200 protein-coding genes, 1 pseudogene and 1 riboswitch (1 of these 202 only partly in view) are annotated in these 228,504 nt (G+C 72.9%); of the genes and pseudogenes, 103 read left to right on the forward strand and 98 right to left on the reverse strand.

What is annotated here, in order from left to right:
• Window positions 1–374: 374 nt before the first annotated feature.
• Window positions 375–770, reverse strand: a complete 396-nt coding sequence (locus K7472_RS33340; RefSeq protein WP_222972737.1) for a recombinase family protein — start codon at window positions 768–770, stop codon at window positions 375–377.
• 343 nt (window positions 771–1,113) lie between these two features.
• On the opposite strand from K7472_RS33340, the gene K7472_RS00010 reads away from it, so the two are divergent.
• Window positions 1,114–1,731 (forward strand): flavin reductase family protein, encoded by a 618-nt coding sequence (locus K7472_RS00010; protein ID WP_222972739.1) that lies wholly within the window; start codon window positions 1,114–1,116, stop codon window positions 1,729–1,731.
• 18 nt (window positions 1,732–1,749) lie between these two features.
• On the opposite strand, the gene K7472_RS00015 is transcribed toward K7472_RS00010, so the two are convergent.
• On the reverse strand, window positions 1,750–2,433 hold the full coding sequence (locus K7472_RS00015; RefSeq protein WP_222972740.1) for a TVP38/TMEM64 family protein: 684 nt from the start codon (window positions 2,431–2,433) through the stop codon (window positions 1,750–1,752).
• Window positions 2,434–2,852: 419 nt separating this feature from the next.
• Here K7472_RS00015 and tuf point away from each other — a divergent pair, with 419 nt between their 5' ends.
• Window positions 2,853–4,022, forward strand: coding sequence for an elongation factor Tu (gene tuf / locus K7472_RS00020; RefSeq protein ID WP_222972742.1), 1,170 nt, complete (start codon window positions 2,853–2,855; stop codon window positions 4,020–4,022).
• Between the two features lie 79 nt (window positions 4,023–4,101).
• Window positions 4,102–5,001 (forward strand): spermidine synthase, encoded by a 900-nt coding sequence (locus K7472_RS00025; protein ID WP_222972745.1) that lies wholly within the window; start codon window positions 4,102–4,104, stop codon window positions 4,999–5,001.
• Window positions 5,002–5,007: 6 nt separating this feature from the next.
• Here K7472_RS00025 and K7472_RS00030 read toward each other — a convergent pair whose 3' ends face one another.
• Entirely contained in the window at window positions 5,008–6,444 is a 1,437-nt protein-coding gene (locus tag K7472_RS00030) for a purine-cytosine permease family protein (RefSeq protein WP_308013699.1), read from the reverse strand.
• A 168-nt stretch (window positions 6,445–6,612) separates the two neighbouring features.
• On the reverse strand, window positions 6,613–7,800 hold the full coding sequence (locus K7472_RS00035; RefSeq protein ID WP_222972749.1) for a DUF8017 domain-containing protein: 1,188 nt from the start codon (window positions 7,798–7,800) through the stop codon (window positions 6,613–6,615).
• An 82-nt stretch (window positions 7,801–7,882) separates the two neighbouring features.
• On the opposite strand from K7472_RS00035, the gene K7472_RS00040 reads away from it, so the two are divergent.
• Window positions 7,883–8,335: a DUF4442 domain-containing protein gene (locus K7472_RS00040; RefSeq protein WP_109449247.1), complete on the forward strand. Its 453-nt coding sequence runs from the start codon at window positions 7,883–7,885 to the stop codon at window positions 8,333–8,335.
• Between the two features lie 169 nt (window positions 8,336–8,504).
• Here K7472_RS00040 and K7472_RS00045 read toward each other — a convergent pair whose 3' ends face one another.
• Window positions 8,505–8,780, reverse strand: a complete 276-nt coding sequence (locus tag K7472_RS00045) for a hypothetical protein (protein WP_222972751.1) — start codon at window positions 8,778–8,780, stop codon at window positions 8,505–8,507.
• Window positions 8,781–8,968: 188 nt separating this feature from the next.
• A complete protein-coding gene (locus K7472_RS00050; protein ID WP_222972753.1) occupies window positions 8,969–10,432 on the reverse strand; it encodes an MFS transporter in 1,464 nt (487 codons plus the stop codon).
• A gap of 130 nt (window positions 10,433–10,562) precedes the next feature.
• Here K7472_RS00050 and K7472_RS00055 point away from each other — a divergent pair, with 130 nt between their 5' ends.
• Complete coding sequence (locus tag K7472_RS00055; protein WP_222972756.1) at window positions 10,563–11,363, forward strand: ArsR/SmtB family transcription factor; 801 nt, start codon at window positions 10,563–10,565, stop codon at window positions 11,361–11,363.
• 181 nt (window positions 11,364–11,544) lie between these two features.
• A complete protein-coding gene (locus K7472_RS00060) occupies window positions 11,545–12,219 on the forward strand; it encodes a DedA family protein (RefSeq protein ID WP_222972758.1) in 675 nt (224 codons plus the stop codon).
• Window positions 12,220–12,330: 111 nt separating this feature from the next.
• On the opposite strand, the gene K7472_RS00065 is transcribed toward K7472_RS00060, so the two are convergent.
• On the reverse strand, window positions 12,331–12,882 hold the full coding sequence (locus K7472_RS00065) for a gamma carbonic anhydrase family protein (RefSeq protein ID WP_222972760.1): 552 nt from the start codon (window positions 12,880–12,882) through the stop codon (window positions 12,331–12,333).
• Between the two features lie 42 nt (window positions 12,883–12,924).
• Between K7472_RS00065 and K7472_RS00070 the strand changes: the two genes are divergently transcribed.
• Window positions 12,925–13,734 (forward strand): acyltransferase, encoded by an 810-nt coding sequence (locus K7472_RS00070; RefSeq protein WP_222972761.1) that lies wholly within the window; start codon window positions 12,925–12,927, stop codon window positions 13,732–13,734.
• A gap of 53 nt (window positions 13,735–13,787) precedes the next feature.
• On the opposite strand, the pseudogene K7472_RS00075 reads toward K7472_RS00070, so the two are convergent.
• Window positions 13,788–14,650, reverse strand: a pseudogene (locus K7472_RS00075) (EamA family transporter).
• A 136-nt stretch (window positions 14,651–14,786) separates the two neighbouring features.
• On the opposite strand from K7472_RS00075, the gene K7472_RS00080 reads away from it, so the two are divergent.
• Window positions 14,787–15,359, forward strand: a complete 573-nt coding sequence (locus K7472_RS00080) for a helix-turn-helix domain-containing protein (RefSeq protein WP_222972762.1) — start codon at window positions 14,787–14,789, stop codon at window positions 15,357–15,359.
• Window positions 15,360–15,394: 35 nt separating this feature from the next.
• Window positions 15,395–15,946, forward strand: a complete 552-nt coding sequence (locus K7472_RS00085) for a YbaK/EbsC family protein (RefSeq protein WP_222972763.1) — start codon at window positions 15,395–15,397, stop codon at window positions 15,944–15,946.
• On the opposite strand, the gene K7472_RS00090 is transcribed toward K7472_RS00085, so the two are convergent.
• A complete protein-coding gene (locus tag K7472_RS00090; RefSeq protein WP_222972764.1) occupies window positions 15,841–16,437 on the reverse strand; it encodes a GNAT family N-acetyltransferase in 597 nt (198 codons plus the stop codon). The genes K7472_RS00085 and K7472_RS00090 overlap by 106 nt on opposite strands.
• Before the next feature lie 32 nt (window positions 16,438–16,469).
• Window positions 16,470–16,958 carry a CoA-binding protein gene (locus tag K7472_RS00095; protein WP_222972766.1) on the reverse strand — a complete coding sequence of 163 codons (489 nt, stop codon included), beginning with the start codon at window positions 16,956–16,958 and terminating at the stop codon, window positions 16,470–16,472.
• A gap of 117 nt (window positions 16,959–17,075) precedes the next feature.
• Between K7472_RS00095 and K7472_RS00100 the strand changes: the two genes are divergently transcribed.
• The 3 genes from K7472_RS00100 to K7472_RS00110 all read left to right on the forward strand — a co-directional run bounded on the left by K7472_RS00100 (window position 17,076) and on the right by K7472_RS00110 (window position 22,293).
• A complete protein-coding gene (locus K7472_RS00100; RefSeq protein WP_222972767.1) occupies window positions 17,076–17,702 on the forward strand; it encodes a YigZ family protein in 627 nt (208 codons plus the stop codon).
• Window positions 17,703–17,944: 242 nt separating this feature from the next.
• Window positions 17,945–19,111, forward strand: coding sequence for an exonuclease SbcCD subunit D (locus tag K7472_RS00105; protein ID WP_222972768.1), 1,167 nt, complete (start codon window positions 17,945–17,947; stop codon window positions 19,109–19,111).
• Window positions 19,108–22,293 (forward strand): AAA family ATPase, encoded by a 3,186-nt coding sequence (locus tag K7472_RS00110; protein ID WP_222972769.1) that lies wholly within the window; start codon window positions 19,108–19,110, stop codon window positions 22,291–22,293. The genes K7472_RS00105 and K7472_RS00110 overlap by 4 nt, the downstream gene beginning before the upstream one ends.
• Before the next feature lie 18 nt (window positions 22,294–22,311).
• Here the strand turns inward: K7472_RS00110 and K7472_RS00115 are convergent, their stop codons facing one another.
• The 4 genes from K7472_RS00115 to K7472_RS00130 form a co-directional block, all read right to left on the reverse strand.
• A complete protein-coding gene (locus K7472_RS00115) occupies window positions 22,312–22,830 on the reverse strand; it encodes a GNAT family N-acetyltransferase (protein ID WP_308013700.1) in 519 nt (172 codons plus the stop codon).
• A gap of 106 nt (window positions 22,831–22,936) precedes the next feature.
• Entirely contained in the window at window positions 22,937–24,661 is a 1,725-nt protein-coding gene (locus tag K7472_RS00120; RefSeq protein ID WP_222972771.1) for a DUF885 domain-containing protein, read from the reverse strand.
• A gap of 165 nt (window positions 24,662–24,826) precedes the next feature.
• Entirely contained in the window at window positions 24,827–26,311 is a 1,485-nt protein-coding gene (locus tag K7472_RS00125) for a GNAT family N-acetyltransferase (RefSeq protein ID WP_222972773.1), read from the reverse strand.
• Window positions 26,312–26,592: 281 nt separating this feature from the next.
• Complete coding sequence (locus K7472_RS00130) at window positions 26,593–27,456, reverse strand: alpha/beta fold hydrolase (protein WP_222973488.1); 864 nt, start codon at window positions 27,454–27,456, stop codon at window positions 26,593–26,595.
• Window positions 27,457–27,779: 323 nt separating this feature from the next.
• Here K7472_RS00130 and K7472_RS00135 point away from each other — a divergent pair, with 323 nt between their 5' ends.
• Window positions 27,780–28,556 (forward strand): GntR family transcriptional regulator, encoded by a 777-nt coding sequence (locus K7472_RS00135; protein WP_222972774.1) that lies wholly within the window; start codon window positions 27,780–27,782, stop codon window positions 28,554–28,556.
• 127 nt (window positions 28,557–28,683) lie between these two features.
• Here the strand turns inward: K7472_RS00135 and K7472_RS00140 are convergent, their stop codons facing one another.
• The 6 genes from K7472_RS00140 to K7472_RS00165 form a co-directional block, all read right to left on the reverse strand.
• Window positions 28,684–29,841 (reverse strand): ROK family transcriptional regulator, encoded by a 1,158-nt coding sequence (locus tag K7472_RS00140; protein WP_222973490.1) that lies wholly within the window; start codon window positions 29,839–29,841, stop codon window positions 28,684–28,686.
• Between the two features lie 185 nt (window positions 29,842–30,026).
• On the reverse strand, window positions 30,027–30,566 hold the full coding sequence (gene mug / locus K7472_RS00145; protein ID WP_222973492.1) for a G/U mismatch-specific DNA glycosylase: 540 nt from the start codon (window positions 30,564–30,566) through the stop codon (window positions 30,027–30,029).
• Window positions 30,563–31,996, reverse strand: a complete 1,434-nt coding sequence (purB, locus tag K7472_RS00150) for an adenylosuccinate lyase (protein ID WP_222972775.1) — start codon at window positions 31,994–31,996, stop codon at window positions 30,563–30,565. The genes mug and purB overlap by 4 nt, the downstream gene beginning before the upstream one ends.
• Before the next feature lie 72 nt (window positions 31,997–32,068).
• Complete coding sequence (locus K7472_RS00155) at window positions 32,069–32,848, reverse strand: SGNH/GDSL hydrolase family protein (RefSeq protein WP_222972776.1); 780 nt, start codon at window positions 32,846–32,848, stop codon at window positions 32,069–32,071.
• A 188-nt stretch (window positions 32,849–33,036) separates the two neighbouring features.
• Entirely contained in the window at window positions 33,037–33,615 is a 579-nt protein-coding gene (locus K7472_RS00160; protein WP_222972777.1) for a methyltransferase family protein, read from the reverse strand.
• Window positions 33,616–33,945: 330 nt separating this feature from the next.
• Window positions 33,946–34,842, reverse strand: coding sequence for an LLM class F420-dependent oxidoreductase (locus K7472_RS00165; RefSeq protein WP_222972778.1), 897 nt, complete (start codon window positions 34,840–34,842; stop codon window positions 33,946–33,948).
• A gap of 271 nt (window positions 34,843–35,113) precedes the next feature.
• On the opposite strand from K7472_RS00165, the gene K7472_RS00170 reads away from it, so the two are divergent.
• The 3 genes from K7472_RS00170 to K7472_RS00180 are packed head-to-tail and all read left to right on the forward strand — an operon-like array spanning window position 35,114 to window position 36,950.
• The gene (locus K7472_RS00170) at window positions 35,114–36,196 is read left to right on the forward strand and encodes an aminoglycoside phosphotransferase family protein (RefSeq protein ID WP_222972780.1); all 1,083 of its coding nucleotides are present in this window, start codon (window positions 35,114–35,116) and stop codon (window positions 36,194–36,196) included.
• A gap of 17 nt (window positions 36,197–36,213) precedes the next feature.
• Complete coding sequence (locus K7472_RS00175; RefSeq protein ID WP_222972783.1) at window positions 36,214–36,555, forward strand: hypothetical protein; 342 nt, start codon at window positions 36,214–36,216, stop codon at window positions 36,553–36,555.
• Entirely contained in the window at window positions 36,552–36,950 is a 399-nt protein-coding gene (locus tag K7472_RS00180; RefSeq protein ID WP_222972786.1) for a fic family toxin-antitoxin system, toxin component, read from the forward strand. The genes K7472_RS00175 and K7472_RS00180 overlap by 4 nt, the downstream gene beginning before the upstream one ends.
• A 59-nt stretch (window positions 36,951–37,009) precedes the next feature.
• Here K7472_RS00180 and bioD read toward each other — a convergent pair whose 3' ends face one another.
• The 3 genes from bioD to bioB form a co-directional block, all read right to left on the reverse strand.
• On the reverse strand, window positions 37,010–37,732 hold the full coding sequence (bioD, locus tag K7472_RS00185) for a dethiobiotin synthase (RefSeq protein WP_222972787.1): 723 nt from the start codon (window positions 37,730–37,732) through the stop codon (window positions 37,010–37,012).
• A 113-nt stretch (window positions 37,733–37,845) separates the two neighbouring features.
• Window positions 37,846–39,150, reverse strand: a complete 1,305-nt coding sequence (locus K7472_RS00190; RefSeq protein WP_222972788.1) for an adenosylmethionine--8-amino-7-oxononanoate transaminase — start codon at window positions 39,148–39,150, stop codon at window positions 37,846–37,848.
• Entirely contained in the window at window positions 39,143–40,435 is a 1,293-nt protein-coding gene (gene bioB, locus K7472_RS00195) for a biotin synthase BioB (RefSeq protein WP_222972789.1), read from the reverse strand. The genes K7472_RS00190 and bioB overlap by 8 nt, the downstream gene beginning before the upstream one ends.
• Window positions 40,436–40,556: 121 nt before the next feature.
• On the opposite strand from bioB, the gene K7472_RS00200 reads away from it, so the two are divergent.
• Complete coding sequence (locus K7472_RS00200) at window positions 40,557–41,822, forward strand: 8-amino-7-oxononanoate synthase (RefSeq protein ID WP_222972790.1); 1,266 nt, start codon at window positions 40,557–40,559, stop codon at window positions 41,820–41,822.
• 396 nt (window positions 41,823–42,218) lie between these two features.
• Window positions 42,219–42,746, forward strand: a complete 528-nt coding sequence (locus tag K7472_RS00205; RefSeq protein WP_222972791.1) for an ATP-binding protein — start codon at window positions 42,219–42,221, stop codon at window positions 42,744–42,746.
• Window positions 42,747–42,846: 100 nt separating this feature from the next.
• Here the strand turns inward: K7472_RS00205 and K7472_RS00210 are convergent, their stop codons facing one another.
• The 3 genes from K7472_RS00210 to K7472_RS00220 all read right to left on the reverse strand — a co-directional run bounded on the left by K7472_RS00210 (window position 42,847) and on the right by K7472_RS00220 (window position 45,171).
• Complete coding sequence (locus K7472_RS00210) at window positions 42,847–43,332, reverse strand: C40 family peptidase (protein ID WP_222972792.1); 486 nt, start codon at window positions 43,330–43,332, stop codon at window positions 42,847–42,849.
• Window positions 43,333–43,336: 4 nt separating this feature from the next.
• A riboswitch (cyclic di-AMP (ydaO/yuaA leader) is annotated at window positions 43,337–43,498 on the reverse strand.
• A gap of 664 nt (window positions 43,499–44,162) precedes the next feature.
• Window positions 44,163–44,483, reverse strand: coding sequence for a hypothetical protein (locus K7472_RS00215; RefSeq protein WP_222972793.1), 321 nt, complete (start codon window positions 44,481–44,483; stop codon window positions 44,163–44,165).
• A 7-nt stretch (window positions 44,484–44,490) separates the two neighbouring features.
• Window positions 44,491–45,171: an ATP-dependent Clp protease proteolytic subunit gene (locus K7472_RS00220; RefSeq protein ID WP_222972794.1), complete on the reverse strand. Its 681-nt coding sequence runs from the start codon at window positions 45,169–45,171 to the stop codon at window positions 44,491–44,493.
• A 133-nt stretch (window positions 45,172–45,304) separates the two neighbouring features.
• Here K7472_RS00220 and K7472_RS00225 point away from each other — a divergent pair, with 133 nt between their 5' ends.
• The 9 genes from K7472_RS00225 (at window position 45,305) to K7472_RS00265 (ending at window position 53,347) form a co-directional block, all read left to right on the forward strand.
• The gene (locus K7472_RS00225) at window positions 45,305–45,586 is read left to right on the forward strand and encodes a type II toxin-antitoxin system Phd/YefM family antitoxin (protein WP_222972795.1); all 282 of its coding nucleotides are present in this window, start codon (window positions 45,305–45,307) and stop codon (window positions 45,584–45,586) included.
• Window positions 45,587–45,884: 298 nt separating this feature from the next.
• A complete protein-coding gene (locus K7472_RS00230; protein WP_222972797.1) occupies window positions 45,885–46,187 on the forward strand; it encodes an urease subunit gamma in 303 nt (100 codons plus the stop codon).
• Window positions 46,188–46,194: 7 nt separating this feature from the next.
• Window positions 46,195–46,506 (forward strand): urease subunit beta, encoded by a 312-nt coding sequence (locus tag K7472_RS00235; protein WP_222972800.1) that lies wholly within the window; start codon window positions 46,195–46,197, stop codon window positions 46,504–46,506.
• A gap of 95 nt (window positions 46,507–46,601) precedes the next feature.
• Complete coding sequence (locus K7472_RS00240) at window positions 46,602–48,323, forward strand: urease subunit alpha (protein ID WP_222972802.1); 1,722 nt, start codon at window positions 46,602–46,604, stop codon at window positions 48,321–48,323.
• A 36-nt stretch (window positions 48,324–48,359) separates the two neighbouring features.
• Window positions 48,360–49,049: an urease accessory protein UreF gene (locus K7472_RS00245; protein ID WP_222972805.1), complete on the forward strand. Its 690-nt coding sequence runs from the start codon at window positions 48,360–48,362 to the stop codon at window positions 49,047–49,049.
• 99 nt (window positions 49,050–49,148) lie between these two features.
• Window positions 49,149–49,844 carry an urease accessory protein UreG gene (ureG, locus tag K7472_RS00250; protein WP_222973493.1) on the forward strand — a complete coding sequence of 232 codons (696 nt, stop codon included), beginning with the start codon at window positions 49,149–49,151 and terminating at the stop codon, window positions 49,842–49,844.
• A gap of 8 nt (window positions 49,845–49,852) precedes the next feature.
• Window positions 49,853–50,776 (forward strand): urease accessory protein UreD, encoded by a 924-nt coding sequence (locus K7472_RS00255; RefSeq protein WP_222972808.1) that lies wholly within the window; start codon window positions 49,853–49,855, stop codon window positions 50,774–50,776.
• 143 nt (window positions 50,777–50,919) lie between these two features.
• Window positions 50,920–52,539 carry an alpha/beta hydrolase gene (locus K7472_RS00260; protein ID WP_372457870.1) on the forward strand — a complete coding sequence of 540 codons (1,620 nt, stop codon included), beginning with the start codon at window positions 50,920–50,922 and terminating at the stop codon, window positions 52,537–52,539.
• A gap of 148 nt (window positions 52,540–52,687) precedes the next feature.
• Entirely contained in the window at window positions 52,688–53,347 is a 660-nt protein-coding gene (locus K7472_RS00265; protein ID WP_222972814.1) for a DUF1707 domain-containing protein, read from the forward strand.
• Window positions 53,348–53,399: 52 nt separating this feature from the next.
• Here the strand turns inward: K7472_RS00265 and K7472_RS00270 are convergent, their stop codons facing one another.
• The 7 genes from K7472_RS00270 to K7472_RS00300 all read right to left on the reverse strand — a co-directional run bounded on the left by K7472_RS00270 (window position 53,400) and on the right by K7472_RS00300 (window position 59,988).
• Window positions 53,400–54,422, reverse strand: coding sequence for an NAD-dependent epimerase/dehydratase family protein (locus tag K7472_RS00270; RefSeq protein WP_308013737.1), 1,023 nt, complete (start codon window positions 54,420–54,422; stop codon window positions 53,400–53,402).
• Window positions 54,423–54,580: 158 nt separating this feature from the next.
• On the reverse strand, window positions 54,581–55,297 hold the full coding sequence (locus K7472_RS00275) for a lysophospholipid acyltransferase family protein (protein ID WP_222972819.1): 717 nt from the start codon (window positions 55,295–55,297) through the stop codon (window positions 54,581–54,583).
• Between the two features lie 124 nt (window positions 55,298–55,421).
• Window positions 55,422–55,580, reverse strand: a complete 159-nt coding sequence (locus K7472_RS00280; RefSeq protein ID WP_222972821.1) for a hypothetical protein — start codon at window positions 55,578–55,580, stop codon at window positions 55,422–55,424.
• Between the two features lie 153 nt (window positions 55,581–55,733).
• The gene (locus K7472_RS00285) at window positions 55,734–56,708 is read right to left on the reverse strand and encodes a cytochrome c oxidase assembly protein (protein ID WP_222972822.1); all 975 of its coding nucleotides are present in this window, start codon (window positions 56,706–56,708) and stop codon (window positions 55,734–55,736) included.
• A 133-nt stretch (window positions 56,709–56,841) separates the two neighbouring features.
• The gene (locus K7472_RS00290; protein WP_222972824.1) at window positions 56,842–57,867 is read right to left on the reverse strand and encodes a 6-phosphofructokinase; all 1,026 of its coding nucleotides are present in this window, start codon (window positions 57,865–57,867) and stop codon (window positions 56,842–56,844) included.
• Between the two features lie 110 nt (window positions 57,868–57,977).
• Window positions 57,978–58,709 carry a type 1 glutamine amidotransferase gene (locus K7472_RS00295; RefSeq protein WP_222972826.1) on the reverse strand — a complete coding sequence of 244 codons (732 nt, stop codon included), beginning with the start codon at window positions 58,707–58,709 and terminating at the stop codon, window positions 57,978–57,980.
• 40 nt (window positions 58,710–58,749) lie between these two features.
• Window positions 58,750–59,988: a MurT ligase domain-containing protein gene (locus tag K7472_RS00300; RefSeq protein WP_222972828.1), complete on the reverse strand. Its 1,239-nt coding sequence runs from the start codon at window positions 59,986–59,988 to the stop codon at window positions 58,750–58,752.
• 266 nt (window positions 59,989–60,254) lie between these two features.
• On the opposite strand from K7472_RS00300, the gene def reads away from it, so the two are divergent.
• On the forward strand, window positions 60,255–60,800 hold the full coding sequence (def, locus tag K7472_RS00305) for a peptide deformylase (protein WP_222972830.1): 546 nt from the start codon (window positions 60,255–60,257) through the stop codon (window positions 60,798–60,800).
• Window positions 60,801–60,860: 60 nt separating this feature from the next.
• Here the strand turns inward: def and K7472_RS00310 are convergent, their stop codons facing one another.
• Window positions 60,861–61,508: a TetR/AcrR family transcriptional regulator gene (locus K7472_RS00310; RefSeq protein ID WP_222973494.1), complete on the reverse strand. Its 648-nt coding sequence runs from the start codon at window positions 61,506–61,508 to the stop codon at window positions 60,861–60,863.
• A 243-nt stretch (window positions 61,509–61,751) separates the two neighbouring features.
• Here K7472_RS00310 and K7472_RS00315 point away from each other — a divergent pair, with 243 nt between their 5' ends.
• The 6 genes from K7472_RS00315 to K7472_RS00335 all read left to right on the forward strand — a co-directional run bounded on the left by K7472_RS00315 (window position 61,752) and on the right by K7472_RS00335 (window position 66,544).
• The gene (locus K7472_RS00315) at window positions 61,752–62,981 is read left to right on the forward strand and encodes an acyl-CoA dehydrogenase family protein (RefSeq protein ID WP_222972832.1); all 1,230 of its coding nucleotides are present in this window, start codon (window positions 61,752–61,754) and stop codon (window positions 62,979–62,981) included.
• 207 nt (window positions 62,982–63,188) lie between these two features.
• The gene (locus K7472_RS33140) at window positions 63,189–63,317 is read left to right on the forward strand and encodes a hypothetical protein (RefSeq protein WP_289678764.1); all 129 of its coding nucleotides are present in this window, start codon (window positions 63,189–63,191) and stop codon (window positions 63,315–63,317) included.
• A gap of 87 nt (window positions 63,318–63,404) precedes the next feature.
• Window positions 63,405–63,962, forward strand: coding sequence for a winged helix-turn-helix domain-containing protein (locus K7472_RS00320; RefSeq protein WP_222972833.1), 558 nt, complete (start codon window positions 63,405–63,407; stop codon window positions 63,960–63,962).
• A gap of 224 nt (window positions 63,963–64,186) precedes the next feature.
• Window positions 64,187–64,354, forward strand: a complete 168-nt coding sequence (locus tag K7472_RS00325; protein WP_222972834.1) for a hypothetical protein — start codon at window positions 64,187–64,189, stop codon at window positions 64,352–64,354.
• Between the two features lie 86 nt (window positions 64,355–64,440).
• Window positions 64,441–65,691 (forward strand): fumarylacetoacetase, encoded by a 1,251-nt coding sequence (gene fahA / locus K7472_RS00330; RefSeq protein WP_222972835.1) that lies wholly within the window; start codon window positions 64,441–64,443, stop codon window positions 65,689–65,691.
• A gap of 28 nt (window positions 65,692–65,719) precedes the next feature.
• Window positions 65,720–66,544: a DUF1345 domain-containing protein gene (locus tag K7472_RS00335; RefSeq protein WP_252394900.1), complete on the forward strand. Its 825-nt coding sequence runs from the start codon at window positions 65,720–65,722 to the stop codon at window positions 66,542–66,544.
• Between the two features lie 28 nt (window positions 66,545–66,572).
• Here K7472_RS00335 and K7472_RS00340 read toward each other — a convergent pair whose 3' ends face one another.
• A complete protein-coding gene (locus tag K7472_RS00340) occupies window positions 66,573–67,328 on the reverse strand; it encodes a G1 family glutamic endopeptidase (RefSeq protein WP_222972836.1) in 756 nt (251 codons plus the stop codon).
• Window positions 67,329–67,497: 169 nt separating this feature from the next.
• Between K7472_RS00340 and K7472_RS00345 the strand changes: the two genes are divergently transcribed.
• Window positions 67,498–68,481, forward strand: a complete 984-nt coding sequence (locus tag K7472_RS00345) for a helix-turn-helix domain-containing protein (protein ID WP_252394901.1) — start codon at window positions 67,498–67,500, stop codon at window positions 68,479–68,481.
• A gap of 76 nt (window positions 68,482–68,557) precedes the next feature.
• On the opposite strand, the gene K7472_RS00350 is transcribed toward K7472_RS00345, so the two are convergent.
• Complete coding sequence (locus K7472_RS00350; RefSeq protein ID WP_222972838.1) at window positions 68,558–70,468, reverse strand: acyltransferase family protein; 1,911 nt, start codon at window positions 70,466–70,468, stop codon at window positions 68,558–68,560.
• Between the two features lie 556 nt (window positions 70,469–71,024).
• Between K7472_RS00350 and K7472_RS00355 the strand changes: the two genes are divergently transcribed.
• On the forward strand, window positions 71,025–72,359 hold the full coding sequence (locus K7472_RS00355) for a S53 family peptidase (protein WP_372457889.1): 1,335 nt from the start codon (window positions 71,025–71,027) through the stop codon (window positions 72,357–72,359).
• 353 nt (window positions 72,360–72,712) lie between these two features.
• Entirely contained in the window at window positions 72,713–74,098 is a 1,386-nt protein-coding gene (locus K7472_RS00360; protein WP_222972840.1) for a S53 family peptidase, read from the forward strand.
• 142 nt (window positions 74,099–74,240) lie between these two features.
• Here the strand turns inward: K7472_RS00360 and K7472_RS00365 are convergent, their stop codons facing one another.
• The gene (locus tag K7472_RS00365; RefSeq protein ID WP_222972842.1) at window positions 74,241–74,753 is read right to left on the reverse strand and encodes a MarR family winged helix-turn-helix transcriptional regulator; all 513 of its coding nucleotides are present in this window, start codon (window positions 74,751–74,753) and stop codon (window positions 74,241–74,243) included.
• Window positions 74,754–74,984: 231 nt separating this feature from the next.
• Between K7472_RS00365 and K7472_RS00370 the strand changes: the two genes are divergently transcribed.
• Window positions 74,985–75,182 (forward strand): ferredoxin, encoded by a 198-nt coding sequence (locus K7472_RS00370; RefSeq protein ID WP_222972844.1) that lies wholly within the window; start codon window positions 74,985–74,987, stop codon window positions 75,180–75,182.
• An 85-nt stretch (window positions 75,183–75,267) separates the two neighbouring features.
• Window positions 75,268–76,467, forward strand: coding sequence for a cytochrome P450 (locus K7472_RS00375; RefSeq protein ID WP_222972846.1), 1,200 nt, complete (start codon window positions 75,268–75,270; stop codon window positions 76,465–76,467).
• 55 nt (window positions 76,468–76,522) lie between these two features.
• Here K7472_RS00375 and K7472_RS00380 read toward each other — a convergent pair whose 3' ends face one another.
• A complete protein-coding gene (locus K7472_RS00380) occupies window positions 76,523–77,482 on the reverse strand; it encodes a trypsin-like serine peptidase (RefSeq protein WP_222972848.1) in 960 nt (319 codons plus the stop codon).
• A 353-nt stretch (window positions 77,483–77,835) separates the two neighbouring features.
• Here K7472_RS00380 and K7472_RS00385 point away from each other — a divergent pair, with 353 nt between their 5' ends.
• The 12 genes from K7472_RS00385 to K7472_RS00440 all read left to right on the forward strand — a co-directional run bounded on the left by K7472_RS00385 (window position 77,836) and on the right by K7472_RS00440 (window position 90,053).
• The gene (locus K7472_RS00385) at window positions 77,836–78,615 is read left to right on the forward strand and encodes a class I SAM-dependent methyltransferase (protein WP_222972850.1); all 780 of its coding nucleotides are present in this window, start codon (window positions 77,836–77,838) and stop codon (window positions 78,613–78,615) included.
• A 203-nt stretch (window positions 78,616–78,818) separates the two neighbouring features.
• Window positions 78,819–79,058, forward strand: a complete 240-nt coding sequence (locus K7472_RS00390; RefSeq protein WP_222972852.1) for a chaplin — start codon at window positions 78,819–78,821, stop codon at window positions 79,056–79,058.
• A gap of 229 nt (window positions 79,059–79,287) precedes the next feature.
• On the forward strand, window positions 79,288–80,190 hold the full coding sequence (locus K7472_RS00395) for an ABC transporter ATP-binding protein (RefSeq protein ID WP_222972853.1): 903 nt from the start codon (window positions 79,288–79,290) through the stop codon (window positions 80,188–80,190).
• Complete coding sequence (locus K7472_RS00400; protein ID WP_222972854.1) at window positions 80,187–80,990, forward strand: ABC transporter permease; 804 nt, start codon at window positions 80,187–80,189, stop codon at window positions 80,988–80,990. The genes K7472_RS00395 and K7472_RS00400 overlap by 4 nt, the downstream gene beginning before the upstream one ends.
• 56 nt (window positions 80,991–81,046) lie before the next feature.
• Window positions 81,047–82,363, forward strand: coding sequence for a sensor histidine kinase (locus K7472_RS00405; RefSeq protein WP_222972855.1), 1,317 nt, complete (start codon window positions 81,047–81,049; stop codon window positions 82,361–82,363).
• Window positions 82,356–83,006 carry a response regulator gene (locus K7472_RS00410; protein WP_222972856.1) on the forward strand — a complete coding sequence of 217 codons (651 nt, stop codon included), beginning with the start codon at window positions 82,356–82,358 and terminating at the stop codon, window positions 83,004–83,006. The genes K7472_RS00405 and K7472_RS00410 overlap by 8 nt, the downstream gene beginning before the upstream one ends.
• Before the next feature lie 137 nt (window positions 83,007–83,143).
• Entirely contained in the window at window positions 83,144–84,907 is a 1,764-nt protein-coding gene (locus K7472_RS00415; protein WP_222972859.1) for a carbohydrate binding domain-containing protein, read from the forward strand.
• 317 nt (window positions 84,908–85,224) lie between these two features.
• Window positions 85,225–86,637, forward strand: coding sequence for an LCP family protein (locus K7472_RS00420; RefSeq protein ID WP_222972861.1), 1,413 nt, complete (start codon window positions 85,225–85,227; stop codon window positions 86,635–86,637).
• Between the two features lie 155 nt (window positions 86,638–86,792).
• On the forward strand, window positions 86,793–87,686 hold the full coding sequence (locus K7472_RS00425; RefSeq protein ID WP_222972863.1) for a class I SAM-dependent methyltransferase: 894 nt from the start codon (window positions 86,793–86,795) through the stop codon (window positions 87,684–87,686).
• 137 nt (window positions 87,687–87,823) lie between these two features.
• Window positions 87,824–88,840 carry a M56 family metallopeptidase gene (locus tag K7472_RS00430; RefSeq protein ID WP_308013701.1) on the forward strand — a complete coding sequence of 339 codons (1,017 nt, stop codon included), beginning with the start codon at window positions 87,824–87,826 and terminating at the stop codon, window positions 88,838–88,840.
• Window positions 88,841–88,974: 134 nt separating this feature from the next.
• Entirely contained in the window at window positions 88,975–89,718 is a 744-nt protein-coding gene (locus K7472_RS00435; protein WP_222972867.1) for a dienelactone hydrolase family protein, read from the forward strand.
• Between the two features lie 47 nt (window positions 89,719–89,765).
• Window positions 89,766–90,053, forward strand: a complete 288-nt coding sequence (locus tag K7472_RS00440; RefSeq protein ID WP_109449363.1) for a DUF6295 family protein — start codon at window positions 89,766–89,768, stop codon at window positions 90,051–90,053.
• Between the two features lie 189 nt (window positions 90,054–90,242).
• Here K7472_RS00440 and K7472_RS00445 read toward each other — a convergent pair whose 3' ends face one another.
• A complete protein-coding gene (locus tag K7472_RS00445; RefSeq protein WP_308013702.1) occupies window positions 90,243–91,523 on the reverse strand; it encodes a YncE family protein in 1,281 nt (426 codons plus the stop codon).
• A gap of 420 nt (window positions 91,524–91,943) precedes the next feature.
• Here K7472_RS00445 and K7472_RS00450 point away from each other — a divergent pair, with 420 nt between their 5' ends.
• Window positions 91,944–92,708, forward strand: coding sequence for a crotonase/enoyl-CoA hydratase family protein (locus K7472_RS00450; RefSeq protein ID WP_222972869.1), 765 nt, complete (start codon window positions 91,944–91,946; stop codon window positions 92,706–92,708).
• Window positions 92,709–92,759: 51 nt separating this feature from the next.
• Here the strand turns inward: K7472_RS00450 and K7472_RS00455 are convergent, their stop codons facing one another.
• On the reverse strand, window positions 92,760–93,050 hold the full coding sequence (locus tag K7472_RS00455) for a hypothetical protein (protein ID WP_222972871.1): 291 nt from the start codon (window positions 93,048–93,050) through the stop codon (window positions 92,760–92,762).
• 324 nt (window positions 93,051–93,374) lie between these two features.
• Here K7472_RS00455 and K7472_RS00460 point away from each other — a divergent pair, with 324 nt between their 5' ends.
• The 4 genes from K7472_RS00460 (at window position 93,375) to ligD (K7472_RS00475) (ending at window position 97,316) form a co-directional block, all read left to right on the forward strand.
• On the forward strand, window positions 93,375–95,027 hold the full coding sequence (locus K7472_RS00460; RefSeq protein ID WP_222972873.1) for an APC family permease: 1,653 nt from the start codon (window positions 93,375–93,377) through the stop codon (window positions 95,025–95,027).
• Window positions 95,028–95,182: 155 nt separating this feature from the next.
• Window positions 95,183–95,611 (forward strand): Crp/Fnr family transcriptional regulator, encoded by a 429-nt coding sequence (locus K7472_RS00465; RefSeq protein WP_222972874.1) that lies wholly within the window; start codon window positions 95,183–95,185, stop codon window positions 95,609–95,611.
• A gap of 92 nt (window positions 95,612–95,703) precedes the next feature.
• Complete coding sequence (locus K7472_RS00470) at window positions 95,704–96,315, forward strand: DNA polymerase ligase N-terminal domain-containing protein (RefSeq protein ID WP_222972876.1); 612 nt, start codon at window positions 95,704–95,706, stop codon at window positions 96,313–96,315.
• Complete coding sequence (ligD, locus tag K7472_RS00475) at window positions 96,312–97,316, forward strand: non-homologous end-joining DNA ligase (protein WP_222972879.1); 1,005 nt, start codon at window positions 96,312–96,314, stop codon at window positions 97,314–97,316. The genes K7472_RS00470 and ligD (K7472_RS00475) overlap by 4 nt, the downstream gene beginning before the upstream one ends.
• Before the next feature lie 21 nt (window positions 97,317–97,337).
• Here the strand turns inward: ligD (K7472_RS00475) and ku are convergent, their stop codons facing one another.
• Window positions 97,338–98,333, reverse strand: coding sequence for a non-homologous end joining protein Ku (gene ku, locus K7472_RS00480; protein WP_222972881.1), 996 nt, complete (start codon window positions 98,331–98,333; stop codon window positions 97,338–97,340).
• Window positions 98,334–98,434: 101 nt separating this feature from the next.
• Window positions 98,435–99,112: a TetR/AcrR family transcriptional regulator gene (locus tag K7472_RS00485; RefSeq protein WP_222972883.1), complete on the reverse strand. Its 678-nt coding sequence runs from the start codon at window positions 99,110–99,112 to the stop codon at window positions 98,435–98,437.
• A gap of 102 nt (window positions 99,113–99,214) precedes the next feature.
• Here K7472_RS00485 and K7472_RS00490 point away from each other — a divergent pair, with 102 nt between their 5' ends.
• A complete protein-coding gene (locus tag K7472_RS00490) occupies window positions 99,215–99,694 on the forward strand; it encodes an ester cyclase (protein ID WP_252394903.1) in 480 nt (159 codons plus the stop codon).
• A 139-nt stretch (window positions 99,695–99,833) separates the two neighbouring features.
• Here the strand turns inward: K7472_RS00490 and K7472_RS00495 are convergent, their stop codons facing one another.
• The 3 genes from K7472_RS00495 to K7472_RS00505 form a co-directional block, all read right to left on the reverse strand.
• Window positions 99,834–100,658 (reverse strand): M55 family metallopeptidase, encoded by an 825-nt coding sequence (locus tag K7472_RS00495; protein WP_222972885.1) that lies wholly within the window; start codon window positions 100,656–100,658, stop codon window positions 99,834–99,836.
• Window positions 100,655–101,602 carry a glycosylasparaginase gene (locus K7472_RS00500; protein WP_222972887.1) on the reverse strand — a complete coding sequence of 316 codons (948 nt, stop codon included), beginning with the start codon at window positions 101,600–101,602 and terminating at the stop codon, window positions 100,655–100,657. Before K7472_RS00500 ends, K7472_RS00495 begins: the two co-directional genes overlap by 4 nt.
• Window positions 101,603–101,677: 75 nt before the next feature.
• Window positions 101,678–103,126, reverse strand: coding sequence for a lipase maturation factor family protein (locus K7472_RS00505; RefSeq protein ID WP_222972889.1), 1,449 nt, complete (start codon window positions 103,124–103,126; stop codon window positions 101,678–101,680).
• 180 nt (window positions 103,127–103,306) lie between these two features.
• Between K7472_RS00505 and K7472_RS00510 the strand changes: the two genes are divergently transcribed.
• Window positions 103,307–103,933: an SMI1/KNR4 family protein gene (locus K7472_RS00510; protein WP_222972891.1), complete on the forward strand. Its 627-nt coding sequence runs from the start codon at window positions 103,307–103,309 to the stop codon at window positions 103,931–103,933.
• Between the two features lie 21 nt (window positions 103,934–103,954).
• Here the strand turns inward: K7472_RS00510 and xylA are convergent, their stop codons facing one another.
• Entirely contained in the window at window positions 103,955–105,124 is a 1,170-nt protein-coding gene (gene xylA / locus K7472_RS00515) for a xylose isomerase (protein ID WP_222972893.1), read from the reverse strand.
• Between the two features lie 187 nt (window positions 105,125–105,311).
• Here xylA and xylB point away from each other — a divergent pair, with 187 nt between their 5' ends.
• The gene (gene xylB / locus K7472_RS00520; protein WP_222972894.1) at window positions 105,312–106,736 is read left to right on the forward strand and encodes a xylulokinase; all 1,425 of its coding nucleotides are present in this window, start codon (window positions 105,312–105,314) and stop codon (window positions 106,734–106,736) included.
• Window positions 106,737–106,814: 78 nt separating this feature from the next.
• Window positions 106,815–107,990, forward strand: a complete 1,176-nt coding sequence (locus K7472_RS00525; protein ID WP_222973501.1) for an ROK family transcriptional regulator — start codon at window positions 106,815–106,817, stop codon at window positions 107,988–107,990.
• Here the strand turns inward: K7472_RS00525 and K7472_RS00530 are convergent.
• Window positions 107,987–110,116, reverse strand: coding sequence for an aconitate hydratase (locus K7472_RS00530; protein WP_252394904.1), 2,130 nt, complete (start codon window positions 110,114–110,116; stop codon window positions 107,987–107,989). The genes K7472_RS00525 and K7472_RS00530 overlap by 4 nt on opposite strands.
• 47 nt (window positions 110,117–110,163) lie before the next feature.
• On the opposite strand from K7472_RS00530, the gene K7472_RS00535 reads away from it, so the two are divergent.
• The gene (locus K7472_RS00535) at window positions 110,164–110,589 is read left to right on the forward strand and encodes a hypothetical protein (RefSeq protein WP_222972895.1); all 426 of its coding nucleotides are present in this window, start codon (window positions 110,164–110,166) and stop codon (window positions 110,587–110,589) included.
• Window positions 110,590–110,707: 118 nt separating this feature from the next.
• Here the strand turns inward: K7472_RS00535 and K7472_RS00540 are convergent, their stop codons facing one another.
• Window positions 110,708–110,980: a DUF1876 domain-containing protein gene (locus tag K7472_RS00540; protein WP_222973505.1), complete on the reverse strand. Its 273-nt coding sequence runs from the start codon at window positions 110,978–110,980 to the stop codon at window positions 110,708–110,710.
• An 86-nt stretch (window positions 110,981–111,066) separates the two neighbouring features.
• On the opposite strand from K7472_RS00540, the gene K7472_RS00545 reads away from it, so the two are divergent.
• Window positions 111,067–112,209 (forward strand): baeRF2 domain-containing protein, encoded by a 1,143-nt coding sequence (locus K7472_RS00545; RefSeq protein ID WP_222972897.1) that lies wholly within the window; start codon window positions 111,067–111,069, stop codon window positions 112,207–112,209.
• Window positions 112,210–112,283: 74 nt separating this feature from the next.
• Here K7472_RS00545 and K7472_RS00550 read toward each other — a convergent pair whose 3' ends face one another.
• Window positions 112,284–113,537, reverse strand: coding sequence for a S53 family peptidase (locus K7472_RS00550; protein WP_222972900.1), 1,254 nt, complete (start codon window positions 113,535–113,537; stop codon window positions 112,284–112,286).
• 250 nt (window positions 113,538–113,787) lie between these two features.
• On the opposite strand from K7472_RS00550, the gene K7472_RS00555 reads away from it, so the two are divergent.
• Window positions 113,788–115,014 carry a permease gene (locus tag K7472_RS00555; protein ID WP_222972902.1) on the forward strand — a complete coding sequence of 409 codons (1,227 nt, stop codon included), beginning with the start codon at window positions 113,788–113,790 and terminating at the stop codon, window positions 115,012–115,014.
• A gap of 48 nt (window positions 115,015–115,062) precedes the next feature.
• Window positions 115,063–116,019, forward strand: coding sequence for a LysR substrate-binding domain-containing protein (locus K7472_RS00560; protein WP_222972904.1), 957 nt, complete (start codon window positions 115,063–115,065; stop codon window positions 116,017–116,019).
• Here K7472_RS00560 and K7472_RS00565 read toward each other — a convergent pair.
• From K7472_RS00565 to K7472_RS00580, 4 genes are all read right to left on the reverse strand, one after another.
• A complete protein-coding gene (locus tag K7472_RS00565; protein WP_222972906.1) occupies window positions 115,982–119,020 on the reverse strand; it encodes an alpha-mannosidase in 3,039 nt (1,012 codons plus the stop codon). The genes K7472_RS00560 and K7472_RS00565 overlap by 38 nt on opposite strands.
• Window positions 119,021–119,068: 48 nt before the next feature.
• A complete protein-coding gene (locus K7472_RS00570; protein ID WP_222972908.1) occupies window positions 119,069–120,310 on the reverse strand; it encodes a glycoside hydrolase 5 family protein in 1,242 nt (413 codons plus the stop codon).
• A gap of 66 nt (window positions 120,311–120,376) precedes the next feature.
• Window positions 120,377–121,297 carry a carbohydrate ABC transporter permease gene (locus K7472_RS00575; RefSeq protein ID WP_222972910.1) on the reverse strand — a complete coding sequence of 307 codons (921 nt, stop codon included), beginning with the start codon at window positions 121,295–121,297 and terminating at the stop codon, window positions 120,377–120,379.
• On the reverse strand, window positions 121,294–122,181 hold the full coding sequence (locus tag K7472_RS00580; RefSeq protein ID WP_222972911.1) for a carbohydrate ABC transporter permease: 888 nt from the start codon (window positions 122,179–122,181) through the stop codon (window positions 121,294–121,296). Before K7472_RS00580 ends, K7472_RS00575 begins: the two co-directional genes overlap by 4 nt.
• A gap of 229 nt (window positions 122,182–122,410) precedes the next feature.
• On the opposite strand from K7472_RS00580, the gene K7472_RS32350 reads away from it, so the two are divergent.
• Entirely contained in the window at window positions 122,411–123,571 is a 1,161-nt protein-coding gene (locus tag K7472_RS32350) for a LacI family DNA-binding transcriptional regulator (RefSeq protein ID WP_252394905.1), read from the forward strand.
• Between the two features lie 25 nt (window positions 123,572–123,596).
• On the opposite strand, the gene K7472_RS00595 is transcribed toward K7472_RS32350, so the two are convergent.
• Window positions 123,597–124,661: an ATP-dependent DNA ligase gene (locus K7472_RS00595; RefSeq protein WP_222972912.1), complete on the reverse strand. Its 1,065-nt coding sequence runs from the start codon at window positions 124,659–124,661 to the stop codon at window positions 123,597–123,599.
• A gap of 76 nt (window positions 124,662–124,737) precedes the next feature.
• On the opposite strand from K7472_RS00595, the gene ligD (K7472_RS00600) reads away from it, so the two are divergent.
• Both ligD (K7472_RS00600) and K7472_RS00605 read left to right on the forward strand, forming a co-directional pair.
• On the forward strand, window positions 124,738–125,742 hold the full coding sequence (gene ligD / locus K7472_RS00600; RefSeq protein WP_222972913.1) for a non-homologous end-joining DNA ligase: 1,005 nt from the start codon (window positions 124,738–124,740) through the stop codon (window positions 125,740–125,742).
• A gap of 46 nt (window positions 125,743–125,788) precedes the next feature.
• Window positions 125,789–126,958, forward strand: a complete 1,170-nt coding sequence (locus K7472_RS00605; RefSeq protein ID WP_222972914.1) for a PP2C family protein-serine/threonine phosphatase — start codon at window positions 125,789–125,791, stop codon at window positions 126,956–126,958.
• 13 nt (window positions 126,959–126,971) lie between these two features.
• Here K7472_RS00605 and K7472_RS00610 read toward each other — a convergent pair whose 3' ends face one another.
• Entirely contained in the window at window positions 126,972–127,820 is an 849-nt protein-coding gene (locus tag K7472_RS00610; protein WP_222972916.1) for an ABC transporter ATP-binding protein, read from the reverse strand.
• 151 nt (window positions 127,821–127,971) lie between these two features.
• On the opposite strand from K7472_RS00610, the gene K7472_RS00615 reads away from it, so the two are divergent.
• Window positions 127,972–128,793 (forward strand): siderophore-interacting protein, encoded by an 822-nt coding sequence (locus K7472_RS00615; RefSeq protein WP_222972917.1) that lies wholly within the window; start codon window positions 127,972–127,974, stop codon window positions 128,791–128,793.
• Between the two features lie 114 nt (window positions 128,794–128,907).
• On the opposite strand, the gene K7472_RS00620 is transcribed toward K7472_RS00615, so the two are convergent.
• The 4 genes from K7472_RS00620 to K7472_RS00635 form a co-directional block, all read right to left on the reverse strand.
• Window positions 128,908–130,749: an ABC transporter ATP-binding protein gene (locus K7472_RS00620; protein WP_252394906.1), complete on the reverse strand. Its 1,842-nt coding sequence runs from the start codon at window positions 130,747–130,749 to the stop codon at window positions 128,908–128,910.
• Entirely contained in the window at window positions 130,746–132,536 is a 1,791-nt protein-coding gene (locus K7472_RS00625; protein ID WP_222972918.1) for an ABC transporter transmembrane domain-containing protein, read from the reverse strand. The genes K7472_RS00620 and K7472_RS00625 overlap by 4 nt, the downstream gene beginning before the upstream one ends.
• 145 nt (window positions 132,537–132,681) lie before the next feature.
• Entirely contained in the window at window positions 132,682–133,779 is a 1,098-nt protein-coding gene (locus tag K7472_RS00630; protein ID WP_308013703.1) for a FecCD family ABC transporter permease, read from the reverse strand.
• A complete protein-coding gene (locus tag K7472_RS00635; RefSeq protein ID WP_372457873.1) occupies window positions 133,776–134,846 on the reverse strand; it encodes a FecCD family ABC transporter permease in 1,071 nt (356 codons plus the stop codon). The genes K7472_RS00630 and K7472_RS00635 overlap by 4 nt, the downstream gene beginning before the upstream one ends.
• A gap of 94 nt (window positions 134,847–134,940) precedes the next feature.
• Here K7472_RS00635 and K7472_RS00640 point away from each other — a divergent pair, with 94 nt between their 5' ends.
• The 5 genes from K7472_RS00640 (at window position 134,941) to K7472_RS00660 (ending at window position 146,280) form a co-directional block, all read left to right on the forward strand.
• Window positions 134,941–135,978, forward strand: a complete 1,038-nt coding sequence (locus tag K7472_RS00640; protein ID WP_222972920.1) for an iron-siderophore ABC transporter substrate-binding protein — start codon at window positions 134,941–134,943, stop codon at window positions 135,976–135,978.
• Window positions 135,979–136,282: 304 nt separating this feature from the next.
• Window positions 136,283–137,692: a cupin domain-containing protein gene (locus K7472_RS00645; protein ID WP_222972922.1), complete on the forward strand. Its 1,410-nt coding sequence runs from the start codon at window positions 136,283–136,285 to the stop codon at window positions 137,690–137,692.
• 196 nt (window positions 137,693–137,888) lie between these two features.
• Window positions 137,889–138,755, forward strand: a complete 867-nt coding sequence (locus K7472_RS00650) for a YqcI/YcgG family protein (protein ID WP_222972924.1) — start codon at window positions 137,889–137,891, stop codon at window positions 138,753–138,755.
• Window positions 138,752–139,039 (forward strand): MbtH family protein, encoded by a 288-nt coding sequence (locus K7472_RS32355; protein WP_222972925.1) that lies wholly within the window; start codon window positions 138,752–138,754, stop codon window positions 139,037–139,039. Before K7472_RS00650 ends, K7472_RS32355 begins: the two co-directional genes overlap by 4 nt.
• A gap of 56 nt (window positions 139,040–139,095) precedes the next feature.
• Entirely contained in the window at window positions 139,096–146,280 is a 7,185-nt protein-coding gene (locus tag K7472_RS00660) for a non-ribosomal peptide synthetase (RefSeq protein ID WP_222972926.1), read from the forward strand.
• On the opposite strand, the gene K7472_RS00665 is transcribed toward K7472_RS00660, so the two are convergent.
• From K7472_RS00665 to K7472_RS00675, 3 genes are all read right to left on the reverse strand, one after another.
• Window positions 146,260–146,796 carry a hypothetical protein gene (locus tag K7472_RS00665; protein ID WP_222972927.1) on the reverse strand — a complete coding sequence of 179 codons (537 nt, stop codon included), beginning with the start codon at window positions 146,794–146,796 and terminating at the stop codon, window positions 146,260–146,262. The two genes, K7472_RS00660 and K7472_RS00665, sit on opposite strands and share 21 nt — an antisense overlap.
• A gap of 162 nt (window positions 146,797–146,958) precedes the next feature.
• Window positions 146,959–148,596, reverse strand: a complete 1,638-nt coding sequence (locus K7472_RS00670) for an APC family permease (RefSeq protein WP_222972928.1) — start codon at window positions 148,594–148,596, stop codon at window positions 146,959–146,961.
• Between the two features lie 299 nt (window positions 148,597–148,895).
• The gene (locus tag K7472_RS00675) at window positions 148,896–149,834 is read right to left on the reverse strand and encodes a hypothetical protein (RefSeq protein WP_222972929.1); all 939 of its coding nucleotides are present in this window, start codon (window positions 149,832–149,834) and stop codon (window positions 148,896–148,898) included.
• A gap of 191 nt (window positions 149,835–150,025) precedes the next feature.
• On the opposite strand from K7472_RS00675, the gene K7472_RS00680 reads away from it, so the two are divergent.
• On the forward strand, window positions 150,026–151,579 hold the full coding sequence (locus tag K7472_RS00680; RefSeq protein WP_222972931.1) for an APC family permease: 1,554 nt from the start codon (window positions 150,026–150,028) through the stop codon (window positions 151,577–151,579).
• Window positions 151,580–151,690: 111 nt separating this feature from the next.
• The gene (locus K7472_RS00685; protein WP_222972933.1) at window positions 151,691–153,862 is read left to right on the forward strand and encodes a SpoIIE family protein phosphatase; all 2,172 of its coding nucleotides are present in this window, start codon (window positions 151,691–151,693) and stop codon (window positions 153,860–153,862) included.
• Window positions 153,863–153,892: 30 nt separating this feature from the next.
• On the opposite strand, the gene K7472_RS00690 is transcribed toward K7472_RS00685, so the two are convergent.
• Window positions 153,893–154,441, reverse strand: a complete 549-nt coding sequence (locus K7472_RS00690; protein WP_222972935.1) for an Lrp/AsnC family transcriptional regulator — start codon at window positions 154,439–154,441, stop codon at window positions 153,893–153,895.
• Between the two features lie 81 nt (window positions 154,442–154,522).
• Between K7472_RS00690 and K7472_RS00695 the strand changes: the two genes are divergently transcribed.
• Window positions 154,523–155,707: a trans-sulfuration enzyme family protein gene (locus K7472_RS00695; RefSeq protein ID WP_222972937.1), complete on the forward strand. Its 1,185-nt coding sequence runs from the start codon at window positions 154,523–154,525 to the stop codon at window positions 155,705–155,707.
• Here the strand turns inward: K7472_RS00695 and K7472_RS00700 are convergent.
• The 3 genes from K7472_RS00700 to K7472_RS00710 form a co-directional block, all read right to left on the reverse strand.
• Window positions 155,697–157,916, reverse strand: a complete 2,220-nt coding sequence (locus K7472_RS00700) for an MMPL family transporter (protein WP_222973513.1) — start codon at window positions 157,914–157,916, stop codon at window positions 155,697–155,699. The two genes, K7472_RS00695 and K7472_RS00700, sit on opposite strands and share 11 nt — an antisense overlap.
• Window positions 157,917–158,075: 159 nt before the next feature.
• Window positions 158,076–158,588, reverse strand: coding sequence for a metallophosphoesterase family protein (locus tag K7472_RS00705; RefSeq protein WP_222972939.1), 513 nt, complete (start codon window positions 158,586–158,588; stop codon window positions 158,076–158,078).
• A gap of 23 nt (window positions 158,589–158,611) precedes the next feature.
• A complete protein-coding gene (locus K7472_RS00710) occupies window positions 158,612–159,937 on the reverse strand; it encodes a serpin family protein (RefSeq protein WP_222972941.1) in 1,326 nt (441 codons plus the stop codon).
• A 295-nt stretch (window positions 159,938–160,232) separates the two neighbouring features.
• Between K7472_RS00710 and K7472_RS00715 the strand changes: the two genes are divergently transcribed.
• A complete protein-coding gene (locus K7472_RS00715) occupies window positions 160,233–162,431 on the forward strand; it encodes an alpha-galactosidase (protein WP_222972943.1) in 2,199 nt (732 codons plus the stop codon).
• 12 nt (window positions 162,432–162,443) lie between these two features.
• Here the strand turns inward: K7472_RS00715 and K7472_RS00720 are convergent, their stop codons facing one another.
• Entirely contained in the window at window positions 162,444–163,508 is a 1,065-nt protein-coding gene (locus tag K7472_RS00720) for an alpha/beta hydrolase (protein ID WP_222972944.1), read from the reverse strand.
• Window positions 163,509–163,798: 290 nt separating this feature from the next.
• Between K7472_RS00720 and K7472_RS00725 the strand changes: the two genes are divergently transcribed.
• The 4 genes from K7472_RS00725 to K7472_RS00740 all read left to right on the forward strand — a co-directional run bounded on the left by K7472_RS00725 (window position 163,799) and on the right by K7472_RS00740 (window position 168,567).
• On the forward strand, window positions 163,799–165,106 hold the full coding sequence (locus K7472_RS00725; protein WP_222972945.1) for an exo-beta-N-acetylmuramidase NamZ family protein: 1,308 nt from the start codon (window positions 163,799–163,801) through the stop codon (window positions 165,104–165,106).
• Window positions 165,107–165,185: 79 nt separating this feature from the next.
• Window positions 165,186–167,009, forward strand: coding sequence for a serine hydrolase domain-containing protein (locus tag K7472_RS00730; RefSeq protein WP_222972946.1), 1,824 nt, complete (start codon window positions 165,186–165,188; stop codon window positions 167,007–167,009).
• A gap of 194 nt (window positions 167,010–167,203) precedes the next feature.
• Window positions 167,204–167,803 (forward strand): helix-turn-helix domain-containing protein, encoded by a 600-nt coding sequence (locus K7472_RS00735; protein WP_222972947.1) that lies wholly within the window; start codon window positions 167,204–167,206, stop codon window positions 167,801–167,803.
• A gap of 17 nt (window positions 167,804–167,820) precedes the next feature.
• The gene (locus K7472_RS00740) at window positions 167,821–168,567 is read left to right on the forward strand and encodes a rhomboid-like protein (protein WP_252394907.1); all 747 of its coding nucleotides are present in this window, start codon (window positions 167,821–167,823) and stop codon (window positions 168,565–168,567) included.
• Between the two features lie 52 nt (window positions 168,568–168,619).
• On the opposite strand, the gene hypE is transcribed toward K7472_RS00740, so the two are convergent.
• From hypE to K7472_RS00800, 14 genes are all read right to left on the reverse strand, one after another.
• Window positions 168,620–169,705, reverse strand: coding sequence for a hydrogenase expression/formation protein HypE (gene hypE / locus K7472_RS00745; RefSeq protein WP_289678765.1), 1,086 nt, complete (start codon window positions 169,703–169,705; stop codon window positions 168,620–168,622).
• Window positions 169,698–170,822: a hydrogenase formation protein HypD gene (gene hypD / locus K7472_RS00750; protein WP_222972949.1), complete on the reverse strand. Its 1,125-nt coding sequence runs from the start codon at window positions 170,820–170,822 to the stop codon at window positions 169,698–169,700. The genes hypE and hypD overlap by 8 nt, the downstream gene beginning before the upstream one ends.
• Entirely contained in the window at window positions 170,819–171,100 is a 282-nt protein-coding gene (locus K7472_RS00755; RefSeq protein WP_222972950.1) for a HypC/HybG/HupF family hydrogenase formation chaperone, read from the reverse strand. Before K7472_RS00755 ends, hypD begins: the two co-directional genes overlap by 4 nt.
• Window positions 171,101–171,141: 41 nt before the next feature.
• Window positions 171,142–173,499, reverse strand: a complete 2,358-nt coding sequence (gene hypF, locus K7472_RS00760; RefSeq protein ID WP_222972951.1) for a carbamoyltransferase HypF — start codon at window positions 173,497–173,499, stop codon at window positions 171,142–171,144.
• The gene (gene hypB / locus K7472_RS00765) at window positions 173,496–174,386 is read right to left on the reverse strand and encodes a hydrogenase nickel incorporation protein HypB (RefSeq protein WP_222972952.1); all 891 of its coding nucleotides are present in this window, start codon (window positions 174,384–174,386) and stop codon (window positions 173,496–173,498) included. The genes hypF and hypB overlap by 4 nt, the downstream gene beginning before the upstream one ends.
• Before the next feature lie 4 nt (window positions 174,387–174,390).
• The gene (gene hypA / locus K7472_RS00770; protein ID WP_222972953.1) at window positions 174,391–174,774 is read right to left on the reverse strand and encodes a hydrogenase maturation nickel metallochaperone HypA; all 384 of its coding nucleotides are present in this window, start codon (window positions 174,772–174,774) and stop codon (window positions 174,391–174,393) included.
• Between the two features lie 142 nt (window positions 174,775–174,916).
• On the reverse strand, window positions 174,917–175,021 hold the full coding sequence (locus tag K7472_RS33620; protein WP_372457874.1) for a DUF6893 family small protein: 105 nt from the start codon (window positions 175,019–175,021) through the stop codon (window positions 174,917–174,919).
• A gap of 86 nt (window positions 175,022–175,107) precedes the next feature.
• Complete coding sequence (locus tag K7472_RS32360; protein ID WP_308013704.1) at window positions 175,108–175,671, reverse strand: hydrogenase maturation protease; 564 nt, start codon at window positions 175,669–175,671, stop codon at window positions 175,108–175,110.
• Window positions 175,668–177,119 carry a hypothetical protein gene (locus K7472_RS32365; RefSeq protein ID WP_308013705.1) on the reverse strand — a complete coding sequence of 484 codons (1,452 nt, stop codon included), beginning with the start codon at window positions 177,117–177,119 and terminating at the stop codon, window positions 175,668–175,670. The genes K7472_RS32360 and K7472_RS32365 overlap by 4 nt, the downstream gene beginning before the upstream one ends.
• Window positions 177,116–177,802: a DUF6084 family protein gene (locus K7472_RS00780; protein ID WP_222972955.1), complete on the reverse strand. Its 687-nt coding sequence runs from the start codon at window positions 177,800–177,802 to the stop codon at window positions 177,116–177,118. Before K7472_RS00780 ends, K7472_RS32365 begins: the two co-directional genes overlap by 4 nt.
• Window positions 177,799–178,440: a DUF5947 family protein gene (locus K7472_RS00785; protein WP_222972957.1), complete on the reverse strand. Its 642-nt coding sequence runs from the start codon at window positions 178,438–178,440 to the stop codon at window positions 177,799–177,801. The genes K7472_RS00780 and K7472_RS00785 overlap by 4 nt, the downstream gene beginning before the upstream one ends.
• On the reverse strand, window positions 178,437–178,970 hold the full coding sequence (locus K7472_RS00790; protein ID WP_222972959.1) for a NifU-related iron-sulfur-binding protein: 534 nt from the start codon (window positions 178,968–178,970) through the stop codon (window positions 178,437–178,439). Before K7472_RS00790 ends, K7472_RS00785 begins: the two co-directional genes overlap by 4 nt.
• Window positions 178,967–180,748 (reverse strand): nickel-dependent hydrogenase large subunit, encoded by a 1,782-nt coding sequence (locus K7472_RS00795; protein ID WP_222972962.1) that lies wholly within the window; start codon window positions 180,746–180,748, stop codon window positions 178,967–178,969. The genes K7472_RS00790 and K7472_RS00795 overlap by 4 nt, the downstream gene beginning before the upstream one ends.
• Before the next feature lie 70 nt (window positions 180,749–180,818).
• Window positions 180,819–181,913, reverse strand: a complete 1,095-nt coding sequence (locus K7472_RS00800) for an NADH-quinone oxidoreductase subunit B family protein (protein WP_222972964.1) — start codon at window positions 181,911–181,913, stop codon at window positions 180,819–180,821.
• Window positions 181,914–182,410: 497 nt separating this feature from the next.
• On the opposite strand from K7472_RS00800, the gene K7472_RS00805 reads away from it, so the two are divergent.
• Window positions 182,411–183,181, forward strand: a complete 771-nt coding sequence (locus tag K7472_RS00805) for a G1 family glutamic endopeptidase (RefSeq protein ID WP_222972967.1) — start codon at window positions 182,411–182,413, stop codon at window positions 183,179–183,181.
• Window positions 183,182–183,460: 279 nt separating this feature from the next.
• Window positions 183,461–184,531 carry a glycoside hydrolase family 6 protein gene (locus K7472_RS00810; protein ID WP_222972969.1) on the forward strand — a complete coding sequence of 357 codons (1,071 nt, stop codon included), beginning with the start codon at window positions 183,461–183,463 and terminating at the stop codon, window positions 184,529–184,531.
• On the opposite strand, the gene glxA is transcribed toward K7472_RS00810, so the two are convergent.
• A complete protein-coding gene (glxA, locus tag K7472_RS00815; RefSeq protein ID WP_222972971.1) occupies window positions 184,479–186,413 on the reverse strand; it encodes a radical copper oxidase GlxA in 1,935 nt (644 codons plus the stop codon). The two genes, K7472_RS00810 and glxA, sit on opposite strands and share 53 nt — an antisense overlap.
• Window positions 186,382–188,301: a glycosyltransferase family 2 protein gene (locus tag K7472_RS00820; protein ID WP_308013706.1), complete on the reverse strand. Its 1,920-nt coding sequence runs from the start codon at window positions 188,299–188,301 to the stop codon at window positions 186,382–186,384. Before K7472_RS00820 ends, glxA begins: the two co-directional genes overlap by 32 nt.
• Before the next feature lie 727 nt (window positions 188,302–189,028).
• Here K7472_RS00820 and K7472_RS00825 point away from each other — a divergent pair.
• The 7 genes from K7472_RS00825 to K7472_RS00855 all read left to right on the forward strand — a co-directional run bounded on the left by K7472_RS00825 (window position 189,029) and on the right by K7472_RS00855 (window position 197,859).
• Complete coding sequence (locus K7472_RS00825) at window positions 189,029–191,212, forward strand: hypothetical protein (RefSeq protein WP_222972973.1); 2,184 nt, start codon at window positions 189,029–189,031, stop codon at window positions 191,210–191,212.
• 124 nt (window positions 191,213–191,336) lie between these two features.
• Window positions 191,337–192,881: a GT4 family glycosyltransferase PelF gene (pelF, locus tag K7472_RS00830; protein WP_222972975.1), complete on the forward strand. Its 1,545-nt coding sequence runs from the start codon at window positions 191,337–191,339 to the stop codon at window positions 192,879–192,881.
• Window positions 192,878–194,347: a hypothetical protein gene (locus K7472_RS00835; protein WP_222972977.1), complete on the forward strand. Its 1,470-nt coding sequence runs from the start codon at window positions 192,878–192,880 to the stop codon at window positions 194,345–194,347. Before pelF ends, K7472_RS00835 begins: the two co-directional genes overlap by 4 nt.
• Before the next feature lie 124 nt (window positions 194,348–194,471).
• Window positions 194,472–195,473: an SDR family NAD(P)-dependent oxidoreductase gene (locus tag K7472_RS00840; RefSeq protein ID WP_222972978.1), complete on the forward strand. Its 1,002-nt coding sequence runs from the start codon at window positions 194,472–194,474 to the stop codon at window positions 195,471–195,473.
• A gap of 13 nt (window positions 195,474–195,486) precedes the next feature.
• Window positions 195,487–196,200, forward strand: a complete 714-nt coding sequence (locus K7472_RS00845) for a nucleotidyltransferase family protein (protein ID WP_222972979.1) — start codon at window positions 195,487–195,489, stop codon at window positions 196,198–196,200.
• 9 nt (window positions 196,201–196,209) lie between these two features.
• Window positions 196,210–197,169: an NAD-dependent epimerase/dehydratase family protein gene (locus K7472_RS00850; RefSeq protein ID WP_222972980.1), complete on the forward strand. Its 960-nt coding sequence runs from the start codon at window positions 196,210–196,212 to the stop codon at window positions 197,167–197,169.
• Between the two features lie 6 nt (window positions 197,170–197,175).
• Window positions 197,176–197,859 carry a spherulation-specific family 4 protein gene (locus K7472_RS00855; RefSeq protein ID WP_222972981.1) on the forward strand — a complete coding sequence of 228 codons (684 nt, stop codon included), beginning with the start codon at window positions 197,176–197,178 and terminating at the stop codon, window positions 197,857–197,859.
• A gap of 103 nt (window positions 197,860–197,962) precedes the next feature.
• Here K7472_RS00855 and K7472_RS00860 read toward each other — a convergent pair whose 3' ends face one another.
• Together K7472_RS00860 and K7472_RS00865 are read right to left on the reverse strand one after the other, a co-directional pair.
• A complete protein-coding gene (locus K7472_RS00860; protein WP_222972982.1) occupies window positions 197,963–199,396 on the reverse strand; it encodes a glycoside hydrolase family 16 protein in 1,434 nt (477 codons plus the stop codon).
• A 230-nt stretch (window positions 199,397–199,626) separates the two neighbouring features.
• A complete protein-coding gene (locus K7472_RS00865; protein WP_222972983.1) occupies window positions 199,627–201,675 on the reverse strand; it encodes a phosphocholine-specific phospholipase C in 2,049 nt (682 codons plus the stop codon).
• A gap of 420 nt (window positions 201,676–202,095) precedes the next feature.
• Between K7472_RS00865 and K7472_RS00870 the strand changes: the two genes are divergently transcribed.
• Entirely contained in the window at window positions 202,096–203,172 is a 1,077-nt protein-coding gene (locus tag K7472_RS00870) for a hypothetical protein (RefSeq protein WP_308013740.1), read from the forward strand.
• 6 nt (window positions 203,173–203,178) lie between these two features.
• On the opposite strand, the gene K7472_RS00875 is transcribed toward K7472_RS00870, so the two are convergent.
• The gene (locus tag K7472_RS00875; protein WP_222972985.1) at window positions 203,179–204,510 is read right to left on the reverse strand and encodes a protein kinase domain-containing protein; all 1,332 of its coding nucleotides are present in this window, start codon (window positions 204,508–204,510) and stop codon (window positions 203,179–203,181) included.
• Window positions 204,511–204,691: 181 nt separating this feature from the next.
• On the opposite strand from K7472_RS00875, the gene K7472_RS00880 reads away from it, so the two are divergent.
• Entirely contained in the window at window positions 204,692–205,537 is an 846-nt protein-coding gene (locus K7472_RS00880; RefSeq protein WP_252394908.1) for a YhjD/YihY/BrkB family envelope integrity protein, read from the forward strand.
• 67 nt (window positions 205,538–205,604) lie between these two features.
• Here the strand turns inward: K7472_RS00880 and K7472_RS00885 are convergent, their stop codons facing one another.
• Both K7472_RS00885 and K7472_RS00890 read right to left on the reverse strand, forming a co-directional pair.
• The gene (locus K7472_RS00885) at window positions 205,605–205,973 is read right to left on the reverse strand and encodes an arsenate reductase family protein (protein WP_222972986.1); all 369 of its coding nucleotides are present in this window, start codon (window positions 205,971–205,973) and stop codon (window positions 205,605–205,607) included.
• 46 nt (window positions 205,974–206,019) lie between these two features.
• On the reverse strand, window positions 206,020–206,460 hold the full coding sequence (locus K7472_RS00890) for a YchJ family protein (RefSeq protein WP_222972988.1): 441 nt from the start codon (window positions 206,458–206,460) through the stop codon (window positions 206,020–206,022).
• A 198-nt stretch (window positions 206,461–206,658) separates the two neighbouring features.
• On the opposite strand from K7472_RS00890, the gene K7472_RS00895 reads away from it, so the two are divergent.
• Window positions 206,659–207,477 carry a DUF8189 domain-containing protein gene (locus K7472_RS00895; RefSeq protein WP_222972990.1) on the forward strand — a complete coding sequence of 273 codons (819 nt, stop codon included), beginning with the start codon at window positions 206,659–206,661 and terminating at the stop codon, window positions 207,475–207,477.
• A 42-nt stretch (window positions 207,478–207,519) separates the two neighbouring features.
• On the opposite strand, the gene K7472_RS00900 is transcribed toward K7472_RS00895, so the two are convergent.
• The 3 genes from K7472_RS00900 to K7472_RS00910 form a co-directional block, all read right to left on the reverse strand.
• Window positions 207,520–209,130: a purple acid phosphatase family protein gene (locus K7472_RS00900; RefSeq protein WP_222972992.1), complete on the reverse strand. Its 1,611-nt coding sequence runs from the start codon at window positions 209,128–209,130 to the stop codon at window positions 207,520–207,522.
• A gap of 143 nt (window positions 209,131–209,273) precedes the next feature.
• Entirely contained in the window at window positions 209,274–210,935 is a 1,662-nt protein-coding gene (locus K7472_RS00905) for a penicillin-binding transpeptidase domain-containing protein (RefSeq protein WP_222972994.1), read from the reverse strand.
• Between the two features lie 157 nt (window positions 210,936–211,092).
• Window positions 211,093–211,599, reverse strand: a complete 507-nt coding sequence (locus K7472_RS00910; RefSeq protein ID WP_222972997.1) for a mycothiol transferase — start codon at window positions 211,597–211,599, stop codon at window positions 211,093–211,095.
• A gap of 183 nt (window positions 211,600–211,782) precedes the next feature.
• Between K7472_RS00910 and K7472_RS00915 the strand changes: the two genes are divergently transcribed.
• On the forward strand, window positions 211,783–212,658 hold the full coding sequence (locus tag K7472_RS00915) for a DMT family transporter (protein ID WP_222973523.1): 876 nt from the start codon (window positions 211,783–211,785) through the stop codon (window positions 212,656–212,658).
• A gap of 34 nt (window positions 212,659–212,692) precedes the next feature.
• Here K7472_RS00915 and K7472_RS00920 read toward each other — a convergent pair whose 3' ends face one another.
• Window positions 212,693–212,968, reverse strand: coding sequence for a hypothetical protein (locus K7472_RS00920; RefSeq protein WP_109449506.1), 276 nt, complete (start codon window positions 212,966–212,968; stop codon window positions 212,693–212,695).
• Window positions 212,969–213,069: 101 nt separating this feature from the next.
• Here K7472_RS00920 and K7472_RS00925 point away from each other — a divergent pair, with 101 nt between their 5' ends.
• Complete coding sequence (locus tag K7472_RS00925) at window positions 213,070–213,630, forward strand: sugar O-acetyltransferase (RefSeq protein WP_308013707.1); 561 nt, start codon at window positions 213,070–213,072, stop codon at window positions 213,628–213,630.
• Between the two features lie 89 nt (window positions 213,631–213,719).
• On the opposite strand, the gene K7472_RS00930 is transcribed toward K7472_RS00925, so the two are convergent.
• Window positions 213,720–214,163 (reverse strand): VOC family protein, encoded by a 444-nt coding sequence (locus K7472_RS00930; RefSeq protein WP_252394909.1) that lies wholly within the window; start codon window positions 214,161–214,163, stop codon window positions 213,720–213,722.
• A gap of 301 nt (window positions 214,164–214,464) precedes the next feature.
• On the opposite strand from K7472_RS00930, the gene K7472_RS00935 reads away from it, so the two are divergent.
• From K7472_RS00935 to K7472_RS00960, 6 genes are all read left to right on the forward strand, one after another.
• The gene (locus K7472_RS00935; RefSeq protein ID WP_222972998.1) at window positions 214,465–215,208 is read left to right on the forward strand and encodes a beta-phosphoglucomutase family hydrolase; all 744 of its coding nucleotides are present in this window, start codon (window positions 214,465–214,467) and stop codon (window positions 215,206–215,208) included.
• Window positions 215,205–217,550, forward strand: a complete 2,346-nt coding sequence (locus tag K7472_RS00940; RefSeq protein WP_222972999.1) for a glycoside hydrolase family 65 protein — start codon at window positions 215,205–215,207, stop codon at window positions 217,548–217,550. Before K7472_RS00935 ends, K7472_RS00940 begins: the two co-directional genes overlap by 4 nt.
• A 536-nt stretch (window positions 217,551–218,086) precedes the next feature.
• Complete coding sequence (locus K7472_RS00945; protein WP_222973000.1) at window positions 218,087–218,485, forward strand: recombinase family protein; 399 nt, start codon at window positions 218,087–218,089, stop codon at window positions 218,483–218,485.
• Window positions 218,486–218,566: 81 nt separating this feature from the next.
• On the forward strand, window positions 218,567–218,752 hold the full coding sequence (tgmA, locus tag K7472_RS00950; protein ID WP_222973001.1) for a putative ATP-grasp-modified RiPP: 186 nt from the start codon (window positions 218,567–218,569) through the stop codon (window positions 218,750–218,752).
• A 17-nt stretch (window positions 218,753–218,769) separates the two neighbouring features.
• Window positions 218,770–219,723: an MvdC/MvdD family ATP grasp protein gene (locus tag K7472_RS00955; protein ID WP_222973002.1), complete on the forward strand. Its 954-nt coding sequence runs from the start codon at window positions 218,770–218,772 to the stop codon at window positions 219,721–219,723.
• A gap of 58 nt (window positions 219,724–219,781) precedes the next feature.
• The gene (locus K7472_RS00960; RefSeq protein ID WP_222973004.1) at window positions 219,782–220,990 is read left to right on the forward strand and encodes a saccharopine dehydrogenase family protein; all 1,209 of its coding nucleotides are present in this window, start codon (window positions 219,782–219,784) and stop codon (window positions 220,988–220,990) included.
• Between the two features lie 46 nt (window positions 220,991–221,036).
• On the opposite strand, the gene K7472_RS00965 is transcribed toward K7472_RS00960, so the two are convergent.
• The 5 genes from K7472_RS00965 to K7472_RS00985 form a co-directional block, all read right to left on the reverse strand.
• Window positions 221,037–222,566 carry a glutamate synthase subunit beta gene (locus K7472_RS00965; protein WP_222973005.1) on the reverse strand — a complete coding sequence of 510 codons (1,530 nt, stop codon included), beginning with the start codon at window positions 222,564–222,566 and terminating at the stop codon, window positions 221,037–221,039.
• A 111-nt stretch (window positions 222,567–222,677) separates the two neighbouring features.
• Window positions 222,678–223,451: an ArsR/SmtB family transcription factor gene (locus tag K7472_RS00970; RefSeq protein ID WP_222973006.1), complete on the reverse strand. Its 774-nt coding sequence runs from the start codon at window positions 223,449–223,451 to the stop codon at window positions 222,678–222,680.
• A gap of 162 nt (window positions 223,452–223,613) precedes the next feature.
• Window positions 223,614–224,042, reverse strand: coding sequence for a TIGR03668 family PPOX class F420-dependent oxidoreductase (locus K7472_RS00975; protein ID WP_222973007.1), 429 nt, complete (start codon window positions 224,040–224,042; stop codon window positions 223,614–223,616).
• A 71-nt stretch (window positions 224,043–224,113) separates the two neighbouring features.
• A complete protein-coding gene (locus K7472_RS00980; protein WP_222973008.1) occupies window positions 224,114–224,938 on the reverse strand; it encodes an LLM class F420-dependent oxidoreductase in 825 nt (274 codons plus the stop codon).
• 76 nt (window positions 224,939–225,014) lie between these two features.
• Window positions 225,015–225,566, reverse strand: a complete 552-nt coding sequence (locus K7472_RS00985; RefSeq protein ID WP_222973528.1) for a type 1 glutamine amidotransferase domain-containing protein — start codon at window positions 225,564–225,566, stop codon at window positions 225,015–225,017.
• 182 nt (window positions 225,567–225,748) lie between these two features.
• Here K7472_RS00985 and K7472_RS00990 point away from each other — a divergent pair, with 182 nt between their 5' ends.
• Both K7472_RS00990 and K7472_RS00995 read left to right on the forward strand, forming a co-directional pair.
• Window positions 225,749–227,551 carry a thiamine pyrophosphate-requiring protein gene (locus K7472_RS00990; protein ID WP_222973010.1) on the forward strand — a complete coding sequence of 601 codons (1,803 nt, stop codon included), beginning with the start codon at window positions 225,749–225,751 and terminating at the stop codon, window positions 227,549–227,551.
• Window positions 227,552–227,560: 9 nt separating this feature from the next.
• Window positions 227,561–228,504: the 5' portion of an LLM class F420-dependent oxidoreductase gene (locus K7472_RS00995; RefSeq protein WP_222973012.1), read on the forward strand. 16 nt of this gene lie beyond the right edge of the window; 944 of the gene's 960 nt are visible here — the first part of the coding sequence; it begins with the start codon at window positions 227,561–227,563; its stop codon lies off the right edge, out of view.

The raw sequence follows: 228,504 nt of genomic DNA on the forward strand, positions 1-228,504 counted from the left end.
AAGATGAGCTCCCTCGGGAGGCTGTCGCCCATAGCTGCCCTTCCGTTGGCGAGTACCGAGCCATCTTCGCCCGACCTGAGGCAATCCTTCATCTCATTTCGTTAGGAGTTCTAAGCGGGGAAGGGTACTCTCCGCCTTCCATGACCGAACAGGACGACAACGAGGCCTTGTTGATGGCCTGTGGTCCGAGGGTTCGGCGAGATGCGGGACCAACCCCGCGGGCGCGGGGAGCACCTAAGCGTTTGACCAGGGGAAGGCCCGACCTTGGGACCAACCCCGCGGGCGCGGGGAGCACCATCTCTAAGCCCGACCCCGACGGCTTGGATGGGGACCAACCCCGCGGGCGCGGGGAGCACAGGGCCTGGCCAGCAAGTTTAGTCCGGTGGGTGCCTGTTTTTGCTCGCCTCTAGAGAAACGGGCAATAGGCGCATTTTGCCCTCGCTCGGATGCCGTCTCCCATAACGTCGGTACTCTGCCAGCCTGCTTCCGTCTTTGCAGGTCTGAGGTGCGGCGGTCTTGTCGGCTGGGCGGGCCATGTGGTGGTCGCTGTCGTTGATCGGGTTCATGCGGCCGCTGGTCGGGCCGACGGCTGGGCGCTGGACGTACTTGATGATGTCGATCGGGTCTTCCAGGTCCCGGGGCTGCCGCATGAGGCGGTCCAGGTCGTAGAAGGTGACGCCGTCGATGGCTCCGGCCGCGAGGTCGGCGAGGAGTTGGCGGAACTTGGGGTGGATGACGACCCAGTCGATCGTGCCGTCGGGTCGGATCACCTTGCGCTTCTTGAAGGCGGGGGTGTCGTTCTCCCGGTAGATCTTGGCGAAAGGGCCCTGTGCTGGCGGTCCACGCCTGCTTCCAGTCCGTAGCGGTCGGACGAGATGCGCAGGTAGGTGCCTGGGCGTTTCGGCAGGAGGGCTGACAGCTGGTCGTGGAGGTTGAGGGTGATGCGGCGGCCCACGGCCTGGGCGGGGATGTCTGGTTCGTTCCACAAAGTGTGCGTGGGCACGGTGGATCTCAGCTCCGGTGTTCGTGGCTTCCGGTACCGGTCGCCTTCCAGCCGCCGCTGGTGCGATCTGTCGTTGGGGTGCGTGGCCACCTGCGTGGATACTGGGCCTCATGCGCGTTGACTTTGATCCTGAGGTCCTGGACAGGAACTCCTTCTACAAGCTGCTGACCGCCGTCGTGGTGCCCCGGCCGATCGCCTGGGTGTCGACGGTGGACCCGGACACGGGAGCGGCGAACCTCGCCCCGCACTCCTTCTTCAACGTGGCGTGCGTCAGTCCGCCCATCGTGCAGTTCTCCTCCGTGGGCCGTAAGGACTCCCTGCGCAACATCGAGGAGACCGGGGAGTTCGTGGTCAGCCTCGCACCGGAGCACCTCTTCGAGCAGGTCAACGCCACCGGCACCGACTTCCCGCACGGGGTCAGCGAGTTCGACGAGGTCGGCATCGCCCGGGAGCCCAGCAGCCGGGTCAAGCCGCCCCGGGTGGCGGCCTCGCCCGTGGCGCTGGAGTGCGTCCTGCACAGCACCGTCCGGCTCGGCGACTCCACCGTCGTCTTCGGCCGCGTCGTGCACGCCGCCGTGTCCGAGGCGGTCATGACCGACGGGCAGCCCGACATCCGCCTGATGCGACCGCTGACCAGGCTCGGCAAGGAGGAGTGGGGCACCCTCGGCGACGTGCTGGAGATCTCCCGCATCCGTTACGCGGACTGGCCCGGCCACCGCGCCGAGTAACCCTCCGGCGACCGCCCCTCAGCGCCGCGCCCGCGCCAGCCACGCGCGGACGCGGGCGCTGCGGGCGACCGGGAGCGCGAGCAGGGCGGGTACCGCGATGACCGCCAGCGCGATCAGGAAGGCGGGGGAGCCGGGGGAGGCGGCGCGGCTGCCCGCGACGACGTACGCCATCGTGTTGGGCACGCTGCCCAGCGCCGTTCCCACGAGGAACGGCACACACCGCATGCGGGAGAACGCGGCGCAGTAGTTCGCCGCCGCGAACGGCACGCCCGGCAGCAGCCGCATCGCCAGCGTGCTGCGCAGCCCGTGCTCGCTCAACTGCCGGTCCGCGCCCAGCAGCAGGCGCCCCCGCAGCAACGGACGCAGCGCCTCGCGGCCCAGCAGCCGCCCCAGGCAGAACGCGGCCCCCGCGCCCAGCACCGTTCCGGCCACCGCGGCCACCGTGCCCGCCTCCGCTCCCAGCATCACCCCCGCCGCCAGGTTCAGCAGCGGGCGCGGTGCGAAGGCCACGGTGCACACCGCGTACACCACCGTGAAGCACACGAGTCGCACCGGGCCACCCGCGCCCAGCAGCCGCTGCGGATGCCAGACCAGGACCGCCACCGACGCCGCCACGAGCAGGGCCACCAGCAGCCCCAGCCGCACGAGGGCGTGGGCGCGGACACGGACCCGGGAGGGCGGAAGGGCGACGGCGACAGGCACCCCGGCAGCTTAGCGGCGGACGCCCGGCGCCCCCGACGCCGAGTCCGCGGGCGCCCGCGCCGATCCAGCGGGCGCCTGCGCCGATCCAGCGGGCGCCCGCGCCGAAAACCGTTCGCCAACCGCCGCCCCGCGCACGATCATTGACGCCATGTCCCGGTACGCCATCGCCGCCACGTCCGCAGTCGCGGACTCGCCGCGGGCTGCCGTCGTGTCCCTCCCGGACCCGGACCCCGCCGCCGCACCCGCGGCCGTGCACCCCGGTGCACCCGCCCTCGCGTACCCCGCCGCCCACGTGGCCGCGTACGCAGCCGACGGCGCCCGAAGCTGACCCTTCCCGGACATTCCGCGGACCCCGCAGGGGGAGGGTCGGACGGGCTCCAGGGGTTCGCCGTCACACTTCGGAATTCCGGGAAGGAACCATGCCCAAGCAGGCGTACGTGCGCACCAAGCCGCACCTCAACATCGGCACCATGGGCCACGTCGACCACGGCAAGACCACGCTGACCGCCGCCATCACCAAGGTGCTCAGCGACCGCGGCACCGGCAGCTTCGTGCCGTTCGACCGCATCGACAAGGCCCCGGAGGAGTCCGCGCGCGGCATCACCATCAACATCGCGCACGTCGAGTACGAGACCGAGACCCGGCACTACGCCCACGTCGACATGCCCGGACACGCCGACTTCGTCAAGAACATGATCACCGGCGCCGCCCAGCTCGACGGCGCGGTGCTGGTGGTCTCGGCGCTGGACGGGATCATGCCGCAGACCGCGGAGCACGTCCTGCTCGCCCGCCAGCTCGGCGTCGAGCACGTCGTCGTCGCGCTCAACAAGGCCGACGCGGGCGACCCTGAGCTGACCGACCTGGTCGAGCTGGAGGTGCGCGAACTGCTCACCGCCCAGGGGTATCCGGGTGAGACCACCCCGGTGGTGCGGGTCTCCGGGCTGCGCGCGCTGGAGGGCGACCCGCGGTGGACGGCGGCGATCGAGGCGCTGCTCGACGCGGTGGACACGTTCGTGCCGGTGCCGACGCGCTACACCGACGCGCCGTTCCTGATGCCGGTGGAGAACGTGCTGACCATCACCGGTCGCGGCACGGTCGTCACCGGTGCCGTCGAGCGCGGCACCGTGCGGGTCGGCGACCGGGTCGAGGTGCTCGGCGCCGGGATCGAGAGCGTCGTCACGGGCCTGGAGACCTTCGGCAAGCCCATGGAGTCCGCCGAGGCGGGCGACAACGTGGCGTTGCTGCTGCGCGGGGTGCAACGCGAGACGGTGCGGCGCGGGCACGTGGTCGCCGCGCCCGGCAGCGTCGAGCCGGGTGACCGCTTCACCGCCCGGGTGTACGTGCTGCCCGCGGCGCAGGGCGGGCGGCGCACCCCGATCGGCAGCGGCTACCGCCCGCAGTTCTACATCAGGACCGCGGACGTCGTCGGGGACGTGGACCTCGGCGTCGCGGGGGTCGCGCGGCCCGGCGAGACCGTCGAGATGACGGTGACGCTGGGGCGGCCGGTGCCGCTGGAGCCGGGCCTCGGCTTCGCCGTCCGCGAGGGCGGCCGTACCGTCGGTGCGGGCACCGTGACCGCCGTCGGCTGACGGCACCCGCCCGCTCCCACCGTCCGTACGAACGGGCGGTGGGAGCGGCGGCCGCGGGCACGTGCCGGAGAATGGTCCCGTGGACGCCACCGGCGCGGACGACCCCCGCACCCCCGAAGACCCTCGCACCCCCGAGGACACCCGCACCCCCGTCGTCCGGGAGGTGGACTTCGGCACGGCCAGGCTGCTGCCCGACGTCGACCGGCCGCGCGCCTGGCTGCTGACGGTCGACGGCGCCCCGCAGTCGTACGTCGACCTCGACGACCCCGGGCACCTGGAGTTCGAGTACGTCCGCAGGCTGGCGTTCGCGCTGGACGCCGCCGCCGAGCCCGGCCGCCCGCTGGACGTGGCACACCTGGGCGGCGGAGCGCTCTGCCTGCCCCGCTACGTGGCGGCCACCCGCCCCGGATCGCGCCAGCACGCCGTCGAGGCCGACGCGGGCCTGCTGCGGCTGGTGACGGAACACCTCCCGCTGGACGCGGCGGCCGGCGTCACCACGCACCACGCCGACGCCCGCGACTGGATCGAGCGGGCACCCGACGCCTGCGCCGACGTCGTCGTCGCCGACGTCTTCGGCGGCTCCCGGGTGCCCGCCCGCCTGACGTCGCTGGAGTACGCGCGCCACGCGGCCCGGGTCGTGCGACCCGGCGGGCTGTACCTGGCGAACCTCGCCGACGCGGCACCCTTCGACTTCCTGCGCCCGCAGATCGCCACCGTCTCGGCGGTCTTCTCCCACGCCTGCCTGCTCGCGGAGCCCGCCGTGCTGCGCGGACGCCGCTTCGGCAACGCCGTCCTCGTCGCGGGCCACGGGGAGTTGCCGATCGCCGAGCTGGCCAGGAGCGCGGCCTCCGACGTCTTCCCGGCCCGCGTCGAGCACGGCGCGGCGCTCAGGCGGCTCGCGGCCGGGGCCCGGCCGGTCGCGGACGACACGGCGGTCGCGTCCCCCGAGCCGCCCAAGGGCGCGTTCCGCGTGGGATGAGGCCGGTCACGCCTGCTCCAGGTGGATTCCCGCTTCCCCTTCCTCACGCGCCATCCGGGTCTCGGTCTCCACGTCGATCGAGCGGGCCAGCCACCAGTACAGGAGTCCGGAGACCGGAAGACCGATGAACAGCGAGATGTCCGCGCCGCCCAGCGCCTTCGCGGCCGGACCGGTGTAGAGGGTGCCGACGGCGAAGAACGGCGTCATGGCCGCGAATCCCACCAAGTAGCTCACGATGCCGCGCCACCCCCAACGCCCGTAGATCCCACGGGGGTTGAAGATCTCGGCGATGACGTAGTGGCCGCGCCTGACCACGTAGTAGTCCATCAGGTTGACCGCGGTCCACGGGATGAACAGGTAGAGCACCAGAAGCAGGAAGTTGTTGAAGTCCGCCAGGAAGTGCGAGGTGGCGGCCAGCGCGCCGACCACCGACAGCGCCGCGGTGAGGCCGAGCGTCAGCACTCGCATCCGCAGCGTCGGCCGCACCTTGCGCAACGAGTCGAAGGCGCTGATCAACGTGAGCGAGCCGCCGTACATGTTGAGCGCGGTCACGGACACCAGCCCCAGGGCGGCGAAGACCAGCACGACCGCGCCGAAGCCGTCGAACACCTTGTCGCCCGCCGCGTTGATGGAGGCGATGGTGTCGAAGTCCTTGCCCGCCCAGGCGGCCAGCAGCGTGCCGAGGATCATCAGCCAGGCGCCGCCGAGCGCCGAGCCGAAGTACGTCCAGTAGAACGTCTTGCGCACCGTCACACCCGGCGGCAGGTAGCGCGAGTAGTCGGAGACGTAGATGGCCCAGCTGATCTGGTAACCGGCGACCACCCCGAACTGGGCGAGGAACGGCGTCCACTTGAAGCCGCCCAGGTCGAACGAGCCCGCCGGGTAGTGCAACGTGCACAGCACACCGACGGTGAACACACCGAAGATCAGCAGGAAGGCGTACGTGAGGAACTGCTCGGCGCGGTGGATGATGTCGTAGCCGACGAGGGCGATGACCAGGGCGATCAGGGTGATGACGACGACCCACGTCTTCACGTTGCCGTGCGCCGTCTTTCCCATCGCCTGACCGGCCAGGATGGTGTTGAAGACGTTGAACCCCGCGTACTGCACGTACGCGAAGAGCCACACCAGCAGGGCGCCGACGTAGCCGAACTGCGGGCGGGACTGGATCATTTGGGGCAGACCGAGCTGCGGCCCCTGGGCGGAGTGGAACGCCATGAAGAAGGTGCCCAGCAGGGTGCCGGCGACGATCGCGATGAGCGACCAGATGAGGTTGCCGCCGGTGGTGATGCTGGTCAGCCCCACCGCGAGGGTGGCGATCTGCGCGTTCGACATGAACCACAGCGGCCCCAGGTGCCACAGCTTGCCATGCCGCTCCGCCAGCGGAACGTAGTCGATCGAACGGGTCTCACAACCTGTGACCCGTGGCTCGGATGTCGCCACCGCCGCCTCCTTGCGCGAGGACCCAGCACGGATGAAGCACGTATGGAGGCACATTCATTCGTGTCGGAGCCCGCAGGTCAAGGGGTGTGGACGGCTTGGGCGAGGAAGATCGGGGCGGCGTACGGCAGTTGGCCGCCCCGATCGGTTCCGGCCACGTGGATCAGCGCGTCACGGGATGGTGCGCAGGCTCTGCTCGATGGTCTGCACGGTCTGCGGCGGGACGGCGCCGGACACGCCCGTCGAGGTCCACAGCACCCATTCGTCGAGCTGGTTGTCGCTGCCGAGCCAGGTGATGTCGTAGGCGGTGCCGTCCGTCGCGCACTTGTTGGACTTGGGCACCGACGTCTCCGTCGCCGTCGCCACGTAGCCCTTGATGCCGTGGGAGTTGCTGAACGGCTTCGCCGCGCTGTAGGCCAGCTTGCCCTTGTCCTTCGCCTTGAGGTCGGCGAAGGCGTAGTACACCCACTGCGCGGCCATGTCCTGGGCGGCGCCCGAGACGCTCTTGGCGCCGGAGATGCCGTTGGTGCCGGTGCCCGCCAGGCTGTTGTCCTGGTCGCCGCACCACCCGTTCTTGTACTGGGCGGGGCTGTCGGCCCTGACCGCCGGATTGCCCTTCTCGTCCTCGAAGCCGATGACGGTGTCCTCGCTCGGGATCTGCCAGCCCGGCGGCACGTCGAAGGCCACCTTGCGGTCGCCGTTCGCCACGACCTGCCAGCCGGGCACCACGGGCTTGACGTCCGTGCCGCTGCCGCGCGGGCCCGCGTCGTCCGGGTCGCTCGGCTGCGGGTCCGCCGGATTCGCGGCGGCGGGGGTGGACGCCGACGCGGAGGCCGGTGCCTTGGCCTCGGCCTTCTTGTGGCCTCCGCCGAGCAGGAACACGGCGCCCACGCCCGCCGCGATCACCGCGACGGCAGCCGTGACGGCGATGGCGGCGGTGCGGCCGCGGTTGCCACCGGGCGGCTTGAGCGGTGTCGTCGGCGGCCCGGACGGCGCACCCCACTGCGAGTGCTGCCCGTAGCCGCCGCCGTAGCCCGGCTGCGGCTGCTGCTGGGGGTAGCCGTACGTGGGCCCGAACCCCGGCTGCGCCTGCGGCGGTTGGCCCTGCGCAGGCGGGCCCTGCGGCGGCTGACCGTAGCCGGGCTGCGGCGGCGGCCCGAAGCCCTGCGGGGGCTGCCCGTACGGAGACGGTCCCTGGGGCGGCGGGCCCTGGGCGGGGGCGCCGTACGGGGGCTGGGCGCCGCCGGGCGGCGGGGGCGGGGGACCCTGCGGGTTCCACTGGGGATTGGACTGAGGGTCGGACTGGGGGTTCCCCTCCGGACGCTGCTGTCCCTCGGGCTGCTGTTCTCCGGGCCACATGGCGCCAGACCTTACGGGGCCCGGGCGGTTCCGGCCACGGGCGCCCCCTGACACCGTGGCTACTCATTGGTAACATGCGGCCATGTCTGACACCCTGCCGTCGATCGGCGAGCTGCTGACGGCCACTGTGCCGATGGTCCGTACGCTCAACCTGGAGTACGTCGAGACCACCCCCGAGCGTGCCGTTCTGCGGCTGCCCGACCAGCCCGACTACCACAACCACATCGGCGGCCCGCACGCCGGCGCGATGTTCACCCTCGCCGAGTCGGCGAGCGGCGCGATCGTGCTGGCCGCCTTCGGCGATCAGCTGAGCCGTGCCGTGCCGCTGGCCGTGCGGTCCGAGATCGCGTTCAAGAAGGTCGCCAAGGGCGTGGTCACCGCGACCGCCACCCTGGGCCGCCCGATCGGCGAGGTCGTCGCGCAGCTCGACGCGGGGGAGCGCCCCGAGTTCCCCGTCGAGGTGGCCATCACCCGCGAGGACGGCGCCGTCAGCGGCGAGATGCACATCGTCTGGACGCTGCGCCCCAACTCCTGAGCGCGCCGACTCCCGCGTGCGGCAGGGTCCTTCACGGGCCAGTACGACACGTTCCACGGGCGAGGCCCGTGCCCGCCGACCGGCGGACACGGGCCTCGCTCTGCACTTTTTGTTCCCCGATCACCCGGCGGGGAGCACCGGGTGGCCGCTGTGGACCGCTGGGGCTCGCTCAGTCCTGGTTGTCCCAGGCGCTGAAGCCCGAGCCGGCGCCGTACATGCTGTCGGCGACCAGGTGGTCACCCGGGTCGTTGATGGCGACGTGGTCGCCCGCGATGAAGCCGGCCCAACCCTTGGCACCACGCTGGTGGCAGTTGTGGTGAACGGGCTTCGGCTTGTGGCAGGGGTGGTGCCACAGGCTGTTCGCGCTGGCGACGCCTGCGCCGCCCAGCGTGATCGCGGCAGCGGCGGCGACGGCGGCGACGGCACGGGGCAGAGAACGGGACACGTGGCCTCCAAGAGGTGTGTGCGACCCGTCGCCTGGCAGCGGCGGGTGCGGTACGCACGCCACTGACTGTCACCCCTGCGGGGTGGGCATATGCCTGTTTCCTGGGCTCTTCATCCCGATGGCCGCCTTCCGTTGGACTGCCGGAGGGTTTTGCGCATATCTGCCGTCCGGCCGCCTCCCGGGTTTGGTCATCCGGGTTCCGGGCGGCCCGGGGCCGTGCCGGCGGCGGTCACGGCCGCGACGCAGAAGGCACCGGCCGCGAGCAGGGCCGCCAGGTGCAGCCCGGCCAGCGGGCGGCTCGCCGCGACACTGCCGAACAGGGCGACGCCGAGGGCGCTGCCGACCTGGCGGGCGGCGTTGAGACCGGCCGCGGCGGCACCGCTGCGTCCGTCCGGAGCGGACTCCATCACCGCGGTCGTCGCGGCGGGCATGGCGAAGGACGTGCCGAGCCCCGACAACGCCATCGGCGCCACCAGCACCGCGTACGGCGTGTGCGGCCCGGCGAGCAGCCATCCGGCCAGCCCCGCGGCGCCGGTCAGCAGTCCCGCCGTCATCGGCAGCCTGGGCCCGGTACGCGCCGCGAGCCTCCCCGAGACGAAGGACGACCCGGCCATCACCACGAACATCGGCAGCAGCGCGAGCCCCGCGTCCAACGGCCCGTAGCCGCGCTGCCGTTGGAAGTAGAGCGTGGCGAGGAACAGCAGCCCGTAGAAGCCGAGGTTCAGCAGGAGGCCGACCGTGCAACCGCCCGACAGACCGAGCCGCCGGGCCCGCTCCCGCCGCGATTCCCGTTCCCCGCGCACCGGTTCCCGACGCCACCGCCTGGCCGCCCGCTCGCCACGCCGCCGTGCGCCGCCCCGCGCCGACGGCACCGCGCACCCCAGGCTCAGCACGCCGCCGGCCAGGCAGCCCAGCACCAGCGGGTCCGACCAGCCGCGCGCACCGGCCTCGTTGAGTCCACCGGTCACCGCGGCCAGCCCCGCCACGCACGCCAGTTGCGGGACCACGGCGACGCGCGCACCGCGATCCGGGCCGGGAGACGGCACGTACCGCCGGGTCAGCACCAGCGCCAGCAGGGCGAACGGGAGGTTGACCAGGAACACCGCACGCCAGCTCAGTCCCCACACGGCCAGCCCGCCCACCAGCGGACCGGCGGCGGCACCCAGGCCGGACACCGCGCCCCAGACCCCGAACGCCCTTGCCCGGGCGGCCGGTTCGCGATAGGCGGCGCGCAGCAGGGCGAGTGAGGCGGGCACCATCAGCGCCGCGCCCACCCCCTGCGCCAGCCGGGCCGCCACCAACGCGGTGGCCGTCGTGGACACCCCGCAGGCCGCCGAGGCGGCGCCGAACACCAGCAGTCCCGCGACGAACGCCCGGCGGTGCCCGAAGCGGTCGCCCAAGGCGCCGCACGGCAGCATCAGGCAGGCGAACACCAGCGTGTAGCCGTCCACGATCCACTGGAGCGACGAGGACCCGGCGCGCAGCGCGGTGCCGATCGACGGCACGGCCACGGTGACCACGGTGACGTCGAGGATCACCATGAAGAACCCCAGCGAGACCGCCAGCAGCGGCAGCCAGGGCGCGGGCTCGCGGCCGTCCGGCCGGGGCGTCGTACGCGGGGGAGTGCGGTCGTGTTCTCGTGCGGTGGTCATGGGACCACGATGGCGCCGGGACGCTTCGCCCCGGCCCGAAGCATGGGCGCCTCGACTCGGCGCACGCCACGCCGCCCGGTCCCGGCACGCTTCGGTCCCCGTCGAAACGTGTGCCGCCTACGCTGGAGGAATGGACACGAACACCGCCGACCGGGTGGAGCGCGAGGCAGACGTCGCTGCCGTCGCCGCCGTGTTCGGGGACGCCTCGCGGGTGCGAGTGCTGCTCGCCCTCGGCGACGGGCGGCAACTGCCCGCGAGCGTCCTGGCCGCCGAGGCAGGAGTGTCCCCTTCCACGGTGAGCGCGCACCTGGCCAGGCTGCTTCAGGCCGGACTCGTCACCGTCGCCAGCCACGGGCGCCACCGCTACTACCGGCTCAGCGGCCCCGACGTCTCCGACGTGCTGGAGGCGCTGGCCCGGGTGGCCCCGCCCAAGACGGTGCGGTCGCTGCGGGAGGGAACCCGCGCCGCCCAGCTGCGCCGCTGCCGCACCTGCTACGACCACCTCGCCGGGCGGCTCGGGGTGGCGCTGATGGACGCCCTGCTGGAACGCGGCGTGCTCACCGGCGGCGACGGCGTCTACCGTCCCGAACGCGCCGACCACGACCGGCCGTCCGCGCCCGGGCAGGACGCCCACTACCGCGTCACCCCCGAGGGCCACCGATTCCTCGCCGACTTCGGCGTCGATCCCGGCCGGCTCCCGCGCCGCGGGCCCGTGATCCGCTACTGCGTCGACTGGAGCGAGCAGCGCCACCACCTCTCCGGCGCACTGGGCGCGGCCCTGACCGGGCGGTTCTTCGCGCTGGAGTGGATCAGGCGGGGAGAGGCGCGGCGGGTGGTGCGCGTGACCGACGCCGGCCGCGAGGGGCTGGTGAGCGCCTTCGGCCTCGCCGAGGACTGGGACACGCCCGAACGGGTGTCGGGCCGCGCCTGAAACGGGTGTCGGGCCGCGCTTGAGGGGCACTTGTGCGGCGTCCCGTGCGTTTCCGGTACGTACCGCGTTCGCTTAGGCTTCCGGACGACCGGCCGTACGCCGGGAGGGCGCCGCGGCACCGAGCCGCCGGGACGTCGGCGGTCCGGGCGCGCGAGGCCCGGTGACCAGGGAGGAAGCGGCCTTGCACGTACAGGAGTGGCTCCAGCACATTCCGCCGGTCGTGGTCTACGTGGTGGTGGCCGCGGTCATCGGGGTGGAGAGCCTCGGCATTCCACTGCCGGGCGAGATCGTGCTGGTCAGCGCCTCGCTGCTGGCGGTGGGCCATACCGTCGACCCGCTCGCGGTGGGCGCCTCCGCGGTCGTGGGCGCGGTGATCGGCGACTCCATCGGCTACGCGATCGGCCACCGGTACGGCAAGGCGATCTTCGAACGGCTGGGGCGGAGATTCCCCAAGCACTTCGGCCCCGACCACATTGCCAAGGCCGAACGGTCCTTCCAGCGCTGGGGGATGTGGGCGGTCTTCTTCGGCCGGTTCATCGCCTTCCTGCGGATCTTCGCCGGACCACTGGCGGGCGTGCTGCGCATGCCGTACTGGAAGTTCCTCACGGCGAACCTGCTGGGCGGCATCGCCTGGGCCGGCGGCACCACGGCCGCCGTCTACTACGTGGGCGTGGTCGCGGAGAAGTGGCTCAAGGACATCTCCTACGTGGGCCTGGCCGCCGCCCTCGTGGCCATCGCGGCGGGCGTGGCGATCGCCTGGCGCCGGTCGAAGGCGAAGGCCGCCGGGCGGCACGGCGAGGACGACGGCGACGACAGCGACGAACACCGCACGCGGAGGGTGGGCGTGGGGGAGTGACGTAGGCGGTCGGCGTGACGGAGTGACGCGGGCGGGGTCGGCCTGGGCAAAGCGCCCCGACCTCTGTCGTGGGCCCGGGCCTTTCGCGGTCCGGGCCTTCGCTTGCGCCGCTCAGGCCCGCGGCGTCTCCCGCGCGTCCTCCATCGCCTCGCGGTGCGCACGCGCCAGTCCCACGTAGTGCTCCGCGTTGATCCGCACCATCTCCCGCTCCTCGTCGGTCAGTTGCCGCCTGACCTTGGCGGGGACGCCCGCGACCAGCGAACCGGGCGGCACCTGCGTCCCCTGCGGGACGAGCGCCTGGGCCGCGACGAGCGAACCGGCGCCGATCCGGGCTCCGTTGAGGACGGTGGCACCCATGCCGATCAGCACGTCGTCCTCCACCACGCACCCGTGCAGCACGGCGTTGTGGCCGACCGAGACCCGCTCGCCCACGACCGCGGGGAAGCCGGGATCGGCGTGCACGGTGCAGTTGTCCTGGATGTTGCTGCCGGCGCCGATGGTGACGCGCTCGCAGTCGCCGCGCAGCACCGCGTGGTACCAGGCGCTGGACCCGGCCGCCATCGCCACCTCGCCGACCACCACCGACGTCGGCGCGGTGAACGCCTCGGGGTCCACCGCGGGCGCACGTCCCGCCACGGCCGCTACCAGTGCCTTGTCCGTCATGCGGGTCACCGTAGCGCGGAGGCGCTGGCGTACGGTGTGCGGGTGCCGAAGAACAGAAACGTGTTCTCATCCCTGACCGCGTGGCGCCGCCGGGCCGCCACGCGGCTGGTGCACCGGGCCGACCGCTGGGTGCGGGAGACCGCGTCGATCAGCGCCGAACGCCCCGGCCCCTACGCGTTCGCGGGCATCGGCGCCGGGACCCGGCTGGCCTATCCGCAGGGCACGATCTTCGGCGAACGCTGGATCGAACTCGGGGCGTGCTGCATCATCGCCGAGCAGGTCACGCTGACCGTCGGGATGATGCCGGGCCAGGAGTTCGGCCCCGAGCCCCTGCTGCGGCTGGGCGACGGCGTGGTGCTCGGGCGCGGCAGTCACGTGGTCGCCTCGGAGTCCGTGGTCTTCGGCGACAACGTCTTCTGCGGCCCGTACGTCTACGTGACCAGCGACAACCACTCCTACGACGACCCCGAGCAGGCGATCGGCCACCAGTGGCCGCGCAGCGCGCCGGTGGAGATCGGCGCGGGCAGCTGGCTGGGCGTGGGCGCCGTCGTCCTGCCCGGCGCCCGCATCGGCCGCAACGTGGCCGTCGCCGCCGGCGCGGTCGTACGCGGCGAGATCCCGGACCACTCGGTGGTGGCCGGCGCACCGGCCCGGGTCGTGCGCCGGTGGGATCCGGCCGACGGCTGGCAGCCCCCGCTGCGCACCCCCGCCCCCGTGCCGCTGCCGGACGGCATCACGGCAGCGCAACTCGCGGCCCTCGCGGAGCTGGAGGAAGCCCAGCTCAAGGAGGCGGAACGGGACGCGGGAGCGGACGCCTCCGACGTGGACAGCGCAGCCCCCGCGGGCTCCTGAAGCGAGGACCGGGCTTCCGCGAGCGAGGGCCGGACTTCCGCGCGGCGGGCGTGTCAGCCCGCCGCCAGCAGCACCGACCCCGCCACCGCGAGCCCCGCCCGGCGGCCTGCAGTACGAGCAGTCGTTCCTTGAGCACCCCGCGCGCGGCCAGCGCCGTCACCACGGGATACAACGAGGCCAGGACCGCGGCGACGGTCACCGGGCCGCTGCGCGCCGCGAGCGCGTAGCACCCGTTGGCGGCCACGTCGGCGAGGCCCACGAAGGCGAGCGCGGGCATTCTGCGGACCACCTCGGACAGCCCGCCGTCCGGCAGCGCGGGCGCGCCCCGCCGGACCGAGACCGCCAGCGCCGTGCCGCCGACCGCCACGTTGCACAGGCGCTGCACGAACAGCGCGAGGAACAGCCCGGTCACGTTCACCGACGCCTCGGCGATCAGTGCCATCACCGCGCCGAACCCCACCGCCGCCGTCAGCGTCAGCGCGACGGTCCTGCGCTGCACCGGCGCGCCGCGCAACTGGGGGCCACCGGCCAGTACGACGCCAACCACGGCGACCAGGATGCCCGCGTACTGGACGAGCCCGGGCCGCTCCCCGAGCGCCAGACCCACCCCGACCGGCACCGCCACGCCGACCGTCGCCAGCGGCGAGACCACGCCCATCGGACCGAGGGCCAGCGCCCGGTAGAAGCACAGCATCGCCGCCGGGCCGACCACGCCCGCCGCGACCGCGAACCACAGCCGGGGTCCCGCCTCGCTCCAGCCGCCCGTGCCCAGCACCACCGCCCCCAGCACCACGACCGCGGCGGCCTGCGAGACCACGACGACGGTCAGCGCCGGAACGCGTCGGGTCAGCAGCCCGCCGCCGAAGTCGGCGAAACCCCAGAGCAGGCTGGTGGCCAGAGCGAAGACCGCGGTCACGGGACAACCTCGCAGTACAGTGTGATGAACGATGGAGTGCACTCCACGGTAGTGCAATGGCGTGCATTACGCCATACAAAATATTGCACCAGCGTGGGCGTGTGCACGGTCCGATCTGCGATCTTGGGGATGATAGGTGCCGGATCTCGATGTGGTCGCGCAGGCGCTCGCGCGCAACCTGAAGCGGCTGCGCCAGGAACGCGGATACTCGCTCGACGCCCTCGCAGGCCGGTCGGGGGTGAGCCGCGGCATGATCATCCAGATCGAGCAGGCCCGCACCAACCCCAGCATCGGCACGGTCGTCCGCGTCGCCGACGCCCTCGGTCTGAGCATCGCCCGCCTGCTGGACTACGCGGACAGCCCCACCGTGCGCCTGGTCCCGGCCGACCGGGCGCTGCGGCTCTGGGAGACCCCGGCCGGCAGCCACGGCACCCTCCAGGCGGGAGCCGAGGCACCGGGCCCGCTGGAGATGTGGTCCTGGCGGATCATGCCGGGGGAGGGCCACGACTCCGACCCGCACCCGGCCGGCACGACCGAACTGATCAGAGTGGACGCGGGCGTCCTCACCCTCGTGGTGGACGGCGAGGAGCACCTCGTCCCCGCGGGCACCACCGCGAGCTTCGAGGCGAGCGGCCCGCACGGCTACCACAACGCAGGACCGGAACCTGCCGAGATGACCATGGCGATCTCCGTGCCCGCGCCGCGCTGACTCCGGTGAGCACGGCGGCTGTTAGCGTGCGGGGCATGCCCGCACCCATCGGCGACTTCGACGAAGCCCCGCCCGCCACCGAGTGCCTCGACCTCCTCGCGCCGCCGGTCGCCGCCGTCCTGCGCGCCTGGCCCGGTCCGGTCCCCGTCGAGCGGGTGCGGTACGTGGACACCGACCCGGCCAACGCCGACACCGCGGTCTTCGGCGAGGTCTACGGGGTGCCGCCCGAGCAGTCCGCCAACTGCGTCGTCGTCGCGGGCAAGCGGGGCCAGGACGTCACGCTCGCCGGATGCGTCGTCCTCGCCCACACCCGCGCCGACGTCAACGGACTCGTCCGCCGCCATCTCGGCGCTCGCAAGGCCTCGTTCGCCGCGATGGACACCGCGGTGGGCGAGACGGGAATGGAGTACGGCGGCATCTCCCCGATCGGGCTCCCGGACGACTGGCCGCTGCTGATCGACGCCGCGGTCACGTCCACCCCCTACGTGGTGGTCGGCAGTGGCAGGCGGCGCGGCAAGCTGCTCGTACCCGGCGAGGCGCTGGCCGCACTGCCCGGCGCCGTCGTGCTGGAAGGACTCGGCGGCTGAGCGGCCCACCCCGACACGTCCAGCGACAGCGCCGTCGAGTGCTCGGCGAAGCCCATCACCCGGTACATGCCCTCCGCCTCCGCCGTCGCGTGCAGGTCGACCCGGGTGACGCCCTGCTCGGCGAACCAGCACAGCAACGCCTCGGTCGTCGCCCGTGCGTAGCCGCGGCCGCGGTGCGCCGGATCGGTGCAGACGTTGAAGACGAAGCCGAACCGGCCGGTCGGGTGCGAGGGCGCGGGCAGGCGCTGCTCGACCGTCCCGACCGCGCAGGCGGCGAGCCCCGCGCCGGGCCCTGCGTCCACCACGAAGGCGCCGAGGCGAGGGGTGGACGGCTCGCCGGGGGCGGCGGCGAGCATCGACCGGATCAGCTCGATGCCGGTCCGCTCCCAACGCCCGTGCTCGGCATGGCCGTTCATCGCCTCGAACATCAGCCGTCGCAACCGCATGAGTTCCGACGCGTCCGCGGGCCCCGCGCTCCGTACCGTGTGCATGCCCGGACGGTAACCTCCCGGAGGGTCGGTCGTCAGCCGGATTCCGGCAGGCCCAGCCGGGGTATCTCGATGGCCGGGCAGCGGTCCATGACCATCTCCAGGCCCGCGGCACGGGTCCGTTCGTACGCCGCCTCGTCGATCACGCCCAGCTGGAACCAGACCGCCCTCGCGCCGATCGCGACCGCCTCGTCCGCGACGCCGCCGGCCAGGTCGGAGTTGACGAAGACGTCCACCACGTCGACCGGGAACGGTATCTCCGCCAGCGACGCGTAGCCGCGCTCGCCGTGCACCGTCTCCGCCTTCGGATGCACCGGAACGATGCGCTTGCCGTACCGCTGGAGCGTCCGGGCCACGCCGTACGCAGCGCGCCGCTCGTTGCCGGAGAGCCCCACCACCGCCCAGGTGTCGCCGGTCGCGGTGAGGATCCTGCGGACGGTCCCGTCCTCGTCGCCGCCGAAACCGTGACCCTGCCCGGGAACGCCGCCCCCGCGTCCCCCTTGGCGTCCGTCCGTCCCGTTCATGTCGCTTCCTCCAGCCCCACAGGTATGTCCCTCATCTCTCCACGCCCGGAAAACGAACCGCGCGCCCTGGCCATTCCCGGCGCCGCGTCACCCGAAATGACGAATTACGCTGGGACGATGCAGGAGCAGTACGAGACGGTCGCCCATGAGGGCGTGCACGAGACCGAGGTCAACCGGTCCCGCTTCCTCTGCGCGCTCGCGCCCGCGGCGACCGAGGACGAGGCCCAGGACTTCGTCCGCCGGGTCCGTGCCGAACACCCGGGCGCGAACCACAACTGCTTCGCGTACGTCATCGGCGCCGACGCCTCCGTGCAGAAGGCGAGCGACGACGGCGAGCCCGGCGGCACGGCCGGGGTGCCGATGCTCCAGATGCTGATGCGCCGCGACATCCGCTACGCGGTGGCCGTCGTCACCCGGTACTTCGGCGGCGTGAAACTCGGTGCGGGCGGGCTGATCCGCGCGTACGGCGGGGCGGTCGGCGAGGCGCTGGACACCCTCGGCACCGTCACCCGGCGCAGGTACCGGCTCGGCACCGTCAAGGTGGACCACGCCCTGGCGGGCCGCCTGGAGAACGACCTGCGCTCCACCGGCCGCGCGGTGCGCGCTGTCCGCTACGGCGAGGCGGTCGCCATCGAGGTCGGCCTCTCGGAGGCGGACCTCGACGCCTTCCGCTCCTGGCTCGCCGACGCGAGCGCCGGCACGGCGACGTTCGACCTCGGCGGGGAGGCGTACGGGACGGTCTGAGCCGGCGCGCGGTGGGCGGTGCGCGGTGCGAGGAGACCGGCGCGTGCGCCCAGCGCGCGACTCCGGTGCTCTGTGTCCGCCCCCGCATGCCCCCGCAGGACACGCCCCGGCTGCCCCAGGAGGCGCCCCGGCCGCCCAAGGACACGCCACCTGGCCGCTTTTCATGCGCTATGTCCGAACTTGCGCCACTGTCCGTGGCGTTGCCGACCTCACTGTCGTACCCCGCCGATAGTGTGCGGATCATGCGGCTGCTGCACACCTCCGACTGGCACCTGGGGCGCTCCTTCCACCGGGTGAACCTCCTGTCCGCCCAGGAGGTGTTCCTCGACCACCTGGTGGCGACGGTCCGCGCCGAGCGGGTGGACGCCGTGCTGGTGGCGGGGGACGTGTACGACCGCGCGGTGCCGCCGCTGGCCGCCGTGGAGCTCTTCGACGACGCGCTGCACCGGCTCGCCGCGCTCGGGGTGCCCACGGTGATGATCTCCGGCAACCACGACTCGCCGCGCCGTCTCGGCGTCGGTGCCCGGGTGATGGAGCGGGCCGGGATCCACCTGCGGACCACGCCCGGCGGCAGCGCCACCCCCGTCGTGCTCACCGACCGGCACGGGGACGTCGCGATCTACGGGCTCCCCTACCTCGAACCCGCGCTGGTACGCGACGAGTTGGGCGCCGACCAGGCCAATCACACCAGCGTGCTCAAGGCGGCGGCCGACCTGGTCCGCGCCGACCTGGCCGCCCGCCCCGCGGGCACCCGTTCCGTCGCGCTCGCGCACGCCTTCGTCACCGGCGGTGTGCCCTGCGACAGCGAGCGGGACATCACCGTGGGCGGCGTGGCCGCCGTGCCCGCCGAGGTCTTCGCGGGGATCGACTACGTGGCGCTGGGCCACCTGCACGGCTGCCAGACCATCACCGAGCGCGTCCGCTACTCCGGCTCGCCGCTCGCCTACTCCTTCTCGGAGGTCGCGCAGCGCAAGAGCATGTGGCTGGTGGACCTCGGCCCCGGCGGCGAGATCGCGGCGGAACGCGTCGACTGCCCCGTGCCGCGCCCGCTGGCCCGGATCCGCGGCACGCTGGAGGAACTCCTCGCCGACCCGTCGCTGGAGCGCCACGAGGACGCGTGGGTGGAGGCGACACTCACCGACCCGTACCGGCCCGAGGAGCCGATGGCCCGGCTGGCCACCAGGTTCCCCCACCTGCTCACCCTCTCCTTCGACCCGCAGGGCGCCGAGGACGATCCACTGACCAGCTACGCGCAACGGCTGCGCGACCGCTCCGACCAGCAGATCGCCGAGGACTTCGTCGCCCATGTGCGCGGCACCGCTCCCGACGAGCGTGAACGGGCCGTGCTGACCGAGGCGTTCGACGCGGTACGGACGCGGGCCGTCGCGGACGAGGCGGTGGCGCGATGAGGCTGCACCGGATGACGATGACCGCGTTCGGCCCCTACCCGGGCAGTTGCGCGATCGACTTCGACGAGTTGTCCGCCGCCGGGCTCTTCCTGCTGCACGGTGCCACCGGTGCGGGCAAGACCTCCGTACTGGACGCCGTCTGCTACGCGCTCTACGCGGGGGTGCCCGGCGCCCGGCAGGGACTGCGCCCGCGCAGCGACCACGCCGACCCGGACGTCCTCACCGAGGTCGTGCTCGAATTCAGCGCCGGTGGGCGGCGGTTGGAGCTGACCCGGCGGCCCGAACAGCACCGCCCCAAGAAGCGCGGCGCGGGCACCACCCTGGAGAAGGCGTACAGCGCGCTGCGCGAGCACCTGCCCGGCACCGGTGAGTGGAAGGCGTTGAGCCGCTCGCACCAGGAGATCGGCGAGGAGATCGCCCAGCTGCTCGGCATGAGCCGTGAGCAGTTCTGCCAGGTGGTGCTGCTGCCGCAGGGGGACTTCTCCCGTTTCCTGCGGTCCGACGCGAGAGACCGCGCCGAACTGCTCGGCAAGCTCTTCGACACCCATCGCTTCGAGGCCGTCGAATCCTGGCTGAACGAACGTCGCAAGGAGGCCGAGGAACGCGTTCGCGCACACGACGAACTCCTGGTGGCGCTCGCCCACCGCATGCGCCAGGCGGCCGGCGACGTCTCGACCCAAGCCGCGTCGTCCCCCTCCCACACCACCGCGCCCGCCGCCGTCCCCGCCGCCCGGGGCGCGACCGCCGACCGCGCGCGGCGTGCCGGTGCCGAGACCCGCTCCGGAGAGCCGTGGCCCTTCCCGGGGATGGCGCCCGGCGATCCCGCCCTCGCCGACGACGTCCTGACCTGGGCCGCGATCACCCGGGCCACCGCACGCGAACGCCACGACATCGCCGCGCTCGCCCTCGACGCCGCCGAAGGGGCGCACCGCGAGGCGGAACGCCTGCTGGAGCGGGACCGCGCGACCGCGGAACGGCAGCGGAGGCTGGCCGAGGCGGAGGCCCGTCTCGCGCGGCTGCACGACGAGCGCGACGCGTACGAGCGGGCGTGCCACCGCCTCGAACGCGCCGCCGCCGCCGACCAGGTGACCCCGGCTCTCGCAGCGCGCGACCGCGCGGCGCGCGACCACCACCAGGCGTCACGGCGACTGCGCGACGCGCTCGCCACGTTGCCGCCGGACGCGCAGCCGTCCGACGTGGGGCATTCGCGGCCTGACGCGTCGCCGCCCGACGCGGGAGAGCCGTACCGCGACGAAGCGGGTCTCGCCGAACGTGAACGCCAAGTGCGGCGCGAGCTGGGGCGCTTGGAGGCCGCCCGCGCCGCTGAGGCCCGCGCCCACCGCCTCACCGCGGAACGCGCCGGGCTGGAGCACGAGACGACCCGGGCGGAGGCGCTGGACCAGGACACCGCCCAGTGGCTGGCGGACTGGGACGCGCTGCGGGCCGCGTTGCGCCGCAGGCTGGACGCGGCCCAGGAGGCGGCGACCCGGGCCGAGCAGTTGGCCGGCCGGCTGGAACCCGCCCGCCGCCGTCTGCGGGCCGCCGCCGCCCGCGACGAGTTGGCAGCCGCGGAAGACGCCGCGCGCGGCCCGCTGCTCGCCGCCCGGGAGACCGCGGCCGCCGTCCGCGAACGCTGGCTGGACCTCAGGGAGGCGCGACTGCGGGGCATCGCGGCCGAACTCGCCACCGCCCTGGTCGACGGCGAGCCCTGCCCGGTCTGCGGCGGCGCCGACCACCCCCGCCCGGCCGTCCCCGGCGCCCAGCACGTGGACCGGGCCGCGGAGGAGCGGGCGCAGGCGGCCCACGACCACGCGGAGGGCGAACGGGCGAGGCTGGAGGCGGAGTTGCTGGCGCTGCGGGAGCGCCGGGCCGCCGCCGAGGCCGAGGTGGGTGACGCTCCGGCCCACGAACTGGCCTCCCGCCTGGCCGGGTGGGAACGCGACCACGCCGAGGCCCGTCGCGCGGCGGCCGACGCGCACCCCGCCCGCGAGGAGCTGGACCGGGCCGAGCGCGAGCACGCCCGGCGACTGGAGGAGCAGCGCGAGACGCAGACCAGGGCCGCCGCACGCGTCTCGCGGCGCGAGGCGCTGGACGGCGAACTCGCCGCGCTCACCGCCCAGGTGAATGGGGCCCGGGGCAGCCACGGCAGCGTCGCCGAGCGCATCAGCCGACTGGAGTCGCTGGCCCTCGCGTTGTGCGAGGCCACCGACGCCGCACGCGACCACGCCGCGACGGCCGACCGGCTCGCCGACGCGGAACAGCGGCTGACGGAGACCGCGCGCGAAGCGGGCTTCGCCGACCCGCGTGAGGCCACCGAGGCGACGCTCGACGAGACACTCCGCCGCGAACTGGCCGCACGCGTACAGGAGCACGACAGGAGACTGGCCGCGGCCGAGGAGGTCGTCGCCGACCCGGCCGTACGCGACGCGGCGCAGCTGCCGCCCGCCGACCCGGCGGCCCGGCGGGGCGAACTGGACGCCGCCATCGAGCGGTTGCGCCGGGCGTCCGCCGCCGAGGCCGCCGCGGCCCAGCGACGGGTCGAGCTGGACCGGCTCTCCGCGCAGGCGGCGCGCCGGACGGCCGAGATGGCGCCGCTGCGCGAGGAGCACGCCGGGCTGCGGCGGCTGGCGCAGCTCGCGGCCGGCACCTCCCAGGAGAACGAGCTGAAGATGCGGCTGGAGTCGTACGTGCTCGCCGCCCGGCTGGAACAGGTCGCGGCCGCCGCGAGCGTGCGGCTGCGGCGCATGTCGTCGGGCCGCTACACGCTGGTGCACACCGACGCCAGGGGCCCGGGCCGGGTCAGGTCGGGGCTGGGCCTGCGGGTGGTCGACGCCTGGACCGGCACCGAACGCGACACCGCGACGCTCTCCGGCGGCGAGACGTTCTTCGCCTCCCTGGCCCTCGCCCTCGGCCTCGCGGACGTGGTGACCGACGAGGCGGGCGCGGTACGGCTCGACACCCTCTTCATCGACGAGGGCTTCGGCAGCCTCGACGACCAGACGCTGGACGAGGTGCTCGACGTGCTGGACGCGCTGCGCGAACGCGACCGCGCGGTCGGCATCGTCAGCCACGTCTCCGACCTGCGCCACCGCATCCCGGCCCAACTGGAGGTGATCAAGCACCGCCACGGTTCCTCGGTACGTCACCGCACCGCCGCGGGCGAGCGGACGGCCCACGCCTGAGCCCCGTCCGCGGGAGCGTCATTCCGGCGCGGCGGCCAGTTCGTACGCCCACAGCCCGTCGCGGTCGGAGACACGGCTGTACCCGGCACGCGAAAGGACCCCCTGGGAAGGGGTGTTGGACGGCTCGGTGGTCGCCACGGCCCGCCCTACCCCGGGCCTGCCCAGCGCCCAGCCGGACAGCAGGCGCAGGGCGTCGGTCGCCCACCCCGCGCCACGGGCCGAGACCGACAGGTCGTAGCCGATCTCCACCTCGCCGTCCAGCGGCGGCCCGTGGAAGCCGATGCCGCCCACCGCCACCTCGTCCTCGGCCCGCAGCACGCAGTAGACGCCCCACCCGGGGACGTACGTGCCCGCGATCGCGGCCTTCAGCACGATTCCGGCGGCGTCCACCGTCCCGTCGCCGGGCAGGCCGTCGATCCAGCTCAGGCCGGCCGTCCCGCCGTCGGCGATCCGGGCCGCGTCCTGCGGCAGGACCTCCCACAGGACGACCCGCCCCTCGCGCAGCACCGTGCGCTCCGCCTCGTACGAGACCACCACGAAATCCCCGCTTCCCTACCGTCGTTCACTCCTGCGACCCGCGGACCGTACCGGGCCGGGCCCGGCGGCGGTCCACTGGATCGCACCGCCGGGCCCGGCCGTACGGTCACAGCCGCGACAACTCGTCGACCAGGTCGTCGAGCCCCAGCGAGCCCTGCGAGAGGGCGGCCATGTGCCAGGCCTTCAGGTCGAAGTCCGCGCCGTGCGCCGCGCGGGCCGCCTCCCGGCCGGTGAGCCAGGCGCGTTCGCCCAGCTTGTAGCCGATCGCCTGGCCGGGCATGCCCAGGTAGCGGACCAGCTCGCTGTCCAGGAAGTCCGCCGGGCGGCCGCTGTGCAGGCCGAAGAACTCGCGGGCCAGCTCCGGCGTCCACCGCTCACCGCCGGAACGGAACCCCGAGTCCTCGGGGATCGGCAGCTGAAGGTGCATGCCGATGTCGATGATGACCCGCACCGCGCGCATCATCTGCGCGTCCAGGTAACCCAGCCGCTGCCCGGGGTCGGTCAGGAAGCCCAGCTCGTCCATGAGGCGTTCCGCGTAGAGCGCCCAGCCTTCGAGGTTGGCGCTGACAGCGCCCAGCGACGCCTGGTAGCGCGAGAGCCGGTCGGCGACGAACACCCACTGCGCGAGCTGCAGATGGTGGCCCGGCACGCCCTCGTGGTACCAGGTGCTGACCAGGTCGTAGGTGGGGAAGCGGTCGCGGCCCAGGGTCGGCAGCCAGGTGCGGCCCGGGCGGGAGAAGTCCAGCGACGGGGCGGTGTAGTACGGCGCCGCCGCGCTGCCCGCCGGCGCGATCCGCGACTCCACCCGGCGTACCTGCTCGGCCAGGTCGAAGTGGGTGCCGTCCAGCTTGGTGATCGCCTCGTCCATCAGCCCCTGGAGCCAGTCGCGCACGGCGTCCACGCCGTCGACGGCCGCCCCCGACTTCTCCAAGTGGGCCATCGCCTCCAGCGGGGTGGACCCTGGCAGGACCTTCTCCGCCTCGGCGCGCATCTCGGCGTCGATGCGGTGGAACTCCTGCCAGCCCCACGCGTACGCCTCGTCCAGGTCGAGGTCGGCGCCGGTCCACTCCCGCACCCAGCGCGCGTACCGCTCCCGGCCCACCACGTCCGGGGAACCCGCGACGGCGGGGGCGTAGCTGTCGCGCAGCCAGTCCCGCAGGGCGGCGACGGCCGCGTCGGCCCCTGCCGCGGCCTCGTCCAGCTCCGCGCGCAGCGCCTCGGGACCCTCCGCCACGAGGTCCGCGTACCAACCGCGGCCCTCCAGCCACTGCCCGAACTGCTCGACGACGGTGGAGACCTGGCGCGGTCCCGCGGGCAGGCCGCGCTCGAGACCCGCCTCCAGCGAGGCGCGGTAACCGGCCAACGCGCCGGGGACGTTGCGCAGTCGCCCGGCGATCACCGCCCAGTCGGCGTCCGTGGCGGTCGGCATCAAGGTGAACGACTCACGTACCGCGTGGGCGGGGGAGTGCAGGTTGCTGACCGCGCGCAGCCCTTCGCCCGCCTCGTGCACGGCGAGTGAGGCCGTCAGGCGCTCGCGCAGCAGCCTGGCGCAGCGCCGCTCGGCGTCGTCGCTCACGGCCGGTGAGCCGGGGCCCGCGGCCTCGGCGGCGTCCAGCTCGGCGAGGGTGCGCCGGGCGAGGTCGGCGACGGCCTCCAGGCCCTCGGGGGAGTAGTCGGGCAGGCGGTGGTCGTCGGTGCCCAGGCCCAGATAGAGACCGGTGACCGGGTCCAGCTCGGCCAGGGCGTCGACGTAGCGGTCGGCGATGGCCCTCGGGAGCGCCGCGCCAGGAGCGCTCTCGGCGCTGTCAGGAGCATCAGGTGTGTCGGACATGAAAGCCATCCTGATACGCCGGTGGGCCTCCCGTCGATCACTTTGGCGTCGATCACGCAGCGGCGAACGTCACGTCGGCGTGCGGTGACGGGACCGAGGCCCCAAGCGGAGTCCCGGAGTCCGGCTTCGTGGCCCGCCCTGGCCCGTCAGCCACAGGCCGCGCGGTCAGTGTTCGCGGGCCGCGTGCTCGCCCGGCAGCACCGGTACGGACGCGCCCTGGCCGCGCAGCGTCGCCGTGATCACCAGCGTGCCGTCCTCGACCTGGAAGTCCAGCGCCAGACCGAGCCCCCGCATCGCCGCGACCATCGGGGTGTTGGCGGCCTTGGTCACCGCGTACACCGCGCCGGCCCCGCCCTCGCGGGCCAGGGCGACCAGCCGCCGCAGCAGTTCGGCGCCGATGCCGCGCCCCTGCCACTCGTCCTCGACCAGCAGGGCCACCTCCGTCTCGTCGCCGTCCCACAGCAGGTGGCCGAGGGCGACCAGCCGTCCGGAGGCGGTCTCCACGGCGAGGGTGCGGCCGTGCCGGGGGCTGAGCAGATGCGCGAGGTAGCGTTCCGCGTCGCCCACGGGGCCGTGGTAGCGGCGGTTCAACGTGGTGGAGGAGCAGCGGTCGTGCATGGCGCGGGCGGCCACGAGGTCGCCGGGTCCTGCCCGGCGCACCGTGATCTCGTTGCCCTCCGGCAGCGTCAGCACCTCGCGGCGGCGCGGCATCCTGGGTCCGAGCCGGGAGTCCAGCTCGACCAGCGCCCTGGCTCGCGCGAACTCGGTCGGCGTGAAGGGCAGGTAGGGCCGCTCGACCACGACCGTGCCGCCGGACGGGTCCCGCAGCCGCAGCGAGAACGGCGTCAGCTCGCCCTCCGTGGGCGGCACCTTCCCGGCCTCCGCGGGCAGCGACCGTATCGTGCAGCGCCCCAGCAACTGTCGCAGCGCGAGCGGGAGTTCCGCCGCGTCGAGAGCGGTGCGGGTGGCGAGGGTGAGGACCCGGGTGGGGGTGTCCACCAGGTCGTGGGCGTCGGCGCGCTCCAGCCAGGTCTCCCGGCCGCCCGCGGCGCCGACCGCACGGGTGATCTCCTGCGCCGGGACCGCGGCGGGCACGCGGATCAGGAACTCGTCGACGGTGCCGTCCGAGAGCGGATGGGTCTGGAGGGTGAGGATGTCCACGTGCCGGTGGGCCAGCGCGCCGCAGAGCCTGGCGAGGCTGCCGGGCGTGTCGCGCACGGTGGTGCGCAGCCGCCACAGCGTGGTGCCGCCGAGCACCTCGCGTACGGCGTCCGGTTCGTCGTGCGCGGCGGCAGCTTCGTCGTGCGCGGCGGCAGCGGGCAGGCCCGTGTCGGTGGCGGCGGGCATGCCCGGCTCGGCGGCACCGGGCAGGGCGGTACCGGTGTCGCCCGGCGGATCGGCGGGCGGCGGCGAGTGACCGTGGCGGCGTGCCCACCATGTGTGGAATCCGGCGACGGACAGCAGCAGGACCGCGGAGACGGTCAGCAGCGCGGGACCGCCCGGCCCGTGCGCCATGAGGTTGGCCGCGAGGTCGGCGGCGGCCACGGCGGTGAACACCGCCGCCAGTTCGACCGCCTCGCGCCGCCAGTGGTGCGCGGCGTGCCGGATGCGGCGGCGGCCGGTGGTCGTCGAGTGCGGGAATCGTGTCATGGGGCCCACCTTGCCCAAAACGTGTTGCGTGATCACGAAGGTTTCGTGACCGATGGGTTAAGCGGGGCGCTTGTGAGGTGGTTGCCCTTTTCCGTACCGTTCCCCCGGTTCTGCCGGGCGCATGCCGAACCCGCCGGTGCGGGGCGGGAGTCGGCTCACCGGAGCGGACGGCGACGCGGCGGACCTCCCCGTGTCGACCGCCCGCGCGGTGGTCGTCCCGTACCGCCTTGCCTACGTCTCGCGTGGTGGCAGCTGAGGCCGCGGAAGCCGATGCCCACCGGTCAGCGGGCGGCGTCCAGGACGACCCGGGCCACCAGTTGCGGGTCGTCGTTCATCGGCACGTGGCCGCAGCCCGGCAGCCGCACCAGCCGGGCGTGCGGGATCATCCGCTTCAGGCGCACGCCCTGCCGCCGCAGGAGCAGACGGTCCCGGGTGCCCCAGGCCACCGTCACCGGCACCCCCGCGGGCACGGTTCCGGTGAACGGCCGCTGCCTCCGCGCCGCGGCGAGCGTCGCCTCGAACCCGGTGGCCTCGCGCAGCGCCCGCGTCTCGGCCACCACCGCCTCCGGGGCCCTGCGGCCCGGGCGGGCGTAGACGCTGCCGACCAGGGCCGCGCGCCCGGCGGCGCTGCGGGCGAGCCGTTCCACGGCGGCGGGTGGCACCAGCAGCGCGCCGCGCCGCATCGCGGACAGCACGGCGGACGCGTACCGCCACTCGGCCTCGTTCCAGAAGCCGCCGGGCGAGAGCGCCGCGACGGCCCTGGCCCGTCCGGCGCGGGCGAGGTGCAACGCGATCAGCCCGCCGAGCGAGTTGCCCACCACGAAGGGCCGCTCGACGCCCAGCGCGTCGAACATCGCGCCGAAGACCGCGACCGCGCCGTCCATGGTGTACGGCACCGCCTCGGGCTGCGCGGGCGAGGCACCGAAGCCGGGCAGGTCGACCGCGAACACCTCGTGCCGTGCGGCCAGTTCGGCCACCACTGGGTGCCAGGCCTGGCGGTGGTGGCCGATGCCGTGCAAGAGGATCAGCGGACTGCCGGCGCCGTGACGTTCGTACGCGACGGTGAGGGTGGGAAGTCCCGCCGGGGTGACCTCCACGTAGGAGGCGGGGGTGTCGCCGAGGGAGGCTGTTGCCGTACTCGTCATGTGCTGCATGCACTGCTCCAGGCGTGGTGTGTCGGGTGCCGCGGGCTCGGTGGCGCGTCGTGCGGTCAGTTTCCGGCAGATCATCCGCGGCCGGAACAGCGCGTCCGGTGGCCGGGTGCGGTTCGACACCTACGTGGCCGATACCTCCCCTTTCGCGAACATCGTATGAACGCTGTACGTGGTCACTCGCCTGCGGGCCGTAGGGAATCGATGATTGGTCTTGACCAAGCAGTGGGGCCGTCCTATGGTCCCCTAGTAGTGAAACAACCCTTAATAAATAAGGGTGGATAAAGGCCCGGTACACGCCGACCGTGGAGGACAGGGTGGGGACCACGCAGCTTGAGGCGGCGCAGGAGCCGAAGTACTGGCACCTGAGGACAGTGCTGGCCGAGGCGCTGGACTCGGAGTTCGCGGTGGGCGAAGTGCTGCCCAACGAACGGGACTTGGCGGCCCGCTTCGGCGTCGCCCGTGCCACGCTCCGCCAGGCGCTGGAGCAACTGGAGCTGGAAGGCCGCCTGCAGCGCCGTCGCGGCGTCGGCACCACGGTCGCGCCGCCGCGCATCGGCGTGCCGGTCGGCCCCGCGGAGGGCGACTGGCCCGGTGCGGGCAACGACACTTGGCGCACGATCGGATGTGTCGAGGCCCCGGCTCCGGCCGCGGTGGCGAGCCTGCTGAACGAGGGGCGGCCCGGCTACCGCGCCACGGACATGGTGCACACCATCCGCCGGGTGCGGATGTCGCACGGCCAGCCGGTCGCCACCGAACTGCTCTACGTCCCGCGCGACAGCGTGCCCGGCCTGCCCGAGCTGCTGCCGCCGACCGCCCACCCGCGCGCCGTGCTGCGCGAGTTGCACCGGCTGGAGCTGGAGAGCGAGGACCGCACCGTCGAGCTGGGCTCGGCGCGTGCCGAGGACGCCAAGCAGCTGGAACGGCTGCCCGGCGCCCCGGTCCTCGTCGTCACCACGCGGTACGTCACCGGGGGCCGGGTCGGCGCGGTCGCAGTAGCCACCTACCGCGCGGACACCTGCCGCCTCACCTTCGGCGACACCGGTGCGGTGGAGATCACGCACCACGACGACGAGCGGCGTCAGGCTTCCTGACGCAGGCTGCCTGAGTAGACGCGCCCTGTCTGAGCAGATGCAGGCTGCCTGAGTAGACGCAGACTGTCTGAGTAGGGGCGACGGCCCTCGGTCAAGTGCCGGGCTCCGCAGGAATGTTGACGGCGCGTCAGGACCGGGCTGCGGTGGTCGGCTCGACCGCGAAGAGCTGTTCCTCCACGTGGTCGAGCGCCAGCCGCAGCGCCCCGGTCGCCACGACCTCCTCGCCCAGCGCGGACAGCACCACCTGCGGCGGCCGCAGGCAGTAGCGCGCCAACTCCTCGCGCAGCGGCTCCACCACGCCGTCCATCCCGGTCGCCCAGCCGCCCAGTACGACCAGTTCGGGATCGAGGGCGAGCGCGAGCGCGGCCACGTCGTGCACCAGGCGCCGCATGAAGCGTCGCACGGCCTCCCGCGCCCGCTCGTCGCCGTCCTCGGCCAGCGCGAACACCCGGGTCACCGCGGGCTCGTCCAGCGGGTCGAGGGGGGTGTCCGTGGTGGACAGCAGGCGTTCCGGCGTCGCCTCGCGGCCCAGCAGGTGCAGCGCGCCGATCTCGCCCGCCGCGCCCCCGAACCCCCGGTGCAGCCGACCGCCGATCAGCGAACCGGCACCGGGGCTCAGCCCCGCCATCACGAACACCACGTCGCCGCTGCCCCGCGCCGCGCCCGACCAGTGTTCGGCGACGGCGGCCGCGTTGGCGTCGTTCTCCACCAGCACCGGGCAGCGGAACGACCGTCGCAGCCGTTCGCCGAGCCGCAACCCCGTCCACCCGGGCATGGCGGTGCCCAGCGCCACGGTGCCGTCCGCCTCCACGATGCCGGGGCTTCCCACCCCCACCGCCCACAACGTGCTGCGGGCCACCCCCGCCTTGCGCAGCAGCTCGGCGACGGCGGAACGCGCCCGCTCCAGGCGCTCGTCGGCGTCCAGGGCCTCGTCCACCGGGTGGCCGTGCGAGCCCAGCACCCGCCCGCCGAGGTCGGCGAGGATCACCCGCACCCGGTGCACGCCGATCTCGATGCCCAGCAGATGGCCCGCCTCCGCGTGGAAGCGGAAGCGGCGCGCGGGGCGGCCCTGGCGGCGCGTGTCGGCCGGTGAGCCGGGTGCCTCCACCACGAGCCCGGACTCGGCCAGGCCCTCGATGACCCCCTCGACCGTGGGCCGCGACAGGCCGGTGTCGTGCACCAGTTCGGTCAGGGTCCGCGGTTGCGCGTCACGCAGCACGTGCAGGACGACCGCCGAGTTGATCCTGCGGAGCAACGAGGGTTCCCCGCCGGTGAGCCGCACCAACGTCACGCCTCCTGACTGACCGCGTACTTTCCGGACGCGTACGATCCGGGCCGACCGGTGCGCGTGTGGCCGGATCGTACCCGCACGCTCGCACGGCGGCGAGGGCGGCCGGTCCGGTCCCGACCGGCGTCGACGCGCTTCGCCACGCGCGCCGCCGAAGTCCGGGGCCGCAGGTCGCGTCGGTGTCAGTCGTCCTCGGCCGCCACGCGCAGCCGCCCGAACTCCTCCGCGAGCGTGGCGGGCGTCCAGTGCGCGTTGAGGCCGCTGGGGTTGGGGAGCGCCCAGATCCGGGTGTCGCCCAGCCGCCGCTCCTGAGGACCGATGCGCGCGCCGCGCTCACCGAAGGCCGTGCGGTACGCGGTGATGCCCGCGATCGCCAGCCAGCGCGGCCGGTGCAGCAGCACCCGGTCGGTCAGCAGCCGGCCGCCCTCCCGCAGCTCCTCGTCGGACAGCTCGTCGGCCCGCGCGGTGGCCCGGGCGGCGACGTTGGTGATCCCCAGCCCGAACTCCAGCAGCCGCCCCTGCTCCGCCGGCGCCAGCCGCGTGGGCGTGAAACCGGAGGCGTGCAACGCGGGCCAGAACCGGTTGCCCGGCCGCGCGAAGTGATGCCCGGTCGCCGCCGACAGCAGCCCCGGGTTGATTCCGCAGAACAGCACACGCAGCCCGCCCGCGATCACATCCGGAACGGTGCGGTCGCGGGCGGCCTGAAGCTCCTCGGGCGTCAGAGGATCGCCCCCGGCGCGTAGGCGGCGGCCCGCGGGTACCGCTCGGCGACCTCCTCGACCCGGCGCACGACGGCCGCGACCTGCTCGGAGGCGGCACCGGTGAACGACAGCCGGTCGGCCATCAGCCCGTCCAGCGCGGCGCGGTCCAGCGGGATCCGCTCGTCCTCGGCCAGCCGGTCCAGCAGCTCGTTGCGCTCCGCGCCCTTCTCCCGCATCGCCAGCGCCGACGCCACCGCGTGCTCCTTGATCGCCTCGTGCGCCACCTCGCGGCCCACCCCGGCGCGCACCGCGCCCATCAGCACCTTGGTGGTCGCCAGGAACGGCAGGTAGCGGTCCAGCTCCCGCGCGATCACCGCGGGGAACGCGCCGAACTCGTCCAGCACCGTCAGGAACGTCTCCAGCAGCCCGTCGAACGCGAAGAACGCGTCCGGCAGCGCCACCCGGCGCACCACCGAGCACGACACGTCGCCCTCGTTCCACTGGTCGCCCGCCAGCTCCCCGGTCATCGACGCGTACCCGCGCAGGATGACCGCGAGGCCGTTGACCCGCTCGCAGGACCGGGTGTTCATCTTGTGCGGCATCGCGGACGAACCGACCTGGCCCGGCTTGAAGCCCTCGGTGACCAGCTCGTGGCCCGCCATCAGCCGCACCGTCTTCGCCACCGACGACGGCGCCGCGGCGAGCTGTACCAGCGTGCTCACCACGTCGTAGTCGAGCGAGCGCGGGTAGACCTGGCCGACCGAGGTGAACGCCCGGGCGAAGCCGAGGTGCTCCGCGATCCGGTGCTCCAGCTCGCCCAGCTTCGCCGCGTCCCCGCCGAGCAGGTCCAGCATGTCCTGAGCCGTGCCGACCGGGCCCTTGATGCCGCGCAGCGGGTAGCGGGCGAGCAGGTTCTCGACCCGCTCGAACGCCACCAGCATCTCGTCCGCGGCGGTCGCGAAGCGCTTGCCGAGCGTGGTGGCCTGCGCCGCCACGTTGTGCGAACGGCCCGCCATCACCAGCTCGGCGTTGTCCGCCGCCAGCTTCGCCAGCCGCGCCAGCACCGCCACCGTGCGGTCCCTGGCCAGCTCCAGCGAGAGCCGGATCTGGAGCTGCTCGACGTTCTCGGTCAGGTCGCGCGAGGTCATCCCCTTGTGGACCTGCTCGTGGCCGGCCAGAGCGTTGAACTCCTCGATGCGAGCCTTCACATCGTGACGGGTGACCTTCTCGCGCTCGGCGATCGAAGCGAGGTCTACCTGCTCCACCACGCGCTCGTAGTCCGCCAGCGCCTGGTCCGGCACCTCGATGCCCAGGTCCTTCTGGGCCCGCAGCACGGCGAGCCACAGACGGCGTTCCAGGATCACCTTCTGCTCGGGGGACCAGATGGTGGCGAGTTCGGCCGAGGCGTAGCGGCCGGCCAGGACGTTCGGGATGCGCGGCTTGGAGGTCACGTCTGCGAAGTCTACTGGGCCCGCGCCGGGCGTCCGCCCAGGCCAGCGCCCCGCTCCCGGCGGCCGGACGGGTTACGGCTCGAGCGGCACCAGCTCGGGTCGCTTGGCCGGCCTGCCGTCGCCTGAGGAACGGCCGGTCAGCCGCCTGCCGATCCACGGAAGCAGATGCTCCCGCGTGAAGCGCAGGTCGGAGCCGCGCCGGGCCACCCAGCCCGGTGGCACGAACGGCGGCAACGGCTCCCGCCACTCCGTCCGCTCCGGCAGCCCTATGGCCTGCCCGACCGCCTCGGCGACCCGCAGGTGGCCCTCGGCGTTCAGGTGCAGCCGGTCCGCCGCCCACATCCGGGGGTCGCCCAGCACCGGGGCGCCGAACAGGTCGACCACCACCGCGCCGTGCCGCTCGGCCAGGGCGTCGATGTGCTCGTACAGCCGCGTCATCCGGGGCAGGAACCGCGTGGCCACCGGGCCCCGTCGCGCCGGGCTGCGCATCAGCACCAGCTGCCGGCAGCTGGGCGCCAGCCGCGTCACCGCCTCCTCGAGCCGCGCGCACACCTCCTCGACGTCGCACTTCGGTCGCAGCACGTCGTTGAGCCCGCCGACCAGCGTGACGAGGTCCGCGCCCATCGCCGCCGCGGCCTCGGTCTGCTCGTCGAGGATCTGCCGGATGAGCTTGCCCCGGACCGCGAGGTTCGCGTACCGGAAGCCGGGCGTGGCGGCGGCCAGGCGGGCGGCGAGCAGGTCGGCCCACCCGCGGTAGCCCCCTTCCGGCAGCTCGTCGGACATGCCCTCGGTGAACGAGTCGCCCACCGCGGCGAAGCTGGTGAAGGCAGTGAATGAGGTGTTTATCGGCATGGCAGGCCGATCCTAGCCGCACCACGCCCACGGCTTCGGGGCCTGCCGCGGCGAGGACGAGCGGAGGCCGGGGTGACCGGCGGAGGGTGGCATGACCGGACGGAGGGTCGGGATGACCGGGCGGCGCGGGCGGGGTGACCGGGCAGCCGTCCCTCCCGGGCCGCACGCCGCGCGTCGGTGGCCGTCGGTCACCAGATCCGGGGTATCAGGCGCGCGGTGGTCGCCGCGTACGACGTGTAGGCCTCGCCCAGCGACTCGGTGAGCATGCGTTCCTCCACTCGTATCCGGTATCCCAGCGCCACCAGCGCGCAGGCCACCAGCAGCAGCCAGGCGGCGACGTTGCCGGACATCAGGGCAAGGGTGAGGCCGCCCAGCAGCATGCCGCTGTACGCGGGGTGCCGGACCCAGCGGTAGGGGCCGGAGCGGACCACCTGGTGGTCGTCCTGGATGTGCACCGTGCCCCGGAAGAAGCGGCCGAGGGCCACAATGGCCCACAACCGCAGGACTATGCCCGCCCAGGCCACCAGCAGGACGGCCAGCCGGACCGCGACCGATCCGGTGGGGTACGACAACCCGGGCACCGCGCGGGCGACCGGCCCGGCCAGCGAGTTGCCGCCGCCTATCAGCACCACGAAGAGCAGCAGACTCGGCCACTCCATCCGTTCCGTGCGACGGCTGCGGGCCAACTGGCGTGCCTGCAGGACGATTTCGGCCGCCACCCAGGCCCACAGCGTCCACGTGATCATCACACCCAGCACGTGCGCCATGACTTCACCTCCCACCCCGTGGGCGCCGACCGCCCGGTCGGCGCCGTCCGATTCGTTCCCGTGGCACGACGATGGCACCTGGTCAGGGGGAGTGGTTCCACCCACGGGTGGAGATGCGGGTGGAGATCACCGGGGACGGAAATCGGGGGCCTCTCCACCCGGAGGCGGAGCGTGAGGTGGCCAACCCGAGGTCGGAGCGTGAGGTGGCCACCCAGGGCCGGGGTGCGACTTGTCCATCCGGGGTCGGAGTACGACTGGTCAGTCCCGGGTGGGTAGGGTGCTTCTCCGCCCGCAGTGGCTGCGGAACGCGGAACGGGCCCCCGACCGGCCCTACCCTTCCTCCTCGCGCAGCCGTGCGATCACCGGGGCCATCGCCTCCATCGAGGGCTCCAACACTGTGTAGTAGGAGAACCCGAACCGCTCTCGATGGGACCGCAGTTGGTCCGCGATGGCCCCCACGCTGCCGTGGAGGAGCATGGGGACCCGGAGCAACTGGTCCTCCGTCAGGTGCGGTGCGTACGGGCGCAGGCCCTCGATCGCCTCGGCGCGGTCGTCGGTCACCACGACCCGTTGGACGAGGACGTTGAGTTCGGGCTGTGGTGCGCGGTCGCCGGCGAAGTCGAGGCAGGCGGCGACCCGTTCGTCGAGGCGGTCCGCGTCCAGCATGCGCAGGCCGCCGTCCGGCGCGCCTTCGACGTGTTCAGCGCCGGCGAACGCGGCGATGTCCGCGTGCCGCGCGGCCATCCGCAGAACTCGGTCACCGTTGCCGCCGAGCAGCAGCGGAGGGTGCGGGTTCTGCTCCGGACGCGGGGTGTGCGCGGGGTCGCCGAGCAGCCGCCGTACCTCCGTCACCGTGCGCTCGAGGTGGTCGACCCGGCTGCCGCGCGTACCGAACGGCAGCCCCGCGTCGTCGAATTCGGAGCGCACGTAACCCGTTCCGAGTCCCAGCTCCAGCCGGCCCGCGGTGAGCCGGTCCGTGGTCGCCACCTCGCGGGCCAGCAGCGCCGGGTTCCAGAAGCCGACGTTGAGGACAAAGGTGCCCACCCTCGGGTGCGTGGTGGCCTGTGCGGCGGCCACGAGTGACGGGAAGGGCGCGGGCCAGCCCAGATGGTCCGGGACCAGCAGCACGTCGTATCCGAGGGACTCGGCGTACTGGCACTTCGCCGCCCACTCCTGCCCGGATGCCGCCTCCAGGAAGTTGACCCCGAACCTGAACCGCCGCGCCATGTGTGTCCCTCCCGGTGCCCATTCGTTGCCCGCCCGACTTCCCGTCCGTCCACCGGTGTCCCCGTGCCGTCCGGCGGAGGAGATCGCACGCCAGGGGCAATTGTCAGTGGCGTGCGATAGACAGGTACCCAGTTGGGGCGTGGACGATCACGCGAGAGCGGGCGAAGTGGCGCGCGTTCGCGTGACCGCGCCCTGGCCGCGGGGACGTGTGACGAGTGGACGCGGGGACGCGCGAACGAGGAGGAAGGCGAGAGGGGGAAGCGCGATGGACATGACGGTGCCTCAGGATGCCCGGGCCCGGCTGGTGGCGAGGTTCGGGCCGTACGCGGAGGAGTGGTGCGACACTTTGCCGGAGCGCCTCGCCCTGCTGGCCGGACGCTGGTCGCTGGTCCTGGGCGAGCAGTCGGGCGGTGGCACGTCCCGTGTCGTGCGCTGCCGCCTCGCGGACGGTGCGGACGCCTACCTCAAGCTGACCCCCGATCCCGACGTCGCCCGGCAGGAGGCGGAGGCGCTGCGGCTGTGGGACGGCGAGGGCCGCACGCCACGCCTGCTCGACGCCGCACCGGCCGAGGGCGCGTTGCTGATAGCGGCGGTTGACGGTGCGGACGGACGCGCCGCACGGACGTTGGCGGAGAGCCTGAGGGAGGGGACGGACGGTGAGTTCGGGCCCGGAGGCCGGGCGGGCGAGCGGCTGGGGGAGGTGGCCGTGCTGCTCGCGTCGTTGCGCGGGCGGGTTCCGGGGCCGGGGACGGCGCTGCCGTCGCTCGCCGAGCGGATCGACTTCCTCTTCGAGTTGACCCGCCGCCGGATCGACGCGGCGACGGCGGTGACGGTGTCGGCGAGGGAGCCAGCGGCGGCGGTGACAGCGACCGAGGCGGCGGCGGTGACGGTGCCCACGGCGGTCGAAAAGGAGGCGCCGACGGAGGCGGATCGCGAGCCGGGCCCGGGCGACCTGGCGGTGACGCCGGAACTGGTCGAGGGATGCCGCCGCGCCGCGCTCGCGCTGGCCCGGTCGGGGCCCGCGTTCCTGGTCCACGGGGACCTGCACCCGGGCAACGTACTCGACCCTGGCGGTGGCGCAGGGCTGGTCGCCATCGACCCGCGGCCGTGCGTCGGTGATCCCGACTTCGACGCCGTGGACTGGGTTCTCACCGGGGTGCGGAGCGAGGCCGCCGTGCACGGCCGAATACGGTGGCTCGCGGAGCTGGTACCGGGGCTCGACGAGGCGCGGGTACGCGGCTGGTGCCGCGCGACCGCGGTGATCATCGCCGGTCCCCGGGCAGCCCGTGGTGCCCGGGATCCGCACACCCGGCTGTTGCTGGGCCTCACCGCCCTTGCCGATGCTAGCGAATGAGCGCTAGCTTGGTGGGCATGGCCAAGACTCAGTTGAACGTGCGGGTCGACGAGACGACCGCGCAGGCGGCCCGGGCCCGTGCCGGCGAGCGCGGGATCAGCGTCAACCGCTACATCGAGGAACTGGTCCGTGAGGACCAGGCGGAGAGCGGCCGGACGTTCGTCGAGGCTGCCGCCGACTTCATGAAGCAGTACGAGTCGGTGTTCGTCGAGGAGTTCGGCACAGAGCGCACCGGGCGCGCCGAGCGCCATCCGAACGCGTTCCCCGAGATGGCGGACCCGGACGCACCGGGTGGTCAGGACACGGCGAGGCGGTCGCGCGGCACCGGCGGGCCGACCGCGGGCGGTACCTCCGCGTGACGTTGCGCATCGACCTCGCCTGGTTGTTGATGATCGCGGAGCACAACATTCCGGGGGATCCCCAGGTCACCGACTGGGGTGCGCTGGTCGCCGCGGTGGCACGCCACGACGCCGAGATCTTCGACACGCCGATCTACCCCGACCCGCGCCTGCGGGCCGCATCGCTGCTCCAACTGCTGGTCCACGTACCGGCGTTGGAACGGTCCAACGCGATGTTCGCCTGCGCGGTCGCCTACGGCTACCTGGTCGCCAGCGGCATGAAGGTCGTCACCTCGCCGGAGCAGGTGCGCGACCTGGCGCGTCTGGTGAAGGGCGGTACGGCGAACCTCGACCGCATCGCGGACGAACTGCGCGCCTGGACCGGCGGTGGCCAGGGGCAGGACCAGGAGGCTTGAGGCCTCCCGTTCCCGTCCCGGCCCCCGCCCGCCGAGGCCGCCGCCAACTGCGCCCGCGCCTACCCCGCCGTTCCGGCCGCCAGGGCGAACGCCTCCGCGTCCCAGCGGCCGCCCAGCGACGGTGCCAGCCAGTCGCCCGCCGCGTGGCGGAAGGCGTCCGGGGGCAGCGTCCCCGCCCCCTGCGGCACCGCGCCCAGCAGTGGCAGGCCGGTGACCGCGGGCAGGTCCGCGACGTTGCAGCGCTCGGCGAGGCCCGGGCGGTCGGGCCAGCTGCCGATCACCATGCCGAGGCAGTCGAGCTCCCGGCGGCGCAGTTCCCGCGCGGTCAGTTCACTGACGTTGAGCGTGCCGAGGCCCGCCGTCGTCACGACGAGCACCGGCGCGCCCATCAGCGCGGCGGCGTCGGCGAGCGTGGCGCCCTCGTCGTCGAGCCGTACCAGCAGCCCGCCGGCGCCCTCGACCAGCACGAGGTCGTGTTCGGCGGCGAGCTTGCCCGCGGCTTCCGCGATCCGTTCCGGCCGGACCGGGGCGAGCCCGGCCCGGCGCGCGGCAGTGCCGGGTGCCAACGGCTCGGGAAAACGGGCGAGTTCGGCCGGGGTCACCGCGCCGGCGAGCCGGGCCACCTCGGCGACGTCGCCCGGCTCCCCGGCGCCGACCCCGGTCTGCGCGGGCTTGAGCACGGCGACGTCACGGCCCGCGCCCAGCGCGGCGGCCGCGACCGCGGCGGTCACCACGGTCTTGCCGATCTCGGTCCCGGTCCCCGTGACGACGATCACCGGCATGTGGTGGCCTCCTGTTCCGTGTTTCCCGTGTTCTCAGCGTTCCCGATTCCGGGGTGCGCGGGCGTGGACCCCGGTCCCTGTGCCGCCGGGGCGGCGACTGTCCCGTCCATCGCTCACGCCCCCTGTGCCGCCGCCAGCACGCCCGCGCAGATCCGCGCCACGTCGTCGTCTCCGGTGACGTAGGGCGGCATCGTGTAGATCAGGTCGCGGAACGGCCGCAGCCACACGCCCGCGTCCACCGCCGCCCTGGTCGCCGCCGCCATGTCCACCTCGTGGTCGAGCTGGACGACGCCGATCGCGCCCAGGACACGGACGTCCCGCACTCCCGCGATCCCCGTGGCCGGGGCCAGGCCCGCGCGCAGTCCGGCCTCGATGCGCCGCACCTCGGCCGCCCAGTCCTGGCCCAGCAGCACGTCGAGCGAGGCGACGGCCACCGAGGCGGCCAGTGGGTTCGCCATGAACGTCGGGCCGTGCGCGAGCACCGGCACCTCGCCCTCGCTGATCCCCTCGGCGACCCGGGAGGTGCACAGCGTCGCCGCCATCGTCAGATAGCCACCGGTCAGCGCCTTGCCCACGCACATCACGTCCGGCGCGACCCCGGCGTGCCCGGCCGCGAACAACTCGCCGGTGCGCCCGAAACCGGTCGCGATCTCGTCGAACACCAGCAGGACGCCGTGCTCGTCGCATGCCTCGCGCAGCACCCGCAGGTAGCCGGGGGAGTGGAAGCGCATCCCGCCCGCGCCCTGCACCACCGGCTCCACGATCACGGCAGCCAACTCGTCGGCGTGCCGTGCGATCAGCTCCCGCAGGTGCGCCTCGTACGCCGGGTCGGGCGCGTCGTCGTACCCGCCGGGCGGGGCGTCGGCGAAGACCTGCTCGGGCAGGGCCCCGGACCACAGGTGGTGCATGCCGCCGTCCGGATCGCACACCGACATCGGCTGCCAGGTGTCACCGTGGTAGCCGCCGCGCCAGGTCAGCAGGCGCCGCTTGGCGGGGCGGCCGGTGGAACGCCAGTACTGCAGGCACATCTTCACCGCGACCTCGACCGAGACCGACCCGGAGTCGGCGAGGAAGACGTGCCGCAGCGGTTCCGGGGTGATCTCGACCAGACGGGTGGCGAGCCGGACGGCGGGCTCGTGGGTGAGCCCGCCGAACATCACATGGCTCATCCGTTCCAGCTGGCCGTGGGCCGCCTCGTTGAGCACCGGGTGGTTGTAGCCGTGGATAGCCGACCACCACGAGGACATGCCGTCGACCAGCTCCGTGCGGTTCCCGTCCGGACCCACGACGCGCAGCCGCACGCCGCTCGCCGACTCCACCAGCAGCGGTTCCGACCGGCCGGGCATGGGCCCGTACGGATGCCACACGTGCTCCTGGTCGAGCTTGAGCAGATCGGCCGGGTCGTACGACTCAGGCATTGGGCGCGAGGTCCGTCCCGGCGCCGCGGCGGCGCACGGCCACGAGGTCGGGCCGCCCGGTGGGAGCCCCCTCGGCGGCGACGGCTGCGGGCGCGGCACCCTCACCGGCGGAAGCCGCGACCTGTTCCTGGTCACCGCACGTCCCGCAACCGCCGCCGTGCGAGCCGCCGTTCTCCGCATGCGAGCCGCAGACGTCGCCGTGCGAACCGCCGTCCTCGGCGTGCGAGCCGCAACCGCCGCTCGCGTGCGCACCGCAACCACCGCCGTCCTGCGCCCCGTTCACCCGGTGCTCGGGCAGGGTCGTGGTGCCCGCGCCCTCCACCTCGAAGCCGGCGTCCGCGATCATCTCCAGGTCGGCCTTGCCCGCCTGGCCCTCACTGGTCAGGTAGTCGCCCAGGAAGATCGAGTTGACCAGGTGGAGCGCCAGCGGCTGAAGGGTGCGCAGGTGGATCTCCCGGCCGCCCGCGAGCCGCACCTCCACGTCCGGACAGACGAACCGGACCATCGCCAGGATCCGCAGGCAGCGCTGCGGGGTGAGGGACCACTTCTCGGCCAGCGGCGTGCCCTCGAACGGGATGAGGAAGTTGACCGGCACCGAGTCCGGGTCCATCTCCCGCAGCGCGAACACCACGTCGACCAGGTCGGCGTCCGACTCGCCCATGCCCGCGATCAGCCCCGAACAGGCCGAGAGCCCGGCCGCCTGTGCCTGCTTGACCGTCTCCACGCGGTCGGAGAAGTCGTGCGTGGAGCAGATGTCGCCGTAGGTCGCCTCGGAGGTGTTGAGGTTGTGGTTGTACGCGTCGGCGCCCGCGGAGCGCAGGCGGTCGGCCTGGCCGTCGGAGAGCAGGCCGAGGCAGGCGCACACCTCGACGCCCTCGTTCTGGTCCTTGATCGCCTCGATGGTCTTCGAGACCCGGTCCACGTCCCGGTCCGTCGGGCCGCGGCCGCTCGCCACCAGGCAGACGCGCTTGGCGCCGCCCGCGACGCCCGCGCCCGCCGCGGCCGCCGCCTCGTCCGGCTTCAGCCAGGTGTACTTGAGGATGTCGGCCTTGGAGCCGAGCCGCTGCGAGCAGTACGAGCAGTCCTCGGGGCACAGCCCGGACTTCAGGTTGACCAGATAGTTGAGCTTCACCCGCCGCCCGAACCACTGGCGGCGCACCGTGCCGGCCGCGGCCACCACGTCGAGCAGTTCGTCGTCGGAGGTGGCCAGTACGGCCAGCGCCTCGTCGCGGGTCGGCAGTTCGCGCCGCAGCCCCTTGTCCACCAGCGTCTTCAGCAGGTCCATGGCGCCGATCTTCGCGCAGTGCACCGGTCCCGGCCAATGGCGGACCGCACAACACCCGGCCGCGAAGGTGTGTGCATCACCACATGACGGGCCGGTGTCACGGGCGGTTAGGTTGCCGGACATGACCCTCGACCCGCGCCCCGGCGACCGATCGACGCCCCGTGCGCCGCGCCCACCCGCCACCGCTCCGCCCGCCACTGCTCCGTCCGCGACCGCTGCGCCCGTCACCGCCCCGGCCGCCCGTGACCCGTTCGGCTGGATCGACGAACGCGCGCGGGCCCGCCGCCGGGCCGGTCTGGTGCGGACCCTGCGCCCGCGCGCGGCCGACGCCGCGCCGCTGGACCTGGCGGGCAACGACTACCTCGGTCTGACCCGGCACCCCGAGGTCACCCGGGCCGCCGCCGACGCCGCCCTGCGCTGGGGCGCGGGCTCGACCGGATCGCGCCTGGTGACCGGCACCACCGCGCTGCATGCCGAACTGGAGGCCGAACTCGCCGCGTTCTGCGGCTTCGAGTCCGCCCTGGTCTTCGCCAGTGGCTACGCGGCCAACCTCGCCGCGGTCACCGCGCTGAGCGCGCCCGGCGGCCTCATCGTCTCCGACGCGGGCAACCACGCGTCGCTGATCGACGGCTGCCGCCTGGCCCGAGCCACCACCGAGGTCGTCGCGCACCGCGATCCCGACACCGTCCGCAAGGCACTCGCCGGCCACGAGGGTCCCGCGCTCGTCGTCACCGACTCGGTGTTCTCTGTGGACGGCGACGCGGCGCCGCTCGCCCGTCTCGCCCCGGTCTGCCGCGCGGCGGGCGCCGCTCTGCTGATCGACGACGCGCACGGGCTCGGGGTGCTCGGCGAGGGAGGCCGGGGAGCGGCCGACGCGGCAGGTCTGGCGGGGGCGCCGGACGTGGTCTGCACGGTGACCCTGTCGAAGGCGCTCGGCAGCCAGGGCGGCGCGGTGCTCGGACCGGCGCGGGTCGTGGAGCACCTGGTCAACGCCGCCCGCACGTTCATCTTCGACACCGGCCTCGCGCCCGCCGCCGCGGCCGGGGCGCTCGCCGCGCTGCGGGTGTTGCGGCGTGAGCCGGAACGTCCGGGCCGGGCACACGGCGTGGCGCGGGAGTTGTACGACAGGCTGACCGGCGCCGGTCTGGACGCGGTCGCCCCGGACGCCTGCGTCCTGTCCGTGCTCGCGCCCGCGCCCGAGGCGGCGCTGCGGTGGGCGGCGGACTGCCGTGACGAGGGGCTCGCGGTGGGCTGCTTCCGGCCGCCGTCGGTGCCGGACGGCATCTCCCGGCTGCGTCTGACCGCCCGCGCCGACCTGACGGGTGAACAGATCGACCGGGCGGTGGAGGTGATCGTCCGTACCGCACCGCGGGGCGCCCGCCGCTGAGCACCGGCAAGCCGTCGAAGGGGCCTGCCGCTGAGCGTGGGCACGCGGTCGGGCAATGAGTGTCGGCACGCGGTCGACCACTGGGCGTCGGGACGCTGTCGAGCACTGGGCGTCGGGCCGCTGTCGAGGGGCGCGAGCCGCTCACCTTCCGTGGGGGGCGCGCGCCGGTCGGGCACTGTGCCCTGTAATGCGCTCTTTCGTCGCAGAGTTCACTGCTTCGAGGGACAGATATGACCATGGCTTGGCGTACCTCACCGTTCGGCGGCAGCATGGATGCCACTCCGGCGGGAACAGCCGACGACGGCTGTGCCGCTGACATATCCGCCGCGGCCGCGCCGCGCGAGGAGATGCCGACCGCCGGAGGACCGGAGCCGGCGGAAAAGGAACAGCCTCGCCATGGCAGACCATCAGGAAGCAGCCGTCACCTTGCCGAGCGATCCCGCCTCGGTGCGCGTCGCCCGCGACTACGTGGCGGGAGTCCTCGGCCAGTGGGGCCTTCCCGAGCGGGCCCCCGTCGCGGACAGCGTGCGGCTGATCGTCTCCGAGCTCGTCACCAACGCCGTGCAGCACACCTTCGGCCGCTCGCCGACGTTCACCGTCGACCTGAGGCTGGAGCGCGGCGAGCGACTGCGCATCGGCGTGACGGACAGCCATCCGCGCTGGCCGCAGCGGCTCCCGGCGGCCGTGCAGCAGGACAACGGGCGCGGCATGGTCATCGTCAGGTCACTGACCGCGGAGTGCGGCGGCCGGATGTCGGTGACGCCCACGGCGGACGGCGGCAAGACGGTGTGGGTCGTGCTGCCGTGGGCCGTCGAGACGGCGGTCGTGGACCGCCCGTGCCGCGAGGCGGCCGCCCGCGCGACGTCGCCCGTGCCGTCACCGGCCACGGCGCGGGGCGTCGGCGTGCTCGGCAGATCCCGCTGACCCCGGCCGCTTCCAGCGTGCACCGGAACGTTTCTTCCGGGTGGGTCCGGAGGCCGGATCTTCCGGGTGGGTCCGGAGTCCGGCCCCAGGACCCGCCCGGTCAGCTGACCCGCCCGTACCAGACGCTGCGGGTCCAGATGTGTTCCAGCCGGACCCGTGCCCCGGTGTGCGGCGCGTGCCAGATCTCGTCGTCGCCCGCGTAGACGCCGACGTGGTAGACGTCGTCGCCGTAGTGGAAGAAGACCAGGTCGCCGGGGGCCCGTGACGAGGCGGGGATGTGCCGGGTCCCGTCGTACTGCTCGGCGGCGGTCCGCGGCAGCCTCCGCCCGGCCTGCCGGAAGGCGTAGAGCGTCAGCCCCGAGCAGTCGAAGCGGTACGGCCCGGTCGCGCCGTACTGGTAGGGGGAGCCCCGCTTGGCCGCCGCGACGTGCAGGGCCTCCATGGCCACGGCCGCCGCGTTCGCGGGCGGCGCCATCCCGGGCGCCAGCAGGCTTCCGGCCAGGGCGGCCGCGGTCAGCACCGCCGTCGTCCCGGTCCGGGAGAGCGCCTTGGCCAGGCATGCGGTGGGTGATATCGGCGCACTCATCGCGCACTCCTTCGTCGACCGCCTGCGAAGGAGTGCCTGTCGGGTTCGGGCAGGCGAAGAATGCCCGGCCGCCGTGGCGGCTTCACCCCAAGGGGTCCTTACGTCCTTCGACGGACCCCGTACCGCTCGGGTCCTCCGCTCCTGCCGGCTGTGGCGTCGACCTGACCTCCGGGCGCCGGCAGGACTCGGCGTTCGCTCGGAGCGCCCCACCCCTTCGGCGGGGGCTTGTCGTCCCAGGGATGATTACGCACAAACCGGAAAAATCTCTAACGCAAAACGCTGTGTTCGTGTCTCTTTGTGATCGGATACGGGGCATCGGCTGTGGTTGGACGCCTGATCACGGCTCGGAGCGCCGCTGCGCCGACCGGGTGACGGCGGCGTGTCGCGCCTGGTCGGCGCGGTCGGATCGCGAGGGCCGCGTGCTCGCGTGAGGCGGGGGAGTTCCGGCGCGACCGGCGCGGACGGAGCGATCACGAACGCGATCACGAACGCGATCACGGCGCAACGCATCGGCGGTGCGTGACGGCGCGCTGGTCGGCGGCCCGGACCGGCGGCCTCGGGCGGCGCGTCGTCACGGATCGTAGGCACCCCCGTCGGACGCTCCGCCCCTCCGCCCCGCCCCTCCGTCACGGACGGTAGGTTCCGGCCTGCTCACGGGACCGAGCGCCACGCGGGCCCGGCTTCCGGCGCCCACTCCCCAAGCCCGACCCCGCCGCCAGCCTCAGCCGTCCTGTGCCCTCAGCCGCCTTGCCCCCGACCGTCTCGCCTCCTCAGCCGCCTTGCCCCCAGCCGTCCCGTCGCCAACCGTTCTGCCCCAACCCGTCCTGCCGTCAGCCGTCCCCCTCGCGCTCCGGCTCCTTCCGGGGGATCGCGGGCAGCGACGTCCTGCGTTCGCCGTCCAGGACGCGCAGCGCCCGCACCAGCGTGTCCCGGTGCACCTCGGCCTCGCCGCGTTCGTGCATCAGGGCCAGCGCGTCTCTGAGCGAGGCGGCCTGGCCCACCAGCGCCTGGGCGGCGCGCAGTGCGGCGTAGGTGTTCGTGGCGCGGGCCGGGTTGGCGCGGCCCAGCAGGTCGGCGATGGCCAGGTAGCTGTCGATGAACTGGCCCTCGGCGCGGGTCAGCGCGGGCATCGGCGGCAGGTCGGGGATCACGTTGCGATCACCGGTCCTCGGATGCTGCCGGGAAGGCCTCGCCGTTCTCGGCGACCCGGTCCACCAGCCCGTAAGCAACGGCCTGTTGGGCGTCGAGTACGGTCGTGTGCTCCAGGTCGGCGTGCACGCGGGAGCGGGGGCGTCCGGTGTACCGGGCGAGCAGTTCCTCGAACCGGTCACGCCTGCGCAGCAGTTCGGCGACGTGCACCTTCAGGTCGGACGCCCGCCCGTGCAACGGCTCGTCGTTCGTGGGCTGTTGGAGGGTGATGCGGGCGCCGGGCAGGACGAGGCGCTTGCCCGGCGTCCCGGCGGCCAGGAGCACGGCCGCCGCGGGGCCCGCCTGACCCAGGCAGACCGTGCGGACGTCGCAGGACAGATGGCGCATCGTGTCGTGGAGCGCGGTCAGGGCGGTGAACGAGCCGCCCGGCGAGTTGACGCACAGCTGGATCTCGCGGTCCGGCGCGTCGCGGTCGAGCCGCAGCAGCTGCGCGATCAGGACGTTCGCCGAGGCGTCGTCGAGGGACCCGCCGAGCATGACCACCCGACGCGCGAGCAGGTGGGCGTAGAGGCCGTCGTCCTGCGGCGGCAGCAGGCCAAGTCCGCTGCGCAGTCCGGGTGGTTCAGCCTGCTCCGGGCCTGCGGGGCCTCCTTGCTCCGGCCCCGCGGGGTCTCCGGTTCGTCCTGGCATGGGCGACACCTCCATGGCCTCGGGCGGGACGCGGTCTCGCACCGGCGAGCGCGCGGCCCTGCGACAGCGGCTCTGTGTAAAAGGCAGCTCTGTAAAAAATGTACAGGACGTACGGTCCGTTATGATGGTGAGCATGGCCCACGAAGTCCCCGTGACACAAGCCCGCGCCGAGCTGGCCGAGCTGATCAACCGCGTCGTCTACGGCGGCGAGCGGGTCGTCGTCACCCGGCACGGCAAGCCGCTCGTCGCCCTGGTCTCCGCCGCCGACCTGCGGCGACTCGAAGAGGACGAACGGGCCGAGGGCGGCCGGATGATCAGTTCCGTCTCCGCCGTGGGACTCGGAGCGTCCGCTCCCGGCGAACGCCCCCGTTTCGGCATCGCCGCCCACCACGCCCCGCACTCCCCGGAGGCCTGAATCCCGCGGTCCGTCACCGGGAAGAGCCTTTCGCACGCCGCGCCGACGGAGGCTTAACGCCCGCGAAACCGACCGGACGCGAGTGCGTAATCACCCTGCAAAAACCTGGGAACCAGCAGGTCAAGCGGGGCTCGGCCGGGCGTACCGTGCATGGTGCAGTCATCCGGACACCCGGTGTGCGCACCCCTCACGCGCCGGCTCCCGACGCCCGACCGTGGCGGGCGGGCCGTGGCCGATGACCCATGGCCCGCGAGCGGCACCGGGCAGGACCGAGCAGGGACGACGTGAGGTGGTACGCGTGCGACTGACCCCGCATGAACAGGAGCGTCTGCTGATCCACGTGGCGGCGGACGTGGCGCGCAGACGTCTCGACCGCGGTGTACGGCTCAACCACCCCGAGGCGGTCGCGCTCATCACCACGCACGTCCTCGAAGGCGCCCGGGACGGCCGTACCGTCGCGGAGTTGATGTCCTCCGGCCGCAAGGTGCTCACCCGTGACGAGGTCATGGAGGGCATCCCGGAGATGCTGTCCGACGTCCAGGTGGAGGCGACCTTCCCGGACGGCACCAAGCTGGTCACCGTCCACGACCCGATCGGCTGAACCGGCGATGATTCCGGGAGAGATCCTCCACGCCGACGAGCCGGTGGTCCTCAACGAAGGACGTCCCGTCGTCAGGCTCACGGTGCTCAACGCCGCGGACCGGCCGGTGCAGGTCGGCTCGCACTACCACTTCGCCGAGGCCAACCCGGGGCTGGAGTTCGACCGGGAGGCCGCCCGGGGCCTGCGGCTGTCGGTCGCCGCCGGCACCGCCGTGCGGTTCGAACCGGGGCTGCCGGTCGAGGTCGAGCTCGTGCCGATAGCGGGCGAGCGCGTGGTCGCCGGACTGCGTGGCGAGACCTGCGGGCCCCTCGACACCTGAACCAGGCCACCGCCTCGACACCTGAACCAGGGCACCGCCGCACCGCCCTCGCACCCACCATCCCCCAACACGGCCGCCGTACAAGGGAACTGACGATGGCTCAACTCACCCGTGCCGCCTACGCGGACCTCTACGGGCCGACCACCGGCGACCGCGTCCGGCTGGCCGACACCGACCTGCTGATCGAGATCGAACGCGACCTGTCCGGCGGTCCCGGACGGGCGGGCGACGAGGCGGTGTTCGGCGGCGGCAAGGTGATCCGCGAGTCGATGGGCCAGTCCCGGGTGACCCGGGCCCAGGGCGCCCCGGACACCGTGATCACCGGCGCGGTCGTCCTGGACCACTGGGGTGTGGTCAAGGCGGACGTCGGCATCAGGGACGGACGGATCGCCGCCATCGGCAAGGCGGGCAACCCCGAGACGATGGACGGCGTGCACCCCTGGCTGGTGATCGGCCCGGAGACCGAGATCATCGCGGGAGGCGGCCTCATCCTCACCGCGGGCGCGGTCGACGCCCATGTCCACTTCATCTGCCCGCAGTTGGTGGACGAGGCACTGGCGTCCGGGGTCACCACACTCGTCGGCGGCGGCACCGGACCGGCCGAGGGAAGCAAGGCGACCACCGTCACCCCGGGCGCATGGCACCTCGCCCGCACCTTCGAGGCGCTGGAGTCCTCACCGGTCAACGTCGGGCTGCTCGGCAAGGGCAACACCGTCAGCGTCGACTCGATGTACGACCAACTCCTCGCCGGAGTCGTGGGGTTCAAGATCCACGAGGACTGGGGAGCCACCCCTGCGGCCATCGACGCCTGCCTCACGGTGTGCGCCGCGACCGGCGCGCAGGTGGCGATCCACACCGACACGCTCAACGAGGCGGGCTTCGTCGAGGACACCCTCGCGGCCATCGCCGGACGCGGCATCCACGCGTACCACACCGAGGGCGCCGGCGGCGGGCACGCGCCCGACATCATCACCGTGGTGTCCGAGCCCAACGTGCTGCCCTCGTCGACCAATCCCACCCGCCCGCACACCGCCAACACCATCGACGAACACCTCGACATGCTGATGGTCTGCCACCACCTCAACCCCGCCGTGCCGGAGGACCTCGCGTTCGCCGAGTCCAGGATCCGCCCCTCGACCATCGCGGCCGAGGACGTGCTGCACGACCTCGGCGCCATCTCGATCATCTCCTCCGACTCCCAGGCCATGGGCCGGATCGGAGAGGTGGTGCTGCGCACCTGGCAGACCGCGCATGTGATGAAGCGACGCCGCGGCGCGCTGCCGGGCGACGGCCGCGCCGACAACCACCGGGCCCGGCGCTACGTCGCCAAGTACACCATCAACCCCGCGATCGCCCAGGGCATGGACGCGGAGGTGGGATCGGTGGAGGACGGCAAGCTCGCCGACCTCGTGCTGTGGGAACCGGCGTTCTTCGGCGTCAAACCCCACCTCGTCATCAAGGGTGGACAGGTGGCGTACGCGCAGGTCGGCGACGCCAACGCCTCCATCCCGACGCCCCAACCCGTCCTTCCCCGGCCGATGTTCGGCGCCACGGGACGCGCGCCCGCCGCCAACTCGCTCAACTTCGTCACCCCGACCGCGCTGGACGACGGGCTCGCCGAACGGCTGGGCCTGGGAAAGCGGTTCGCGGCCATCCGCGACACCCGACCGGTCACCAAGGCCGACCTGCGGGAGAACGACGCCATGCCCAGGGTGGAGGTCGACCCCGACACCTTCACGGTACGGATCGACGGCGAGGCGGTGGAACCCGATCCCGCCACCGAACTGCCCATGGCACAGCGCTACTTCCTCTTCTGACGGCGCTCTCGTGATGACGACCACAGTGAGCTGGTGATGACGACCACAGCGGGCGCTTCCGCCGCACTCCTGGTCCTCGCCGACGGCCGTTTCCCGGCCGGGGGCCACGCCCACTCCGGCGGCGTGGAGGCCGCGGTGCGCGCCGGACGGCTCGACGACGCCGCCGCCCTGGAGCGGTTCTGCCGGGGCCGCCTGCACACCTGCGGGCTGGTCGCCGCCGGACTGGCCGCCGCCGCTGCCACCGGTCACGACCCGCTGGCGCTCGACGAGGCGGCCGACGCCCGTACGCCGTCACCGGCCCTGCGCGCCACCGCCCGGAAGCTGGGGCGGCAGATGATGCGCGCGGCCCGGGCCGCCTGGCCCTCGGCGGCCCTGGACGACCTGGCCGCCGCCCGGCCGCGCGGCGCCCACCAGCCCGTCGTGCTCGGCGTGGCAGCCGCCTCTGCGGGGCTCGGCCCACCGGACGCCGCACGGGCCGCCGCCCACGAGTCGGTGAGCGGACCCGCGACGGCGGCGGTGCGGCTGCTCGGCCTGGACCCGTTCGAGGCGACGGCGGTGCTGGCGCGGCTGGCCCCCGAGGTCGACGCGGTGACCGCGCACGCCCTCCGTCGCGCCGAACGGGTCGCGGCGGAGGGGACCGACGCGCTCCCGGCGGCCTCGGCACCGTTGCTCGACATCCTCGCCGAACACCACGCCGCCTGGCCCGTACGGCTCTTCGCGTCGTGATCCCGGGACGGCCGCACCGTCGCGACCGTCCCGCCAGGGGCCGCACCGTGCCGGATGCCCCCCCGAGCCCCCATCCGCAAGCCACCGATCGGAGTCACCGTGCACCTCGACCACCCCGAGACCTACCCCCAGCGCCACGCCCCCGCCCTGAGTGCGCCGGACCCGCGCCCCGACGGGCGCCGCCGCGCCCTGCGCGTCGGGTTCGGCGGGCCGGTCGGATCGGGCAAGACGGCGACCGTCGCCGCGCTGTGCAGGCTGCTGCGCGACGAGTTGTCCATCGGCGTCGTCACCAACGACATCTACACCCGTGAGGACGCCGAGTTCCTGCTGCGTCACGCCGTCCTGCCGCCCGAGCGGATCAGTGCCGTGGAGACCGGAGCCTGCCCGCACACCGCCATCCGCGACGACATCTCCGCCAACCTGGAGGCGATCGAGGACCTGGAGGAGGCGGTCGGGCCGCTCGACCTGGTGCTCGTGGAGTCCGGCGGCGACAACCTCACCGCGACCTTCTCCAGGGGGCTGGTGGACGCGCAGGCGTTCGTGATCGACGTGGCGGGCGGCGACAAGATCCCGCGCAAGGGCGGTCCCGGCGTCTCCACCGCCGACCTGCTGGTGGTCAACAAGACCGACCTCGCGCCGCTGGTCGGCGCCGACCTGGAGGTGATGGCCCGCGACGCCAAGGCGCAACGCGGCGACCTCCCGGTCGTCTTCACCTCGCTGGCCCAGGCCGACGGGATCGCGCCGGTGGCCACCTGGGTCAGGACCCGGCTCGCCGCCTGGACCGCGGCGGCGTGACGCCTCCCGTGCCCACGACCACCCCGGAGGCCGCCTCCGCCCCGGACGCCGCACGCACCGCGCTCGGCGCCTGCGCCCCGGACGCCTCCCCGGCCGTGCGCCGCGCCGCCGTCCCGTCCAGCGGCGTCCACGCCGGTGCCCGCGTCGTCGCCGCCCCCGACGGCCGGGGCGGCACCGCGCTGCCCGTGCTGGACGGAGCCGGCCCCTTCGCCCTGCGCCGCACGCGATCGCATGGGCCCTGGGCGCACGTCACCGTGGTCGGGGCGATGGCCGCGCCCCTCGGCGGGGACCGGCTGACGCTGTCCGCCGAGGTCCTCGCGGGCGCGAGGCTCCGCGTCGGAGCGGCCGCCGCCACCGTCTCGCTGCCCGGCCGCGACGGTGCCCCCGCGACGTACGACATCGACCTGAGCTTGGGCGAGGGCGCCGAACTGCACTGGCTGCCCGAGCCGTTGATCGTCGTGGCCGGAAGCGATCTGACCGTGACCACGCGCGTCACCCTCGCCGCCGGGGCACGGCTGGTGTTCCGGGAGGAACAGGTGCTCGGCCGGGCGGGGGAGCGGACCGGGCGGCTGGTGAACAGGCTGACGGTACGGCGGGCCGGACGACCGCTGCTCGACCAGGAACTCGCGTTCGGCCCGGGGGAACCGGGATGGTCGGGCCCCGCGGTCCTCGGCGGGTACCGCGCGACCGGCCAACTACTCACGGTGAGCCCCGAGTTCGGTGAACAGGCGCCCGACGTACGCCTCCTGACGGAGGATCCGGCGCGGGGCGAGGCGGTGCTGACCCCGCTCGCGGGCCCCGCCACGCTGGTGACGGCCCTGGCGCACGACGGCCTGACGGTACGTCGGCTGCTGGACCGGGGCGGCGCGGCGGCCGCCGTGACCGGCCCGGCGCAACCGGTCAGCCGATCGGACGCTGCCGGATCGTCGTAGGGCGAACGCCTGGCCAAGCTTACGAAATGATGAAGAAACCTCTGTACGGGCTGTGCGAATCCTGTGCGATGGAGAAAGGATCGCCCCGACACCGCGTGACCGCCCACGACCACGGCGGCACGCCGGCAAGGAGGGGAAAGTCCTTGAAACGCATCACCGTGCTGGGCGCCGTCGCCGCCCTGCTCGCGGGAGCCGTCGCCACCGCCCCGGCCGGGTACGCGGCCGACCGCGACGCGCCGGGCACCACCGAGGCACGCGGGGCGGCCGTCGCCGCGGCCCGCGCCGCCGAAGCCGGAATCCACTGGACCGCCTGCCCGTCGGACTGGCAGCTCGCCGCGCCCATCCAGTGCGGATGGGTGACCGTGCCGATCGACTACGCGAGGCCGAACGGGCCCACCATCAAGCTCGCCGTCGACCGTGCGCGCAGCACCGGCACCAAGGCGCAGCGCCAGGGCTCGCTGATCTACAACCCGGGCGGTCCCGGCGGCTCCGGCCTGTCCTTCCCCCGCCGGACCACGACGAAGAACGCGATCTGGGCCGCCACCGCCAAGGCCTACGACTTCGTGGGATTCGACCCCCGCGGCGTCGGGCACTCCGCGCCGGTCTCCTGCGAGGACCCCGGCGCCTTCGCCAAGGCGCCCAAGCCCGACCCGGTCCCGCGCGACGCCGCCGACAAGCTGGCGCTGCGCAAGACCGCCGCGCGGTACGCCGACGGCTGCCACGAGCGCGGCGGCAGGCTGCTGCCGTACCTGACCACGCCCAACACCGCCCGCGACATGGACGTCATCCGTGCCGCGCTCGGAGACAAGAAGATCAACTACCTGGGTGTCTCCTACGGGACCTATCTCGGCGCGGTCTACGCCACGCTCTTCCCGACCCACGTACGGCGCCTGCTGGTGGACAGCGTGGTGGACCCCAGCCCCGACCACATCTGGTACCGGAACAACCTCGACCAGGACGTGGCGTTCCAGGGCCGGTGGAACGACTGGGAGGACTGGGTCGCCCGGCACGACGCGAACTACCACCTCGGCACGACGCGTGCCGCCGTCGAGCGGCAGTGGCTGAGGCTGCGCGCCACCGCCGCGGCGCACCCGCTGGGCGGTGTCGTCGGCCCGGCCGAGCTGATCGCGTTCTTCCAGAACGCGCCCTACTACGACCAGTACTGGACGATCGTGGCCGGCGCGTGGAGCCAGTACGTCGCGGGCGACACCAAGCCGCTGATCTCCGCCGCCACCCCCGCCGCGGCCGGATCCGCCGACGCGGTCGCCGCGGAGAACGAGAACGCCGTCTACACCGCGGTGGAGTGCAACGACGCCGCGTGGCCGAGGAGTTGGGCCACCTGGGACCGCGACAACACCCGGCTGAACGCCACGTACCCGCTCATGACCTGGCCCAACGCGGCGATGAACCTGCCGTGCGCCACCTGGCACGAGCCGCAGCTCACGCCGCTCGACGTCCGCTCGCACGCGGGTCTGCCCGCTGTGCTGATCGTGCAGAGCACTCGTGACGCGGCGACCCCGTACCCCGGCGCGGTCGAACTGCACCGCAGGCTCAAAGGCTCGGAGATGATCACCGAACGCGGTGCCGGTTCGCACGGCGTCACCGGCCTGGTCAACCCCTGCATCAACGACCGGGTCACCGCCTACTTCGTCAACGGCAGGCTGGACGCCCACGACGTGACCTGCGCCCCGCACGCCACCCCGCAGCCCCCCGCCCGCACCACGGTGAAGGCCAAGGCCGCCGACCTTCCGACCACCGGCTGAACCCCCACACCACCGCCCCGGCGCGCGCCCTTCGAGGGAGCGCGCCGGGGCGGGCTTGTTGCGGGGGAGGGGTATCGCGATATAGCTTAATCGCGCCGACTCGGACGGGTCGGCGTGCATCGCTCAGCCCTCGACGAGGAGGCGCCGTATGTCCTCGACCGCCGCTCCGGAACCCGGTCCCGGATCCGATTCCGGTGCGCAGCGTGCGCGGCTGACCAAGCTGCCCGGCGCCGCGCCCGATCTGCGTGCCTCCGACGAGGAGCGCGACCACGTCGCGGGAATCCTCGCCGACGCGCTCGCCACCGGACGGCTCGCGCCCGACGAGCACGCCGAGCGGCTCGAAGCCGTCTACGCGGCCCGCACCCGCGGCGACCTCGCGCCCCTCACCCAGGACCTGCCCGAGCCCGCCGAAGGCCGCACCACGGCGCTCGCCCCGCACCTCGACGCGGCCCCGGTGCACGCGGTGTTCAGCAAGATCCGGCGCGGCGGTCAGTGGCCGGTGCCGCCGGAGACCGTGGTGCGCTCGACCTTCGGTGCCGCCGTCATCGACCTGCGCCACGCCGTCTTCACGCGCCACGAGGTCGTCATCCACGCCCACTCGTTCGGCGGCAAGATCGAGATCCTGGTGCCCGACAACGCCCGGGTCTACGACACCGGCACCGCGCTGTTCGGCAAGCGCTCGCTGCCCGGCGGCAAGGAAGCCAAGGGCGACGACGGCCCGGTCGTACGCATCACCGGCCGCTCCGTCTTCGGCCACGTGCGGGTGATGCGCGGCGGCTTCAAGTGGCCCTGGCGGGACTGGCGTTGAGCGGGCGGGGGGCTGCCTTCCGCCGCCCCCCGGCCCTCTGACTGACGTACCCTCAACTCCGTTGCTCGGCCAGCCACGCGTCCTCCGCCGCGTAGTCGAAGAGCGCGTCGCCGTATGAGGCCGCCATCTTCGGGAACGCCTCCCGCCAGTCACGCCCGGCCAGTTCGCGGGTCATCCACTCCACCGTGGCGGGCATCGACTCCGCGTAGCCCGTGGCCGCACGGTAGCCCAGCTCGCGTTCCGCCGCGGTCATGTCGAGGACCATGGGGTGCGGCAGCGCCCACGGGGTGTCACCCACGTTCTCCCGCGGCGGCTTCCCGTCCACCAGCACCGTCTCGCAGGAGTACCCCAGCGCCGCGTCCACCGCCGCGCCGATCTCCGCCACGGTGGGCGCCTGCGGGTCGACCGCGTTGAGCACCCGTGCGCCGGGCCTGCGCGCGGCCAGCCGGATCAGCTCCGCCAGGTTGGCGGCGTTCACGGTGTGGAAGCGGCTCTCACCGTTGTAGGCCAGCACCCGCACCGGACGCCGGTCCAGCACGCGCTGGACGAAGTACAGCTCGCGCGGGGAGCGGCTGTGCGGCCCGTGCACCGCGCCCGCCCGCAGCAGCGTCACCGGCAACGCGTCGGCGGCCGCCAGCAGATCCCGCTCCAGCGCCACCTTGCGCGTCGCGTAGGTCGCCTCGCCCGGTTCCACCGTCGGCTGCGCCTCGGACATGGGCACCGGGTAGCGGGGCAGGCCGTCCGGCTCGTCCTGCGTGTCGAATCCGCGGCCCCGCTCGTCCACGTAGACCGCCGCGCTGGAGATCACCACCGCCGAGCCGACCGTCCCGGCCAGCGCCGCCAACTGCCGTGCGTGCGCCGCGCCGTACGCCACGCAGTCCACCAGCACGTCGCAGCCGTCCCCCAGCGCCTCTGCCAGCGCGCCCGGCTCGTCCCGGTCGAGCGCGACGGCCTCCACGCCGTCCGGCCAGGCGTCGTCCCGCCGCCCGCGCTGCGACGCCGCGCGCACCCGCCAGCCGTCGCGGGCCAGCGCGGCCACCGCGGGCCGCCCGATCTGTCCCGTCGCCCCGAGCACGAAAGCCGTGCCCGGCGTCCCCGTCGTCCTCGCTGTGCCGGCCGTCCCCGGCGTCCCCGTCGTCATGCGGCCGACGCTACGCGCGGCCGGGGGAGCGGGCCAGGGATGTTCGCCGTACGCTGATCGGCCGCCGGTCCCTCGCCACCGGGGCCACGCCGTCAGGCCGGGCGGCGCAGCTTGGGGTGGTTGGCGCGCGCGGCGGCGAGTTCGGCCTTGACCTCGGTCGCGTACCGGTCGACGTACTCCTGCCCGGACAGCTCCATGATGGCGTACACGATCTCGTCCACGACCGACCGCAGCACGAAGCGCTCGTTCTCCATCCCGGCGAAGCGGGAGAAGTCCATCGGCTCGCCGAACCGGATCGTCACCCGCCGGATCCTCGGCAGCACCCGGCCGGGCGGCTGGATCTCGAACGTCCCGACCATCGCGCAGGGCACCACCGGCGCACCGGACTTCAAGGCCATCACCGCCACCCCGGTGCGCCCCTTGTACAGCCGACCGTCGTGCGAGCGGGTGCCCTCCGGATAGACGCCCATCAACTCCCCGCGCCGCAGCACCTTCAGCGCCTCCTCCACGGCCGACTGCGACGCCTTGCCGCCGGTGCGGTCGACCGGGATCTGGCCCGCGCTGCGGAAGAACGCCGCGATCAGCGCGCCCTTGAGCCCCGGGCCCGTGAAGTACTCCTGCTTGGCCAGGAAGGTGATGCGGCGCGGCAGGATCGCGGGCATCAGGAAGTGGTCGGAGAACGACAGGTGGTTGCCCGCGACGATCGCCGCACCCTCCTCGGGAACGTGCTCCAGGCCCTCGATCCGGGGCCGGAAGAGCAGCCTCAGCAGCGGACCGAGGACCAGGTACTTGAGCACGTAGTAGAACAAGGTCGGGCCTTCCCCTGTACGGCACACGGACGGGCGGGCGGTGACGGGCCGGGAGCACGTCGCCACGACGTGACCACGGACAGTATTCCCCGCGTCGCCCCGGCGTAAGGGCGACAGATCCCGGTCAGCGGCTGCCGACCAGCGCCGTGCCCCCGGCCAGTACGGCCAGCGTCGCCCAGCCCAGCCAGAGCCAGCCGCTGTCGCCCACCACGACCGTGTACGCGGTCACCAGCACCAGCGTCGCCAGCGCCGCGGCCGTCATCACCCGCGTCGCACCCGTCATCCGCCGTCCCCCTTCCGCGCACACGAGGAAGACCCGCCCGGACCCCCGTACCCGGGGCCGCGAAAACCATCGTCGCCCCGCAGCGGTTCCCTCCGCTACGGGGCGACGATCGACGGGGCGAGCCGGGACGACCCGGCGGCACGGGGTGCGGGGTCAGCGCCCCCGGGCCTGGAGCGAGGCCAGATAGGCGTTGTACGCGACCAGCTCCTGGTCGCCGTCCCGGTCCGCCGCCCGGTCCTCGCGCTTGGCCTTGCGCTGTTCGGAGACGTACCACTGGAAGACCAGCGCGATCAGCACCAGCACCGACGGGATCTCGCTGAACGCCCAGGCGATGCCACCCGCCATGTGCTGGTCGGACAGCGCGTCGATGCCCAGCGACGCGGGCGGGTGCTCGAAGGTCTTCACCATCGGCTGCGAGGCCATCATCAGCGCGATGCCGAAGAACGCGTGGAAGGGCATCCCCATGAACAGCTCCAGGATGCGCATCACGTGACCCGGCCGGTGCGGACCCGGGTCCACGCCCATGATCGGCCAGAAGAAGACCAGGCCCACGGCGAGGAAGTGCACCATCATCGCGATGTGCCCGATCCGGCTCTCCATCAGGAAGTCGAACAGCGGGGTGAAGTACAGCCCGTACAGGCTCGCGATGAACAGCGGGATGGTGAACGCCGGATGCGTGATCACCTGCAGGTAGCGGCTGTGCAGCAGCATCACCAGCAGTTCCCGCGGTCCCTTGCGCCCGCGCCCGGCGGTCGGCAGCGCCCGCAGCGTCAGGGTGACCGGCGCGCCCATCAGCAGCAGGATCGGGGAGAGCATGCTGATGATCATGTGCTGCACCATGTGGACGCTGAACATCACCATGCCGTAGTCGTTCAGCTTGGTGCACATGGTGAGTGCGACGGTGAGCACGCCGATGGTCCAGGCGATCGTGCGGCCCACCGGCCAGGAGTCGCCGCGCCGCACCAGGCGGGCCACCGCCCAGCCGTACAGCGCGAGCGCCAGCAGGCAGCCGACCAGGAAGAACGGATCGTCGCTGTACTCCAGCCCGCGGCCGAAGCTGAACGGCGGCAGGTTCATGGGCATGTGCATGCCCCCCATGCCGGACATTCCGTGCCCGCCGTGATCCATCCGCACTCTCCCGTCGCGCCAGCAGCCGACGCACCCTGGATTGTGCCGATTCCGACCGGTGCGCCCGCACCAGAGTAGAACCGCCCCCGCCCGGGACTTCGGGCGGGGGCGGTCCTTCAGCCTCGGCGCGGCGTCACAGCACGCACTCGGCCTCGACGTACCGCTCGGCGGGCACCGTCTTGAGGTGGTCGACCGCCTCGGCCAGCGGCACCAGCACGATGTCGGTGCCGCGCAGCGCGGTCATCATGCCGAAGTCGCCGTTGTGCGCGGCCTCCACCGCGTGCCAGCCGAAGCGAGTGGCCAGCACCCGGTCGTACGCGGTCGGGGTACCGCCGCGCTGGACGTGGCCCAGGATGACCGGCCGGGCCTCCTTCTCCAGACGGTGCTCCAGCTCCACCGACAGCTGCCGGGCCACACCGGCGAACCGCTCGTGGCCGTAGATGTCCGTGCCGCCGGTGTCGAACTCCATCGAGCCCTCACGCGGCTTGGCGCCCTCGGAGACCACGACGATGGCGAACTTCTTGCCCGCCTCGAACCGCTTGCCGACCAGCTCGGTCAGCTCGTCGATGTCGAACGGCCGCTCCGGCACCACGATCGCGTGCGCACCGGCCGCCATGCCCGCGTGCAGCGCGATCCAGCCGGTGTGACGGCCCATCACCTCGACGATCAGCACCCGCTGGTGGGACTCGGCGGTGGTCTTGAGCCGGTCGAGCGCCTCGGTGGCCACCATCACGGCGGTGTCGAAGCCGAAGGTGACGTCGGTCGAGGCGATGTCGTTGTCGATGGTCTTCGGCACGCCCACGATGGGCAGCCCGGCGTCCGACAGCAGCCGGGCCGCCTTCAGCGTGCCCTCGCCGCCGATCGGGATGATGGCATCGAGCCCGAGGTCCGCCATGTGGCCGCGGGCCCGCTCCACACCGCCGCGCAGGTGCTCGGGACGGACCCGGGAGGACCCCAGGATGGTGCCGCCGCGGGCCAGGATGCCGCCCACCGCGTCGAGGTCGAGCTTCCGGTAGTCGCACTCCAGCAGACCCTTCCACCCGTCGTGGAAGCCGATCACCTCGTCGCCGTGGTCGGCCACGGCGCGGTGCACCACGGACCGGATGACGGCGTTGAGTCCGGGGCAGTCCCCACCGCTGGTCAGCACACCAATACGCATTGCTCTCGATACTCCCGCAACTGCAACGTAACCAGCCGACCGGACGCCGTCGTCCGGATGGACCCCGCCAGCCTAACGGCAGGCGGATACCGCCGTCCCCAACCGCGTGCTCAGGCGGGCTGCTGCGTGGCCGCCGCGATCCGCTCCGCGCGCAGCGCCTCGTACCACTGCTCGTCGACCGGCGGCAGGGCGTGCACGTCCAGCGCCAGCTTCAGCAGCATGTCCGCGAACAGCGGGTTGCGGGCCATCACCGGGCCGTGCGCGTACGTGCCGAACACCGTGTCGGACCACGCGCCCTCGGTGCCGTCGCCCGTGCCGTTGCCGTTGCCGTACCGCAACCGGGCCAGCGGACGGGCGCTCGGGCCGATGACCGTGTTGCCCTGGTGGTTCTCGAACCCGGTCAGCGGCGGCAGGCCCAGCCGCTCGTCGACGTCGGCCAGGATGTCGCCGACGTGCCGCGGTCCGTCGTTGCGGATGCTGCGCACGTCCAGGATGCCCAGGCCCGGTTCGGGGCGGCCCAGGTCGTTGACGAACTCGGTGCCCAGGATCTGGTAGCCCGCGCAGACCGAGAAGACGATCGCGCCGTTGGCCACCGCCCGGTTCAGCCCGCCGTCGCGGCGCAGCCGTTCGGCCGCCAGCCGCTGCGGGCGGTCCTCGCCGCCGCCGATCAGGTAGATGTCGCCGGAGGTGGGCACCGCCTGGTCGGACCGGACGTCGATCCGGGAGACGGGGATGTGCCGCTGCTGCGCGCGGCGCTCCACCACGAGGGCGTTGCCCTGGTCGCCGTAGGTGCTCAGCAGGTCCGGGTAGACCCACACCAGGCGCAGGCTGGTCTCGCTCATGCTCGCAATCCTTGCTGTCGGTGCGCTCGGGGTGCCGGGATCAGTTGCCCACGGCGCGGCGCAGGTCCTGGAAGGCGGTGTAGTTGGCGATCACTTCGATCCGTCCCGGCGGCGCCGAGCGCACCGCCTCGTCCACGTCCGCGCAGACCCTGAAGTCGAGCCCCGCGACCTCCAGCCGCACCGCGAGGTCGAGCTTGCGGTCGCCGATGACGAAGATCGGGTGCCCGGCCAGCCGGGTGTAGTCGACGTCCCACAGCCAGGAGGTGTCGGTGCCGTCCGCGCCGCGGGCGTTGACCGACAGCAGCACCGGAGCGGGCGGGCCGTCGATCAGCGAGAACGTCTCCAGCCAGCCCGCCGGGTTCTTCGCCAGCAGCAGCCGCAGGTCACGGCCCTGGTACGGGACGACGTCGTAGCGTCCGGCGACCGCCTGGACCGCGTACATCCGCTCCAGCGCGACCTTGGGGGCGACGCCGAAGACCGCGGCGACCGCCGCGGAGGTGGCCGCGTTCGCCTTGTTGGCGCGGCCCGGCAGCTGCAACTGGATCGGCCAGGCCACCCCGTCCGGGGCGACCACGTAGTCGCCGGACAGCGCCCAGGTCGGCGGCGGGCGGCGGAAGCCGCAGTCACCGCAGTACCAGTCGTCGCCCGGCCGCTGGAGCACGCCGCCGCAGGACGGGCAGGACCACGCGTCGTCCTTCCACTCCTGGCCCGCGGCGACCCACACGACGGTGGGGCAGGACGAGGCGGCCCAGGCGACCAGCGGGTCGTCGGCGTTGGCCACCACGACCGCGTCGGTGCCGGACAGGCCCTCGCGCCAGCGCTCGGCCAGCATCCGGGTCTCGGCGGCGCGGTCGAGCTGGTCGCGCGAGAGGTTGAGCAGCGCGATCGCCTTCGGCGTGACGTCGCGGGCGACGCCGGCCAGGTACTTCTCGTCGACCTCGATCACGCCGTAGCGCGCCTCGGAGCCACCGGCCAGCGCGGAGGTGATGCCCGCGGGCATGTTGGCGCCCAGCGCGTTGGAGACCACCTGGCCCGAGGCCCGCAGCGCCTCGGCGATCAGCCGGGTGGTCGTGGTCTTGCCGTTGGTCGCCGACACCAGCACCACGTCCAGGTGGGTGGCGAGCCGGGCCAGCAGATCGGGGTCGAGCTTGAGGGCCACCTTGCCGCCGATCACCGATCCGCTGCCGCGGCCCGCCGCACGTGACACCGCCGCCGCCGCCTTGCCCGCCGTCACGGCCAGCTTCGCCCGCGGCGACAGCGGCCCCGAGTTGCCTGCCATCGTCTTCCGATCCTCCTCGCGTCCGGCACCGCGCCTCCGTACGTGCGGGCGCCACCGCCTGGCAGGGGTGGCGCCCACGTGTCCGCCGTGTCACCGCGCCGCGGTGCGGGGAGGGTCCCCGCGCGTCGTGCCCGGCAGCGCCGGCGGGAGGCTTCGGTCACGGATCAGCCTATCGACTCCGCGGACCGGCCCCGCACCCGCGCCACGGCCGACTGCCGCCACCCGGCGCCCGGAAGGCCCCGCGCGGGCCCTCTACCCTTGCCGTCATGCGACTCGGCAGCATTCCCGGCAGTTCCGGCAGCGTACGCACGATGAGCCACTTCGGCGCCCCGGTCCTGCACCGTGCGGCCGGTCGGGTGACGGCCTTCGACGACGCGCTGGCCGCGCTGGTCGAGGACATGTTCGCGACCATGTACGCGGCGGACGGAGTGGGTCTGGCCGCGCCCCAAGTCGGCGTCGCGCAACGGGTGTTCGTCTACGACTGCCCCGACGACGAGGACCGCAGGCACCTGGGCCACGTGGTCAACCCCCGCCTGGTCGCGGCGGACGGCGAGCCGGTCACCGGCCCCGAGGGCTGTCTGTCGCTGCCCGGCGTCGAGGCGCCCACCACGCGCTTCGACCGCGCCGTGGTCGAGGGGGTGGACCTGCGCGGCAACCCGGTACGCGTCGAGGGCACCGGGTTCTTCGCCCGCTGTCTCCAGCACGAGTGCGACCACCTGGAGGGCACCGTCTTCACCGACCGGCTGCGGGGCCTGCGCAGACGGCGGGCCCTGTGGGCGGGGCGGCGGGCGCTGCGGCAGGGGACACCCTGAGGGGCGCGCACCCTGCGGGACGCGCGTAGAGCGGTGCAGGACGGGCGGGAGACCCGTCGGTCAGAGGCCGGGGCCGCCGGGCATGTCGGCCGCCGCGGCCAGCCTGCCCCACAGCAGGTCGGCGAGGTGGCGGACCAACTGCTCGCGGGAGCAGGGGCGTTCGCCGAGCCACCAGTCACCGGCGGCGTGCATCATGCCGACGATGCCGTGCCCCCACACCCGGGCCAGCTCGTCGCCGCCCGGGCCGAGGTCGAGGCGTTCGGCGATGATCCGCGCCAGCTCCTCGCCGAGTCTGCGCAGCAGCGGTGCCGACTGGCGCCCGGCGTCGAAGCCCTTCTCGGTGTCCGACGACTCCTGCTCGGTGGGGTGCATCAGGAAGCGGTAGACCTGGGGGCGGGCCTCGATCGCCGTCAGATAGGCGTCCAGGGTCGCCTCCACCCGGTCGCGGCGGGCGTCGGCCGAGTCCAGCGCGGTGCGCAGGGAGGCCAGCAGGGCGTCGGTGTGCCGCTTGGCGAGGGCGCGGTAGAGCCCGTTCTTGTCGCCGAAGTGCCGGTAGAGGATCGGCTTGGTGATGCCCGCCTCGGCCGCGATGGCGTTCATCGACGCCTCCGGGCCGTCGCGCAGCACGACGCGGTCCGCGGCCTCCAGCAGCTCCTTGCGGCGGCGCTCCGTCGCCCGCTGCTGGTCCGTGCGCTGGCTGGTCTGCACCCGAGCGTCCCCTCCCACGGGTCGGTTCCTCTTGCGCGCCGGTCCGGCGCGTCGCGCGCCGACCGGCGAGCCGATTTCGGCGGCTGAGCGAAACGTAACACTCCGCCGGACGGGTGCCGGTTGCCCGTGCGTCGAGTTGACAGGCCGTACCGGCCGGTAACACACTCGGGACACGGTAGGTGTTACCGTTAGTAACAATGGCACGAGGTACCGCTCACCGCGCGTGGGCGGGTGGAGGGGACCATGGGCGACTTCGCGCTGGAACTCAATGACGACCAGAAGGCCGTACGCGACTGGATCCACGGGTTCGCCGCCGACGTGATCCGGCCGGCCGCCGCCGAGTGGGACGAGCGCGAGGAGACCCCCTGGCCGGTGATCCAGGAGGCCGCCAAGATCGGCCTGTACTCGCTCGACTTCTACGCCCAGCAGTACTTCGACCCGACGGGCCTGGGCATCCCGCTCACCATGGAGGAGCTGTTCTGGGGCGACGCGGGCATCGCGCTGTCCATCGTCGGCACCGGGCTCGCCGCCGTCGGCGTCCTCGCCAACGGCACCGAGGAACAGATCGGCACCTGGATCCCGCAGATGTACGGGGACGCCGACGACGTCAAGGTCGCCGCCTTCTGCTCCTCCGAGCCGGACGCGGGCTCCGACGTCGCCTCGATGCGCACCCGCGCGGTCTACGACGAGGCCAAGGACGAATGGGTGCTGAACGGCACCAAGACCTGGGCGACCAACGGCGGCATCGCCAACGTCCACGTGGTGGTCGCGGTCGTCGACCCGGACCTGGGCTCCAAGGGCCACGCCTCGTTCATCGTGCCGCCGGGCACCCCCGGCCTGTCCCAGGGGCAGAAGTTCAAGAAGCACGGCATCCGCGCCTCGCACACCGCCGAGGTCGTGCTGGAGGACGCGCGGGTGCCGGGCAGCTGCCTGCTCGGCGGCAAGGAGAAGCTCGACGAGCGGCTGGCCAGGGCCCGCGAGCGCGCGAAGGCCGGGAACGGCGAGCGGGTGAAGAACGCCGCGATGGCCACCTTCGAGGCGTCCCGCCCCGCGGTCGGCGCCATGGCGGTCGGCACCGCGCGGGCCGCGTACGAGGTGGCGCTCGACTACGCCAGGACGCGCGAGCAGTTCGGCCGCCCCATCATCGACAACCAGGCGGTCGCCTTCCAGCTGGCCGACATGCGCACCCAGATCGACGCCGCGCGGCTGCTGGTGTGGCGGGCGAGCTGGATGGCCACCGCCGGGCGGCCGTTCACCGCCGCCGAGGGCTCGATGTCCAAGCTGTACGCGAGCGAGGTGGCCAAGAAGGTCACCGCCCAGGCCATCCAGATCCTCGGCGGCAACGGCTACACCCGCGAGTACCCGGTGGAGCGCATGCACCGCGACAGCGCCATCTACACCATCTTCGAGGGCACCAGCGAGATCCAGCGGCTGGTGATCTCCCGCACCCTGTCGGGCCTGCCGATCCGCTGACCCGGCGCAGGGGTGGCGGAATCCCGCCAGTAGGCCGCCCGGGCAGGCGGAAATCCCTCAACAGGCCGCTCGGTACGATTAGTTGTATCGCGCAGCCGTCCGTTATGCTCGACCTGTCGGGCGCCGCTTCCCCCGTGCGGCGCCCGGCTTCTCTTTTTCGGCACGCGGGCTTGGCCGCGACCGCCCACCGTCTGATTGAATGGGGACATGGCCAGCTTGATCGAGAACGCGACGGGTCGCACCGACCTCGAACCGTTCTGGCCGTCCCGGCAGGCCCACCACTTCGACCGGGAGTGTTGCCGCGCGATCCCCGCGCGGCCCCGCGCCCAGCGCTGACCGGTTCCGCACCGGCCGGCCCCATCGGCGCACCGGCACCGCGCGGACGTCCATCCGACGCCCCTTCGCGCGAAAGAGCCGAGACCCATGTCGAACCTGTCCCATCCCCAGTCCCTGCGCACCCCGATCGCCCCCCGCCAGCGGCTGCGCGCCGTGCGGCCCGACGACGTCGTGCCGGTGCCCGACTTCCTGCCGCCCGGCGCCACCTGGATGCCCGCGCCCGGGCACGCGCTGCCCGCCCGGGCCGGCCAGCCGCCGATGGTCGGCTACCTGGTCCTCGTCCCCGCGGACCAGGCGCCGCCCGCCGTCGCCGCCGCGGAGCGGATCGTCGAGGCGGTCGACCCGATCCGCGACGATCCGATCCGCATCGACCCCGAGCGCCGTACCGCGGGCATCGACGGCCGACCGCTGGACCTGACGTACCTGGAGTTCGAGCTGCTGGCCCACCTGGTGGCGCATCCGCACCGGGTGCACACCCGCGACCAGTTGGTGACCACGGTGTGGGGCTACGGGCACGTGGGCGACGGCCGCACGGTCGACGTCCACATCGCCCGGCTGCGCCGCAAGCTCGGTCCCGTTCACCGTTCCGGCATCGTGACCGTACGGCGTGTCGGCTACAAGTACGCTCCGGTCAGCACCAGTTGACGCTCCGCGTCCCGCCCGCCCCGGGCGGAACGCGACCGTGAGGCGACCGGAAAGCGACGCGGAGGCGATCGCGACGCGACCGGAATGGGCGACAACGCGGTGGGAAGACGCACAACACGTCCTCCCCGGGGCGATCCCGTGACCCCGGCGGCCTCCGGGCCGTTGGCGGGTCGCGGGACCGCCCCGGTCCGCACCGCCCGTACCGACCGCGAAGGACACCGGCCATGAACGCCATCAGTGACCCCGACCAGCGACTCGAGACCGCCGCCCTCCCCGCCGAGGACGAAGACGACGCGGCACAGGACCGGGCCGAGCGGTCCGCCGCGTTCGTGCCCCGCCAGCCCCAGCGCACCGACGTGCGGCGACGGCTGATGGCGCTCAGGCGCTGGTGACCCGCTCACCCCGGCGGCACGGCACCCGGCTGAGCCCGTAGCCTTGCACCGCGTTCACCCACGACGTGGAAGGCGAGGCGCCACCGATGCCAACAGACATCCCGCAGGGCGCGGCCGAGCGGAATCCGGCCGGCCATGACAGCCCCTTCGGGCCGCTGACCCTCCCTTACGGGGTCTTCAGCACCGCCGACGCTCCTGACCTGCGACGGGTCGGGGTGCGGCTGCACGACCGCGTGCTCGACGCCAGCGCGGCCGCCCGTGCGCTGGGCGCGGACGCGGAGGCGGCCCTGCTGGGTCACCCCACGCTCAACCCGCTGCTGGCGGCCGGCCGGCCCGCCTGGGACCTGGTCCGCGACCGGCTGACCGAATGGCTGACGGACGACCGTCACCACGACGCGATCGAGCCGTTCTGGCTCCCGCTGGCCGACGTCACCCTCCACCTGCCCTTCGAGGTCGCCGACTACGTCGACTTCTACGCGAGCGAGCACCACGCGACCCGGGTCGGCGAGATCTTCCGCCCGGGCGGCGCCGCGCTCACCCCCAACTGGAAGCACCTGCCCATCGGTTACCACGGCCGCGCGGGCTCCGTCGTGGTCTCCGGCACCGAGGTCGTGCGTCCGTTCGGGCAGCGCAAGGGACCCGACGACCCGGCGCCGGTCTACGGACCGTCCGTGCGGCTGGACTACGAGGCCGAGGTGGGCTTCGTCGTCGGCACGCCGACGGCGGCGGGCGAGCGGGTCGGCCTGGACGCGGTCGAGGACCACGTCTTCGGCGTCTGCCTGGTCAACGACTGGTCGGCGCGCGACATCCAGGCGTGGGAGTACGTGCCGCTCGGGCCGTTCCTGGGCAAGTCCTTCGCCACGTCCGTCTCGCCGTGGATCGTCCCCCTCCAGGCGTTCTCCGCGGCCCGGGTGGCGCCCCCGGCGCGTGACGTCGCGCTGCTGCCGTACCTGGACGACGCGAAGCTGCCCGAGTGGGGGCTCGACCTGCGCCTCGACGTCGCCATCAACGGCCAGGTGGTCGCCCGCCCGCCGTTCTCCAGGATGTACTGGACGGTGGCCCAGCAGCTGGCCCATCTCACCGTCAACGGCGCGGTGTTGCGCACCGGCGACCTGTTCGCGTCCGGCACGGTCAGCGGGCCGGGCGACGACCAGCGCGGGTGCCTGCTGGAGTCGACCTGGAACGGGCGGGAGCCGCTCACCCTTCCCGACGGCTCGACCCGCGGCTACCTGGAGGACGGCGACGAGGTGACGATCCGCGCCTGGGCGCCGGGACCGGACGGCGGGCGGGTCGATCTGGGCGCGGTGACCGGCCGGATCGCCCCCGCGGCCGGGTGACCGCGCCACCACGTGATACGCAGGGTCCATGCGTGACAGCGACGGAGTGAACGAACCGTCCGCCGGCCAGGGCCCGGAGGCGTCCCTCGGGCAGCTCAGCGGCCAGCTCCACGCCGGTCTGGACCGGATGGAGCGGCTGCTGGCGACCGCGGAGGGCACCGCCGGGCCGGCCGGGGAGCCTGCCGCGCGTACCGGGCCACCGGCCTGGCGTCGCGCCACCGCGCGGGAGCCGCGCTGGATGGTCAGCTGCGCGCTGCTGGTCGCGGTGGTGGTGCAGTGGAGGCTGCCCGAGCGGCTGACCTTCCATCCGCACTGGCTGCTGCCGGTGCTGGAACTGGTGTTGATGGCCGGCCTGGTGGCGGTGGACCCGGGCCGCGAGCGGGTGGGCACGGCCCCGCTGCGCACCGCGAGTCTGCTGTTGACCGGACTGGTGAGCCTGGCCAACGGGTGGTCGGCGATCTCGCTGGTGCGCGGTCTGCTGCTGGGGACGGAGGGCGGCGACGCGGGTCCGCTGCTGATGACCGGGGGCGGGATCTGGATCACCAATGTGATCGCGTTCGGCCTGTGGTACTGGGAGTGGGATCGCGGCGGTCCGGCGAGCCGGGCGGCGGGGCTGAAACCGTACCCGGACTTCCTCTTCCCGCAGATGCAGGAACGCGAGCTGGCGGCCCCGCACTGGGAGCCGAACTTCGTGGACTACCTCTATCTGGCGTTCACCAACGGCACCGCGTTCAGCCCGACGGACGTGATGCCGATGTCGCGCTGGGCCAAGCTGCTGATGCTGCTCCAGTCGGTGATCTCGCTGGTCACCGTGGTGCTGGTGATCGCGCGGGCGGTCAACATCCTCAAGTGAGACCGCCCGCGCGATCACCGGGTCCGCGTCAGTAGCGGATGGTGCCGGGACGCAGGTGGTGCGATTGCTGCGTTCGGGCGACGTCGCCGCCAGGCGTCATCGAGAACGAGCCGTTCTGCAGGGGCCCGGGGGTGTAGCCCCCGCTGTCCAGCGCCTGCGGGTTGGCGTTGTCGAACGGTTGTCCGTCCACGGTGACGCCGCTGAAGTCCAGCTCGTCGAAGGACGGGTAGCTCTGCGAGGGCGATTCGATGACCGCCTCCGCGCTGGCGTTCTGCGCCCCGAGGTTCTGGTCGGTGTGCTCGGTCCAGCCCTGGGTGTTGTCGGTCAGGGTCAGCGTGTAGTCGCCGCCGCCGTTGGAGACCACGCTGGCGGTCATGCTGTCGCCCTCGGAGACCGGGTCGTTCCAGTAGACCGGGGAGGCCGGGTACATCTCGTACCACGCGGACAGCACGGGCTGCCCGCTGGAGCAGTCGGTCTGCACGCCGGTCTGCTCGACGGTCTGGGAGCCGTAGCCGTCCAGGCCGACCCAGGGGGCGAACAGGTCGTTGGAGGAGTTGCAGGTCACCTGCGGTTCCGTCCAGCTGCCGCTGATGCTGCTGAACGAACCCTGCGCGACGTACCCGCCCCAGTTGCTGTCCTGGAAGTTCTTGGCGAACGGGGCGAAGGTGTGCGTCGCGGCGACGGAGGTGCCGGTGCCCACCGGTATCAGGGCGGCGGCGAGCAGCACCGCCGCGGCGGCCGTGCGGGTCCTGGCGAGGTTCCGTCTGGCTGAATGCGTGGCCATGGGCCGAATCTCCTGTGGGGGAAGGAGGGATGGGTGGGGGCCGATCGGACCGGGGTTCATGGTGGGCGGGCCCGGGAGCGGGCCTCAAGGGGATCCGCGGATCCGGAACCCGCCATGGCGAGAACATGACATGATGCGAATGGGTGATACGCACGGCCGGAAGGCAGTCATGGTGGTACCAAGCGGAAGCCGCGGGGCCCAGGGTGGCTGGCTCGAAGGGCTCGGCATCCCCGAACACGAACAGACCGCGTACTTAAGGGTCCTGGCCGCACCGCACCGCACCGCGGCCGAGCTCGCCGCCGAGCTGGGGACCACGGCCGAGCGCGCCGAGCGACTGCTCGCCGCGCTCACCGAACAGGGACTAGTAAACCGGCACGACGGCGAGGGCGCACGTTGGTCGGCCGCCGCCCCCGACGTGGCGGTCGAGGCACTGCTGCTGCGCCGGGAGGAGGAACTGCTGCGCACCCGGGGCCGGGTCGCGGAGCTGATGCGGGCCTACCGCCGCGCGCACCGGCCGCACGCGGACGACCTCGTGGAGGTGGTCACCGGGCAGGCGGCGATCGCCGAGCGCTGGCGGCAGTTGCAGGACGGTGCCCGGCGCAGCCTCGCGATGTTCGACAAGCCCCCGCACATCGTCCGCTCCGACCCGGCCCTGGAGCACGCGTTGCTGGACCGCGGGGTGCGGGTGCGCGCGGTCTACGAGGCGGGGTCGGTGAGCGCGCCCGGCCGCCTCGCCGAGATCCGGGAGATCGTGGAGGCGGGCGAGGAGGCCCGGATGCTCCCCGAACTGCCCTGCAAACTGGCCATCGTCGACGACCGCTGGGCGATGCTGCCGGTGGCCTCGGGCGCGGAGTTGCACGGAGCGGTCCTGGTGCGCGCCTCCTCCCTGCTGGACGCCCTGTCGGGGATGTTCGAGGCGTACTGGCAGCGCGCGGTGCGGGTGCCGCAGGCGCGCGCCGACCGCGCGGAGCCGGACCGCAGGACCGAACTGCTGACGCTGCTGTCCGCCGGGTTCACCGACGACAGCATCGCCAGGCAACTGGGTGTCTCCCCGCGCACGGTGCAACGGTGGGTGCGCGAGGTCATGGACGCGCTCGGTGCCCGCACCAGGTTCCAGGCGGGCATCCAGGCGGCCCGCGCGGGGCTGTTGTGAACCGCCCGGGCCCGCGCGGGGCCGTTGTGAACCGCCGCCGCCCGGCGCCCCGTCACCCGCTCGCGCTGCGGCGTCCTCACGGGGTCGTGCTTCCCGCCGCGGAGTCCAGTGCCGAGCGGATCGCGTCGGCGTAGACACCGGTGCCAGAGGGGCGCGGGTGCGTGTTGTCCGTCCACAGCCGCTGCGGCTGCTTGGCGATGGCGTCGTGCCAGTCCACCAGGACCGTGCCCGGGTGGGTGTGCACCGCCCGCTCCAGCGCGGAGTTGACGGTGGACTCCCACGACCTGGGCACGTAGGTGTTGATGAACGCGACCGTGCGGCTCGGGCCGGTCACGCGCAGGATGTCGGCGATGGTGGCGTCGGAGAAGTCACCGTTCGTGCCCAGGCCGATCACCACGACGCGCCGCAGTGTGCCCTGCGCCGCCAACTGCCGCAGCAGGTCCGGCGCCGCGTCCATCTGGCGGCCCACCTTGGCCACCACGTCGATGCCCGGCATGGCCTGTTCCAGCGCGCCGGTGGAGGCCAGCATGACGGAGTCCCCGATCGCCGTGATCTCGCCACCGGGGACACCGGGCACGCCCGGAGCCGCCTTCGCCGCGGCCGCGCGCCGGCCGCCCGCCCCACCGCCCGCCGCTCCGCTCACCGTGTCCGCCGCCGCCGGGGCCGCCGACGGGTGCGGGGCCGCCGCGGCGGCGTCCCGCTCGCCCGCGGCGATCTGCGCCTCCAGGCCCGTGCTGGTGGGCGCGTGGCTGACGCCGATGCAGGCCACCGTGACCACGCCCGCCCCGGCGACCGCCATCGCCAGCGCCTGCCGGGGCCGCGCCTCGGCCCGGGCGACGAACCACCGCCGCGCCTGCGTGAGATAGCCGCGCACGCCCAGCCGGATCAGCGGCTCCTCCAGAACCCGGTAGGAGGTGACGGCGAAGACCGCGGTCAGCCCGAGCATCGTCACGCGCCCGGCGAAGGAGGCGGCGAACTCCGGGGCCACACCGGTGAGGCAGGCGATGATCGGCCAGTGCCACAGGTAGATGCCGTACGAGCGGCGGCCCACCCACACCAGCGGCCGTGCGGACAGCGTCCGGGCGAACCGTCCCGGTCCCGCGGCCGCCACCGTCACCGCCACCGCGGCCAGGCACGACAGCGCGAGGCCTCCCTGGTAGACCGCGGCGCCGGTGCCGTCGAGCAGCCAGGCGGCGACCGCGAGTGCCAGCAACCCGCCGCCGCCGAGGGCGTCGAGCGCCCGCAGGTCCCGCTGCCCGCGCAGCGCGGTGGCCCGTCCCAGCGGCAGTACGAGGGCCGCCGCCGCGCCGAGCAGCAGACCGCCGCCGTGGGTGTCGGTGCCGTAGTAGACGCGGGAGGTGTCGGTGTCCGGGGTGTACATCAGTGCCATCGCCGTGAACGACGCCGCCGCCAGCGCGAGCGTGACCGCGGCCTGGTCGCGGCGCCTGCGCAGGAGGGCCATCACGCACCACAGCAGCAGCGGCCACAGCACGTAGAACTGCTCCTCGACCGCGAGCGACCACAGATGCTGGAGCACCGGCTTGCCGCCCACCCCGGTGAAGTACGCGTCGTGCTGGGCGATCTGCCACCAGTTGCTGCTGTACGTCAGCGCCGCCATCACGTTGCCGCGCAGCCCCGCGTAGGTGTCGCCGCCGGCCAGGGTCGCCGTGCAGGCGGCCAGCGTGAGCACCGCCCACATCGCGGGCAGCAGTCGGCGGGCCCGGCGGATCCAGAACGCGCCCAGCCGGAAGCGCCCGGTGCGGGCGCGCTCCGCGGTGAGCAGGCTGGTGATGAGGTAGCCGCTGATGACGAAGAACAGGTCGACACCGAGGAAGCCGCCGGGCAGCCAGGAGGCGTGCACGTGGTAGGTCACCACGGACACCACGGCCACCGCGCGCAGGCCGTCGAGACCGCGCACCCGGGTGGGGGCCTGGGGCGGCTCCGGGACGGGCGGGGCTTCGGCGATCGATGTCGTTTCGGTGCTCATGGCCCCAATGTCGGCCCTGCGGGTACGGGTTCGCCGCAGGGCTGCCGCTGATTGCCGACGGCCGTGCGGCGGCGCGGCCGGGGGATCGGTGTGACGAGACGCACGTCAGGGGCCCCGAGGACGGAGATGACGGGTCGTCATCCGGACTACCCGATCGTGTGATCGTCGGCGTGTCGCGCCGGGTCCGTGGGAATTCCGGCGGCCGTTGAACGGATGGGCTCGGCCATCCGTATGACTGCCACGACGGGCCGCCGTGGGCGAATCCCGTTGCCATGGAAACGGATTGGGCTTGTGGGGGAGTGTTCGATTCCGCTAGCTTCCTAACGCCATACCACTCGGCAGGGTGGCGGACGTTTCCGCATGTCATGGGCATGTTTATGCCTCGCGTGCGGAGGAACCATCCGTCGCCCCGTGCCACCCCCACCCCGGGCGCGCCCCATACGCGACCGGGCCCGCACGGTCCGAGTGGACGTATCCCGGGACAGCGCGTGGACCCGGCGCCGTGAAGGCGCGGGCGCGTCGTCCCCATCCCCCCAGGGAGGGCCGTTCGTTGCACATATCGAACCCCGAGGCGCCGTCGCACCGCCGCAAGCGCGGACTGCGCAAGACCCTCATCGCCGCCGCTTCGGCGGCCGCCGTGATCGGCGGAACCTACGCCATCGTCGCCCCCGCGGGCGCCAGCCCTGTCTCACAGGGAGCGGTCGGACCGCACGTCAGGAGACTGTGCTCGCAGCCCAAGCCCGGCATGATGGCCTGCAACGCGCTCCAGCGCACCGACATCGTGGCCAAGGCCGCCACGACCATGGGCTCGAACGGCACCCCGTCCGGCTTCGGGCCCTCGGACCTGGACAGCGCGTACAACCTGCCGTCGGACGGCGGCGCGGGCCAGACGGTCGCCATCGTGGACGCGCAGGACGACCCCAACGCCGAGCAGGACCTGGCCACCTACCGCAAGCAGTTCGGTCTGCCGGACTGCACCACGGACAACGGGTGCTTCAAGAAGGCCGACGAGAACGGCGGCAGCAGCTACCCGACCGCCGACTCCGGCTGGGCCGGTGAGATCTCGCTCGACCTCGACATGGTCTCCGCCATCGCCCCCAAGGCGCACATCGTGCTGGTCGAGGCGAACTCCGCCAGCATGGACGACCTGGGTACCGCGGTGAACACGGCCGTCAAGCTGGGCGCGAAGTTCGTCTCCAACAGCTACGGCGGCCCCGAGGACTCCTCGGACACCCAGGCCGACAGCCAGTACTTCAACCACCCGGGCGTCGCCATCACGGCCTCCGCCGGCGACTCCGGCTACGGCGTGGAATACCCCGCGGCCTCGCCGGACGTCACCGCGGTCGGCGGCACCTCACTGAAAAAGGACTCCAGTCAGCGCGGCTGGTCGGAGTCGGTGTGGAACACCAGCAGCAGCGAAGGCACCGGTTCCGGCTGCTCGACGGTCGAGACCAAGCCGTCGTGGCAGAAGGACACCGGCTGCTCCAAGCGCACCGTCGCGGACGTCTCGGCTGTCGCCGACCCGGCCACCGGAGTCGCGGTCTACGACAGCTACCAGTCCGGCGGCTGGCAGGTCTTCGGCGGCACCAGCGCGGCGTCGCCCATCATCGCCTCCGTGTACGCCGATGCGGGTGCCCCGGCCTCCGGCGCCAACCCGGCGTCGTACCCGTACGCGAACACCTCCGCGCTCAACGACGTCACCTCGGGCTCCAACGGTGACTGCAACGGCACGTACCTGTGCACCGCGGGCAGCGGCTACGACGGCCCGACCGGCCTGGGTACCCCGAACGGCCTGAAGGCGTTCACCGCGCCCTCGGGTTCGACGGGCGGCGGCTCGACCACCGGCTCGAACCACACCCCGGGACATCGCCACCACAAGCCGCGCCGGTGACCTCGTAGCACCACGGGCGACACGAGGCCCCGGCCGCCTGCGCGGCGGCCGGGGCCTTCGGTAACCCCCCGTCCGGGCCGACGCCCCGTCAGGCGGGCCGCACGCGACGGCGTGTGACCGGTCCTGGTCGGTGGTGAGTACACGCATGGACGGTCTCGCGGCGACGGCGAACGGGTACGTATGTCCGGCTTCATCGGCTCATCGCACCCATGATGTGGTCACCTGTCAGTAAAGAAATAGGCATACAGGTAAAGCATTTGATAGTAAGAATCAAACACACTTGTTCTGCTCATGACTTGACCGGTGGGATCCAGACGTCGCCCCGGCGACCCCACTCCACACAAGGAGAGTCCATGCGAAGAGCTCGTCCCCGGCAGCGTGCCGTGGTCGCCGCGGCCGGGGCCACCGCCCTTGCCGCCGCCGTCGTGATGTCCGCCACGGCAGGTGGGTCCGCGGTGGCCGCACCGGCCGCGAAGGTGCCGCAGACCAAGGCGGTTCCGGCCATCACGGGTCACAGCCTGGCCCGCAACGTCGGCAGCCCGCTCAGCATCGAGCAGTGCCAGGCCAAGTGGAAGATCAACTGCTACACGCCGCTGCAGTACCGTCAGGCGTACGACCTGAACCCGCTGTACCGGGCGGGCGTCACCGGCAAGGGCCGCACGATCGTCATCGTCGACTCCTTCGGCTCGCCGACCGTCCAGCACGACCTGGACGTCTACAGCAAGCAGTTCGGCATCAAGAGCACGAAGGTCGACGTCGTCAAGTGGGGCAAGGTCCCGCCGTTCGACCCGAAGAACTCGGACATGACCGGCTGGGCGGGCGAGACGACCCTCGACGTGGAGATGGCGCACGCCATCGCCCCGGACGCGAAGATCGTGCTGGTCGAGACCGCGGTGGCGGAGACCGAGGGCGTCACCGGCCTGCCGGAGATGATGTCCGCCGAGAAGTCGATGATCGACCACGGCGTCGGTGACGTCATCACCCAGAGCTTCGGAGCCACCGAGAACACCTTCCCGGGCTTCGACAAGGGCGACTTCTCCAGCATCGACAACCTGCGCTACGCCTTCAAGGACGCGGCCAAGCACAACGTCACCGTGCTCGCCTCCTCCGGCGACGGCGGCGCGACCGACTCCACCGCCGACGGCAACGGGTACTACCCGTACCAGGTCAACTCCTGGCCGTCCTCGGACCCGCTGGTCACTTCGGTCGGCGGCACCCAGCTGCACCTGAACGACAAGGGGCAGCGCACCGCGCCGGACAGCGTCTACAACGACAACGGCGCGGGCGGCGGCGGCCAGTCCCACGTCTTCAGCCGTCCGTCGTTCCAGAACGGCGTCAAGAACGTGGTGGGCACCCGTCGAGGCACCCCGGACATCTCGATGTCGGCGGCCGTCAACGGCGGTGCCTGGGTGTACTCCAGCTTCGACCCGACCGCGGTCGGCTGGGACGTCAACGGCGGCACCAGCGAGGCCAGCCCGCTGTTCTCCGGCATCGTGGCCCTCGCCGACCAGGTGGCCGGCCACCGGGTGGGCGACATCCACACCGCGCTGTACTCGCTGGAGAAGAAGTCCCCGTACTACAGCGGCATCGTGGACGTGAAGGACGGCACCAACAACAGCTACCAGGGCGTCACCGGCTACACCGCGGTGAAGGGCTACGACATGGCCACCGGCGTCGGCACCGTCGACGCCGCGCGCTTCGTGCCCGCACTGGCGTGGGAGAGCTGGAAGCGCCACTGAGCACCACCGGCACGCGGTATCCGTCCGCGCGCCACCAGGGCCCGGCCCCCGACGGGGGCCGGGCTTTCGGCTTTCCTGAGCCTCGGTCCACGCCTCGGTCCGTGCCCCGGTCCACGCGGCGGGCCGAGAAGTCGGTACGTCGCTATGTCGACTGGCCGAGCGGCTGGCGGGGGAGGGCGGCGTACGGATCGCGGCCCCGGACGGCCAGGGCGTAGCGCTCGACCAGGCGGCCCAGGACCCGCACGGTCGCGTCGATGTCCGCGGCGTCGATGTCGTGCAGGGCGTGGCACAGCTTCTCCTGGTGCGCCTTGCGCAGGCGCACCAGGACCGAGGTGCCCTCGGGCGTGATGCTGATGTTGCGCGCCCTGCGGTCCACCGGGTCGGGGGACCGCTCGACCAGGCCCTGTTCCTGGAGCTGGGCGACCTGCCGGGTGACGTGGGACGGCTCGACCAGCAGGCGCTCCGCCAGGTCCCCGACCCGGCAGATCCCGCCGTTCGCGGCCAGCGCCAGCAGCAGATGGACATCGGCGCGGCCGACCCGTACCTCCGCCTTGGCCTGGAGCCAGTCGTGTGCCGAGGGGCGGGTGAGCAGGTAGGACATCGCCGTCAGCACCTGCTGGAGTGCGGCCGTCGCGTCGTCGGCGGGATCGGGCATGCGAGGACTGTAGCGAGCGCGGGCCCGGCCGTCGCGACGCGTCCCCGGGAGAGCGCCGCGGCCGGGATGCGGAACCGGCCAACTTCGGCCGGGCGCCCCCAGGGGCTATCCCCGCGCGGCGAACCGGAGTTAGCGTGACCGCGCTATTACTTGCCTTTGTTAGGTAACCGGTTGGCCGGTCGGAAGCGGGCCGTCCGCGACGCGGGAGGCCCGAGGTCCCGAGGAGAGCCCATGCGAGTCAGTGTCGACACCGAGATGTGCTGCGGATCCGGCCAGTGCGTCCTGGCCGTGCCCGAGGTCTTCGACCAGTGCGAGGAGGACGGCATCGTCCGGCTGCTGGACGAGCACCCGGACGGCGAACACCACGAGGACGTCCGCGCCGCGGCCGCCGTCTGCCCGGCCGGGGCCATCACCGTCCACGAGGGCTGACCACGCGGAGCCCGCGTCCGGCCGCCCGGCCGTGCCCCGTCAGCCGCACCCGCGTACCGCACCGAACGTGAAGGAGCCGCAAGCGATGACGACCGCGCAACCCGTCACCCCGCTCAACTTCCCCTCCGAACGCGACGGTTGTCCGTTCGCCCCGCCATCCGCCTACGAGCGGGCCCGTGAGGAGGAACCCGTCAGCCAGGTCACGCTCTTCGACGGCACCCCCTGCTGGATGATCACCCGGCACGCCGACGTCAAGGCCGTCTTACGGGACCAGCGCTTCAGCGCCGACATCCGCCACCCCGGATTCCCGTTCATCAACGCCTCACGGCGGGCGCTGGTCGCCGGACAGCAGACCTTCATCCGGCTCGACGACCCCGAACACGCCCGGCTGCGGCGGATGCTCACCGCCGACTTCATGATCAAGAAGACCGAGGCGCTGCGACCGCGGATCCAGGGCATCGTGGACGAGTTCCTCGACCGCATGATCGAGAACGGCTCGCCCGCCGACCTGGTGACCGCCTTCGCCCTGCCGATCCCCTCGCTGGTCATCTGCCTGCTGCTCGGCGTCGACTACGCCGACCACACGTTCTTCCAGGAACGCAGCAGGATCCTGCTCAACAACGAGGCCGCCGTCGAGGACGTGGGCCGGGCCAGGGACGAACTGGTCGACTACCTGGCCGAGTTGGCCGACCGCAAGCGCCGTGACCCGGACGACTCGATCATCAGCCGGCTGGTGGCGCGCGGTGAGCTGACCGAGCGGGAGGTCGCCTCCACCGGCATGCTGCTGCTGGTCGCCGGTCACGAGACCACCGCCAACATGACCGCCCTGTCTACCCTGGCACTGCTGCGCGAACCCGAGCAGCTGACCAAACTGCGCGCCCAGCCCGCGCTGCTCAAGGGCGCCGTCGAGGAACTGCTGCGCTTCCTGAGCATCATCCAGACCGGCCTGCCCCGGGTCGCCACCGAGGACGTCACCCTAGGCGGGCAGACCATCAAGGCCGGTGACGGCGTGCTGTGCATGCTCGCCACCGCCAACCGCGACGAGGACGCCTTCGCGGACGCCGACCGGCTCGACGTCGCCCGCGAGTCGCGCCGCCACGTGGCGTTCGGCTTCGGGGTCCACCAGTGCCTCGGACAGCCGCTCGCCCGCGTCGAGTTGCAGATCGCGCTGGAGACCCTCTTCCGGAGGCTGCCGACGCTGCGGCTCGCCGTTCCGTTCGAGGAGATCCGCTACCGCGACGACATGGTGGTCTACGGCGTCCACGAACTGCCGGTCGCCTGGTAGGAGTCGGTACGGTCCCGGCGGCCGGGGCGCGGAGTCCCGGCCACCGGGAAGCCGGTCAGGAGGCCGCCGGGCCGGCCGGCGGGTCACCGTGGACCGCGTGCGCGTACAGCTGGGCCAGGTCGGCGGTGAAGTAGGCGCTGTAGGAGATGTCGGGGGTGTCGCCGCCGGTGTGGTAGCCGCCGATGACCCCGATCACCCCGAAGCCGTGGGCTTCGCGCACCAGGAACGGTCCGCCCGACGTGCCGTCCACGTAGCCCGCGCAGCCGATCTCGAGGAAGTCGCCCGGCGCGTTCGGGTCGGTGCTGGTGTAACGGCGGGTGGACGACCAGCAGTCCAGCGGCTCGGGCCCCGTCGTGTCGCTGTAGCCGGGGTACCCGATCAGCCGGACGCTGCGGTGGACGTAGCCCGGATACGCCATCAGGTCGAAGGCGCCCACGACGTCCTGCACCTCGCGGCCGTCCGCGCGCGGCTCCAGCCGGGACAGGGAGTAGTCCCAGCGGGCGCCCTTGCCGGAACCGAGGGTGTAGTAGCGCTGGTCGATGTAGATCGTCCGCACGGGGAAGACGCCATAGGGCTTGAGCCCGTCGTGGTACATCGGCACGAACGCCAGGTCCTCCTTGGCGCCGGCGTGAATGAGGCAGTGCCCCGCGCTGATCACCAGGTCGCGCACCGGGCTGCGGACCACGGTGGCACCACAGGAGCGGGCCTGGTTCTGGCCGTCGGTCCAGAAGAACGTGCCGACCTGCGGCAGTCCGGGAAACGGGTGGCTCGGCGGCACCGGGAGGCTCCCGGCCGGGGAGGCCGGAAGAGCGTCGTCCTGCGGCCGGGCCGCGCGCATCCGTTGCGCGGTCCAGTACGCGTCGTCGGCGACGGCGGTGGAGGAAGCCCCGTCGTGGCCGCTGAGACGCCCGGCGGCGTCGGCGTCGGCGGCGGGGGCCTGGGTCAGACAGGCGCTCAGGCCCAGCAGCAGGGCGGACAGGGCGGGCAGTGCGCGAGAGGAGCGTGAGCGGCGCATGGACTTCCTTCCGGCAGGCACGGACGGACGACGGCGTCGGGCGCGGCGCGAGGCCCGGAACGGATGACCGGGGAGCGGGGGCGCGGGGTGCTCCGGTCGTTCCGGGATTCGCGGTGCCAACTCACCATGTACACAGCGCCGTCGACAACACCGCCAACGCCGCGTGAACGCCCCCCGGCGCCCCACAGACGGCCTAGCCGCGGCGGCCGGACGAGGAACACGGGCGACCGGCTTCGGCGTCGCGACGGGCCCCGCGCCGACGGTGCGGCTGAATCACCCGATCGATGGGCATGGAATGCTTGACAACCCGTCAGTATCACCGCCATCCCGAGGGACAGGAAGCCCGGACAGACATGGTCAGAGCAGATCTGGAGAAGGACCCGGTCGAGGTCGCCGCGATGTTCGACGAGGTCGCGCTCGGCTACGACCGCACCCGCGCGCGGCTGTGGCTGGGCCGGATGAACAGCTGGGGACGCCGGATGGCGCAGGCGGCCGACGCGCGGCCCGGTCGCCGGATCCTCGACGTCGCGGCGGGCACCGGGACGTCCGGCATGGCGCTGACCGCGCGGGGCGCCTCCGTGGTCGCCTGCGACTTCTCCGAGGGCATGCTCGCGATCGGGAGGCGCCGCCACCCCGGCATGGAGTTCGTCGTCGGCGACGGACACCGGCTGCCGTTCGCCGACGACTCCTTCGACGCGGTCACCATCTCCTTCGGACTGCGCAACGTCACCGACCCGGAGTCGGTGCTCGGCGAGATGCTGCGGGTGACGCGGCCCGGCGGGGTGCTCACCGTCTGCGAGTTCAGCCTGCCGGTCACGCCGGTGCGCCGGGCCCTGTTCACCGCGTACCTGCGGTGGATCGTGCCGATGACCGGGCGGCGGGTGAGCAGCAACCCGGAGGCGTACGTCTATCTGGCCGAATCCATACGCGACTGGCCCTCCCCGGACCGTCTCGCGGGGCGCGTCGCCGCCGCGGGCTGGCAACGGGTCCGGTGGCGCCCGCTGGACGGCGGCGTGGTCCACCTGCACACGGCCGTCGCCGGTCCTTCCGGCGGACGGCAGGTGGCCGCGGCGGCCGACGCGGGCACGGCGGTGGGCGCCGGGGCGGAACGTTCCGCCGGGTCGGCCGGGTAGCGCCGCGCGGCGACGACGAGCGGGAGGGCGGGGCCCGGCGGGGAAGCGATGGGCGAGGGCCGCGCGTTGCGCCGTGCGCGCTTCGCATTCACCTGTTCGAGCGGTCTGGCGCGACGTGGGACGAGGTCACGCGTTGGACAGGGTCCCCGCCGGTCACGGTCGGGGGACAGCCACTGTTTTCGCGTGTGAAAGGACTTGAGAGCATGTCGCGTATCGCCAAGGCCCTCGTGGTGACCGCAGCTGCCGGAGCCGCCGTTTCCGGTTCCGCCGGGTTCGCCATGGCCGACGCCGGGGCCCAGGGCGCCGCGGTGCAGTCCCCGGGCGTCATCTCGGGCAACGTCATCCAGGTGCCGGTGCACGTGCCGGTCAACGTCTGCGGTAACACCGTCGACGTGATCGGCATCCTGAACCCCGCGTTCGGCAACACCTGCGCCAACGGCTGAAGCCGCGCGGGGCGCTGACCCCGCGGCACGGGGCGGGTCGCCACCGGCGGCCCGCCCTTCGTGTGCCCGCCCGCGCCCGCGTCCCCCGCATCAACCGATCGGTTGATCCGCCGCCTCCACCGACCGCCGTCCACCCGTGGCCATACGGCCGACGCGCCCGGGCCCGTCCCGCCGGGAAGCTGGAAGCACCCCGGAGGACACCGGGGAACGGCGGGAGGGACGGGACCAGATGGCGGTCATCGAGGTCAGGGATCTGGCCAAGACGTACGGCGCGCACACCGCGCTGCACGGGGTGAGCTTCTCGGTGGAGCGCGGCGAGATCTTCGGCCTGCTCGGCCCGAACGGCGCCGGGAAGACCACCACCGTGGAGTGCGTCGAGGGCCTGCGCCGCCCGGACGCCGGTTCGGTGCGGGTGCTCGGCCTCGACCCGACACGCGACGGCCGTCGGCTGCGCGGGCTGATCGGCGTCCAGTTGCAGGAGGCCCACCTGCCCGACGCCCTGCGGGTCGGCGAGGCACTGGAGCTGTACGCGTCGTTCTACCCCGCGCCGCGTGACCCCGCGCGGCTGCTGGCCCAGTGGGGCCTTCAGGACAAGCGCCGCACCAGGTTCGGCAAGCTGTCCGGCGGCCAGAAGCAACGGCTGTTCATCGCGCTGGCCCTGGTCGGCGACCCCCGGGTGGTCTTCCTCGACGAGCTGACCACCGGGCTCGACCCGCAGGCCCGCCGGGCCACCTGGGAACTGGTGCGGCAGATGCGCGACGGCGGGGTGACCGTCGTCCTGGTCTCCCACTTCATGGACGAGGTCGCCGAACTGTGCGACCGGGCCGCCATCCTGGACGGCGGCCGCGTCGTCGCCCAGGGCACCCCGGCCGAACTCGTCGCGGGTGCGGGGGCGCGGACCACGCTGACCTTCCGGCCCACCGCGCCGCTCGACCTCGACGCCCTGGCCGCGCTGCCCGCCGTCGCCTCGGTCGCCCGCGACGGAGAGACCGTCGAGGTCACCGGTGGCGACCGGGTGACCGACCAGGTGACCGCCTTCCTCGCGCGCGGCGGCATCGTCGTCGCCAACCTGCGCATCCACGAACGCTCGCTCGACGACGCCTACGTCACGATCACCGGGGGAACCAAGTGACCACGTCCACGCCCACCGCCACCGCCCCGCCCACCGCCGCCGTCAGGGGCACCACCACCGGCCGCGCGCTGCGCCGGATGGTCGCGACCGAGGCCCGGCTGTTCCTGCGGGATCCCGCGGCGGCCTTCTTCACCCTCGCCTTCCCGGTCCTGCTGCTGGTGATCCTGGGCTGCGTCCCGGGCTTCCGCACGGCCACGCCGAAGCTGGGCGGGCTGTCCACCGTCGAGGTCTACGCGCCGATCATGGTGGTCTTCACCCTCACCATGCTGGCGATGAACGGCCTGGCGCCGGTGCTCACCGCGTACCGCGAGAAGGGCGTGCTGCGCAGGCTGTCGGCGAGTCCGGTGCCCGCGGCGCTGGTCCTGGGGGCGCTCGTGGTGCTCTACCTCGCCGTCGCCGTGGTCTCGTTGCTGATGGTCGTGGTCGTCGGGCGGTTCGCGTTCGGGGTGCCGCTACCGCGTCAACTCGCCGCGTTCCTGGTCGCGTTCGTCTTCGCCGCCGCCTCGCTGTTCGCGGTCGGCCTGCTGATCGCCGCGGTCGCCCCGTCGGCCAAGGCGGGGCAGGCGATCGGCACCGCGCTCTTCTTCCCGCTGGAGTTCTTCTCCGGACTGTGGGTGCCGCGCCAGACGATGCCGTCGGTGCTGCGGCACATCGGGGACTTCCTGCCGACCGGCTCCGCCACCCAGGCGGTGCAGGACGCCTGGCGGGGAAGTTGGCCGCACGTCGGCGATCTGACCACAATGGCGGTGTTCACCCTGGTCGCGGGGGTTGTCGCGGCCAAGCTCTTCCGCTGGGAGTAGTCGGAACGGCACGGGGGCACGGCGGTACGACCGATTCGGCGGAGGGGAGCCCGGGGATGAGCGGCGTGCGCGGCACGGCCGAGGAGGAGCGGCTGGGGGAGTGGGAGCGCCGTCTGGAAGCGACGATGGCGTACCTGCCCTACCTGGCGTGGGGGGTGTCGGTGGTCCTGGCGGTGATGCCGTTCAGCGCCGGGGCCTCCCTGGGCCTCGTGCTGCCGCTCGCCCTCGCCGCCCTGGTGTGGCTGGCGCTGCGCACCGCGATGGACCGGCACACGGACCGGTTGCGGCTCGCCGAGCGGCCGTGGATCGCCGGGGCGCACTTCTCCGTCCTGCTGGCGCTCGTCTTCCAACTGGTCTTCACCAACCCGGTGTTCGGCTTCTTCGCCTTCAGCGGCTACGTGCAGGCCATGCGCTACCTCACCGGCCGCCGCCGGGCGGTCGCCGTGGCGGCGACCGCGGTGGCGACCTCGCTGTCGCAGATCGGCGGGCGGATCCCCACCACCGCCACCATGCTCGGGGTGTTCGGCATGGCCGTGTCGTTCAACCTCGCGGTGGTCGGGGTGATCGTCACCCTCACTCAGGTGACCGAGTTGCAGAGCCGCCGTCGCAAGCAGGCCAACGCCGCGCTGTCCTTGGCCAACGAGCGGTTGACCGCCCTGCTCGCGGAGAACGCCGGACTCCAGGCGCAGTTGCTCACCCAGGCCCGCGAGGCGGGCGTCACGGACGAGCGCCAGCGGATGGCCCGGGAGATCCACGACACCGTGGCCCAGGGCCTGGCCGGCATCGTCACCCAATTGCAGGCCGCGGACCAGGCCCGTTCACACGGGGGTACGGACCTGGTCCAACGCCGTCATCTGGACAACGCGGCCCGGCTCGCCCGGGACGCGCTGGCCGACGCCCGGCGCGCGGTGCGGGCCCTGCGCCCCGCCCAGCTGGAGGAGGCGGAACTGCCGACCGCGCTCACCGAGGCGGTCGGCCAGTGGCGTGAACTGCACGGTGCCACGGCCGGGTTGACGGTCACCGGCGACGCTGTGCCGCTCCACCCCGAGGTGGAGATCACGTTGCTGCGGGCCGCGCAGGAGGCGCTGGCCAACGTGGGGAAGTACGCGGGGGCCGACCGCGTGGGACTGACGCTGTCGTACATGGAGGACGTGGTGACGCTGGACGTACGCGACGACGGGGTGGGATTCGACCCCGCGACACTCCCGGAACCGGGCAGCCCCGACGCGCACGGCGCCGGGTTCGGGCTGACCGCGATGGGCCACCGGGTGCGCCGGCTGTCGGGGCGGCTGGAGGTCGAGTCGGAACCGGGCGGCGGCACCGCGCTGTCCGTCACCCTGCCCGCGATCCGCAGAGGCGGCCACGATGACTGAGACGACCGACCGCGTCACCCTGCTGATCGCCGACGACCACCCGGTGGTGCGCGACGGACTGCGCGGCATGTTCGCGGGCGACCCCGGTTTCGAGGTGCTGGCCGAGGCGGGCGACGGCGCCGAGGCGGTCGCGCTCGCCGAACGGCTCGACCCGGACGTGGTGTTGATGGACCTGCGGATGCCGCGGATGGACGGCCTGACGGCCATCGGCGAGATCGCCGCGCGCGGGCTGCGGTGCCGGGTACTGGTGCTGACCACGTACGACACCGACGGCGACGTGCTGCCCGCGGTCAAGGCCGGTGCCACCGGCTACTTGCTGAAGGACACCGCCCGCGAGGACCTGTTCCGCGCGGTGCGCTCGGCCGCGCGCGGCGAGTCGGTGCTCTCCCCTGCGGTGGCCACGCGGCTGCTGGGGCAGGTGCGCACGCCGGAGGCGGAGCCGTTGAGCCCGCGCGAGCTGGAGGTGCTGGCGCTGGTCGCGGCCGGGTCCACCAACCGGGAGGCGGCGGTGCGGCTGTTCATCAGCGAGGCCACCGTGAAGACCCATCTGCTGCACGTCTACGCGAAGTTGGACGTCAAGGACCGCGCCTCGGCGGTGGCCGCCGCGTACCGCCGCGGCCTGCTGCCGCTGGCCGGGGAGTGAGGCGCGAGCGGGAACGCGCCGCGCCGCGTGCGGCGAACAGCCTTAATTGTAAGGAGTCTTGACAGTCTGTTGGTCTAGTCCAATCATGGTCCGCATTGCGCCGCTCCACGCGCTCTTCCACCCTGCTGGGAGCAGACATGACTCGACTCAGATCGATCCGGGCCGCCGCGACCGCGCTGGTCACCGCCGCGGCCTCCGCCGGACTGCTCATGACCTCCGGGGGCGCCGCGCACGCGGCGGCGCCCACCCCGTTGCCCGCTCACGTCTTCGCCCCGTACTTCGAGGCCTACAACGGCGACAGCCCCGCCCAGCTGGCCTCCGCCTCCGGCAACAAGTACCTGACGATGGCGTTCATCCAGGCCGACACCAAGGGATCGTGCACCCCGTACTGGGACGGCGACACCAGCACCCCCATCGCGTCGTCCACCTTCGGCAGCGACATCTCCGCCATCCAGGCGGGCGGCGGCGACGTCATCCCGTCCTTCGGCGGCTACGCGGCCGACGACGGTGGCACCGACATCGCCGACAGCTGCACCGACGTCTCCCAGATAGCCGCCGCGTACGAGAAGGTCATCACCACCTACAACGTCAGCCGCATCGACCTCGACACCGAGGACAACTCGCTGACCAACACCGCGGGCATCGATCGCCGCAACAAGGCCATCAAGGAGGTGGAGGACTGGGCGACGGCCAACAACCGCACCGTGCAGTTCTCCTACACCCTGCCGACCACCACCAGTGGCCTGGCCAGCAGTGGACTCGCCGTGCTGAAGAACGCGGTCTCCAACGGGGCGCGCGTCGACGTCGTCAACATCATGACGTTCGACTACTACGACGGCGCCACCCATGAGATGGCGAACGACACCGAGTCCGCTGCCAGCGGTCTGGTCGGCCAGCTCGCGAGCCTGTACCCGACCAAGACCCAGGCACAGCTGTGGGCGATGGTCGGCGTCACCGAGATGCCCGGCATCGACGACTACGGCGCCGCCGAGACGTTCACCACCGCGGACGCGGCGACCGTGGAGAACTGGGCGGTCTCCAAGGGCATCAGCACCCTGTCGTTCTGGGCCCTCCAGCGCGACAACGGCGGCTGCCCCGGCACCGGCGGCTCCGACACCTGCTCGGGCATCAGCCAGGACCAGTGGTACTTCAGCCACACCTTCGAACCGTTCACCAGTGGCGGCGGCGTCACCCCGCCGCCGGTCGGCAACGACTTCTCGGTCTCGGCGTCGCCCTCCTCCGGCTCCGTCGCCCCGGGCGGCACGGCGACCGCCACCATCGGCACCGCCGTCACCTCCGGCTCGGCGCAGTCGGTCGCGCTCACCGCGAGCGGCGCGCCGGCGGGCGTGACCGTCTCGCTCAGCCCCACCTCGGTCACCGCGGGCGGCTCCTCCACGCTGACCGCGACCGTCGGCTCCTCGGCGGCCGCGGGCAGCTACCCCATCACGGTCACCGGCACCGCCGCCTCCGGCAGCCACTCCGCCACCTACACCCTGACGGTCACCGGCTCCGGCCCCGGATCGGGCTCGCTGGCCAACGGCGGGTTCGAGAGCGGCACCAGCCCGTGGACCTGCGCGAGCGGCAGCACGGTGGTCTCCACCCCCGTGCACTCCGGCAGCCACGCCCTCCAGGTCACGCCCACCTCCAGCACCACCGGTGAGTGCGACCAGTCCGTCACCCTCAAGCCGAACACCAGCTACACGCTGACCGGCTGGGTGCAGGGCTCCTACGCGTACATCGGCGTCAGCGGCGGGGCGACCGCCAGCACCTGGACGAACTCCAGCGGCTGGACCAAGCTCACCGTGCCCTTCACCACCGGCTCCTCCGGCACCGTCACGGTCTACGTGCACGGCTGGTACGGCCAGGGCAACGTCTACGCGGACGACTTCACGCTCGGCTGACGACCGCGACCGGCACCGCCGCCGAGGGCCCGTGGGGAACGCTCCCCGCGGGCCCTCGGCACGTTTCCCCGCGCGGCCCCACGGCCTCCTTCCGGGCCCCCGTCACCCGGATGACCCAGTCGGCCGCACCGTGCCCACACCACGGCCGGCACACGCCATCGCCTCCCGCGAACGGCCCTGGGCCCCGCGCGCTCCGCGCCCGGGTGGCGGACAATCTTCGCATCGACGAACACCGCGACGACCAGGACGAGCGAACCGCCGGACAGGAGGAGCCGAGGACCCGGCCGGGGCGACGACCAGCGGACGAGGGCAGGTGGATGACCGAACCGGTGGACAGCGCGAGAGACGGTCCCGAACGCGGCGCCGTGCACGGCAGCGCCCCGCTGCTGGGCGGACGCCGTGTCCGCGTCCACCATGCCGTGCGCGTCGCCGCCGTGGTGGTCGCGGGCCTGCTGCTGCTCACGACCGGCGCGGGCGTGTGGCTGTACGCCCACCTCAACGGCAACCTGCGCGGGCTGCCGCTGTTCGGCGGCGCCACCGGTGACGCGGGACGCGAGAAGCCCGACGCCTTCGGCCGCACCCCGGTCAACGTGCTGGTGATCGGCTCCGACAGCCGCGCCGACCCGGCCGACTGCGCCCTCGGCGGCGACTGCGGACCGGGCCAGAACGCCGACGTGGAGATGGTCGTCCACCTGTCCGCCGACCGGTCCAACGCCACCGTCATGAGCGTCCCCCGTGACACCGTGACCGACCTGCCCGCCTGCAAGGCCCCGGCCGGCGGCGGCGTGGTGGCGGCCCGCCACGACCAGATCAACTCCACGCTGCGCTACGGCCCCGGCTGCACGGTGGCGGCCGTGCACCAGCTCACCGGCATCCCCATCGACCACTTCATGATGATCGGGTTCGACGGGGTGGTCCGGATGTCCGACGCGGTCGGCGGCGTGGACGTGTGCGTGGACCGATCCGTCTACGACCCCTACTCCCACCTGAAGCTGACCAAGGGCAGGCACACCCTCAAGGGCCTGGCCGCCCTGGAGTTCCTGCGCTCGCGGCACGCCTTCGGCGACGGCAGCGACCTCGGCCGCACCTACGCCCAGCACCTCTACCTCGGCTCGCTGGTGCGCCGGATGAAGGCCACCGGCACCCTGACCGACCCGGCCGCGCTCTACGCCCTCGCCGACGCGGCCACCAAGGCGCTCACCGTGGACACCGGCCTGGACAGCGTCCCGAAGCTCCTGGGCCTGGCTGCCGACCTGAACAAGGTGCAGCCCTCCCGCGTCACGTTCACCACCATGCAGAGCGAGCCCGACCCGGTGAACCCCGGCCGCGTCGTCGTCGCGCCCGCGGCCCAGGCACTCTTCTCCGCCATCGCCGCCGACCGGGCCCTCACCACGCCCGACGGCGCCAAGTCGGCCGTGGCGACCGCGTTGCAGCGGGCCGCCGCCACGCCCGAGGCGATGGCCGACCTGGAGAGCCGGATCGCCCACCGGGACCGCTCCGCGCGGGCGTCCGGCGCGCCGCCCGGAGACGTTTCCGTCGCCGCGTACGCGACCTCCGCGCTGCCGGGCGGCAGCGACGACTCCGGCTACGACGCGCACGCCGAGACCGCCGGCCAGGACACCGGCTGCGCCTCGGTCAGCCCGTACCAGACGGTGGCGGTGGGCGGCGTGCGGATGACGCCGTCCCAGGCGTTCACCGCGAGCCGTGGCGTCCCGCTGTCGGCACCCTGACGAACGGTCCCGAGGCGTCCCCCGGAAGCGTCCCGAGGCGTCCCCGGAAACGTCCCCACGGCGTTCACGCGCCGGACGCGTCGGTCTCACCCGGGCTCCACCGCGCCGCGCGAGCCTGCGGGCGTCGCCGCCGAGCCGCCCGGAACGGAACGCCCATGACCAGTGCACCCGCACCCGCCCGGTTCCGTGACGTGCCGGGCTGGTTCTTCCCCGCCGACCAGGTGCTCTTCGACTGGTTCCTCACCCGGCAGCACGCCCGCGGCGAGCGCGGCGACCTGCTGGAGATCGGCGTCTACCTCGGCAAGAGCGCCATCTTCAGCGGCTGCTACCTGGCCGAGGGGGAGCGCTTCACCGTCTGCGACCTGTTCGACTCGCCGGCCGAGGACCGCTCCAACAGCGCCGAGATGGCCAAGTCCTACGCCACCTTGACCCGGCGCGCCTTCGAGGCCAACTACCTCGCCTTCCACGAGCGGCTGCCAAGGGTCGTGCAGGGCCTGTCCTCCCTGGTCGCCACCGAGGTACCGGACGCCGCCTGCCGCTTCGTCCACGTCGACGCCTCGCACCTGTACGACCACGTGCGCGGCGACATCCTCCAAGCTCGGGCCAAGCTGCTGCCGTACGGCATCGTGGCGCTCGACGACTTCCGCGCCGAGCACTGTCCCGGCGTCGCCGCCGCCACCTGGGAGGCGGTCACCAGCGGCGGCCTGCGGCCGGTCTGCGTCACCGGCACCAAGTTCTACGGCACCTGGGGCGATCCGGAGCCGGTGCGCGACGAACTGCTGGGGATGCTGGGCAGCCGTCGCGACCTGTGGCACGAGGTCCAGTCGGTCGCCGGGCAACGGCTGATCAGGATCGACGGCAAGAAGGCCGACGCCCCGAGGCATCCGGCCGCCCTGCGCGTCGACGCCCCCGCACCGCACCCCGCCTCCGCCGCAGGCGACGGCGCCGCCGAGCGCCCGGACCGCGGCCGTTCGCTGGCCGGACGACTGGCGGCACGGACCCTGCCGGGCACCGTCGTCCGGGCCCTGGCGGGCCGCGCCCGGAGGTGACGCGGGGCGAGGGCGAGCACAAATCCACGTAATCCCGAGGCCGTTGGCACGTCGACGTGGCGGTCCGGCCGTTCGCCGGGCATGCTGCGGGGTGCACAAGGAATCCCCCCATGGAATCCTGGCGGAGGAGGGACACTGTGGGAACGGCCTTCGCACTCCCGCTGCTCGGCGTCGCGTTCGCGGTCGCGGCACCGCGCATGCTCTGCCGCGCCCGCTGGCAGGACCGCGAGCCGGTGGTGGCCCTGTGGATCTGGCAGTGCGTGGTCGCCGCCGTGCTGCTGTGCTTCGGACTGTCCCTGCTCGTCACCGCCGCCGCGTTGTGCGCGCCACTGCGAGCCGACCTCTTCCTGCTCGCGCCGCGCGGGGTGCAGCAGGCGTACGGGCTGGCCACCGGCGGCGCCTGGCGCGGGGTGTTCGCCGCCGTCCTGCTCACCGGCGCCGTCCATCTCGTCCTGCACCTGGCGCGGGAGGCGCACCTCGCGCGCATCAGCCGCCGCAGGCGCTACCGGGAACTGCGCGCCGCCGCCCCCGCCCTGCCGCGCGACCCCTGCCTGGACACCCCGCGCAGGCTCGGACGCCGCGCCGAACACGTCCTGGTGATGGAGAACCCGCGACCGCAGGCCTGGTCCCTGCCGGTGCCACGCCATCCGCTGCAACTGGTGGTCTCCACCGGCGCGATGCGGCGGCTGAGCACCGAGCAGCTGGATGCCGTCCTCGCCCACGAGCGCGCCCACGCCCGCGCCCGCCACCACCTGCTCCTGCAGTCCGCCGGGGCGCTCACCACCGCGTTCCCCTCCTCCGCGCTCTTCGCCGCCTACGCCGACCGCTCGGCCCGGCTGGTGGAGCTGGCCGCGGACGACGCCGCCGCGCACCGGCACGGCCAGCTGGCGACCGCGCTGGCCCTGATCGACCTCAACGACAGCCGCGTCGGCCTGGCCAGGGTTCCGCTGCCGGCCGGCTGGAGCCCGGGGACCCCGCCGCCGCCCCCGGTCGAGCAGATCACCGAGCGGGTCGACCGGCTGCTGACCGGGCCGCCCCGGCTGCGTCCGCTGCAACGGCTCAACCTCACCGCCGCCGGACTCGCCATCATCCTGGTGCCGGTGCTCGTCGCGCTGGCCCCGGGGCTGGGCGCGCTGTTCACCACGCCCTGGTGACCCCTGGCGACCGGTCGCAACTCCCGGTACGGGCAAGGGCCTCCGGCGCGGTCGGTCCCAGCCCGCTGTGGTACGTGTAGGGCGAACGGAACACTCCGCTATCCGGTGAACCGCCACAGCGACCAGGAGACGACATGAGCGACACCATGACCGCGGGCACGGTCACGATCACCAGCGGCGACGGCGACGAGATCGAGGCGTACCTCGCGCACCCGGTCGACGGCCCGCAGCGCGGCGGCGTGGTGGTCATCCACCACATGCCCGGCTACGACCGGTGGTCCAAGGAGGTCGTCCGCCGCTTCGCCTCCGACGGCTGGGCGGCGCTGTGCCCGAACCTCTACTCCCGCCAGGCGCCCGGCGCCAGCCCCGACGACGCGGCCGCGGCGGTACGCGCGCTGGGCGGTGTCTCCGACGAGCAGCTGGTCGCCGACGTGGAGGGCGCGATGCGCCACCTGAAGGCGCTGCCCGGGGCCAACGGCAAGGTCGGCGTCATCGGCCACTGCTCCGGCGGCCGTCAGGCGTTCCTCGCGGCCTGCTCGCTGTCGCTGGACGCGGCTGTGGACTGCTACGGCGCGTTCGTCGCCAAGGAGCCGGACGCGGGCTTCCCGCTCAAGGTCAAGCCCGTGCTGGGGCTCGCCGGGAACCTGTCCGCCCCGCTGCTGGGCCTGTTCGGCGCCGAGGACTCCTTCCCCGCGCCGGACGAGGTCGCCCAACTCGCCGCCGAGCTGGAGCGGTTGGGCAAGGATCACGAGTTCCACACCTACGAGGGCGCCGGGCACGCCTTCTTCGCCACCGACCGGCCCAGCTACCGGCCGGAGGCCGCGGTGGACGGCTGGGAGAAGATCTACGGCTTCTTCGGCCGCCACCTGTCGGCCTGACCGCCCGACCCCACCGCCCTACCCCCCGCGTTCCGCAGGAGACCGTCATGTGCACGTACCTGACCGAGAAGATCGCCCTCGAAGGCAGCGGCAAGGGCACCCCGGGCTGGTTCCCGGTCACCCAGGCCGCCGTCTACGTCGACCACCCCCAGCACCACCCGCAGGAGCACACCGTCAACATCGACTTCACCAACCCCGGCCGGGGCCCGTCGGCCCGGGTGGCGCTGGAGCTGACCGAGGAGGCGGCGCGCGACCTGGTTGACGCGATCCAGCGGGCGCTGGCCTCGGCCCCGGACGGGCTCGCCGCGGCCGGCCGCCGTCCGGCCGCGGTGTGACCCCGGTTCAGCCGGAGATCTTCCCGAAGATCCCGGAGCAGGCGCAGCCGGTGCCCTTGTCGTAGCCGTCGACGTCCCAGAAGGCCGGCTCCTGGACGCTCTTGCTCCTGGCGTCCAGGGGCAGGCCGGGCGTCGAGCTCTCCAGGCCCTCCGGGGCGACGTGTCATCGGGGGCCAGGCTCCCGCCCGCTCAGCGGTAGTTGCCCGTGTGGCCGAGGCTGTAGCGGCCGGGCTGCGGGAAGAACGCGAGGCCGTGCGGGTTGGCGCCGACCGGGATGCGGGCCAGCAGGTGGCCGTCGGAGGTGTCGAAGACGTACACCTCGTCGTTGTCCCGGCCCGAGAGCCACAACTGCCGTCCGTCCGCGCTGACTCCGCCCATGTCGGGGGAGCCGCCGCCGGGGATGGTCCACGTCGCGACCGACTTGCCGGCTCGCGGGTCGACCACCGACACCGATCCCGCGTCGCGGTTGGAGACGTAGAGCAACTGCCCGTCGCGGCTGGGGTGGATGCCGTGCGCGCCCGCGCCGGTGTGGATGTAGCCGACCCGCCGCATCGTCGCCCCGTCGATCGCCACGAGCCCGGCGTCGTTGAGCGCCGCGATGTAGAACGTGCGCCCGTCGGGGCCGAGCCGGATGTCCTGCGGCATGACGGCGCGGCCGAGCTCCATCCGGTCGAGCAGGCGCATCGACTTCGTGTCGTACTTCAGCACGTCGCCGGAGAACTCGCAGGTAGCGATGAAGTACGAGCCGTCGGAGGAGAAGTCGGCGTGGTTGACGCCCTGGCACGGCACCTTGACCGCCTTGCGCAGCTTCATGGTGTGCGGGTCGTAGAGGTCGATGCGGTTGTGCCGCTCGGCCATCACGACCGCCGCGTCGCCGTCCGGGGTGAAGTACAGGTTGTACGGCGCGTCCACCTCGACGGGCTTGCCGGGCTTGGCGGTTCGCGGGTCGATCGGGACCAGTCGGTCGCTGCCGCTGGCGTCGACCCACAGCGTCTTCATGTCCCACGACGGCGTGACGTGCTGCGGCAGCTTCCCGACCTTGAAGTGCCCGACGACCTTGAAGGTCTTCGGGTCGATGACGGTGACGGTGTCGCGGTCGGGATTACGGGACGGCGCCATGCCGTGCATGCCCGGCTCGCCGCTGTTGGGCACGTAGACCAGCTGCGGATCGCCCTGTACGGCGGGGGAGAGCATCCCCGCGAGCGTGAAGCCGTACGTCCCGCCCAGCGCGGCACCGGCCCGGGGCGCCATCGGGGGAGTGAACAGCCGCTGAGCCGCCGAGACCAGGTCGCCCGGCCCCATCGGCACCTGGGTGGGCGTCAGCCCGGTCGGCGCCTGCGCCACGGGCCCGGGCCGCCGGTCCGACACGGCACGGAACATGCCGGACGAAGGGGCGACGGCGAGCGCGGTGAGCGCCGCGCCGAGAGCGAGTGAGCAGAGCAGTCCGGTCCGCACATGGCGCGCACGCACAGGGCATCCCTCCCGTCAGCGGTGGTTCCGGCGCGACTGTGATTCCGCAGCCAGAATCGGGCACGACGGGCGGGGTCGGCGACTCGGGAGGCAGGGCGCCGACATGCGTGGGGCCCGGTCGACAGGGGGGAGTCGACCGGGCCCCGGGAGCCAGGCGGACCGAGGGAGTCGCCCGCCTGACCTCCGCCTGCCCGGGGTCGGGGGCGGCAAACCGGTCAGTTCCCGAAGACCGCGGAATCACCCACTCGTGGGACGTACGGCCCAGGTCGCGGCGGCGAGTCCACCCGGGTGAGCGGAGGGTCTCCGAGGGCGCCGGGGAGTCCGGCGGGCGGTCGTGGCGGCGGACGATCACGGTGCTAGGTTCGTGCGTCGTCCCGGCGGTTCGCCCGAGCCGTCGCGCGAGCCGTCAAGGAGTCAGCCATGAGCGTCCGCGTCGAACGGCGAGGCCCCGTCACCACCGTCGTCCTGGCCCGGCCGGAGTGCCGCAACGCGGTGGACGGCGCCACCGCCGCCGCGCTGGCCGACGCGTTCCGGGCGTTCGAGGCCGACGACGCGGCCCGGGTCGCAGTGCTGTGGGGCGAGGGCGGCACGTTCTGCGCGGGCGCCGACCTCAAGGCGGTCGGCACCGAACGCGGCAACCGGGTGGCACCGGACGGGGACGGGCCGATGGGCCCGACCCGGATGCGGCTGTCCAAGCCGGTCGTCGCCGCGGTCAGCGGGCACGCGGTCGCGGGCGGCCTCGAACTGGCCCTCTGGTGCGACCTGCGGGTGGCCGAGGAGGACGCGGTCTTCGGCGTCTTCTGCCGCCGCTGGGGCGTCCCGCTGATCGACGGCGGCACCGTGCGGCTGCCCCGGCTGATCGGCGAGAGCCGCGCGATGGACCTCATCCTGACCGGCCGCCCGGTGCCCGCACCCGAGGCGTACGAGATGGGCCTGGCCAACCGGATCGTCCCGCCGGGGCAGGCCCGCGCTGCCGCCGAGGCGCTCGCGGCCGACATCGCGCGCTTCCCCCAGGCGTGCCTGCGCGGCGACCGCGCCTCCGTCCTGGAGCAGCGCGGCCTGCCGGAGGCCGAGGCGATGGCGGCCGAACTCCGTCACGGCCAAGCGGTGCTGGCGGAGGCGGTGGACGGCGCGGGCCGCTTCAGCCGGGGTGCGGGGCGGCACGGCACGTTCGACGAGATCTGATCACCTGACAATACGTCAACTCGTGTCGACGGCACGCCTGTCGATGTCCTCTTACCCTCCCTGCGTATGCAGCGCGTCGCACGTCCCGCCGAGCGAGTCCTGTGAGATGAGGCGGCCCAGCGCGCCCGCGTGGGTCAGCGGGATCGGGCAGTGTCCGTCGTCCGCCGGGGCCACCGCGTGGCCCGATGCCGTCCCATCGCCCGGGGCGGCCGCGTAGCCCGGTGTCGCCGCCGCGGTCAAGACCGCCCCGGCGGCCATCAGGCCCGCCAGCATCCCCGTGAGCGCGCGCGACGCGCCCGTCGCGTTCGGCCGCGCCGCCGTCGTCGCCCTCGTTGTCACCATGGTCACCGGTCCTCGTTTCCCGTCCCGGACAGGGCTCCTCCCCGTCACACCTGGGGAAACGCGACAGCGGCCGATCGGTCACCCCGGCCCGCGAACACCGCCCGCTGTTGCGGGGCCGGGGCGGCGCGCGCATGATCCGAGAGGAAGCGGCAGGAGAAGGCGGGATCGCCCACTGTCCGATTCTTAACAGAATCTTTAATATGGGCGTAACGTTTCATCTCGCTACACAGCGGATTCCCCGCAGCGGGTTGTTTCCGGCGTGAAGCCCGGCTGCCGGACATCGCTCCTCACCTCACCCGGTTCGGAACGAGGGGTGCACAGATCATGCAGACGCCGACCGAAGTAGCTCCACTCACCCCCAAGAATCCCGGCCTGAAGCGGGACATCGGGCTCATCGGGCTCATCTGGACCTCCGAGGGGTCCATCATCGGATCCGGCTGGCTGTTCGGCGCCCTGTTCGCCGCACAGGCCGCCGGCACCGCGGCCCTCATCTCCTGGGCGATCGGCGCGGTGGCGATCATCATCCTGGCGTTCGTCCACGCCGAACTGGGTGCGATGTACCCGGTGGCGGGCGGCACCGCCCGGTTCCCGCACTACGCCTTCGGCAGCGCCGCGGGCGCCTCGTTCGGCTGGTTCTCCTGGTTGCAGGCGGTCACCGTGGCGCCGATCGAGGTCATGGCGGCGCTGGACTACCTGAGCGTGCACGCGCCCTGGGTGCAGTCGGGCAAGGACCACCTGACCGCCGGGGGCTACGGACTGGCCGTGGCGTTCATGGCGTTCTTCGTGGTCATCAACTTCTTCGGCATCCGCTGGCTGGCCAACACCAACAGCGCGGCCACCTGGTGGAAGGTCGCCATCCCGGTCTTCACGATCATCGTGCTGGCCTCGACGCACTTCCACGGCAGCAACTTCGGCACCGGCGGCTTCGCGCCGTTCGGCGCCGAGGGCGTCCTGTCGGCGGTGAGCACCAGCGGCATCATCTTCGCCCTGCTCGGCTTCGAACAGGCCGACCAGCTCGCCGGTGAGAGTCGCAACCCCGCGCGCGACATCCCCCGCGCGGTCATCGGCTCCATCCTCATCGGCGTGCTGATCTACGTGGCCTTGCAGGTCGTCTTCATCGCCGCCCTGCCGCACAGCGCCTTCGCGCACGGCTGGGCCAACCTGGCGTTCAGCAACAAGGCGGGCCCGTTCGCCGGTCTGGCCACCACGGTCGGCCTGGGCTGGCTGGCGACCCTGCTGTACATCGACGCCATCGTCTCGCCGTCCGGCACCGGCCTGATCTACACCACGGCGACCTCCCGGGTCTCCTACGGCCTGTCCCGCAACGGCTACGTGCCCGCCGCCTTCGAACGCACCACCAAGCGCGGCGTCCCGTGGGTCGGCATGCTGTTCGCCTTCATCATCGGGCTGATCGTCTTCCTGCCCTTCCCCACCTGGCAGAAGCTGGTCGGCTTCGTGACCTCGGCGAGCGTGCTGATGTACGCGGGCGCGCCGCTGGCCTTCGGCTGCCTGCGCAAGCAGGACCCGGACCGGCCGCGGCCGTACCGGCTGCCCGGCGGCATGTTCTGGTCGCCGGTGGCCTTCGTCGTGGCCAACCTGATCATCTACTGGTCCGGCTGGGACACCCTGTGGCGGCTGGGCCTGGCGATCCTCCTCGGCTACGTGCTGCTGGGGCTGTCGTGGGGCCTGAAGCTCAACCCCAAGACCATCCACATGGACTGGAAGTCGGCGCAGTGGCTGCCGGTCTACCTGCTCGGCATGGGCGTGCTGTCCTGGCAGGGCCGCTACTGCAGCACCGGCCCCGCCTCCAGCGCCGCCTGCGGCGCGCAGAACCACATCCCGCTGTGGTGGGACATCGTGATCATCGCCGGGTTCAGTCTGGCGATCTACTTCTGGGCCTTCTTCGTCCGGCTGCCGGACGAGGAGACGCAGGAGTACATCGGGTCCGTCGAGGTCGTGCCGGTGGAAGGGCACTGACCGCAGGTGAGGCCGCGGGCCCCGGTACTCCCGGGGCCCGCGGCCTCACTGTCGGCGCTCCGGATGCCGCCCGGGCGGAAGGCGCGTCCAATAGGGGTACGAGGGCCGGCGGCGTCCCGCCGAGACGGCGGGCGTCCGGGCGGAGGAGGGTTGCCATGACAGCTGCTACGCGCCTGCTGCGGGGCGTACCGCCGGAGTACCGCGACCGGATGATGGAGATGGCGCATGAGGTCGCCTTCGACCAGGACACCCGGATCTTCGAGGAGGACGGCACCGCCGACCGCTTCTGGGTGCTGCGCTCCGGCGCGGTCACCCTGGACCTGAACGTCCCCGGCCGCCGCCCGGTGACCGTGGAGACGCTGGGGCCGGGCGACCTGCTGGGCTGGTCGTGGATGTTCCCGCCGTACCAGTGGGACTTCGGCGCGGAGGCGCTCAGCCCGGTGCGCGCCTACGAGTTCGACGGCGCCGACGTACGGGCGGCCTGCGACGCCGACCCGGCCCTCGGCTACGCGCTGACCAGGGTCGTCGCCGAGATCCTCGCGCACCGCCTGGAGGCCGCCCGCACCCGGCTGTTCAACCTGTGACCGGCGCCCCGCGGCACGCCCCGGGCGTTTGAGCGGCGCGTGCCCGGCAAGCCGGACCGTAGCGAACCCGCGCAGACCGGACGGAGGCCGCCATGGCGACCAGGCGAGATCTGGCGGAATACCACCGCAAGCGCGACTTCGCCAGGACCGGGGAGCCGAAGGGCGCGAACGATGCGGGGCCGCCGCGCGAGGGCACGGGTGACGGCGCGTTCGTCGTCCAGCTCCACGAGGCGAGCACCACGCACTTCGACTTCCGCCTGGAGGCCGACGGCGTGCTGAAGTCCTGGGCGGTCCCCAAGGGCGTCTCCACCGACCCGGGCGACAAGCGGCTCGCGGTGCCCACCGAGGACCACCCGCTGGAGTACGGCGACTTCGAGGGCGTCATCGCCGCAGGGGAGTACGGCGGCGGGACCGTGATGGTGTGGGACACCGGTGACTACCGCAACCTGTCGAAACGCCACGGCGAGCCGATCCCCCTCGCCGACGCGCTGGAGCACGGCCACGCCGCGTTCTGGCTCGACGGCGACAAGCTCCACGGCGGCTACGCGCTCACCCGGCTGCGGGACGGCGCCTGGCTGCTGGTCAAGGAACGCGACAAGCACGCCTCCTCGGCCGGCTCGCCGCCGCACCCGCACCGGATGCGCTCGGCGCTCACCCGCCGCACCCTCGGGCAGATCGCCGCGGACGAGGACGCCGAGCGGTGAGCGGGCTCCTCGAAGGACTGCCGTCCGCGCAACGCGAGCGACTGCGCCCGGCCCGGCCCGCGTACGAGATCCGGCCGATGCTCGCCGTCCTCAGCGACCGGCGCTCCTTCGACGGGGACTGGCTCTTCGAACGCAAGCTGGACGGCGTGCGGGCGCTGGCCCACCGCGAGGGCGACCGCGGCGGGCTGACCTCCCGCAGCGGCAAACCGATGTCCGCCACCTACCCGGAGGTCCGTGAGGCGCTGGACGCCCAGGACCGCGCGGACTTCGTGGTGGACGGCGAGGTCGTCGCGCTCGACCGGCAGGGCCGCACCAGCTTCGAACTCCTCCAGCGCCGCATGCAGCTCACCGACGCCCGCCGCGCCCGCGCCACCGGGGTCGCCGTCACGTTCTACGTCTTCGACCTGCTGCGGCTCGACGGGCACGACCTGACCCGGCTGCCGCTGCGCACCCGCAAGGCCCTGCTGCGGCGCGCCCTGAAGTGGCACGACCCGCTGCGCTTCACCACGCACCGCAACGCGTGGGACCCCGCCCTGCTGGACGAGGCGTGCGGCAGGGGCTGGGAGGGGCTGATCGCCAAGCGCGCCGACGCCCGCTACGTCGAGAAACGGTCGGGCGACTGGCTGAAGCTCAAGTGCGCCGCCGGACAGGAGATGGTCGTCGGCGGCTTCACCGAGCCCGCGGGCAGCCGCACCGGATTCGGCGCGCTGCTGGTCGGCTACTACGCGCACGGGACGCTGCGGTACGCCGGCAAGGTCGGCACCGGCTTCGACACCGCCACCCTGAACCGTCTGCGCCGCCGCTTCGACGCTCTGCGGCGGTCGACGTCCCCGTTCGGGGAACCGGTGCGCGAGAGCGGTGCCCACTGGATCGCACCGGAACTGGTGGCGCAGATCGCGTTCGCCGAGTGGACCCGCGACGGCAAGCTGCGCCACCCGCGCTTCCTGGGCCTGCGCGACGACAAGCGTCCCGAGGAGGTGGTGCGGGAGCGCGCCGCGTGACCGAGGCGGTCAGGGGCCGCCTCAGGAGGCCTTGCGCGACGAGGTCTTCTTGGCCGCGGTCTTGGCGGCGGTCTTCTTCTTCGCCGACGCGCCCCCGCTCGCGGACGACTTCTTCGCCGCCGCCTTCTTGCCCGCGGTCTTCTTCGCCGCCGTCCTGCGCCCGTCCTCGCCCTCGCGGGACGCGGACTTCTTCGACGCGGTCCGCTTGGACGCCGTCTTCTTCGCGGGCTTGGCCTCCGAGCCGCGGGAGCCGCTCGCCTCCAGGCTGGCCTGGAGCGCCGAGGTGAGGTCGATGACGTTGTCGGGCGCCTCACGGGCCTGAGGTGAGGGCGCGGGGCGGCCCTCCAGCCGGGCGGCCACCAGGGAGCGCAGCGCCTCCTGGTAGTCGTCGTGGAGTTCCTCCAGGTCGAAGCCCTCGGAGAGGCTCTCCATCAGGCTGGCCGCCATCTTGCGCTCCTGGGGGCGGATGGTGACCTTCGTGCTGGGGCCCACCTCGGCGTCGGAGCGCACCTCGTCCGGCCAGAACATCGTGTGCAGCGCGAGCGTCTCGTCGTGGACGCGGAGCAGGGCCAGGGACTCCCGGGTGGAGATGGTGATCTTGGTGACCGCGGCCTTGCCGCCGTCCGCCAGCGCGTCGCGCAGCAGCGCGTACGGCTTGTCGGCCGCCGGGGAGGCCGGGCCCAGGTAGTAGGACGAGGAGAACATCAGCGGATCGATCTCCTCGGCGTCCACGAACGCCAGGACGTCGATGACCTTCTTGCTGGGCAGCGGCAGGTCGGCCAGGTCCTCGTCGGTCAGTACGGCCTCCCGGCCCTGGTCGTCCTCGAAGCCCTTCGCCACGTCCGCGTACGCGACCTCCTTGCCGCACTTGTCGCAGACCCGCTTCTGCCGGATGCGGCCACCGTCCTCGGCGTGCACCTGGTGGAGCGGCAGCCGGTGCTCCTGGGTCGCCTTGTAGAGGGTGACCGGGATGGAGACCAGGCCGAAGGAGATAGCCCCTTTCCAGATGCTTCGCATGGATTCGTCCCTTCGTGCGGGAAATCCAGCGTATGCCGGGCGCGCCGCACCGGCAGGGCGGTCGCGGCGTGGGGGTGAACGCGGTGGCGGGGGCGTCGCCGTCAGTCGCGGGACGGTTCGCCCAGCAGCGCGGCGCAGCCGGTGATCAGCGCCTGGATGCCGAACCGGAAGCGCTCGGCGTCGTCCGTCCCGGCGCCGGTCCGTGCCGCCTCGGCGACCAGCGGGAAGTCCCGCGGGTCCAGCTGGGCCAGTGCCTGCGGCGAACCGGCCGCACCCGCCTCGTTGACCGGCGCGGAGGCCACCTCGGCGGCGGTGTGGGCGATGACGAAGAGGGAGAGCGCGTTGAGCGTGTCCACCGACCGCCCGAGCGGCAGCCCGGCGGCGCGCAGGACGGTCAGGCCGCGTTCGACCGCGCGCAGCGTGCCCGGGGTGGCCGCGGGCCGGGTCGCCACCAGTGGCAGCACGCCGGGGTGGCGCAGCAGCGTGGTGCGCAGCGACTCCGCGTACGCGCGCATCGCGTCCCGCCAGTCCGCGTTGGTGTCGGCGGCGGGCAGCGCGATCTCGTCCACCGCGCGCTCCACGATGCCGTCCAGTAGGGCGTCCTTGTGGGGCACGTAGTGGTAGAGCGTCATCGCCTCGACGCCCAGCTCGGCACCCAGGGCCCGCATGGACAGCGCCCGCAGGCCCTTGCGGTCGGCCAGCTCCAGGGCGGCGTCGAGCACGGACTGCCTGGTCAGCCCGGCACGTTCACCGCGCCCGCGCTTGCGGCGGTCGGTCATGGGACCTCCGGTCGGCTTGACATTCTTACGGCGTAAGAGCATCGTAGTCCGCACGCCGAATCTTACGGCGTAAGAAACGAAACCGGCACAGGGGGAGTTCGGATGGGCATCGCAACGGGGCTGCCGCATGCCATGGCGTCGACGGAGGCGAGCACGACGACGGAGGCGAACAAGAAGGTCGTCGCCGACTTCCTCGCGGCGATCAACGAACGCCGCGTCGAGGACCTGGCGCACCACATGGCGCACGACGTGGTCGATCACAACAAGATCATTCACGGCGAGGCCGACGAGCCCGGCGCCGCCTTCGAGGGATTCCGGCAGCAGATGGCCGCCTTCGGCGACGCGAGGATGGTGCCGCTGGAGCTGATCGCGGAGGGCGACCGGGTGGTGGCGCGCATCGTCGCCACCGGCACGCACTCCGGCACTCACCCGCGGATGCCGGAGCCGACCCACCGTTCCTTCGAGGTCGAGCAGATCTGGGTCTTCACCGTGACCGACGGGCGCATCAGCGAGATCCGCGCGGTCAGCGACCGGCTCGGGATGTTCCTCCAGCTCGGCTGGGACTGGCCGACGGCCGACTGAGCCCGCGTCGCCCGCCACGGGGGAGCGGGCGGCGCACGGACGGCGGGGGCGGGGCGTCGGCGGGCGCCCCGCCCCCGCCTCAGCCGTTCACGCGGTGACGTGCCTCAGCCGGCTCACGCGGCAAGACGCCCCGGCCGGCTCACTCGGCGATGCCGCGGGTCAGCATCACCACGGTGACGAATCGCCGGTACAGCCGCACCGGATCGTCGTCCGTCATGCGCACCGCCAGCCGGTCGTTCCGTACGACGCCCTCGATCCAGGTGGCCATCTCCGCCAGATCCGCGTTGCGCAAGCGCACGGTCAGCGTCGCGGGCAGCGCGATCCGGGGCGGCTCGGCGTCCTCCAGCCGTTCGATCGCGGTGCGCGCGGCCTGCCGGATCACCTCCCGGGCCTCCAACGGGTGCAGGCTGTCGGCGGCGAACCGGGACACCGACGACTTCACCACCGCGCCCTGGATGCCGGGGCAGAACGGCTGCGCCTCCGCCAGCGTCGTGGCGTCCCCGGTGATCAGCGCGACCGGGACGCCGTGGCCCAGCGCCACCAGCGCGTTGATCCCGCTCTCGCCCGCCACCACACCGTTGAGCCGCACCTCGCTGATCGCGGCCGGGTTGTAGGTGTGCGACAGCGTGGCGCCCTCGGACGACATCGAGCCGTGGTAGGAGACGAAGAAGACCGCGTCGAACGAGGCGTCCAGGCCCTGCATCATGTACAGCGGCTTGTGCCTGCCCGACAGGTAGCGGGCCCGCCCGGCCAGCGCGTCCGGGCGCAGGTTCGCCATCGTCGAGTGCGAGTCGTTGACCAGGAACCCGGTCGCGCCCGCCGCCTCGGCGCCCTCGATCGCGGCGTTGACCTCCTCCTGCAACAGCCCCCGGTAGTACTGGTACTCCGGGTCCGGCGCACGGCACTGCTCCCACGCGACGACGCCCGCGGTGCCCTCCATGTCGGAGGAGACGAAGACCTTCACAGCGTGCTCCTGGGGTGGATCTCGGGTGCGTCGGACGTCCCGGTCATCACCGCGTACGTGCTGCCGTCCTGGCCCGCCGCGCCGCCGTGCCGGCCGTCGGGAGCCAGGGCGAGCGCGCGCAGTTCGGCACGGAAGTCGTCGGGCAGGGTGGCCGCGTCCCGCAGCGCCGCCACGCACGCCTCGGCGGGGGCCGCGCCGCCCGCCATCAGGTCCACCACGGTACGGGCGGTGCCGCCGCGCATGCTCAGCTCACCGCGTCCGGTGCACGCGGCGCCACCGGCCCGCAGGTCGCACCAGTTGCCCGCGCCCGGCACCGCGGAATCGCCCACCCGCCCCGGGTACTTGTAGGGGTAGCCGGAGGTCGACACCGCCACGCACAGCTCACCGGAGGCGTCCAGCGCCATGATGTTGATCGTGCCCCACGGGCCGTCGTGCGGTGCGAGGCGCCGGATCAGCTCCAGTGCGCTCGCCCGGTAGCGCTGGTCGCCGTCGGTGGCCGCGGTGTTCTCGCCCTCGACCGCCTCGGCCGACTCGGCGAGCTGCTTGCGCCAGATCGCCCGCGCCTCGGGAGTCAGCAACTCGCCCTCCACGAAGCCGCATTCGCGGGCGAACAGCGCGGCGCCCTCGCCGACCAGCAGGCTGTGCTGCGGCAGGCGCTCCAGCACGGCGCGGGCCACGGATATCGGGTTGGGGTAGCCGCGCAGCGCGGCGACCGCCCCGAACCTGCGGTCGGAGCCGGTCATGACGGACGCGTCCAGCTCCACCTCGCCGCGCGCGTTCGGCAGCCCGCCGGTGCCGACGTAGTGGTCGGCGGTGTTGTCCTCGCAGGCGCGCATCGCGGCCTCCACCGCGTCCAGCGCGGACCCGCCCGCGCGCAGCACCCGCATCCCGAACGGCAGCCCGATCTCGCTGCGTTCGCTTCCTATGATCACTGGCGCGGTCATGGTCCTCCCGGCTCGTCGTGGGCGTCTTCCGCCCCGGCGAGTCTGGCACCTCGCGCCTGCCGGCGAACAGGGCCGTCACGGCTGGACGAGGCGCGCCGCGCTGTCCAGGTCCACCGGCGGCAGGTACTCGCGCACCAAGGTCCGCTCCCACCACTGCCCGGTGTCACGCAACTGCCGCCAGGAGGTGAAGCGGTAGCGGTAGAGCCGGGCGCGCACGTGCGCCGGGGGCTCGCCGGGGAACGGGTTGTGCCGCAGCAGCTTCAGCGTGGCGCGGTCACCGGCAAGCAGCCGGGCGACGAAGGCCAGGAACCACGGCTCCGCGTAACCGGGGGAGAGCGCGGCGAACCACATGAGCCAGTCCAGCCGCAGGTGGTACGGGGCCCACTGGCGCGGCAGCCGGCCGAGCGGCCCCGGCTTGCCCTTGAAGCCGTACTCCCGCCAGACCGTCTCCGGAGTGATCCCGGTGTCCGAGGTGCCCTCCACCGCCACCTCCGTCCGCACCCGGGTGATCGATCCGAACGCGCCGTAGGCGTTGACCAGATGGAGCCGGTTGAAGGAGTAGTTCATGATCTGGCCGCGCGTGACCAGGTTGCGCGCGGGCCACCAGCTGAGCGCCAGCACCCCCGCCGTGGCCGCCAGCACCAGGCCCTCGTACCAGCCGGGAGGGGCCGCGAGGACGGGCGGCTTCGGCAGCCCCAGCACGTCGGCGGCGCGGACGCCGTCCACCACGGAGAACGCGATGACGATCGTCAGCCAGTTGAGCCAGGCGAAGTTGCCGGACGCCACCAGCCACAGCTGGGTGACGATCATGAAGCCCGCCGCCCACGACGCGATCGGCTGCGGGGTGAACAGCAGCACCGGCAGGCCGAGTTGGGCGACGTGGTTGGCGGCGGTCTCCACCCGGTGCAGCGGCCGGGGCAGGTGGTGGAAGAACCAGCTGAGCGGACCCGGCATCGGCTGGGTCCCGTGGTGGTAGTACAGGCAGGTCAGATCGCGCCAGCAGCGGTCCCCGCGCATCTTGATCAGCCCCGCGCCGAACTCCAGCCGGAACAGCAGCCAGCGCAGCAGCCACAGCACCGGCACCGGCGGCGCGGTGTGCGCGTTGCCCAGGAAGACCGCCAGCGTGCCCGTCTCCAGCAGCAGCGACTCCCAGCCGAACCCGTACCAGGTCTGGCCGACGTTGACGATCGACAGGTACAGCGCCCACATCGCCGCCCACATCAGCATCGACGCCCACAGAGGCATGGCGTCCGCCGCCCCCGCGACCACGGCCGCCGACAGCACGGCCCCGCCCCACGCCACGCACGCGAACAGCCGGTCGCTGTAGGCCCAGTGGAAGAGGCTGGGGGAGCGGCGGAACGGGACGCGCCGCACGAAGCGCGGCACCGGGAGCATTCCGTGCTCCCCGATCAGCGCCCGGAACTGGAGGGCCGCGGCGAGGAAGGCGATCGCGTAGACCGCGGCGAGCGCGCGCAGGAAGACCAGCCGGCTCAGCCAGTAGCCGGACTCCGTGAACCATCCCATGCGACCGCTCCTCGGACACCGGACTCCGCGCGGCCCATCTGTACCACCTCGTGCCACGAGGGCGAAGGACGCGACGGCCCCGGCGTGGGACCCCTTGGGACGGGCCCGGGGTGACCCCGCGTCAGGTGAAGCGGTGCCCCGGCGCGAGGCCGCGCGGGGCGGGACGGCATGATGCCGCGCATGACCGAACCCGTTCCCCACGACGATCTCGTCGCCCGGGTGGCCGACCGCGCCCGGCGCCGCTGCCCCGACCTGCCGCCCCCGGTCTCCGAGCAAGCCCTCGCCGACGCCGAACGCGCCCTCGGCTTCGCGCTGCACCCGCTGCTGGCCCGGCTCTACCGGGAGGTGGGCGACGGCGGCTTCGGCCCCGAGTACCGCTTCTTCCGGCTGCACGGCAGCGAACCCGTCAGCGAGACCCACGGACCGCTGACCCTCGCCTACCGGCAACGCCGCGAGCCCGACGCCAAGGACCCCGGGTGGTTCTGGCCGCAGGGCGTGGTGCCCGTGATGACGTGGGGCTGCGGCATGCTCGCCTGCGTGGACTGCCGTAGCCCCGAGGGCACGGTGCTGCTCTTCGAGCCCAACCCGGTCGACGGCGACTGGGCGGACGCCTGGTTCCTCGACGCGGGCAGCCTGGCGCAGTGGCTGGAGACCTCGCTGACCGGCCGGGGCTGGTACGCCTACCCCGGCGCCGACGATTCCTGGGCCGACCCCGGGCAGGCGCTGTCGGAGGAGGAGCTGGACTCCGTGGACCTGCCCCGCTGGGGAGCCGAGGCGCGCGCCCGCGCCGGGGGAGTGGAAGCGTAGCGGCGGCGCGGGCGCGGGAGTTCAGCCGCGGGCGCCCAGCAGGTGGTCCATCGCCAGCTGGTCCAGCCGCTCGAAGGCCATCCCGCGCCGGGCCGCCGCCTCGACGTCGAAGCCGTCGTCCGCCGCGCGCAGGTCCGCCACGCTTTCGCCGGGCGCCAGCGTGGGCACCTCCAGCTCATCCAGCCGGGACGCGCGCAGCGCCTCACGCACCTCGGGGTCGGCGCGGAAGGCGGCGGCCCGCTCGCGCAGGATCAGGTAGGTGCGCATGCAGCCCGCCGCCGAGTCCCACACGCCCTCGGGGTCCTCGGTGCGCGGCGGCTTGAAGTCGAAGTGCCGGGGCCCGGCGTACCCGCCCCGCTCCAGCAGGTCGACCAGCCAGAACGCCTGACGCAGGTCCCCCGCGCCGAACCGCAGGTCCTGGTCGTACCGCGGGCCCGACTGGCCGTTGAGGTCGATGTGGAAGAGCTTGCCCGCCCACAGCGCCTGCGCCACCGAGTGCGGGAAGTTGAGCCCGGCCATCTGCTCGTGACCGACCTCCGGGTTGACCCCGACCAGATCGGGGCGCTCCAGGCGCTCGATGAACGCCAGGGCGTGGCCGACGGTGGGCAGCAGGATGTCGCCGCGCGGCTCGTTGGGCTTGGGCTCGACCGCGAACCGCAGGTCGTAGCCCTGCTCCACGACGTAGCCGGTGAGGACGTCGAACGCCTCCTTCATCCGGTCCAGCGCCACCCGCACGTCCTTGGCCGCGCCCGACTCGGCGCCCTCCCGCCCGCCCCAGGCCACGTAGACCGAGGCGCCCAGCTCGACCGCCAGGTCGATGTTGCGCAGCGTCTTGCGCAGCGCGAAACGGCGTACGTCGCGGTCGTTGGCGGTGAACGCGCCGTCCTTGAAGACCGGGTGCGTGAAGAGGTTGGTGGTCGCCATCGGCACCTTCAGCCCGGTGGCGTCCAGCGCCGCGCGGAACGCCTTGACGCGGGCCTCCCGTTCGGCCTCCGGCGCGCCGAAGGGGATGAGGTCGTCGTCGTGGAACGTCACGCCGTACGCGCCCAGTCCGGCCAGGCGCCGCACGGTGTCGGCCGGGTCCAGCGGCTCGCGGGTGGCGTCCCCGAACGGGTCGCGGCCCTGCCAGCCCACGGTCCACAGGCCGAAGGTGAACCTGTCCTCGGGGGTGGGGGTGAAGGGGTGCGTCATCGACGGCTCCGGGGGGTCGGTGGGACGAGGAGGCGGGCACCCGGTGGTCGGCGAACCCGCGCGAACCCTATTAGTAAACGCGGAAAACAAACTAGTATGCGGACCGCGCCCGGGGAACCCCCCGTGCCGTCGCCCCGCCGACGTGAAGCCCGTGAACGTGAAATCCGTCAACGTGAAGGAGCCCCCCATGACGCACGGCCCCGTGGTCATCGGCGTCGACAGCTCGACCCAGGCGACCAAGGCGGTTGCCGTCGCGGTGGAGACCGGCGAGGTGCTGGGCCAGGGACACGCCCCGCACACCGTCAGCACCGGAGCGGGCCGGGAGAGCGATCCCGGCGAGTGGTGGCGGGCGTTCGGCACCGCGGTCGAGGCCACCGGACACGCCGACCGGGCCGCCGCGGTCTCCGTCGGCGGCCAGCAGCACGGCCTGGTCACCCTGGACGCGGCGGCCGAGCCGGTGCGCCCGGCCCTGCTGTGGAACGACGTGCGCTCCGCGCCGCAGGCCGAGGAACTCACCCGGCGCCTCGGCGCGGACGCCTGGGCGCGCCGCGCCGGCTCGGTGCCCACGGCCGCGTTCACCGTCGCCAAGTGGGCCTGGCTGCGCGAGAACGAGCCCGACGCCGCCGATCGCGTCGCGGGTGTGCGGCTGCCGCACGACTACCTCACCGAGCGGCTGACGTCGACGGCCGTCACCGACCGGGGCGACGCCTCCGGCACCGGCTGGTGGACGCCGGACGGATACGACGAGGAACTGCTGCGCGACCTCGGCCTGGACCCGGCCGCGCTGCCGCGCGTGGTGCCCGCGGGCGAGGCCGCCGGTGAGGTGCGCGACGGCACACCCCTGCGCCCCGGCACCGCGGTGGCCGCGGGCACCGGCGACAACATGGCCGCCGCCCTCGGCCTCGGCCTGCCGCCGGGTGTCCCCGTGCTGAGCCTCGGCACCTCCGGCACGGTCCACGCGGTCACCCGTGGCCGCCCGGCCGACCCGAGCGGCACCGTCGCGGGCTTCGCCGACGCCGGGACCGACTGGCTGCCGCTGGCCTGCACCCTCAACTGCACGCTGGCGGTCGACCGGTTGGCGGCGCTGCTCGGACTGGACCGGGAGGCCGTCGAACCGGGCGGTTCCGCCGTCGTGCTGCCCTTCCTGGACGGCGAGCGCACCCCCAACCTGCCCCTCGCCTCAGGGCTGTTGCACGGACTGCGGCACGACACCACCGCGGGCCAGCTCCTCCAGGCCGCCTACGACGGCGCCGTCCACTCCCTGCTGACCGCGCTGGACGACGTACTGCGGGCAGGTGGTGAGAGCGCCGAGCCCGCCGGTGAACTGCTGCTCATCGGGGGCGGCGCCCGCGGCGAGGCCTGGCGGCGCACGGTACTGCGGCTGTCCGGTCGGCCGGTGCGGGTGCCACGCGCCCGGGAGCCGGTGGCGCTGGGCGCGGCGGCGCAGGCCGCGGGACTGCTCACCGGCGAGTCGCCCTACGACGTCGCCCGGCGCTGGCGCACCGCCGACGGGCCGTTGCTGGAGCCGGTGGCCCGGGACGACTCCGCCCTCGAACGGATCGCCGGTACTCTGGCCCGCGCCCGTGAACTGCTGACCGGACCCACCGGCTGACCGACCACCCGGCGGGCGCGGGACGAGGAGGACCAGGTGCCGCGGACCGAGGCCGTGCGGCCCGCCTCCCAGCAGGGCATGCGACGGCAGAACCTCGCCCTGGTCATGGGCGAGGTCGCCGCGTCGGGCCCGGTCTCGCGCGCCCGGGTCGCCGACGCCACCGGCCTGACCAGGGCCGCCGTCTCCAGCCTGGTGGAGGAGTTGCGGACCGCAGGGCTGGTCGCGGAACGCGGTCCCGCACCCAGCGGACGCGTCGGCCGCCCCGGCAGCGATCTGGTGGTGGACGCGGAGGGACCGGCCGGACTCGGCCTGGAGATCGGGGTGGGCCACCTGGGCGCCTGCCTGGTCGACCTCGGCGGCCGGATCCGCGCCTCGGTACGGGTCCCGGCCGACAACCGCCGACGCACGCCGGACGTCGTGCTCGGTCAACTCGCTCGCATCGCGGCCGAGTTGACGGAAACCGCAGTGCCGCATCCGGCCGGGACCGTGGTCGCGGTGCCCGGCCTGGTGGGCGCCGCGGAAGGGCAGGTCGCGCACGCGCCCAACCTGGGCTGGCGCCGCGTACCCGTGGCGGACCTGCTGCGTGAACGGCTCCCGGACCCGCTGGCCGCGCTGCCGCTGGACGTCGACAACGAGGCCAACCTCGGCGCGCTCGCCGACCTGTGGTGCGGCGCTGGCGCCGCCGACGCCGTGCACATCTCGGCGGAGGCCGGCATCGGCGCGGCACTGCTCGTCGGCGGCGCGATCTTCCGGGGCGCCTCGGGCTTCGCGGGCGAGCTGGGCCACGTGCCGGTGCGTCCGGACGGCCCGCCGTGCGCGTGCGGCGCGCGCGGCTGCCTGGAGCAGTACGCGGGGGAGGCCGCGGTGCTGCGCGCGGCGGGACTCGACGCCGCGACCGGCGACCCGGTGACCGAACTCGCCCGGCGCGCCCAGCGGTCGCAGCCCGCCGTCCTGGACGCTCTGGACCGCGCGGGCGCCGCCCTCGGCATCGCGCTGGCCGGCGCGGTCAACCTCATCGACCCGGCAGCGGTCGTCCTCGGCGGCGCCTACGCGGAACTGGGCACGTGGCTGCTGCCCGCGATGCGCCGCGAACTCGCCGCGCGGGTGGCGGTGCGGCCGTGGCACCCGCAGACGCTGACCCTCTCCGCGCTGGGCCGCGGCGGACCCGTGCTGGGCGCCGCCATGGTGACCGTGCGCCGGATCGTCGGCGACCCCGGCGGCTACGCGGCAGGTCGCGCGGACCGGTCCGCCTAGTCCCGGTCCCCTTCCCGCGCCAGGGCCGCGATCACCCCGCCCGCCAGGACCGCGCGACGCTGCCGGGGCGACAGCCGGTGGTGCACGGCGTACTCCTCGTCGCGCGTCACGTTGCGCACCCGCAGCCCGGGCGGCGCGTCCGGGGCCATCGCCGCGCGCAGCCCGGTCAGCCGCAGGCGGTCGTCCGCCTCGATACGGTCGTGGTCCGCCGGGTCGTCGAACTCCAGCGCCAGCACGCCGAAGTTGGCGAGGTTCTGCCAGTGGATCCGGGCGAACGACTTCGCCAGCACCGCCCGCAGCCCCAGGTAGCGCGGGGTGATGGCGGCGTGCTCGCGGGACGAGCCCTGCCCCCAGTTCTCCCCGGCCACGATCAGGTGACCGCCGTCCTCCCGCGTCTTCGCCGCCCGCCGCGGGTAGTCCGGGTCGAGCCGGGTGAGGGTGAACTCGGCGAGCTTCGGGATGTTGGACCGGTACGGCAGCGCCTTCGCACCGGCCGGGGAGATCTCGTCGGTGGACACGTCGTCACCCGCCTTGATCAGCACCGGGCCCTCGACCGTGTCGGGCAGCGGGTCGAGGTCGGGCAGCGCGGAGATGTTGGGCCCGCGCTCCAGCTCCACCCGTGCCGCCTCCCCGGCGGGCAGCGGCGGCTGGAGCATCGCGGTGTTGACGGACGCCCGGTCCGGCAGCCGCAGCCGCGGGTACGCCACCTCGTGCGTGCCGGCCCACTCGCGCGGGTCGGTGATCACCCCGGTGAGCGCCGAGGCCGCCGCGGTCTCCGGAGAGCACAGCCACACCGCGTCGTCCTCGGTGCCGGAACGGCCGGGGAAGTTGCGCGGGAAGGTGCGCAGCGAGTTGCGGCCCGCCGCGGGCGCCTGGCCCATGCCGATGCAGCCGAGACACCCCGCCTGGTGGATACGGGCGCCCGCGGCGATCAGCGCGAACGTCGCGCCGGACCGGGTGAGGTCCTGGAGGATCTCGCGGGAGGTCGGATTGACGTCGAAGCTCACCGAGCCCGCCGTCTGCCGCCCCTCGACCATCGCGGCGGCCATCGCGAAGTCCCGCAACCCCGGGTTGGCACTCGACCCGATCACCGCCTGCCCGACCGGCTCGCCCGCCACCTCCCGCACCGGCACCACGTTGCCCGGGGAGGTCGGCCGGGCGATCAGCGGCTCCAGCGACGACAGGTCGATCTCCTCGTCGAGGTCGTACGCGGCGTCCGGCTCGGTCGCCAGCTCCGCGAAGTCCTCCGCCCGCCCCTCGGCCGCCAGGAACGCGCGCACCGCCTCGTCGGACGGGAAGACGGTGGCGGTGGCACCCAGCTCGGCGCCCATGTTGGCGATGACGTGGCGGTCCATCGCGGTCAGCCCGGCGAGCCCGGGGCCGTGGTACTCGATGATCCGCTGGACGCCGCCCTTCACCCCGTGCCGCCGCAGCATCTCCAGCACCACGTCCTTGGCGCTCACCCACGGCGGCAGCTGGCCGGTCAGCCGCACGCCCCAGATGCGCGGCATCGTCACGTACAGCGGGCGGCCCGCCATGGCGAGCGCCACTTCGAGGCCGCCGGTGCCGATCGCCAGCATGCCCAGCGACCCGGCGGCGCAGGTGTGGGAGTCGGAGCCGATCAGGGTGCGGCCGGGGATGCCGAAGCGCTGCATGTGGGTGGGGTGCGAGACACCGTTGCCCGGCTTGGAGAACCACAGGCCGAAGCGCCGCGCGGCCGAGCGCAGGAAGACGTGGTCCTCCGCGTTGCGCTCGTCGGCCTGGAGGATGTTGTGGTCGACGTACTGCACGCTCACCTCGGTGCGCACCCGGTCCAGACCGAGGGCCTCCAGCTCCTGCATCACCAGCGTGCCGGTGGCGTCCTGCGTCAGCGTCTGGTCCACCCGCAGGGCGATCTCCTCGCCCGGCACCATCGGGCCGTCCAGCAGGTGGTCCTCGATCAGCCGCTGCGCCACCGTGCCGTGCGCCTTTCCGCTGCTCGCCTCCGCGTCGCCCGCCTTCGTACCGCTCGCCTTCGTGCCGTTGTCCGCCGCCTTCGAGGTGCTTGAGGTGCTTGAGGTGCTTGAAGTGCCCGAGGTGCCGTCCATTCTCCGCTCCCGCCGCTCGGCCATGTTGAACCCCGGCATTTCGGGTACCCGAAATCGCAGGAAGCACATGAATCGAGGTGACTGCGATGCTCCTCCTGGGGCTTCTCCTGATGGCCGCGACGGCCGCGTTCACCGGTCTGGTGATCGCCGACAACATCTCTGGCGGACCGAACTACAGCGTGTCGGTTCTGGGGAACCACATCGCGACGATGAACACGCTCGCCGCCTTCCTCGCCGGGCTCGCCCTGGCCCTGATCTTCTGCCTGGGCCTGGCGATGCTCTCCACCGGCGGGGCCCTGATGCGGCGGCGCCGCTCCAACCTGCGCGCGGCCCGCAACGAGGCCGCGGGCGCCGCGGCGGAACGCGACGCGATGGCGGCCCGCAGGAGGCAGGACGCCACGGCCCCCTACCAGGGCGTGGACGACGGGACCGGTGGCGCCTCGCGCGCGGAACCGGTCGGCACGGGCAGGCACGGCGGCACCCGCCACCGGCGGCACCTGTTCGGCCACTGAGGCTTCGGCCACTGAGGCGCCGCGCACAGGTGCCGACGACACCGGACGCCGCGCGACGGGAAACACCTCTCGCGCGGCGCGCCGGATTCCGGATCACGTCGCCGGACTGGGTTCCGGATCACATCGCCGGATGCGCCGGGTGGTGCGTGGCGGACTCGATGTCGTCGGCGGCCTTGGCCAGCAACTGCCGGGCCAGGTCGTTGAGAGCGCGGGCCGCCGCCAGTTCCTCGCCCACCTTGGTCTGCAACGGATCGTGCGGATGGCGGCGGGCGTGGCCCTCGGCGCGTATCCGCGTGTCGTCCGGCAGGCGCAGCGACGCCGCGGTACGCGTCTCCTTGTCGCCGTCCTCCCTGAAGTCCAGGTCGATGTGCCACTCGTCGAGCGCCCGCATGGCGATCACCTTCTCCTCGCTTCACATCCAGGGTGCACCCGCGCCGGTTCGCCCCGAAAACCGTCCCCGAACCTCTGGGGGAGATCATGGAACTCGGATTCCTCAGGCCGCTGGCCCACCCCGGCCCCTGGGCCTCGGTCTACCTGGACACCTCCCGGGCCGTCCAGGACGCGGCCAAGCAGGCGGAACTGCGCCGCCGCGCGGTGACCGAGCAACTCGCGGAACAGGGCGCCGACGCCCGCACCCGCGACGCGATCGCCGACCGGCTCGCCGCGGAGCCGGTCTCCGGCTCCCCCATGGGCCGGGCGCTGTTCGCCGCGGACGGTGACGTGGTGGTGGACGTGCCGCTCACCGAGGCCCCGCCGGTCGTCGAGGCGAGCTGGAGCACGCTGCCGCACGTAGCGCCGCTGCTCACGCTCCACCACGACGAGCCGGCCTGCGTGGTCGCCTACATCGACCACGACGGCGCCGACCTCGAACGCCGCGACGAGGGCGGCCGCAGGCCCGTCGGCCGCGCCCGGGGCGTGCGCTGGCAGGGCCGCGGGCACCGCAGCCTCCCCGCCGACCGCTACGAGTGGCACTACCGCAACCGGGTGGAGAACGCCTGGCACGAGACCGCGGAGGTGATCGCCGGGGAGATGGCCCGCCAGTGGGCCCGGTACCGCCCCGAGATGCTGGTCCTCACCGGCGACCCCGGGGAGCGCTCGGCGGTGCGCGACCGGCTGCCCGAGCCGCTGCGCGACATCACCGTCGAGACGTGCGGCGGCAGCAGGACCGCCCGGTCGAACGGGACCCTCGACCGGGAGATCGAACGGGCCCGTGAGGAGTTCGCCGAACACCATCGGGACGACGTGCTCGACCGGTTCGGCTCCGGGCGCGGACGTCCCGGCGAACACGGCCGCTTCGGCTCCGACAGCTCCCCGGGCGACGCCGCCGAGGGCGTGCCGTCCGTGGTGGAGGCCGCCCGCGGTCACCAGGTCGCCACCTTGCTGATGCGCGAGGAGGCACCGGACGGCGGGCGTCAGGTGTGGATCGGGCCGGGCAACGACCAGGTCGGCGTCGAGCGCTCCGACCTGCGCGCGATGGGGGTGCGTGAACCGGTGCCCGCCCGGGCGGACGACGCTCTGCTGCGGTGCGCCGCCGCGACGGACGCCGAGGTGCTGACGGTGCCGCGCGAGGCGTCCCGGCCGGCGGGCGGCATCGGGGCGGTGCTGCGCTGGAGCGCGTGAGACGTGCTCGTACGCGACGGGGCGGGCCCGGCACGCACCGCGCGTGCCGGGCCCGCTGATGTGCTGATGGAGCGTCAGCCGGTGAACGCCGTCAGGCCGTTCGGGGTGCCGAGGCCGGTCGGGCCGTCGTAACCGTCACCCGCGTTGCACAGGTAGTCGTCGCAACTGCCGTTGGAGCCGGAGGTGACGTCGTTGAGCGCGGAGGTGTTGGCGTAGGGGAACGAGGCCGGGTTGCTGTCGGCGGACGGCGTGCCCGCGTCGGCGTAGACCGAGGCGATGATCGGCGAAGCGGCGCTGGTGCCGCCGACGACCTGCCAGCCGCCGGACTGGTAGCTGTCGTAGGTGGCGACACCGGTGGCCGGGTCGGCGACCGCCGAGACGTCCGCGACCGTGCGGTTCGAGCAGTCCGCGTCGGTCTGCCAGGACGGCTTGGGCTCGACGGTCGAGCAGCCGGAGCCGGTGCCCTCGCCGCCGTCGGAGCTGCCCCACACGGTCTCGCTCCAGCCGCGCTGGCTGTCGTCCTGGGTGAGGCTGGTGCCGCCGACTGCGGTGACGCCCGGCGAGGCGGCGGGGTACTCCACGCCGTAGCCGGAGTCGCCCGCCGAGGCCGTGATGGCGACGCCCGGGTGGTTGAAGTACTGGCTGTCGGCCTGGGTGTCCGAGGAGTCCTCGGAACCGCCGTAGCTGTTGGAGACGAACTTCGCGCCCATGCTGACCGCCTGGTTCACGGCGGTGCCCAGGTCGTCCATGCTGGCGGAGTTCGCCTCGACCAGGATGATGTGCGCGTTGGGGGCGATGGCGGAGACCATGTCGAGGTCGAGCGAGATCTCGCCCGCCCAACCGGAGTCCGCGGTCGGGTAGTTGGTGCTGCCGTCCTGGTCGACCTTCTGGAAGCAGCCGCTGTCCGAGGTGCAGGCGGGCAGGCCGTACTGCTGGCGGTAGGTGGCCAGGTCCTGTTCGGCGTTGGGGTCGTCCTGGGCGTCGACGATGGCGACCGTCTGGCCCGCGCCGCCGTCCGAGGGCAGGTTGTACGCGCTCTGCAGGTCGGAGGGCCCGTAACCGGAAGGGGCGTCGTCGCGCCCGAGGGCCATCTTCTGCTTGACGTCCGTGCGCACCAGCGCGTTGCAGGCCATCATGCCGGGCTTGGGCTGCGAACACAGGCGCTTGACGTGGATCTGGTGGGCGTGGCCGGCCGAGGCGGCGGTGGCCGTCGCGGCGCCTGCCGGGCCCGCGGTGGCGAGGCCGGCGGTGACCAGTGCGGCGGCGGACACCACCGCGCCCGCGACGCGCTGGATGTGGCGCCTGCGGGCAGGAGTCGAGGTGGACAAGGTGAGCCCTCCCAGTGGGGGTGGGGGACCACACGCGTGCCGTTGTGGGGCGGCGGATCGGCATGGTCCCGGGGAGCGGTGAAGGGGAACGCGTCGTGCGCGACCGCCACCATGCGACGTGGGCATGACAATGCTGCCTGGTTTGCCACCCCGCTCAGTGGTGTCTGACGGGAACGTAGCGGAGTCATGGGGTCCTCACAAGATGCGCGGCGTACGGGAGTTGGGGACCGCGCCGGGTAGGGTGGGGCGAATGGTGACCAACGGGGCATCGATCGCGGTGTGGTCGGCGGACGGCGCCGCTTCCGACGCCGGGCACGCCATCGTCCACGCGCTGTCCATCGCCGGATCGATGACGTGGGAGATCACCTGGGCCCTGGTCCTCGGTTTCGGGCTGTCCGCCGTCGTGCAGGCGGTCGTGCGCAAGTCCACCGTCGTGACCCTCCTCGGTGACGACCGGCCCCGCACCCTCGCGCTCGCCTCGGCCTTCGGGATCGCGTCCTCCTCCTGCTCGTACGCGGCCGTGGCGCTGGCCCGTTCGCTGTTCGTGAAGGGCGCGGACTTCACGGCGGCCATGGCGTTCGAGGTGGCGTCGACCAACCTCGTCGTCGAACTCGGCGTGATCCTGGCCCTGTTGATGGGATGGCAGTTCACGCTCGCCGAGTTCGCCGGCGGTGCGGTGATGATCGTGCTGCTGGCGGTGGGATTCCGGCTGCTGCTGCGCCCGGCCCTGCTGCGGGCGGCGCGGGCGCAGGCGGAGCGTGGGGTCGCCGGGGCGATGGAGGGACACGCCGCGATGGACATGTCGGTGCGCCGGGAGGGCTCGTTCGCGCGGCGGCTGCTGTCCGGGGAGGGCTTCACCTCCGTCAGCCACGTGTTCGTGATGGAGTGGGCGGCGATCCTGCGGGACATGCTGCTGGGGCTGCTGATCGCGGGCGCGGTGGCGGCGTGGGTGCCGGACGCCTTCTGGCGGACCTTCTTCTTCTCCGGGCACCCCGTGGTCGCCAAGGTGTGGGGGCCGCTGGTCGGGCCCGCGGTCGCCATCGCCTCGTTCGTCTGCTCGGTCGGCAACGTGCCGCTGGCGGTGGTGCTGTGGAAGGGCGGGATCAGCTTCGGCGGGGTGGTCGCGTTCATCTTCGCGGACCTGCTCATCGTGCCGATCCTGTCGATCTACCGCAGGTACTACGGCGCCCGGACGGCCGTGTTCCTGCTGGGGACCTTCTACGCCGCCGCGGTGCTGGCCGGATACGTGGTGGAAGGGGTCTTCGGCGTGCTGGGCCTGGTCCCGGACCAGGCGGACGCCCGCGTTCCCGCCCAGGGCGTCTCGTGGGACTACACCACGTGGCTCAACATCGTCTTCCTGGCCGTGGCGGTCGCGCTGCTGACGCGGTTCTGGCGCAGCGGGGGAGCGGGCATGCTGCGGATGATGGGAGGAGGGCCCTCGTCGGGCAGTGGCGACAGCCCGCAGGGGAGCGGCTGAGGCTGGCGATCCGGCGTCGGCTCCATAGTGTGTCTATAGGCTGGTGCCATGTTGGATCTGCGTCATCTCCAGGTGCTGCGGGCGATCGCCCGGGAGGGCTCGCTGGCCGGGGCCGCCCGCGCCCTGCACTACAGCCAGCCCACCGTCACCCACCACCTGGCGTCCCTGGAGTCCCACTTCTCGGCCCGGATGGTGCGGCGCGGCTCGCGCGGGGCCACGCTGACCGAGGTGGGTGAGGCGCTGCTGCCGCACGCCGACGCCGTGCTGAGCCGGGTGCAACTGGCCGAGAAGGAGGTACGCGACCTGGTCGAGCACGGCACGCCCACACTGCGGGTCGGCACCTTTCCCACGGCGGGCGCGCTGCTGCTGCCGCCCGCCGTCAAGTCCCTGCGCGGCCAGGGCGTCGAGCTGTCGCTGACCGAGGGTGAACTCCCGGCCCTGTTGGACGGGTTGAGGTCCCGTCAGCTCCATCTGTCGCTGGTCTTCTCGCAGCCCGGTGACCGGCTCGACCTGGAGGACGACGTGGACGTCCACCCGCTGCTGGACGACCCCCTGCTGCTCGCGCTGCCCGCCGACCACCCCTGCGCGGCACGGGACCGCGTGCCGCTGGCCGCGTTGCGCGAAGAGGCGTGGATCGTCGGCACCACCGACTGGGACCCCTGCGACCGGCTGCTGACCTGGGCCTGCCGCCAGGTCGGCTACGAGCCGCTGCACGCGCTGCGCACCGACGACTACGGCGTGATCCAGGGCTTCGTCGCCGCCGGGGTCGGCGTCGCGCTGCTGCCCCGGCTGGCGCTCGGCTCACCACGTGACGACATAGCCGTCCGCCCGCTCGACGGGCCGCCGCTGGCCCGGCGGATCGCGGTCGCCATGCTGCGTTCCACCATTTCGCGCAGCGCGGCCGACCTGCTGGACGCCCTGCGCGCCCAGGCCGACCGCATCACGGCGGCCTGGGCACACGAGACGGTCAGTCCGCGGCCCGACGGCGTGTCAGGCGGAGCGTGACCAGCTCGAACGGCCGCAACGACAAAGGCACTTCGCCGTCGGCCACCGCCGACTCCGGTGCGCCCAGCGGCCGTTCCAGCAGATCGCACCGCACGACCTCGCCGACCTCGAACCCCGCCCGCAACCGGGCCCGTGCGCGGCCGCCCAGCGACTCGTAGAGCCGCACCACCACGTCGCCGCTCGCGTCGTCCGCGAGCTTCACCGCGGTGACCACGACCGCCGCGTCGTCCACCGCGACCAGCGGCGCGACCCGCGCGTCGCCCGGCACCAGGCGCTCCGGCAGGTTGACGCGGTAGCCCTCGCGCACCGCGTCCACCACGCGCGCGCCCGGCACCAGGGCGTGCCGGAAGCGGTGCGTTCCCTGGTCGGTGCGGGGATCGGGGAAGCGGGGCGCGCGCAGGAGCGAGGCCCGTACCGTGGTCGTGGTGCCCCGGTCCTCCTCGCGGACCGTGCGGGCCACGTCGTGGCCGTACGTCGAGTCGGTGACCAGCGCGACGCCCCAGCCGGGCTCGCCGACGTGCAGGAAGCGGTGGTTGCACGCCTCGAACCTGGCCGCGTCCCAACTGGTGTTGGTGTGCGTCGGCCGGTACAGGTGGCCGAACTGCGTCTCGGAGGCGTAGCGGTCGGCGTGGACGTCGAGCGGAAAGGCGAGCTTGAGGAACTTCTCCGTCTCGTGCCAGTCCACTTCCGTGTCGATCTCCAGCCGCCCGGCACCCGCGGGCAGCGTCAGCCGCTGCTCCACCCGCGAGGAGCCGAAGCGGCGCACCACCCGCACGCAGCCGTCCGCCCCGGCCACCGGCCCGACGGCCTCGGCCTCGGTCAGGTCGGTCACCGTGTCGCGGTAGAAGGCGTCCACGTCCCACGCGTCCCACATATTGGGGAAGTCCGGATGCAGTTGGAGCAGGTTGCCCGCCCGGCCCGGGGCGATCGTCTCCCGGCCGGCCGCGACGTCGTACGCGGACACCACCAGGCCGCGCGCGTCCACCTCGACCCGCAGCAGCCCGTTGTCCAGCACGTACCCGCCGCCCACGCGATCGCTCACGGTCGTCGCGCCCTGAACGACCGGGCGGGGCGCCGCGCCCGCCGCGGGCACGCCACCGCGCGCGTGCGGCGCGGCGTTGAACACGACGGTACCGCCCGATCCCGCGTCCCCCGCGAGCGCCCGCTGCGCCGCGTCGACGATCCCACCAAGCTCACGGGCCACCCGGGCGTACGTGGCCTCCGCCTCACGGTGCACCCAGGCGATCGAGGAGCCGGGCAGGATGTCGTGGAACTGGTGCAGCAGCACCGTCTTCCACAATCGGTCCAGCTCCTCGTACGGGTAGCGGGACCCGGTACGCACGGCGGCCGTCGCCGCCCACAACTCCGCCTCGTAGAGCAGGTGTTCGCTGCGGCGGTTGCCCTGCTTGGTGCGGGCCTGGCTGGTGAGGGTGGCCCGGTGCAGCTCCAGGTACAACTCGCCCATCCACACCGGCGCGTGCCGGTACTCCGCCTCCGCCTTCGCGAAGAACGCCGCCGGGGTCTCCCACTCGACGCGGGCCGAGCCCTCCAGGTCACGCATCCGGGCGGCCTTGGCGACCATCTCCCGTGTCGTGCCACCGCCTCCGTCACCCCAGCCGGTGGGCGCCAGCGAGTGCCGGGCGACCCCCTTGTCCTTGAAGTTGCGCGCGGCGTGCGCGATCTCCTTGCCCTGCATCGAGCAGTTGTAGGTGTCGACCGGTGGGAAGTGCGTGAAGATCCGGGTGCCGTCGATGCCCTCCCAGTGGAAGGTGTGGTGCGGGAAGACGTTGGTCCGGCTCCACGAGATCTTCTGCGTCAGCAGCCACTTGGTGCCCGCGGCCTTGATGATCTGCGGCAGTCCCGCCGCGAAGCCGAACGTGTCGGGCAGCCACGCCTCCTCGTTCTCGACGCCGAACTCGTCGAGGAAGAACCGCTTGCCGTGCACGAACTGACGGGCCATCGCCTCCGAGCCCGGCATGTTGGTGTCCGACTCCACCCACATCCCTCCGGTCGGCACGAACCTCCCCTCGGCGACCGCCTTCTTCACCTTCGCGTAGACCTCCGGGCGGTGCTCCTTGATCCACGCGTACTGCTGGGCCTGCGACATCGCGTACACGAAGTCCGGCTCGTCCTCCAGCAGCGCCGTCATGTTCGCTGTGGTCCGTGCCACCTTGCGCACTGTCTCCCGCAGCGGCCACAGCCACGCCGAGTCGATGTGGGCGTGCCCGACCGCACTGATGCGGTGGGCCGTGGGTTCGGCGGGGGAGGAGAGCACCTCGCGCAGGCAGGCGCGGGCCGCGTCCGCGGTGCCGTTCACGTCCTGGAGGTCGATGGCGTCCAGAGCGCGGGCCACGGCGCGCAGCACGGTGTGGCGCCGTGCGCCGTCCGCGGGCAGTTCGGGCATCAGCTCGCCCAGCACCTCCAGGTCCATCACCAGGTGCCACACCGTCTCGTCGAAGACCGCGAGGTCCATGCGCGCCAGCCGGTACTGCGGCTCGTCCCCCGCGGTGTCCCTGTCGCCCAACTCGGTGGGCAGGAACGGGTGGTAGTCGAGGATCACCGGATTCGACGCGGCCTCGACGTGCAGCTCGACCCGCTCGCCGCCGGTCACCGGGGAGCCGATCCGCACCCATTGATTGCGCGGGTTGAGGCCCTTCACCGGGGAGCCGTCCGGGCGGTACACCAGGCCCTCGCACTGGAAGCCCGGCATGTTCTCGTCGAATCCCAGATCGAGCAGCGCCTCCACGGTGCGGCCCGCCCACCGCGGCGGCACCGTGCCGGTCACCCGGAACCAGCTCGTGCCCCACGGCGCACCCCACCGGTCACCGACCCGCACCGGGGTGTGCTCGGCGGCCAGCCCCTCGGCCACGGGCACCGGCTCGCCCGGCGCGTGCCACACCGCGACGTCCAGCGGAACGTGGGCGGGGTACACGGCGGGCCGGACGCGCTCGTCCAGCACGCGCTTGAGGCGGGCCTCGATCAGGGCACGGTCGTCATGCATGGCATGGGCTCCGGAGGGTCGGGGCGGAACGGGGTGTGGGAAACGTGCTCATCGGACCTCGGCGGGGAGCACCACGCGGGTGATCCCACGGGAGGCCAAGTGCCGTGAATCCTGAGCCAGTTCGGACAGCACGGTGGTCGGCCGCAGGCCCTGCGCGGTCAGCCGGGCGAACGCCTCGAAGACCTCGCCGCCCGGCGCGCAGACCGACCGCCTCGTGGCATCGGGTCCGACGTCGACCACCAGCGCGGTGGTCCGGGGTGCCGGACGGTGCTCGCGCCCCCGCCACCGCTCGACCGACTCGGCCAGCGCCCGCCCGGCGGGTTTGACCTCGCGGTCGGTGGTGAGCAGGCCGAGGCCGTACTCCAGCTCGGGGAAGTCGGCGAGCGAGCGGTCGACGTCGTGCGAGCACCACCAGGTGACTCCCCACACGTCCGCGCAGTCCAGCGCGGCCTCGACGGTCGCCGTGGTGAACTCGGCCGCCCGGTCGGCGGGGACGTGCGGCGCGGGCGCGCCGACCTCCTGCAACCACACCGGCCGGTGCGGTTCGCGCGCCCAGGCCTTGGACAGCTCGATCAGGTAGGCGGCGTGGTGACGGGTGGCGGTGCCGTCGGTGCCGTGGCGCTGCGCGGTGCCGTTGAAGACCCAGGAGTGCACGGCGGTGGCCGCGCCGAGCCGTGCCGCGTGCGCCGGGGTGAAGGGGTGGTCGTCCTGGTACCAGGCGGCGTCGTACTCCGCGTGCAGGTGGAAGCGGCCCGGCGCGCCGGACTCGCAGGCCTGGAGCATCCGGCGCAGCCAGCGCTCGGCCTGCGCGGCGTCGATCCGGTCGGGGTCGGGGTGCGGGCCGGAGGAGAACTGGTTGACCTCGTTGCCGACCGTCATGCCGAGGAAGTTGCCCTTGGCCGCGAGCGCCGAGGCGAGCGTGCGCAGCAACTCCGCCTCGGCGTCCACCACGTCGTGGTCGGTGAACATGTTGCGGCGGTGCCAGGTGCGGGTCCACGACGGCTGGAAGTCGAAGCTGGACAGATGGCCCTGGAGCCCGTCCACCGCCACGTCGAGACCGCGTTCGCCCGCCGCGTCGACCAGTGCCAGCAGGTCTTCCACCGCGCGCGGGCGGATGACGGCGCGGTTGGGCTGGAAGACCGGCCACAGGGGGAAGACCCGCAGGTGGTCCAGGCCCAGCGCGGCGATCGAGTCGAGGTCGGCGCGCACCTCGTCCAGGTCGAAGTCGAGCCAGTGGTGGAACCAGCCGCGCGTGGGCGTGTAGTTGACGCCGAAGCGGGGGGATGTCATACGCGTCCTGTTCGGTTCGTACGGGCAGGTGGCGAACGTACGGAAAGCGGCGGTCGCGGTGCGGGCTCAGCCCTTGACGGCGCCTTCGCCCACCCCACGGAAGAAATAACGCTGGAGGCAGGCGAACATCACGATCAGCGGCGCCACGGCGATGATCGTCCCGGCCGCCACCAGCCGCTGATCGCTGGAGAACGTTCCGTGCAGGTAGTTGAGCCCCACCGTCAGGGTGTACTCGTGCGGATCGCTCAGCACGATCAGCGGCCACAGGAAGTCGTCCCACGCCCCCATGAACGAGAAGATGGCGACCACCGCGAGCGTGCCCTTGACCGACGGCAGGGCGATCCGCCAGAAGCGCTGCCAGACGGTGGCGCCGTCCACCAGCGCGGCTTCCTCGACCTCGTACGGCAGGTGGGAGAAGGCGTTGCGCATCAGCAGCACGTTCATCGCGCCGATGCTCCCGGGCAGCACGACGGCCGTCAGCGTGTTGTTCAGGTGGAGCTGACGCATGGTCAGGAACTGGGAGATCACGATGCTCTCGGCGGGCACCAGCATCGCCACCAGGAAGACCAGCACCGCCACCGCGCGGCCCCGGAAGCGCAGTCGGGACAGCGCGTATCCGGCGAGCGAGGCGCCCGCGCAGTTGGTGAGCACGCTCGCGGCCGCCACCTTCAGCGAGTTGAGCGCGTAGTCCCACACCGGGATGATGTCGGCCACACCCGCGTAGTTGTGGAGGGTGGGCGAGGACGGCAGGAGCTTCGGCGGATAGCTGTAGATGTTCTCGTGCGACCCCTTGAGCGAAGTCGACAGCTGCCACAGGAACGGGCCCACGCACACCGCCAGCACGATCAGCAGGAGCGCGTAGCGCAGGGCCAGTTGCCACGGCGGGATGCGGCGGCCGTCCCGCTCCGTGATCCGGCGCCGGGGGCGCCCGTGGGCCTCGGGCTCGGGCGGGTCGGTGGCGGTGGCAGGGGTGACGGCGGTCGTCACATGTCCTCCTTGCGGTCGGCGCGCAGCACCAGCAGCATCAGGCCGAGGGTGATGACGAACAGCACGACGGAGATGGCCGAGGAGTAGCCGACGCGCCCGGACAGGCCGGTGCCGACCTGCTGTACCAGCATCACCAGCGTGGTGTCCTCGCCCGCAGGCCCGCCGTTGGGCCCGGCCATCACGTACACCTCGGTGAACACCTTGAACGCGGCGACCGAGGAGAGCGCGGCGACCAGCACCATCGTGGAGCGCACGGCCGGCACCGTGACGCTGAGGAAGCGCCGCACCGGGCCCGCGCCGTCCACCTCGGCGGCCTCGACCAGGTCACGCGGCACGTTGGCCAGCGCGGCGAGGTAGATGACCATGTAGTACCCCAGGCCCTTCCACACCGTGACCGCCATCGCGCTGAACAGCAGCAGCCAGGAGTCCCCCAGGAAGTCCACCTTGCCGGCGCCCAGCGCCTGGAGCACCCCGTTGATCAGCCCCCGGTCGTCCAGCATCCACACCCAGATCAGGCCCACCACGACGACCGAGGCGACGACCGGGGTGTAGAAGGCGGCACGGAAGAAGGCGATGCCGGGGATCTGGCGGCGCACCAGCAACGCCAGCAGCAGCGGCAGGACGACCGTGCAGGGCACCACCATCACGACGTACAGCGCGCTGTTGCGCAGGGACGTCCAGAAGGCCGGATCGTCCAGCATCGCACGGTAGTTGGCGACGCCGACGAACCCGCCCGGCACCAGCATCCGGGCGTCGGTGAAGGACTTCCACACGGTGCTGACGAACGGGAACAGGATGAAGGCGGCCACCACCAGGATCCCCGGAGCCATGAACAGCCAGGGACTGGTCGGCAGTTGCCTGCGGATGCCACGCGCTGGGGGCATGCGGTCACCTCGGTCTGCGAACGGCGAACGTCGGGCGCCGCCGGTGCGGCACCGACAACCTGCCCGCCCGCTCGGGCGGTGTCAACGGATTCCCCGCAGCTAAAGTATTTAGTGCGCCAAGTGCCAGGTCAGGGGTTTACCGACATCTCTTGCCGCGATGACTAATGCGCTTTAGGGTGAGATCACTCAAGCGCATTAGTCTTTTTCGCGGTCCGGACTGGGGGAGCAGATGGAGGAACGCCGGGCCCGGGCCCGCAGACCCACCATGAAGGACATCGCGCGCCGGGCCGGTGTGTCCGAGAGCGCCGTGTCGTTCGCGCTCAACGACCGCCCCGGTGTCTCGGAGGCCACCCGCGAACGGGTGCGCCGGGTCGCCGAACACCTCGGCTGGCGCCCCAGCACGGCAGCCCGCGCCCTGTCCGGCGAGGGCGCGGCCACGGTGGGCCTGATCCTGGCCCGCCCGGCCGCCACCCTGGGCGTGGAGTCGTTCTTCCTGCAACTGGTCTCCGGCGTCCAGCAGGTGCTGGCGGAGCGTCAACTCGGCCTGCTCTTCCAGGTGGTGGAGGACGTGGAGGCCGAATGCGCCACCTACCGCCGCTGGTGGGCCGAACACCGGGTGGACGGCGTGCTGGTCGTCGACCCCCGCACCACCGACCCGCGCCCCGGCCTGCTGGACTCCCTGGGCCTGCCGACCGTCGTCATCGGCGGCACGGTGGACGAGGGCGCGGCGGATGCCATGGGTGTCGTGAATGCCACAGGTACGGCGGACGTCACGGATGCCACGGGCGCGGCGGATGCCACGGATGCCACGGATGCCACGGAGGGCGCCCGCGCCGCCTATCCCACGATGTCCACCGTGTGGGCCGACGACGCCGGAGGCATGGCGTTGATCGCCGGCCATCTGCACGCCCTCGGTCACCGCCGCGTCGCCCACATCGCCGGCCTGCCCAACCTCGCCCACACCGCACGCCGCGTCCGCTCACTGCGTGCCGAGGCCGCCCGGCTCGGGTTCACCGAAGCGCGGTCGGTGCCCACCGACTACTCCGACGCCGAAGGTGCCGCGGCCACCCGCCGGGTGCTGGCCGAGCCGGACCCGCCGACCGCGATCGTCTACGACAACGACGTGATGGCCGCCGCGGGCGCGGCCGTGATCACCGCCGCCGGGCTGAGCGTCCCGGGGGACGTGTCCGTGGTGTCGTGGGAGGACTCCGTGCTGTGCCGGGTGGTGCACCCCTGGCTCACCGCGCTGGGCCGCGACACGATCGCGTTCGGCAGGACGGCGGCCGAGGAGCTGACCGCGTTGCTGGACGGGGGAGCCGCCCGGGTGGCCCGGGTGCCGCCACCCGAGCTGATCGTGCGCGAGAGCACCGCGCCCCCGCCGGGCCGCTGACCCGGACGCGGGCCACGGCCGCCCGTCACGGACTCGTCAGCACGTCCGCCAGGTCGTAGCCCACCGGCTCCTCCAGCTGGGCATATGTGCAGCCGGACGGCTCGCGGTCCGGCCGCCAGCGGCGGAAGCGTGCCGTGTGCCGGAAGCGGGTGCCCTGCATGTGGTCGTACGCCACCTCGCACACCCGCTCCGGGCGCAGCGGGATCCACGACAGGTCCTTGCGCCCGGTCCAGCGGCTCGGCGCGCCCGGCATCCGCCCGCCCGCGTGCGCCTCCTCGTCCGCCCACGCCTCCCACGGGTGTCCCGCCACCGACTCCATCCGCAGGGGCTCCAGCTCGGTCACCAGCTCCTCGCGCCGCCGCATCGGGAAGGACGCGCTGACGCCCACGTGCTGGAGCCGTCCGCTCTCGTCGTACAGTCCCAGCAGCAACGATCCGACCACCGGGCCGCTCTTGTGCAGCCGGTAGCCCGCGACGACGCAGTCCGCGGTGCGCTCGTGCTTGACCTTGACCATGACCCGCTCGTCCGGCCGGTACGCGCCGTCCAGCGGCTTGGCCACCACGCCGTCGAGCCCGGCACCCTCGTACCGCCGGAACCACTCCTCGGCGACGGCCACGTCGGTCGTCGCGGGCGCCACGAAGACCGGATCGCGCGCCCCGGCCAGCGCCTCGACCAGCGCCGCCCTGCGCTCACGCAGCGGGGTCTCCAGCAGCGAGGAGTCACCGAGCGCGAGCAGGTCGAAGGCAACGAAGGACGCGGGTGTCCTCTCCGCCAGCATCCGCACCCGGGAGTCGGCCGGGTGGATGCGTTCCAGCAGCGCCTCGAACTCCAGCCGCCCGCCCAGCGCGATCACGATCTCGCCGTCCACCACGCAGCGCGGCGGCAGCGCCCGTAGCAGCGCCTCGGCCAGCTCGGGGAAGTAGCGGGTCAGCGGTCGGCCGTTGCGGCTGCCGATCTCCACCTCGTCGCCGTCCCGGAAGACGATGGCACGGAAGCCGTCCCACTTGGCCTCGTACTGCATGCCCGGTGGGATGCGCGCCGCCGCCTTCGCCAGCATGGGCAGCACCGGCGGCATGACCGGAAGGTCCATGCCCCGATTGTGCGGCCCGCCGTCGGCGCCCGCCCGCCGGGAGGCGCCGCGCACGGGGCCGTCCTACCGTGGGGTCATGGCTGAGGCGATCGAGCTGACGGTCGGGGAGCGCACCGTGCGCCTGTCCAACCCGGGCAAGGTGTACTTCCCCGAGCCGGGCTTCACCAAGCTCGACGTCGCCCAGTACTACATCGCCGTCGGCGACGGTGTGCTGCGCGCGCTGCGCGACCGGCCGACGACGCTGGAGCGCTACCCCGACGGGGTCGGCGGCGAGTCGTTCTTCCAGAAGCGGGCTCCCAAGGGACTGCCGGAGTGGATTCCCACCGGACGCATCTCCTTCCCCTCCGGGCGCTTCGCCGACGAGATCTGCCCCACCGAGGCGGCCGCCGTGGTGTGGGCGGCCAACCTCGGCTGCCTGACCTTCCACCCCTGGCCGGTGCGCCGCCGGGACGTCGACCACCCCGACGAACTGCGCATCGACCTCGACCCGCAGCCCGGCACCGACTACGGCGACGCCGTGCGCGCCGCCGGTGAACTGCGCGTCCTGCTGGACGAGTTGGGCCTGCGCGGCTGGCCGAAGACCTCCGGCGGCCGGGGCCTGCACGTCTTCGTGCCGATCCGGCCCGAGTGGACCTTCACCCAGGTGCGGCGCGCGGCCATCGCGGTCGCGCGCGAGCTGGAACGCCGGATGCCGCAGCAGGTGACCACCTCGTGGTGGAAGGAGACCCGCGGCCCCAAGATCTTCGTCGACTACAACCAGACCGCCCGGGACCGCACCATCGCCTCCGCCTACTCCGTCCGCCCCCGCCCGCACGCCCCGGTCTCCGCGCCGCTGCGCTGGGAGGAGGTGCCGGACGCGCAACCCCGCGACTTCGACCTGCGCACGATGCCGGAGCGCTACGCGCGCCTCGGCGACGTCCACGCCGACATGGACGAGCACGCCTTCGGCCTGGAGGCGGCACTGGAACTGGCCGCACGTGACGAACGCGAACACGGGCTGGGCGACCTGCCCTATCCGCCCGACCACCCGAAGGCGGCGGGCGAGCCGAAGCGCGTGCAGCCCAGCCGTGCCAAACACTGACCGCCGCCGCGGACCGGCCGGGACGCTCGACGCCTGGAGGGCGCGCATGGCCGAACAGGCCGCCGTGCGGCGCAGGCTGCCGCCGCTGCTGCTCACCCGCCGCTCGCGGTGGCTGGTGACCTGCGCCTACGTGCTGATCGCGGTGGTGGTCGTCGCCGACCTGGTCACCGGCCCGCACTCGACCTTCTCGCCCCTGCTGGCCGCGGTGCCGGTGCTGGCCGCGACCTCCACCCGCAAGGCGTGGGTGCCGCTGCTGAGCGGGGTGGTCGCGGTCGTGGTGGTGGGGATACTGGCACTGCTCAACAACGACGTGCCGACGGTGGTCCACGTGACCGCCGCCGTCACCGTGCTCGCGGTGACCTTCACCAGCACCGCCACCGTCGTGCTGGTGACCGCCCGCGAACGGGAGCTGGCCACCGTGCGGACGGTCGCCGAGGCCGCACAGCAGGCGCTGCTGCGCCCGGTGCCGCCACACGTCGGCGGACTGCGGGTGGCGGTGCGGTACATGGCGGCGGCCGCCGAGGCCAAGATCGGCGGAGACCTGTACGAGGTGGTGCAGACGCCGTTCGGCGTGCGGGTCTTCCTCGGCGACGTACGCGGCAACGGCCTGGCGGCGGTCAACACCGCGGCCGACGTGCTGGGCGTCTTCCGTGACGCGGCGCTCAGCGAACCCGACCTCGCCGATGTCGCCGGACGGCTCGACGCCGCCCTGGCGCGGCGGCCGCAGACCCGTGACCAGGCGACCGCCGAGTTCGTCACCGCCGTGCTGCTCACCTTCCCCGACGAGCGGCGGCCCGCCGAGATCGTCAACTGCGGCCATCCGCCGCCGCTGATCCGGCGCGAGGGACGGGTGACCGAGGTGCGCCCGCCCGCCTACTGCCCGCCGCTGGCCCTGCTCGGCATGGTCGGCGGCCGCTACCCGGTCAGCCCGCTGCGCCTGGACGACGACGGGATGCTGCTGCTGTACACCGACGGGGTCTCCGAGGCGCGCGACGAGCAGGGGCGCTTCTACCCGCTGGCGCCACGGCTGGCGCTCATGCCCGAGTCCGATCCCGACGCGCTGCTCGAGCGGCTCCTGCGGGACGTGACCCAGTACGCCGGTGGCGGACTCGGCGACGACGCGGCGGTGCTCGCCGTGTGCCGGGAGACGGCTCGCCACGCGCCGTCCATCCTGCCCCGCCACGTCCCGGGCCACCGCACCCACGACCAGGACTGAGGCCCGCCGGACGTCAGCGGGAGCCGGCCGGGGCGGCCGGGATCACCAGCGGCGTGCCGGTCTCCGGGTCCTCGATGACCCGGCACGGCAGGTCGAAGACACGCTCCACCAGCTCCGCGGTCACCACGTCGCCGGGCGCGCCCTCGGCCACCACCTCGCCCGCGCGCATCGCGATGAGGTGGGTGGCGTACCGGGCCGCCTGGTTGAGGTCGTGCAGCACCGCGACCAGGGTGCGTTCCTGCTCGCGGTGGAGCCGTGCGCACAGGTCGAGCACCTCCACCTGGTGCGCGATGTCGAGGAACGTCGTCGGCTCGTCCAGCAGCAGCAGCGGGGTCTCCTGCGCGAGCGCGGTGGCCAGCCACACCCGCTGGCGCTGGCCGCCGGACAGTTCGTCCACGTAACGGCCCGCGAGATCGGCCACGTTGGTGGCCGCCATCGACTCGGCCACCACCCGCTCGTCCCGCTCCGACCACTGGCGCAGCAGCCGCTGGTGCGGGTGGCGGCCACGGGCGACCAGGTCGGCGACCGTGATGCCGTCCGGCGCGGTGGAGCTCTGCGGCAGCAGGCCGAGGCGACGGGCGACCTGCCGGGCCGGCAGCGAGGTGATGACCTCGCCGTCCAGGTGCACGGCCCCCTTCGCCGGCTTCAGCAGCCGCGCGAAGGCCCGCAACAGGGTCGACTTCCCACAGGCGTTGGGACCCACGATGACGGTGAAGGACCGGTCGGGTATGGACACCGACAGCTCCTCGGAGATGACGCGGTCGCCGTAGCGCAGGGTCACCTCCCGCGCGGACAACCGGGATTCGCCCGCGACGGGCTCCCGCGCGGTCGTCGTCGGCGGAACTCCGGTGGCAGTGTCCATGGGAAGGGGTTCCTTGTCCGTCCGTGCGTCTGCTGCGGTCGGCCGCCCAGAAGGGGGCCAGTAAGGAAGTGTAGGCTAACCTAACTAGTAAGGGCGGGTCGCGTTCCTGTGAATCGCGCCGCCCCGACCCCACGGACCTGGAGGTACGCCCATGGCCGTCACGGCCACCGCCACCCCGCTCCGAGCGGCCTTCCGCCTCTTCCCGGTCCGGGTGGAGCGGACCCGTCGGCTCACGCCGCACATGGTCCGCGTCACCTTCGCCGGCCCGTCCCTCGACGGCTTCCACAACGGCGGACGCGACCAGCGCGGGAAGGTGCTGCTGCCCAGGCCCGGGCAGCAGGAGCCGCTGACGCCACCGGACGCCGACACCCTCGGGTGGTACGAGGCGTGGAAGCGGATGCCGCAGGAGACCCGGCCGGTCATGCGGACGTACACCATTCGCGCGCAGCGCGCCGAACAGGCCGAGGTGGACATCGACTTCGCGCTGCACGGCACCCTGGGTCCCGCGTCGAGCTGGGCCGCGAACTGCGCCCCCGGCGACCGCGTCCTGATCTGCGGACCCGCACGACCGGACGCGGGCGGCGTCGACTTCCAGCCGCCCGCCAGAACGGGTCAGGTGCTGCTCGCGGGTGACGAGACCGCGCTGCCCGCCATCGCCGCGATCCTGGAGACCCTGCCCGCGTCGCTGCCCGTACGGGTCTACGTCGAGGTCGCGGGCCCGCAGGAGGAACAGCCGCTGGCCCGCGCCGCCGACGTGCGCTGGCTGCACCGCGACCACGGCTCCCCGGGCCTGCTGGAGGCGGTCCGCGGTGCCGAGTTGTCGCCGGACGCCGAGCCGTACGCGTGGCTCGCCGGAGAGGCCTCCGTCATCCGCGACCTGCGCCGCCACCTGGTGGGTGAACGCGGGCTGGACAAGCGGGCGGTGTGCTTCAAGGGGTACTGGCGGGCGGGACTCACCGAGGACGACGACTGACGTCCCGTCATATCGTCCTCTCCGTCATATCGCCTCCAGGAAACGTGAGTTGACCTGGAATTCCGAGACCGGCGGCCGCCCCGAACGCGGGGAACGGCCGCCGGTCTCCGCGTCTCAGCCGCGCGCCCCGGACCACGCCTCCCACAGCGCCGCGTAGCGTCCGCCCGCGGCGACCAGTTCCTCGTGGCTGCCCTGCTCCACGATCCGGCCGCGTTCCATCACCAGCACCCGGTCGGCCCGTACCGCCTGTGTCAGCCGGTGGGCGACGACCAGGGCGGTGCGGCCCCGCAACGCGCCTTCCGCCGCGGCCTCCAGGGCCCGGGAGCCCGCACTGCCCGCCTCCGCGGTCGCCTCGTCCAGCACCGCGACCGGCGGATCGGCCAACACCAGCCGTGCGAGAGCGAGTTGCTGCGCCCGCACCGGGGACAGCCGCAAGCCCCCCTGGCCGACCCGGGTGCCGAGTCCCTCGGGCAGTTCCTCGGCCCAGGCCCGCGCGTCCACCGTCGCCAGCGCGTCCAGCAGTTCGGCATCGGTGGCGTCCGGCCTCGCCAGCCGCAAGTCGTCCCCGAGCGACCCGGCGAAGACGTGGGTCTCCTGGTTGACCAGCGCCACCGTCCGCCGCAGCCGCCGTGCGGGCAGTTCGTCCTGCGGCACGCCGCCCAGCCGTACCGTCCCGCCGGTGGGCCGGTGGACGCCCGCGACCACCTTGGCCAGAGTGCTCTTGCCCGCGCCGGAGGTGCCGACCACGGCGACCCGCTCCCCGGCGACGATGTCGAGATCGACCGGACCCAGAACCTGATGGCCCGTCACGTAGGCGTGCGTCACGCCGCGCAGTGACACCGCCGGTTCGGACGGCGTCATGGGCAGCGCCTCGGGCCGGGCCTCGCCCGCGGCACCGTCGTCCGCGTCACCGTCGTGCACGTCGCCCGCTCCCGGCATCCGGGCCAGTCCCACCACCCGCGCCGCCGCGGCGCCCGCCGACTGCACGTCGTCGAAGGAGGACAGCAGCCCGTTGATGGGATCGAAGAGCCGCGCGAAGTACAGGGCGGCGGCGCTCGCCGTGCCGATGCCCACGCCACCGTGCCGGGTGAGCAGGTAGCCGACCACGAGCAGCGCGCTCAGGCCGGTCCACTCCGCGCCGTTGAGCTTGCCGAAGAAACGGGTGCCGATGCGGGTGGAGAGCAACGCCAGGTCGCGCACCTCGCGGGAACGGTCCCCGGTGAGCGCCAGCCGTCGCGGGGTCAGCCGGAAGGCGCGCACGGTGTGGACGCCGTCCACGGACTCCAGGATGGTCTGGGCCTGCGTGCCCTGCGCCACCCGCTCGGCCCGCCGCACCGGCCGCGAGTGACGCAGCAGCCACCGGACCGCGTACCACTGGAGCGGCACCACCAGCAGCGACGCCACGGCGAACCGCCAGTCGAGCAGCAGCAGCGCGACGAACGTCAGCGCGATCTGCAGGACCGCGTCAGCCAGTTGGGGCACCATCTCGCGCACCGCGTCCGCCAGCACGGAGACGTCGGCGCTGACCCGGGAGACCAGGTCGCCGGTGCCGGAGCGTTCCAGGCGGTCCAGCGGGGTGGCCATCGCCCGCGACAACGCGGTCTCCCGCAAGTCGGCGAGCATCTCCTCGCCGCCGCGCGCGACCAGGGCGTCGCCGAAGCCGCTGAGGACGGCCTGCGCGAGGCAGGCCACGGCGACCACGACCACCGGTGTGGTCACCGCGGAGACCTGGTGGCCGCCCGACGCCACCAGATCGACCACCCGCCCCAGCGCGCGGGGGATCGCCAGACCGGCGACGACCCCCGTGACCACCAGGGCCAGCGCGGCGAGCGGAAGCCCCGGCCGACGGCGCACCCGGTCCCACAGCTCGGCCCGCACCTCGGCAGGGGTGGCCGTCGGCAGCGACATCCGGTCGCCCGCGGCCTCGTCGGGCCGCTCCGTCATGAGCGCGGTCATGCCATCACCGCCGTACGGTACGAGGAGTCGTCACGGGTCAGTTCGCTGTGGGTGCCCTCGGCCCGTACCTCGCCGTCGTGCAGGAGCACGACGCGGTCGCAGGTCCGGAGCAGGATCGGGCTGGTGGTGACCAGCACGGTGGTGCGGCCCTCGCGCATCGTGCGCAGGCCGTCGGCGACCTTGGCCTCGGTCGCCGCGTCCACCGCGGTGGTCGGCTCGTGCAGGACGAGCACCGGCGGATCGGCCGCCAACGCCCGTGCCAGCGCGACCCGTTGACGCTGGCCGCCGGACAGGGAACGGCCGCGTTCGCCGATCGTCGAATCCGTGCCGTGCGGCAGCGCCTCGATCACCTGGTCGGCGTCGGCGGCGGCCAGCGCGGCGGCCACCCGGCCGGGCGGCGCGGCACCGGCGACGCTCGCCACGTTCTCCTCGACCGTGGCGTCGAACAGGTCGCCGTCGTGGTCGGCGACCACCAGCGCGGTGCGCGCGTCGTCCAGTCGCAACTCCGCCAGCGGCACGCCGTCCAGCTCGACGCGACCCGACTCCGGCGGGATGCGCAGCGCCAGGACGTCCAACAGCGCGGTGGCCTCGGCCGGTTCGGTGGCGGCGATGCCCAGCGTGGTGCCCGCGGGGACGCGCAGGCACACGTCCTTCAACGGGCCGTGGGACAGCCCGTCCAGGGTCAGTTCACCGGCGACCGGGGGAGTGAGGGCGCGTTCGCCGCCGGTCACCGCGTACGGCGCGGCGAGCAGTGCCGCCAGCCGCTTGGCCGAACCCCGCGCCCGCGCCCGCAGGCTCATCGCACCGCCGAAGCGGCTGCTCGGCCCGACCAGGAACTGCGCCAGGCCGACCGATGCCACGAACTCGCCCACCGAAATGGTCCCCTCGACCGCGAAGCGCGCGCCGACCAGTGTGACGACGGCCAGGAAGAGCCCGTTGAGCAGAAGCGTCACGCCTTCGTACCCGGCGTCCCAGCGGGCGGCGCGCACGGTCGCGGCGAGCGCGGCGCGGCTGGCCCTGCGGTAGCGGCGCAGGCCGGCCGGTTCCGCGCCCAGGCCCTTGAGCACGCGCAGCCCGCGCATCAGGTCGGCGGCCGTGCCGGTGGCCCGCGCGACCTGCGCCTGTTCGGCGGCGCCGCGCGCGCTCAGCGGCTTGGCCAGCAGCTTCGTGGCCCACAGCAGCGGCACCAACCCGACCAGCACCAGCAGGCCCAGCGGCACGGACGTCAGCAGCAGCGCGACCGCACCGAACGCGAGCGCGGCGACCGCACCGGCGCCCAGCACCCACGACCGGTTGCCGAGACCGATGCGCAGGGTGTCGGCGGTCGCCGTGCTCAGCAGGGCACCGGAGTCGGCGGTGGGATCCGCGAAGCCACGTGGGTCGAGGACCCGGGCGACGGCGACCATCCGCAGGTCGTGCGCCGCGCCCTGGCTGCCGTGCCGGTTGCACCGCCCGCCCAGCCGCATCGCCACCGTCAGCACCAGGAAGAGCGCCGCCAGCAGCCCGATCCACAGCGCGAGGTCGGCGGGCCCGCCGCGCCGCACCGCGTGGTCGACGACGGCGCCGATCATCACCGGTACGGCGGCCTCGCACATCTGGTGGATCGCGGTGAAGACCGCGGCGCCCACGATCCAGCGCCGCTGCCGGGCGTAGGCCCAGCGCAGGACACCCCTCTCGGTGGGCTCGGGGCCGGGACCGACGCCCCCGCCCGGCTCGCTCCCGGGGTCCCGCAGCCGCTCCGGTATACCCACCGGTTCCTGTTCCGCCTCGGCCGTGCCGGCTGTCATCCCACTCCCTGCCGCTTCGTCATCACATTCGGTCCTGTCGGCCCTACAGCTCTGTCCTGTACGGGAATTGACGCTTCGAGGTGCGCCCACGGGCGTCGCGCCGCGACAGCGGATCTCGCGCACCCGTGCGCGCGCGAAGTCGTTCTCACCTTCCGTCGCGCCACTGCCGGGCCAGCAGGAACGCCAGGTACACACCGCCCACCGCGCCGGTCGCCACCCCCACCGGAAGCTCCGAGGGGAACAACCGCTGCGCCGCCAGGTCGCTCACCGGGACCACCAGCGCGCCCATCGCCGCGGCCGGTCCGACGCCCACCCCGGGGGACTTCGTCATCCGCCGGGCGATCTGCGGCGCGGCCAGCGCCACGAACGTCACCGGACCGGCCGCCGCGGTCGCCACCGCGACCAGCGCCACCGCCAGCACGACCAGCGCCAGCCGCCCGCGCTCCACCCGCAGCCCCAGCGCCCGCGCGGCGTCGTCGCCCATCTCCAGCAGGTCCGCCTGCCGGCTGAGCAGCGCGGTGCACGGCAACAGCACGGCCACCGCGATCGCGAGCGGCACCGCCTGCGCCCAGCCGCGCCCGTTGAGGCTGCCGGTGAGCCAGATCTGCGCGGTCACCGCGTCGTTGATCGAGGCGCGGGTCAGCATCCACTGGTCGAACGCGGTGAGCATGCCGGTGACGCCGATGCCGACCAGGATCAGCCGGAAGCCCTGCATCGCGCCGCGCCGCAGCGCCAGCAGGTACACCGCCGCGGCGGTGACGAGACCGCCCGCCAGCGCGCCGGCGGAGACCTCGGGCGCGTCGCCGTGCGCCAGCACGATGACGGCCACCGCGCCGCACGCCGAGCCGGTGCCGAAGCCGATGACGTCGGGACTGCCCAGCGGATTACGGGTGATGCTCTGGAAGACGGCGCCCGAGGCGCCCAGCGCGGCGCCCACCAGGACGCCGGTCACCAGACGCGGCGCCCGCAGCGAGTCCACCACGAAGTGGGTGGCCTGGTCACCGCCGCCCAGCAGGGCGCGCACCACGTCGGGGACGGGGATCGAGTAGTCGCCGGTGGCCAGGGTGTACAGGCCGACCGCGACCACGGCCGTCAGCAGCGCGGCGCACACGACGGCGCTGCGCACCCTGATCCGGACCGAGACCGCGTCGCCGATCCGCAGCACCCGGAACGGCCTGCGCGTGACCGGCGCGTCCGTGGCGTGCGCCGGGGCGGAATCCCGCACGGTGGAAGCGGAGTTCACAGCTGGGAGATCCTTCCGCTACGGGCCAGTGCGATGAAGACGGGGGCGCCGAGGAAGGCCGTGACGATGCCCACCTCCACCTCGCCCGGTCGTGCGACCACTCGCCCCAGCACGTCGGAGCCCACCAGCAGCACCGGCGCCAGCACCGCCGAGTACGGCAGCACCCAGCGCTGGTCGGGGCCGGTGAGGAACCGCGCGAGGTGCGGGACGACCAGGCCGATGAAGCCGATCGGCCCGACCGCCGCGGTCGCCGCCCCGCACAGCAGCGTGACCGCCAGCGCGCCCAGCGCCCGGGTGCGTCCTGGGCGGGCGCCGAGCGCGCGGCCCGAATCCTCGCCCAGCGCCAGCGCGTTGAGCGATCGGCTCAGCCCCAGCGCCAGCGCCGCGCCCACCGCGACGAACGGCATGACCTGCCAGATCACCGAGGCGTCGCGGCCCACCACCGAGCCCACGTTCCAGTAGCGGAACTGGTCGAAGGTGTCCGGCTCCAGCAGCAGCACGGCCGAGGTGAACGCGGTCAGGGCGGCGGTCACCGCGGTCCCGGCCAGCGCGAGCCGGACCGGCGTCGCGGCCGTGCGCCCGGCCGAGCCGAGCACGTAGACCACCACCGAGACCAGCGCGGCCCCCGCGAAGGCGAACCAGATGTAGGACAGCGTGCCGTTCAGGCCGAGGAATCCGATGGCCACCGCGACCGCCGCCGAAGCACCGGAGTTGACCCCGAGGATGCCGGGGTCGGCCAGCGGGTTGCGGGTCAGCGCCTGCATCAGCGCGCCGGCCAGTCCCAGCGCCACACCGACTTCGAGGCCCAACCCCGTTCTGGGAAGTCGCTGCTGACGCACCACCAGTTCGTCGTCGCTGCCGTTGAAGTGGAAGAGCGCGTCGAAGGCGCTGTGCGGCGGGATCGACTTGGCGCCGATCGCCAGGCTCAGCAGCAGCACCACGGCGAGTGCTCCGAGGCAGGCGACCAGGCCGAGCGCCTTGGCGGCGGTGGACCGGCGCCGGGCCGGACCGGCAGGTGTTTCGGTGGGCGGAACGGGACGAATCTCGGATGCGGTGGACTGGGACACGGGAAGTGAGGTTAGCCTAACCTTCGTCGTGCCAGCAATGAGCGCGGCGCCCTTCGTGCTGCCCCCAGCACCCCTTGAAAGGATCACCACCGTCATGAACGCACCCTCGCGACCACGCCGCCGTCACGCGCTGGCCATGGGCTCCTGCCTGCTGGCCGCCGCCCTGACGCTCACCGCCTGCGGGGGCAAATCCGACAAGTCGTCGGACGCTTCGGGCAGCGGCGGCCAGTCGGTGAAGGCCGACCCGGGCGCGTTCCCGGTGACGGTGAAGACCGCGTTCGGTTCGGCCACCGTCAAGTCCGCGCCCAAGCGGGTCGTCGCCCTCGGCTGGAGCGACCAGGACGCCGCGCTCGCGCTCGGCGTCAAGCCGGTGGCGATCGTCAAGACCGAGGACGGCTTCAAGAACGGCGTCGGGCCGTGGGCCGAGAGCGCGCTCGGCAGCTCCCGGCCCGAGGTGCTGGACACCACCGACGGCTACCCGGTCGAGAAGATCGCCGCCCTCCACCCGGACCTCATCCTCGCCGTGCAGTCCGGCATCACCGCCTCCGACTACGCCAAGCTCTCGCAGATAGCCCCGACCGTGGCCTACCTGCCCGGCCGCAAGCCGTACGGCACCCCGTGGCAGGAGCAGACCGACCTGATCGGCAAGGTGCTCGGCCGCCAGAAGGAGGCCGACCAGGACGTCGCCACCGTGGAGAAGGGCCTGAAGCAGGACGCCACCACGTACCCCTCGCTGAAGGGCAAGAGCTTCGTCTACGCCTTCCCGCAGGCCGCCAACGGCCGAGTCGTGCTCTACACCGACGACCGCACGAAGGTGCTGGAGGAGGTCGGCCTCAAGATCGACCCCGTGGTGGCCAAGGCCGCGAAGATGAACAGCTTCGCCAACTCCCTCAGCATGGAACACCTCGACGAGCTGACCTCCGACGCGCTGCTCGTCTGGTACAACACGCCGCAGGACCAGAAGCAGCTGGAGTCCAACGCGGTCTTCGAGAAGCTGCCGGCGGTGCAGAAGAAGGCCTACGTGGCGGTGGACCGCACGCTCGCCCAGGCCTCCAGCGCGCCGAGCGTGCTGAGCATCCCGTGGGAGATGGGCAAGCTCCTGCCGCCGCTGGCGCAGGCGCTGAAGAAGTAGCCGCGCGGCCCGCGCCGCGCCGTCCCCTGACGCGAGGGACCCCGCCCGGGACCCCGAAGGACCGCATGCCATGCCGCAGTGCCGGCGTGCGGTCCTTCGGCATGCCCGATGACCACTGCGTGATGCCCGATCGCCGCTACGCGCACGGCCGTTGAAGACCGTGCGGCCGGTTTCCGCGGCGACGTGAGCGCACTTGACTCACACCACTAACTAAGGCAAGGCTTACCTAAGTCGCTTGCCACGGATCCGCAGGGCGCTCTCCCCATCCATGCCCCGCGGACCGCATCCGAATCGGAGGAACGCCATGCCGCTCGACCACGCGGAGACACTCGCCGGGCTGGACCACCAGGACGCCAACAGCATCGTCAAGGCGTTCGCCGCCAACACCGCCTTCCGTGCCGCCGAATGGGAGGAACTCACCACCGAGGAGAACCCGTTCCGCCGCCCGGTGCGTCCCGACGACCTCGCGTGGCTCGACTACAGCAAGCCGATGCCGTCCGCCAAGGCCCTCAAGCTCAGCGCCCTGCTCGGCCACCGGATGCTGCGCAACGTCTACGACAGCGGCCTGCTCTACCTGCCGCCGACCGACGGCGACGCCGCGGCCACCGACGGCGCCGCGTTCTACAGCGACCGCAACCGAATACTGAGCGCGCTGGCCCAGCCGATCCTGGAACAGCACCTGTTCACCCTGCTCGACGGCGAGCGCAAGCCGCTCGGCAGCGCTGACCCCGAGGCGCTCAAGCGCGAGGTACGCGAATACCACCGCCAGCGCCAGGCCGAGACCGGCAGGGCCTTCGCCGCCGCGCTGTCCACCAAGGACCGCAAGGCGTCCGCCACCTTCGTCATGCTCCAGCTCAGCGCCTACCTGCCGGCCGCGAAGGCCGCCGCGGGCCGCGCCGCACTCGGCGAGTACGACGTCACCCACCCCGGAGGCCGCACCTACCTCCTGGACGAGTACCGCACCTGGGCCGGACTGCACGACAGCTACCGCTCGCTGCTGGACGGCGCGAGCCTGAAGCCCACCGCCGCCGCCTACTGGCAGCTGTACCTCGGCACCTCGCTGGCCCGCGGCAACCACCTGCACTGGCTGTCCCACAACCGCGAGAAGTACCCGGAGTTCCTCGGCGCGCTGGTGCACCACAAGATCGACGAGGCCGCGACCGCGGCGCGCTACGCCGAGGTCTTCGAGGACGGACTCGGCCTGCGCAGCGGCCTGTTCGACCACTTCGGCATCGACTCCGAGGACCACCTCGACGTGCTGGTCGACCGGCTGCTCGCGCCGCTGCACCGCACCTTCGGCGCCGAGGTCGTCGAGCGCTTCCACAACGGCTTCGCCGACGCCCGCTGGTTCGCGTCGCTGTGGGACGACGACCTCGCGCAGCAGCTCGCCTGGGCCGACGACATCCCGGCGCACCAGGACAAGGCCGAGCGCATCAACAAGTACATCCAGGACAACGACATCACCGTCGACCTGGACACCTTCGTGGAGAGCAACGAGGAGACCTCCACCACGCACGTGCACAACGAGCACCGGCTGGTGATGGTCGAGCGCGGCCAGATGCACTTCTGGAACAACGTGACCCACAAGATCGACCTGGCCGAGGGCGACAAGGTGCTGATCCCGGTCTCCCGGCTGCACGGCTCCACCGTGCTGTCCGGCGAGTGCACCTACCACCAGCCGATCATCCCCGAGGAGATGTACCAGCGGTTCTGAGCACCGCCCCGGCACCGGCCGGGCCGCCCCCGCGCGAGCGGCGCCCGGCCGGTCAGCCGTGCGACACCACCGGCGGGCCGCTACCCGCCCGCCGCATGACGTCGCGTCACCACGCGCGTGCGACAGACCAGTCGAGTACTCGAGGACCGCAGGGCGCACCCGTCGCCCCGGCCTTCTCCGGGATGGAGTTCCAGCAGTGCCCACCCCCCAAGACCGCACCGAGCCCGCCGGCAGTCCGCTGTCCGACGAGGCCCTGACCGCCTGCACCATCGGCGTGCTGCCCTCCTGGGGCCCGCCGGTGGCCAGGGACCTGATCACCACCCTGCTCAGCGGGGACAGACCCTTCCCGTGCACCTTCGCCGTGGCCGCCGCGAAGAAGCACGCGCTGCGCTTCGGCTTCGTGGAGAGCCCGCACGACGACGGCGCCTGGGGCCCGCTCGTCGACATCCTCGACGGCTACCTCGACTGCTACCAGGAGCTGGGCCGGGACACCTCGCTGGTGGTGTTCTTCCGTCCCGAGGAACAACTCCTCACGCTGGAGCAGTACTTCGCCCGCTTCTGGTCGGTGCTGCGCTTCCTGCACGAGAAGGACCCGCAGCCGTGGCCCGACCACGTGCCCACCGACCCGAACGAACTCATGTGGGAGTTCAGCTTCGGCGGCACCGAGATCTTCGTGGTCTGCAACACCCCGGCGCACACCACCCGGCACAGCCGCAACAGCCCCGGATTCATGATCACCTTCCAGCCGCGCTGGGTCTTCGAGGGGCTGGAGCCGGAGTCCCCGCGCGGCGCCAAGGCCCGCAAGGTGATCCGCAACCGCATCCGTCGTTTCGATCGTATGGAACCGGCCGCCGAACTGGGCAACTACGGCGAGCAGGGCAATCTCGAATGGCGGCAGTACTTCCTGCCCGACAGCAACGGCGACAGCGTGCCGGCCTGCCCGTTCCACGCCTCCCGCGACCGCGCGACGCCGGACACCACGCCCGCCGGGCACGCCCCCGGCACACCCCACTCCGCCGCCCCGGCCCAGGACGGCACGACGACTTCCGAGGACGCGCGATGACCACCCCCCGGCAAGCCCCCGCCGCCCCCGCGACGCCCGCCGCCCAGCGAGCCCCCGGCGCCGAAGCCGTCCCCGCCGACCCGGCGCCGTACGCCGCTGTCGTCAACGACGAGGGCCAGTACTCGCTGTGGCCCGCCTGGCGTCCGCTGCCCGCCGGATGGCGGGACACCGGTGTGCACGGCGACCGTGAGGAGTGCCTCGCGCACATCGAACGGGTGTGGACCGACCTGCGTCCGCTCAGCGTCGTGCGCGCCACCGAAGCCGCGGGGGGACCGGCCGCGTGACCCCGCCGTCCGACTCCGCACCCGCGCACCCCACCACAGAATCGGGAGTGGCCCGCATGACCGACCGCGCCGACGCCCGGCCCCTGACGGGGGCTCAGGCCGGCATCTGGTACGCACAGCAGCGCGACCCCGGCAGCCCGGCGTACAACTGCGCCGAGTACGTCGAACTCGACGGCCCGCTCGACGCGGACCGCTTCGAGACGGCGCTGCGGCAGGCGGTCGCCGAGACCGCCGCGCTGCGGCTGCGCTGCGGGGAGCCGGACGACGCGCCGGAGCCCGTCATGACGGTGGCCGACGGCGACGACTGGCCGCTGCACCGGGTGGACACCTCGGCGCACCTGGACCCGTACGCCTCGGCGGTGGCGTGGATGCGCGAGGACCTGCGGCAGCCGGTCGACCTGTCCACGGGGCCGCTGTTCGGACACGCCCTGTTCAGCCTCGGCGGCGACCGGCACCTGTGGTACTTCCGGGCCCATCACATCGCGCTGGACGGCTACGGCTTCACGCTGGTCGAGCAGCGCGTCGCCGAGCTGTACACCGCGGCCGCGCGCGGGGAGACGGCACCGCTGCGCTTCGGCTCCCTCGACGAACTGCGGGCGGAGGAAGCCGGGTACGGCGCCTCGGCCCGCCGCTCCCGCGACCGCGAGCACTGGCTCGCCCTGCTGTCGGGGCTGCCCGAGCCGGTCACCCCGGCCACCGCCCCCGGCAACGCGCCACCGTCGGCGGACTGCCTGCGGTCGGCGGCCCCGCTGCCGGACACCGCGCGCGCCGCGACGGCGGAGGCGGTCCGCCGACTCGGCACCACCGCGCCGGAGTTCCAGCTCGCCGCCGTCGCCGCCTACCTCCACCGCGCCACCGGCCGCCCGGACGTCGTGCTCGGGCTGCCCTACGCGGGCCGCCTCGGCTCCGCGGCCGCCCGGGTCCCCGCCAACACCGTCAACGTCCTGCCCCTGGTGCTCGACGTGCGGCCCGATATGACACCGGGTCAGCTGGTACGTCACGTGGCCGAGCGCCTGCGGGAGCTGCGGCGGCACGCCCGCTACCGCGGCGAGGACATCCGCCGCGACCTGCGACTGCCCGCCACCGGACGGCGGTTGACCGGGCCACTGGTCAACGTCGGCCTCACCAGCCCCGACCTGCGCTTCGACGGCATCCCCGGCACGGTCCGCCCGCTGTCCGCCGGCCCGGTGGACGACCTGACCGTCAGCTTCCGTGACGACGCGCGCGACGGCGGCACGACGCTCCACGTGGACGCCAACCCGGCCCTCCACGACGAGGAGGCCCCGGCCGTCCACCACCGCCGTCTGGTGACCTTCCTGACCGCCTTCGCCGCGTCGTACGACGACCCGATCGGGCTGCTCGCGGTCATCGCGGACGACGAGCGCGCGCACGTGCCCGAACTAGCCTCCCGAATACCGGATGTGACAGGCGATCACCCCGGCGGGCCGACCCTCTGCGATCTCTTCGGGGACCAGGTGCAGGCCCACCCCGACGCCGAGGCGGTCGTCGCGGGGGAGGAGCGGGTCACCTATCGCGAGCTGAACGAACGCTCCAACCGCCTCGCGCACGAACTCCTCGCCCGCGGCGTCGGCCGTGACGACCTCGTGGCGCTCGCGCTGCCCCGCTCGGTGCCCCTGGTCGTCGCGGTGCTCGCGGTGCTCAAGGCGGGCGCCGGCTACCTGCCGCTCGACCCCGACCAGCCCGCCGCCCGCACGGCCGCCGTACTGCGCTCCGCCCGCCCCGCGCTGCTGATCGGCGACACCACCGAGCACGACGCCCTCGTGCCCCGGCTCGACCCCGGCGACCCGGCGCTCGACGCGCGGCCCGCCACCGCCCCCGCGACCGGTCCCGTGAGCGACGGCGACACCGCCTACGTCATCCACACTTCCGGCTCCACCGGCGAGCCCAAGGGCGTGGTGATCCCACACCGCAACGTCGTGCGCCTGCTGACCGCCACCGACCACTGGTTCGGCTTCGGCCCGCACGACACCTGGACGCTCTTCCACTCCTACGCCTTCGACTTCTCCGTGTGGGAGCTGTTCGGGGCGCTGCTGCGCGGTGGCCGCCTCGTCGTCGTGAGTTACACGGTCAGCCGCGAACCGGCCGCCTTCCTGCGCCTGTTGGCGGACGAGCGGGTCACCGTGCTCAACCAGACCCCGTCCGCGTTCGAACAGCTCGTGCTCGCCGACCGCGACGATCCGGAGACGAGCGCACGACTGACGCTGCGTCACATCGTCCTTGGTGGCGAACCGTTGCGTCCCGCCGTGCTCACCGACTGGTACCGGCGCCACCCCGAGGACGCCCCGCGCGTCGTCAACATGTACGGCATCACCGAGACCACCGTGCACGTCACCCACCGCCCACTCGGCGGGACCGACGCGCTGCCGGACGCCACCGGGCTGATCGGCGTGCCCATCCCCGACCTGCGGGTGCGCGTGCTGGACGCCGCGCTCTGCCCGGTGCCGCCCGGCGCCACCGGTGAGATGTACATCGCCGGGCCCGGCCTCGCGCGCGGCTACCTCGACCGGCCCGGCCTGACCGCCGAACGCTTCCTGCCCGACCCGTACGGACCGCCCGGCGCCCGGATGTACCGCAGCGGCGACCTGGCGCGGCGGGACGCGGACGGACGCCTGGACCACCTCGGGCGCGCCGACGACCAGGTCAAGATCCGCGGCTTCCGCATCGAGCCCGGCGAGGTCGAGGCCGCGCTGCTCAGGCATCCCGCACTCGACCGGGCCGCCGTCGTGGCCCGCGACGACGAGAGCACCGGCCGCGCACTGGTCGCCTACGTCGTGCCGCGTGCCGATGCCACCGCCGACCCCCGCGAACTGCGCCGCCACGCCGCCGCGTTGCTGCCCGCCCACATGGTCCCGGCGGCCGTCGTCCCGGTGCCCGCCCTGCCGTTGACCGTCAACGGCAAGCTGGACCGGGCCGCGCTGCCGGACCCCGGCCCGCGCGGCACGACCGCCCCGGCGGACGGTCGTCAGCCCACCGGGGCACGCGAGGAGGTGCTCCGCGGGATCTTCGCCGACCTGCTCGGCGCCGAACGCGTCGGCGCGCACGACGACTTCTTCGAATTGGGCGGCCACTCGCTGCTGGCCACCCGCCTGGTCGGCCGGGTCCGCGACGCCCTCGACGCCAGGATCGGGGTGCGCGACCTGTTCGAGGCACCCACCCCCGCCGGACTCGCCGCCCGCCTCGACACCTCCGCCGGACTGCGGCCCCGCCTGACGACCGCCGTACGACCGGAGCGGATCCCGCTGTCGTACGCCCAGCGCAGGCTGTGGTTCCTGCACCGCATGGAGGGCCCCAGCCCCACCTACAACATCCCGCTGGCGCTGCGGCTGACCGGCCCGCTGGACGTGGACGCGCTGCGCGGCGCGCTGGACGACCTGCTCGCCCGGCACGAGAGCCTGCGCACCGTCTTCCCGCCGGACGGCGACGAGCCGTACCAGCACGTGCTGCCCGCCGAAGAGGCCGACGTCGAGCTGGACGTCGTGGACGTGGCGGCCGACCGGCTGGACGCCGAGCTGAGCGCCGCCGCCCGCTACGCCTTCGACCTGTCCGGCCATCTCCCGCTGCGCGCGCGCCTGTTGCGCGCCGGAGCCCACGACCACGTCCTGCTGTTGTTGCTGCACCACGCCGTGGGCGACGACTGGTCGCTGGCACCGCTGGCCGACGACCTCGCCGACGCCTACGCCGCCCGGCTCGACGGCGCCGCGCCCACCCGGCCGCCGCTGCCCGTCCAGTACCCGGACTACGCGCTGTGGCAACGCGAACTGCTGGCCGAGGACGCTGAACTGACACGGCGTCAACTCGACTTCTGGGCCGAGCGTCTCGCCGGTCTGCCCGAGCAGCTCGACCTGCCCACCGACCGGCGCAGGCCCGCCGTCGCCAGCCACCGCGGCGCGGTCGTGCCGGTGCGCGTCGACGCCGCGCTCCACCGCGAACTGCGCGCACTGGCCCGCCGCCACGGCGCCACCGTCTTCATGACCCTCCAGGCCGGACTGGCCGCGCTGCTGACCCGGCTGGGCGCCGGCACCGACATCCCGCTGGGCACCCCGGTGGCCGGACGCGCCGACCGGGCGCTCGACGACCTCGTGGGCTTCTTCGCCAACACCCTCGTGCTGCGCACCGACACCTCCGGCGACCCCGGCTTCGCCACCCTGCTGGAGCGGGTGCGCGAGAGCGACCTCGCCGCCTTCGACCACCACGACCTGCCGTTCGAGCGGCTGGTGGAACACCTGCGGCCGGTACGCTCGCCCGCCCGCCACCCGCTGTTCCAGGTCATGCTCTCCTACGGCGCCGCGCGTCCCGCGCCCCGGCTGCCGGGTCTGGCCGCGAGCCCGGTGCGGGTGCACAACGGCTCCGCCAAGTTCGACCTGACGTTCTCGCTCGGCGACACGCCCGACGGCGACGGCATCGAAGGGTTCCTGGAGTACGCCGTCGACCTGTTCGACGCGGACAGCGCCCGGGCGCTAGCCGACCGGCTGGTGCGGCTGCTGCGCCAGGCGGTCGCCGCCCCGGCCGAACCCATCGGCCGCCTGGAACTGCTGTCGGAACCGGAGCGGCGACGCGTCGTCGAGGAGTGGAACGACACCGCCGCACCCGTGGACCCGCGCTCCTTCCCCGAGATGTTCGAGGACCAGGTCCGCGCGCACCCCGACCGCGAGGCGCTCATCGCCGGACCGCACCGACTGACGTACCGTCAACTCAACGGCCTGGCCAACCGCTTGGCGCACCGGCTGATCGCCCTGGGCGTCGGTGCCGAGCGCACCGTGGGCGTCCACCTGCCGCGCGGCGCCGAGATGGTCGTGGGCCTGCTCGCCGTCCAGAAGGCCGCGGGCGCCTTCGTCCCACTGGAGCCGACCTGGCCGGCCCCGCGCATCGCCGGGATCGTGGCGGGCGCCGCGCCCACCGTCGTGCTGACCACGCCCGGCGGAGCCGACGCCCTGCCCGACGACGTCACCACCGTCGAACTCGACCTGTGCGCCGACTGGTTCGGCGATCAGCCGGACCACGACCCCGGAGTTCCCATCGACCCGGAGGGCCTGAGCTACGTCATCTACACCTCGGGCTCGACCGGCACACCCAAGGGCGCGATGATCCGGCACCGGGCCATCAGCAACCGGCTGCCCTGGCAGATCGGGCTGCTGGGCCTGACCCCCGACGACCCCGTGCTGCACAAGGCACCGCTGACCTTCGACATCTCCGTCAACGAGATCTTCCTGCCGCTCGCCGCCGGCGCGCCGCTGGTGGTCGCCGACGCCGGACGCGAGGGCGACGTCGCCCACCTGCTGGACCTCATCGCCCGCGAACGGATCGCGTTCGTCTACCTGGTCTCCTCGATCCTCGACATCATGCTGGAACGCGACGACGTCGCCGCGGCGGCCGGATCGCTCCAGCACGTGTGGTGCGGCGGCGAGGTGCTCACCCCCGAGCTGTTCCGGCGCTTCCGCTCCCGGATGCCGGGCGCCACGATGTACCACGGCTACGGACCGGCCGAGGCCACCATCGGCGTGACCTGCCAGGTCTACCGGGGCGACGCGGACGGCGGCATCACCATCGGCCGCCCCAACCCCAACACCCGTGTGCACGTGCTGGACCCGGCGATGAACCCGGTGCCGGTGGGCGTCCCGGGCGAGCTGTACCTCGGCGGCATCCCGCTCGGCCGGGGCTACCTCGGCGACCCGGTGCGCACCGCCGCCGCCTTCGTGCCTGACCCGTTCTCCGGCGAGCCGGGCGCCCGCCTCTACCGCAGCGGCGACCTGGCCCGGTACCGGGCGGACGGCCACATCGAGTTCCTCGGCCGGGTCGACAACCAGGTCAAGGTGCGCGGCATCCGCGTCGAGCTGGAGGAGATCGAGTCGGTCCTGTCCGGCCACCCCGGCGTCCGGCAGGCCGTCGTGCTGGTGCGCCGCGGCGTGCCCGGCGGTGAACACCTCGTCGCCTGGTGCGTCCCCGACCCGGCGCACCCCGCCGCGGACGGCGACGCGCTGCTGGAGTGGCTGCGAGGGCGGCTGCCGGAGTACATGGTGCCCCGGCGCTGCCACATCGTGCCGGCCTTCCCCCTGATGACCTCGGGCAAGGTGGACCGCAAGGCGCTCGCCGCCAGGGACGAGCAGCAGCCCGCGCCCCGCGACCGCTCCGGCCACGTCGCGCCCGCGCAGGGCACGCAGCGACTGGTCGCCGACGCGTGGGAGCAGGCCCTCGGCATCGAGGGCGTCGGCGCCCACGACAACTTCTTCGACCTGGGCGGCCATTCACTGCTGCTGGCCCGGGTGCAGACCCTGCTGCGCGGTCGGCTGGGCTGGGACGTGCCGGTGCTCGACCTGTTCACCCGGCCCACGGTCGCCGCGCTCGCCGACCACCTCGACAGCCACGACGGCCGCGCCCCCGCCTCCGCCTCGGCGCCCGGCGCCCGCGAGGCGCTCGGGGTGCTGCTGCCGCTGCGCACCGAAGGGTCGAAGGCCCCGTTGTTCTGCGTGCATCCGGCGTCCGGGCTGAGCTGGCCGTTCGCCGGACTGCGCCAGCACATCGACGCCGACCGGCCGCTGTACGGGCTCCAGAGCCGGGCTCTCGGCGGCGAACTCCCTGTTCCCGGCACGTTGGAGGAGATGGCGGCCGAGTACGTGGAGCACGTCCGCCGCGTGCGGCCGCACGGCCCGTACCACCTGGTGGGCTGGTCGTTCGGCGGCGTCGTGGCACACACCATGGCGACGCAGCTGCGGGAGGCGGGGGAGCGGGTCGGGCTGCTCGGCATGCTCGACTCGTATCCCCGCTACCCGTGGGAGAAGCTCGCCGACGACCACGAACAGCAGGCGCTGCGCTCGCTGTTGTACATGTCGCACTACGACCTGTCGCAACTGGACGGCACCCCGCTCACCCGGGACCGGGTGATGGCGGTGATCGCCGAGCGCGGCGGCGTGCTCTCGGAGCTGTCACCGTCGGCGATCCAGGGCGTGATGGACACCTTCGTCTCCTCGACGGTGCTCCAACAGGGCCTGGACCACCGGGTGTTCGACGGTGACGTGGTGTTCTTCACCGCCACCGTCAACCAGGTCGATCCCATGCTGTCGTACCGCGACTGGAAGCCCTACGTGGACGGCACCATCGAGAACCACAATGTGGCGTGCGAGCACAAGGACATGACCCGCAACGGCCCGCTCGCCGAGATCGGCCGCCACCTCGACCGCAGACTGGGCGACTTGGACGACCGGCTAGGCGACCTCGACCACTGACTCGGTGTGCTCGTCCTGCGCCAGCAGGTCGTACAACGCCATCGGCGTCACGTAGCCGGGCCACCGGTTGTCGTCGAAGAGGTGCACACCGGCGTCCTGGTAGCACTGGTCGACCAGTTGGGAGCAGATCATGTGCCGGGTGCTGGCCACGTAGCGGCGCAGGCCCGGCAGCCGGAGCCGGAAGCGGTGGGCGGCGATCGCCAGGTAGTCGAGGAAGCTGTAGGGCACTCCGGTGTACCGGCCGCAGTCCTGGACGATCGCCGTGCGCTGCTGGTCGGTCAGGTCGTCCGGGCAGACGTACAGCACGCGCGCGCCGTCGTACTCCGACAGCGCGCGCACCCGGGCCCCGCCCGGTTCCGCCTCCAGCAGCCGCCCCTCGGGCAGGACCAGGAAGGCGTGTTCCCAGTCGGCGAATCCGTTGCCGTTGATCCACTGGCCGATCTTGATGAACAGCCCGGCGGCGCCGGGGATCCGGGTCAGTCCGATGTCTCCTGGCAAGGGCTGGGAATGGATCACGCGTGCCTCCCTCGCTCAGAGGGTGACCGAATTGGTTCCCTCTATGGGGAAATAGCGGTCCTTGGCGTGTCCGTCAAGCACGAACGAGCCCGACCGGGTGAACCGGTCGGGCTCGTTCGCTCAGGGGTTTGACAGCTGGTCACTCGGGTGACGCGAGAGGGGTCAGTGACCGCCCTCGTCGACCACCGCGACCTGCTCGATGTTGCGCTCGATCTCCTCGGCCGGGACCGAGGTGGCGCGCGCCCAGTAGTAGATGCCGAGCGCGAACACCGCGATGATCGCGATGTCCCACCACAGCGGGATGTTGCCCTTGCCGCCGAAGCCGCCCTGCCAGGAGATGATGCCCATGCCGATCAGGTAGACCGGCAGCCACTGCGCGGCCTTCCAGTCCAGGCGCGGGGCGTTCGGCAGGTTCTTCTTGGTGGCGTACGCGGCGTAGGCGCCCAGCAGGACGTAGCCGATGATGATCGCCCAGCCCAGGCGCTCCAGGGTGGTCCAGCCCGACCAGTAGATGATGAGGCTGGCGATCACGAAGGAGATCGGGGCGATGATCTTGCCGCCGGGGAGGCGGTAGGGGCGGTCGTGGTTCGGCAGCTTGTTGGTGAACACGCCGTACGCCAGCGGGGCGCCGGCGTACATCAGCACGCTCGCCGAGGTGATGAAGGAGACCAGCTGCTGCCAGCTCGGGAAGGGCAGGAAGCAGACGACACCGGTCACGAACGAGATGATCAGGCCGAACCACGGGACGCTGCGGGCGTCGGTGCGCTCGAACAGCCGCGGCGCGTAGCCGTTCTTGCTCAGGCCGTAGGAGATGCGGGAGGTGGAGGTGACGTAGATCAGGCCGGTGCCGCCGGGGGAGACGATGGCGTCGACGTAGAGCACCCAGCCGAGCCAGCCCAGGCCCACCACGGTGGCCAGGCCGGCCCACGGGCCGCTGATGCCGGTGTAGTTGAGCTTGGCCCAGCCGTGCAGGATCGAGGCACCCGGCAGCGCGCCGATGTACACCACCTGGAGGAGGGTGTAGATCACCGCGCCGATCAGGACGGAGCCGATGGTGGCCCGCGGCAGGTCGCGCTTGGGGTTGCGGCTCTCACCGGCCAGCTGGATCGCCTGCTCGAAGCCGAGCAGCGCGAAGATGATGCCGCTGGTGCTGATCGCGCTCAGCACGCCCTTGGCACCGAACGGGGCGAAGCCCTGCGAGGTGAAGTTGTGCCCGTGGAAGTGGGTCGCCGCCATGATGAAGATCGTGGCGAGCGGGATCGCGACCTTCCACCAGGTGGCCGCGCTGTTGGTGTGCGCGAGCACCTTGACGCCGAGGAAGTTGACGGCGACGAAGACGGCCATCAGGAACACGGCGACTATGAAGCCGCTCGTGGTCAGGGTGCCGTTGGCGTGCTCGAAGCCCTGCGCCCAGTGCCAGTGACCGGCGTAGCCGATCATGGCCTCGACCTCGATGGGGGCGACGGTCGCGGCCTGGAGCCAGGAGAACCAGCCGAAGGACATGCCCGCGAGGCCGCCGAAGGCGTAGTGCGGGTAGCGGGCGGTGCCACCCGCGACCGGGAACATGCCACCGAGCTCGGCGTGGACCAGAGCCAGCAGCACGACGGCGACCGCGCCGATCGCCCAGGAGATGATGGCGGCCGGTCCGGCTGCCACCACGGCCTTCTCGGCTCCGTAGAGCCATCCGGAGCCGATGATGGAGCCCACCGACGCCCACATCAGGCCGATCAGTCCGACGTCCCGGCGCAGTGTGCTGGAGCCGCGGGAGGTGTCGGGCGCCAGCTTGTCAACGCTAACCATAAGGGGCCTCTCGAATGAGGACAGGGCTTGCTGAAAGTTGCCTCAGATTAGGGAGCATTCTCAGCTCTGCAAAGAGTCGTTGTCTGAATAGTTACCTTCCAGCGGTGATTTCTCAGATCGATCTCAGCTGGCCGCGCGGGTTTCCGACGGGTAGTCCCGATCCGGTGGTTTCCGCAGGTCGTACGGGGACCGGGGAGGGTCGGCGCGCGAGGTATCCACTTGACCTTCACTTGACTTCCGCTTGAACCCCACTTGGGCTACTTGAGTCCAATTTGAGGTTCCGGCCCTGCTCGGGTATTTCAGCGCTGTGTTCTGCCCTGCCAGTGCGCGAATTGCCGTACCGGATCGCCGTCCAGGCCCCACGGCCACGGCGTCACAAGGCCCCCGATCGCCTGGAAAACCTGCGCCGCGTCCAGTCCCCGGTTGGCCTGGACCAGCGCGTACGCCAGCAGGTTGAGGTCGGCGAGCGCGGCGGCGTGGGTGAGGAAGCCCGGCTTGAGCCAGTCGGTCAGCGCCTGGTCGAGCGCCGCCGCCACCTGCGGCTGCGCCCACTGCCGGGTCGCCATCAACGCGTTCAGACCGCCCGAGGAGACCGTCCGCAGATGCCGCTCCACCAGCGCGATCAGCTCCACGCCCGCGGTCGGCGCGTCCGGCGGCACCGCCGAGCGCACCGAGTCCACGAAGTCCAGCACCTGCACGTGGGACCCGCACTCCTCAGGGGAGAGGTAGCCCAGCATCTGCAGGTGCGCCTCACGGTTCCACGGGTCCCGGGCGGTCGCCTCGCGCCAGATCGGCAGCACCTCGTTGAGTGGCCGCGCCATGGTGCGCAGCGCCCCCAGCAGCGCCACCCACGGCCCCGGGTCGTCCGGCGCCAGGTCGGCGGCCCGGTAGCAGTCGTCGATCAGCGCCCGGGGATCGGCCAGCGCGCCCTGCCACCGCCCGCGCACCAGGTCCACCCACGCGCTGAACAGCACGGGGTCGGGCTGCTGCGGATGGCGACGGCGCCAGGACTGGGCGATCGCCGGGTCGGCGGCCCTGGCCAGGACGACGACGCGGTGCATGCGCCGGTCCCAGTCGGTGCCCGCCTCGCGCAGCACCTGCTCGACCTGGTCGACGCGGATGCTCAGCGCTCCGGGAGAGGAGGCGGCGTCCAGTTGTTTGCGGACCCGGCCCAGCGCGGCGTCGTCGAGCTCCGGAGCCAGGCGCGGGGTCCCCCTGCGGGGTCCAAATATCGGCATGCCCCCGGAGCTTAGGGCTGGTCGGGAAGGTCCGACAGATCGTGACCTGGATCGTTATCGCGGTAGTCGTTTCGCAACGCGCAGTCGTCGCCGACCTGCTCGTACAGCGGACGCCGCACACCGGTTGTCGGGCATCCGCGCCGGGCGGATGCTGTAGCCATACCTGCCGCCGGGCGGGATCGGAGGACGTCATGAGTGACCGGAGCGGTCCCACGCCGACCCCGTCCACCGCGGCGCACGGCGAGCCGGTGGACAAGGGGCTCAAGGGCGGCGCGCTCGGCCTGCTGTCCAGCGTCGTCATCGGCATCGCCTCGACCGCCCCCGCCTACAGCCTGGCCGCCACCCTCGGCGTCATCGTGGCCGTGGTGGGGCTCCAGTCGCCGATCGTCATCATCCTGGCGTTCATCCCGATGCTGCTGATCGCCTACGGCTACAAGGAGCTGAACGAGGCCGACCCCGACTGCGGCACCACCTTCACCTGGGCCGCCCGCGCCTTCGGGCCGCGCACCGGGTGGATGGGCGGCTGGGCCATCGTCGCGGCCGACGTGATCGTGATGGCGAACCTCGCGCAGATCGCCGGGCAGTACGGCTTCGACCTGGTCGGCGCCTACGGGGTGGCCGACAGCACCCTGTGGACCACCGTCGCCGGGGTGGTGTGGATCGCGCTGATGACGCTGATCTGCTACATCGGCATCGAGGTGTCCGCCAACAGCCAGAAGGTCCTGCTCACCATCGAGGTGGTGATGCTGACCGTGCTCGGCGTCGCCGCGCTGGTCAAGGTCTACGGATCGAGCGCGCCCGCCGTCTCGCACCCCGTCGCCTGGTCCTGGTTCGATCCCACGAACGTCGGCTCGCTGAACGCGTTCACCAAGGGCATCCTGGCCGCCGTCTTCATCTACTGGGGCTGGGACACCGCGGTCTCGGTCAACGAGGAGACCGCCGACCGCAACCGCACCCCCGGCCGCGCCGCCGTCATCTCCACCGTCCTGCTGCTGCTGATCTACGTCCTGGTCACCACCGCCGCCGAGGCCTTCGCCGGCATCGGCACCAAGGGCATCGGGCTGGGCAACCCGAACAACTCCGACGACGTCCTGTCCAGCCTCGGCGGCGAGGTCTTCGGCAGCCACGGATTCGGATGGTTCCTGTCCAAGCTGCTGGTGCTCATGGTGCTGACCTCCGCTGCCGCCTCCACCCAGACCACCATCCTGCCGACCGCGCGCACCACGCTGTCGATGGCCGCCCACCGCGCCATCCCCAGCCACTTCGCCCGCATCCACCCGCGCTTCCTCACCCCCACCTGGTCCACGGTCGGCATGGGCCTCGCCTCGGTCGCCTTCTACGTGGTGATGGTCAAGGTCAGCAACAACCTGCTCGCCGACTCCATCGGCTCCATCGGGCTGATGATCGCCTTCTACTACGGCATGACCGGCTTCGCCTGCGTCTGGTACTACCGCAAGGTCCTCACCCGCAGTCCGCGTGACCTGTGGGTCAAGGGCGTCATGCCGGGACTCGGCGGCGTGCTGCTCCTCTACTTCTTCATCGACGCCTGCTTCGTGTACGCCAACCCGGACTACGGCTACACCTCCTGGACCGTGCCGGGCGTCCACTGGCACCTGGGCGGCGTCTTCATCACGGGTATCGGCGCGCTGATCCTCGGCGCGATCCTCATGGTCATGTGCCGGTACACCGCCCCCGCCTTCTTCCGCCGCGAGGTGGTGCCGGTGTCCGCCGCCCGCCGCGACTAGCCGGCCGGTGCGCCCCGGCCCCGGCACCAGGAGGGGAAAAACGGGCCTGCCGGGCGTACCGTCCCTATAGAGCCCAACGTGGGTACCGGCCCATGATTGAGGGTGATCACGGTGCGCGACGCACAGGCGGCCTTCCGCGCCCTCCAGCGCTCCGGCACCGCCGAGCCGGTGGCCGACACCGACCTCGACACGCTCCTGCGCCTGCTGCAACGCGCGTTCGGCACCCTCGGCGTGCACGGCGCCGCGCTCTACACCTTCACCACCGGCGACCAGGTCCTGGAACTCGTCACCGTGATCGGCCTGCCGCTGGAGTTCGTCACGCCGTGGGAGCGGGTGGGTGTGACGACCCCCGCCCCGGTCACCGACGCGGTGCGCCGCGCCGATCTGGTGTGGGTGGGCGGTGAGGACGAGATGGTCCGCCGCTACCCGCGGATCGCCATGACCGTCCCGTACCCCTTCTCGCTGGCCGCGCTGCCGCTGACGGCGGACGGGACCACGTACGGCTCCATCTTCCTCACCTGGCCCGCCGCCCGCGCGCCCCTGCTGTCCCCGGTCGAGCGTGAGCGGCTGTGGAGCCTCGCCGGGCGGCTCGCCTCCGTGCTGCGCCGCGCCTCACGCGCCGGCACCCCGGTCCACGCCGGCGCCCACCCGCTCGGCGTGCTGCCCGACGGTGGCGCGGTGGGCAGCGAGGAGGCGCTGACCGCCATGGTGGCCCGGCTGCCGGAAGGCATGTGCGGCCTGGACCTGGGCGGCTGCCTCACCTACGTGACGCCCGGCGCCGCCGACCTGCTCGGTGTCCCGGCCCGGCGGCTGCTCGGCGCCCAGCCGTGGACCGTGCTGCCCTGGCTGCGCGACCCGGTCTACGAGGACCGCTACCGCGCCGCGTTGATCAGCCGGGAGCCCACCTCGTTCGTGGCACTGCGACCCCCCGACCACTGGCTCTCCTTCCACCTGTACCCGGACGGCACCGGGCTGACGGTCCGCATCAACGAGGCCGAGGTCACCCAGGGCGACCAGGACCCCCTGCCCCGCGTCGAGCCCGCTCAGGCCCCCGTCGAACCCACCCGCACCGGGGTCCTCTACCACCTGCTCCACCTCGCCAGCGCCCTGACCGAGGCCGCGGGCGTGCAGGATGTGGTCGACCTCGTCGCCGACCAGATCGTGCCCGCGTTCGGCGGCGACGGCGTGGCGATCCTCACCACCGAGGGCGGGCGGCTGCGCACCGTCGGCCACCGCGGCTACGCGCCCGGCGTCGTCGAGAGCTTCGACAACACCCCGCTGACCGCGCCCACCCCCGGCGCCCGCGCGCTGCGGACCGGCGCCCCCTCGTTCTTCGAGTCCCGCGCTGAACTGGAGCGCCTCTACCCCTCCCGTTTCGAACTGCGCGACGGCATGTCCGCCTGGGCCTACCTGCCGCTGGTGGCCTCCGGACGGCTGGTCGGCACCTGCGTGCTCGCGTACGCCGAACCCCACGTCTTCGCCTTCGACGAACGCGCCATCCTCACCTCGCTCGGCGGCCTGATCGCGCAGGCCCTGGACCGGGCGCGGCTGTACGACACCAAGATGGAGCTGGCCCAGGGCCTCCAGGAGAGCCTGCTGCCGCACGCGTTGCCGCTGCTGCCGGGCCTGGAGACGGCCGCCCGCTACCTGCCGAGCACCGAGGGCCTGGAGGTCGGCGGCGACTTCTACGACCTGATCCGCACCGACCGCGACACCGCCACCGCCGTCATCGGCGACGTCGAGGGGCACAACGTGGCCGCCGCCGCCCTGATGGGACAGATCCGCACCGCCGTGCACGCCTACGCGCGCGCAGGCGCCCAGCCGGACGCGGTCCTGGTGCAGATCAACCGGCTGATGGCGGACCTCGACAGCACCCTGCTCGCCAGCGCCGCCTGTCTGCGCGTCGACCTGGCCCGCCGCGAGGCACTGCTCGCCAACGCGGGCCATCCGCCGCCGCTGCTGCGCACCCCGGACGGGAAGGTCACGACGGTGGACCTGCCGGGCGGCGCCGGGATGGTGCTGGGCGTGGACCCGGGCGCGCAGTACGGCACCGTACGGGTGCCGTTGCCGCCCGGCACCGTCCTGGCGATGTACACCGACGGACTGGTGGACCGGCCCGGCGTGGACATGACGGCGGCGCAGGCCGCGCTCGCCGACCGGCTCGCCCGCTTCGACGACGGCCCGCTGGACGACCAGGCCGACCCGTTCATGAGCCAGACGCTCCCGGCCGAGGAGCGCACCGACGACGTGGCCCTGTTGCTGCTGCGGTCGACGCCCCGGTGAACGTCCGCCGCGTGCGGCGGGGCCGAGGCGTCAGCCGCGACGGCCGGAGGCCGCGCGGTCCGGCAGCGGGCCCCGGCCGGGGATGACCTCGAAGACCAGATGGGTCTCGGTCTGCCGCACCGCCGGATGGACGTTGACGTGCTCCAGCACCAGGTCGCGCAGCGCCTGCGGTGACTCGACCGCGACGTGCACCAGGTAGTCGTCGGCCCCGGCGATGTGGAACGCGGTGATCATGCCGGGGATGCCGGTCAGCGCCGCGTGGAAGCTGTGCACGTGGGCGCGGTTGTGACTGCCCAGCCTGACCCGGATCACCGCCTGGAGCGGCAGGCCGAGGGCGGCCAGGTCCAGCTCCGCGTGGAAGCCGCGCACCACCCCCGACTCGCGCAGCGCCCGCACCCGGTGGATGCAGGTGGACTCGGCGATGCCCACCCGGGCCGCGAGCGCGGTGTTGGTCAGCCGTCCATCGGCCGCCAGCTCCGCCAGGATCGCCAGATCGGTGGCGTCCAGCGCCACGGCGGGCCGCGCACCGGGCGGCGGAATCCTCGGTTCAGGGGCGCTCGGCACGACGGAGACCTCCATGAAACTCACGGCAGTGGCCGATCGGACGAGGAATCCTCGGCATCCATTGCCATCACCCGATGATCCTTGCACCATCATCGCATGACTGAGCGGGTTCTTTCCCTGGATTCCCTGGCCGTCCACGCGGGCCGGGAGGACTTCGCCGAACTGGGCGTCCACGCACCCCCGTTGGACCTCTCCTCCACCAGCCCGCTGCCCGACATCGAGGCGGGCGGCCTGTCCTACGAGTCGATGGCCACCGGCGGCCACCCCGCCGAGGGCGGCGGCTTCGTCTACGCCCGGCTGTGGAACCCCACCGTGGCCCGGTTCGAAGCCGCGCTGGCCCGGCTGGAGCACACCACCGAGGCGGTCGCCTACTCCTCGGGCATGGCGGCCATGACCGCCGCGGTACTCGCCGCCAAGCAGCGCACCGGCGGACGCCACGTGGTCGCCGTCCGGCCGCTGTACGGCGGCACCGACCACCTGCTCGGCTCCGGCCTGCTGGACGTCGAGGTCACGTACTGCACCGCGGGCGAGGTCGCCGGGACGGTACGCGACGACACCTGTCTGGTGGTCGTGGAGACCCCGGCCAACCCCACGCTCGACCTGGTCGACATCCGTGCCGTCGCCGACGCCGCGGGGGACCGGCCGCTGCTGGTCGACAACACCTTCGCGACCCCCGTGCTCCAGAACCCCGCCGACCACGGCGCCGCCCTCGTGCTGCACAGCGCGACCAAGTACCTCGGCGGCCACGGCGACGTGATCGCCGGCGTCATCGCCACCGACGCCGAGTGGGCCGCCGCGCTGCGCCGGGTCCGCGCCGTCACCGGCGGCCTGCTGCACCCGCTCGCCGGATACCTGCTGCACCGCGGACTGACCACGCTCCCGGTACGGGTGCGCACCCAGCAGGCGTCCGCCGAGAAGCTGGCCGGCTGGCTGGCGACCCATCCCGCCGTGCGCGAGGTCTTCTTCCCCGGTACCCCGCAGGGCGACCCGGCGGGCCTGATCGGTCGTCAGATGCGGGGCCCTGGAGCCATGTTGGCGGTGCGGCTGCACGGCGGGTACGAGCAGGCGCTGCGGATGACGGGCGGGGTGCGGCTGTTCACCCACGCCGTCTCGCTGGGCGGAGTGGACTCCCTCATCCAGCACCCGGCCGCGCTCACCCACCGCCCGGTCCCCGCGGACGCCCGCCCGGACGCGGACATCGTGCGGCTGTCGGTGGGCCTGGAGGACCCCGACGACCTGTGCGCCGACCTGGAGGCGGCGCTCACCGGGGCTACCGGCTGACGTCGGCGCCCTCGGCGTCGATGGTGGGCAGCACGCGCTCCAGCCAACGCGGCGTCCACCAGGCGTGCTTGCCCAGCAGCGTCATCACCGCGGGCACCAGCAGCAGCCGGACGATGGTGGCGTCGATCAGCACGCTGACCGCCAGGCCCAGGCCCAGCATCTTCACCACGATGTTGTCGCTGAGCAGGAAGGCGGCGAAGACGCTCACCATGATCAGCGCGGCGCAGGTGATCACCCGCGCGGTGATCTCCAGCGCGTGCGCCACGCTGTCCTCGGCGTCCCGGGTCCGCAGCCACGCCTCGTGGACCCGGGACAGCAGGAAGATCTCGTAGTCCATGCTCAGGCCGAAGACGATGGCGAACATCATCATCGGCACGTAACTCTCGATCGGCACCTTGCCGTTGACCCCCAGGGACGGCCCGCCCCAGCCCCACTGGAAGACGGCGACCACCACGCCGTAGGAGGCGCCGATCGACAGCAGGTTGAGCACGGCCGCCTTGAGCGCCACCAGCAGGCCGTGGAAGACCGCCAGGATGATCAGGAAGGCGAGCGCCACCACCACGCCGATGATCAGCGGCAGTCGTGAGGCGACGATGTCGATGAAGTCCACCTGCGCCGCGGTGGTGCCGGTGACGTAGCCGTTGGCCGGGTAGCCCTTCACGGCCTTCGGCAGCGCCTGGTCCTCGAGGTTGTTGACCAGGTCGGTGGTGTTCTTCTCCTGCGGCGCGGTGCTGGAGACGACGGTGCCCACCAGCACCTGGCCGTTGGACGTGGGTTGCAGCGGGCTGACGCTGGCCGCGCCGGGCAGCCCGGTGAGCGCCTTGGCCGCCTGGCTCGCCAGCGCGGGACGGTCGGCGGAGGACACCTTGGTCTGGTCGATCACCACGGTCAGCGGGCCGTTGGAGCCCGGACCGAAACCGGCCGACATCAGGTCGAACGCCTGACGGTCGGTGAAGCTGGTGGGATCGGCGCCGTCGTCGATGTGGCCCAGCTGGATCGAGAGCAGCGGGATCGCCAGGACCACCACGATCACCACGCCGGCGGCCAGGAACCACCACGGGCCGCGCTCCACCCGTTTGGCGTACCGGTGCCAGGTGCCTTGTGCCGTCTCACCGGGTTGCGCGTCGGTCTCGGCGATGGGCCTGCGCACGTGGAAGCGGTCGATGGTCCTGCCGATCAGGCCGACGAGCGCGGGCACCAGGGTGAGCGCGCCGAGCACCGCCGTGATCACGGTGATCGCGGCCGCCACCCCGAGCTTGCCGATGAAGCTCACCCGTGACACGTACAGTCCGGCCAGTGCCACGATGACCGTGCAGCCGGAGACCAGCACGGCGCGGCCGCTGGTCGCCACCGCCCGGCCCGCGCTCGCCACCGGGTCCATCCGGTCGATGACCTGCTGGCGGTGGCGGGTGATCAGGAAGAGCGCGTAGTCGATGCCGACGCCCAGACCGATCATGGTGGCGAGGGTGGGGGAGACGCTGGCGAAGGTGAAGGCGGCGGCCAGCAGGCTGAGGCAGGACAGGCCCACGATCACACTGACCAGCGCGGTCACCAGCGGCAGTCCTGCCGCCAGCACACTGCCGAAGCCGATGAGCAGCACCACGATCGCCACGCCGAAGCCGATCGCCTCACTGGTGAGGTCCGCGGCCTTCGGGCGGGCCAACTCGCCCAGCGGACCGCCGTACTGCACCTCCAGACCCGCCGAACGCATCGGCCGCACCGCCGAGTCGACACCGGTGAGGTAGGAATTCCCCAGCGAGTTGGGGTTCTCGTCGAACCGCATCGTGATGTACGCGATTCTGCCGTCCTTGGAGACCGCGCCGGTGGTCTGGCCCGCCGAGGGCAGCGGGTTCACCGCGGACAGCACGTGCGGCAGGGTGCTCAGCGACGCGACCGACTGGTCGATCTGCGAGGTGTAGTCGGTGAGCGGCTTGTCCGGACTGTGCAGCACCACCGTGGCGCTCAGGCCGCCCGCCTTGGGATCGTTGGCCTTGAGCACGTCGAGGCCGTCGGTGGACTGCGTGCCGGAGATGGTGAAGTTGTCGGAGTAGGACCCGCCGACGCTGTTCTGCGCGGCGTGCAGGGCGCCGAGGGCGACCAGCCACAGGACGATCACCACGAAGTGGTGGTGCCCGCACCATCGGCCCAGGCGCCGCAGCGCGCCGCCGCCCGTGTCGGGCGGCGGCGTCTCCTGGATGTGCGCGGGCATGCGGTCTCCCTGCCGGCAGCGGCTGCTGTGCGGGCGGGTGCGCTCGGACATGGTCCCGCTTGTGGCTTTTGTACCGTGCGCTCCCGCGTCCCGCATCCGGGCGCCGGCCCGCCCGGCGTCACACCGCGTCGGCCGTGGGGGAGTGGGCCGGGGGTCGGCTCAGTGGCGTCCGGTGGGCGGCGGGAGGCGACGCAGCGTCACGTCCGCCAGCGCGCCGTCCGCGATCCGGGCGGTCATGTACGTGTGGTGCGGCTGGCGGCGGCGGTCGGTGGGCGATCCGGGGTTGAGCAGCCGCAGGCCGCCGGGGGCCACCGAGTCCCACGGGATGTGGCTGTGGCCGAAGACCAGCACGTCCAGATCGGGGAAACGCTCGGCGCAGCGCTTCTCCCGGCCCGCCGAGGGTCCCGTCTCGTGCACCACGCCGAGCCGCACACCGTCCAACTCCACCCGTGCCACCTCGGGCAGCCTGGCTCGCAGCGGGGGGCCGTCGTTGTTGCCGTACACCCCGACCAACTGGGCCGAGCGTTCCAGCAGCAGGTCGAGCGTGGCCACGTCCACCCAGTCTCCGGCGTGCACCACGACGTCGGCGCGGGCCACCTCGTCGAGGAGCGGCGCGGGCAGCGCCTTGGCACGCTTGGGCAGATGGGTGTCGGACATCAGAAGCAACCGCACACCGGCGAACGTACCGCGCCGCGCTAGCCGCGGGGGTCCGTGACCTGGCCGAGGAAGAGGATCCGGCCGGACCCGCCGGGCCCATCGGAGTGGAGGTCGCGGATCACGAACAGGAAGGGGCGGTCCACCACCACCGGGCGGCCGGGCGCGGGCGCGGCTCCCGCACCGCCGGTGATCCCACTGCCCGCCGCGGCGGTGGTACCGGTGTCGTTCACCGTGATGCGCGTCTTCTGCACGACGCTCTGCACGTGGAGGCGGTCCGAGGCGCGGGTGGGGATGCCACCGAAGTCGGCCCGGCCCGGGTCGAGCGCCGCCGGCATGCCGAGTCCGGCCAGCGTGGTGCCGAGCGCCTCACCGGAGTCGAAGCCGAACCCCGGCATGCTCAGCATCATGGGCCTGGACTTCAACCCGCCGAGGACGGAAGTGAGTTGATCGGCCGTCAGGCCCGATGCGAAACGGGTGAAGCCACCGCTGTCGGGAACGATCAAGTCCATCGCGAAGTCACCACCCCGGTAGGGCAGTTCGACGGCCTGCCATCCGGACCCCTGCGCGTACCCGTACTCGCCCGCGTGGTTCATCATCCGCACGTCGGCCGTGCTCCCGCCCAGCAGATGGAACGGCGCCCGGGAGTCCGCGTCGTGGTCGAAGGGCTGCTGCCACTTCGCGTCGAAGTACACCGCGTCGGTGAGCGCGAACCGGGTGTCGCGGGTGAGGGCGTCGCTGGGGAAGAGGTCCTTGACCGCGCCGTCGGTCTCGTCGCTCACCGTGTCGTCGATGGTGTGCCGCGCGGCGCCCGGGTCGGAGGCGAAGTCGACCGTGTGCGCCCCGGTGCCGAACGCGGCGGCCAGCGTCCGCAGGTACGGCTGCTGGATGCCGTACCCGGACTGCGTCCACAGCGCGTCCGACTCCCGCAGCGTCGCCTTGTCCCCCGTGGCCCGGGTCAGTTCGCCCTGTTCCAGCGTGCCGAGCGCCACCGCGAACCGCTGCGCCGGCAGGGAGGTGTGCAGCACGGAGGCGATCTGCGACGCGGTCGTGCCCCGCGCCCCCGGCAGCAGCATGCCCATTGCGTCGGCCAGACCGGACGGCGCGAGCGCGAGGTTGCCGTGTCCCGCCGCCCCGGCCGCCAGCGCGTGGTAGAGGTCCGCGCCGAACGCGGTCGTGGCGGCCGCCGCCGCCCGCTGGTCCGCCACCGGTGCGGTCTGCCGAGGCGTGGCGCGGGCGGCGCGCACCAGCGTGGCATCGGCGGGCCCGGACGCGCATCCGCCGAGCGCGGCCAGCGCGGTGAGCCCGGCCGCGTACCGCGCGGCGGTCCGCCTCCCGCGCCGTCCTCGTGTGATGTCGGTGTGCATGTCGCTCGCCCCCTGGGCGTTCTCCGCTGCCGGCGCGCCCGTTGACGCGCCGGGCGCCGTGGTGATCACGGCGTTCCGGCACTGGGACGGTGCGCGGCCGGATCCGGTTCCCCTCGGTGCGGCTGACGATCCGGTAGATGCCTCTCGTGGTGTCGTGTTCATGCCCTTGACAGAGGGGTGCGGTGGCGCTGTGATGTGTGGGCTCGTTTGATCTCGTTCGGTTATGCGCGACTGTGTCGAATCCGCGGTGACTCATGGGCCGTCCGCCGCGGCGGTCCGTCTGGAGGTCCGGCGTATGGCGTCGATCAGATCCGTCCTCACCCGCTGGCTGCTCACGCTGGGCATGGCGGCTGCCGTGCTCCCGGCGGCCGTGGGATCGGCCACTCCCGCCTCGGCCGAGGCCAACGGCGTCGCCACGACGCCCCCGATGGGCTGGAGCAGCTGGAGCTACATCCGCTCGAACCCCACCGAGGCCGACATCGAGGCGCAGGCGAAGGCGATGTCCACCAGCGGCCTGGTGGCGCACGGCTACCGCTACGTCAACATCGACGACTTCTGGTACCTCGACCCGAAGACCACGGTGGACGCCTACGGCCGCTGGGAGACCGACCCGGCGCGCTTCCCCCACGGCATGGCCGCGGTGGCCGACTACGTGCACGGCCTCGGCGAGAAGTTCGGCATGTACCTCACCCCCGGCATCCCCGTCGCCGCCTACCAGAACAACACGCCCATCGCGGGAACGAGCTTCCACGCCCGGGACATCGTCTCCGACACCTCCCGCTACGAGACCAACTACAACTTCGGCAGCGGCCGGATGTACTACATCGACTACACGAAGAACCCGGCCGCCGCACAGGCCTATCTCGACTCCTGGGCCGACCAGTTGGCGTCCCTCGGTGTGGACTACCTGAAGATGGACGGCGTCGGCGACGGCGACATGGCCGACGTCGAGCACTGGTCCCAGGCGCTGCGGCAGACCGGCCGTCCCATCCACTTCGAGCTGTCCAACAGCCTCGACGTCGCCAACGCGGCGACCTGGCGGACCTATGCCAACGGCTGGCGTGTGTCGGGCGACGTCGAGTGCTACTGCGGCACCGGCGGCTCGTCCTTCCCGCTCACCGACTGGTCCAACGTCTCCGCCCGCTTCTCCATCGCCCCGAAGTGGACCCCGTATGTGGGACCGGGCGGCTGGATGGACCTGGACTCCGTCGAGGTGGGCAACGGCGACGATGACGGCCTCACCCCGGACGAACGCCGGACCCAGCTGACGCTGTGGGCGATCGAGGGCGCCCCGCTGCTGCTGGGCACCGACCTGACACACCTCGACGCGGGGGACCTGAAGCTGCTGACCAACGACGAGGTGATCGGCGTCGACCAGGCCGGACATCCGGCGCACCCCGTCGACCAGTTGACGTCCGGTCAGGTGTGGGCCGCGCCGAACGGCGACGGCAGCTACACCGTCGCGCTGTTCAACCTCGGCTCGTCCACCGCCACGGTGACCGCGAACTGGTCCGACATCGGGTTCACCGGCTCGGCGGCCGTGCGCGACCTGTGGAGCCACACCGACCTCGGCTCCGCCACCGGCTCGTTCGGCGCCTCGCTCGCCCCGCACGCCTCCCGCCTGCTGCGCGTCACCCCCGCCGCCGGATCCCACCCCGCCGCCATGCCCTACGCGCTCGTCAACGACGCCACCGGTGAGTACCTGGACGTCGCAGGGGCGTCCACCGCCGACGGCGCCGGGATCGTGCAGAGCGCCTCGAACGGCGCCGCCGACCAGCGGTGGCTGCTGCTGCCGGCCGGCGACGGCACGTACACCGTCGAGAACGTGGCCAGCGGCAAGGTCCTCCACGTCCCCTCGGGCGGCGGCAGCGGCGCCCAGCTGATCCAGTCCGCCGACGACCACGCGGCCGGATCCCACTGGAACGCCGTGCGCGGCGACGACGGCACCTACCAGCTCACCGCGCGCTCCAACGGGCTGGCCGCCGACACCCAGGGTGGCGAGGTGGTGCAGGCCACCGCGTCCTCCGCGACGACCCAGCGCTGGTCGCTCGTCCCCGAACCCGATCCCGGCACCGCGTACAAGCTGGTCAACGGCGCCAGCGGCGGGCGCATGGACGTCGACGGCGACTCCACCGCCGACGGGGCCACGGTGCTCCAGTGGCAGGACAACGGCCAGGCGGACCAGCGCTGGACGCTCGCCCCGGCGGGCGGTGGCGCGTACACCGTGACCAACGCGAACAGCGGCAAGCTGCTCAACGTCCCCGGCCCGACCACCGCCGAGGGCACCCAGCTGATCCAGTACCACGACGACGGCAACAGCAACTCCCGCTGGACCCTGGTGGACGCGGGGCCGAACGCGGTGCAGTTGCGCAGCGTCTACGACGGCGACCTGGTGGACCTCGACAACAGCTCACTGTCCGACGGCGCCGCGGTGCTCCAGTGGCCCGCCGACTCCGGCGCCAACCAGACCTGGACCCTGGTCCCGGCAAACTGACACACCGTCACTTCAGTGGTCCGGTACGCCCATCGCCTTCAGCAGCATCGGCAGCGCACGGTGCAACTCCCGCTGCCAGTACGGCCAGGTGTGCGTACCGGGCCCGTAGAAGTCGGTCACCAGACGGTGGTCGCCCAACGCCCCGAGCCGGGAGGCCAGATGACGGTTCTCGGCCAGGAACAGCGTCTCGTACGGACTCGTCACGCCGGGCTTGTCGTACGGCCCGGCGGTACCGTCGCCGCAGGAGAGGAAGACCGGGACGCGCAGCAGTGAACGCGCCAGGTCGTAGGGGTCGTGGGCGGCCCACACCGCCCGGTCGGCCACCGGGTCGCCCCACAGCGCGTACGGATCGGCGCCCTGGCCGCGGACGATCTCCAGCACGTTGTCCGTGGCGCCCGGAGTGTTCAGCGGATCGGCCACCCCGCTGAACGACGCCGCCGCGCGGAACATCCCCGGATGCCGCCCCGCGTACGACAACGCCCCGAAACCGCCCATCGACAGCCCCGCGACCGTGCGGTCCGCGCCCGCGCCGTACGAGGCCTCCAGGATCCGGCGCACCTCGGTGAGGTGGAAGGTCTCCCACCGGGGCGGCCCGAACGCCCCCTCGTTGAACCAGTCGCTGTAGAAACCGGTGTCCCCGGCCTCCGGCATGACCACCAGCACCCGCCGCAGCGGCGCCAGGCTCGCCACGTCCGTCATCGCCGTCCAGCTCGTGTAGTCCCCGCAACAGCCGTGCAGCAGCCACAACGTGGGCCAGTGACGCCGCGTGTGCTCGCTCCAGCCGTCCGGCGTGAGCAGCCGGACCTTCGCCGTCGTGCCGAGCGCCGGCGACTGGATGGTCAGGTCCAGCTGACGCGGCGCGACCTGCTGCTCGGCCACCACCCGTGCGCCGTCCCCCGCGACACCCCGCCCGGCCGCCTGCGCCCGCGCGGGATCCGCCGTCAGACCCAGCAGGGCCACGAGGGCGAGCAGGAGGCCCAGCGCGAGACCGTGGCGCAGCCGTCTTCGCCCCGGCCCGGCGGTGGCGGCCGTTCCGGTTCCGGAAGTGGCGGGGCACGGGAACCGACGAGCACTCATCTGCTGCCTCCGGGGCGTCGGAAGAGAGCGGGCGCCAAGGATTGGACCGCCGCCCCGACGTCCTGTCAACGACCGCGGCGACCCGCCGCGAGGCGGTGTCACCGATCCGGCCGACAACGCTGTCCGCGTCCCGTGCCCGCGTCATTGACCCGGCGTCACCACGCGCGTAGCGTGCCGACACCGTACGTGTGGGGGAAGCGCTTACCCCCTTGTCCGGCTTGTCCGGCCGGAGCACCGGTCCCGTCCGGCAGCCGGTCGGCGCTTCGGCCAGAAACGGGAGGACGGCAGTCATGGCACGGCTCAGCCGACGCGGCTTCCTCGCGGCCTCCGCGGTCGCCGGACCCGCCCTCGCCGCCCCCACCGCGGCGTCCGCGGCTCCTCGTACGGCCACCGCCACCTCACCCGTGGCGTCCGGCGCCCGCGGACCGCTCGCGGACGGTGTGGTCCCCGCCGCCGACGTGCTCGCCGGCCAGGACTGGCGGACGCTGGCCGGACGGAAGGTCGGAGTGCTGACCAATCCGACCGGCGTGCTGCGCGACCTCACCCACATCGTGGACGCCATGACCGCCGCCGGAGCCCGCCCGATCGCCGCGTTCGGCCCCGAACACGGCTTCCGCGGCACCTCCCAGGCGGGCGGCTCGCAGGGCGACTACACCGACCCGCGCACCGGCATCCCGGTCTACGACGCCTACAACGCCACGGCACAGGATCTGGCCGGGATGTACCGCAAGGCGGGCGTGGACACGGTGGTCTTCGACATCGCCGGAGTCGGCGCCCGGTTCTACACCTACACCTGGACGATGTACGTGGCGATGTGGGCGGCCGTGCTCACCGGCGCGTCGTTCGTCGTGCTCGACCGGCCGAACCCCATCGGCGGGCAGGCCTACGGGCCGGTGCTCGACCCGGCGTTCGCCACCGGCGTCGGACTCAAGCCGATCGCCCAGCAGCCGGGTATGACGGCGGGCGAACTGGCCCGGATGTTCGACGCGTTGTACCTGCCGGACGACACCGGAGGCCGTCGCCTCGCCGAACTGAAGGTGGAGCCGGTACGCGGCTACCGGCGCGACGCGCTCTTCACCGACACCGGTCTGCCGTGGGTGCCGCCCAGCCCCAACATGCCCACCGGGGACACCGCGTTGCTCTACCCCGGCACCTGCATGTTCGAGGGCACCCTGCTGTCCGAGGGGCGCGGCACCACCCGCCCGTTCGAGATGATCGGCGCGCCGGGTATCGACTGGCACTGGGCGGAGCGGCTCAACTCCCTCGGCCTGCCCGGTGTCCGCTTCCGCGAGAACTACACCGTGCCGACCTTCGACAAGTTCACCGGCACCACCTGCGGCGGTGTGCAGATCCATCTGACCGACCGCCGCCGCGTGGACGCGATCCGCACCGCCGTCGCCATGATCGTGACCGCCCGCGGGCTCTACCCGTCGGTCTTCGGCTGGCGGCCCGACCACTGGATCGACGACCTGACGGGATCGAGCCGCCTGCGCACCATGGTCGACGCGGGCGCGGACACCGACGACGTCGTCGGCGCGTGGGAGGACGAACTCGCCCGCTTCCGCGCCGCACGCGAGCCGTTCCTGCTGTACGGCTGACCTGCCTGCCTGCCTGCCTGCCTGCCTGCCTGCCTGCCGCACCGCCCCGTACCTTCCGTGAGCGAAGGAGAGCCCGCCGATGCTGAACCGCCGATCCGTCCTCGCCGTCGTGCCGTTGACCCTGACCGCCGCCCTCGGCGCGGCAGCGGGCACCGCGAGGGCCGCCGTGCCGCGCGCCGCGCGAGCCGGGAGCGCCGACGCCCCGGCGGACGTCCCCAGGTCGGCCCGCTTCGACCTGCCGTGGCACGACTTCGCCCCGCCCGGGACCGTGCTGCGGCACGGCGCGCCGGAGGAGGTCGGCCTGGACCCGGCGCCGATCAGAGCGGCGCTGGACCAGGTCGCCGCCTGGACCGAACCCGATCCCACGACCGGGCATCCGATGTACTCCGGGCAGGTCTCGCTGCTGGTCCACGACGGTGTCGTGGTGGCCCAGAACGCCGCGGGCTACGCGTTGCGCTACGCCGACCAGCAGGGCGACCTGCTGCCGGCCGCGCAGTGGATCCCGATGCGCACCGACACCATCTTCGACCTGGCCTCGTTGTCGAAGCTGTTCACCTCGATCGTCGCCGTGCGCGAGATCCAGGACGGCGGCCTCGGGCTGGACGACACGGTCGCCGGATACCTGCCCGAGTTCGCCACCAACGGCAAGGCGGCCATCACCATCCGCCAACTCCTCACCCACACCTCAGGGTTGCCCGCCGACCCCTCCCCGGCGCTGTGGCAGTACCCGGACATGCCGTCGCGGGTGAAGGCCATCCTCGACACCGTTCCGCAGAACCCGCCGGACACCGTCTACCTCTACTCCGACCTCAACATGCTCTCCCTCCAGCTGGTCCTGGAACACCTGACCGGCAAAAGCCTCGACACACTGGTGCGCGAGCGGGTCACCGGGCCGTTGGGCCTGCGCGACACGATGTACAACCCGCCCGCCTCGCTCAAGCACCGCATCGCCGCCGAGGAGTACGAGGTCGGCCCGGGCGAACCGCAACGCGGTCTGGTCTGGGGACAGGTGCACGACGAGAACGCCTGGGCGATGGGCGGAGTCGCCGGGCACGCGGGCGTCTTCTCCACCGTCGCCGACATCGCCGTGCTCTCCCAGGCGATCCTCAACGGCGGCACCTACCGGGGTCACCGGATCCTCAGCGAGGAGTCGGTGCGCCAGATGATGACCAACTACAACCAGAAGTACCCCGGCGACTCGCACGGCCTCGGCTTCGAGCTCGACCAGCGCTGGTACATGGGCCGCCTCGACAGCGCCGCCACCGCGGGACACACCGGCTTCACCGGGACCACCATCGTCGTCGACCCGCTGTCGCGCTCGGTCGCGCTGCAGTTCAGCAACCGCGTCCACCCCACCCGCAACTGGGGATCGACCAACGCGGCCCGTCGCGCGGTGGCCGACGGCCTGGCCGACGCCATGGCGGTACGCGCCCCCGACGGCCGCCGCAGCTGGTACTCGGGCATCACCGACGCGAGCACCGCCACCCTCACCACCACCGTCACCTCGCGTCGCGGCGCGGTGGACGTGAGCTGGACGGCCTTCGTGGACACCGAGCAGGACTGCGACCTGCTCGTCCTGGAGTCCAGCACCGACGGCGGGGCGACCTGGCAGCCGGTGCCGATGACCGCCACCGGCACCGGAGCCCCCACCGGAGCGGTCGCCTCGCTCTCCGGCGGCACGCGCTCGTGGTGGCGGGTGACGGCACAACTGGGCGGCTCCCAACTTCCGCCGTCGGGAGCCTCGTTGACGATCCGGTGGCAGTACACGACCGACCCCGAGTACACCGGCCGCGGCGTCGACGTCACCGGCGTGCGGATCGCCGACGCGCGCGGGACGCTTCTGGACGGCGACCGCGACCCCGGCGCTTTCATCGCGAGTGGCTGGACGCTGACGAGCCGATAGTGGGGACCGGGGAGCGGACGGCCGTCAGCCGAGCGGCGCCCGGGCGGTGTGCACCGTGGAGGCGTGCAGGTAGAACGCGTCCGGCCCCCAGTCCGGCACGGACCAGCAGCCTAGGCCAGTCGTCGGGCACGACGGGAGGATGCGCCGGGCGTCCCGCGCTTGACAAACCTTATTGCCGATTCTGGGATGGACGCATGGACACCCCGACCGTGCGCCCCGACTCCTCCACCGACGCCGTGCTGGCCGAGGTCGGGCCGAGACTGCGGCGGATCCGCGAGCGCCGGGGTGCCACGCTGGCCGCGCTGTCCGAGGCGACCGGCATCTCCAAGAGCACCCTGTCCCGCCTGGAGTCCGGACAGCGGCGCGCCAGCCTGGAACTCCTGCTGCCGATCGCCCGCGCCCACCGGATCCCACTGGACGAGCTGATCGGCACCGGCGGGGTCGGCGACCCCCGCATACGTCCGGTCACCCGCAGCGTCGACGGCATGACGATCGCGCCGCTGACCCGGCTGCCCGGGGCTCCGCAGGCGTACAAGATGGTGATCCCGGCCCAGGGGGAGCTGCCGGAGCCGCGTACCCACGAGGGCTACGAGTGGGTGTACGTGCTCTCCGGCCGCCTGCGGCTGGTGCTGGCCGAACACGACCTGGTGCTCAAGCCGGGGGAGGCGGCCGAGTTCGACACCCGGGTCCCGCACGCGTTCACCTCGGCGGGCGAAGGGCCGGTCGAGGTGTTGTCGATCTTCGGCAGCCAGGGTGAGCGGATCCACTTCCGCGCCCGGCCGAAGACGACATGAGCGGCAGGCCTGACCTGATGAGCCATCGAACTCCGCCCGAGCCAGGCCCGTTGACGTCGCACCCGGACGACGAGGGGCGGCTGCGGCGGGGTGGGCGACGGGTGCGCGGCTGGGTCGCCGCGGCGCCCGGCACCTATGTGTGGCTGCTCGTGCTGACGGTCTCGGCGTTGCAGTTCCAGCAGGTGCCGCCGCGCGTCCGCCACGTCATCCTGCACGTCGACAGCACCAACCTCTTCCAGCTCGCCCACCACCCCCTGCACGTGCTGGTGCTCAGTGCCGTGTGGACGCAGGCGTCGACCCTGCTGACCTACGTGGTGCTCTTCCAGCTCTTCCACGTGCCCGCGGAACGCTGGCTGGGCACGGCGCGCTGGCTCGCGGTCGTGGTGACGGCGCACGTCGGAGCCACCTTCGTCAGCGAGGGCACGGTGTGGCTGGCGATCCGTTACGGCGTCGACCCGACGCGTATGCAGTACACCCTCGACGTCGGCGTCTCCTACGGCCTGGCGGGCGTGGCCGGCGTCCTCGCCTACCGCCTGGTGTCGCCCTGGCGCGAGGTCTACGTGATCGTGGCGTTGTGCTACCTGGGCACACGGGTGGTCGTGCTGCACACCTTCACCGACATCGGCCATCTGTCCGCGTACCTGATCGGCCTGTGCTGCCATCCGCTGACCAGGGGCCGCCCCCGATGGGATCCGCGCGCGGCGCTGGCGCAGGCACGGCAGCGTACGGGCAAAGGGGCGGGGGCGGGGAAGCGCCCGCGTTAGGCACTCCCCGCCCTCGCACGTGTACCGCGGTCACCCGCCCCGCGTACCGCGATCAGCAGATGCGCGGCAGCTGCTCGCCGAGCGGCAGGTCGACCACCCGGGTCCCGCCCAGCCCGGTGCGGGCGACCACCATGCCGGGGTGCTCCGCCACGCACTCGCCGATGACCGCCGCCCGCGCGCCCAACGGGTGCGCCCGCATGGCGTCCAGCACGGCGTCCGCGTGCTCGGGCGGGACGAAGGCGACGAGCTTGCCCTCGTTGGCCACGTACATCGGATCGAGCCCCAGCACCGCGCAGGCGTTGGCCACCTCGTCCGGCACCGGCACATCGCGCTCGGTGATGGCGACGCCGACGCCCGCGGCCGCCGCGATCTCCCCGAGCGCCGCCGCCAGTCCGCCGCGCGTGGGATCGCGCAGGACGTGCACGTCCGGAGTGACCGCGAGCATCGTCGCGACCAGACCGCCCAGGGCGGCGCAGTCGCTCTCGATCCGCACGCCGAACTCCAGGCCCTCGCGCACGCTCATCACCGCCACACCGTGCACCCCGATGTCCCCGCTGACGATCACCACGTCGCCGGGACGGGCGCGCTGCGGACGGATGTCGACGCCGTCGGGGATCAGGCCGATGCCCGCGGTGTTGATGTAGACGCCGTCACCGTGCCCGGACTCCACGACCTTGGTGTCGCCCGTGGCGATCTGCACCCCGGCCGTGCGCGCGGCCGCGCCCAGCGCCTCGGCGACCCGTGCGACGCAGGAGAGCTCGACGCCCTCCTCCAGGATGAAGGCGCACGACAGGAACGCGGCAGCCGCCCCGCTCATCGCCAGGTCGTTGACGGTGCCGTTGACCGCGAGGTCTCCGATCGAGCCGCCGGGGAAGAACAACGGCCGCACCACGAAGGAGTCGGTCGAGAACGCCAGCCGCGCCCCGCCCAGCGTGACCGCCGCCGAGTCGGCCAGGTCCGCCAGCACCTCGCCGCCGAACGCGGGCGCGAAGACGTGCTGGACGAGTTCCGCGGACAACTGGCCGCCGCCCCCGTGACCCATGACGATCCTCGGGTGGTCGCGCAGTGGCGCCGGGCAGGTCCAGCCGGAGAAGTCGGGCGCGGCCGGTGCCCCGGCCAGGTCGCTGATGTCAGCCAACGGGGGTCGCCTCCCGGGAGGTGGTGCCACCGCCGAGCCGGCGGTAGAGGAAGTACGCGGCGCAGGCCCCCTCGGAGGAGACCATGGTGGCGCCCAGCGGATTGCGCGGTGTGCACGTCGTGCCGAACGCCTCGCACTCGTGCGGTTTGATCAGCCCCTGGAGCACCTCGCCGCTGCGGCACTCGGCGGGCTCGCGGGTGGTGAGGTCGCTGACCGAGAAGCGGTACTCCGCGTCGTACTCCCGGTAGCGCGACGACAGCCGCCAGCCGCTGCCCGGGATCACCCCGATCCCGCGCCACGCCCGGTCGGTGACCTCGAAGACGTCCGCCAGCATGGCCTGCGCGGCCGGGTTGCCCGCGGGGCGCACCGCGCGGGCGTAGGCGTTGTCCACGGTGTGCTCGCCGCGCTCCAACTGCCGTACCGTGCGCCGGATCCCCTCCAGGATGTCCAGCGGCTCGAAGCCGGTCACCACGATGGGGACGCGGTGGCGGTCGGCCAGCTGCGGGTACTCGCCGATCCCCATCACACTGCACACGTGCCCGGCGGCCAGGAACGCCTGCACCCGGCAGTCGGGGGAACGCATGATGGCCTCGATGGCGGGCGGTACGCGCACGTGGCTGACCAGCAGGCTGAAGTTGCGGATGCCCAGCTTGCGGGCCTGGTACACCGTCATGGCGTTCGGCGGGGCGGTGGTCTCGAAGCCGATGCCGAAGAACACCACCTCCTTGTCCGGGTTGTCCTGGGCGACACGCAACGCGTCGAGCGGCGAGTACACCACCCGCACGTCACCGCCTTCGCTGCGCACCCGGAACAGGTCGCGGTCGGAGCCCGGCACCCGCAGCATGTCGCCGAACGAGCAGAAGATCACGCCCGGCCGGGCGGCGATCGCCAGCGCCTTGTCGATGACCTCCAGCGGCGTCACGCACACCGGGCAGCCCGGGCCGTGGATCAACTCCAGCTCATCGGGCAGGAGTTGGTCGATGCCGTGCCGGATGATGCTGTGCGTCTGCCCGCCGCAGACCTCCATCAGCGCCCACGGCCGGGTCACCGTCGCCCGGATGTCGTCCAGCAGCCGTCCCGCCAGCTCCGGGTCGCGGAACTCCTCGACGTACTTCACCGCTCCTCACCCGCCTTCGCGGCCTGCTCCCAGGCGTCGCCGAACTCCTCCTCCAGCAGCCCCAGATCGCCGAAGAGGTCGAGCGTGCGGCGCGCCGACTCCTCGTCCAGCCGCTGCAACGCGAATCCCACGTGCACGATGGCGTACTCGCCGACCTGGAGGTCGGGCAGGTATTCCAGGCAGACGTCCTTGACCACGCCGCCGAAGTCGACGGTCGCCATACGCGTGCCGTCCCGTTCCTCGATCTCCAACACCCTGCCGGGCACGGCCAGGCACATGGGCACAACTCCTCGTCTCGGATCGCTCTCGCCTACGGATGTCACCCGGTCGCGACCGCGGACCCATGGGCCGCGACCACCAGCTGGCCGAGCGCCAGCCCCCCGTCGTTGGGCGGGACGAGGCGGTGCCGCAACACCGTGAACCCGTCGTCCCGCAGCCCCCCTGCGCAGCCCTCGGTCAGCAGCGCGTTACAGAACACACCGCCGCTGAGGGCCACCGTCTCCAGTCCGTGCCGTTCCCGCGCCGCCGCGCACACCGACCGCACCATGCCGACCACCCCGGCGTGGAACCGCGCCGCGATCACCTCCGGCGCCACCCCGCCCGCCACGTCCGCGGCCGCTTCGGCGAGCACCGGCCCCGGATCGACGGCGACCGGACCCGCGCCCGGCTCCGGCAGGCCGAAGCGGTAGCCGTCCACCCGCTCGCCGCAGCGCCGGGCCGCCGCCTCCAGCGCCACCGCCGCCTGCGCCTCGAAACCGGCGAGCTGGCAGACGCCCGCGAGCGAGGAGACCGCGTCGAACAGGCGGCCCATGCTGGAGGTCGGCGCGCAGTGCAGTCCGCGCTCCAACTGCCGGGCCAACACGGCGCGTTCGTCCTCCGGGCAGGCGGCGACGCAGGGCAGGACCCGATCCCACGGCAGGCCCGCCGCGTACAGATGGGCCAGCGCCATCCGGTACGGGCGACGCACGCTCACGTCGCCGCCGGGCAGCGGCACGTAGGCCAGGTGCGCGAAGCGGTCGAAGCCGTCGTAGCCGGCGAGCAGGAACTCCCCGCCCCACACCGCGCCGTCGGTGCCGTAGCCCGTGCCGTCCATGGCGACACCGATCACCCGGTCGCCGAGGTCCAGACCGTGTTCCGCCATGACGGCGGCGACGTGCGCGTGATGGTGCTGAACGCGGCGCACCGGCCGGTCGGCCGCCTCCCGCTCCGCCCAGCGGGCCGAACGGTAGCCGGGATGCCGGTCGGCCGCGAGCAGCCCGGGCCGCACCCCGGTGATGTCCTCCAACTGCCGTGCGGCGGTGCCGAACGCGGTCAGCGTGGCCAGATCGTCCATGTCACCGACGTGCGCCGACAGCCACGCGCGCCGCCCCGATCCCACGCAGAAGACGTTCTTGAGGTCGCCGCCCACCGCGAGCGCCGGAGCCACCGGGACCGGCAGCGCGATCGGCAGCGGCGCGTACCCGCGCGAGCGGCGCACCAACAGCTCCTCGTCGTCGCACACCCGCACCACCGAGTCGTCGCACGGCACGTGGATCGGGCGGTCGTGGGTCAGCCAGGCGTCGGCCAGCCCGGCGAGGCGCGTCACCGCCTCGGCGTCGTCGGTCACGATCGGCTCGCCGCCGCGGTTGCCGCTCGTCATCACCAGCACCCCGGGCCCCGGCGGGTCACCGGGAAGCCCGAACAGCAGGTGGTGGACGGGCGTGTACGGCAGCATCACCCCGAGATCGGGGCAGCCGGGCGCCACCTCGTCGGCCACCGCGTGGGGAGCGGCGTCCTCCCGGCGGCGCATCAGCACGATCGGGCGCCTGATACCGGTGAGCAGTTCGCGTTCCCGCTCCCCGACGTGCGCCAGCGCCTCGGCCACCGCCAGGCCCCGTGCCATCACCGCGAACGGCTTGTCACCGCGGTCCTTGCGCCGCCGCAGCAGTCGTACCGCCTCCGGGTTGGCCGCGTCGCACGCCAGGTGGTAGCCGCCGAGCCCCTTGACGGCCACGATCGCGCCGTCCGCGAGCAACCGCCGCGCCCTGGTGAGCGGCTCGGGGCGCGAGCGCGTCCCCGGCACGCCGCCACCGAGCGGCACGAGCAACTCCAGCCGGGGTCCGCAGTCGTGGCACGCGACGGGCTGCGCGTGGAACCTGCGGTCCGCCGGGTCCTCGTACTCGCGCGCGCACCGCGGGCACATGGGGAACCGGGCCATCGTGGTGTTGGCGCGGTCGTACGGCAGCGAGCGCACGATGGTGAAGCGCGGACCGCAGTGCGTGCACGTGATGAACGGATGGCGGTGGCGCCGGTCGGCGGGGTCGCGCATCTCGGCGAGGCACGCGTCACACGTGGCGGTGTCCGGCGAGACCAGCGTGCGGTCGCCGACGCCCGGCCGGGACGGTGTGATGGCGAACCCGGTGTCGCCCAGCGGCGGCAGCGGTTCGTGGCTCACGGACTCCACGACCGCCAGCGGCGGCGCCTCGCGCCGGACCCGCTCCAGGAAGTCCGCGATCCGGCCGGGATCGCCCTCGATCTCGGCGACCACGCCCTCGGTGGTGTTGGTGACGTGGCCGCTGACCCCGAGAGCGGTGGCGAGCGCGTGGACGAACGGCCGGAATCCCACGCCCTGTACCACGCCCCGCACCACGACCCGCCGCCGCTGAAGGGCGGGGGCGGTGTCCTGCTCTACGGTCATGAGGCCGTGGGGGAGGGCGGCGTGTGCGCGTGCGGGTGGCCCGCGTGGTCGTGGGGGTGGGCGTGGTCGTCGTGCTCGTGCGAGTGCCCGGGGCCGTGTGCATGCGCGGGACCGTGGGAGTGCGCGGGACCGTGGGAGTGCGCGGGACCGTGCGAGTGCCCGGGGCCGTGTGAGTGGGAGTGCGTGTGACCGTGCTCCGCCTGACGGGCCATCACCGGCCGGTGCGCCGGGTCGCCGTCGCGTACGGCCAGGGCGCGGTCCAGCAGCAGGCCGACGCCCTCACCGCGCCGCGCGGAGGTGTGCAGCACCTCGACGCCCGGGTTGACCTGGCGGACGTTGGCGAGGAAGGCGGCTTCGTCGAATCCCACGGCCTCGGCGATGTCCTGCTTGGTGATGATCACCAGCTGGGCCAGGCCGAACGCGGTCGGGTACTTGAGCGGTTTGTCCTCGCCCTCGGTCACCGACGCCAGCACGACCCGCAGCGACTCGCCCAGATCGTAGGAGGCGGGGCACACGAGGTTGCCGACGTTCTCCACGAACAGCAGACGGGAGGGGGCCGGCAGCCACGCGTCGACGTGCGCCCGGAGCATGTCCGCCTCCAGGTGGCACAGACCGTCGGTGAGCACCTGCCGCACCGGCGCACCGGAACGGGCCAGCCGCCGGGCGTCGTTCTCGGTGGCCAGGTCGGCGGTGAGCGCGGCCACCGGGATCGCGCGGCGCCGCGCCTCGGTCAGTTCCGCCTCCAGCAGCGCGGTCTTGCCGCTGCCGGGACTGGAGAGCAGGTTGACCACGGCGGTCCCGCGGGCGAGCAGGTCCTCGCGCAGGGCGGTCGCACTGTCCTGGTTCTTGGCCAGCACGGCCTGCTGGAGATCGACGACGCGGCACATGGCCTCAGCCCTCCTCGTGAGCGGTCACGGAAACCGGGTGATCGGAGCAGCAGCGCACGCTCTCGATCCGCAACTCGCGCCCGGACAGCAGCTCGGCGGTGGCCGCCTCGCAGCGCGGACAGCACAGGTGCGGCGGTACGCCGGTGTCCCACGTGTGGGCGCAGGAGCCGCAGCGGGCCCGCGCGACGACGGGCTCGACCACCAGCTCGGCGCCGTCGAGCACGGTGCCCTGGCAGGCCAGCCCGAAGCAGAAGCGCAGCGCGTCGGGGACGACTCCGGCGAGTTCGCCCACCGCCAGCCGTACCGAGTCGACCGAGCGGGTGCCGTCGCGGCGCGCCGCCTCTTCGACCTGGCCCACCACGGCCACTGCGATGGACATCTCGTGCATCGGTCACTTCCTGACGGTGCGGCTCCCGGCGGGGAACGCGTGCGTGTCATTACAGGGCCCGGTGCGGCGGCGGGCGCTCCGCCACGCCGCCGCACGCGCGGCTGTCCGCCGTTCGGTCCCTGCCGTCCGGCGGACCGTCACGTCACATGGAACGGATGCGCAGGTAGCGCTTGAGGTCGGGCATGTTGACGGCCACCACGCAGCCGATGCCCGCCGCGGCTGCCGCCGCGACCAGGTACTTCCACATCGTCGGATCCTCCCTCCGGTAAGTCGGTCTCGTGTGTGCGGTCCTGGGTCGTGGCACGGGATGCCTTGTTCGGCCGGCGCGGGGCCTCAGGGCCCGGGCGCCGCCGCGCCGGCCGGTGCGCCGGAGACCGCGGTCTCCTCGCGCAGCAGCCGCAGCACCAGCCGTACGGCCTCGTCCACGGCGGCCTCCACCGGCGCGCTCAGGCCCATCTCCTCCGCCACGCGCTCCGGTTCGCAGCCCACCACCAGCACCCGGCGCGGCCTGCTGCCGCCCGCGCTCGCCGTCAGGGTGTCCAGCAGGGCCAGGACGGCGTCCGGCGACATGTGGTGCCCGTCGACCTGGACGCCGCCCGCGACGGCACCCCGGGCGGTGTCGGGCTCGATGAGGTAGACGGTGCCGGGCGTGCCGCCGCGCGCGGTGGCGTCGATCAGCACGACGGTGTCGTAGCCGTCGAGGAGCTGGTACGCCAGATGCACCCCGCGCACCCCGACGTCGACCACCTCGACGCCCTCCGGCAGCGGCAGCCCGGCGAGCCTGCGGGCGGTCTCGACGCCGAAGCCGTCGTCGCCGAGGAAGACGTTGCCGATCCCGGCGACGAGGGTGCGTCCGCGCGGCGCCGCGCCCGTGGGGTGGTGAGCGGAGGTCGTCACGACGGCGCCCCCGGCGGCGTCCCGCCGTCGAGCGGGACCACCTCGTCGGGCTGGAAGTACAGGAACCGGCCCTGCTCGCGCCGCAGTTGCGCGCCGGGGTCGCCGTCCACGGTCACCGCGAGGTGCACCAGGCCGTCCACGTCGTGCAGGACGGCCTCCACGGTGGCCGTCCGGCCGCGCAGGAAGAGGTCCTGGGCGTCGGTGCGCCGCGCGCCCGGCCGCAGTTCGACGCGGGCGCCGGCCGCGACGCGCACGCCGTCGATCACCACGTGGTCGCTGTCCGGGTCGAAGCCCGCGTCGGCCGCCGGATCCCACCACGGCAGGTCGGTGCCGACCGGCGCGGGACCGAACCCGTCGTCCGCCGCGGCCCCGCCGGTCACCTCGCGCAGTCCGCGTACCGCCCCGTGCAGCCGCTCCATCACCTCGGCCGGGAGGGACTCGGCCAGGTCGACCGCCGCCGCGGCGCGCTCGTCGGTGCCGCGCGCCTCCCGCTTCTCCTCCTCCGTCAGCGTCGCCGTGCGCAGCGCCAGGATCTCGTCGATCTCGGTGGCGTCGTAGAGCGCGCCGGGGCTCTCGGGGGCGATGTGCGGGTGGTCCTCCAGGATGATCGGGGAGGAGAGCACCACGTCGTCACGGCCGTCGTCACCGGCCAGCACCGGCCAGGTGTGCTCGTTGCGGCACTCGGCGACCGCGGCTGCGGCCCACTGCGGCGGGTCGGTCATCGACACGAACGTGCCCGCGGTGAGCCCCAGCATCAGGTGCGTGGAGATCAGCGCGTGCGGCAGGGCGGCGTCGCGGTCCGCCGGACCGCCGGGCTCCGGGGTCCAGCCGCTGGTGTTGACCACCTCCGCGGTCAGCCGCACCACGCTGTACGGGCCGGGCAACTCCGCTGCGGTGAGCCGCAGTTCACCGTCGAGCCGCTCACGCCTGCGCAGCAGCCGTCCGGTCTCGCGGCCCGCGTCGTCCGTCAGCGACTCGGTGCCGGTCTGCGCGGCCCGGGAGAACGGCAGCACCGCGCCGCCGTCCAGCAGTTCGGCGACGTCCACGCTGAGCGGCACGCGCTCCTCGATCCCCTCGTCCCAGGGGACCAGCACCCGCCGCGGCAGCTCCAGCCGCTCCACGGTCTCGAACTCGCCGCCTTCGCGGGCCTGTTGGACGCTGCGCCGCTGCGCGTGCAGGAAGCGCAGCTCGACGTGGAGGGTGGCGCCGCGTCGCGGCTCCATCAGGCACTCGGTGCGCTGCACGCTGTACTCGCCGCTGCCGTGGTCCCACTCGGGCGGCACCAGCACGCCGAACTGCCAGCGCATCCGGTTCTTCGCGGCGGAGGCGCGGTACGGGTACAGCACGTACCCCTCGAAGAGCACGGCGTCCGCCACCTTGCGCGCCGTGCCGAACCTGTCGTCCGGTGTCCGGTCGGCGCCGGTGGCGGAGGGGGTGGTCGTGGTCACGGTGTCCTCTCCCTGGCGAGTGGGCGGGATGTGCCGAACAACGTGGAGACCGGCGGGCGTCCGTGCTCCGCGAGCAGCGCCTCGACGGTCGCCTCCCAGGACGGCAGCGCGTGCCGCGAGCGGTAGGCCAGCAGCGCGTCCATCGTCCGGCGCGGCAGCCGCAGCCACCCGCAGCCCGGGAAGTGCTGCTCGACCATCTCCCGCCACACGGCGACCGGCATCCGGTACGCGGCCTCCTTGTCCCACGGCACCGGCTCCACCTGGAAGCCGCCTGGGCCCCGGAACGCGGTGCCGGAGAAGAGCAGCAGCAGCGGCACCTCGCCGTCGGTGAGCGCGTCGAAGTAGCGCGTCGAGGCGATGTCCATGTCGTACGTGCACGGCACCGGCAGGTCGACCTCGGTGGCACCGGTGAAGCCCGGCACCACCACGGACGCCTGGGCGAACCGCATCGGGTGCAGCGTCGAACCCCATCGGGAGCGCTCCCCGAACAGGTCGCCGAGACGGTCCGCCTCGGCCGGTTCGTAGCCGCGCAGCGCGGGCTCGATGCGGATCTGGCAGCGCAACGCGAGCGCGTGCACCCGCTCGTCCCCGGTGGCGGTGATCCGCAGCCGGAACACCAGGGTGGGCCCGGCCGCGTACGGATCGGCGGTCACGCCCTCGCAGGAGAAGGACAGTTCGCTCACCCGGCCACGTCCTGCCCCGCCACGTCGGTCGCCCGCGTGGCCAACTCGGCGAAGAACGCGTCCAGTTCGGTGCGGGCACGCGATCCGCCGTCGAAGCCCTGCCAGTGCAGCCGCATCCGGCCCACCAGTTCGTAGGCGGTGTCGACGGGCACCAGGTAGCACTCACCGCGTTCGCCGTCGCGCCGCACCAGCAGCGCCTCGACGTCCGGCAGGAGCATCCCGGCGAGCGGGCTGCCGCCCAGCACGGCGTCGAGGGCGGAGGGCTCGTGGTCGCTCTCCGTGGCACCGGCCGGGCTCGGGTAGAGCACCACGAGCCGGTCCAGCCGCGAGTTGCGCAGGAAGAACGCCATGCCCACCGGGACGCGCAGCGCCTCCCAGGCGGCGGCGTCCAGCGCCACCGACGAGTCGGTGAGCCGCCTCGTCGGCACCACGCGGAACCGGCCTCCCGCGCCGGGCCGGTCGAAGAGCAACGTGCAGGCGGTGCAGGAGCAGGCCAGCGTCCGCTGCTCGACGTCCACCAAGTGCCGGTGCTCCTCGGGGAGTTGTACCGCGCACAGTTCGCAGCGTTCGACACGCGGCGGCCGGGGCCCGGTGAAGCGGCGCAGGCCCCGGCGTGCGGTGGACGGCGGCGCGCTCACCGCACCCCCGCGGACGCGGTCCCGGACGGGCGGGTGCCGATCTGGAGCAGCACCGGTTCGGCGGGCGCCGCCTCGGCCTGCGCGAGTTCGACGGTGACCACCTCGGGGGCGAAGCAGGAAAGTGCCGCCTCAACGTGTTCGCGCGTGTCGTCCGCGGTGCCTCCGCAGCCGCAGCCGCCGCCCGCGGGCCCGGACAGCCGCAGCGTGCCGGTGGTCTGGTCGAACTCCTCGACGACCAGCGATCCGGCGTCCGCCGCGGCCAGCGCCCGGTCGACGCGGGCGGCGGTGTCCTCCGGGTGCAGGTCGTGCAGGACCAGCAGCCCGGCCGCCACCTCGTCGCCCAGCAGCGGGTCCAGGCTGCCGCCGGGTGCCGACGACAGCAGCGCCACGATGCGGGCCAGCCCCGCGCCGTAGAACTCCATCAGCACCCGGACGAGTTCCTCGGCCGCCTCGCTCGCCTCCGGCCGGCCCAGCTCCGCGAGCCGGTCGAGGACCTCCTCCACACGGCGTCCGGTCTCCTGGGCGCTCATCCCGCCATTCCGCTCAGGCCGGTGGGCACGTGCAGCTTCTCCAGCGTCTTGCCACCACCGACGTACATGTGCACACCGCACGGCAGACAGGGGTCGAAGCTGCGCACGGCGCGCATGATGTCGATGCCCTTGAAGTTCTCCGGGGAGTTCTCCTCGAAGATCGGGGTGTTCTGCACCGCGTCCTCGTAGGGGCCCGGCGTGCCGTAGGAGTCGCGCACGCTCGCGTTCCACGGGGTCGGCGGGTACGGGTGGTAGTTGGCGATCTTGCCGTCGCGGATCACCATGTGGTGCGAGAGCACACCGCGCACCGCCTCGGTGAAGCCGCAGCCGATGGACTCGTCCGGGACCTCGAACTTCTCCCAGGTCTGGGTGCGTCCGGCGCGCACCTCCTCCAGCGCCTTCTCGGCGAAGTGCAGGGCGACCGCGGCCGAGTACGCCTGGAAGTAGGTGCGGGCGCGGTTGCGCTCCAGCGCGTTGCTCCACTTCGGGATCTTCCACTCGAAGGTGGTCTCCGGCTTGGTGAGCGAACGCGGCAGGTTGATCACGACGCTGTGCCCGGTGGCCTTGACGTAGCCGCAGTCCACCAGGCCGGACAGGGCGGTGGACCACAGCCGGGCGATCGGGCCGCCGCCGGTGTCGAGCGCGAGGTGGTCGGTGCCGTCGAACCAGCGCGGCGACATCACCCAGCTGTACTTGTCGTCGAAGTCGCGCTTCTGCGGCTGCGGGATGGTGTGCTGGTTCCACGGGTGGCGAGGGTCGACCGGGTTGCCGAGCGGGTCGTGGGTGACGAACTGCTCCTGGCCCTCCCAGTCCTGGTAGTACGAGCTGCCCAGCAGGATGCGGATGCCCAGGTTGATGCGCGTCAGGTCGTTGGTGACCAGCTTGCCGTCCACGATGACGCCCGGGGTGACGAACATCTTCCGTCCCCAGTCCGTCATGTTGCGGTACGTGAAGTCGCACGCGTCCGGGTCGTTGAGCGCGCCCCAGCAGCCCAGCAGGATCCGGCGGCGGCCGACCTCCTCGTAGCCGGGCAGCGCCTCGTAGAAGAAGTCGAACAGGTCGTCGTGGAGCGGCACGACGCGCTTCATGAACTCCACGTAGCGCATCAGGCGGCTGAGGTAGTCGGTGAACAACTGCACCGACGCGACGGTGCCGACGCCGCCCGCGTAGAGGGTGGAGGGGTGCACGTGGCGGCCCTCCATCAGGCAGAACATCTCCCGGGTGTAGCGGCTGACCTGGAGCGCCTCCCGGTAGAACTCGCCCTCCAGCGGGTTGAGCGAGCGCATGATGTCGGCGATGGTGCGGTAGCCGTGGTCGCCGGCGTGCGGCGCCTCGGTGCGCTCGGCGAGCTCCAGCACCCCCGGGTTGGTCTCGCGGACCATCTTCTCGCAGTAGTCGACCCCGACCAGGTTCTCCTGGAAGATGTTGTGGTCGAACATGTACTCGGCCGACTCGCCGAGGTTGATGATCCACTCACCGAGGTGCGGCGGCTTGACGCCGTACGCCATGTTCTGCGCGTACACCGAGCAGGTGGCGTGGTTGTCGCCGCAGATGCCGCAGATGCGGCTGGTGATGAAGTGCGCGTCACGCGGGTCCTTGCCCCGCATGAAGACGCTGTAGCCGCGGAAGACGGAGGAGGTGCTGTAGCACTCCGCGACCCGCTTCTGCTTGAAATCGATCTTCGTGTGGATGCCCAGGCTGCCCACGATCCGGGTGATCGGGTCCCAGGACATCTCCATCAGGCCGCTGCCGTCGCCGGCCTTCGTCGCGGGTGCCATCGTGTGTGCCGTTGCCCTTCGTCGTCCGTCGGGGAGGGGTCGGTCCGGCGGGTGCCGAGCCGGCCGTTGATCACCAGGGCCTGCTGTAGCCCGTGGTCAGTTCGCGGCCGGTGTGGCGCCACTTGGGCTCCTTGTCGACCGTCTTCGCGGTGATGGAACGCAGCCTGCGCACGGCCGCGCCGTACACCCCGCTGGCGGTGCTGGAGACCTTGCCGCCGGGCGGCTCGTCCATGAACGGCATGAACTTGTCGGGGAAGCCGGGCATCGTGCAGGCGATGCAGATGCCGCCGACGTTGGGGCAGCCGCCGATGCCGTCCATCCAGCCGCGCTTGGGCACGTTGCACTTGACCACCGGGCCCCAGCAGCCCAGCTTCACCAGGCACTTGGGGGAGTCGTAGGTGGTGGCGAACTGGCCCTGCTCGTAGTAGCCCGCCCGGTCGCAGCCCTCGTGGACGGTGGCGCCGAACAGCCAGGTCGGCCGCAGCTTGTCGTCCAGCGGGATCATCGGGGCGGAGCCTGCCGCCTGGTAGAGCAGGTAGGTCAGCGTCTCGGCGAAGTTGTCGGGCTGGATGGGACAGCCGGGGACGCACACGATGGGAATGCCCGCCTTGGACTTCCACTCCCAGCCGAGGTAGTCCGGCACCCCCATGGCACCGGTGGGATTGCCCTCCATGGCGTGGATGCCGCCGTACGTGGCGCAGGTGCCGATCGCCACGACTGCCAGGGCCTTGGGAGCGAGCCGGTCGATCCACTCACTGGTGGTCATCGGCTGGCCGGTCGCCGGGTTGTCACCGAAGCCGCACCAGTAGCCCTCCGGCTTGATGGACTCGTTGGGGATGGAGCCCTCGACGACCAGGACGAACGGTTCGAGCTCGCCGCGGTCGGCCTTGAAGAACCACTCGACGAAGTTGTCCGCCCCCTGTACCGGGCCGCACTCGAAGTCGATCAGCGGCCAGTGCACCGCGATCTTGGGCAGGCCCGGGAGGGCGCGCAGGGCGATCTCCTCGATGCTGGGCTGGGTCGCCGCGGTCAGCGACACCGAGTCGCCGTCGCAGCTGAGGCCCGCGTTGATCCAGAGGATGTGGATCGGGGCTTCGGCGGCGTCGTCGGTGTCCGCCGCGCCGGACGTGGTCGCCGCGCTGGCGGCGGAGGGGTCAGCACCCATCAGGACGTCTCCTTGGTCGGACATGCGACTTGGGTCGGACATGCGACGAAAGCCACATAACGGGCTGTCCCTGCCTTCCTACCCGGGGGCGCGCCGGAACGCGGTGTCAGATACCGCCAATGCGGTGGATTCCGGTCGCCCGGTCGGGTTCGCGGTCACCGTGTGTGACGCCTTCCGTGTGGGGCGGAGGGCCGTTTCGGGCCGTGGCCGGATCGCGTCGCGCTGTCCGGATCGGCCCTCTTGCGTCCGGGCGCCGGATCCGGGCCGAGTGCCCGATATCCGGATGTGCGTCACCTGTGAGAGGTCGCCAACCGCCTGAAAGCCACACAACTTCCCATGTCCGCACGTGATTTGACGGATGCTTTGCCCTTCGGGCGAGGCGGTCGCGGCCGTCCGTGTGATTGTCTGCACGCTGTCAAAAACTGGGAGGGTTCGGCGCTGAACGCGTCCGAACCGGCCTACCTGTTCCGCGCACTACCCCGCGATGAAGGAGCAGCATGTCGGCAACGTCCCGCATCACCGTCCTGACCGCCGCTACGGCCGCCGTGGCGGCCGCCATGGGATCGGCCTTCGCGGTCGCCCCCACCGCGGTGACGGCATCGTCCCACGCCTTCCGGCTGGCCCCCATCAGTGCCCACCGGATCGTCGCCCCCGACGGCAGAATCACCCACAGCACCAGCTCCAACTGGGCCGGGTACTCGGCGACCGGATCCACGTTCACCAGCGTCTCGGCGAGCTGGGTCCAGCCCACCGTCAAGTGCAGCAGCCAGACCACGTACTCGTCGTTCTGGATCGGCATCGACGGCGACGGCAGCGACTCGGTCGAGCAGACCGGCACCGAGGCGGACTGCTCGGGCGGTCAGCCGCAGTACTACTCCTGGTACGAGATGTACCCGGCCTACCCGGTGAACTACAGCAACACCGTGCGCCCGGGCGACCACTTCACCTCCACGGTGAGCGTCAGCGGCTCCACCTTCACCCTCAAGCTCACCGACACCACCGAGGGCTGGACCAAGACCACCACCAAGAAGTCGTCCACCGCCCAGGACGCCTCCGCCGAGATCATCGCCGAGGCCCCGTCCAGCTCCAGCGTGCTGCCGCTGGCGAACTTCGGCACCGCCAACTTCACCGGTGCCACCGCCAACGGCCAGCCGATCGGCAACTTCAGCCCCGACCAGATCAACATGGGTTCCGGCAGCACCACCAAGGCCTCCACCTCCGCCCTGTCCGGCGGCGAGAACTTCTCGGTCACCTGGAAGCACAGCTGACCTGAACTCCGCCGGATCCCCAGGCGATCCCCCAGCGCCCCCTGAACGGCGCAGTCGCCGCCGGTCGCCCGTCCGTGTCATCGACGCGGACGGCCGACCGGCGGCTTCGTGCCGTGCGGGGGTCCCCGGTACCGCCGACCGGCCCACCCGTACGGCGCAGCACCTCGTGTCTGACGCGCCGTCACATGTGACAGTGGGAAGCGGAACCGGGCCGCCGCAGGCCGCAGTCGCGCAGGGAGTGGTGGGTGAGTGCTCGTGTCGGTGACGAGCCGTCGGCACATGCTGTCCGCCTGTATCGCCGCCGGAATGCTGGCGGCGCAGGTGTTCCTGACGCCCGGGGCGATGGCCGCCTCCGGGCCGCTGGCCGGCCCCCCGGGCCTGAACGACCCCGGGGACGGCTGGCCGTTCTGGGTCGATCCCGGCAACCGCGCCGAGGCGCAGGCGTCGCTGTGGCAGGAGCGCGGCCAGGACCAGCAGGCCGACCTGGTGCGCGACATCGCCGACGAGCCGTCCGCGACCTGGCTGACCGAGTCCGACCCGGGGCCCAGAGCCCGGGAGGTCACCCTGGAGGCCCGACTCGCGGGCCGCATCCCGGTGTTGGTGGCCTACAACATCCCGCAGCGCGACTGCGGACAGTACTCCGCGGGCGGCGCCACGGACGCCACCGCGTACCGGAACTGGATCGCCCGGCTCGCCGACGGCATCGAGGACCGCCCGGCCTGGGTGGTGCTGGAGCCCGACGCGGTCGCCCACCTGGTGACCTGCCCGCAGGACCACGGCGACGGCGACCGCCTCGCGCTGCTGTCCGACGCGGTACGCACCCTCAAGGCACTGCCCCACACCTCGGTCTACGTCGACGCGGGCAACGCGGGCTGGGTGACCGACCTGCCCCGGCTGGCCGACGCGCTGCGGCAGGCGGGGGTGGGACAGGCGAACGGATTCGCGCTCAACGTCTCCAACTTCCAGACCACCCAGGCCTCCGAGGGCTACGGCGACCGGCTCTCGAAGCTGCTGGGCGGCGCCCACTTCGTCATCGACACCAGCCGCAACGGCACCGGACCGCTGCGCGCCGCGGGGCCCGCGGCGGCGCTCGGCTGGTGCAACCCGCCCGACCGGGCCCTCGGTCATCCGCCCACCGTGGCCACCGGCGACCGCGAGGTGGACGCCTACCTGTGGGTGAAACGCCCCGGCGAGTCCGACGGATCGTGCCGGGGCGGTCCACCCGCGGGCCAGTGGTGGCCCGACTACGCCCTGCGTCTGGCCCGCGACGCCAGGGACTGGACGGGGTTCACGCCGGTCACGCCACGTGCACCCAGCGGGCCTGCGACGGCGTCCCTCGGGAGTCCGTGAGGAAGAGCATGTACCACCCGGACGGCACCAGGGAGGGGTCGTCGGGGATGCTCAGCTCCAGCGAGCCGCCGTGCCGGGTCAGGCCGAGCGCGATCGACCGCTGCTCCACGTCGGTGACGTGGGTGACGGCGCTCGGACGCATCAGCCGGGCGGCCTTCACCGTGCCGGCGGAGGACGAGGCGAACGTGACCGTCTCGCCTCGTTCGACGTTCACCGGGCCGTCGCCCAGCTTCGGGCGGACGCGGTCGCCGTACAGGTAGGGCGGGGTGTAGATCTCGATGCGCTTCTCGAAGATCCCGTCCATGGTGTCGGCCTTGTCCGCGAACAGCGGGTTGGAGCCGAACACCGCGATCCGCCCGTCCGGCAGCAGCAGCGCCTCCGAGTGGTAGTCGCGGCCCACCGTCGGTGCCGCCGCGCTCTCGAAGGTGTCGGTGGAGGGCTGGTAGAACTGCGCCCGCAGGATGTCGGAGTCGTGCTTGCCGCGGTAGTCGCGTGAGCCGCCGGTGGTGAAGACCGAGTCGTCCGGTGTGATCACCGCGTTGAGGTAGCGGGTGCCCTGCGGCAGGTCCGGGCCCGGCATGAAGTGCGGGTGCGCGTCGTCGAGGTCGACGGTGGCGGTGCGCCCGGTGGAGTCGGCCGACTCGCCGACCCCGCCACCGCCCATGATCATCACCGACTGCTTCTGCGCCGGGGGCAGCAGCACCGACGCCGAGGTCTCAGTCTCACCCGCGTCGCGCAGCCCCGGCACCGCGGTGAAGACGTCGGTGCGCGGGTTCCAGACGCCGGGGACGCGGCCCTGGTTCGCGGGACCGTACCCGGCGTTGGAGCCGGAGTAGAAGAGGTTGCCGCCCTTGGTGAGGAACAGCGCCGGGTAGGTGGGGAAGTAATGGGTCGGCCCGGGCGACCACTTGAGGGTCTTCGGGTCGAAGATCTCGTTCTTGCCGGGGATGATCTCGCCCATGTCGTCCAGCCCGGACACCGCCATCACCCGGTTGTCCGCGAGCTGTACCAGCGTGGGGTACCAGCGGGCCAGGGCCATCGAGTCGACCTGCTCGTACCGCTCGGTCCTCGGGTCGAACAGGTAGGCCTGGCGGTAGCCCTGGAAGTCCTTCTTGTCCAGGCCGAGTTTGGTGGCCATGCCGTACAGGTTGCGCTCGTCCGCGCCCTTGAGGCCGACGATGCGGTACTGGTCGGCGGTGTTGGTGACGCCGGAGACGCCGTCGTGAAGCGACTCGACGTAGACCCGGGCCGCGCTCGCGGTCACCGTGACCTTCTCGTCGGCCCCGCCGCCGGTGACGGTCTTGCGCGCCGCGGGGACGGTCACCGGGAATCGGGAGGCGTACTCCTTGGCGTTGGAGCCGCGGAAGATCGTGCCCTTGGGGAAGGTGCGCGGCCGGTCGGGGTCCTCGTTCTTCACCACCATCGCGCCGCCGGCCCGCTTGACGTTGCCCTTGAGCACCTCGTAGCGCGCGGTGCCGCCCGCCACCAGGAGCCTGCCGTCCGGCAGTTGGGCGTGGCCCCCGCAGAACATGTCCTTGGGGGTGTCGATCATCTTGAAGGTGTTGCGGACCGGATCCCACAGCACGCTCTGGAAGGTGCCCGCCCGGAAGTTGCGCTCGTCGTTGCCGGAGCCCGCGATCAGCAGCACCTTGCCGGTGTAGAGCAACGCGGCGTGGATGGAGTTGATGCGGTACTGCTTGGGGACGTCCACCAGGTCCCAGTGCCCGTAACGGGCTTTGTAGGCGGGCTGGTTGATCTGGTACTCGTGGTACGAATGCCGGGCGAACCCCACCGCGGCCGGGCCGTTCATCGCGGCCAGCGCGACCAGCGCGGTGGCGCCGAGCGCGGTCCTACGCGTCTGTGGGCTGGGACGGTACTTCACAGGTTGCCTCCCTTTCCGTGCCGAGTTCGGTGGGACGTGCGGCGGTTCGTGCGAACCCGCCGCACAGTGCGCTCCAGCGCCGCCGCAGGGCCGGGGCCTGCCAGACGGCGACCGGGGTGAGGGCGATGAGCGTGGCCATCGACGCCCAAAGGCGCATGGTGAGCGTGGTGTTGTCCAGGAATGCCGAGGCGAGTAGCGATCCGCCGAAGACCGCGGCCCAACTCAGGTGGGTGGAGAAGGTCGCCAGCCGGTCGGGGCTGGCGGAGTCCCCCTTGGGGGTGACGACGAAGCCTGCCTTGCGGCGCAGCAGGGCGCCGACGAACGACCGCGCGTACAGCGGTGCGGACAGCGCCGACATCACCATGCCCGCCACGCCTGAGGAGCCCTCCGGCTCGTGCGGGCTGACGTTGTGCCGCCGGTTCCACAGGTACAGCCCGATCTGGAGCGCGGCGGCGTCGCTGTAGAGCATCATCCAGATCTGCGACGGCACCTGCACGCCCGAGGCGCCCAGGCCCAGGAACAGGGCACAGGAGACGCCGCCGAGGATCCAGTTGAGGGCCGACATCGGGTAGAAGGTCACCAGCAGCGAGTAGTTGAGCAGCCGTCCGGGGGAGAGGGAGAACGGCTTGCGCCAGAACTGCCGCAGCAGCGTCTCGTACGTGCCCCGGCTCCAGCGCAGCTGCTGGTTGAAGAAGTCCGTCCAGGACGAGGGGCCCTCGCCGACCGCCAGCACGTCGGGGGTGTAGACCGAGCGCCACAGGTTGCCGGTGGCCGGGTTGCGGCTGCTGTGCAGTTCCAGGCCGGTGGCCATGTCCTCGGTGATGGAGTCGTACAACCCGCCGACCTGGCGCAGCGCGTCGACGCGCACGCAGTTGTTGGTGCCCACGAACATCGGCGCCCGGTAGGCGTTGCCGGCCCGCTGGATGAGCGCGTGGAAGAGGAACTGCTGGCTCTCCGACGCCCTGGTGACCGGGGTGTCGCAGTTGCCGTACACCTGCGGGCCCACCACGAACGCCACGTCGGGGTCGCGGAAGTAGCCGAGCATGCGCTCGAGGAACTGCGGCAGCGGCACGTGGTCGGTGTCGACGCAGGCCATGAACTCGTAGTCGTCGCCGTGCGCGTCGAGCCAGGCGTTGTAGTTGCCGTGCTTGGTCCTGGCCCGGAAGGCGCCGGTGGGCCGGTTCCACTTCTCGACGCCCTTGCGGGAGAAGTGCCGCACCCCCAGCCGTTCGCACAACTCCTTGACCTCGTCGGCGTCCCCCTCGTCCAGCAGCCACACGTCCAGCGGCCCCTCGTGCCGCAGCCGCACCGCGCCCTGGAGGGTGGCGCGCAGCATCTCCAGCGGTTCCTTGCCGGGGACGAAGCTGGTCAGGAACGCCACCCGGGAGCCGGTTCGCGGGACCACCGGCACCGGGTCGCGGGCGACCAGCGTGGCATGCGCGTTGGAGGTGACGGTCACTAGCCGGAAGGTCTCGATGAGCCCGATGCACACCAGCATCACCACGTCCGCCGTGGTCTGCCACCACGGCACGTAGCGCTGGTGCGTCCAGTGCTCCGGCAGCAGCAGCCACACCAGCAGCACCAGGGAGACCACCGGCGCGGCCGCCAGCAGCAGCGCGGTGCGCTTGCGGTGCGGTCCGGTCGCCAGCAGGCCGCGGTAGCGCACCCGGTGGATTCCGTCGGGGCCGGGCTCGGGCTCGGTGAGCGGCCCGGCGAGGCGGCTGAAGCGCTCGTAGTCGTACGGCCCGGTGACGGGCCGGGAGCCGGGCTCGGCACGGGGGGCGCGTTGGGGTGTCCGTGGCCCCGGCGTCGCGGGGCGGACCGCGGTCGGGTCGGTCACGGCGGCGACCGCGGTGGTCTCCACGTCATTGCCCTGGGAAATCGTCACGGCGTCTCCGGGCCGATCATGGGGCCGGATACCCGAAAAGTCGTAAAGATCATGATCGCATAGTGACAAATGCTGCCCGCTCCATCGGGCAGCGCCGTTCTTCGGCGTGGCGTGAAACTGGGGTATGTCATCGGATCATCGCACTATCGGATAGGTGTCACTCGGGCGGGCGGCCCCTCCGGATGTTCGCCGACCGCCCATTCGCCCTTCTCCGCCGCGCCATGGCCCACCCGGCACTCCGGGCACTCACGCCCCGCGGGGAAAGCCCCGCGGAAAAACTCGGAACTTCCTGTGGAATTGCTGTGCGCCGAATTCCGGTCCACGGTTGACCGAATACGGACACCCGCAAGATCGGAACAGGAAAGCGCATTCCCTCCGTGCGGCCCGCGATCCGCCCACGTCATGGCCCGAGGCCCTTCCCGCCCCCCGCCCTGACCACTGGTTTCCGAACGGCAAGTGACGGAGAGTTCGCGCCAGATCCATGATTCGTCGCCGTAAAACGTGCCGCTGCCCCCAGAATGTGACCTGCGAGCGGGGGGTCGACCCCGTTCGTGCCGCTCACGCCGACGTCGAATATCGCGCTATCCGGCGGGACGGGAGTACCGGACACGAAGTCCGCGAACACCACACGGCAACACCATCCACGGGCGGCGCATACCACTGGAGTGTGTCCGCCCGCATAACCGACCGGAGCGGTAGGGGAAATACCGTTCCAGGGGGGACACCCATGGGCTGGATAACGCGTGCCACCGCATTGTCCGCCGCCGCGGCGTTACTCACGCTCGGCGGACCGGTCGCGGGGGCGAGCGCCGACTCGCCGGCACCGAGAGTCGATCTGAACGTCCTCGTGGTGGACGACGGAGGACCGGCCGTCGCGGCCATCACCTCCGAACTCGCCAGTGAGGGAACCCCGTACACCAAGGTCGATCTGACCAGCAGCACCAGACCCACCATCGACGCCGCCTTCCTCAGCGACACCGTGGACGGCGTCCCGCGTGCGAAGTTCCAGGCGGTCGTGCTGCCGGACGACAACCCGTTCGGCGCCGACCCGGCCGAGATGGACGCCATCGCCTCGTACGAGAAGGACTTCGGCATCCGCCAGGTCGACGCGTACAACTACGCGGACCCGGACGTCGGGCTCAACTACCCGCAGAGCGGCGGCTACATCGGCTCCCTCGACGGGGACACCGGACAGGTCACCACCGAGGGGGAGGCCGGGCCGTTCGGCTACCTCAAGGGCAGTGTGCCGTTCGAGGACAACTCGCCGACGGTGACCGAGAGTTACGGGTACCTGTCGACGCCGCTGACCGCGATGGCGGCCGGCGACAGCTTCACGCCGCTGGTCGACATGGCGATCCCCGGCGCCGACGCGCGCGGCTCGCTGGTCGGGGAGTACGACCACGACGGCCGCAGCGAACTCGTCGTCACCTTCGCGTACAACCAGTACCAGGAGCAGTACCGGCTGCTCGCCCGCGGCATGGTCGAGTGGATGACGCAGGGCGTGCACCTGGGGACCGACCGCAACTACTTCTCCGTCAACGTCGACGACGTCTTCCTCGCCGACGACCGGTGGAACACCACCCTCAAGTGCACACCCGGTGACGTCGACTGCCCGGTCGGCACGGACGGCAACGACCCGGACCCGATCCGGATGAGCGTCGCCGACGCGCAGTACGCCCAGCAGTGGGAACAGAGCAACGGCCTCACCTTCGACCTGGTCTTCAACGGCGGCGGCAGCGACGACTACAAGTCGGACAACGGCGGCACCGACCCGATGGCGCAGCAACTGATCTCCGAGAAGGACTCCTTCCGCTGGGTCAACCACACCTACGACCACGAGTTCCTCGGCTGCGTGCAGAACGTGACCGTGGTGCCCTGGACCTGCACCACCGACGCCTCCGGCACCACCGAGTGGACCCCGCAGTCCACCATCGAGTCGGAGATCACCCAGAACGAGGCCTGGGCCGCCGCGAACGGACTTCCCCTCAACCCCGCGGAACTGGTCACCGGTGAGCACTCCGGCCTGGAGATCCAGCCGCAGCAGCCGCAGGACAACCCCAACCTGGCCCCCGCGCTCGCCCGGACCGGCATCCAGTGGGTCGCGAGCGACTCCTCCCGCGAACCGGCGCAGCGATCCGTGGGATCGGCGCTCACCGTGCCGCGCACGCCGATGAACGTCTACTACAACGCCGGTCACGCCAACGAGGAGACCGACGAGTACAACTGGATCTACACCAGCAAGGCCCAGGGCGGCAGCGGCCTGTGCGACAGCGCGGGCAACTCCACCTGCCTGTCCGCGCCGCTGGACGACACCACCGGCTACACGTCCTACATCGTGCCGACCGAGGCCAAGATCGACCTCGGCCACATCCTGAACAACGACCCCGACCCGTTCTTCATCCACCAGTCGAACCTGTCCGAGGACCGCATCGCCTACCCGGCGCTGGACGCCATCCTCAGCGCGTACCATTCGCTCTTCGCCGACAACACCCCGTTCGTCAACCAGCGGATGGCGGACATCGGCACCGAGCTGAAGCAGCAGGCCGACTGGAACACCGCCGTCAGCAACGGTTCGGTGACCGCCTACCGGGTCGGTGACACCGCCACCGTCGACGCGCCCAGCGGCGTGCAGGTCCCGCTGACCGTGCCGACCGGCAGCCGGCAGGTCCAGGGCGACGGCACCACCACCGCCTTCGGCGGCGCCTACGCCGGCACGCTCACCGGCTGGGCGTCCCCGGCCACCGCGCAGACCGCGGTCACGGTGAACCTGCCGGGCAGCGCCACGCCCGCAGCCCTCGCCCACCACCGCACGACCGCCGCCGCCAGGGTCCCGGCGCTCACGGTCCGGCCCGCCGTGCCGGGCGGCGTGCGCAAGGCCGTGCCCATCGGCCCCGGCGACATCCGCCAGTAGGCGACATCCGCGCGTAGTCACACCGCACCACGGACGGGTCAGGACCGACAGACCCGGGCCGGGGCACCGGAGACGATCCGGTGCCCCGGCACCGCACGAGGCAAATCGGGGGAACCGAATCACCATGCGCAACTCCGCCATGTGCCGAACCGGCGGCGCCGAACCGGGCGCCATCACAGTGACCCTGCTCACCGAGGGCACCTATCCGCACAGCCACGGCGGCGTCAGCGTGTGGTGCGACCAACTGGTGCAGGGCATGCCTGATGTGGATTTCCGTATCGTCGCGGTGACCGGCACCGGCCAGGAGCCGGTGGCCTGGGAACTGCCTCCCCACGTGCACGAGGTGACCGCCATGCCGCTGTGGGGCCCGCCGCCCGCCGGACGCGCACCCCGCGGCCGACGCCGCCGCGCCTTCCTGGAGGGCTACGAACGCTTCCTGCTCGCGCTGCTCGATCCGGCCCACGAGGCCGAGTTCGGGCCGCGGTTGTACGGGCTCGCCGCCGCGGCCCAGGCCGGGACGCTCGGCGCCGCGCTGCGCTCCGAGGCCGCGGTGCGCGTGCTGACCGCCGTGTGGCGTCGCCCCGGAAGGGAGACCGCCGCGGCCCGCCCCACCGCCTACGACGCGTTGACCGCCACCGACCTGCTGGAGCACGCGTTGCGCCCGCTCGCCGCGCCCGCGCCCCGGGACGGCGTGACCCACGCCGTCAGCGGCGGCCTCGCGGCACTGCCCGGGCTGGTCGCCCGACACCTGCACGGCACCCCGTTCCTCCTCACCGAACACGGCGTCTACCTGCGCGAGCGCTATCTCGGCTACCGCACGGGCCCCTACGCCTGGCCGGTGAAGGCGCTGGTCCTCGGGTTCTTCCGCATGCTGGCCAGGGAGAGCTATCTGCGCGCCGCGCTGGTCACCCCCGGAAACCGCTACAACCGCCGCTGGGAGGAACACGGCGGCGCCGCCCCCGCACGCATCCGCACCGTCTACAACGGAGTGGACCCGGGCGCCTTCCCACCCGCGGGACCCGAGCCGGACACCCCGACGCTCAGCTGGGCCGGACGGGTCGATCCCATCAAGGACCTGGAGACGCTGATCCGCGCCTTCGCCCTGGTCCACGCCGAACTCCCGGCCGCCAGGCTGCGGTTGTTCGGTGGCACACCCCGCGGCGGCGAGGCGTACCGCGAACGCTGCCAGGCGCTCGCCGCCGAACTCGGCATCGCCGCGTCGGTCACCTTCGAAGGCCGGGTGGACGACATCCGCGACGCCTACGCCGCCGGGAACGTGGTGATGCTCTCCAGCATCAGCGAAGGCTTCCCCTTCACCCTGATCGAAGCGATGTCCTGCGGCCGGGCCACCGTCTCCACCGACGTCGGCGGCGTGCGCGAGGCGGTCGGCGACACCGGGCTCGTCGTCCCGCCGCGCGAGCCGGAACAGATGGCCCGCGCCGCGCTCGACCTGCTGAACGACCCGCGGCGCCGGGCGCGTATGGGCGAGGGCGCGCGACTGCGCGTCGTGGAGCGCTTCACCCTGCGCCGGACCATCGACACCTTCCGCTCCGTCTACCACGAACTCGCCGGATCGCAGGGGCGGTTGGCGGGCCGCGAGCCGCTGTCCGGGTGGGCCGGGCCGTCCCCGGCCGCCCTGAGGCCCGTCGCCGCCGCGGGTGCCCGATGAGCGCCCCGCTGCGGCTGCTGCCGGGCGGCGCCGACGGTTCGGCGCGGACGGAGACCGGGGACAGCCTGCCGACGCTGCCGAGACCGCGCCGAAGACCGAAGTGGGCCGCCCCCGACCCGCTGGACGAACTGGCCGAGCGCCTCGCGGACGTGTGCGCGGGCGCCGTCCACCCGTACGAGATCGCCGCCGTGCTGGAGTCCGACGGGATCTCCGACGAGCAGATCACCGGGGTCTACGGACGCCGCGACCTGTTCGCGATCGCCGAGGAACTGTACGCCCGCGTCCCACGCCGCTACCCGCAGCCGCCGCTCGCGGACGACCCGTGGCGCGCGGACGGCGTGCGGTGCCTGCTGCGCGGCCTGGTCTTCGCCCTGCCCGGTGTCGCCTACGTCCTGGCCGGGCACCTGCTGTCCGGCCCCGCGGACGGCTACGGTCTGCCCTCCGGGACCCCTGCGCTGGCCGCTGCGGCGCTCACCGGATGGGCGTGGAACCAGGCGCTCGCGCACCGCGCCTACCTCTGGCTCGCCGCCCGGGGCCGCCGGGGCGCTGCCCGCTGCCTGCTCGCCGGTGCCCCGGCGGGCACGGCACTGGCCTGCGGCGTCGCCCTCGCGCTGCCGGGCGCCACCGCCACCATGGCGTTCGTCGCCGGACAGGCGGTCTACCTCGCGGCGGCCACCGCGCTGCTCGTGCTGGGCAGCGAACGCGACCTGCTCGCCGCCCTCGCGCCGGCCGTGGCGGGCGCGATCGTCCTGCCCGTCACGCACGCGCCGCAGTGGGCCCGCACCGCGGCCCTGCTGACCTCCCTCGTCCTGGCCGTGGCCGCCTCGGCCCGCCGCCTGACCACGGCCGCCCGCACCCCGGCCGGGCCGGGCGGGCGGCCCCGACCACCGCTGCGTTCCGTGCCGTTCGGCCTCTTCGGGCTCGCGGGCGGCGCGCTCACCCTGCTCGCCGTCTTCGGCGACGTCCTCGGCCGGGCCCCCGGCGCCGCGGTGCACGGACCGCTCGCCGTCGCGCTCACCCTCAGCATGGGACCGGCCGAGTGGTCGCTGTACCGCTACCGCTCCCGCGCCCTCGCCGCCCTGCGGCACACGTCGACACCGGGCGCGTTCCGGCGCCGCGCCGGCGTCGTCCTGCTCGGCTGTCTCGGCGGCTACCTCACCGTGCTCACCGTCCTGCTGCTCGCCGCCGCGCTGCTGTGGCCCTCGGCCGCTCCACATGACGTGGCGTCGGCCGTCGCGCTGCCCGCGCTCGGGGCGGTGCTGTGGCTGGCCCTGCTGCTCCAGGCGTTCGGCGTCGCCTGGTGGCCCGCGGCGCTGTGCGCCCTCGCCGCCGCGACCGAACTCGCCCTCACGGAAAGCCGGTTGGCCCCACCCGATGCCGTGCGCGCCGTCACCGGGTGGTGTACCGCCGCGCTGCTCGGGCTGCTCGCCCGCACCCTCCTGGGCCGCGTCACCGCCCACCGCTGAACCCCGTACCGCCCGCGACGCCTCACCGGCACCGGCGGGCGGGCGGTCACCGCAACCCGCCGTCGCGACCAGCGTTCCGCGACGGACGAGTCCACACCCCCGCACCCCATCAGGAGGCCCCGTCGTGGGACAACCAACCACCGTCGCCGTCACCGGAGCAGAGGGATTCATCGGCTCGCATCTCGTGCACACCCTGGTCGCCTCGGGACACCGGGTACGCGCCATGGTGCAGTACAACTCCTTCTCCTCCTACGGCTGGCTGGAGCTGCTGCCGCCACCCGTACTGGACCACGTGGAGGTCGTGCTCGGCGACGTGCGCGACGCGGCGTCCGTGAACGACCTGGTCGCGGGCGCCGAGACCGTCTACCACCTGGCCGCGCTGATCGCGATCCCGTACTCCTACCGGGCACCGCACTCGTACGTCGAGACCAACGTCACCGGCACCCTCAACGTCCTCGAAGCCGTCCGCAGGCGGGAGATCCCGCGTCTGGTGCACACCTCCACCAGCGAGACGTACGGCACCGCGCGCACGGTGCCGATCAGCGAGGACCACCCCATCCACGCGCAGTCCCCGTACGCCGCGTCCAAGGCGGGCGCCGACCGGCTCGCGGAGAGCTACCACGCCAGCTTCGGCACCCCCGTCGTGACGCTGCGGCCCTTCAACACCTACGGGCCCCGGCAGTCGATGCGCGCCGTCATCCCGACCGTCATCGGCCAACTCGCCGCGGGGGAACGCACGGTGACCCTCGGCGACCTGCGTCCCACCCGCGACTTCACCTACGTCGCCGACACCGCCGCCGCGTTCGTCGCGGTGGGCACCGCGCCGCACGAGTCCGTCGCCGGGCGCACCTTCAACGCGGGCACCGGCGGCGAGATCTCTGTCGGCGACCTGGTCGCGCTCATCGGCAAGGTGATGGACACCGAGGTGGAGGTGCGCGAGGACCCCGACCGGGTCAGACCCGCCGCGTCCGAGGTGATGCGCCTGGTCTGCGACGCCTCGCACCTGCGCGTCACGACCGGCTGGGCGCCCGCGCACTCGCTGGAGGAAGGCCTCGCCGCCACCGCGGAGTTCTTCCGCGACCCGGCCAACCTGGCCCGCTACAAGACGACCCTCTACAACGTCTGACCTGGGGGAGACCATGCACGCAGTGATCCTGGCCGGAGGCAAGGGCATCCGGCTGCGTCCCTACACCACGGCGCTGCCCAAGCCGCTGGTGCCCATCGGCGACCAGCATCCCATCCTGGAGATCGTCTTACGCCAGCTCGCCGGCGCCGGATTCACCTCCTGCACCCTGGCGATCGGCCACCTCGGCCACATCATCCGCGCCTACGTGGGCGACGGATCGCAGTGGGGACTGCGCGTCGACTACACCACCGAGGAGAGCCCACTGGGCACCATGGGCCCGCTGCTGACCATGCTGGACCGGCTGCCCGAGCACTTCCTGGTGATGAACGGCGACGTGCTGACCGACCTCGACTACGGCGACGTGCTGCGCCGACACCGCCGCACCGGACCGCCGCTGACCATCGCCACCTACCAGCGCAAGGTCTCCATCGACTTCGGTGTGCTGACCACCGAGGGCGACCAGGTCGTGGGATTCCACGAGAAGCCCAGCATGGCCTACCGCGTCTCGATGGGCGTCTACGGGCTGTCCCGCTCGGCGCTGACCCGCTACGCGCCCGGCCTGCCGCTGGGCTTCGACGACCTGGTGCTCGACCTGCTGGCGGCCGAAACCCCGCCCGTCTCCTACGACTTCGACGGATACTGGCTGGACATCGGGCGCCCCGATGACTACGACCGGGCCAACGCGGAGTTCACCACCCGCCGCGGACTGCTGCTCAAGGGAGCGTGAACCCCCGCCTTGCGCATTCTCGTTCTCGGCGCCTCGGGCTTCCTGGGCGGCCACGTCGCCGGGTACCTCGCCACCCTTCCCGGGGTGCGGGTGCTCGGCGGCGGCCGCGGCCCCCGCGCCGACCTGACAGCCGACCTCGCCACCGTGCGGCCGGACGACCTGACGCGGCTGCTGGCCGACGCGGACGTGGGCGCCGTGATCAACTGCGCCGGCGCGGTGGGCGGTGACGCGGCCTCGCTCGCCGAGGCCAACGCCCGCGGCCCCGCCGTGCTGGCCGACGCCCTGCACCGCGCCGCGCCCACCGCCCGCCTGGTGCACCTCGGCTCGGCGGCGGAGTACGGGACGGGCCCGGAGGGCGTGGCGGTGCGCGAGACCGCGCCCGCCGCGCCGCTCGGCCCGTACGGCGCGACCAAGCTCGCCGGCACCCTCGCGGTGACCGGCTCGCCGCTGGACGCCATCGTGCTGCGGCTCTTCAACGTCCTGGGCCCCGGCGCGCCCGCCTCGGGACTGCCCGGGCGTCTCGCCGGTGAACTGCGCCGCCTCGCGGACGCCGGGGACGCCGCGGGGTCCGCTGCCGTGCGGGTCGGCGACCTGTCCGCGTACCGGGACTTCGTGGACGCGCGGGACGTGGCCAGGGCCGTGGCGCTCGCCGCCACCGTGCCCGGGCCACTGCCCCGGGTCGTCAACGTCGGCTCCGGGCGCGCGGTGCGCATGCGCGAGGTCGCGCACGGGCTGGCCGCGGCCGCCGGGTTCCGCGGCGGCGTCGAGGAGACGGCACCGCACGGGTCCGCCCGTTCGGCCGCGGTGCCCTGGCAGTGTGCCGACGTGCGGACCGCGCGCCGCGCGCTGGGCTGGACCCCGCGGATCGCGCTGGCCGACTCGCTGCGCGACATGTGGGCCCACGTCACGTCAACGGCTGGGTCGGGCAACGGCGTTGCGGGCGCGCGTGCGGTCCCCGGCGCGGGCTGAGCCCCGATGACGGCGACCGCACGCCCCCGGCTGCTGATCCCCCTCTACGTGCACCCCGCCGCGGATCCGAGGGCCTGGCGGGCGGTCACCCGGCACGCGGCGCTGGTCCACGCCGTCGTGCTCAACGTCGCCGACGGCCCGGGCGGGCACGCCGACCCGGTCTTCGCCGACACCGCGGCCGGGCTGCGGGCCGCCGGGGTGCGGCTGCTGGGGTACGCGGACACCGGGTACGGCCGCCGGCCGCTGCGCGCGGTGCTGCGCGACGTGCTGCGGCACCGCGCCTGGTACGGGGTGGACGGCGTCTTCCTCGACCAGGTCCCGGCCGACGCCGCGGGAGTGCCGAGGCTGCGCACGCTGGTGCGGGCGGTCCGCCTGCTGGGCGCCCGGTGCGTCGTGCTGAACCACGGCACCCACCCGGACCCCGGGTACGCGCGCCTCGCCGACCTGCTGGTGACCTTCGAGGGTGGGTGGGACGCCTACCGCGAGGCCGTGGTGCCGGAGTGGACCGCGCGCCATCCGCCGGACCGCTTCTGCCACTTGGTGTACGACGTGCCACCCGCGGCCCGCGAGAGCGCGGCACGGATCGCCCGCGCGCGGGGCGCCGCCGTGCACTGCGCGGTGCCGGGACGCGGGGCCAATCCGTGGAGTTCGCTGCCGGTGCTGTTCGACGACCCGGCGGGGGAGGGGTGAAGCGCGCCGCGCCACGGGAGCGGCCCACGCCGCACCGGAGTCGGATGCCCGGCGGCGCCCTGCCGAACGGGCGCCGCCGGGCAACCGGGCGTTTCACGACGGGTCAGGAAGTGAACGTGAACCAGTTGACGTTCACGAAGTCGGCGCTCTGGCCGCTGGAGAAGGTCAGGTAGACGTTGTGGGTGCCGGTCACCTTGGAGATGTTCGCCGGGATCGTCTTCCAGTTCTGCCAGCCGCCGGTACTGCCGACCGAGAAGCTGCCGACCGGTGTGGCCGTGGGACTGTCCAGTCTGACCTGGACCAGGCCGCTCACCCCCGCCGCGGCCCCGGACGCCACTCTGGCGTCGAACTGTGTGGCGTCGCCGGAACCGAAGTCGACCCCGTTGTACTCCAGCCAGTCACCGTTCGCGATCCAGCCCACGTCCTGCCCGCCGCCGGAGTCGGAGCAGGTCTCGTTCTGCGTGCCGGACTGGGAGGTGTAGCTCTCCGCCTGGATCGTGCTGTACGCGCTCGGGCCGCCGGACGGCGGCGGTGAGCTGCCGCCGCCACCGCTGCTGAGCACCGACACGTAGTCGATCAGCATCGGGGACCCGGACTGCGTACCGGAGTTGGGGGTCGTGGTGCCCGCGACACCGTTGGGGAAGCCGCCGCCCATCGCCAGGTCGTAGATGATGAACACGCCGTGGTCCGTGGCGTTGGCCCAGGTGGTCGGGTCCACCTGGTTGGCGTTGACCGACCAGTACGGCTGGCCGTCCACGGACCAGGTCAGGGTCTCCGGGCTGACACTACGATCCCAGTCGAGGGAGTAGGTGTGCCAGTTGCCGGGGCACGGGCTGCCGGGGCAGGCGGTCTTGCCGCCGAGGCCGCTGGTCTCGTTGCACGGGCCGCCGGGATCGACACCGCAGTGCAGCGTGCCGTACGCGAGGTTCTGCCCGTTGACGTCCTCCAGGATGTCGAACTCGCCGACGCTGGGCCACGTACCGCCGTTGCGCAGCGGCGTGCCGAGGGTCCAGAACGCGGGCCAGTACCCGGCCGCGGCGGCGCCGGTCACGCTGGGCAGTTCGATGCGGCTCTCGATGCGCAGCTTGCCGCCGGCCGGGGGCTCGAAGCTGTCGGGCACCGACTCGATGCGGCCCGACGTCCAGTTGCCGTTGGCGTCGCGGATCGGCGTGATCTTCAGGTCGCCGTTGCCGTCGAGGGCCACGTTGCTGGTGCTGTTGGTCATCGTCTCTATCTCGCCGGTCCCGAAGTTCGAACCGGGGCCGGTGTCGAACTTCCAGTTGCCGGACGACGGCGAGGTGCCCGCGGCGCCGTTGAAGTCGTCCGACCAGACCTGTGTCCAGCCCGACGGCGGCGGGGGGACGTCCGCCTGGGCGGAGCCGGGCGCGGTCATGAAGGCGCCGACGAGCGCGGCGGCGCCGGCGAGAGCCGCGAACGCCACGCGGCGGGGCCGTCTGGTACGGGCGCGGTGCCGGATTCCGGATCCGGGCGCGGGGGAGTGCGGCGCGGGCTGCGGCGCCACGGGTGAGGGAGGCATGCGGTTCCTCCAGTCATGGTGGGGGATCGACCAGTCGTGGTGGGGGGATCGACCGCTCGCACCATCCGTCATGTACCTGCCAGCGTCAAGACGTTACGCGAGAGAGCGCTCCATTTCTTTCTTTCCTTCGGGAGTTGAACGCGAGCGGGAGTTGAACGCGAGCGCCCCGGAGGCAACGGACGAACCGCCGCCTCCGGGGCGTGTGTTGACCAGCCGTCAGCAGACAGTGATCAGGACGTGTGGATCGCCGGGTCGCTGGTGGCGGCCCGGCCGGTCTCCACGTGACCGGCAAGCCGCCGTACGAACGCGGAGTCCTGGTCACTGGTCACCGACAGGTCGTACCACCCGTTGCTGCGGCGTGGGCGCGCGGTGTGCGTGACGTGCGCACCGGGACGCAGGTGGTAGTGGGCCGGGTGTTCGTGGCCGTAGGCGTCGGTCACGGTCAGACGCACCGCCTCCGTGCCCCCGTTGGACAGCGTGAGCCGCACCTCCTCCGGTCCCGCCTCGTGCCGCGCGGCGACCTCGGGGCCCGGCGCCGCCGACCCCGCGGCGAACGTGCGCAGGAAGCCGTTGGGCCCGTGCACCGTCAGGTCGTAGGCGCCGGTCGGGTCCCACTCGCCGGTCAACTCCCGCCCCGCGCCCACCGTGTAGGTCCACGGGCCGCCCGCCACCGCGGCCGACGTCACCAGGAACTGCGCGCCGACCCTGCCATGGCTGGCGAACCGCACCGACAGCTTGCCGCCGCGCAGCGAGGCGTCGGCGGCCAGGTCGTACGGCAGCGGCCTGGCGTGCCGCAGTCCCGGCTCCTGCACCGGCAGCGCCGGGTCGGCCGGAAGCGTCGGGACGTAGTCGCCGTGGCGGTTGTGGTCCGGCGGCACGTAGGCCGCGGTCGAGGGGAGCGCGGGCACCTTCGGGTCGCTGCCGGAGAAGTCGAACGCGGTGGTCAGGTCGCCGCATATCGCCCTGCGCCAGGGCGATATGTTGGGCTCGCGCACGCCGAACCTGCGCTCGATGAACCGGATGACCGAGGTGTGGTCGAAGACCTCGGAGCAGACCCAGCCGCCCTTGCTCCACGGCGAGACCACCAGCATCGGCACGCGCTGGCCGAGCCCGTAGGGGCCGGAGACGTACCCGTTGCCGTTCGCCGTGTACAGGTCCGCGCTCACGTCCGCCGTCGAGGCGCCCTGCGCGGCGGAGGAGGGCGGGAACGGCGGCACCACGTGGTCGAAGAAGCCGTCGTTCTCGTCGTAGGTGATCAGCAGCGCGGTCCTGCTCCACACCTCGGGGTCGGCCGTGAGCGCGTCCAGCACCTGCGAGACGTACCAGGCGCCGTAGTTCGCGGGCCAGTTGGGGTGCTCGGTGAACGCCTCGGGCGCCACCACCCAGGAGACCTGCGGCAGCTTCCCGCCCTGCACGTCCGCCTTGAGCTGGTCGAAGAACCCGTCACCCGCCTTGGCGTTGGTGCCGGTGCGCGCCTTGTCGTAGAGCGGGTCGCCGGGGGAGGCGTTGCGGTACTGGTCGAAGTAGAGCAGCGAGTTGTCGCCGTAGTTGCCCCGGTACGCGTCGTTGATCCAGCCCCAGCCGCCGGCCGCGTCGAGGCCGTCGCCGACGTCCTGGTAGATCTTCCAGGACACCCCGGCCTGCTCCAGCCGTTCCGGGTAGGTGGTCCAGGAGTAGCCCGCCTCGGCGTTGTCGATGACCGGGCCGCCGCCCTTGCCGTCGTTGCCGACGTAACCCGTCCACAGGTAGTAGCGGTTGGGGTCGGTCGGGCCGAGCAGCGAGCAGTGGTAGGAGTCGCAGACGGTGAAGGCGTCGGCCAGCGCGTAGTGGAACGGGATGTCGTCGCGGGTCAGGTGGGCCATCGTCGTCGCCGTCTTGGCCGGAACCCAGCTGTCGTACTTGCCCTGGTCGAACGCGGCGTGCCCGCTGTTCCAGTCGTGGTCGAGGTCCTGGAGGAACTGCAGGCCCAGGTCCTTCGCGTCCGGGTGGAAGGGCAGCACGTCCTTGGTGCCGTCCGACTGGTACCACACCGGTTTGCCGTTCGGCTGCGTCACCGGGCGCGGGTCACCGAAGCCGCGCACCCCGCGCAGCGTGCCGAAGTAGTGGTCGAAGGAACGGTTCTCCTGCATCAGGACGACGATGTGCTCGACGTCCTTGAGGGAACCGGTCCGGCGGTTCGCCGGGATCTCGGCCGCCCGGGCGATGCTGGTGGACAGGGCGGAGGCGGCCACGGTGCCTCCGGTCAGCTGCATGAAACGGCGGCGGTTGATGGCGGTCATGAACGACATGTCTCCTGGCTGGTCCGGGGGCGTCCCGGGAGTCTCTTCGGACCAGGGGATACGCCCCGTGCTGGGTGGATGAATACGCCGGGAAGCCTCGGTTAACCTCCTTGCCCACTGACCCGAATCGGCCTGAAATCGCCCCTCGCGCAGGCCGGTTGGACCCGGGACGACGACCGTCGACGGGCCGGGTCCCGGGCTCGGGGTGGGCAGATCGTACGACGGTTGCCCCGCGCCGGGGACGGGTGTGCCGGTACCTGATCCACTTCCGGGGTCGCGAACGACGACATCCGGCCGTCCGCGCACGCGGGGGCGCGCCGAGTGCGGGATGATCGACGCGAGCGGGCCCGCCGGACGCGGGGCCCGGGCCGCCCGCACCGGGCGGTGACCGTGCGGGAAGGGAGCGTTCGATTGCGTGCCGTGCTCGGCCTGCTGGGAGCCGTGGTGGTGCTCGGCGTCTTCTCCTCCGTGGTGCGCACCCTCGTGCTGCCGCGCCCGGCCAGGTCCGGCTTCACCCGCGCGGTGCGCGCCACCCTCTACCTGCCGTTCCAGGCGGTCGCCGACCGCTGCCGCACCGCCGCCGCCAAGGACCGCGTGCTGGCCCCCGTCGCGCCGATGTCGCTGCTGGTCACCCTTGTGCTGTGGCTGGCCAGCTTCATGGTCGGCTACGCGCTGCTGGAGGCGGCCGTCAGCGACCTGGGCCCCAAGGCCGCGCTGATGGAGGCGGGCTCCTCGCTGTTCACCCTCGGCTTCGCCAGCAGCAGTCGCAGCGCGCTGACCGCGGTCGACTTCTGCGCGGCCGCCACCGGACCGATCGTGATCGCCCTCCAGATCGGCTACCTGCCCGCGCTCTACGGCGCCTACGCGCGCCGCGAGACCGCGGTCACCCTGCTCCAGTCACGGGCCGGCAGCCCGCCCTGGGGTCCGGAGATCCTCGCCCGGCACGCCCAGGCCGACCTGCTCGACTCGCTCCAGGAACTCTTCGGCGACTGGGAGCGCTGGAGCGCCGAGGTGGCCGAGAGCCACACCACCTACCCGGTGCTCATCCACTTCCGCTCGGCCCGCGACACCCGCAACTGGCTCGTCTCCCTGCTGGCCGTGATGGACGCCGCCGCACTCCACCTCGCCTTCAACCCGACCCTGCCGCAGACCCAGGTGCGGCTGGCACTGCGCGCGGGCTTCGTCTGCCTGCGCGACCTCGCGGACGTACGCGGCATCGCCTACGACGCCGACCCGTCACCGGGCGACGCCATCGAACTGGACGAGGCCACCTTCCTGCAGGGCGTCGAGCGGATGCGGGAGCAGGGCTTCCCGATGGAACGCACGCCCGAGCGGGCCTGGCCGCACTTCAAGGGCTGGCGGGTCAACTACGAGGCGCTGGCCTACCGGCTCGCCCACGACATCGACGCGGTGCCCGCACCCTGGTCGGGACCGCGCCGGACCACCTCCGCCATCATGGCGCCGGTCACTCCGGTGGACCGGCGGCCGGTGGGCTGACGCCGCTCAGCCGCGCCGGGGCAGCAGTGGCGAGACCTGGAGGCTGACGGCCGTGCCGGGGGTCACCCGGCTTCCCGGGGTGGGCTGTTGGGCGCAGACGGTGCGCTGCGTGGTGCCGCCCGCGCACGCCCCGGCCCGCACGCCGCCGACCCGCAGGCGGTCCGCCCGGGCGCTGCGGCGGGCCTGCGCCAGGCTCTGCCCGCGCAGGTCGGGCGCGACGACGGTCCCGGTCGCCGTGCCCGTTCCGCTCGCGTCGGCCGATCCGTCACCGGAGGCGCCGCGCATCGCGTGCACCCCGATCGCACCGGCCACCGCGACGGCCGCCACGACCACGGCGGACGAGACCAGCAGGGTGCGCCGGGCACCGCCACGGCCCGGGGCGGGTGCCTCGACGGCGACGCGGTCGACGACCGTGGCGGGCGGCGGGTCCTGCGGTGCGCCGTGCGGCGGGTCCTGCGGTGCGTGGGACGGCGCGTGGTGCGGCCGCGTGAGCGCCTCCCGTACCGCATCGCGCATCGCCGCCGCGTCCGGGAAGCGCTCCTCGCGGTCCTTGCGCAGCGCCCGCAGGACCAGCGCGTCGCACGCCGCGGGCACGCCCGGCGCGTACCGCGATGGCGGGACCGGCTCCTCCTCCACGTGCTTCCACGCCACCTCCAGCGGCGAGTCACCGGTGAACGGCGGCCTGCCGGTGAGCAGTTCGTACAGCAGGCACCCCGTGGAGTACAGATCGGTCCGCGCGTCCAGGTCCGCGCCCCTGGCCTGCTCGGGCGAGAGGTACTCGGCGGTGCCGACCACCATCGACGCGGCCGTGATCGTCACACCCCGCGCGCCCAGCGGCCGGGCGATGCCGAAGTCCATCACCTTGACCGCGTCGGCGCTCCCGCCGTCCACCACCATCACGTTGGCCGGCTTGATGTCGCGGTGCACGATGCCGGCGGCGTGCGCGTGCTCCAGCGCGTCCAGCACCGAAGCCGTCAGCCGCAGGGCACGTTCCGGCGACGGACGTGACCCGTCCGGCCCACCCCGCGCCAGCCGCTCCAGCGTGCTGCCCCGGACGTACTCCATCACGATGAACGGCACCCGCTCGCCGTCCACCTCGGCCTCACCCGCGTCGAAGAGCGACACCACCGCCGGATGGTTGAGCGCGGCGGCCGACAGCGCCTCCCTGCGGAACCGGGCCCGGAACGCCGCGTCGGCGGCCGACCCGGCGCGCAGCACCTTGACCGCGACGTCACGACCGAGTCGCAGGTCCCGGGCGCGCAGCACCTCCGCCATCCCCCCGCGGCCCAGGTGCCCGCACACCTCGTACCGTTCCGCCAGCACCAGCCGCTGGTCCATCGTCCGCCGCTCCCCTCTCACCGATCCCGCCGGATCCGCCGACGCCGTGGCGCCCGGCACCGTAACGGTGAATCGTGTGGAAACCTTGTGAGTCCCGGCGCGGGAGGTTCCGCGACGCCGTCCGCGCGCGGCGGCGCGCGACAGCACCGGGTAAGCGGACACCACTGGGTAGGAGACCGCCATGGAGTCGGTGCCGGACCCCGGGGCCCCCGGTCCGGGGCGCGACGACCACCGCGCGCCGCACCAGCCGCCGCGCGAGCGCCCGTGGGTCGTGCGGATGACGCTGCGGCTGTGGCGGGTGGGCAGGGACATCGAATTGATGCACCGGGCGCTGGGCTTCTCCGCGCTCGGCCTGGTGACGCTGGTCCCGCTGCTGATCGTGGTCGCCGCCGCCTCGGCGCGAGGCCGGCAGGGGTTCGTGGCGTGGCTGAAGGCCGGGCTCGGCGTCTCCGGCCGCTCCGCGCAGGCGGTCGACCAGCTCTTCAGCGCGCCCAGCACCGTGCTGAGCACCGCCACCGTCCTGGGTCTCGCCGCCCTCGCCGTCTTCGGTGTGACCTTCGTGGGCTCCATCCAGGTGGGCTACGAGCGCATCTGGGGCGTGAAGTCGGCGCCCTGGCACGCCACCTGGCGGCAGGCCATCGCGCTCGGCGTGCTGATCGGCTACGTGCTGATCGCGGCGAACAGCCGCCACCTGTTCGCCGGGACGATCGTCGAGCCGGGGCTGCACATCTCGCTCACCGTCGTCGGCGGAGTGGTGTTCTTCTGGTGGTTCCAGCACTTCCTGCTGTGCGAGCGGGTGCCCGCCTCCCGGCTGCTGCCCGGGGCGGTGGCCACCGTCGCCGGTCTCGTGGGCCTGCGCTTCTTCTCCACCTGGGTCTTCGCCCCGTGGATCGTCTCCAGCGCCGTTTCCTACGGGCAGATCGGCACCGTGCTCGTGGTGCAGTCCTGGCTGATCGGCACCGGCTTCGTCATCTATGCGGGCGCGCTGTTCGGCTGGGCGCTGCGCGAGCGGGAGGCGTCGGGCTGACAGGGGCGGGAGGCGTGGAGGTGGCGCGGGCGACGGTACGCGTCCGCCGCCCGCGCCCGCCCGTGCCCTACTTCCCGCCGCGTCCCAGCGCCTCGCGGACCGCCTCGTCGGTGCGGCCGACCACGGCCGTGCCGTCGTCCGCGGTGACGATCGGGCGCTGGATGAGCCCGGGGTGCGCCGCGAGCGCCTCGATCCAGCGGTCGCGGTGCGCGCCCTCGCGCGGCCACTCCTTCAGGCCCAGCTCCTTCGCCTCGGGCTCCGCGGTGCGGGTGATGTCCCACGGCTCCAGCGACAGCCGCTCCAGGACCGCGCGCAGCTCGGCGGCGGTCGGCGGGTCGTCCAGGTAGCGCCGCACGGTGTAGCTCGCGCCCTCCTCGTCCAGCAGCCGCGTCGCCGCACGGCACTTGGAACACGCGGGATTGATCCAGATCTCCATGCCCCCACCCTAATGAGGCGGCCACCGGCACCCGCCCGCGCGGCCGTCAGGCGTCGATCACCCCGTCCACGTACACCCACGCGCCGTCCTGCCGGGTGAAGCGGCTCGTCTCGTGCAGCGCACCCGCGTGCCCGGCGTCGGTGAAGTGGGCCCGGAACTCCACCGTGCCCTCGGTGTGGAAGGCGCTGCCGTCCTTCGTGGCCAGGATCTCCAGCCGTTCCCATCGCGTGCCGGGGTCGAACGACACGGACGCCGGCCGGGTGTCCCGATGCCAGCTGCGCAGCAGGTACGCCTCGTCGCGCCGGGCGAACGCCGCGAAGCGCGACCGCATCAGCTGCTCGGCGGTGGCGGCCGCGGCCTCGCCCCGGTGCAGCCGCCCGCAGCAGTCGTCGTAGGCGGCCGGCAGGCCGCAGGGACAGCCCGGGTCGGCGGGGCGGCTCGCGGCGGGCCGAATGGTGTGCGAGCGGCGTGCGGTGCGTCGTGCCATGCCCCCATTGTGACCGCGGGCGGCCCGGCACGGGCGCGGGCCCCGCCCCGCGACGCCCGTTGGCAGCGGCCTTTGAGCCAATCCCCGCCGAACCCGCGGAAGCCGGGGCGCGCCCGACGCGGGCCCGGCAGGATGTGGCTGCCCGTTCCGCCGTCCGGCCTCCGCTCCACCGAGGCATCCTCACCGAGGGGCGATCCCATGCGTACGAGCACCAGGCGCGCCGTGCTGTCGGCCGCCGTCACCGCGTTGCTCGCCGTCGGCACCGGTCTCGTGCCGTCCGCCGCGCAGGCCACCGCGCCGCGACCGTCACACACCGCCGCCGGCTCACCCGGCACCCAGGTCGAGACGGTGTCCGTGGCGAGACGCGACGGCGGCACCGCGCAGTTCGGCGTCTTCACCGACACCACCGGTGCCGACCACCTGTGGTACCGCACGCAGACCGTGCCGGGCGGCGCGTACCGCTCCTGGCAGCAGGTCGGCACGGCCCGCCTCAACAACCAGTACCCGGTGCTGTCGGCCGCCGAGGACGCGGACGGCAGGCTGGAGGCGTTCACCATGGAGTACCAGAGCACCGACATCGTGCGCGTCGCGCAGACCCGGCCCGGCGGCCCCTGGTCGGCCCCGGTCGCGTTCGGCCCGTCCTCGGGCGCGTCGGTGCCGTTCTCCTTCGGCTACCCGTACCTGTACCGCATGGCGGACGGACGGCTGGCGTACTTCGCGGTCTACAGCGACGCCACCGACAACGAGCTGTTCTCCGCCGCCCAGGACGCCCACGGTACCTGGGGCTCGTGGACCGACCTGGGCACGGGCCCCGAGCCGGAGCCGGTCGGCACGCCGACCTCGGTGACCGAGAACCCGGACGGCGGGCTCACCGTCGTGGCCCACCTGTGGAACGCCTCGTCGGGCTACTACTGCGAGATCACCCAGCTCGGCGCCGGTGGCCCCTGGGGGCCTTGGCGGACCTGCGCGACCGACGGCTGCACCGACGCCCGGCGCGGCGGAGGGCCGGTGCGCTAGGCGACGACGCGGCGTGCCGCGCGGGTCCGCCCGCCGGGCGGATCAGCGTGGCCCGTCGGTGCGCTTGCGGTGCAGGGTGAACTGCTCGAAGACCGACAGCTCGCCGTGCGGCTTGTTGACGTTGTAGTACGTCACGTGCATCCGCGTGGTGTCGCCGGGGAAGCGGCCGGGGTCCACGGTGAACGCGGCGAAGCCGTACGGGTGCTCCAGGTCCCGCACGCCGGTCCACACCGCCTGCTCCTTGACGTAGGTCGGCGTGCGCTTGCCGTTCGCGCCCGCGGTCGAGGAGACGGCGGTGAGCACCTTGGCGGAGCCGTCCTTGAAGAAGTCCTGGTTGGTGGTGCCGGAGACCCCGCCGCCGCCCAGGATCATGTGGACGGTGCCGAGCGAGGTGTCGATGGAGTCGGTGGCCGTCGAGACCGGGTTGGGGGTGAGCGTCTCGCTGCCCGCGATCGTGCCGCGCACCGCGAGCGACCGCTCGTAGTTGTGCTCGTGGCCGCAGACCACCAGGTCCACACCGTACTTGTCGAAGAGCGGACCGTACTTCAGGCGCAGGCCGAGGTCGGCGCCGTTGGCGTCGGAGGAGCTGATCATCACCTGGTGCATGGCGACCACCACCCAGTCGATCGCCCGCGAGGACCTGGCCGCCTTCAACTCCCGCTCCAGGAAGGCCAGCTGGCGTCCACCGGAGTAGCCGCTGATGTAGAGGTCCCCGCCGTCCTGGAGGCAGTTGTCGTCGTTCTGCAGCACGATGACCCGCACCGAACCGGCGGTGAACGCATACCACAGGCCGCGCAGTTCGGGGTCGGTCTCGGTGGAGGGCAGGTCGAAGTAGGTCTGGTAGGCGTCCAGACCGATGGCGCCGTTGGACTTCTCGATCTCGTGGTTGCCCGCGGCGGGCATCCACGGCCGGAAGCGGGCGGAGCGGGTGTTGTTGGTGAAGAAGTTGTTCCAGGTGCGCACCCGGTCGACGTCCAGGTTGGCGTAGCACAGGTCGCCGTTGAGCAGGTGGAACAGCGGCGCGACCTGCTCGACGCCGCTCACGATGTCCTTGGTGGCGGGCGTGGAGTTGGCGTCCATGCCAGGGGTGCCGTCCGCGTTCCACGTCACCTGCGGCGCCGACTGGTCGCCGAAGCTGGTGAAGGTGAACGGTGCCCGCCCGCGCGGCGCCGTACGGAAGCTGCCGCCGTCCGGCGTGGCGCCCTCGTGCCACGCGGTGTAGACGTACGCGGTGTCGGGCGCGAGCCGCCGCAGCGCCGCGTGGTGCACGTACACCGTCCGCCCGGAGGTGCCGTCGACGTAGGTGCGGGAGACCGCCGAGGCCGTCGAGCCGAAGCCGTGCTCCAGCGTGCCGTAACGCACCCGGGGCGCGCTCACCGGCGCGTCGGTGAGCCAGGAGACGGTGACCTCGCCGGACGGGTCGGCCCCGAAGGTCAGGTGCAGCCCCTGCACCGGGGGCGCGCCGACCGAGCCGGGCCTGGCGCTGAACGCGGGGGCGGCACCGGCCGCCGGACCCGCGGCGGGGCTCGCCGCGTCCGCCTGGCCCGCGCCCAGCAGCGGGGCCGCCGCCGCGCCCGCGCCGATCAGCCCGAGAGCGCCGCGGCGGCTGAGTCCGGTCTGCGAGCCCTCGGGTGTACCCGTCTGTTCGGCCATCGTGTTCGTTCCTCCAAGTCGGCGCGGCGGACGGGCCGAAGACTGCCGTCCGCCGGCGACGTCGAGGTGAACGCCGGATGGCGCGCGGTGGTCGGGTGCCGGGTGTCCCCAACGTCGGGTCTCGACAAAAGGAGTTGACGAAGCTAATGGGCCGTCAGGACGGTGCGTACGACGTAGCCCGCGGAGTCCACGCCCGAACTGCCGCCCTCCACCAGCGAGGCCACCGCGGTGTCGTCGTCGTACGCGGTCAGCCACCCGTTGGTGCCGTCGCCCACCTCGGCGGTGCCCGTCTTGGCGCCGACGTCCGGCAGGTCGCCCAGGCGCGGCGTGGCCGTGCCGCCGGTGACGACCGCCCGCATCATCTGCCGCAGGTAGCCTGCCGTGCGCGCCGACATCTGCTGCGGCGCGGCCGTCTGGGCCTGACCCGGCAGGATGACCGGCTGGTGGAACGCGCCGTCGCGCACCGTCGCCGCGAGCGAGGCGAGTACCAGCGGGCTCATCGTCACCTGCGCCTGGCCGATGAACTGGGCCGCCTTGTCGCTGCCTTGGGGATCGGCGGGGATGCCGGGGTCGGCGGTCTGCACGCCACCGCCGATGGACCAGCTGCCCAGCCCGAAGACGTTCGCCGCCTCGTCGTGCAGCACGGACGCGTCGTCGCCGTGCACCAGGTAGTGGAAGCCGTCGTAGATGAAGGCGGTGTTGCACGACTCGGCGAAGGCCTGCTCGATCGTGGCGTTGGAATTCGCCGGTACGTCGGACTCGTTGTGGAAGGTCTGCCCCGCGGCGAGCTGCGTCGCGTTGCACGGCGCGGGGCTGCCGGGGCTCATGCCCATGCGGTCGAAGAGCGCGGCGGAGGTGATGATCTTCATCGCGGAGCCGGGCGCCAGCTCGGCGTTGATCGCGGTGTCGCCGTCGGACCCGTGGAAGGCGACGGCCAGGATGTGCCCGGTGCGCCGGTCGAGGGCGACGACCGAGGCGGGTTTGCCCGCCACGTGCGGGTCCAGCACGGCACGTTCGGCCGCCGCCTGGAGCACCGGGTCGATGGTGGTGGTCACGGTGGCGGCCTTGGGCGCGGTGAAGACCTTGACGGCCGACTGCGGTGCGCCCGACGCGTCGGCGACCGACACACCACTGCCCGAGGCGCCGGTGGACTTGCCCGAGGCGTTCTGCGCGATGGTCGCGGCGATGGCGCCGAGCGAGGGGTAACGGGCGGCGGTCAGCTGGGTCTTCCCGTCCGAGGCGACCACCGACACGGACGACGACGCGGGCGGGACCGGACCCGCCACCAGCGTCTGGTCGTCGTGCAGGCCCGGGTAGAGCACGGACGCGCTCCAGTGCACCGCGTCCTGCCCGGAACCACTGCTCACGACGTCCAGCGTGCCCGGGTAGCTCCACGTCCCGCCGGTGACCCGCGCGGTCACGGTGAACGCCACCTTCGCGCCGCCGGTGACCGAGGGATCGGCTCCGGCCGCGTGCACCCCGGAGAACGACAGCGATGTCAGGCCCAGGCCGTCGTGGTACTTGCGGAGCGCGGCCTGTGTGGTGTCCGGAGCGTCGGTGTCACTGGCGGCGCCCGCGTAGTGCGCCGGGCCTGACGCCCAACTGCCCAGGAACGACTGGGCGAACGACACCGCCTTCGCGGGGTCCGGCGGAGTGCTGGAGACGGCGTCCGGATCGAAGGTCCGGCTCGCCGAGGACGCGTCGTCACCGGTGAGCGCGTGCACGACGTTGTACGCGCCCACGCCCCCCAGGCCCAGCAGCGCGACGGTGCCCACGGCGAAAGCCGACTTGGCGGCTGTTCTCATCTTCGTTTGTTCCCCCCTCCGCGGCGTGCCGCCGCGGTTCCCGCGCCGATCCTAGCCACGGGGGCGGGCGCGCAGGGGGACAGGCCGGGTCGTCTTCATCACTCCGGGACCCGGGCGGAAGGCCGGTTTTCGCCGTGCCGCGCGGTGGCGGTCCGCCTCAGCCGTTCAGCAGCGATCCGCGGACGAAGGCCGCCTGTCCGACGTGCTGGGTGGCGTCGTTGACCACGCTGACCAGCCGCACCCCGAGGGTCACCGGCGGGTCCCAGGCGTCGTCCACGATCCGGTCGAGGTCGTGCCCCGACAACCCGCCCACGTACCGGAGCGTGCGTTCGTGCACGGCGTCGTGGTAGCCGGTGAGCAGCTTCGCGGACGCCCGCACCGCGGCCACCTCGTCGCCGGAGTGCCCGTAACCGGTGTCGGACGGGGAGAAGGGCAGGCCGAAGCGGTCCGCCCAGCCCTGCGCGGTCCACGCCTGCTCCACGCCCTCGGCGTCGCTGACGTGGTCGTCCTGCACCCGGGTCAGGTGCCACACCAGCCAGGCGATCGAGTTGGCCGACCCCTCGGGCCGGGTCGCCAGCCGGTCGGCCGACAGCCCCTCGACCGCGTCGTGCACCGACGCGTGGACGCGCTCGAAGGCGTCGGTCAGCAGGTCCGCCACGTTCATCCGCACTCCAGGCCGTCGCATGGATGCCGCCCCGGTGGCGGCGCTCCGGCTTCCGATTGTTACTCCGGTGACGCCCTGACGCGCGGTCCGCCCGGGAAGTCGACCACAATGGTGATGCGGGGGCGCCCGCCGGGGCCGCCGGACCGAGCGGGACCGCCCAGGGAAGGAGAGCCGCCGGTGGGGATGGCCGTGGCCGTCGTCTGCGCGCTGCTGGCAGCCGTGAGCAACGCCCTGGCCACGGTGCTCCAGCGCCGGGCCGCGTCGACCGTACCGCTGTCGAAGGGCTTCAGCGGCTCGCTGATCACCAGCCTGGCCAGGCGCCCGGTGTGGCTGGGCGGAATGGCCGCCGTGATGGCCGCCGCCTGCTTCCAAGCGCTCGCCCTCTACAACGGCGCGCTCTCCGTCGTACAGCCGATCTTCGTGCTGGAACTGCCGACCGCGCTGCTCATCGCGGGCCTGATCTTCCACCGCTCACTGCCCCGGCAGGGGTGGGCCGGGGTGGCCTGCATCGTGGTGGGCGTCGGCACCGCGCTCGGCGCCGCCTCGCCCACCGCCGGGAGCAGCCAGACGGGAATGGTCCGCTGGATCCCGGTGCTGGTGCTGTGCGGTGCGGTCACCGTGCTGCTCATCGGCGCCGCGCTGCGCAGGCCCGCGGGCAAGGCACGAGCCGCCGCCTTCGCGTTGGGCGCCGCCATCGGCTACGCGCTCACCGCCGCCCTGATGAAGTCCGCCGCGTACACCTGGGACACCCGCGGGCCCGTCGGGTTCTTCACCGCCTGGCAGACCTACGGCTTCGCGCTGGCCGGCGTGGCGGCGCTGTTCCTGCTGGAGAACGCGCTGCAATCGGGGCCCATCGCCGCCTCGCAGCCCGTGCTGACCATGGGCGACGCGGTGCTCAGCATCAGCCTCGGCGTGGTGCTGTACGGAGAGCGGATCAGGACCGGCTGGTGGCTGGTGCCGGAACTGGCGGGCGCCGCGGTCACGCTGGCCGGGGCGCTGCTACTGACCACCACACCGATGGCCAAGTCGCTGCTGGCACCGCTGCCCGACCAGACCTGAACGCCGCCCCGGGACGACACCCGGCCCGGGCGGCTCACGCCCCGCCGTCGCCCTCCGCCTCGCGTTCGCTCTCCTCCCGGCGGGCCCGCAGGATCGCCGCCTGCCACATCATGAGCGTCTGCTCGGGCGTGGCGCCCGCGTCGGCCGCCCACTCGGTGAGCGCCTCCGCGGTACGGGCCGCCAGCCGCACCGCGAGCTTGCGCAGCTGCAACGCGTCCATGTCGGTGACGAGCGACGCCATGCCGTCGGCGTCGGAGCGCAGGGCGCAGGCGATCGCCGCGTCGGCGGTGCGGTCCAGGTCGTTGGCCATGTCCTCATGGTGCCCCGGAGGGACCGGTACGACGCGCGACGCTCCGGCACGCCGGGTATAGCGTGCCGGTCGGCGACCGCACCGGCGACGTGAGGAGACCCGTGGGCGAGAACAAACGGCTGATGCTGGCCGGTGAGTGGTACCTGCCGGACGACCCCGAACTCGCCGCGGACACCACGCACAGGATCGAGCTGTGCGCCGCGTACAACGCCCCGGCACCGCCGGACGCGGACCGGCGGCGGGAGATCCTGGAGCGGCTGCTCGGCTCGGTCGGGGAGGGGGTGCGCATCCGCCCGCCGTTCCACTGCGACTTCGGCTACAACATCCGGATCGGCCCGCGCACCTTCGTCAACGTGGGCGCGGTCCTCCTCGACACCGGGCCCGTCACGATCGGCGCCGACGTCCAGATCGGTCCCAACGTCCAGCTGCTCACCGCCACCCACGAACTCGGCGCCGCGCGCCGCAGGGCCGGATGGGAGAAAGCCGTGCCGGTCACCATCGGTGACAACGTCTGGCTCGGCGGCGGGGTCATCGTCTGCCCCGGGGTGACGATCGGCGCGGACACCGTGGTCGGCGCCGGATCGGTGGTCGTGCGCGACCTGCCCGCGGGCGTACTGGCGGTCGGCAGTCCGGCCAGGGTCGTGCGCCGTCTGGAACCGTAGACACGCGTACGCCGGATCACACCGGGCCACCGCGCGCCACGGGCTCATCGGGCACCGGCCCGGCGGTCACCGCGTGTACGCCGCCGCCCTCACCAGGCGTAGACGCGGGCCATGATCTCATCGCGGGCCGCCTGGTCCGGACCGGGGTGGGTCACCATGAACGCCAGACCGTTGGGGTCGCGCCCCTCGACCAGCGTCAGACCCGAGGCCGTCGTCGTGGCGACGTGCGCGGAGCGCTCCTTGAGCAGCTTCTCGCAGCGCTCCAGGTCCCGCTGGTCGACCGCGGTCCAGATGGCGTACTGCGTCCCCACGCTGCCGAACGGATGCTCGCCGCGCGCCCCGATCGCCCGCAGGTAGACCTGGTCGCCGTCCGCGTTCGTCAGCAGCGCCGCCGAGGTGGAACGGGTGGCCAGGTCCATCAGCAGCAGGTCACGGTAGAACGCGGTGGACTCCTCCAGGTCGTGCACGAAGATCACGATCGAGGTGAGCCGCGGCGAGCCGCCCGCCCGGGGCGGTGTCGCATCTGACGTCATCCTGGGATACCCCTTTCCCGCCTCGGCCCGATCCGGCGCCACAGGCCTCGCCCGCCACGGGTGGCTCACGCGGTCACGCGGGCCGCGTCCGCACGGGAGGCCGCCCCTCACGCTACAGCGCGGCACGCCCGCACGCCGGGGGCGCGGCCCGGACCCGCCACCGCCCCCGCGACGCCACCCGGAGCCCGCCCGCACCGCGGCCCGCCCGCCGTTGCGCCGAACGGGTGGCATCGCCGACCCGCCCCCGTGGCGCGCCGGGACGGCAGGCATGGGGCGCGGGCCGCGCGGGGAGACGCAGCGCATGACGACCATCGGCCTGCCGAACGACATCCGTGCCTGTCTGTTCGACCTCGACGGGGTGCTGACCAAGACCGCCGTCGTCCACGCCGCCGCCTGGAAGTCGATGTTCGACGACTTCCTGCGCTCACGCGACGGCGCCGGCTTCACCCCCTTCGACCCGGTGGCCGACTACGACGAGTACGTGGACGGCCGCCCACGCGCCGACGGGGTGCGTGCCTTCCTCGCCTCCCGGGACATCGAACTGCCCGAGGGCGCGGACGACGACCCGCCGGACCGCGAGACGGTGCACGGCCTGGGCAACCGCAAGAACGAACTGCTGCTGCGCAAGATCCGCGAGGACGGCGTCGAGGCGTATCCCGGCTCCGTGCGCTACCTGGCCGCCGCCCGCGAGGCGGGGATGCGCACCGCCGTGGTGTCCTCCAGCGCCAACTGCAAGGACGTGCTCGCCTCGGTCGGCCTGCTGGACGAGTTCGACGTGCGCATCGACGGGATCGTCGCCCAGGAGCGCGCCCTGCCGGGCAAGCCGCACCCCGACACCTTCCTGGCCGCCGCCCACGACCTGGGTGTCGACCCCGCGGCCGCCGCCGTCTACGAGGACGCCCTGGCCGGCATGGACGCGGGGCGATCCGGCCACTTCGGCTACGTCGTCGGCGTCGACCGGGTCGGCCAGGCCACCGCGTTGCGCGAGCACGGCGCGGACACCGTGGTGCAGGACCTGTCCCAGCTGCTGGGGGAGGGCTCGTGATCAGCCATCCGTCGTTCCAGGTGGACCCCTGGTCAGTGCGGCAGACCGGCCTCAACCTCGAGGTGCTGCCGCAGAGCGAGTCGGTCTTCGCCCTGTCCAACGGCCACATCGGCTGGCGGGGCAACCTCGACGAGGGCGAGCCGCACGGCCTGCCCGGCAGCTACCTCAACGGCGTGCACGAACTGCGCCCGCTGCCGTACGCGGAGGCCGGGTACGGCTACCCGGAGTCCGGCCAGACCGTCATCAACGTCACCAACGGAAAGATCATCCGGCTGCTGGTGGACGACGAGCCGTTCGACCTGCGCTACGGGCGGCTGCGCTCCCAGACCCGCGAACTCGACCTGCGCACCGGGCTGCTGCACCGCACCGTCGAGTGGACCTCCCCGGCCGGCAGCACCGTGCGGGTGCGCTCCACCCGCATGGTCTCGCTGTCCCAGCGGGCCGTCGCCGGGGTGCGCTACGAGGTCGAGCCGCTGGACACCGAGGTGCGCCTGGTGATCCAGTCCGAGCTGGTCGCCAACGAGCAGCTGCCGAAGGCCACCGAGGACCCGCGGGTGTCGGCCGCGCTGGAATCCCCCCTGGTGCCGGAGGACCACTTCGCGCACGGCGAGCGGCTGCGCCTGGTGCACCGCACCCAGTCCAGCGGACTGCGGGTCGCGGCGGCCGCCGACCACGTGGTGGACGGCCCCGAAGGCACCCGCACCTCCAGCGAGAGCGGCGACAACGTCAGCCGCATGACGGTCACTTCGCGACTGTCGCCCGGCGAGACGCTTCGCCTGGACAAGCTCGTCGCCTACGGCTGGTCCGCCGTGCGCTCCCTGCCCGCGGTGGTCGACCAGGTCGACGCGGCCCTCGCCGGGGCCTCCAGCACCGGGTGGCAGGGGCTGGTGGACGAACAGCGCGCCTGCCTCGACGAGTTCTGGGGCTGCTCGGACGTCGAGATCGACGGCGACGCGGAGATCCAGCAGGCGGTGCGCTTCGCCCTCTTCCACGTGCTCCAGGCCGGTGCCCGTGCCGAGCAGCGGGCGATCCCCTCCAAGGGCCTGACCGGCTCCGGCTACGACGGGCACTCCTTCTGGGACACCGAGAGCTTCGTGCTGCCGCTGCTGACCTACACCGCTCCGGGCTCGGTGGCCGAGGCGCTGCGCTGGCGCCAGTCGACGCTGCCCGCCGCACGCGACCGGGCCCGCCAACTCGGCCTGCGCGGGGCGACGTTCCCCTGGCGGACCATCGACGGCTCGGAGTGTTCCGCCTACTGGCCCGCCGGCACGGCGGCGTTCCACGTGAACGCGGACATCGCCGAGGCGGTCGTGCGCTACGTCTCCGTCACCGGTGACACCGCCTTCGAACGGGAGACCGGGCTCGAACTGCTCGTGGAGACCGCCCGGTTGTGGCACTCCCTGGGCCACCACGATCCGCACGGACGCTTCCACATCGACGGCGTCACCGGCCCCGACGAGTACAGCGCGGTCGGCTACGACAACACGTACACCAACTTGATGGCCCAGGCGAACCTGCGGGCCGCCGCCGACGTGGTGGAGCGCAACCCCGAACGCGCCGCGGACTTCGAGGTGGGGGAGGAGGAGACCGCCGCGTGGCGGGACGCCGCCGAGGCGATGACCGTCCCGTACAACGAGGACCTGGGCGTGCACGAGCAGTCGGCGGGCTTCACCCGGCGCCAGCCCTGGGACTTCGCGGACACCCGGCCCGACCAGTACCCGCTGATGCTGCACTTCCCCTACTTCGACCTGTACCGCAAGCAGGTCATCAAGCAGGCGGACCTGGTGCTGGCGATGTTCACGCGGGGCGACGCCTTCACCGACGAGGAGAAGGCCCGCAACTTCGACTACTACGAGCCGCTGACGGTGCGTGACTCCTCGCTGTCCGCCTGCTGCCAGGCGGTGATGGCCGCGGAGGTGGGACATCTGCGCCTCGCCTACGACTACGTGGGCGAGGCGGCGTTGATGGACCTGGACGACCTGGAACGCAACACCCGTGACGGCCTGCACATCGCCTCGCTGGCCGGTACCTGGCTCGCGCTGGTCGCGGGCTTCGGCGGCATGCGGCACGGCGACGGCCAGGTCTCGTTCCGTCCCCGGCTCCCGGAGATGATCGGGCGTCTCGCCTTCAGCGTGCAGGTGCGCGGGGCACGGCTGCGGGTGGAGATCGACGGCTCCGAGGTCACGTACACTCTCGTCGCGGGCGATCCACTGGAAATCGGCCACTGCGGCGAGAAGTTGACGGTAGTGGCCGGTGAACCGCAATCCCGTCCGGTTCCCCAGGTGCCGGCGCGACCGGAACCCGGGCAACCGCCCGGCCGACGCCCCGAGCGCCGGCAATGATCGCCCGGCATAAGCGCTTTTCACGTTCCCTCGGCATTTCGCTCCGTCAAACCCCGTGTGACGCAGGCGTGTTCGTCACGCTCAGCCGTCGCCGGAGCGCAATGCGTTCACTTCCCGGGAGTTATCCATGAGCCGCCCAGGAATTCCCAGTGCGGTGCGAGTCGAGACAAAGGGTGTCTCCCCTCCTTCCGGTGTGTGACCTCGCCGAACCGTTCCGTGGTCTCGCAACCGCGGAACCCGAAAGCACGTCATTGTTGTCGTGTCAGCCCCGAGACCCGGCCGGCTCCGGTCGTGTGCCCGTCAGCGACCATTACGGTCAACAGTGCCAAATGGATCGTTATGGCGTCGCACCGCCCGACGGCGTTTACTCGCCGTGTGCCCGGCAGCACCCCAGAGACACCAAAGAAGAGAAAAACGCGGTCACTTGCGCACACCGCGAACCTCTCGCCCCTCTTCTTCGTATGTGCCATTGACACCCCCACTACCGGTGGTTCTCGGCGACGACACACACAAGGAAACGTGGAGACAAGCACCTGATGGCAACCACTGGCTACTCATCCCCCACCGACGCCCCCGACCGGCACGGACCGATACCCACCATGGTCTACGTCTGCGAGCCGGACGCCGTGACGGCCGGGCGGCGGGCGGAGATCTGCCGGACCCATGCGGCGCACCGCACCTGGTGGGTGGTGGACACCGTCATCGAGGAGCAGGCCGGTGTGCCCCTGGAGGAACGCCCCGGCTGGCAGCGGGTGCGGACCGCACTCGCGCGGGGGGCGGTCGGCATCGTCATCACCTGGGACCCGGCCACCGTCGCCGCCGGTCTCGAGGACTTCCAGGCGCTCCAGGCGTCGTTCCGGTCGCACGGCGCCGTCCTGGTGGCCGCGACCGGTACCCCCGACGCACCCCCACCGAGGCACGACACCCAGGCCTGACGCACCACCGAGCACGTCCGTATCCTCCGGAGCCCCGCGTTCCCCACGGCGCGGGTTCCGCCGACAGCATTGGGACTAGCCATGCCGTTCGCACTCACCTACGCTCGCAGCCCCATACCCGAGCCGGTCACCTCCTATGCCTATGATCCGGATCAGCAGTTGAACGTCCTCGCGGACGGCAGCCCCGCGGTGCTCGACGTCGCCATGCTGCTGGCCGCGGGATCCACCACCTCGACCGCCGGGTCCAAGACGCACTTCGACGACTGAGACGCACGCGACGACCGATGACCGTACTGATCCTGACCTGCGCCGAGGACGTGACGGCCGACATGGTCGTCCAGCGGCTCAACGCCGACGGCGTCCCCGTACTGCGGGTCGACCCGGCCGACTTCCCGCGCACCGTCGGCCTCGCGGCGGTCCACACGGCGGGCGGCCCGGCCGGGCGGATCACCACCGACCGCCGCACCACGGATCTGCGCGACATCCGCTCGATCTGGGTGCGGCGGCCCGGGCGGCCCGGCCTCGGCGCGGCGGACCAACCCGCCTGGACCGCGCTGGAGTCGGACCACGCCTGGTACGGCACGCTGCGGGCGCTGCCCGGGGTGCGGTGGATGAACCACCCGGACGCGCACACCGCGTGCCGTTACAAGATGTGGCAGTTGTCGGTCGCCGAGTCGGTCGGGTTCACCGTGCCCGCCACGCTGCTGACCACTGAGCCGTCCGCCGCCGAGCGCTTCGCGGCGGACCACGGGCCGTTGGTGTGCAAGTCGGTCTCCGGCCGGGCGCCCGACGACCCGCCGCTGGCGCTGCCCACCACGGCCGTGCCCGCCGACGCGGACTTCGCCGGTGTCGCCGGGTCGGCCACCTGCCTGCAACGCCGGGTGGACAAGCGGTACGACGTGCGGCTGACGGTCGTCGGCGACCGGATGTTCTGCGCCCGCACCGACGAGACGCCCGCCGGGCTGGACGACCTGGACTGGCGGTACGCCGACCCCGAGGCGGTCAGGTGGCGGGCCGGTGAGGTGCCGCCGGACATCGCGACGAAGGTCACCGCGTTCATGGACCGGGCCCGACTCGCCTACGGGGCCTTCGACTTCGCAGTGACCGGGGACGGCACCTGGTCCTTCCTGGAGTGCAACGCCTCCGGGCAGTTCGGCTTCTTCGAACTCGTCGCCGGACTGCCCGTCTCGGAGGCGATCGCCGACTGGCTCGGCGCGCCGCGGGAGCGGGACCGTTGACGCGGGGGCTCCGGGCTGCCTAGCGTGACCCCGTTGTCTACTCGTCAGTAGGGTCGATATGGGGACCTCCCGTCCGTACGACATCGTGCTGTTCGGCGCGACCGGCTTCACCGGCGGGCTGACCGCCGAGTACCTGGCCCGGCACGCCCCCGAAGGGTGCCGATGGGCGCTCGCCGGGCGCGATCCGGCCAAGCTGGAGCGGGTCAGGGAACGGCTGGCCGCCCTCGATCCGGCGTGCGCGTCGCTGCCGTTGCTGACCGCCGAAGTCGCGCAGGCCGACACGCTGCGCGACTTCGCCGCGCGGACCCGGGTGGTCATCTCCACGGTGGGCCCGTACCTGCGGTACGGCGAACCGCTGGTGGCAGCGTGCGCCGAAGTGGGCACCGACTACGTCGACCTCACCGGCGAGCCCGAGTTCGTGGACCTGATGTACCTGAAACACCACCGCGCGGCGGTGGCCAGCGGCGCCCGGATCGTGCACTCCTGCGGCTTCGACTCCCTTCCGTACGATCTGGGAGCATTGCTGACCGTACGTCAACTCCCTTCCGACGCACCCGTCTTCGTCGAGGGGTTCGTCAGGGCGGCCGGGACGGTGTCCGGCGGCACGGTCGCCTCCGCGCTGATGGCGGTCTCCCGGCCGCTGGCGATGGTCCGGGCCGCCCGTCACCGCCGCGCGGCCGAGCCCACCCCGGCCGGGCGCCGCAGCCGTGCGGTGCTGAGGGGGCCGCGCTGGTCGGCGGACGCCCGCGCCTGGACCCTCCCGATGCCCACGATCGACCCCATGGTGGTGACCCGCTCGGCCACCGCGCTGGACGACTACGGGCCCGACTTCCGTTACGCGCACAACGCGGCGGTGAAATGGCTGCCGGTCGCCCTGGTGGGTGGGGTGGGTGTCGTGGCCGCGCTGGCCGCCGCCCAACTGCCCCCGGTGCGGCGGGCGTTGGAGCACACTCGCAAGCCCGGTGAGGGCCCGGACGAGCGCCGGCGTGCCAAGGGCTGGTTCACGGTGCGCTTCGCCGGGCGCAGTGGCAAGGAACGGGTGTGGACCGAGGTCTCCGGCGGCGACCCCGGTTACGGGGCGACATCGCTGATGCTGGCCGAGTCCGCGCTGTCCCTGGCCTTCGACGACCTCCCGGTCACCGCGGGCCAGCTCACCCCGGCCGCCGCGATGGGTACGGCGCTGATCGACCGGCTGACGGCGGCCGGAATGCGCTTCGCCGTCCTGCAGGCACCGCCCAGGTCGGCGCCCGGCCGCTGGAAGGGCTGAGCACCTGGATGGATGAGCTGAGCACCCGGTCCGCCGCGCCCGGACCTCACACCGCGATCGGCCGGTCGGTCGCGGTGACCGGGGCCGGCAGGTCCGTCGTCCCCATGAGGTAGCGGTCGACGGCCGCCGCCGCGGAGCGTCCCTCCGCGATCGCCCACACGATCAGCGACTGGCCGCGCCCGGCGTCGCCCGCGACGAACACCGCGGGCCGGGCGGTACCGAAGCCGGGGTCCCGGGCGATGGTGCCGCGTGCGTCGAGCCGCAGCCCCAACTGCCCCAGCAGTTCCGCGTCCGGCGGCGGCCCGGTGAACCCCAGTGCCAGCAGCACGAGTTGGGCCGGGATCGTCCGCTCGGTGCCCGGCACCGGCAGCCGTGACGCGGGCTCGCTGTCGGCCAGCCGCAGCGCCCGTACGTGCCCCGAGGTGTCGCCCTCGAACCGCACGGTGGAGGCGGAGAAGACCCGCACGTCCTCGTCCGTGGCGGGCAGCGGCAGCCCGCCGGTCCCGGCGTCGCCCCGCGTGCCGCGCTCGCGGGCCAGCGTCCGGCCCTCCTCGTGCGCGGGGGAGGCGCGGTAGACGTGCGGATAGGTGGGCCACGGTTCGTCGGGGGAGCGGCGGTGGCCGGGGTGTGGGCGGATGTCGAGCTGGACGACGGAGGCCGCCCGCTGCCGCAGCGCCGTGCCCAGGCAGTCGGCCGCGGTGTCCCCACCGCCGACGATGACCACGTGCTTGCCCCGGGCCGTGACGGGCGGCGACGACCACTCGCCCCGGCTGACCCGGTTGGCCTGCGGCAGGTACTCCATCGCCTGGTGCACGCCCGCCAACTCACGCCCCGGGACGGGGAGTTCGCGCCAGGCGGTGGCGCCGATCGCGACCACGACGGCGTCGTGCCCGGCGGCCAGCTCGTCGGCGGCGGGACGCACCCCCACCTCGGCGTCGGTGTGGAACCGCACGCCCTCGGCGGTCAACTGGCCCAGACGACGGTCGAGATGGCTCTTCTCCATCTTGAAGTCGGGGATGCCGTAGCGCAGCAGGCCTCCGGCGCGGTCGTCGCGCTCGTAGACGTCCACCGCGTGTCCCGCGCGCACCAGCTGCTGGGCGGCGGCCAGGCCCGCCGGGCCGGAACCGACGACCGCGACGCTCCGGCCGGTCGACCGGCCCGGGCGGACCGGGCGCACCCGGTCCGCGCGCCAGGCCTGGTCGGCGATGGCCACCTCGACGTCCTTGATCGTCACCGGGTCGGCGTCGATGGCGACCACGCAGCCGTCCTCGCAGGGGGCCGGGCAGAGCCTGCCGGTGAACTCGGGGAAGTTGTTGGTGGCGTGCAGCCGTTCACTCGCCGCCGCCCAGTCGTCCGCCTCTACCAGCAGGTTCCACTCGGGGATCAGATTGCCCAGCGGACAGGCCGAGTGGCAGAAGGGGATGCCGCAGTCCATGCACCGGCCCGCCTGGGCGCTGACGACCGGCAGCAGCGGACGGCCGTCGTAGACCTCCCGCCAGTCCGTGAGCCGCTCCGGGACCGGTCGGCGCGGGCGGCTGACGCGGGGGGTGGTGAGAAAGCCCCAACGACCGGCCATGACGGCCTCCACTGCGACGGTGCGGGAGTGGCGGGAGTGTCCGGCGCGACGGCGTGCGCGGCGCCTTTCCGCCAGCGTACGTCCACCCGGGTGAGGCCGCCGTCCGCCGGTTCACCCGTAGCGCAGCGACCCCGGGGTGGTCAGCCTCTCGCCGGTCTCCAGCCAGGTCTTCAGGCCGGAGAGGATCATCGGCCAGCCGCCGTACAGCTCCGGGTTGGCGCCCTGGCGCAGCCGGTCGTGGGTGACCGTGAGGCGGCAGGAGTCCTCGGCGATCGGCTCGATCTCCCAGGTGATCCGGCTCGCGCCCTCGGCCTTCACCTCGTCGCTCCACAGCGCCGTCATCGTCTGCACGAGCCGTCGCGGGGGATCGGCCTCCAGCGTCTCGCCCTCGCCGATCAGCGTGCCGGAGGCGGTGTGGCGCATCTCGAAGCGGGAGCCGGGCGTCCAGTCGGTCAGCGCCGCGACGCCGAAGTTGTAGGCGGCGCGTGCCTCGGGGTCGGTGATCGCCTCCCACAGCCGCTCCGGAGTGGTGCGGATGTAGATCTCGAAGACCTGTTGCATGGAAGTCTCCAGTTGCCTCTTGAGCCCGGTGAGCGTCGCCGCCCAGGGCTCGGCGTACCTGCTCACCCACCGGTCGTGGACGAGCCGGATGGGAACGGGATTGAGGAAGTGGAGCTTCTCCCGGCCCTGCCGTCTGGTGACCACCAGACCGGCCTCCTCCAGTGTCCGCAGATGCTTCATCACCGCGAACCGGGTGGTCTCGAACCCGGCCTGGAGCGAGCCCAGCGACTGCCCGTCCCGCTCACGCAGCGCGTCGAGCAGCGCCCGGCGGGTGGGATCGGCCAGCGCCTTGAACACCGCGCCCTCGTCGACGTCCTCGTCCATGCGCCCACGATAGGTGACCCAAAAGACACGTGTCAATCGGGTCACCTATTGACCGGCCGCCCGTCAAGGTCGCCTGTCAACGTCACCTGTCAACGTCATCTGTCGAGATCACCTGTTGAGGGCGTGCGTACGTGCGCTTCGCAGACGCCCCGCGGAGGAATCTCAGCCCGCGGCGGTCCAGCCCGACCAGCGGGTGACGGTCACCTCGATCACGGGTCCTGGTGGCGGCCGGTCGCCGTACTGCGCCGGGTACTTGGCGACCAGCGCCGCGATCGCGGGGTCGTCGCCCCGTTCGTCGGCCGGCCGCACGCGAGCCGTGCCGTCGGCGCGCGCCCACCACAGCGCGTCCCAGTCCTCCTGGTAGCCGTCCGCCAGCAGGCAGACCGCCGGATTGGCGGCGATGTCGGCCAGGCGCTTCAAGGCGCGAGAGCGCTTGGGCTTGTGGTCGACCGCCATCAGCACGGCGTCCCCGTCGACCGCGAACACCACCGGCACCACGTGCGGGCGCCCGTCCGCGTCGGCGGTGGCCAGCCGGGCCACGCGCGCGGCGGCGAACCGCTCACGCGCCCCTTCGGCCGTCATCGTGGCCATCGCGCCTCCGCCTCTGGCAGGCCTCTCGCGGCCCTCCCGCCGAGCACCGGGCTCGCCCCGGAGGCTCACGCTCAGCGGAACGCCGCGGCCAGCCCCGCGAACTCGTCGAGCCGCGCGTACGTCCCCCGTTCGGGCTCGGTCGGCAGGTGGAACAGCAACCGCTCGACGCCGAGCCGCACGTAGCCCTCGATCATCTCGGGGTCGCTCGGGATCGCGTACACCGTGACCGGCACGTCCCGGCCGGCCCGCTCGCGCAGCCGCTCCATCAGCGGGCCGAGCCGGTCGGGCGGAAGACTGTTGGCGAGCCAGGCGTCGCCGAACTCCGCCACCCGGCCGAACGCGGCCTCGCCACCGCCGACGTAGACGGGGGGATGCGGTTTGCGCAGCGGCTTGGGCCAGCAGAACGACGGTCCGCAGTCCACGAACTCGCCGTGGAACTCGGCCAGTTCCTCGGTCCACAACTCCCGTATGGCACGCAGGCGTTCGTTGACCAGACGCCCGCGTGTCGTGGGATCGGTGCCGTGGTCGCGCATCTCCTCCTTGTTCCAGCCGACCCCTACCCCGAAGACGGCCCGGCCCCGCGAGACCAGGTCCAGCGAGGCCATCTGCTTCGCGGTGTGGATGGGGTCGCGCTGCGACACCAGCGCGATGCCGGTGCCGACCAGCAGGCGTTCGGTGACCGTCGCGGCGGCGGTGAGCGCCACGAAGGGGTCGAGCGTGCGGTAGTAGACGCGCGGCAGGTCACCGCCGCCCGGGTACGGCGAGGTGCGTTCGGCCGGGATGTGACTGTGCTCGGCGACGAACAGCGAGTCGAACCCGCGCTCCTCCAGGGCACGTCCCAACGGCGCGGGGGCGATCCCCTCGTCGGTGGGGAACGTCGCGATCCCGAACTTCACACCGCCCACCTTCCTCCGCTCGCCCCGGTGACGTCCTTCGCCGTGCCGGGCCGCCTCACCTGCGCGCCGCGCCGCCTCACTTGCCGCCGGAACCGGCCGACTTGAGCGCCTGAGTCAGTGCCTGGCCGAAGGCCTTGAGGTCGTCCGGCTTGCGGCTGGTGATCAGGGTGTTCGGGCCCGCGTCGCAGACCTTGACCTCCTCGTCCACCCAACTGCCGCCCGCGTTGCGGATGTCGGTCTTCAGGCTCGGCCACGACGTGAGGGTGCGGCCGCGTACGACGTCCGCCTCGACCAGCGTCCACGGGCCGTGGCAGATCGCGGCGACCGGCTTGCCCGCGGTGAAGAAGCCCTTGGCGAACGCCACCGCCTTCTCGTTCGTGCGCAGGAAGTCGGGGTTCGCCACGCCGCCGGGCAGCACCAGCGCGTCGTAGTCACCGGGGGAGACCGAGTCCACCGTGCGGTCCACCGGGAAGGTGTCGCCCTTGTCGAGGTGGTGGAACCCCTGGATCGTGCCGGAGTCGGTCGACACCAGTTCCGGGGTGGCGCCGAAGTCCTTCACCGTCTGCCACGGATCCGTCAACTCGACCTGCTCGACCCCTTCGGGCGCCACGAGGAACGCGACCTTCATGGTGTTCACGACCTTCCGGATCGGATGTTCTGGTCCGCGCCACGCGTACCCGGGCATTTCGCACCGAAACTCATGGTCGCCCGCCCGCCCGGGCCCTCGCCCGTGCCTGTTTCGAACGGCGCCGCGCGGTTACCCGGAACCGCAGGAGCGGCAGAAAGGTGACGGCGGCCGAACGGAGAGTCATGGCTGGCAAGGTTTCCGACTACATCCTGGAACGTCTGCGGGACTGGGGTGTCGACCACGTCTTCGCCTACCCCGGCGACGGCATCAACGGGCTGCTGGCCGCCTGGGGCCGCGCCGACGACAACCCGCGCTTCGTCCAGGCCCGGCACGAGGAGATGGCCGCTTTCGAGGCCGTCGGCTACGCCAAGTTCTCCGGCCGCCTCGGCGTGTGCGCCGCGACCTCGGGGCCGGGCGCGATCCACCTGCTCAACGGACTGTACGACGCCAAGCTCGACCACGTGCCGGTGGTCGCCATCGTCGGCCAGACCAACCGCAGCGCGATGGGGGGCTCTTACCAGCAGGAGGTCGACCTCGCGTCGCTGTACAAGGACGTCGCGGGCGCGTTCTGCGAGACGGTCAACGTCCCCGAGCAACTGCCTAACGTCCTCGACCGCGCCATCCGCACCGCGTACACACGACGGACCGTCACCGCGATCATCGTCCCGGCGGACGTGCAGGAACTGGACTACACGCCGCCCACCCACGCGTTCAAGATGGTGCCCTCCAGCCTCGGCGTCTCCGAGTCGCTGCCGGTGCCGGGAGACGGCGACATCGACCGCGCCGCCGAAGTCCTCAACGCCGGGGAGGAGACGGCCATCCTGATCGGCCAGGGCGCGAAGGCCGCGGCCGCCGAGGTCCAGGAGGTCGCCGACCTGCTCGGCGCCGGCGTCGCCAAGGCCCTGCTGGGCAAGGACGTCCTGACCGACGACCTGCCGTACGTCACCGGTTCGATCGGACTGCTCGGCACCCGCCCGTCGTACGAGATGATGCACGACTGCGACACGCTGCTGGTCATCGGATCCAGCTTCCCCTACGCGCAGTTCCTGCCGGAGTTCGGGCAGGCGCGCGCCGTGCAGATCGACGCCGACCCCGGCATGGTCGGCCTGCGCTACCCCTTCGAGGTCAACCTCGTCGGCGACTCCCGCGAGACGCTGCGCAAGCTGCTGCCGAGGCTGAAGAAGAACAAGAACCACAAGTGGCGCAAGACCGTCGAGTCGAACGTCTCGCGCTGGCGCGAGGTGATGGAGCGCAGGGCCGCGGTGGAGGCCGACCCCGTCAACCCCGAGTACGTCGTCCAGGCCCTCGACGCACAGGTGCCGCACGACGCCATCGTGAGCGCCGACTCCGGCTCCGCAGCCAACTGGTACGCCCGCCACCTGCGGATGCGCGGCAGCATGCGCGGTTCGCTGTCCGGCACGCTGGCCACGATGGGGCCCGGGGTGCCGTACGCGATCGGGGCGAAGTTCGCCCACCCGGAACGCCCGGCGATCGCCCTGGTCGGTGACGGCGCGATGCAGATGAACGGCCTGGCCGAGCTGATCACCGCGGCCAAGTACTGGCGGGACTGGAGCGATCCGCGCCTGGTGGTCGCGGTCTTCAACAACCAGGACCTCAACCAGGTGACCTGGGAGATGCGGGCGATGTCCGGCGCTCCGCAGTTCGTCGAGTCCCAGGCCCTCCCCGACGTGCGCTACGCCGACGTCGCGGTCTCCTTCGGGCTGCTGGGCAGCCGGGTGGAGGAGCCCGGCCAGGTCGCGGACGCCTGGCGTGCCGCGCTCGCCGCCGACCGGCCGTACGTCATCGACTTCCGCACCGACCCGGCCGTGCCGCCGATCCCGCCGCACGCCACCTGGGACCAGATCGAGGCCGCGGCCGCAGCCGTCGTGCAGGGCGACCCGGACCGCGCCTCCATGGTTCGGCAGGGCTTCAAGGCCAAGGTCCAGGAGTTCCTGCCCGGCGGCTCGAAGTCCGGCAAGGAGTGAGGTCGCGCCATGACGGCTTACGGATACCTTCTGTCCTGCGAGGAGTTCACCCCGGCCCAACTCCTCGACCAGGCACGGATGGCCGAGCAGGCCGGCTTCGAGGCGCTGGCCATCTCCGACCATTACCACCCGTGGAACCGCGAGCAGGGCCAGAGCGCGTTCGTCTGGTCGATGATCGGCGCCCTGTCCCAGGTCAGCTCGCTGCCGGTGACCACGTTCGTCACCTGCCCGACGGTACGCACCCACCCGGCGGTGATCGCTCAGGCCGCGGCCACCTCCGGCGTGGTGACCGGGGGCCGCTTCCGCTTCGGCATCGGCACCGGCGAAGCGCTCAACGAGCACGTCCTGGGCGGCCCTTGGCCCGAGGCGACCGTGCGCACCGAGATGCTGGAGGAGGCGCTCGGGGTGATCCGGCGGCTGTTCACCGGCGAGGAGGTCTCGCACCACGGCACGCACTACACCGTGCAGAACGCCCGCCTGTACACGCTGCCCGAGGAGCCGGTGCCGATCTACGTCTCCGGCTTCGGGCCGCAGGCCGCCGCGCTCGCCGGACGCGTCGGCGACGGCTTCGTGACGATGATGCCGGACGAGTCGCTGGTGGAGCAGTACCGCAAGTCCGGCGGCGCGGGCAAACCGGTCCTCGGCGGCCTCAAGGTGTGCTGGGGCACCGACCGCGCCGAGGCGGTCCGCACCGCGCACCGGCTGTGGGCCAACGAGCAACTGCCCGGCGAACTCGCCCAGATGCTGCCCACGCCACGCCACTTCGAGCAGGCGAACACGCTGGTGACCGAGGAGATGGTGGCGGACGCCGTCACGTGCGGCGGCGACGTGGACGCCCACGTCGCCGCCGTGCGGGCGTACGCCGACGCGGGCTTCGACGAGGTGTACGTCAACCAGATCGGACCGCAGCAGCAGGGCTTCTTCGACTTCTACCGCACCCGGGTGCTGCCGAC

The sequence above is a fragment of the Streptantibioticus parmotrematis genome (assembly GCF_019890615.1).
In the GTDB taxonomy this organism is placed as follows: domain Bacteria; phylum Actinomycetota; class Actinomycetes; order Streptomycetales; family Streptomycetaceae; genus Streptantibioticus_D; species Streptantibioticus_D parmotrematis.

Excerpts from the sequence above, each read along its gene's own strand:
- K7472_RS00855 (WP_222972981.1), top strand. The coding sequence starts at position 197,176 with ATGACGGCGACCGCACGCCCCCGGCTGCTGATCCCCCTCTACGTGCAC.
- K7472_RS00945 (WP_222973000.1), top strand. The coding sequence starts at position 218,087 with ATGGCAACCACTGGCTACTCATCCCCCACCGACGCCCCCGACCGGCAC.
- K7472_RS00845 (WP_222972979.1), top strand. The coding sequence starts at position 195,487 with ATGCACGCAGTGATCCTGGCCGGAGGCAAGGGCATCCGGCTGCGTCCC.
- bioB (WP_222972789.1), bottom strand. The coding sequence starts at position 40,435 with ATGGACCTGCTGAAGACGCTGGTGGACAAGGGGCTGCGGCGCGAACTG.
- K7472_RS00975 (WP_222973007.1), bottom strand. The coding sequence starts at position 224,042 with ATGGCCACGATGACGGCCGAAGGGGCGCGTGAGCGGTTCGCCGCCGCG.
- xylB (WP_222972894.1), top strand. The coding sequence starts at position 105,312 with ATGACGCACGGCCCCGTGGTCATCGGCGTCGACAGCTCGACCCAGGCG.
- K7472_RS00390 (WP_222972852.1), top strand. The coding sequence starts at position 78,819 with ATGTCGCGTATCGCCAAGGCCCTCGTGGTGACCGCAGCTGCCGGAGCC.
- K7472_RS00860 (WP_222972982.1), bottom strand. The coding sequence starts at position 199,396 with ATGCCTCCCTCACCCGTGGCGCCGCAGCCCGCGCCGCACTCCCCCGCG.
- K7472_RS00265 (WP_222972814.1), top strand. The coding sequence starts at position 52,688 with ATGTCCTCGACCGCCGCTCCGGAACCCGGTCCCGGATCCGATTCCGGT.
- K7472_RS00245 (WP_222972805.1), top strand. The coding sequence starts at position 48,360 with ATGACGACCACAGCGGGCGCTTCCGCCGCACTCCTGGTCCTCGCCGAC.
- K7472_RS00715 (WP_222972943.1), top strand. The coding sequence starts at position 160,233 with ATGGCGTCGATCAGATCCGTCCTCACCCGCTGGCTGCTCACGCTGGGC.
- K7472_RS00485 (WP_222972883.1), bottom strand. The coding sequence starts at position 99,112 with ATGACCGACCGCCGCAAGCGCGGGCGCGGTGAACGTGCCGGGCTGACC.
- K7472_RS00900 (WP_222972992.1), bottom strand. The coding sequence starts at position 209,130 with ATGGCCGAACAGACGGGTACACCCGAGGGCTCGCAGACCGGACTCAGC.
- K7472_RS00595 (WP_222972912.1), bottom strand. The coding sequence starts at position 124,661 with ATGGACCTTCCGGTCATGCCGCCGGTGCTGCCCATGCTGGCGAAGGCG.
- K7472_RS00040 (WP_109449247.1), top strand. The coding sequence starts at position 7,883 with ATGTCTGACACCCTGCCGTCGATCGGCGAGCTGCTGACGGCCACTGTG.
- K7472_RS00350 (WP_222972838.1), bottom strand. The coding sequence starts at position 70,468 with ATGAGCACCGAAACGACATCGATCGCCGAAGCCCCGCCCGTCCCGGAG.
- K7472_RS00710 (WP_222972941.1), bottom strand. The coding sequence starts at position 159,937 with ATGCACACCGACATCACACGAGGACGGCGCGGGAGGCGGACCGCCGCG.
- K7472_RS00375 (WP_222972846.1), top strand. The coding sequence starts at position 75,268 with ATGACGACCGCGCAACCCGTCACCCCGCTCAACTTCCCCTCCGAACGC.
- K7472_RS00315 (WP_222972832.1), top strand. The coding sequence starts at position 61,752 with ATGGGCGACTTCGCGCTGGAACTCAATGACGACCAGAAGGCCGTACGC.
- K7472_RS00835 (WP_222972977.1), top strand. The coding sequence starts at position 192,878 with ATGAGCGCCCCGCTGCGGCTGCTGCCGGGCGGCGCCGACGGTTCGGCG.
- K7472_RS00190 (WP_222972788.1), bottom strand. The coding sequence starts at position 39,150 with ATGCCTGAGTCGTACGACCCGGCCGATCTGCTCAAGCTCGACCAGGAG.
- K7472_RS00205 (WP_222972791.1), top strand. The coding sequence starts at position 42,219 with ATGGCAGACCATCAGGAAGCAGCCGTCACCTTGCCGAGCGATCCCGCC.
- K7472_RS00110 (WP_222972769.1), top strand. The coding sequence starts at position 19,108 with ATGAGGCTGCACCGGATGACGATGACCGCGTTCGGCCCCTACCCGGGC.
- K7472_RS00525 (WP_222973501.1), top strand. The coding sequence starts at position 106,815 with ATGCGACGGCAGAACCTCGCCCTGGTCATGGGCGAGGTCGCCGCGTCG.
- K7472_RS00915 (WP_222973523.1), top strand. The coding sequence starts at position 211,783 with ATGGCCGTGGCCGTCGTCTGCGCGCTGCTGGCAGCCGTGAGCAACGCC.
- K7472_RS00385 (WP_222972850.1), top strand. The coding sequence starts at position 77,836 with ATGGTCAGAGCAGATCTGGAGAAGGACCCGGTCGAGGTCGCCGCGATG.
- K7472_RS00645 (WP_222972922.1), top strand. The coding sequence starts at position 136,283 with ATGCCGCTCGACCACGCGGAGACACTCGCCGGGCTGGACCACCAGGAC.
- ku (WP_222972881.1), bottom strand. The coding sequence starts at position 98,333 with ATGCGAAGCATCTGGAAAGGGGCTATCTCCTTCGGCCTGGTCTCCATC.
- K7472_RS00790 (WP_222972959.1), bottom strand. The coding sequence starts at position 178,970 with ATGAGCGCCCAGGAGACCGGACGCCGTGTGGAGGAGGTCCTCGACCGG.
- K7472_RS00615 (WP_222972917.1), top strand. The coding sequence starts at position 127,972 with ATGGCCGTCACGGCCACCGCCACCCCGCTCCGAGCGGCCTTCCGCCTC.
- K7472_RS00725 (WP_222972945.1), top strand. The coding sequence starts at position 163,799 with ATGGCACGGCTCAGCCGACGCGGCTTCCTCGCGGCCTCCGCGGTCGCC.
- K7472_RS00895 (WP_222972990.1), top strand. The coding sequence starts at position 206,659 with ATGCGTACGAGCACCAGGCGCGCCGTGCTGTCGGCCGCCGTCACCGCG.
- K7472_RS00880 (WP_252394908.1), top strand. The coding sequence starts at position 204,692 with ATGGAGTCGGTGCCGGACCCCGGGGCCCCCGGTCCGGGGCGCGACGAC.
- K7472_RS00580 (WP_222972911.1), bottom strand. The coding sequence starts at position 122,181 with ATGCCCCCAGCGCGTGGCATCCGCAGGCAACTGCCGACCAGTCCCTGG.
- K7472_RS00440 (WP_109449363.1), top strand. The coding sequence starts at position 89,766 with ATGTGCACGTACCTGACCGAGAAGATCGCCCTCGAAGGCAGCGGCAAG.
- K7472_RS00570 (WP_222972908.1), bottom strand. The coding sequence starts at position 120,310 with ATGACATCCCCCCGCTTCGGCGTCAACTACACGCCCACGCGCGGCTGG.
- K7472_RS00090 (WP_222972764.1), bottom strand. The coding sequence starts at position 16,437 with ATGCACACGGTACGGAGCGCGGGGCCCGCGGACGCGTCGGAACTCATG.
- ligD (WP_222972913.1), top strand. The coding sequence starts at position 124,738 with ATGGCTGAGGCGATCGAGCTGACGGTCGGGGAGCGCACCGTGCGCCTG.
- K7472_RS00175 (WP_222972783.1), top strand. The coding sequence starts at position 36,214 with ATGGCCAAGACTCAGTTGAACGTGCGGGTCGACGAGACGACCGCGCAG.
- K7472_RS00800 (WP_222972964.1), bottom strand. The coding sequence starts at position 181,913 with ATGGGTGCTGACCCCTCCGCCGCCAGCGCGGCGACCACGTCCGGCGCG.
- K7472_RS00890 (WP_222972988.1), bottom strand. The coding sequence starts at position 206,460 with ATGGCACGACGCACCGCACGCCGCTCGCACACCATTCGGCCCGCCGCG.
- K7472_RS00065 (WP_222972760.1), bottom strand. The coding sequence starts at position 12,882 with ATGACGGACAAGGCACTGGTAGCGGCCGTGGCGGGACGTGCGCCCGCG.
- K7472_RS00540 (WP_222973505.1), bottom strand. The coding sequence starts at position 110,980 with ATGCGGGCGCTCGACGAGTGGCACATCGACCTGGACTTCAGGGAGGAC.
- K7472_RS00160 (WP_222972777.1), bottom strand. The coding sequence starts at position 33,615 with ATGGCGCACGTGCTGGGTGTGATGATCACGTGGACGCTGTGGGCCTGG.
- K7472_RS00935 (WP_222972998.1), top strand. The coding sequence starts at position 214,465 with ATGACGACCATCGGCCTGCCGAACGACATCCGTGCCTGTCTGTTCGAC.
- K7472_RS00930 (WP_252394909.1), bottom strand. The coding sequence starts at position 214,163 with ATGACGTCAGATGCGACACCGCCCCGGGCGGGCGGCTCGCCGCGGCTC.
- K7472_RS00625 (WP_222972918.1), bottom strand. The coding sequence starts at position 132,536 with ATGACAGCCGGCACGGCCGAGGCGGAACAGGAACCGGTGGGTATACCG.
- K7472_RS00170 (WP_222972780.1), top strand. The coding sequence starts at position 35,114 with ATGACGGTGCCTCAGGATGCCCGGGCCCGGCTGGTGGCGAGGTTCGGG.
- K7472_RS00465 (WP_222972874.1), top strand. The coding sequence starts at position 95,183 with ATGACAGCTGCTACGCGCCTGCTGCGGGGCGTACCGCCGGAGTACCGC.
- hypB (WP_222972952.1), bottom strand. The coding sequence starts at position 174,386 with ATGTGCCGCGTCGTCGATCTCCAGCAGGCCGTGCTGGCCAAGAACCAG.
- K7472_RS00035 (WP_222972749.1), bottom strand. The coding sequence starts at position 7,800 with ATGTGGCCCGGAGAACAGCAGCCCGAGGGACAGCAGCGTCCGGAGGGG.
- K7472_RS00365 (WP_222972842.1), bottom strand. The coding sequence starts at position 74,753 with ATGCCCGATCCCGCCGACGACGCGACGGCCGCACTCCAGCAGGTGCTG.
- K7472_RS00810 (WP_222972969.1), top strand. The coding sequence starts at position 183,461 with ATGCTGTCCGCCTGTATCGCCGCCGGAATGCTGGCGGCGCAGGTGTTC.
- K7472_RS00680 (WP_222972931.1), top strand. The coding sequence starts at position 150,026 with ATGAGTGACCGGAGCGGTCCCACGCCGACCCCGTCCACCGCGGCGCAC.
- K7472_RS00735 (WP_222972947.1), top strand. The coding sequence starts at position 167,204 with ATGGACACCCCGACCGTGCGCCCCGACTCCTCCACCGACGCCGTGCTG.
- K7472_RS33620 (WP_372457874.1), bottom strand. The coding sequence starts at position 175,021 with ATGTGGAAGTACCTGGTCGCGGCGGCAGCCGCGGCGGGCATCGGCTGC.
- K7472_RS00120 (WP_222972771.1), bottom strand. The coding sequence starts at position 24,661 with ATGTCCGACACACCTGATGCTCCTGACAGCGCCGAGAGCGCTCCTGGC.
- K7472_RS00425 (WP_222972863.1), top strand. The coding sequence starts at position 86,793 with ATGACCAGTGCACCCGCACCCGCCCGGTTCCGTGACGTGCCGGGCTGG.
- K7472_RS00730 (WP_222972946.1), top strand. The coding sequence starts at position 165,186 with ATGCTGAACCGCCGATCCGTCCTCGCCGTCGTGCCGTTGACCCTGACC.
- K7472_RS00620 (WP_252394906.1), bottom strand. The coding sequence starts at position 130,749 with ATGACCGCGCTCATGACGGAGCGGCCCGACGAGGCCGCGGGCGACCGG.
- K7472_RS00920 (WP_109449506.1), bottom strand. The coding sequence starts at position 212,968 with ATGGCCAACGACCTGGACCGCACCGCCGACGCGGCGATCGCCTGCGCC.
- K7472_RS00050 (WP_222972753.1), bottom strand. The coding sequence starts at position 10,432 with ATGACCACCGCACGAGAACACGACCGCACTCCCCCGCGTACGACGCCC.
- K7472_RS00755 (WP_222972950.1), bottom strand. The coding sequence starts at position 171,100 with ATGTGCCTGGCCGTGCCCGGCAGGGTGTTGGAGATCGAGGAACGGGAC.
- K7472_RS00100 (WP_222972767.1), top strand. The coding sequence starts at position 17,076 with ATGCAGGAGCAGTACGAGACGGTCGCCCATGAGGGCGTGCACGAGACC.
- K7472_RS00990 (WP_222973010.1), top strand. The coding sequence starts at position 225,749 with ATGGCTGGCAAGGTTTCCGACTACATCCTGGAACGTCTGCGGGACTGG.
- K7472_RS00460 (WP_222972873.1), top strand. The coding sequence starts at position 93,375 with ATGCAGACGCCGACCGAAGTAGCTCCACTCACCCCCAAGAATCCCGGC.
- K7472_RS00470 (WP_222972876.1), top strand. The coding sequence starts at position 95,704 with ATGGCGACCAGGCGAGATCTGGCGGAATACCACCGCAAGCGCGACTTC.
- K7472_RS00285 (WP_222972822.1), bottom strand. The coding sequence starts at position 56,708 with ATGGATCACGGCGGGCACGGAATGTCCGGCATGGGGGGCATGCACATG.
- tgmA (WP_222973001.1), top strand. The coding sequence starts at position 218,567 with ATGCCGTTCGCACTCACCTACGCTCGCAGCCCCATACCCGAGCCGGTC.
- K7472_RS00295 (WP_222972826.1), bottom strand. The coding sequence starts at position 58,709 with ATGAGCGAGACCAGCCTGCGCCTGGTGTGGGTCTACCCGGACCTGCTG.
- K7472_RS00395 (WP_222972853.1), top strand. The coding sequence starts at position 79,288 with ATGGCGGTCATCGAGGTCAGGGATCTGGCCAAGACGTACGGCGCGCAC.
- K7472_RS00605 (WP_222972914.1), top strand. The coding sequence starts at position 125,789 with ATGGCCGAACAGGCCGCCGTGCGGCGCAGGCTGCCGCCGCTGCTGCTC.
- K7472_RS00360 (WP_222972840.1), top strand. The coding sequence starts at position 72,713 with ATGCGAAGAGCTCGTCCCCGGCAGCGTGCCGTGGTCGCCGCGGCCGGG.
- K7472_RS00985 (WP_222973528.1), bottom strand. The coding sequence starts at position 225,566 with ATGAAGGTCGCGTTCCTCGTGGCGCCCGAAGGGGTCGAGCAGGTCGAG.
- K7472_RS00200 (WP_222972790.1), top strand. The coding sequence starts at position 40,557 with ATGACCCTCGACCCGCGCCCCGGCGACCGATCGACGCCCCGTGCGCCG.
- K7472_RS00125 (WP_222972773.1), bottom strand. The coding sequence starts at position 26,311 with ATGACACGATTCCCGCACTCGACGACCACCGGCCGCCGCCGCATCCGG.
- K7472_RS00210 (WP_222972792.1), bottom strand. The coding sequence starts at position 43,332 with ATGAGTGCGCCGATATCACCCACCGCATGCCTGGCCAAGGCGCTCTCC.
- K7472_RS00565 (WP_222972906.1), bottom strand. The coding sequence starts at position 119,020 with ATGCATGACGACCGTGCCCTGATCGAGGCCCGCCTCAAGCGCGTGCTG.
- hypF (WP_222972951.1), bottom strand. The coding sequence starts at position 173,499 with ATGACCGTAGAGCAGGACACCGCCCCCGCCCTTCAGCGGCGGCGGGTC.
- K7472_RS00405 (WP_222972855.1), top strand. The coding sequence starts at position 81,047 with ATGAGCGGCGTGCGCGGCACGGCCGAGGAGGAGCGGCTGGGGGAGTGG.
- K7472_RS32355 (WP_222972925.1), top strand. The coding sequence starts at position 138,752 with ATGACCACCCCCCGGCAAGCCCCCGCCGCCCCCGCGACGCCCGCCGCC.
- K7472_RS00420 (WP_222972861.1), top strand. The coding sequence starts at position 85,225 with ATGACCGAACCGGTGGACAGCGCGAGAGACGGTCCCGAACGCGGCGCC.
- xylA (WP_222972893.1), bottom strand. The coding sequence starts at position 105,124 with ATGACGCACCCCTTCACCCCCACCCCCGAGGACAGGTTCACCTTCGGC.
- K7472_RS00535 (WP_222972895.1), top strand. The coding sequence starts at position 110,164 with ATGCTCCTCCTGGGGCTTCTCCTGATGGCCGCGACGGCCGCGTTCACC.
- tuf (WP_222972742.1), top strand. The coding sequence starts at position 2,853 with ATGCCCAAGCAGGCGTACGTGCGCACCAAGCCGCACCTCAACATCGGC.
- K7472_RS00325 (WP_222972834.1), top strand. The coding sequence starts at position 64,187 with ATGAACGCCATCAGTGACCCCGACCAGCGACTCGAGACCGCCGCCCTC.
- K7472_RS00055 (WP_222972756.1), top strand. The coding sequence starts at position 10,563 with ATGGACACGAACACCGCCGACCGGGTGGAGCGCGAGGCAGACGTCGCT.
- K7472_RS00825 (WP_222972973.1), top strand. The coding sequence starts at position 189,029 with ATGGGCTGGATAACGCGTGCCACCGCATTGTCCGCCGCCGCGGCGTTA.
- K7472_RS00450 (WP_222972869.1), top strand. The coding sequence starts at position 91,944 with ATGAGCGTCCGCGTCGAACGGCGAGGCCCCGTCACCACCGTCGTCCTG.
- K7472_RS00865 (WP_222972983.1), bottom strand. The coding sequence starts at position 201,675 with ATGACCGCCATCAACCGCCGCCGTTTCATGCAGCTGACCGGAGGCACC.
- K7472_RS00955 (WP_222973002.1), top strand. The coding sequence starts at position 218,770 with ATGACCGTACTGATCCTGACCTGCGCCGAGGACGTGACGGCCGACATG.
- K7472_RS00875 (WP_222972985.1), bottom strand. The coding sequence starts at position 204,510 with ATGGACCAGCGGCTGGTGCTGGCGGAACGGTACGAGGTGTGCGGGCAC.
- K7472_RS00235 (WP_222972800.1), top strand. The coding sequence starts at position 46,195 with ATGATTCCGGGAGAGATCCTCCACGCCGACGAGCCGGTGGTCCTCAAC.
- K7472_RS00510 (WP_222972891.1), top strand. The coding sequence starts at position 103,307 with ATGACCGAACCCGTTCCCCACGACGATCTCGTCGCCCGGGTGGCCGAC.
- K7472_RS00690 (WP_222972935.1), bottom strand. The coding sequence starts at position 154,441 with ATGGAGGTCTCCGTCGTGCCGAGCGCCCCTGAACCGAGGATTCCGCCG.
- bioD (WP_222972787.1), bottom strand. The coding sequence starts at position 37,732 with ATGCCGGTGATCGTCGTCACGGGGACCGGGACCGAGATCGGCAAGACC.
- pelF (WP_222972975.1), top strand. The coding sequence starts at position 191,337 with ATGCGCAACTCCGCCATGTGCCGAACCGGCGGCGCCGAACCGGGCGCC.
- K7472_RS00670 (WP_222972928.1), bottom strand. The coding sequence starts at position 148,596 with ATGGTTAGCGTTGACAAGCTGGCGCCCGACACCTCCCGCGGCTCCAGC.
- K7472_RS00490 (WP_252394903.1), top strand. The coding sequence starts at position 99,215 with ATGGGCATCGCAACGGGGCTGCCGCATGCCATGGCGTCGACGGAGGCG.
- K7472_RS00415 (WP_222972859.1), top strand. The coding sequence starts at position 83,144 with ATGACTCGACTCAGATCGATCCGGGCCGCCGCGACCGCGCTGGTCACC.
- K7472_RS00220 (WP_222972794.1), bottom strand. The coding sequence starts at position 45,171 with ATGCCAGGACGAACCGGAGACCCCGCGGGGCCGGAGCAAGGAGGCCCC.
- K7472_RS00885 (WP_222972986.1), bottom strand. The coding sequence starts at position 205,973 with ATGGAGATCTGGATCAATCCCGCGTGTTCCAAGTGCCGTGCGGCGACG.
- K7472_RS00225 (WP_222972795.1), top strand. The coding sequence starts at position 45,305 with ATGGCCCACGAAGTCCCCGTGACACAAGCCCGCGCCGAGCTGGCCGAG.
- K7472_RS00740 (WP_252394907.1), top strand. The coding sequence starts at position 167,821 with ATGAGCCATCGAACTCCGCCCGAGCCAGGCCCGTTGACGTCGCACCCG.
- K7472_RS00720 (WP_222972944.1), bottom strand. The coding sequence starts at position 163,508 with ATGAGTGCTCGTCGGTTCCCGTGCCCCGCCACTTCCGGAACCGGAACG.
- fahA (WP_222972835.1), top strand. The coding sequence starts at position 64,441 with ATGCCAACAGACATCCCGCAGGGCGCGGCCGAGCGGAATCCGGCCGGC.
- K7472_RS00805 (WP_222972967.1), top strand. The coding sequence starts at position 182,411 with ATGTCGGCAACGTCCCGCATCACCGTCCTGACCGCCGCTACGGCCGCC.
- K7472_RS00410 (WP_222972856.1), top strand. The coding sequence starts at position 82,356 with ATGACTGAGACGACCGACCGCGTCACCCTGCTGATCGCCGACGACCAC.
- K7472_RS00555 (WP_222972902.1), top strand. The coding sequence starts at position 113,788 with ATGGTGACCAACGGGGCATCGATCGCGGTGTGGTCGGCGGACGGCGCC.
- K7472_RS00455 (WP_222972871.1), bottom strand. The coding sequence starts at position 93,050 with ATGGTGACAACGAGGGCGACGACGGCGGCGCGGCCGAACGCGACGGGC.
- hypA (WP_222972953.1), bottom strand. The coding sequence starts at position 174,774 with ATGCACGAGATGTCCATCGCAGTGGCCGTGGTGGGCCAGGTCGAAGAG.
- K7472_RS00960 (WP_222973004.1), top strand. The coding sequence starts at position 219,782 with ATGGGGACCTCCCGTCCGTACGACATCGTGCTGTTCGGCGCGACCGGC.
- K7472_RS00010 (WP_222972739.1), top strand. The coding sequence starts at position 1,114 with ATGCGCGTTGACTTTGATCCTGAGGTCCTGGACAGGAACTCCTTCTAC.
- K7472_RS00700 (WP_222973513.1), bottom strand. The coding sequence starts at position 157,916 with ATGCCCGCGCACATCCAGGAGACGCCGCCGCCCGACACGGGCGGCGGC.
- K7472_RS00640 (WP_222972920.1), top strand. The coding sequence starts at position 134,941 with ATGAACGCACCCTCGCGACCACGCCGCCGTCACGCGCTGGCCATGGGC.
- K7472_RS00320 (WP_222972833.1), top strand. The coding sequence starts at position 63,405 with ATGTCGAACCTGTCCCATCCCCAGTCCCTGCGCACCCCGATCGCCCCC.
- def (WP_222972830.1), top strand. The coding sequence starts at position 60,255 with ATGCGACTCGGCAGCATTCCCGGCAGTTCCGGCAGCGTACGCACGATG.
- K7472_RS00660 (WP_222972926.1), top strand. The coding sequence starts at position 139,096 with ATGACCGACCGCGCCGACGCCCGGCCCCTGACGGGGGCTCAGGCCGGC.
- K7472_RS00290 (WP_222972824.1), bottom strand. The coding sequence starts at position 57,867 with ATGCGTATTGGTGTGCTGACCAGCGGTGGGGACTGCCCCGGACTCAAC.
- K7472_RS00910 (WP_222972997.1), bottom strand. The coding sequence starts at position 211,599 with ATGAACGTGGCGGACCTGCTGACCGACGCCTTCGAGCGCGTCCACGCG.
- K7472_RS32350 (WP_252394905.1), top strand. The coding sequence starts at position 122,411 with ATGGAGGAACGCCGGGCCCGGGCCCGCAGACCCACCATGAAGGACATC.
- K7472_RS00155 (WP_222972776.1), bottom strand. The coding sequence starts at position 32,848 with ATGCCGATAAACACCTCATTCACTGCCTTCACCAGCTTCGCCGCGGTG.
- K7472_RS00795 (WP_222972962.1), bottom strand. The coding sequence starts at position 180,748 with ATGGCACCCGCGACGAAGGCCGGCGACGGCAGCGGCCTGATGGAGATG.
- K7472_RS00675 (WP_222972929.1), bottom strand. The coding sequence starts at position 149,834 with ATGCCGATATTTGGACCCCGCAGGGGGACCCCGCGCCTGGCTCCGGAG.
- K7472_RS33140 (WP_289678764.1), top strand. The coding sequence starts at position 63,189 with ATGGCCAGCTTGATCGAGAACGCGACGGGTCGCACCGACCTCGAACCG.
- K7472_RS00435 (WP_222972867.1), top strand. The coding sequence starts at position 88,975 with ATGAGCGACACCATGACCGCGGGCACGGTCACGATCACCAGCGGCGAC.
- K7472_RS00505 (WP_222972889.1), bottom strand. The coding sequence starts at position 103,126 with ATGGGATGGTTCACGGAGTCCGGCTACTGGCTGAGCCGGCTGGTCTTC.
- K7472_RS00340 (WP_222972836.1), bottom strand. The coding sequence starts at position 67,328 with ATGGCCACGCATTCAGCCAGACGGAACCTCGCCAGGACCCGCACGGCC.
- K7472_RS00380 (WP_222972848.1), bottom strand. The coding sequence starts at position 77,482 with ATGCGCCGCTCACGCTCCTCTCGCGCACTGCCCGCCCTGTCCGCCCTG.
- K7472_RS00500 (WP_222972887.1), bottom strand. The coding sequence starts at position 101,602 with ATGACCGCGCCAGTGATCATAGGAAGCGAACGCAGCGAGATCGGGCTG.
- K7472_RS00345 (WP_252394901.1), top strand. The coding sequence starts at position 67,498 with ATGGTGGTACCAAGCGGAAGCCGCGGGGCCCAGGGTGGCTGGCTCGAA.
- K7472_RS00095 (WP_222972766.1), bottom strand. The coding sequence starts at position 16,958 with ATGAACGGGACGGACGGACGCCAAGGGGGACGCGGGGGCGGCGTTCCC.
- K7472_RS00280 (WP_222972821.1), bottom strand. The coding sequence starts at position 55,580 with ATGACGGGTGCGACGCGGGTGATGACGGCCGCGGCGCTGGCGACGCTG.
- K7472_RS00560 (WP_222972904.1), top strand. The coding sequence starts at position 115,063 with ATGTTGGATCTGCGTCATCTCCAGGTGCTGCGGGCGATCGCCCGGGAG.
- K7472_RS00105 (WP_222972768.1), top strand. The coding sequence starts at position 17,945 with ATGCGGCTGCTGCACACCTCCGACTGGCACCTGGGGCGCTCCTTCCAC.
- K7472_RS00970 (WP_222973006.1), bottom strand. The coding sequence starts at position 223,451 with ATGGACGAGGACGTCGACGAGGGCGCGGTGTTCAAGGCGCTGGCCGAT.
- K7472_RS00370 (WP_222972844.1), top strand. The coding sequence starts at position 74,985 with ATGCGAGTCAGTGTCGACACCGAGATGTGCTGCGGATCCGGCCAGTGC.
- K7472_RS00085 (WP_222972763.1), top strand. The coding sequence starts at position 15,395 with ATGCCCGCACCCATCGGCGACTTCGACGAAGCCCCGCCCGCCACCGAG.
- K7472_RS00905 (WP_222972994.1), bottom strand. The coding sequence starts at position 210,935 with ATGAGAACAGCCGCCAAGTCGGCTTTCGCCGTGGGCACCGTCGCGCTG.
- K7472_RS00335 (WP_252394900.1), top strand. The coding sequence starts at position 65,720 with ATGCGTGACAGCGACGGAGTGAACGAACCGTCCGCCGGCCAGGGCCCG.
- K7472_RS00130 (WP_222973488.1), bottom strand. The coding sequence starts at position 27,456 with ATGACGAGTACGGCAACAGCCTCCCTCGGCGACACCCCCGCCTCCTAC.
- K7472_RS00300 (WP_222972828.1), bottom strand. The coding sequence starts at position 59,988 with ATGGCAGGCAACTCGGGGCCGCTGTCGCCGCGGGCGAAGCTGGCCGTG.
- K7472_RS00545 (WP_222972897.1), top strand. The coding sequence starts at position 111,067 with ATGGAACTCGGATTCCTCAGGCCGCTGGCCCACCCCGGCCCCTGGGCC.
- K7472_RS00610 (WP_222972916.1), bottom strand. The coding sequence starts at position 127,820 with ATGGACACTGCCACCGGAGTTCCGCCGACGACGACCGCGCGGGAGCCC.
- K7472_RS00530 (WP_252394904.1), bottom strand. The coding sequence starts at position 110,116 with ATGCCGGGGTTCAACATGGCCGAGCGGCGGGAGCGGAGAATGGACGGC.
- K7472_RS00965 (WP_222973005.1), bottom strand. The coding sequence starts at position 222,566 with ATGGCCGGTCGTTGGGGCTTTCTCACCACCCCCCGCGTCAGCCGCCCG.
- K7472_RS00165 (WP_222972778.1), bottom strand. The coding sequence starts at position 34,842 with ATGGCGCGGCGGTTCAGGTTCGGGGTCAACTTCCTGGAGGCGGCATCC.
- K7472_RS00695 (WP_222972937.1), top strand. The coding sequence starts at position 154,523 with ATGACTGAGCGGGTTCTTTCCCTGGATTCCCTGGCCGTCCACGCGGGC.
- K7472_RS00240 (WP_222972802.1), top strand. The coding sequence starts at position 46,602 with ATGGCTCAACTCACCCGTGCCGCCTACGCGGACCTCTACGGGCCGACC.